The sequence below is a fragment of the Sphingobacterium sp. NPDC055346 genome, from assembly GCF_053645235.1.
Window position 1 is genome coordinate 172,721 of sequence record NZ_JBSHMI010000006.1, and the last position, 182,204, is coordinate 354,924.

The 182,204-nt window shown below is 39.7% G+C and carries 154 protein-coding genes, 1 tRNA gene and 2 riboswitches; of the genes, 81 read left to right on the forward strand and 74 right to left on the reverse strand.

Annotation, left to right across the window (positions count from 1 at the left end):
- Position 1 precedes the first annotated feature (1 nt).
- From pyrF to ACWICE_RS13660, 3 genes are all read left to right on the forward strand, one after another.
- Positions 2 to 835, forward strand: coding sequence for an orotidine-5'-phosphate decarboxylase (gene pyrF / locus ACWICE_RS13650; protein ID WP_454298581.1), 834 nt, complete (start codon positions 2 to 4; stop codon positions 833 to 835).
- 161 nt (positions 836 to 996) lie between these two features.
- Entirely contained in the window at positions 997 to 1,740 is a 744-nt protein-coding gene (locus ACWICE_RS13655) for a hypothetical protein (RefSeq protein WP_313262129.1), read from the forward strand.
- A gap of 6 nt (positions 1,741 to 1,746) precedes the next feature.
- On the forward strand, positions 1,747 to 2,346 hold the full coding sequence (locus tag ACWICE_RS13660; RefSeq protein ID WP_254527878.1) for a hypothetical protein: 600 nt from the start codon (positions 1,747 to 1,749) through the stop codon (positions 2,344 to 2,346).
- Positions 2,347 to 3,133: 787 nt separating this feature from the next.
- On the opposite strand, the gene ACWICE_RS13665 is transcribed toward ACWICE_RS13660, so the two are convergent.
- The 5 genes from ACWICE_RS13665 to ACWICE_RS13685 all read right to left on the reverse strand — a co-directional run bounded on the left by ACWICE_RS13665 (position 3,134) and on the right by ACWICE_RS13685 (position 7,179).
- Positions 3,134 to 4,405: a chloride channel protein gene (locus ACWICE_RS13665; RefSeq protein ID WP_313262130.1), complete on the reverse strand. Its 1,272-nt coding sequence runs from the start codon at positions 4,403 to 4,405 to the stop codon at positions 3,134 to 3,136.
- Positions 4,406 to 4,545: 140 nt separating this feature from the next.
- Positions 4,546 to 4,758 (reverse strand): hypervirulence associated TUDOR domain-containing protein, encoded by a 213-nt coding sequence (locus ACWICE_RS13670; RefSeq protein WP_313262131.1) that lies wholly within the window; start codon positions 4,756 to 4,758, stop codon positions 4,546 to 4,548.
- A gap of 16 nt (positions 4,759 to 4,774) precedes the next feature.
- Positions 4,775 to 5,299 (reverse strand): DUF488 domain-containing protein, encoded by a 525-nt coding sequence (locus tag ACWICE_RS13675; protein ID WP_313262132.1) that lies wholly within the window; start codon positions 5,297 to 5,299, stop codon positions 4,775 to 4,777.
- The gene (locus ACWICE_RS13680) at positions 5,286 to 5,984 is read right to left on the reverse strand and encodes an SMUG2 DNA glycosylase family protein (protein ID WP_185218409.1); all 699 of its coding nucleotides are present in this window, start codon (positions 5,982 to 5,984) and stop codon (positions 5,286 to 5,288) included. Before ACWICE_RS13680 ends, ACWICE_RS13675 begins: the two co-directional genes overlap by 14 nt.
- Before the next feature lie 55 nt (positions 5,985 to 6,039).
- On the reverse strand, positions 6,040 to 7,179 hold the full coding sequence (locus tag ACWICE_RS13685) for an acyloxyacyl hydrolase (protein ID WP_254527870.1): 1,140 nt from the start codon (positions 7,177 to 7,179) through the stop codon (positions 6,040 to 6,042).
- A gap of 116 nt (positions 7,180 to 7,295) precedes the next feature.
- Here ACWICE_RS13685 and ACWICE_RS13690 point away from each other — a divergent pair, with 116 nt between their 5' ends.
- From ACWICE_RS13690 to ACWICE_RS13730, 9 genes are all read left to right on the forward strand, one after another.
- Positions 7,296 to 8,210, forward strand: coding sequence for an AEC family transporter (locus ACWICE_RS13690; protein ID WP_254527868.1), 915 nt, complete (start codon positions 7,296 to 7,298; stop codon positions 8,208 to 8,210).
- Positions 8,211 to 8,310: 100 nt separating this feature from the next.
- Positions 8,311 to 9,276, forward strand: a complete 966-nt coding sequence (locus ACWICE_RS13695) for a formylglycine-generating enzyme family protein (protein WP_254527867.1) — start codon at positions 8,311 to 8,313, stop codon at positions 9,274 to 9,276.
- 40 nt (positions 9,277 to 9,316) lie between these two features.
- Complete coding sequence (locus tag ACWICE_RS13700; protein WP_185213667.1) at positions 9,317 to 10,630, forward strand: Gfo/Idh/MocA family protein; 1,314 nt, start codon at positions 9,317 to 9,319, stop codon at positions 10,628 to 10,630.
- Positions 10,631 to 10,659: 29 nt separating this feature from the next.
- On the forward strand, positions 10,660 to 11,640 hold the full coding sequence (locus tag ACWICE_RS13705) for an FAD:protein FMN transferase (protein ID WP_454292238.1): 981 nt from the start codon (positions 10,660 to 10,662) through the stop codon (positions 11,638 to 11,640).
- A gap of 27 nt (positions 11,641 to 11,667) precedes the next feature.
- On the forward strand, positions 11,668 to 12,594 hold the full coding sequence (locus ACWICE_RS13710; protein WP_185213669.1) for a hydroxypyruvate isomerase family protein: 927 nt from the start codon (positions 11,668 to 11,670) through the stop codon (positions 12,592 to 12,594).
- A 99-nt stretch (positions 12,595 to 12,693) separates the two neighbouring features.
- Positions 12,694 to 13,944, forward strand: a complete 1,251-nt coding sequence (locus ACWICE_RS13715) for a nucleoside permease (RefSeq protein WP_185213670.1) — start codon at positions 12,694 to 12,696, stop codon at positions 13,942 to 13,944.
- Between the two features lie 20 nt (positions 13,945 to 13,964).
- Positions 13,965 to 15,647 (forward strand): GMC oxidoreductase, encoded by a 1,683-nt coding sequence (locus ACWICE_RS13720; RefSeq protein ID WP_185213865.1) that lies wholly within the window; start codon positions 13,965 to 13,967, stop codon positions 15,645 to 15,647.
- Between the two features lie 18 nt (positions 15,648 to 15,665).
- Positions 15,666 to 17,090 carry a Gfo/Idh/MocA family protein gene (locus ACWICE_RS13725; protein ID WP_185213671.1) on the forward strand — a complete coding sequence of 475 codons (1,425 nt, stop codon included), beginning with the start codon at positions 15,666 to 15,668 and terminating at the stop codon, positions 17,088 to 17,090.
- 10 nt (positions 17,091 to 17,100) lie between these two features.
- Positions 17,101 to 17,670 (forward strand): gluconate 2-dehydrogenase subunit 3 family protein, encoded by a 570-nt coding sequence (locus ACWICE_RS13730; RefSeq protein WP_185213672.1) that lies wholly within the window; start codon positions 17,101 to 17,103, stop codon positions 17,668 to 17,670.
- A gap of 57 nt (positions 17,671 to 17,727) precedes the next feature.
- On the opposite strand, the gene ACWICE_RS13735 is transcribed toward ACWICE_RS13730, so the two are convergent.
- Positions 17,728 to 18,435 carry an acyl-[acyl-carrier-protein] thioesterase gene (locus ACWICE_RS13735; RefSeq protein WP_454298582.1) on the reverse strand — a complete coding sequence of 236 codons (708 nt, stop codon included), beginning with the start codon at positions 18,433 to 18,435 and terminating at the stop codon, positions 17,728 to 17,730.
- A 125-nt stretch (positions 18,436 to 18,560) separates the two neighbouring features.
- Between ACWICE_RS13735 and ACWICE_RS13740 the strand changes: the two genes are divergently transcribed.
- Positions 18,561 to 18,827, forward strand: a complete 267-nt coding sequence (locus ACWICE_RS13740) for a hypothetical protein (RefSeq protein WP_093097978.1) — start codon at positions 18,561 to 18,563, stop codon at positions 18,825 to 18,827.
- Positions 18,828 to 19,003: 176 nt separating this feature from the next.
- Here the strand turns inward: ACWICE_RS13740 and ACWICE_RS13745 are convergent, their stop codons facing one another.
- Entirely contained in the window at positions 19,004 to 20,083 is a 1,080-nt protein-coding gene (locus ACWICE_RS13745) for a calcium:proton antiporter (RefSeq protein ID WP_454298583.1), read from the reverse strand.
- A 235-nt stretch (positions 20,084 to 20,318) separates the two neighbouring features.
- Between ACWICE_RS13745 and ACWICE_RS13750 the strand changes: the two genes are divergently transcribed.
- On the forward strand, positions 20,319 to 20,846 hold the full coding sequence (locus ACWICE_RS13750) for a DinB family protein (RefSeq protein WP_454298584.1): 528 nt from the start codon (positions 20,319 to 20,321) through the stop codon (positions 20,844 to 20,846).
- Between the two features lie 24 nt (positions 20,847 to 20,870).
- Positions 20,871 to 21,158, forward strand: coding sequence for a hypothetical protein (locus tag ACWICE_RS13755; RefSeq protein ID WP_454298585.1), 288 nt, complete (start codon positions 20,871 to 20,873; stop codon positions 21,156 to 21,158).
- 13 nt (positions 21,159 to 21,171) lie between these two features.
- On the opposite strand, the gene ACWICE_RS13760 is transcribed toward ACWICE_RS13755, so the two are convergent.
- From ACWICE_RS13760 to ACWICE_RS13780, 5 genes are read right to left on the reverse strand one after another with little or no spacing between them, the layout of a single operon-like run.
- Positions 21,172 to 22,356: a class I SAM-dependent methyltransferase gene (locus tag ACWICE_RS13760; RefSeq protein ID WP_454298586.1), complete on the reverse strand. Its 1,185-nt coding sequence runs from the start codon at positions 22,354 to 22,356 to the stop codon at positions 21,172 to 21,174.
- Positions 22,349 to 23,617 (reverse strand): aspartate kinase, encoded by a 1,269-nt coding sequence (locus ACWICE_RS13765; protein ID WP_185213677.1) that lies wholly within the window; start codon positions 23,615 to 23,617, stop codon positions 22,349 to 22,351. Before ACWICE_RS13765 ends, ACWICE_RS13760 begins: the two co-directional genes overlap by 8 nt.
- A gap of 5 nt (positions 23,618 to 23,622) precedes the next feature.
- Positions 23,623 to 24,474, reverse strand: coding sequence for a DUF3298 and DUF4163 domain-containing protein (locus ACWICE_RS13770; protein WP_185213678.1), 852 nt, complete (start codon positions 24,472 to 24,474; stop codon positions 23,623 to 23,625).
- Positions 24,455 to 24,904 carry a GNAT family N-acetyltransferase gene (locus ACWICE_RS13775; RefSeq protein ID WP_185213679.1) on the reverse strand — a complete coding sequence of 150 codons (450 nt, stop codon included), beginning with the start codon at positions 24,902 to 24,904 and terminating at the stop codon, positions 24,455 to 24,457. Before ACWICE_RS13775 ends, ACWICE_RS13770 begins: the two co-directional genes overlap by 20 nt.
- Entirely contained in the window at positions 24,904 to 25,593 is a 690-nt protein-coding gene (locus tag ACWICE_RS13780; RefSeq protein WP_185218403.1) for a YggS family pyridoxal phosphate-dependent enzyme, read from the reverse strand. The genes ACWICE_RS13775 and ACWICE_RS13780 overlap by 1 nt, the downstream gene beginning before the upstream one ends.
- A gap of 77 nt (positions 25,594 to 25,670) precedes the next feature.
- On the opposite strand from ACWICE_RS13780, the gene ACWICE_RS13785 reads away from it, so the two are divergent.
- The 3 genes from ACWICE_RS13785 to ACWICE_RS13795 all read left to right on the forward strand — a co-directional run bounded on the left by ACWICE_RS13785 (position 25,671) and on the right by ACWICE_RS13795 (position 31,905).
- Complete coding sequence (locus tag ACWICE_RS13785) at positions 25,671 to 26,396, forward strand: DUF4296 domain-containing protein (RefSeq protein ID WP_185213681.1); 726 nt, start codon at positions 25,671 to 25,673, stop codon at positions 26,394 to 26,396.
- A 3-nt stretch (positions 26,397 to 26,399) separates the two neighbouring features.
- A complete protein-coding gene (locus tag ACWICE_RS13790; protein WP_454298587.1) occupies positions 26,400 to 28,778 on the forward strand; it encodes an endonuclease MutS2 in 2,379 nt (792 codons plus the stop codon).
- Between the two features lie 460 nt (positions 28,779 to 29,238).
- Positions 29,239 to 31,905 (forward strand): TonB-dependent receptor, encoded by a 2,667-nt coding sequence (locus ACWICE_RS13795; RefSeq protein WP_313262146.1) that lies wholly within the window; start codon positions 29,239 to 29,241, stop codon positions 31,903 to 31,905.
- A 778-nt stretch (positions 31,906 to 32,683) separates the two neighbouring features.
- Here the strand turns inward: ACWICE_RS13795 and ACWICE_RS13800 are convergent.
- Complete coding sequence (locus tag ACWICE_RS13800) at positions 32,684 to 33,388, reverse strand: LOG family protein (protein ID WP_093097958.1); 705 nt, start codon at positions 33,386 to 33,388, stop codon at positions 32,684 to 32,686.
- A 211-nt stretch (positions 33,389 to 33,599) separates the two neighbouring features.
- Here ACWICE_RS13800 and ACWICE_RS13805 point away from each other — a divergent pair, with 211 nt between their 5' ends.
- Both ACWICE_RS13805 and recR read left to right on the forward strand, forming a co-directional pair.
- Entirely contained in the window at positions 33,600 to 34,877 is a 1,278-nt protein-coding gene (locus ACWICE_RS13805) for a Gfo/Idh/MocA family protein (protein ID WP_454298588.1), read from the forward strand.
- 98 nt (positions 34,878 to 34,975) lie between these two features.
- Positions 34,976 to 35,590 carry a recombination mediator RecR gene (recR, locus tag ACWICE_RS13810; RefSeq protein ID WP_185218398.1) on the forward strand — a complete coding sequence of 205 codons (615 nt, stop codon included), beginning with the start codon at positions 34,976 to 34,978 and terminating at the stop codon, positions 35,588 to 35,590.
- Here recR and ACWICE_RS13815 read toward each other — a convergent pair.
- The 6 genes from ACWICE_RS13815 to ACWICE_RS13840 form a co-directional block, all read right to left on the reverse strand.
- Complete coding sequence (locus tag ACWICE_RS13815) at positions 35,587 to 36,804, reverse strand: MDR family MFS transporter (protein ID WP_454298589.1); 1,218 nt, start codon at positions 36,802 to 36,804, stop codon at positions 35,587 to 35,589. The genes recR and ACWICE_RS13815 overlap by 4 nt on opposite strands.
- 13 nt (positions 36,805 to 36,817) lie before the next feature.
- Complete coding sequence (locus ACWICE_RS13820) at positions 36,818 to 37,783, reverse strand: bifunctional metallophosphatase/5'-nucleotidase (protein WP_185213687.1); 966 nt, start codon at positions 37,781 to 37,783, stop codon at positions 36,818 to 36,820.
- Positions 37,758 to 38,522 carry a 5'-nucleotidase C-terminal domain-containing protein gene (locus tag ACWICE_RS13825; protein WP_237235631.1) on the reverse strand — a complete coding sequence of 255 codons (765 nt, stop codon included), beginning with the start codon at positions 38,520 to 38,522 and terminating at the stop codon, positions 37,758 to 37,760. Before ACWICE_RS13825 ends, ACWICE_RS13820 begins: the two co-directional genes overlap by 26 nt.
- A 105-nt stretch (positions 38,523 to 38,627) precedes the next feature.
- Positions 38,628 to 39,863: an ROK family protein gene (locus ACWICE_RS13830; RefSeq protein WP_454298590.1), complete on the reverse strand. Its 1,236-nt coding sequence runs from the start codon at positions 39,861 to 39,863 to the stop codon at positions 38,628 to 38,630.
- A gap of 935 nt (positions 39,864 to 40,798) precedes the next feature.
- Complete coding sequence (locus tag ACWICE_RS13835) at positions 40,799 to 42,058, reverse strand: PQQ-dependent sugar dehydrogenase (protein WP_185218396.1); 1,260 nt, start codon at positions 42,056 to 42,058, stop codon at positions 40,799 to 40,801.
- 30 nt (positions 42,059 to 42,088) lie between these two features.
- Entirely contained in the window at positions 42,089 to 42,601 is a 513-nt protein-coding gene (locus tag ACWICE_RS13840; protein WP_237219560.1) for a YqgE/AlgH family protein, read from the reverse strand.
- Between the two features lie 186 nt (positions 42,602 to 42,787).
- On the opposite strand from ACWICE_RS13840, the gene pdxH reads away from it, so the two are divergent.
- From pdxH to ACWICE_RS13855, 3 genes are read left to right on the forward strand one after another with little or no spacing between them, the layout of a single operon-like run.
- Complete coding sequence (gene pdxH, locus ACWICE_RS13845) at positions 42,788 to 43,441, forward strand: pyridoxamine 5'-phosphate oxidase (RefSeq protein WP_454298591.1); 654 nt, start codon at positions 42,788 to 42,790, stop codon at positions 43,439 to 43,441.
- A 2-nt stretch (positions 43,442 to 43,443) separates the two neighbouring features.
- Positions 43,444 to 43,935: an NADH-quinone oxidoreductase subunit C gene (locus ACWICE_RS13850; protein WP_185213692.1), complete on the forward strand. Its 492-nt coding sequence runs from the start codon at positions 43,444 to 43,446 to the stop codon at positions 43,933 to 43,935.
- A gap of 2 nt (positions 43,936 to 43,937) precedes the next feature.
- A complete protein-coding gene (locus ACWICE_RS13855; protein ID WP_185213693.1) occupies positions 43,938 to 45,131 on the forward strand; it encodes an NADH-quinone oxidoreductase subunit D in 1,194 nt (397 codons plus the stop codon).
- Positions 45,132 to 46,302: 1,171 nt separating this feature from the next.
- Here the strand turns inward: ACWICE_RS13855 and ACWICE_RS13860 are convergent.
- The gene (locus tag ACWICE_RS13860) at positions 46,303 to 46,620 is read right to left on the reverse strand and encodes a GNAT family N-acetyltransferase (RefSeq protein WP_185218393.1); all 318 of its coding nucleotides are present in this window, start codon (positions 46,618 to 46,620) and stop codon (positions 46,303 to 46,305) included.
- Positions 46,621 to 46,725: 105 nt separating this feature from the next.
- On the reverse strand, positions 46,726 to 48,501 hold the full coding sequence (locus ACWICE_RS13865) for an AMP-dependent synthetase/ligase (RefSeq protein WP_454298592.1): 1,776 nt from the start codon (positions 48,499 to 48,501) through the stop codon (positions 46,726 to 46,728).
- 316 nt (positions 48,502 to 48,817) lie between these two features.
- On the opposite strand from ACWICE_RS13865, the gene ACWICE_RS13870 reads away from it, so the two are divergent.
- On the forward strand, positions 48,818 to 50,590 hold the full coding sequence (locus ACWICE_RS13870; RefSeq protein WP_454298593.1) for an aromatic amino acid hydroxylase: 1,773 nt from the start codon (positions 48,818 to 48,820) through the stop codon (positions 50,588 to 50,590).
- On the opposite strand, the gene ACWICE_RS13875 is transcribed toward ACWICE_RS13870, so the two are convergent.
- Entirely contained in the window at positions 50,576 to 51,472 is an 897-nt protein-coding gene (locus tag ACWICE_RS13875; RefSeq protein WP_454298594.1) for a flavin reductase family protein, read from the reverse strand. The two genes, ACWICE_RS13870 and ACWICE_RS13875, sit on opposite strands and share 15 nt — an antisense overlap.
- A 21-nt stretch (positions 51,473 to 51,493) precedes the next feature.
- Positions 51,494 to 52,477: a fumarylacetoacetate hydrolase family protein gene (locus ACWICE_RS13880; RefSeq protein WP_454298595.1), complete on the reverse strand. Its 984-nt coding sequence runs from the start codon at positions 52,475 to 52,477 to the stop codon at positions 51,494 to 51,496.
- Positions 52,478 to 52,810: 333 nt separating this feature from the next.
- Between ACWICE_RS13880 and ACWICE_RS13885 the strand changes: the two genes are divergently transcribed.
- The 4 genes from ACWICE_RS13885 (at position 52,811) to ACWICE_RS13900 (ending at position 56,721) form a co-directional block, all read left to right on the forward strand.
- Positions 52,811 to 53,968: a homogentisate 1,2-dioxygenase gene (locus ACWICE_RS13885; RefSeq protein ID WP_454298596.1), complete on the forward strand. Its 1,158-nt coding sequence runs from the start codon at positions 52,811 to 52,813 to the stop codon at positions 53,966 to 53,968.
- 18 nt (positions 53,969 to 53,986) lie between these two features.
- Positions 53,987 to 55,114: a 4-hydroxyphenylpyruvate dioxygenase gene (gene hppD, locus ACWICE_RS13890; RefSeq protein WP_454298597.1), complete on the forward strand. Its 1,128-nt coding sequence runs from the start codon at positions 53,987 to 53,989 to the stop codon at positions 55,112 to 55,114.
- A 27-nt stretch (positions 55,115 to 55,141) separates the two neighbouring features.
- A complete protein-coding gene (locus ACWICE_RS13895; protein WP_454298598.1) occupies positions 55,142 to 56,371 on the forward strand; it encodes a Glu/Leu/Phe/Val dehydrogenase dimerization domain-containing protein in 1,230 nt (409 codons plus the stop codon).
- Between the two features lie 206 nt (positions 56,372 to 56,577).
- On the forward strand, positions 56,578 to 56,721 hold the full coding sequence (locus tag ACWICE_RS13900; protein WP_454298599.1) for a hypothetical protein: 144 nt from the start codon (positions 56,578 to 56,580) through the stop codon (positions 56,719 to 56,721).
- A 917-nt stretch (positions 56,722 to 57,638) separates the two neighbouring features.
- On the opposite strand, the gene ACWICE_RS13905 is transcribed toward ACWICE_RS13900, so the two are convergent.
- Complete coding sequence (locus ACWICE_RS13905; RefSeq protein WP_185213702.1) at positions 57,639 to 58,034, reverse strand: (deoxy)nucleoside triphosphate pyrophosphohydrolase; 396 nt, start codon at positions 58,032 to 58,034, stop codon at positions 57,639 to 57,641.
- Between the two features lie 166 nt (positions 58,035 to 58,200).
- On the opposite strand from ACWICE_RS13905, the gene ACWICE_RS13910 reads away from it, so the two are divergent.
- The 5 genes from ACWICE_RS13910 (at position 58,201) to ACWICE_RS13930 (ending at position 64,943) form a co-directional block, all read left to right on the forward strand.
- A complete protein-coding gene (locus ACWICE_RS13910) occupies positions 58,201 to 60,801 on the forward strand; it encodes a phosphatidylglycerol lysyltransferase domain-containing protein (RefSeq protein WP_454298600.1) in 2,601 nt (866 codons plus the stop codon).
- A 249-nt stretch (positions 60,802 to 61,050) separates the two neighbouring features.
- Complete coding sequence (locus ACWICE_RS13915; protein ID WP_454298601.1) at positions 61,051 to 62,745, forward strand: helix-turn-helix domain-containing protein; 1,695 nt, start codon at positions 61,051 to 61,053, stop codon at positions 62,743 to 62,745.
- A gap of 122 nt (positions 62,746 to 62,867) precedes the next feature.
- Positions 62,868 to 63,665 (forward strand): DUF695 domain-containing protein, encoded by a 798-nt coding sequence (locus tag ACWICE_RS13920; protein ID WP_454298602.1) that lies wholly within the window; start codon positions 62,868 to 62,870, stop codon positions 63,663 to 63,665.
- 18 nt (positions 63,666 to 63,683) lie between these two features.
- The gene (locus tag ACWICE_RS13925; RefSeq protein WP_454298603.1) at positions 63,684 to 64,364 is read left to right on the forward strand and encodes a hypothetical protein; all 681 of its coding nucleotides are present in this window, start codon (positions 63,684 to 63,686) and stop codon (positions 64,362 to 64,364) included.
- 3 nt (positions 64,365 to 64,367) lie between these two features.
- Positions 64,368 to 64,943 carry a hypothetical protein gene (locus ACWICE_RS13930; RefSeq protein WP_454298604.1) on the forward strand — a complete coding sequence of 192 codons (576 nt, stop codon included), beginning with the start codon at positions 64,368 to 64,370 and terminating at the stop codon, positions 64,941 to 64,943.
- A gap of 167 nt (positions 64,944 to 65,110) precedes the next feature.
- Here the strand turns inward: ACWICE_RS13930 and idi are convergent, their stop codons facing one another.
- The 3 genes from idi to ACWICE_RS13945 all read right to left on the reverse strand — a co-directional run bounded on the left by idi (position 65,111) and on the right by ACWICE_RS13945 (position 67,492).
- A complete protein-coding gene (gene idi, locus ACWICE_RS13935; protein WP_313261800.1) occupies positions 65,111 to 65,635 on the reverse strand; it encodes an isopentenyl-diphosphate Delta-isomerase in 525 nt (174 codons plus the stop codon).
- A gap of 50 nt (positions 65,636 to 65,685) precedes the next feature.
- Positions 65,686 to 66,720, reverse strand: coding sequence for a threonine aldolase family protein (locus ACWICE_RS13940; RefSeq protein ID WP_454298605.1), 1,035 nt, complete (start codon positions 66,718 to 66,720; stop codon positions 65,686 to 65,688).
- Positions 66,721 to 66,814: 94 nt separating this feature from the next.
- Positions 66,815 to 67,492 (reverse strand): DUF937 domain-containing protein, encoded by a 678-nt coding sequence (locus ACWICE_RS13945; protein ID WP_313261803.1) that lies wholly within the window; start codon positions 67,490 to 67,492, stop codon positions 66,815 to 66,817.
- Positions 67,493 to 67,558: 66 nt separating this feature from the next.
- On the opposite strand from ACWICE_RS13945, the gene ACWICE_RS13950 reads away from it, so the two are divergent.
- On the forward strand, positions 67,559 to 68,656 hold the full coding sequence (locus tag ACWICE_RS13950; protein WP_454298606.1) for a DUF2891 domain-containing protein: 1,098 nt from the start codon (positions 67,559 to 67,561) through the stop codon (positions 68,654 to 68,656).
- Between the two features lie 137 nt (positions 68,657 to 68,793).
- On the opposite strand, the gene ACWICE_RS13955 is transcribed toward ACWICE_RS13950, so the two are convergent.
- Together ACWICE_RS13955 and rpoN are read right to left on the reverse strand one after the other, a co-directional pair.
- Entirely contained in the window at positions 68,794 to 69,057 is a 264-nt protein-coding gene (locus ACWICE_RS13955) for a 5-oxoprolinase (protein ID WP_185218377.1), read from the reverse strand.
- Between the two features lie 61 nt (positions 69,058 to 69,118).
- A riboswitch (SAM-I-IV-variant riboswitch) is annotated at positions 69,119 to 69,213 on the reverse strand.
- A 48-nt stretch (positions 69,214 to 69,261) separates the two neighbouring features.
- Positions 69,262 to 70,725 carry an RNA polymerase factor sigma-54 gene (gene rpoN / locus ACWICE_RS13960; protein ID WP_185213712.1) on the reverse strand — a complete coding sequence of 488 codons (1,464 nt, stop codon included), beginning with the start codon at positions 70,723 to 70,725 and terminating at the stop codon, positions 69,262 to 69,264.
- 227 nt (positions 70,726 to 70,952) lie between these two features.
- Here rpoN and ACWICE_RS13965 point away from each other — a divergent pair, with 227 nt between their 5' ends.
- Entirely contained in the window at positions 70,953 to 73,283 is a 2,331-nt protein-coding gene (locus ACWICE_RS13965) for a transglycosylase domain-containing protein (protein WP_454298607.1), read from the forward strand.
- 49 nt (positions 73,284 to 73,332) lie between these two features.
- The gene (locus ACWICE_RS13970) at positions 73,333 to 76,455 is read left to right on the forward strand and encodes a peptidase MA family metallohydrolase (RefSeq protein ID WP_254527810.1); all 3,123 of its coding nucleotides are present in this window, start codon (positions 73,333 to 73,335) and stop codon (positions 76,453 to 76,455) included.
- A gap of 75 nt (positions 76,456 to 76,530) precedes the next feature.
- On the opposite strand, the gene ACWICE_RS13975 is transcribed toward ACWICE_RS13970, so the two are convergent.
- Positions 76,531 to 76,854, reverse strand: a complete 324-nt coding sequence (locus ACWICE_RS13975; RefSeq protein WP_454298608.1) for a hypothetical protein — start codon at positions 76,852 to 76,854, stop codon at positions 76,531 to 76,533.
- A 111-nt stretch (positions 76,855 to 76,965) separates the two neighbouring features.
- Between ACWICE_RS13975 and ACWICE_RS13980 the strand changes: the two genes are divergently transcribed.
- From ACWICE_RS13980 to ACWICE_RS14005, 6 genes are all read left to right on the forward strand, one after another.
- A complete protein-coding gene (locus tag ACWICE_RS13980; protein ID WP_185218374.1) occupies positions 76,966 to 77,739 on the forward strand; it encodes an XRE family transcriptional regulator in 774 nt (257 codons plus the stop codon).
- Positions 77,740 to 77,843: 104 nt separating this feature from the next.
- Positions 77,844 to 78,308 (forward strand): ribosome assembly cofactor RimP, encoded by a 465-nt coding sequence (gene rimP / locus ACWICE_RS13985; RefSeq protein WP_185218373.1) that lies wholly within the window; start codon positions 77,844 to 77,846, stop codon positions 78,306 to 78,308.
- Positions 78,309 to 78,310: 2 nt separating this feature from the next.
- On the forward strand, positions 78,311 to 79,549 hold the full coding sequence (gene nusA / locus ACWICE_RS13990) for a transcription termination factor NusA (RefSeq protein ID WP_313261810.1): 1,239 nt from the start codon (positions 78,311 to 78,313) through the stop codon (positions 79,547 to 79,549).
- Between the two features lie 102 nt (positions 79,550 to 79,651).
- On the forward strand, positions 79,652 to 82,747 hold the full coding sequence (gene infB / locus ACWICE_RS13995) for a translation initiation factor IF-2 (protein WP_454298609.1): 3,096 nt from the start codon (positions 79,652 to 79,654) through the stop codon (positions 82,745 to 82,747).
- A gap of 209 nt (positions 82,748 to 82,956) precedes the next feature.
- Positions 82,957 to 84,000 carry a ferredoxin--NADP reductase gene (locus tag ACWICE_RS14000; RefSeq protein ID WP_313261813.1) on the forward strand — a complete coding sequence of 348 codons (1,044 nt, stop codon included), beginning with the start codon at positions 82,957 to 82,959 and terminating at the stop codon, positions 83,998 to 84,000.
- Between the two features lie 9 nt (positions 84,001 to 84,009).
- Positions 84,010 to 85,671 (forward strand): PNGase F N-terminal domain-containing protein, encoded by a 1,662-nt coding sequence (locus tag ACWICE_RS14005; protein WP_454298610.1) that lies wholly within the window; start codon positions 84,010 to 84,012, stop codon positions 85,669 to 85,671.
- A 21-nt stretch (positions 85,672 to 85,692) separates the two neighbouring features.
- Here ACWICE_RS14005 and ACWICE_RS14010 read toward each other — a convergent pair whose 3' ends face one another.
- From ACWICE_RS14010 to ACWICE_RS14030, 5 genes are all read right to left on the reverse strand, one after another.
- On the reverse strand, positions 85,693 to 86,565 hold the full coding sequence (locus tag ACWICE_RS14010; RefSeq protein WP_454298611.1) for a DUF72 domain-containing protein: 873 nt from the start codon (positions 86,563 to 86,565) through the stop codon (positions 85,693 to 85,695).
- 90 nt (positions 86,566 to 86,655) lie between these two features.
- A complete protein-coding gene (locus ACWICE_RS14015) occupies positions 86,656 to 87,615 on the reverse strand; it encodes a glycoside hydrolase family 43 protein (protein ID WP_454298612.1) in 960 nt (319 codons plus the stop codon).
- A 181-nt stretch (positions 87,616 to 87,796) separates the two neighbouring features.
- Complete coding sequence (locus ACWICE_RS14020; protein ID WP_185213722.1) at positions 87,797 to 88,234, reverse strand: nuclear transport factor 2 family protein; 438 nt, start codon at positions 88,232 to 88,234, stop codon at positions 87,797 to 87,799.
- Between the two features lie 245 nt (positions 88,235 to 88,479).
- On the reverse strand, positions 88,480 to 89,364 hold the full coding sequence (gene ygiD / locus ACWICE_RS14025; RefSeq protein ID WP_454298613.1) for a 4,5-DOPA-extradiol-dioxygenase: 885 nt from the start codon (positions 89,362 to 89,364) through the stop codon (positions 88,480 to 88,482).
- A 93-nt stretch (positions 89,365 to 89,457) separates the two neighbouring features.
- Entirely contained in the window at positions 89,458 to 90,288 is an 831-nt protein-coding gene (locus ACWICE_RS14030; protein WP_454298614.1) for a helix-turn-helix domain-containing protein, read from the reverse strand.
- Between the two features lie 407 nt (positions 90,289 to 90,695).
- Here ACWICE_RS14030 and ACWICE_RS14035 point away from each other — a divergent pair, with 407 nt between their 5' ends.
- The 3 genes from ACWICE_RS14035 to ACWICE_RS14045 all read left to right on the forward strand — a co-directional run bounded on the left by ACWICE_RS14035 (position 90,696) and on the right by ACWICE_RS14045 (position 93,502).
- On the forward strand, positions 90,696 to 91,973 hold the full coding sequence (locus ACWICE_RS14035; protein ID WP_454292071.1) for an ammonium transporter: 1,278 nt from the start codon (positions 90,696 to 90,698) through the stop codon (positions 91,971 to 91,973).
- Positions 91,974 to 92,098: 125 nt separating this feature from the next.
- Positions 92,099 to 92,317 (forward strand): hypothetical protein, encoded by a 219-nt coding sequence (locus tag ACWICE_RS14040; protein ID WP_185213726.1) that lies wholly within the window; start codon positions 92,099 to 92,101, stop codon positions 92,315 to 92,317.
- A gap of 387 nt (positions 92,318 to 92,704) precedes the next feature.
- Positions 92,705 to 93,502, forward strand: a complete 798-nt coding sequence (locus tag ACWICE_RS14045; protein ID WP_214648505.1) for a sulfite exporter TauE/SafE family protein — start codon at positions 92,705 to 92,707, stop codon at positions 93,500 to 93,502.
- Positions 93,503 to 93,508: 6 nt separating this feature from the next.
- Here the strand turns inward: ACWICE_RS14045 and ACWICE_RS14050 are convergent, their stop codons facing one another.
- Positions 93,509 to 95,137, reverse strand: coding sequence for a PepSY-associated TM helix domain-containing protein (locus ACWICE_RS14050; RefSeq protein WP_454298615.1), 1,629 nt, complete (start codon positions 95,135 to 95,137; stop codon positions 93,509 to 93,511).
- Between the two features lies 1 nt (position 95,138).
- Here ACWICE_RS14050 and ACWICE_RS14055 point away from each other — a divergent pair, with 1 nt between their 5' ends.
- The gene (locus ACWICE_RS14055; RefSeq protein ID WP_454298616.1) at positions 95,139 to 95,444 is read left to right on the forward strand and encodes a hypothetical protein; all 306 of its coding nucleotides are present in this window, start codon (positions 95,139 to 95,141) and stop codon (positions 95,442 to 95,444) included.
- Positions 95,445 to 95,823: 379 nt separating this feature from the next.
- Here ACWICE_RS14055 and ACWICE_RS14060 read toward each other — a convergent pair whose 3' ends face one another.
- Both ACWICE_RS14060 and ACWICE_RS14065 read right to left on the reverse strand, forming a co-directional pair.
- A complete protein-coding gene (locus ACWICE_RS14060; protein WP_454298617.1) occupies positions 95,824 to 96,525 on the reverse strand; it encodes a DUF4198 domain-containing protein in 702 nt (233 codons plus the stop codon).
- Positions 96,526 to 96,529: 4 nt separating this feature from the next.
- Positions 96,530 to 98,911: a TonB-dependent siderophore receptor gene (locus ACWICE_RS14065; protein ID WP_454298618.1), complete on the reverse strand. Its 2,382-nt coding sequence runs from the start codon at positions 98,909 to 98,911 to the stop codon at positions 96,530 to 96,532.
- A 719-nt stretch (positions 98,912 to 99,630) separates the two neighbouring features.
- Here ACWICE_RS14065 and ACWICE_RS14070 point away from each other — a divergent pair.
- The 4 genes from ACWICE_RS14070 (at position 99,631) to ACWICE_RS14085 (ending at position 106,960) form a co-directional block, all read left to right on the forward strand.
- On the forward strand, positions 99,631 to 101,412 hold the full coding sequence (locus tag ACWICE_RS14070) for a glycoside hydrolase domain-containing protein (protein ID WP_454298619.1): 1,782 nt from the start codon (positions 99,631 to 99,633) through the stop codon (positions 101,410 to 101,412).
- 63 nt (positions 101,413 to 101,475) lie between these two features.
- On the forward strand, positions 101,476 to 103,638 hold the full coding sequence (locus ACWICE_RS14075) for an alpha-galactosidase (RefSeq protein WP_454298620.1): 2,163 nt from the start codon (positions 101,476 to 101,478) through the stop codon (positions 103,636 to 103,638).
- A gap of 297 nt (positions 103,639 to 103,935) precedes the next feature.
- Entirely contained in the window at positions 103,936 to 104,652 is a 717-nt protein-coding gene (locus ACWICE_RS14080; protein WP_454292065.1) for a basic secretory protein-like protein, read from the forward strand.
- A 4-nt stretch (positions 104,653 to 104,656) separates the two neighbouring features.
- Positions 104,657 to 106,960, forward strand: coding sequence for a GH92 family glycosyl hydrolase (locus ACWICE_RS14085; protein WP_454298654.1), 2,304 nt, complete (start codon positions 104,657 to 104,659; stop codon positions 106,958 to 106,960).
- A 73-nt stretch (positions 106,961 to 107,033) separates the two neighbouring features.
- Here ACWICE_RS14085 and ACWICE_RS14090 read toward each other — a convergent pair whose 3' ends face one another.
- From ACWICE_RS14090 to ACWICE_RS14115, 6 genes are all read right to left on the reverse strand, one after another.
- Positions 107,034 to 107,672, reverse strand: coding sequence for a hypothetical protein (locus tag ACWICE_RS14090; RefSeq protein ID WP_185213736.1), 639 nt, complete (start codon positions 107,670 to 107,672; stop codon positions 107,034 to 107,036).
- Positions 107,673 to 107,794: 122 nt separating this feature from the next.
- A complete protein-coding gene (locus ACWICE_RS14095) occupies positions 107,795 to 108,301 on the reverse strand; it encodes an STM3941 family protein (RefSeq protein ID WP_185213737.1) in 507 nt (168 codons plus the stop codon).
- A gap of 15 nt (positions 108,302 to 108,316) precedes the next feature.
- Positions 108,317 to 108,700: a DoxX family protein gene (locus ACWICE_RS14100; RefSeq protein WP_454292063.1), complete on the reverse strand. Its 384-nt coding sequence runs from the start codon at positions 108,698 to 108,700 to the stop codon at positions 108,317 to 108,319.
- Positions 108,701 to 108,752: 52 nt separating this feature from the next.
- Entirely contained in the window at positions 108,753 to 110,087 is a 1,335-nt protein-coding gene (locus ACWICE_RS14105; RefSeq protein WP_237219556.1) for an ankyrin repeat domain-containing protein, read from the reverse strand.
- Positions 110,088 to 110,099: 12 nt separating this feature from the next.
- Entirely contained in the window at positions 110,100 to 111,290 is a 1,191-nt protein-coding gene (locus tag ACWICE_RS14110) for an ankyrin repeat domain-containing protein (protein WP_454292061.1), read from the reverse strand.
- A gap of 25 nt (positions 111,291 to 111,315) precedes the next feature.
- A complete protein-coding gene (locus ACWICE_RS14115; RefSeq protein WP_454298621.1) occupies positions 111,316 to 112,062 on the reverse strand; it encodes a hypothetical protein in 747 nt (248 codons plus the stop codon).
- A 338-nt stretch (positions 112,063 to 112,400) separates the two neighbouring features.
- Here ACWICE_RS14115 and ACWICE_RS14120 point away from each other — a divergent pair, with 338 nt between their 5' ends.
- Positions 112,401 to 113,189, forward strand: coding sequence for a phosphatase PAP2 family protein (locus ACWICE_RS14120; RefSeq protein WP_454298622.1), 789 nt, complete (start codon positions 112,401 to 112,403; stop codon positions 113,187 to 113,189).
- A gap of 2 nt (positions 113,190 to 113,191) precedes the next feature.
- Here the strand turns inward: ACWICE_RS14120 and ACWICE_RS14125 are convergent, their stop codons facing one another.
- Positions 113,192 to 113,698, reverse strand: a complete 507-nt coding sequence (locus ACWICE_RS14125; protein WP_185218351.1) for a hypothetical protein — start codon at positions 113,696 to 113,698, stop codon at positions 113,192 to 113,194.
- 47 nt (positions 113,699 to 113,745) lie between these two features.
- Positions 113,746 to 114,435, reverse strand: coding sequence for a carboxylesterase family protein (locus ACWICE_RS14130; protein WP_185218350.1), 690 nt, complete (start codon positions 114,433 to 114,435; stop codon positions 113,746 to 113,748).
- 214 nt (positions 114,436 to 114,649) lie between these two features.
- Between ACWICE_RS14130 and ACWICE_RS14135 the strand changes: the two genes are divergently transcribed.
- The 4 genes from ACWICE_RS14135 (at position 114,650) to ACWICE_RS14150 (ending at position 119,710) form a co-directional block, all read left to right on the forward strand.
- Positions 114,650 to 115,045, forward strand: coding sequence for a c-type cytochrome (locus ACWICE_RS14135; RefSeq protein WP_185213745.1), 396 nt, complete (start codon positions 114,650 to 114,652; stop codon positions 115,043 to 115,045).
- A gap of 14 nt (positions 115,046 to 115,059) precedes the next feature.
- The gene (locus ACWICE_RS14140) at positions 115,060 to 115,335 is read left to right on the forward strand and encodes a SelT/SelW/SelH family protein (protein WP_454298623.1); all 276 of its coding nucleotides are present in this window, start codon (positions 115,060 to 115,062) and stop codon (positions 115,333 to 115,335) included.
- 104 nt (positions 115,336 to 115,439) lie between these two features.
- On the forward strand, positions 115,440 to 116,666 hold the full coding sequence (locus ACWICE_RS14145; RefSeq protein ID WP_454298624.1) for a metallophosphoesterase family protein: 1,227 nt from the start codon (positions 115,440 to 115,442) through the stop codon (positions 116,664 to 116,666).
- 2 nt (positions 116,667 to 116,668) lie between these two features.
- Positions 116,669 to 119,710, forward strand: a complete 3,042-nt coding sequence (locus tag ACWICE_RS14150) for an SbcC/MukB-like Walker B domain-containing protein (protein WP_454298625.1) — start codon at positions 116,669 to 116,671, stop codon at positions 119,708 to 119,710.
- Between the two features lie 101 nt (positions 119,711 to 119,811).
- Here ACWICE_RS14150 and ACWICE_RS14155 read toward each other — a convergent pair whose 3' ends face one another.
- Positions 119,812 to 120,348, reverse strand: a complete 537-nt coding sequence (locus ACWICE_RS14155) for a hypothetical protein (protein WP_313261851.1) — start codon at positions 120,346 to 120,348, stop codon at positions 119,812 to 119,814.
- Positions 120,349 to 120,667: 319 nt separating this feature from the next.
- Here ACWICE_RS14155 and ACWICE_RS14160 point away from each other — a divergent pair.
- Positions 120,668 to 120,749, forward strand: a tRNA-Leu gene (locus ACWICE_RS14160).
- Between the two features lie 49 nt (positions 120,750 to 120,798).
- Here the strand turns inward: ACWICE_RS14160 and ACWICE_RS14165 are convergent.
- Both ACWICE_RS14165 and ACWICE_RS14170 read right to left on the reverse strand, forming a co-directional pair.
- Entirely contained in the window at positions 120,799 to 121,440 is a 642-nt protein-coding gene (locus tag ACWICE_RS14165) for a hypothetical protein (protein ID WP_254527769.1), read from the reverse strand.
- 221 nt (positions 121,441 to 121,661) lie between these two features.
- Entirely contained in the window at positions 121,662 to 122,177 is a 516-nt protein-coding gene (locus ACWICE_RS14170; RefSeq protein ID WP_254527767.1) for a hypothetical protein, read from the reverse strand.
- A 188-nt stretch (positions 122,178 to 122,365) separates the two neighbouring features.
- On the opposite strand from ACWICE_RS14170, the gene ACWICE_RS14175 reads away from it, so the two are divergent.
- From ACWICE_RS14175 to ACWICE_RS14195, 5 genes are all read left to right on the forward strand, one after another.
- On the forward strand, positions 122,366 to 122,866 hold the full coding sequence (locus ACWICE_RS14175; RefSeq protein ID WP_254527765.1) for a hypothetical protein: 501 nt from the start codon (positions 122,366 to 122,368) through the stop codon (positions 122,864 to 122,866).
- 23 nt (positions 122,867 to 122,889) lie between these two features.
- A complete protein-coding gene (locus ACWICE_RS14180) occupies positions 122,890 to 123,561 on the forward strand; it encodes a GIN domain-containing protein (RefSeq protein WP_185213798.1) in 672 nt (223 codons plus the stop codon).
- A 112-nt stretch (positions 123,562 to 123,673) separates the two neighbouring features.
- Positions 123,674 to 125,224: a glutamine-hydrolyzing GMP synthase gene (guaA, locus tag ACWICE_RS14185; protein ID WP_185218342.1), complete on the forward strand. Its 1,551-nt coding sequence runs from the start codon at positions 123,674 to 123,676 to the stop codon at positions 125,222 to 125,224.
- The gene (locus ACWICE_RS14190; protein WP_454298626.1) at positions 125,181 to 126,482 is read left to right on the forward strand and encodes an ABC transporter substrate-binding protein; all 1,302 of its coding nucleotides are present in this window, start codon (positions 125,181 to 125,183) and stop codon (positions 126,480 to 126,482) included. Before guaA ends, ACWICE_RS14190 begins: the two co-directional genes overlap by 44 nt.
- Positions 126,483 to 126,488: 6 nt before the next feature.
- A complete protein-coding gene (locus ACWICE_RS14195; RefSeq protein ID WP_313261944.1) occupies positions 126,489 to 127,664 on the forward strand; it encodes an RsmB/NOP family class I SAM-dependent RNA methyltransferase in 1,176 nt (391 codons plus the stop codon).
- Here the strand turns inward: ACWICE_RS14195 and ACWICE_RS14200 are convergent.
- Positions 127,661 to 128,128 (reverse strand): universal stress protein, encoded by a 468-nt coding sequence (locus tag ACWICE_RS14200; protein WP_185213802.1) that lies wholly within the window; start codon positions 128,126 to 128,128, stop codon positions 127,661 to 127,663. The two genes, ACWICE_RS14195 and ACWICE_RS14200, sit on opposite strands and share 4 nt — an antisense overlap.
- A 248-nt stretch (positions 128,129 to 128,376) precedes the next feature.
- Between ACWICE_RS14200 and ACWICE_RS14205 the strand changes: the two genes are divergently transcribed.
- Positions 128,377 to 128,973 carry a C40 family peptidase gene (locus ACWICE_RS14205; RefSeq protein WP_454298627.1) on the forward strand — a complete coding sequence of 199 codons (597 nt, stop codon included), beginning with the start codon at positions 128,377 to 128,379 and terminating at the stop codon, positions 128,971 to 128,973.
- A 217-nt stretch (positions 128,974 to 129,190) separates the two neighbouring features.
- Here ACWICE_RS14205 and ychF read toward each other — a convergent pair whose 3' ends face one another.
- Positions 129,191 to 130,291, reverse strand: a complete 1,101-nt coding sequence (gene ychF / locus ACWICE_RS14210; protein ID WP_185213804.1) for a redox-regulated ATPase YchF — start codon at positions 130,289 to 130,291, stop codon at positions 129,191 to 129,193.
- Between the two features lie 263 nt (positions 130,292 to 130,554).
- Here ychF and ACWICE_RS14215 point away from each other — a divergent pair, with 263 nt between their 5' ends.
- The 4 genes from ACWICE_RS14215 to ACWICE_RS14230 all read left to right on the forward strand — a co-directional run bounded on the left by ACWICE_RS14215 (position 130,555) and on the right by ACWICE_RS14230 (position 134,989).
- Positions 130,555 to 131,043, forward strand: a complete 489-nt coding sequence (locus ACWICE_RS14215; protein WP_454298628.1) for a hypothetical protein — start codon at positions 130,555 to 130,557, stop codon at positions 131,041 to 131,043.
- Between the two features lie 105 nt (positions 131,044 to 131,148).
- Positions 131,149 to 132,108 (forward strand): polysaccharide deacetylase family protein, encoded by a 960-nt coding sequence (locus ACWICE_RS14220; protein WP_454298629.1) that lies wholly within the window; start codon positions 131,149 to 131,151, stop codon positions 132,106 to 132,108.
- A 51-nt stretch (positions 132,109 to 132,159) separates the two neighbouring features.
- Positions 132,160 to 133,944, forward strand: coding sequence for an ABC transporter ATP-binding protein (locus ACWICE_RS14225; RefSeq protein ID WP_313516420.1), 1,785 nt, complete (start codon positions 132,160 to 132,162; stop codon positions 133,942 to 133,944).
- Between the two features lie 70 nt (positions 133,945 to 134,014).
- Positions 134,015 to 134,989 (forward strand): 1-acyl-sn-glycerol-3-phosphate acyltransferase, encoded by a 975-nt coding sequence (locus tag ACWICE_RS14230; RefSeq protein WP_454298630.1) that lies wholly within the window; start codon positions 134,015 to 134,017, stop codon positions 134,987 to 134,989.
- On the opposite strand, the gene ACWICE_RS14235 is transcribed toward ACWICE_RS14230, so the two are convergent.
- Positions 134,970 to 135,581, reverse strand: a complete 612-nt coding sequence (locus ACWICE_RS14235; RefSeq protein WP_454298631.1) for a DUF4126 domain-containing protein — start codon at positions 135,579 to 135,581, stop codon at positions 134,970 to 134,972. The two genes, ACWICE_RS14230 and ACWICE_RS14235, sit on opposite strands and share 20 nt — an antisense overlap.
- Before the next feature lie 627 nt (positions 135,582 to 136,208).
- Entirely contained in the window at positions 136,209 to 138,119 is a 1,911-nt protein-coding gene (locus ACWICE_RS14240; RefSeq protein WP_185213872.1) for an ABC-F family ATP-binding cassette domain-containing protein, read from the reverse strand.
- 52 nt (positions 138,120 to 138,171) lie between these two features.
- Here ACWICE_RS14240 and ACWICE_RS14245 point away from each other — a divergent pair, with 52 nt between their 5' ends.
- Entirely contained in the window at positions 138,172 to 139,209 is a 1,038-nt protein-coding gene (locus tag ACWICE_RS14245; protein ID WP_185218335.1) for a quinone-dependent dihydroorotate dehydrogenase, read from the forward strand.
- 944 nt (positions 139,210 to 140,153) lie between these two features.
- Here the strand turns inward: ACWICE_RS14245 and ACWICE_RS14250 are convergent.
- The 8 genes from ACWICE_RS14250 to ACWICE_RS14285 all read right to left on the reverse strand — a co-directional run bounded on the left by ACWICE_RS14250 (position 140,154) and on the right by ACWICE_RS14285 (position 149,464).
- On the reverse strand, positions 140,154 to 140,618 hold the full coding sequence (locus ACWICE_RS14250) for a copper resistance protein NlpE (RefSeq protein WP_185213811.1): 465 nt from the start codon (positions 140,616 to 140,618) through the stop codon (positions 140,154 to 140,156).
- A 147-nt stretch (positions 140,619 to 140,765) separates the two neighbouring features.
- Positions 140,766 to 141,179, reverse strand: a complete 414-nt coding sequence (locus tag ACWICE_RS14255) for a CBS domain-containing protein (RefSeq protein ID WP_093097648.1) — start codon at positions 141,177 to 141,179, stop codon at positions 140,766 to 140,768.
- 158 nt (positions 141,180 to 141,337) lie between these two features.
- Positions 141,338 to 141,991, reverse strand: a complete 654-nt coding sequence (gene tenA, locus ACWICE_RS14260; RefSeq protein ID WP_454298632.1) for a thiaminase II — start codon at positions 141,989 to 141,991, stop codon at positions 141,338 to 141,340.
- Positions 141,978 to 142,817 carry a bifunctional hydroxymethylpyrimidine kinase/phosphomethylpyrimidine kinase gene (gene thiD / locus ACWICE_RS14265; protein WP_454298633.1) on the reverse strand — a complete coding sequence of 280 codons (840 nt, stop codon included), beginning with the start codon at positions 142,815 to 142,817 and terminating at the stop codon, positions 141,978 to 141,980. The genes tenA and thiD overlap by 14 nt, the downstream gene beginning before the upstream one ends.
- Entirely contained in the window at positions 142,814 to 143,446 is a 633-nt protein-coding gene (gene thiE / locus ACWICE_RS14270; RefSeq protein WP_454298634.1) for a thiamine phosphate synthase, read from the reverse strand. Before thiE ends, thiD begins: the two co-directional genes overlap by 4 nt.
- Entirely contained in the window at positions 143,430 to 144,239 is an 810-nt protein-coding gene (gene thiM, locus ACWICE_RS14275) for a hydroxyethylthiazole kinase (protein ID WP_454298635.1), read from the reverse strand. The genes thiE and thiM overlap by 17 nt, the downstream gene beginning before the upstream one ends.
- Positions 144,240 to 144,296: 57 nt before the next feature.
- A riboswitch (TPP riboswitch) is annotated at positions 144,297 to 144,389 on the reverse strand.
- Between the two features lie 47 nt (positions 144,390 to 144,436).
- Positions 144,437 to 146,125, reverse strand: a complete 1,689-nt coding sequence (locus tag ACWICE_RS14280; protein ID WP_454298636.1) for an NAD-binding protein — start codon at positions 146,123 to 146,125, stop codon at positions 144,437 to 144,439.
- Positions 146,126 to 146,128: 3 nt separating this feature from the next.
- A complete protein-coding gene (locus ACWICE_RS14285) occupies positions 146,129 to 149,464 on the reverse strand; it encodes a toll/interleukin-1 receptor domain-containing protein (protein ID WP_454298637.1) in 3,336 nt (1,111 codons plus the stop codon).
- Positions 149,465 to 149,772: 308 nt separating this feature from the next.
- On the opposite strand from ACWICE_RS14285, the gene ACWICE_RS14290 reads away from it, so the two are divergent.
- The gene (locus ACWICE_RS14290; protein WP_454298638.1) at positions 149,773 to 153,636 is read left to right on the forward strand and encodes a TIM-barrel domain-containing protein; all 3,864 of its coding nucleotides are present in this window, start codon (positions 149,773 to 149,775) and stop codon (positions 153,634 to 153,636) included.
- A 162-nt stretch (positions 153,637 to 153,798) separates the two neighbouring features.
- On the opposite strand, the gene ACWICE_RS14295 is transcribed toward ACWICE_RS14290, so the two are convergent.
- The gene (locus tag ACWICE_RS14295; protein WP_185213819.1) at positions 153,799 to 154,326 is read right to left on the reverse strand and encodes a YceI family protein; all 528 of its coding nucleotides are present in this window, start codon (positions 154,324 to 154,326) and stop codon (positions 153,799 to 153,801) included.
- A gap of 351 nt (positions 154,327 to 154,677) precedes the next feature.
- Between ACWICE_RS14295 and ACWICE_RS14300 the strand changes: the two genes are divergently transcribed.
- The 5 genes from ACWICE_RS14300 (at position 154,678) to ACWICE_RS14320 (ending at position 161,564) form a co-directional block, all read left to right on the forward strand.
- The gene (locus tag ACWICE_RS14300; protein ID WP_454298639.1) at positions 154,678 to 155,082 is read left to right on the forward strand and encodes a hypothetical protein; all 405 of its coding nucleotides are present in this window, start codon (positions 154,678 to 154,680) and stop codon (positions 155,080 to 155,082) included.
- Between the two features lie 172 nt (positions 155,083 to 155,254).
- The gene (locus ACWICE_RS14305; RefSeq protein WP_454298640.1) at positions 155,255 to 156,337 is read left to right on the forward strand and encodes an efflux RND transporter periplasmic adaptor subunit; all 1,083 of its coding nucleotides are present in this window, start codon (positions 155,255 to 155,257) and stop codon (positions 156,335 to 156,337) included.
- Positions 156,338 to 156,362: 25 nt separating this feature from the next.
- Positions 156,363 to 159,524, forward strand: coding sequence for an efflux RND transporter permease subunit (locus ACWICE_RS14310; protein ID WP_454298641.1), 3,162 nt, complete (start codon positions 156,363 to 156,365; stop codon positions 159,522 to 159,524).
- Positions 159,514 to 160,962: a TolC family protein gene (locus ACWICE_RS14315; protein WP_454298642.1), complete on the forward strand. Its 1,449-nt coding sequence runs from the start codon at positions 159,514 to 159,516 to the stop codon at positions 160,960 to 160,962. The genes ACWICE_RS14310 and ACWICE_RS14315 overlap by 11 nt, the downstream gene beginning before the upstream one ends.
- Before the next feature lie 158 nt (positions 160,963 to 161,120).
- Positions 161,121 to 161,564: a hypothetical protein gene (locus tag ACWICE_RS14320; protein ID WP_454298643.1), complete on the forward strand. Its 444-nt coding sequence runs from the start codon at positions 161,121 to 161,123 to the stop codon at positions 161,562 to 161,564.
- A 46-nt stretch (positions 161,565 to 161,610) separates the two neighbouring features.
- On the opposite strand, the gene ACWICE_RS14325 is transcribed toward ACWICE_RS14320, so the two are convergent.
- Positions 161,611 to 162,639: a LacI family DNA-binding transcriptional regulator gene (locus ACWICE_RS14325; RefSeq protein ID WP_185213824.1), complete on the reverse strand. Its 1,029-nt coding sequence runs from the start codon at positions 162,637 to 162,639 to the stop codon at positions 161,611 to 161,613.
- Positions 162,640 to 162,795: 156 nt separating this feature from the next.
- Entirely contained in the window at positions 162,796 to 163,731 is a 936-nt protein-coding gene (locus ACWICE_RS14330; protein WP_454298644.1) for a hypothetical protein, read from the reverse strand.
- Positions 163,732 to 164,375: 644 nt separating this feature from the next.
- On the opposite strand from ACWICE_RS14330, the gene ACWICE_RS14335 reads away from it, so the two are divergent.
- The 3 genes from ACWICE_RS14335 (at position 164,376) to ACWICE_RS14345 (ending at position 170,215) form a co-directional block, all read left to right on the forward strand.
- On the forward strand, positions 164,376 to 165,044 hold the full coding sequence (locus tag ACWICE_RS14335; RefSeq protein WP_454298645.1) for an NAD-dependent epimerase/dehydratase family protein: 669 nt from the start codon (positions 164,376 to 164,378) through the stop codon (positions 165,042 to 165,044).
- A 444-nt stretch (positions 165,045 to 165,488) separates the two neighbouring features.
- The gene (locus ACWICE_RS14340) at positions 165,489 to 168,617 is read left to right on the forward strand and encodes a SusC/RagA family TonB-linked outer membrane protein (RefSeq protein ID WP_185213828.1); all 3,129 of its coding nucleotides are present in this window, start codon (positions 165,489 to 165,491) and stop codon (positions 168,615 to 168,617) included.
- A gap of 17 nt (positions 168,618 to 168,634) precedes the next feature.
- The gene (locus ACWICE_RS14345) at positions 168,635 to 170,215 is read left to right on the forward strand and encodes a RagB/SusD family nutrient uptake outer membrane protein (RefSeq protein ID WP_185213829.1); all 1,581 of its coding nucleotides are present in this window, start codon (positions 168,635 to 168,637) and stop codon (positions 170,213 to 170,215) included.
- A 49-nt stretch (positions 170,216 to 170,264) separates the two neighbouring features.
- Here the strand turns inward: ACWICE_RS14345 and ACWICE_RS14350 are convergent, their stop codons facing one another.
- The 7 genes from ACWICE_RS14350 to ACWICE_RS14380 all read right to left on the reverse strand — a co-directional run bounded on the left by ACWICE_RS14350 (position 170,265) and on the right by ACWICE_RS14380 (position 174,994).
- The gene (locus tag ACWICE_RS14350; protein WP_454298646.1) at positions 170,265 to 170,810 is read right to left on the reverse strand and encodes an AAA family ATPase; all 546 of its coding nucleotides are present in this window, start codon (positions 170,808 to 170,810) and stop codon (positions 170,265 to 170,267) included.
- A gap of 8 nt (positions 170,811 to 170,818) precedes the next feature.
- Positions 170,819 to 171,322, reverse strand: a complete 504-nt coding sequence (locus tag ACWICE_RS14355) for a GNAT family N-acetyltransferase (protein WP_214648504.1) — start codon at positions 171,320 to 171,322, stop codon at positions 170,819 to 170,821.
- A gap of 96 nt (positions 171,323 to 171,418) precedes the next feature.
- Positions 171,419 to 171,766 carry a hypothetical protein gene (locus ACWICE_RS14360; protein ID WP_454298647.1) on the reverse strand — a complete coding sequence of 116 codons (348 nt, stop codon included), beginning with the start codon at positions 171,764 to 171,766 and terminating at the stop codon, positions 171,419 to 171,421.
- A complete protein-coding gene (locus tag ACWICE_RS14365) occupies positions 171,747 to 172,307 on the reverse strand; it encodes an RNA polymerase sigma factor (protein ID WP_313262194.1) in 561 nt (186 codons plus the stop codon). The genes ACWICE_RS14360 and ACWICE_RS14365 overlap by 20 nt, the downstream gene beginning before the upstream one ends.
- Complete coding sequence (locus tag ACWICE_RS14370; RefSeq protein ID WP_185213833.1) at positions 172,300 to 172,638, reverse strand: hypothetical protein; 339 nt, start codon at positions 172,636 to 172,638, stop codon at positions 172,300 to 172,302. Before ACWICE_RS14370 ends, ACWICE_RS14365 begins: the two co-directional genes overlap by 8 nt.
- An 81-nt stretch (positions 172,639 to 172,719) precedes the next feature.
- A complete protein-coding gene (locus tag ACWICE_RS14375; RefSeq protein WP_454298648.1) occupies positions 172,720 to 173,118 on the reverse strand; it encodes an NUDIX hydrolase in 399 nt (132 codons plus the stop codon).
- Positions 173,119 to 173,161: 43 nt separating this feature from the next.
- Complete coding sequence (locus tag ACWICE_RS14380; protein WP_454298649.1) at positions 173,162 to 174,994, reverse strand: acyltransferase family protein; 1,833 nt, start codon at positions 174,992 to 174,994, stop codon at positions 173,162 to 173,164.
- A gap of 127 nt (positions 174,995 to 175,121) precedes the next feature.
- On the opposite strand from ACWICE_RS14380, the gene ACWICE_RS14385 reads away from it, so the two are divergent.
- Positions 175,122 to 175,340: a hypothetical protein gene (locus ACWICE_RS14385; protein ID WP_454298650.1), complete on the forward strand. Its 219-nt coding sequence runs from the start codon at positions 175,122 to 175,124 to the stop codon at positions 175,338 to 175,340.
- A 16-nt stretch (positions 175,341 to 175,356) separates the two neighbouring features.
- On the opposite strand, the gene ACWICE_RS14390 is transcribed toward ACWICE_RS14385, so the two are convergent.
- From ACWICE_RS14390 to ACWICE_RS14400, 3 genes are all read right to left on the reverse strand, one after another.
- A complete protein-coding gene (locus tag ACWICE_RS14390) occupies positions 175,357 to 175,857 on the reverse strand; it encodes a YdeI/OmpD-associated family protein (RefSeq protein WP_454298651.1) in 501 nt (166 codons plus the stop codon).
- 64 nt (positions 175,858 to 175,921) lie between these two features.
- Positions 175,922 to 177,160, reverse strand: coding sequence for an MFS transporter (locus tag ACWICE_RS14395; protein WP_454298652.1), 1,239 nt, complete (start codon positions 177,158 to 177,160; stop codon positions 175,922 to 175,924).
- 277 nt (positions 177,161 to 177,437) lie between these two features.
- Positions 177,438 to 178,250: a sterol desaturase family protein gene (locus ACWICE_RS14400; protein ID WP_185213838.1), complete on the reverse strand. Its 813-nt coding sequence runs from the start codon at positions 178,248 to 178,250 to the stop codon at positions 177,438 to 177,440.
- 405 nt (positions 178,251 to 178,655) lie between these two features.
- On the opposite strand from ACWICE_RS14400, the gene ACWICE_RS14405 reads away from it, so the two are divergent.
- The 4 genes from ACWICE_RS14405 to ACWICE_RS14420 all read left to right on the forward strand — a co-directional run bounded on the left by ACWICE_RS14405 (position 178,656) and on the right by ACWICE_RS14420 (position 181,747).
- The gene (locus ACWICE_RS14405; protein ID WP_185213839.1) at positions 178,656 to 178,934 is read left to right on the forward strand and encodes an HNH endonuclease; all 279 of its coding nucleotides are present in this window, start codon (positions 178,656 to 178,658) and stop codon (positions 178,932 to 178,934) included.
- Between the two features lie 4 nt (positions 178,935 to 178,938).
- Positions 178,939 to 179,493, forward strand: coding sequence for a hypothetical protein (locus ACWICE_RS14410; RefSeq protein ID WP_185213840.1), 555 nt, complete (start codon positions 178,939 to 178,941; stop codon positions 179,491 to 179,493).
- A 1-nt stretch (position 179,494) separates the two neighbouring features.
- Complete coding sequence (locus tag ACWICE_RS14415; RefSeq protein ID WP_185213841.1) at positions 179,495 to 180,448, forward strand: DUF4407 domain-containing protein; 954 nt, start codon at positions 179,495 to 179,497, stop codon at positions 180,446 to 180,448.
- Between the two features lie 201 nt (positions 180,449 to 180,649).
- Entirely contained in the window at positions 180,650 to 181,747 is a 1,098-nt protein-coding gene (locus ACWICE_RS14420; RefSeq protein ID WP_454298653.1) for a hypothetical protein, read from the forward strand.
- Positions 181,748 to 182,204 lie beyond the last annotated feature (457 nt).

The window sequence follows — 182,204 nt, forward strand, 5'->3', positions numbered from 1 at the left end:
AATGACCAAGAAAGAGCTAATAGACAATATTAAAAGAAAGAAAAGCTTTTTATGTGTAGGATTGGATACCGATATCACGAAAATTCCAGAACATCTCTTAGATGAGGAAGATCCAATTTTTTCATTCAATAAAGCTATCGTTGAAGCCACTGCAGATCTTTGTGTAGCTTATAAACCGAATATTGCTTTTTATGAGAGTTTTGGCGTGAGAGGTTGGGAATCCCTGCGTAAGACCTGTGAGATCTTGCCAAAGGATTGTTTCAGTATTGCAGATGCCAAGAGGGGCGATATTGGCAATACCTCCAAGATGTATGCGCAGGCTTTTTTCAATCCGGAATCTTCGGGGTTGAATTTTGATTCCATTACCATTGCTCCTTATATGGGAGAGGATTCGGTTACTCCATTTCTTGATTTTGAGGGTAAGTGGGCAATTGTACTGGCATTGACCTCCAATCAAGGTAGTTTGGACTTTCAAAATTTCCAGAATGTAGAGGGAAAGCAATTGTTTGAAGAAGTCATCGACAAGGTAAATACTTGGGGGAGTTCGGAGAATCTGATGTATGTTGTTGGAGCTACACGTGGGGAAGCATTCACTAAAATTAGAGAGCATGCTCCCGATCATTTCCTGTTGGTTCCAGGTGTTGGAGCGCAAGGTGGATCATTAGCTGATGTGTGCCAGTATGGAATGAATAAAGACTGTGGACTTTTGGTCAATAGTACCCGTGGAATTATCTACGCTTCGAAAGGTAGAGACTTTGCTGAGAAAGCTCGTGAGGAGGCTGTGCTATTGCAGAAAGAAATGCAAGAGCAACTTGAAATCCATGGAGTTATCTAGGTTTATCTGAATTAATAAATAAAATTAATATAGTGCAGTCTTTTCTCAAAAGGCTATAAAAACTTTCATGATCGTTTGAATTTCGGCGAAAACATGAAAGTTTTTTTAAATTCTGAATCTTTGGCATAATAATTTGTGGAGATGCAGGGATAATGAGTTTTATGAATAAAGTAAAGTCATCCCATTTGTGGGGTTTGCTTGCAGGGGTCGCCTGTTTGAGCAGTTGTAGTTCAGTTTATTTGCCCAATGTTCCAGCAACACCGATGTTTAATAACAAAGGAGAAGGGTATATTGCGGCACATGTTAACCCTAAGGGGAACCTAAGCGGCAACCTAGGTGTTGCATTTACCGACCACCTTGCCATTATCGGAAATGGCTCCTATATCAATTACCATTCAGACAATAATGATTTCAAACAATATTTGTATGAAGGTGGATTAGGCTATTATACGGTAGTTGGAAAAGCTAAGCGAAGTGTACTGGAATTCTATGGCGGTTATGGCGTAGGAGCGACAACCGATGTTGATAAGAGGGCGAGCACCACAGGGGCCGATCCAGTGGAAACAAGAGACCTTGACTTCAACAAAATCTTCGTTCAGGCAAATTTTTCGTCAACAAGAAAAAACAAGATTAATCTTTTTGGCAAGAAGAGGACTCTAAACTATGGAACAGCTATTCGCTTGAGCCGTGTCAAGATGGATCGATTTGAGCTCAATGGGGTTGCTTCACAGCTGGAAGAGAATGTGTATATAGAGCCTGTTTTCTTTACGAGGTTGGAATTGAATAAAGGGTTTCAAATCCAATATACCAATGGTTGGAATATTGGTCTGATGGACAATCACTATTTAAAACCTGGAAATGCTGTTTTTACACTTGGTTTGATTTATAATTTTGGAAGAAAGTAATAGAATATGAGAAAATTAATAGGAATAGTATCCGTTCTGGCAATCCTGATGTTATCTGGTTGCCAAGTAAACAAAAAAGCCCAGATTAAGGCTTTGGCAGACTGCGAATATGATGTCGAGTCGGTTGATCAGGTGAAGTTCAATGGCAAGAATTTGGAATCTTTCAAGGGAGCGGATGGGAACTATAATATGTCCTCGATTGCAGGATTGGCGGTAGCTCTATTCAGCAAGGAACTTCCTCTAGAAGGTAAGGTGAATCTGAAAGTTACCAATCCGGAAGCTCAAAAAGCTGCTTTTAACTCTTTCAAATATGTCATTGAGATCCAGAATTCTCCTCTGTTTGAGGGTACGGTAGATCAGAATGTAAGTTTGACCCAAGGGCAAAGCACCATTGTTCCGATGACATTCAAAGCCAATATCTTTAATAAAGCCAAAGAAAATGGCTTTGAGAAGTTTTTCGATGAACTCCTGAACAAGAAATCTGAAGGCTTTATGGTCCTTAAGATCAAACCTTCTATCCGTATCGCAGGACAGAATATTTATTATCCATCCTATATCACCGTCGATAAGAATTTTGGCAGTAAGATATTTAAGCTGTTTAAATAACAGAAAAGGGGCAAATGAAATTTGCCCCTTTTCTGTTATTTGGATTTGAGATTTGAGATATGAGTATTGAGATGTATAAATTCGCCAGCAGGGGTGGGATCTTTGTAGAAAGGCATAGAATTAAAGGATAACCCTTAGCGGGGGTGAAATATTTTTCAGTATTTCCCCTTTATGGGAATAAAGCAATAAAAAATAGTTTCCTCATCTTACGATAGCGGAATGACAAACAACTCTAATTAAAATAAAAAATAGATTCTTCGTTTCACTCTGAATCCCTCTCAGGAATATCCAATTCTGAACGGTGAGTGAAGGATCAGTCCGTAAATGTCGCACAACGTGCTTGTCATCATCCATCGAAGAGGGATGACCTGTTCGCCAACACCATAATGATTCTAATGTTCCGAGATGTTTCGTGCCTGCCAATGACAAATTTGATAGAACTGTGTTTCTAGGTATTTATACCTATAATTATTATCCAGAAGAATTTTTTTATCCGCCATACCTCCCTAGAGGGGATGAATTATTTTAGCATGGATGGTAAACAATATAGGGCTAATGCAAAAACGTTGTTCGATTAATCGAACAACGTTTTTGCGCAACTTCCAGGCTAACGTGCCATGCCAGCTAAAATAATGGAACCCCGAAAGGGTTTCTATATTTAAAAAATAAAAGAGCTAATTAATTTTCATTGACAACTTGCTGTCATTACCTTCCAATAAATTTACCTCAAATTTTTACTTCTCAACATAACAGCAACACTTAACTTTCAATTGTATGGATAGCTAAACTACGCCAAGGAATTCTTTAAATTTTCTTTGTACATGTCGTAGGTGTATACATTGTATGGTAGGAGTTTGTAAGCCAAATATTTTGATACCAAGCAACAAACGATCAATGGAATGATTAAGCTGTATCCATTAGGCACGATATTGCAAATCAAGAAAATGGATGTAAAGGGCGCATAAATAGCTGCTGAAAGAGCTGATCCGGCACCTATAAGAGCGAAATTGATTGGACTTACCTCCATGTGAAGGAAAGTTTGACAGAAAATTGCGACTAGCAGACCTAAGAAGGCTCCAACAATAATGCTTGGTGCGAATACCCCTCCATCGCCTCCAGCACCTAAGGTAAGGGAGGAAGCCAATGGTTTCAATAATACGAGCAAGAACAAATAGCCCATCGAATTAGTTTCTGCATGAAGGACTTCATTTAAACCGTGGTAGCTATCACCGAATAGAACTGGAAAGAAAAAGATTAGAATTCCGACCGTAATAGCGCCTAAGTTGACCCGTATAAAGTTGTTATTGATATTTCCGAAGAAAGTCTTGATCCTGATCATCAATAAGGTGAATCCTACAGCGAACAAGGCGCCTAAAAGGCTTAAGAGTAAAAAGAATGGCGTAGCTTGCCATTTCCATTCCACGATCTGCGTAGGGATGATCCGTTCATTTCCTAAACCATATATAAATAATGCTGCAACTAAGGTGGAGGCCAGGCAGCTGATCAAAATGGTCGGTTTGAATTTTCTGCTGATGGCTTCAATACCGAAGAGCAATCCAGCTAAAGGGCTGGAGAACAATATGGCAACCCCTGCTGCCGAAGCTGCACAGATAAGTTCCCTTTTATAGAGTTTGGCCGAAAAGTTTTTCTTGTACACTTCATTTCCAATGGTTGCCGTAGAAACCACTGTAGAAACTTCAATTCCCGTAGAGCCTCCAAAGATTACGGTCAAGAATCCATTGATGAAGTGGGATGGAATCTTAAATAGGGGTAAGTGGTCTTTCCTAAGGTCCAAAGTTTTATAGATTTCAGTCATTCCCTTGTTTTTCCTTCCCTGAAAGGCATATTTTCTGAGGAAGTAGATGATGGTGATACCAATTGAAGGAAGGATGATGAATATGTAAGGGTTGGTTTCAGAGACAAAATTGAACATATGATGTTCGGTCTTTTCTGTAATATAGCGCAGGGAAACAGCAAGAATAGAACTCAGTAAACCTACTATTAAAGAAATGGCAAAGAGCTTGAAATAATTTTGATGAATGACTTTTTTTCTATTCATTTTAGAAAGTGAATTTAAACTTGACGCCGGGAATATGCGTAATTGAACCTAAATCAAGAGTCAAGTGGGAGAATGCGACAAATTTAAGTTATTTGTAGAAAAAATGAGTTTATGTAACATGTATTGTTACATTAATTAAATTATTTTTCGAGCGTTAATGCTTTTCCTTTATGGGCAGCGATGTGGTCGGTCTTACTGCTCTTGATTTCATATTGCGGGTCTTGCGGGCTGGCTCGATGGGTGTAGCCTTTATAATCGAAATCGCTAGTATGGATTTTGATGATGGTTCCAGAAACCCGACCTGCTTCAGAATTCCAGCTGACCAGGTCACCAATTTTGAAATTTGTGTCCATGATAATAGGTTTTTGTTTATGATGAATAATTTAATTTACCGTCTACAATGCTGGCTGCTGAGGTATATGGATGTTCCTGAGCTTTGCCAATAGCCATAATATGAAAGACTTGCCATCCTCGTATCTTCAGATAATCGGAAACTAAAGATCGATGGCATCTCCACCAAACAGCCTCTGAGCACATATAGACCGTTTTTTGTTGAGTTGCCATAGCTTCTAATTCAATGATTCCCTGTTTAAATTCATCTGTTTCCATATAATCGGCATAACCCCGAAAGGAAGGGTTTCTCCATGCGTTATTATGACTGTCCTTGTGAGCAGGTCTACGACCGGTCAAGGAGCTCAGATGGATGTATTTGATTCCATGGTTTTCTAAGGAGATCTTGAGTGTATCCTGATTGAATTGCGGGAATTTACGAGAACCAGGTAACTTTCTTATATCGACCAGGAGTTCAATGTCAAAGGAGTCCAGCATATCCAAAAACTCTTGGATGGGATGGGTCGAATGCCCAATGCTGTATATGATCTTAGACCGTTCCATTGTTTTGATTGAATGCGACTAAGTATTTATCTATATAGAGTGGTTTTTCTTTTGATTTATATTGCTGAATAAAGCGAGGGTGTTCAAGGACTGTCAGTTTATCGAATAGATTGGCTTCCTGATTGAGTTTATGGATGAATTGGGCATTCTTTTTTCCTAAAATAAAGACCTCATCTTGGTAAAGACCTAATTCGATATGGCTTTTTAGGGATTCGATCATGAAATCTTTAACCGCAAGGAAGAGTTTGGGGTCATCGTAGTAATTGGCATTGAGGAATTGGCCGGGTTTAACCTCTCGGATTATGGCCAATGGGAAAGGGGAGTTGATATAGAATTCTCTGTAAAACTCGGCTGCTCCGCCAAATTCTTCAATCATATCATACATAAAGACGGAAGATATTTCATGAGTACGTGCAGAAGTCATTTTTATACCGCAAGCCGATTCCAGTCTTTTTGTGTCCGTGAAGGGGACACCTGTAACGCCGGCACCATGTCTACTGGGATTGATTCCGATCAGGAATTTTCGGGGATTGTTGTCGGCATAATATTGATTGTAGAATTTCCGCATGACTTCCAGGGTCTCAGGATTGTCCATAAAAGGGTTCATCACAAAAAATCCCTCGGGTAATTTGCCTGTATATTGAAGCCTTTGGTTGAAGTCAATTACTTTATCTGCAAAATTCATTTGACAAATGGATTTGGTTTCCTATTGCTTCATTAAAGGTACGAAAAAGCTAGGTTTAATTTCCTTTATCTCTATTGAATGTGTAACCGACAGTCCATTCGATGAAATCGGCCTTGCCCATATGAGCTTTAATGGAAACCCCTGCATTGATGTTCTTATAGACGTAATAGCGGGCACCTGCTCTTAAGAACACACGTCTGATTTCGCCGTTGAACCGTTGGTTGTGCAAGTAATAGCCCACATTACCGTTCAGGACCAGTTTTTCATTAAGGATATGGGCCACATAGAAGGAAGGGCCTCCTGATAATTTAGAACTTAACTTTCCAGATTTGTCCCCCGCTATTTCGGCGTCATTTCCTGATGAGGAATAGAAGAGGTCAAATCCTCCACCCAGCCTCCATTTATAAGAAACATGTCTACTGGCATAAAGGCTCAAAGTAGATTTAAAGAACCGTTCATCAGATTCATTCTTTAATTGTTTAAATCCTACACCGTAATTAACATGGTAAAGGATCTTTTTGGAATAGGGCTTAAGTACAGAATCTCGATTGATCTTGATGTCAGGATTAAATTGATAGTTTACCGAAACAGTCAAAGGCACCAAGTTCACACCTTTGTTAGGCAATCGGAGTGCTCCATTAGAGAAATGATGGAATGCCAATCCTACTCCAGCTTTCCAGTGTGGATTGATTTTATATTGGGTTCTGATCCCTAGGTCAATAAACACGTTGTTTTTTGATCCTATGACTAGATTCAATGGGTTTTCATTTTCGTTGTAAGGCTTGAAGTTTCCGGATAGACCAAGGCCAATGCGGTAATCATAGCTCCAGCGGCTGTCCTCTTTTGGAGCGATTGGAGTTTGAACAAAGCCATAAATTGCGAAAGGGCTACCTAAGATGTCGGTATTGAAGGTGCTAGAATATAGTCCGATACCATAAATAGGGTAGTTGTATATTTGATAATACTGATCTTTTTTAGCGCGCTGTTTCCAACCGATCTTAAAGTTTAATCCATTATAATAAGCACCTTCATAGGTTGAAGATTTAAGACCTTTTTGAGCGAGGATACCACCGTTTTCGGTTTCTAGTTCCAGAATCAATGGACTCTTTTTGATTTCCTCTTTGATTTGCGTTATTTGGCTATTGGCCAAAAAGGGTAGAAGCGTAAATAAAATAAGTATAGTGTGCTTAATCACAGAATAATAATTATGGATTATACATAAGTCGACAAAAATAGTAATAACTTTGTGCCTTAAAACGAGTTCAGTGTCATTTTTGTTTCAAATGATCGTGCTGAAAAAAATTAGCTAACGTGTCAAACTTTATCCTCATTATTTTTTGCCTAGCCGCTGGGATAATAAGTAGAAGATTTAATTGGGTTGCCAAAGATGGATATAAAGCCTTGAATGCATGGGTTTTGTATTTCGGATTGCCTGCCATTTCCTTTAATTATCTACCAAAGTTGAGCTGGGACAATAATTTATTGTTCACGATGTTGGGACCAGTTTTGGTGTTGACGGGATCCTTGATTTTCTTTTATATCCTGGAAAAAGTGACCCGTATATCCAAAAGAACTTCCCATACCTTGATGTTGATCGCTGGATTGAGCAATACTTCTTTTGTTGGCTTTCCTCTGATTACAGCTTATTTCGGCACGGATGCCCTGCCAATAGGAATCGTTAGTGATCAGATGACCTTTTTCTTGCTGTCTACCGTAGGGGTGGTAGTCGCTATGAAAGGGAGTTTAAAGAAGAAGAATAATGTTGATTTCAGGTATATTTTGAAAAGGGTATTTACATTCCCTCCATTGATAGGATGTTTATTGGCTTTAACCTTGGGAAGGTTAATAGACCTAAGCAGTTTAGATGATTTCTTTAGGATTTTAGGATCTACGGTTTCTCCCATCGCCTTGTTTTCAATAGGCCTTCAACTGAACTTTGGGATTGTAAAGAGTGAAATTCCCAATATTACCTATGCTTTGGTTTATAAACTGATTTTTGCACCTGCAATCGTAATCCTTGTAGCCTTCATGATGGGGCTAAAAGGGGAGATTGTTCAGGTTTCTATATTTGAGATGGCGATGCCTAGTTTGGTGGCTACCAGTATTATATTAAGTCAGTTTAAGTTGAATTCGAAGGTGGGAAACAGTGTCATTGGGATGAGTATTCCCTTGGGTCTTTTGAGCACTTACTTCTGGTATCAAGTCCTTATTACATTCCTAATGTAACCTAAATGTTATTGAAATATTTCTAGAATTGCTTATCTTTATTGAAATAATTTCATTGAAAATCGAATTGATTTTAAGTTTTTACATACTATAACTATTTATGAGGAGAGTTTTATTCTTTGCCTTGTTGGCAGGGATACAAATGTCTAATGCGCAAGAAAAACACGAGCGTTACACACAAAAGATAGAAGGGACAAGTTTAGAATTCACGATGGAAGCCATTCCTGGAGGAGAATTTAACATGGGAAGTGCGAAGTCGTCTAATGCGGATGAGAAACCCGTTCATAAAGTGAAGTTAGATCCATTTTGGATGGGTACCTATGAAGTAACTTGGAATATTTTCGAGCCATTTTTATACAAGGATTACGAGATCACCAAGTCTACGGATGGAAAAGTACCAACAGCAGTTGATGCGGTGACTAGGCCTACAAAGCCATATCTGGATATGACCTTTGGTTTTGGGAAGGATGGTCAACCGGCCTTGGCAATGACCCATTACAATGCTATACAGTTCTGTAAATGGTTATATGTAAGAACGGGTGTTTTTTATAGGTTACCAACTGAAGCGGAATGGGAATATGCTGCAAGAGCAGGTTCTGAAACCGAATACTTCTTTGCAGATGATGCAGCGCAGCTAGCTGACTATGCAGTTTTCAAGGATAATTCATCTGGTAAAACAGCGAAGGTTGGAACAAAAAAAGCGAACCCTTGGGGTTTATATGATATTTTAGGAAACGTTTCGGAGTGGACCTATGATCAGTATGATGCTGATTTTTATAAAACTTTGGAAGGTAAGGTGTCAGATAACCCGGTGAATGTTCCGACCAAATTATATCCTCATGCTGTACGTGGCGGTTCATTTGAAAGTGGAGCTGCCGATATGCGTTCAGCTGCAAGAGGGGCGTCAGACCCGATCTGGAAACAATTGGACCCACAGATTCCAAAATCGAACTGGTGGTTTCCGGAAGCTCCTTTCGTAGGGATGCGTTTAGTACGCCCGGTTAAACAACCTAGTCATGAGGAGATTATGGCGTATTATGATAAAGCGCCTTTGAAGGATTTTTAATTAACTTAAACCGTATAATACTCAATTTAAATCTAATTTCATGGAAAGTTTAAAACGTAGGGATTTCATAAAATCTTCTTCTGCCCTAGTGGGTGCTGCTGCCTTAACGGGTAGTTCAGTGAGCAGTGTATTCGCTGCAGGTTCTGACGTTATAAAAATTGCTTTAATTGGATGTGGTGGTCGTGGAACTGGAGCAACATTTGATGCTTTTGCTTCAGGTCAAAATATCAAATTAGTGGCAATGGCCGACGCATTTAAAGATAACCTGGATTCTACTTATGATACACTTAAGGAGAAGTTTGGGGATAAGATAGATGTGCCAGATAGCCGTAAATATGTGGGTTTTGATGGCTATAAAGCTGCAATCAAAGATGCTGATGTCGTTTTATTAACGACTCCTCCAGGATTCAGACCTATTCATTTTGAAGAGGCTGTTAAACAAGGCAAACACGTTTTCATGGAAAAAGCTGTGGCTGCTGATATTCCAGGAGTTCGCAAGGTCTTGGAAGTAGCAAAAATTGCGAAACAAAAGAAATTAAACGTTGTGGTAGGTTTGCAAAGACGTTACCAAACAAACTATAGAGAAGCAATCAAACGTATTCACGATGGTGCTATCGGAGATGTGGTTTCAGGACAGGTATATTGGAACAGCGGTGGTGTTTGGGTAAGACCTCGTAAACCAAATCAAACTGAGATGGAGTACCAAATGCGTAACTGGTATTATTTTAACTGGTTATGTGGTGACCATATTGTTGAGCAACACGTGCATAATATCGATATTGCAAACTGGGTAAAACAAAAATATCCTGTTTCTATCCAAGGAACCGGAAGTAGAGCCCATAGAACTGGAAAGGAGTATGGGGAGATCTATGACAACTTCGCTATAGAGTTGACCTATGATGATGGATCAGTGGTGTACAGCCAATGTCGTCACTTTGAAGGGATCTCGAATAGAGTAGATGAGACCTTCCAGGCTACTAAAGGTAGAGTTTATTTATCGGCTGGTAACCAGGCTGTTTTATATGGTCCAGACGGTAAAGAAATCTATCGTCACGATCCAAAAGGTAATCCTAATCCTTACCAGCAAGAGCACAAAGAATTGTTTGAAGCTATTGCTAAAGGTGAATATAAATTTGAAGATGCCGAATACGGAGCGTATAGCTCGTTGACCGGTATTATCGGAAGGATCGCATGTTATACTGGAAAAGTGATCAAGTGGGATGAGGCTATTCAATCCAATATCAGCTTGATGCCTGATCAGTTCACTTGGGATGCAAAACCAAAGGTATTGCCGAATGCAGATGGATTCTATCCGGTTGCAGTTCCAGGTCATGATGTAGAGAAATACATTTAATAGTGATAAAACTCTGTAATTTTATCATTATGATATTAATTGGTTGCTGTGCCTATGGGCAGCAACCAATTTCTGCTTTACAGAAACACGAACTTTACGGACGGGCGCAGGGTACAACCTATACCATTAGCTATTACGCTCCAACAGCTTCAATTACCCAATCTTCTATCGACAGTATATTTGCGGTCATAGATCAATCCATGTCCCTTTATAAAAAGGATTCCCAAATTTCAAGGTTTAATGATCCCAATACGGATAAAATGAAATTGGATCCTCATATGTTAAAAGTGATGAAGGAATCTTTCAGGGTATATAAAGACTCGAAAGGTTTATTTGATGTTACGGTGATGCCATTGGTTTCCTTATGGGGATTTGGTCCAAAGGAAGTCGTTGATATTCCAGATACAGCGACTATCAGGGAAACGATGGAGCATGTCGGGATGGATAAACTTCGCTTATCGGGAAAAACCTTGAAAAAGAAGGCCTCAAAGGTGGAGGTTGATCTGAATGGAATTGCCCAAGGCTACACTGTTGATGTTTTACATGACTTTCTCCTAAAAAAGAAAATAGCAAGTTTTATTGTAGAGGTGGGGGGAGAGATTAGGGCTTATGGTACAAAACCCGATCAAAGTACTTTTAAGGTGTTGGTGCAAAGGCCGGAGCAAGCTATCGGAGGTTCAGATCATATTCTGGAATTAAGAAACAAAGCGGTCACGACATCAGGGAGTTACGAGAAGTTTCGTAAAGTAAAAGATTACAGGTTTTCACATCATATGGATCCCAAAACAGGGTTTCCGATTAAATCACAGATTATATCAGTAACAGTGGTTGCCAATACAGCAATGGAGGCGGATGCCTATGATAATGTGTTCATTGCGATGAAACCAGAGGACGCGATTTCATTTGCGAATTCCAAAAATATAATTGATATTTATTTAATGTATTTGGAGGAAGGGACAGTGAAAGAAGCCCAATCTGCTGGATTCAAGAAGTATTTGCTAACCGATTAAATACTTAAAATTTAAACTTATACCTAAATGAAACGTTCGGATTTTTTAAAAAACAGTTCCCTTTTGGTTGGAGCTTCATTATTCTCTAATGGGCTTTCTGCCAATGATCAATCTCAAAAACCTATGGAATCGAAATCAGCCAATCAACCATTCAAATTAAACTATGCGCCGCACCAAGGGATGTTCAGTGCAACGGCAGGAAAGAATTTCCTTGATGAAATTCAATATATGTATGACTTAGGCTTCAGAGGAATTGAAGACAATGGCATGCCAGGTCGTTCGGTGGATGAACAAAAGAAAATCGGTGATTTGCTAGCGAAGTTAGGGATGACCATGGGTGTATTTGTGGTGCCCAAAGGTGGTAATGGTGCGAATTCATTAGCTGCTGGAAAACAGGAGTTTGTAGATGTGTTTCTAAAGGGATGCAGGGAGTCTGTAGAGATCGCGAAACGTTGTCATGCAAAGCATGTAACTGTGGTACCGGGAGATTATGTCAGAAACCTTCCAATTGGTGTGCAGACTGCGAATGTTGTAGAAGGGTTGAGAAAAGGAGCGGAAATATTCGAACCGCACGGTATTACCATGGTATTGGAACCATTGAGTGATACGCCAGACCTGTTCTTAAGATTTACCGACCAAACCTATGAAATTTGTAAGGCTGTAAATAGCCCATCATGTAAGATTCTATATGATGTATACCATCAACAAAAAAATGAAGGGAATTTAATTCCGATGATGGATTTATGCTGGAGTGAAATCGGTTATATCCAAGTTGGTGACAACCCAGGAAGAAGGGAGCCGACAACTGGAGAAATCAATTATAAGAACCTATTTAAATGGTTGTACGAGAAGGGGTATAAAGGTGTGGTTGGAATGGAGCACGGTATGTCCAAGTCGGGCAAAGAAGGTGAAGAAACCTTGGTTAAAGCCTATAGGGAGGTTGATTCCTTCTAATGCTAAAGGGATTTAGTATTGAAACAAATTCGTGATTATATTTTGTTATTAGCATATTATCTCTATCTTTAAATTCAAGATTTTAGTAAACCTTTTAGAATGTCTTCATCAATTAAATTTAAACTCTCTTTCATGATGTTCCTCGAATTTTTTATTTGGGGAGCTTGGTTCGTTACGCTCGGAACATTTTTAGGAAACAATTTAAAAGCGTCAGGCTTGGAGATCGCAAATGTGTTCTCTACACAGTCATGGGGAGCTATTATAGCTCCATTTATCATCGGTATGATTGCAGACCGATATTTCAATGCAGAAAGAATCCTTGGTATTCTGCACTTAGTTGGGGCATTCCTAATGTACCAACTTTATCAGAGTGATTCCATCGGATCTTTCTTCCCTTATGTTCTAGGCTATATGATCCTGTATATGCCAACACTTTCATTAGTGAATTCCGTATCATTTAGACAGATGAAGAATCCTGAAAAGGAATTCTCATTTATTCGTATTTGGGGTACTATCGGATGGATTATCGCTGGATTGTCTATCAGTTACCTATTTAAATGGGATAGCCCAGAAGGCTTACAAGAAGGCCTGTTGAAAAACACCTTTATGATGTCAGCAATTGCTTCTTTGGTTTTGGGTATCTTCTCATTTACTCTACCGAAAACTCCACCAGTGAAAGCTGGAAACAGTGGTGAGAAAGAAAGCATTTCTAAGATCTTAGGATTGGATGCCATCAAGTTATTGAAAGATCGTAACTTCTTGGTGTTCTTTATCTGTTCTATCCTGATCTGTATTCCATTGGCGTTTTATTACCAATATGCGAATCCATTCTTAACCGAGATCGGTTTAGCGAATGCAACAGGTAAAATGACGATCGGTCAGATTTCAGAAGCACTTTGTTTATTGTTATTGCCTGTATTCTTTACAAGATTTGGTTTTAAGAACACCATTTTGTTGGGAATGTTGGCTTGGGTAATTCGTTATGTATTATTCGCATATGGCAATGCAGGCGAGATGACCTTTATGCTATTGATCGGTATTGCACTGCACGGGATCTGTTATGACTTTTTCTTTGTATCAGGTCAGATCTACACAGATTCTAAAGCTGGAAAAGATAATAAGAGTGCGGCTCAGGGATTGATTACGTTGGCAACATATGGAGTAGGCCAATTGATCGGATTCTGGGTGGCAGGTTATGTGAGTGACATGTATGTGAACATCAAAGCTTCGGATTTGGCTTTGTTCTGGAACAAATTATGGATAGTTCCTGCGGGGATTGCATTTGTGGTGATGATCATCTTCATGCTATTCTTCAAAAAGGAAACTATTCAGACACAAGTAGAAAACTAATTAAAATTTAAAAGATAATGGTGGAAAATAATGTATATGATGCTATTGTTATCGGATCTGGAATCAGTGGTGGCTGGGCAGCCAAAGAACTTACTGAGAAAGGTCTGAAAACAATTATGCTAGAGCGTGGCCGCAATGTGGAGCACGTGAAAGATTATCATGCCAACAAAGACGCATGGGAATATCCACACCGTGGTGGTAGGACAGTGCAGATGGAGAAGGATTACCCTGTTTTAAAACGTGATTACCCATTGAACGAGAAAAACTTAGATTTCTGGGTTAATGAAAAAGAAAGTCCATACACGGAAGTGAAACGCTTTGACTGGTTTAGGGGATATCATGTTGGAGGTCGTTCGTTGATGTGGGGTCGCCAGAGTTACCGATTAGGTGATCTGGATTTTGAAGCAAACTTGAAAGATGGCCATGGAGTAGATTGGCCTATCCGTTATAAAGATATCGCTCCTTGGTATAGCTATGCTGAGAAATGGGCGGGTATTTCCGGTAACCGTGATGGTCTGGATGTACTTCCTGATGGCGATTTCTTGCCTGCGATGGATTTTAACATCGTTGAGAAAGATCTAGCTGAGCGTTTGAAGAAAGAATATGGTGGAAATCGTCACTTCATTATGGGACGTACCGCTAATATTACCCAACCGCATACTGGCCGTATCAACTGTCAATACCAAAATCAATGTTGGTTGGGATGTAACTTTGGAGGTTATTTCAGTACACAGTCTTCTACATTGCCTCCAGCAATGAAGACCGGTAACCTTACGTTGAGACCATTCTCTATCGTAACGAAGATCATCTATGATAAAGACACCAAAAAAGCAAAAGGTGTTGAGATCATTGATGCTGAAACAAATAAAACTTATGAGTTCTTTGCAAAAGTAATCTTTGTATGTGCTTCTGCATTTAACTCAACATGGGTGTTGATGAACTCGGCTACTGATGTTTGGGAAGGTGGATTGGGAAGTAGCAGTGGTGAATTGGGACACAATGCAATGGATCACCACTTCCGATTGGGAGCTGGTGGTAGGGTTGAAGGTTATGATGACAAGTATTTCTTCGGAAGACGTCCTACTGGCCTTTATGTACCTCGATTTGTAAATATCCCTAGTGATACCAAGAAACGTGACTATGTACGTGGATTTGGTTATCAGGGTTCAGGAAGCCGTGGCCGTTGGTCTGGAGAGATTGCAGAAATGCAGGTGGGTGGTGCATGGAAAGATGCATTATGCGAACCTGGAAACTGGAGCGTTGGATTTACAGCATTCGGTGAAATCCTTCCTTACCATGAAAATAAAATCTCATTGGATAAGACTGTCAAAGATAAATGGGGCTTACCTGTATTGTCGATGGATATGGAAATCAAAGACAATGAGCAAAAAATGCGTAAGGACATGACCGAAGAGATGAAGGAAATGTTGGAGAAAATCGGCGTTAAGGATGTAAATACTTATGATGGCGGTTATAATTTCGGTATGGGTATCCACGAAATGGGAACTGCAAGAATGGGTAGAGATCCGAAGACTTCGGTATTGAATGGCAACAACCAAGTATGGGATGCATTGAACGTATTTGTTACTGACGGAGCTGCCATGACTTCTGCAGGATGTGTGAATCCTTCATTGACTTATATGGCCTTGACTGCAAGAGCTGTAGATTTTGCTGTAAGTGAGCTGAAAAAAGGTAATTTATAACAAACTAAACCCAATAATATGAGTAAGAATAATTCAAGAAGAGATTTTATTAAGAATTCTGCGATAGCAGCGGCTGGAATCAGCATCGTGCCTAGACACGTATTAGGTGGTACTGGATTTACTGCTCCTAGTGATAAATTAGTTGTTGCGGGTATCGGTGTAGGTGGTAAAGGTGAGAGTGATATCAAATCATTCCATGATTCAGGAAAAGCAGATATTGCTTTCCTTTGTGATGTGGATGACCGTAGAGCTGCCAATTCAAGAAAGCGTTTTCCAAAAGCTAAATATTATAAAGATTACCGCGAGATGTTGGACAAAGAGCACAAGAACATTGATGCTGTTTCTGTTTCAACTCCCGATCATAACCACGCTATCCAAGCTTTAGCTGCGATGCAGTTAGGTAAGCACGTATATGTTCAGAAGCCATTGGCACACGATGTATGGGAAGCAAGGGTTCTAACGGATGCTGCCAAAAAATACAAGGTCGTTACTCAAATGGGTAACCAAGGAGCATCGAATGATGGTCCTAGACAGGCGCGTGAGTGGTATGAAGCTGGTCTGATCGGTAATGTTCATACGGTTTACTGTTGGACTGACCGTCCGGTATGGCCTCAAGGTATTTCTTGGCCTACGCAAAAGGCTAATGTACCTTCTGAACTGAACTGGGATCTTTGGTTAGGAACTGCTCCTCAAAAGGATTTTGTAGATAAATTGGTTCCATTCAACTGGAGAGGTTGGTGGGATTACGGTACTGGTGCACTAGGAGATATGGGATGTCACCTATTAGAGGTTCCATTTAGCGTCCTAGGGCTTACTTATGTACAAGATGTTCAAGCATCTGTAGGTTCAGTTTATGTGGATGAGTTCAAACGTGGATACTTCCCAGAAAGCTGTCCACCATCTTCTCACGCGACAATGACTTTCCCGAAAGCTGCTAGAACTACAGGACCTGTGACCTTGCACTGGATGGACGGTGGTATTCAACCAGCTCGTCCTGAAGAATTAGGACCTAACGAAATTTTCGGTGATGGTGGTAATGGTATCTTATTGATCGGTGATAAAGGAAAAATCTTAGCTGATACTTACGGTGAGAACGCAAGGTTACTTCCTACCTCTAGAAAAGAAAACGTAGCATTGAAATATGAGCGTGTACCAGGAGCTGCAGGTGGTCACTATGCACAATGGGTGGAAGCTTGTATCGCAGGATATGGCAAGAAAGAAGTAAGTGCTCCTTTCGAAATCTCAGGTCCATTGACTGAGGCGCTATTAATGGCTAACTTAGCTATCCGTGGTGCTGATTTACGTGTAGATGGAAGATATCCTGGACGTAGCTTGAAGCTATTATGGGATAACGAAAATATGAAAGTTACTAACTTTGACGTGGTTAATCAGTTTGTAAAACGTAACTATCGCCAAGGTTGGGATGTTAAATACACAATTTAATTAAAGAACAATGAATAGAAGAGAGGCATTAAAAAACGTTGCATTCATCGTTGGGGGTTCTGTAATTGGTGCGAACTTGTTCTTACAAGGTTGTACTAGACCTGCTTCGAAAGAAGTTGCATCCTTATTCGAAGGTGATACACCTGATTTTTTGGGTGAATTAGCCGAAGCTATTCTTCCTAAAACCTCCACTCCAGGCGCAAAAGAGGCTGGTGTTGGTCAGTTTATCCCAGTGATGATCCGCGATTGTTACGAAGAGAAAGATCAGAAAGCCTTTATGGATGGTCTGAACGGTGTAGATGATCGTGCTCAAAAAGAATTCAAAAAAGGATTCGCAGAGCTTTCAGCTGAAGAGAAACTACAATTTGTAAATAATTACGATAAAGAAGCCAATGAATATCAAAGCAACAAAAAAGAAGGCGATGCAAATCACTTCTTCACCATGTTGAAACAATTGACATTGACCGGTTACTTTACTTCAGAAGTAGGAATGAAACAAGCATTGCGCTTTGTAAAGATTCCTGGAAAATTTGATGGTAATTATCCATACAAAAAAGGAGATAAAGCTTGGGCTTTATAGTCACAGCTAAAGCATAAAAAAATCCCCCGATTTCGTTCGGGGGATTTTTTTTGATATTTATTTGGTCAATCGCATCAGGAAATGTATCCTGCCATCTTTTTGGATGCTGAATACTTTGTCCTCAAATTCCTTGATTTCTATACCGTCTCCATAATTCAATTCTTTCAGGAAATTCATTTCTAAGCGAGTAAAGGAGCCTTTTAAGATACTTTTGGAGTCCATGGCGTCAAAGCACCACTCCATGTATTTGACGTTATTGGCATGGTTTACAATGTCTAGGTCGGACAATTTTACCCTATAGTCACTCAAAAGTTGAAAATCCACGTTGCCATCAATTTTCTCAACAGCATTTTTGGTAGGGATTTTATCCCTAAAAAACTCCATGTGGTCTGTGCTCAGGGCAAAGGTATCTGCTCTTCGGGTTCTGATGTTAAATACCACCCATAGACTGCTGGCACTAATCAATACTTGATCACCACGCCATAATTCAAAATTACGGATGGAACGGCTTCCCGTAAAATCCTGGATCCAGGTCCGGATCTTCACGGTCTGGGTATATTTTGGCAAACTGTCTATTTCAATCAGCATCCTGCTCAGCACCCAAGACTGTCTTACATCAAACATAGCCTTATAGCCAAACCCTAAGTTCTCAGCATGTTCACTCGCCGTAATCTGTAAAATGTTGTTTAATTCACTATATTTCAACTGCCCGTTAGGATAACATTGGGTGAAGTTCAATGTCCATTCCTTTTCAAATATGCCCATTTATATGTGTTCTGAAATCTAATGCAAATGTAACTAATTTAATATTCTGCCCTAAAATCTTGCTGAAATATATATTAATTTATAAATTAACGTTAACCTTTTAAACCTCTTAATTAGATTGACGAATGACTGGAACATTAATTGAAAAAGAAGACGTAGATAAATTTAGAATTATCCCCGCCGAGACTGATAAAACAACCCAATTTTCAAACAAACTACAAGGTGCTGTGCGCTTGGGCAATGAATTCAAATCGAAGACTACTATCGTTTTCAATACTGAAGACGGTCCAAAACGTATAGAAACAACTGTGTGGTCCTTAACCGATAGGTATATCCAGATTAAACATGGAATTCTTATTCCATTGAAAGCATTGATTGAAATAGAATATTAGCAAATAACCAGGTTTAGAATCGAGGTTATTTAATTATTTAGAGTTGAAACAACAAAAAAGAGCTGTCCTTGGACAGCTCTTTTTGCATGTAGATTGAAAGAGATGCGTTGCTAGGAAAAAACAACGCTCTCCGTTCAATTCTTGATGTTACTTAATAATTATCTTGAATATCCTCTTTAAGGATTGAAAATTAATATCACAAAGACCGCAAACAGAACTAAATGCATAATCCCTACAATAGGAGCAGTCCTTCTACCTGAAAAGGAAAGCATGCTCAAGATTAAGGTAATTACAAAGAGTATGGTTTCTGTTGTGGTCATACCAAATAAGACTGTTTTGCTAGCTATAAGACCAATAATCAATACTGCAGGTACCGTAAGACCTACCGTAGATACAAAAGCACCATGACATAGGTTGATAGCACGTTGGAACTCATTATTCATTGCTGCTTTAACCGCTGTCATCGATTCTGGTGTAAACACAATGATGGCAATCAATACTCCACCTAACAATGGAGGAAGATTCATTTCCTTGATTCCATAATCAACCAAAGTAGCAAGGTTATGGGATAAGAGAACAATGGGCAATATCATTCCTAATAACACCAAAGTCCGCAATAACACCTCTTTTTTACTTACTTTTTCATTTTCATGTCCGTCAGTTTGTTGGCTTTCATTCCGTTGGCTGAAAAAGATTTCCATCTGTCCAGGTTTCGGTTGAATATAGAGATGCCTATATCCCTTCATTTGATAGGCCAAAAAGAACCCATAAAGTAAAATGACCAATCCTGAAATACTGGCGGCCTGTACAGTGGTAAATTCCCCATTCCCTTTTCCTTCGATGAAATTGGGAATCATCATCGAGATCCCGCCAAGCATAATGATCATGGATAAATAGGTAATTGTTCCTTGGGCGTTATACTCCTGCTCTCCATGTCTTAGACCACCAAGAAGGATACATAGACCTAAAACCAAGTTCATAATGATCATCATCACAGAAAAAATGGAATCTTTTCCAATGGTCGGGTTGTCCTCAGGGCCGAACATCATGGCAACAATCAAGATGACCTCAATGGAGACAATGGAAAGGGTTAGGATCAGCGTTCCATACGGTTCACCGAGTTTATGGGCCAATTCATCAGCTTCTTTAACTACTCCAAAGGCAGCACCGATGATAGTAGCCAATACAAGTACGAAAATACCTATAGCCAATGTGTTGTTTCCGTAAAGGCCTTCAATACTTTTTCCAAAAAACATAAATATAAAAACCATCAACCAGATTAGTATTAGTCTGATAATTGTGTTTTTTGTTAAAATATTGTTCATTTTTTCATCTCCTTTTTAATTCTGTAAGAATTGATTTTTTTTGTCCATGCAAATCTCCACAATATTAATCCTATTATTTTTTACAAAAGTTAAAAAAGTATTAAGTTTCTGTTGACAAACTACTGTCATTGAATGTTATACTTTTGAGGAAATCAATGTTTATATCATGGAATATTCAAGTGTTATTAAAATTTTATTATCCCAGTACCGAGCTGCCCTAGGCATGTTACGTGATGTCACCGAAAAAGTACCCGATACTGAATGGAACAGTCATGAGTATAACAATCCAAATTGGCAATTGATTTATCATGCGATATGGAGCGCCAAACTGTACCTATCTGCAAGTTATGAAACCTTTGTGCCTTTTTCTGGAGCAATTGAAGGCGCAGAAAGTTTAGGTGGTGATAAAGACTGGGAAAACTCAGAAGTTGAAGTGGTAGGACTTCATTCTAAGCAAGAGATATTGGAATTTATCCACGAGGTTGAACAAAATTTGGAAAGTTCATTAACGCTATTGCCCTTGGAAGCAGATTCCGGTTTTGAGTGGTATCCTTATAGCAGATTGGAATTGCATTTAAATACCATCAGGCATATTCAGCATCATACAGCCCAGCTTATTGAGCGTTTAAAGTCGAAGGGAATTACTGGATTTCCATGGTGGATAGATCAGAACAAACCTGGTGAATGGATATAAACTGAACAATTTAATTTAAAAATTATGTTTGCCGTAAAAGTAGAATATGAAGTTTTTCCCGAATATGAAGAAGAGAATAAAGATAGGATCCAGGATTTCTTAAAGGCCTTTGAGGGATTAGATAATTCGAGGTTCAGGTATTCAGTATTCCAGGACCGAGAAAGCAAGCGATTCATCCATCTTTCCGAATATAAGGATGAAGTGATCCAAACAGAGTTACTATCCAATCCGATTTTCTTAAAATTCCAGGAAGAAAGGGACAAAAACTTGAAAAAAGGACCTTCAATTACTTGGCTTGACTGTGTACTTTAGCTCAATAACTATTTTATCGAATTCTCATGCATTCGATGACAATAAACTGATTGTTACTGTCCGTAGTAAAGAATAGGTAGGTTTTTCCGCCATCTTTAATCTTATGTTTCTTACGAATCACCTCGACTTTCTCCGGAAAATTTCGAGTGGCAATATTGGCCTGGACAAACGGATTGTTCTTTTTTAGACTTGAATAGGGAAGAACCTGTTTTATTTCGAACACCCTGCCTGGAAACTCAGGTTGAAAAACCTCAGAAGTATATAGATGCGAGTGTTGATGGAGCTTTCCTAATCCAAAATACTTCCCAACGCTCTTAAAGGCACCAGCTTTGCTAAGCGCGACATCCGAATCATAGAGATAATGCTGTGGTTCAGCATAGCGGTTCATCGTTGCCCTTTCTGCGTCATAAGTAAACTCAAATGTTTGCAGTTGATCGGCAAATAATCGTATAGCCTTAATCTTCGTCTCTCCTTCAAATCCGCGCTCCTGAATGAACAACAATTCTTTACAATCATTATCCAGACTGATGACATAAACAAATTTGACATGCTTAAGGCTTGTCAACGCAGTACTGATATCTAGAAGGGGAGAAACTTTGCTGATGATGTATTTGCTCTTGCTAAAGAAAAGGTCCTGGTTGGCAACAATATTCGGTTCACAATCCTCCAAAAGAAATACCTTTCCTTGGTTCACCCTTCTTGAGGGGTCTACATAGATATAATCAAAGGCATGGTCTTCACTCTGTCTGAGTAATTCGATGCCATCAGTAGCTTTGCAAACCAAATTATTGACCCGGAGTATGCTGGCATTATAGGCCACAATTTCAGAAAGCTTTTCATTGAGTTCACAATGGATGACCTCTTCAGCCTCTTGCGCTAAATAACAGCTGTCCACAGAAAAGCCCCCTGTCAGATCAATAACACGGCTTCCTTTCGCAATCAAAGTTTGCTTGATGAGTGCAGTATGTTCTGAGGAACACTGCTCGAGATTGATCTTATCAGGATAATAAATGCCTTCGCTGAAAGCCCAGGTAGGTAATTTCTTAACGCTACGTTGCCATCCATCAATCTGGGAGGCCAATTCTGCTGAGCTCACATTCGGAAAAGGACTTTTCTTCAAGGCTACCTCTGCGGGAGATTTCTCCCGGTTAACCTTAATGAATTGTTGAACATCCTTCTCTAAAATGTGTTTATTCATCTTTGTTTTTCACCAGCATTTGGCAAGTGTAACTATCCTTAAGTTCGCGAAAAATTTCCTTATTTACCAAAACGCGATCTATAGTTTGTTGATTGTAGTATCGAATGGTAATTAATTCTAATCCAGTGGCCACTGATACCTTATATCTCTTTTTCAACTGTTCCAATAGGTTCAGGACATTCTCTCCGGTATCATCCACGCTTACCGAGAAACTGATAGCAGAGTTGTGCATCATATTGATCTTGATTCGATTCTGGTGGAAGGCATCAAAGATATGGCTCAAGTTATCCTCTACGATAAAGGAGAAATCGCGCGGTTGAATATTGATAAAGACCTGATTGACCTTAAAGATAAAAGAAGGCACAGGAAGGGTTTGATTCGTTGTTTTTATCTGTGTACCAGGCTCTTCTGGGTTAATAAATGAACGGACATTCAGTGTTATTTTCTTATTTTGAAGCGGTTTGATGGTTTTAGGATGAATCACCGTTGCTCCATAATATGTTAATTCAATTGCATCGGTATAGGATAGTTCAGGAATAAGTTCTGTTTGGTCAAACCACTTAGGATCTGCATTCAGGACTCCCGGTACATCCTTCCATATCGTGATGTTTTCTGCATTTAGGCTTGCAGCAAAGATGGCCGCAGAATAATCTGAACCTTCTCGGCCAAGGGTAGTCGTAAAGTTTTCAGAAGTTGAACCGATAAATCCTTGTGTAACGACGATATATTCATCTAAAATGCTTGGCAGATCCTTTCGGATCTTTTCTTCTGTCTTTTCCCAATCCACTTTGCCCTCACGGTAAGTGTTATCGGTCATGATAAAATCCCTTGCATCCACCCATTGGGTTGCTAATCCTTGATAAGAAGAATATGCAGCAACAATTTTGGTAGAAAGCAATTCTCCTACAGAAACGATCTGGTCATAGAGATAGTCATAGTCATCTTGCGGTTCTTCTTCCAAGATCCACTCAATTTCTACAAAAGTATTGGCGATATCATCATAAACAGGATGGTTATGGTCAGGAAACAATTCATGCAGGATATCAAAATGTTCTTTCTTCAAACTTTCAAGGTGTTCAAAACATGCACCATCACGTTTGATGTAACTCTCTGTCACTTTCACCAACTTATCTGTCGTTTTACCGATTGCCGAAACCACGATCAGAAGGGAAGAATCCTTATATCGTTCAACAATGGAAACTACATTTTTTATATTTTCTGCACTTTTAACGGAGGCTCCGCCAAATTTAAATACCTGCATTTACGCTACTGAATTGAATTGTAATACTCTGTAATGTTTTTTATGTAATTCTTTCCGGTCTGGGTCATACAATCCTGAATTTCTTCATAAGGAATGGTGAGATAAGTGGTACCTCCCGAATAGGGTTTGATTTCGTAGGGATTATAAAAAAATATGATACCCTCTTTGGAAACCCCATAATTAGCTGCCAAGGAAAATGTGTCATTTTCGAAGAAATAATCATCCTTATAGCTGCTGGTATCCGAGAGTCCTTCCTCTTTTCGAAAGAATCTTTCTGCAATTTTAGTAAATTCTTTCATCTTATTCTCAGAAATAAACGTATTCAGCTTTAATTTTTCTTTTGTTTGGACATCATAAACGTTCCATAGGGTATAACTATTGCCATGGGCACCTCCCGAAAACTCATAGGTGATATTGTCCATCATGATGAGATAGGGGTTATTCATCATCACACCGATAAAGGTTTCCTTTTGCCAAGCAAGAGGATGTTTTACCTCATTTTCTTCAACAAAATTGGCATATCCCTCCAAGAAATTATGGACATATTGTTCCAATGTCTGTTCCTTGTCCAAAAGAATGTTTTCTTTGACGTATCGGTTCATCGTACTGTCCTCAAAAATTGGATACGTCAATCCAACATAGGTCGTGTCAATCCGATCACCATCTGCAGCAAAATAAGGACTGATCTCTTTAATGCTGGTGTCGTTGTAAACAAGGGTGTCTTTAGATCCAGTAACGACCACTTTGTGCGATTTTGATCCATCAGTTTTGTTGCTCTGACAAGAACTGGCTGAGGCCAAAAGGAATACAGACGCTAAGATAGGGTATAGGCTGGGTCTAAAAATTGATATTGACATTGATCCACTCTTCATCGAATTTGCTGTTATACTTTTTATAAAAATCTATTGCTGGGGTATTCCAATCTAGTACCTGCCACATCATCCCAGAATATCCCTGCTCTTTGGCATAAGCAATGGTATGATCCAGCAGATCTTTTCCGAAACCTTTGCCACGCATGCTTTCCGTGATGATAATGTCCTCTAAATACAATCTTCTCCCTTTCCAGGTCGAATACCTTATATAATATAAGGACATACCAATAATTTCACCTTCGTATTCACCAACAAATGCCCACCAAACCGGATTTTCCCCAAATCCAGAATCTTCAAATTCCTCCATGCTGACCGTCACTTCTTCAGGTGCTTTTTCAAACAGGGCCAATTCCTTGATCAATTCTAATAACCTTGGGCAGTCTGCCTTTACTGCATTGCGAATGGTTAAACTCATTATTGTGCTTTATAGTGTTTGATGACTCTCTTACCAAATATGGTACTTCCTAATCTTACCATATTGCTGCCTTGCTCGATAGCAATCTTATAATCAGAGCTCATACCCATGGACAAGATATCAAAACTTTCCTCTTTGCGGAAATAAGTGGTCTTTATTCCGTCAAAAAGCATTTTTAACTCATAGAACTCTTCTTTAATGATCTTTTCGTTTTCCGTATTGCTGGCAATCCCCATCAATCCTCGGATACGGATGTTTTTAAATCCTTCAAACTCCTCAGAACGTAATAGTTCAATCGCCTCAGCATGGTCCAAACCGAATTTTGTATCCTCATCAGCAATATACACCTGCAATAGGCAGTCGATGATGCGGTTGTTCTTTAGCGCATGTTTATTGATTTCAGCCAAAACCTTCAAGGAGTCAACAGAATGGATCAAACTTACAAAAGGAGCTATGTATTTAACCTTATTGGTCTGAAGGTGGCCAACCAAATGCCATTCAATGTCTTTGGGCAAGCTTTCATATTTGGCAACGAGGTCCTGAACTTGGTTTTCACCAAAAATCCGTTGACCTGCCTCATAGGCCTCCATAATATCTTCATTAGGCTTTGTTTTCGAAATCGCAACTAATGTAACACCGATAGGCGACAATTCTTTTTGTAATTCTGTAATATTCTTTGCTATACTCATGATGAAAAAGGGTTCGCATTGATGAAAATTGGAAAGCTTATTGCAAGCTTTTCCGTATTTTTGTACAAATTTACAAAATGCAACGCTTAATACTGGGTTTACTTCCTTTGTTTTTTATCGTTTTCTCCTGCAAAAAGCAGGTTCCTGAAGGTATTTTGCCCCAAGAAGACATGGTTGAGCTCATGACCGAGGTGCATATCCTTGACGGTTACATTTCTAATATACCCGTGGATAGTGCCAAAAAGGTCATTGACCCGCTGTATGAGCAGCTTTTTGCTAAATTCGGAATAGATTCTGCAAAATTTACCAAGAATGTAAATTATTATTTCGGAAATCCCACATTAACCGTAAAGACTTACGACCAGGTTGTCAAAACCCTGGAAAAGAGAGAACGCAGTTATTATAGTCAGGATTCCTTGAAGAATCTCATTTTGCAGGATAGCATGAGCAGAGTTACCAGAATGCAAGTTAAATTACAGACCTTGAACAATATGATCCTAAATGCCGAAGCTGATTCTGCGGAACTTAGCATTGCCGATAGGACCAGAAGATTTTATGAACCTGTAGGATTGATGCGCTTTTGGGAAAAAAATATTTTGGAAAAGAAAGCACCAATGGGTACTGAAACTCCTGATATATCTACTTTGCCAATCCCTGAAAATACAACTCCGGAAACTTCACCTGATGTACAAAAACCAACTGAGTTGAAGCCGCAGGATAATTTAGATACTATTCCTTTTAGACATCGAAACGAAAGACTGAAGCCGGTCACTAGGCCACGCGAAAGACCTATTGTACAATAGCAAATGATATATCCACAGAACGCAGTAGAAAAGTTAGGATTTACGGAAATTAAGGAGCTCATCAAGGCAAAATGCCTTAGTGAGGCTGGGAAAGAATTGGTAGATAAAATCCAACCTCAAGTGAAATTGGATTTAATCGATCGCTTCTTGCGTCAGGCAAATGAGTTCAAGGAACTCCTTGTCCATGATGCTCCTCTTCCTGTAGACCATTTTTACCCTATAAAAGCCATTATTGAAAAAGCAAAAGTTGAAGGCTCCTTCCTACTGGAAGAAGAATTTCACCGTGTTTTGCTATCCCTAAAGACGGTTTATGCCGTAATCCGTTATTTCAATGACCGTGCTCAGCAATACCCAAACCTGGAACTGCTTTTCGAGCACCTTCCTATAGAAAAGAATATCCTGCGTCAGATCGAACAGATCATCGACGATAGGGGAAAGATCAAGGACAATGCCTCTAAGCTCTTATTAGAAATAACCTCGCAGATCAGCAAAGCGGAACAGGAAGCAAGGAAACGCCTTGATACTGTTTATAAGCAAGCGCAACAGAATGGCTGGACAGCTGATGGGAGTTTGACCATCCGCGACGGTAGGTTATGTATTCCCATTCTAGCCGAAAATAAGCGTAAGCTGAAAGGTCTGATCCATGATGAATCGGCTTCAGGCCAAACGGCTTATATTGAACCTGAAGAAGTTTTCCACCTTAATAATAAGGTTAGGGACCTGGAATTTGAAAGAAGGAGGGAGATCGTCAGGATCTTGACCACGCTGACTTCTGAACTAAGGCCTCATGTTCCCTTATTGTTTGCATACCATGGGCTGTTGACCAAATTGGATTTTGTGAGGGCCAAGGCATTGTTCGCATTGGATATAGATGCGCAAATGCCTGAACTTTCCAAAGAAGCTGAAGTGTTCCTGGTAAATGCCAAACATCCACTTCTTTATTTGGCATCAAAACAAGAAGGTCATCATTCGGTCGTTCCATTGAATCTCAGGATCGATGGAACGGATCGTGTTTTGTTGGTTTCAGGACCTAATGCAGGAGGTAAATCCGTATGTATGAAAACCGTTGGCCTCTTACAGTTGATGTTTCAATCGGGGCTGTTGATTCCTTGTGATACCAATTCTAAGCTTGGTGTTTTCAAGCAATTCTTTGCGGATATCGGGGATGATCAATCCATCGACAGCGATTTAAGTACTTACTCGGCACATCTTTCCAAGATGAAGCACTTTACCCAGTTTTCAAATGCCAGGACAATTGTCCTGATCGATGAATTCGGAACGGGTACAGATCCGCAGTTCGGTGGCCCTATTGCCGAAGCTGTCTTGGAAGTACTGAACAAAAAGCAAATTCGGGGAGTGATCACGACCCACTATTCAAACCTGAAAGTCTTTGCGAGCAATTCAGAAGGTATCGAAAATGCATCCATGCTATTCGATAATGAAGCGATGAAGCCTTTATATGTGCTTCAGACAGGGAAACCAGGTAGTTCCTATGCCTTTGAAATCGCACAGAATATTGGTTTGCCTAAAGAAGTCCTTCACCTAGCCAAACAGAAAATCGGTGTTCAGCAAAAGAAAGTAGATACCCTATTGGTCGACCTGGAACGCGAAAAGAAAGAGGTCTACGATACTAAGGTTGCCATCAATCTGCGTGAAAAAGAAATCGTAGGACAGCAAGCTGAATTGAATGAATTAAAGAGCTATTTGGAAGAGAATAAGCGACAATTGCTCAAAGATGCCAAGGAAGAAGCTAGGCAGATCATTAAGAGCGCCAATAAACTGGTTGAAAATACCATTGCTGAAATAAAGACCAAACAGGCCGATAAGGAAGAGACCAAAAAACTGAGAGCTGGATTGCAACATGCTTCCGATAACCTGAAGGAAAAATCAGTTAAGGAAATCAAAAAGCCTGAGGTTGTCAACGAAACTGCTGAAGCGGTAGAGGTAGGGGACTGGGTGAAAATTATTGATACAGGTAATGAAGCCCAAGTGATTGAGATTGCGAAGAATAACCTGATCTTGGCCCTCGGTGATCTCCGGACGGTTGTCAAAAAAAATAAAGTAGAAAAACTGAGAGGAAAGGAGAAAGCTAAGGCCGCTAAGCGATTTAGATCCGTTGCTTCGGATAGTGTTGCTGACTTTAGTCCCGAGGTTGATGTACGTGGCATGCGAACTGAAGATGCTTTAGGTAAAATAGAGCAGGTTTTAGATCGCGCCGTTATGATTGGATATCCATCATTAAAGATTGTACACGGTAAAGGAGACGGGATTTTGCGCAAATTCATCCGCGATTATTTAAGGAAATATAACCAGGTTAGCCGTTTTGAAGATGAACATGCCGACAGAGGCGGAGATGGGATTACCTACGCTTACCTGGACTAAGAAAATTATAGCATTTGAAAGGGGACTAAGTTTTTAGTTCCCTTTTTTTTGTTCCAAAACATTCATTACTCCTTTTCAAAATTTGGGATTATCGAATCTCAAAAAAAACGTTGCTTTATTTTCCTTCTTATCGATCATGTTAATCGCCTGATTTTTGTCTGTTTATAAAAATAGTTGTTGCGATAACTGCTAAATCGTTAGAAATAGGAAAAAACTTTTCAACAATTTCAAGAATGTTAAAATTTGTTAAAATATCAATTTCCCTCCGGTTTCATTGCCAAAATTTCAACCAAAATGAATAGTTGTTTAAAAAACTAATTAAGTTTTAAATTTTTGCTTACTCGAATAAGTCAATTAAATGCAAAAACGTGGTAGTGAGTATATTAAGTTTATGTTAATCGAGATTGAAAATCAATATGTCTTTATACTTTTGCACTACTTATTTTAATAAAATAGAAGTATGAAAAAAATCTCTACTCAATTAGTAACATTATTCTCAATGTTGTTGCTTTGCAACGTCGCTTGGGCACAGACAGTCCTAAGAGGTGTTGTAACTGATGGCACCAATCCGGTTGCGGGGGCATCTGTATTAGTACAGGGCACATCGGCAGGTACATCGACTGATGCAAATGGAGCTTTTACCCTGAACTCTCCAAAAACATCAGGTGTTTTAATTTTCCGCGTTCTAGGATTCAACACTAGCGAAATCAAATTCGCAGAAGGACAATCTGATTTAGGAACAATTGTTTTACAAGCTCAAGAAGATGGTGAAGCAATTGGTGAAGTAGTGGTAATTGGTAAAGGTATTATTGATATCGCCGATAGAAAAACGCCTATCGCTGTATCAACCATTACACCTTTAGAAATTCAAGAAAAAAGTGGTGCTAACGTTGAATTCCCGGAATTAATGAAGAACACCCCATCAATCTACGTTGCCGACCAAGCAAGTGGTTTTGGTGATTCTAAAATGTTCGTTCGTGGTTTCGACCAATCGAATACGGCATTCTTATTAAATGGTCAACCTATCAATGGTATGGAAGATGGTAACATGTACTGGTCTAACTGGTCAGCTATGTCTGATGTTGCTAACTTGATCCAGATTCAAAGAGGTCTTGGTTCTTCTAAATTAGCTATTTCTTCAGTGGGTGGTACAGTGAATATCGTAACTAAAGCTACTGATATGGTAAGAAGAGGTTCCGTAGGTATGTCAACTGGTAATGATGGATTAGCAAAAGCTATGATTTCTTACAGTACTGGTATGCAAGGAAAATGGGGGGTATCATTTATGTTGAACGGATGGAGAGCTGATAAAAAATATGCTCTAGGTACTGCAGGTGCTGGACAAAACTATTTTGTATCTGTGGGTTACAAGCCAAATGATAACAACACCTTCAACTTCATGATCTTTGGTGCTCCACAGTGGCACGACCAAAACTTCTCTAAACCTTTAGAGACTAGCTACAGAGAAATCGGTCCTACAGGAAATAAAACTAAAGTTATTGCTACTCCAGGTTATGATATCACTGGTGAAAGAGGTAACTCTAACTACGGTTGGTACAACGGTGAAGGTCTTTCTCAAAGAACTAACTTCTACCACAAGCCAGTAACGAACTTAAACTGGGACTTGAAAATTGATGATAAATCATCTCTTTCTACCGTACTTTACGCTTCAATGGGTAAAGGTGGTGGTACTGGTATCTTGGGTAATGGTCCAGGTTATACCGTTAATGGTTTTAACGCAGCAAATGGTACTACAAACTGGGATGCCCTAGCTGCTATTAATGCTGCTCAACCTAACAAAATCTCTAGCGGAAACAATGGTTCTGCATTAAGAGCTTCTGTAAACAACCACTTCTGGTACGGTTTGGTTTCTAACTACAACTTCGAAGCAAACGAAAACTTCTCTTTCAACTTAGGTGCTGATTTACGTTTCTACAAAGGTGATCACTTCCAACAATTGATTAACCTATTAGGTTCTGAAGGTCGTATCGCCGATAATAAAACTCGTGAAAAAGGTTATGTAGTTTCTGAAACTTTCTCAACTAATCCTTGGTCTTCATTGTTCAATAGTGCTGATGTAGATCAAAGAGTAGGATATGACAACTCCGAGAAAATCAATTACCAAGGTCTTTTTGGTCAAGTAGAATATAGTTTAGATGGATTCACTGCATTCGTTCAGGGTTCCCTTTCTAACCAATCTTACCAAAAAATCGATCGTTGGAACTATGCTGAAGGCGAAAAGAAATCTAAATTCGATAACAAATTCGGTTACAACATTAAAGGAGGTGCTTCCTATACTTTCGAAGATGCACACACAATCTTCGCTAATATTGGACAATACTCCCGTCAACCATTCTTAGATAACGTATTTGTTTCTAATACGGTAGATTTTGTAGATCCTTCAGTGGATAATGAAAAAATCTTCGGTGTTGAGGCTGGTTATAAATATTCTAACCCAATCGTTGCAGTTAGCTTCAATGCTTACTACACAAAATGGGATAACAGATTCACTGATTACACAGCAAGAGATTATACTGTAGGTGGAACAACATACCCTGATGTAACTTACTTATTCACTGGTGTTGGTCAGCTTCACAAAGGTTTAGAATTAGAATTTGATGTAAACGTTCTTTCTAACCTTAAATTAAGAGGTTACGGATCAATCGGTGACTGGAAATATGATGGTACATCTCCTTACCGTGTAAGAGATAACAACTCATTTGATATCGTTTTCGAAGATAAAACAGGTCAAGATTTAACTGGTGTAAAAGTAGGTAATGCTGCACAGACAACTTTTGGTCTTGGTGTTAAATACTTTATCCTTCCTCAATTCTCAATCGATGCTGATTACAACCACTATGCTAGATTATACGGTAATGTGAATGTAGATGACGTAATCAAATCATCTTTGAACAATGAAGTTTACCAACCTGAAGAATTAAAAGCTTATAACGTAGTAGATGCTGGTTTAAGCTATACTTTCAACTTGAAAAACGGTAAAAACATTAAATTCAGAGGTAATGTGAAAAACCTTTTCAACGAGAACTACTTCTCTAGAAAAGATGCTTTCGGTTATTTCTACGGTTTAGGTACTACTTGGAACACAGGTTTGACTTACAACTTCTAAGCAAAAATTTAATTCCAATAAATATTGAAAGTCCCTCGGTTGTGCCGAGGGACTTTCTTTTTATAATGTTGTTCATGCCAGCTGGCTGTTTACCTGTGTTTTGACAATTTGAGTAACACTTATCGAAACCTAATGACATTATAGTGCAATGAAAAAACTGCCTTAATATTTTGGCGATAGGGTACCAGACGACAATGTCCTTATTTAATTCTTTTAGTCATACTGAGGTTCATCCGAAGTGTCTCGGAGCCTTGCAAACCCAATTTTGTGAATAATTGCATTTGCATACAGTTCATCAATCTCCGATAGTTTGTACTGGCGAACAGTTCCTAAATCTTCGATTTAGGGGGACAGTGTCCTTTTGTGGAAAACCGTACAGATTCCTTACTAATCGTTCAGAATCAAAATTTGCTAAAGAGGGATTCAGAGTGAAGCGAAGAATCTATTTTTTATTTATTTAGAGGTTTTTGTCATCCCGAAATCGTAAGATGAGGGAACTATTTTTTTATTCTATGCCCATACAAGGAGATTTATTGTAAAATATTTCACCCCCTCTGGGGGTTATTATCTGTCCTAAAAGGATAGGAGTTAATCACCCTAAAGGGAGATATTAATGTTAGGATTGCAAGAGGTGGGCTTATGCAATAAGCCCCTACAAAATCTGCTACCTTTCCATCCTGGTTCAATCCCCGATCTTGGCCTATCCTCTCATCCGTTCCATCCTGGTTCAATCCCTGATCTTGGTCCATCCTCTCATCCCTTCCATCCTGGTTCAACCCTAAAAATTCGGTTTCAACAGATATTTATCATAGAACCTAAAGATATGTTCAGTAGCTTCTTCCGCTGTATCCACCATTCTGTATAGGTTCAGATCTTCCTCGCTGATATATTTATTGCCAAGCATGGTGTTTTTGATCCAGTCAAAAAGGCCGTTCCAGTATTCAGTACCAACCAGTACGATAGGGAAGCGGGCAATCTTACCAGTTTGTATCAATGTAACAGCTTCAAACAGTTCGTCCATTGTCCCGAACCCTCCTGGCAATACGATATAACCTTGAGAATATTTCATGAACATAACCTTGCGGACAAAGAAATAATTAAACTCCAGTAATTTATCGCGGTCAATATATTTATTGTGGAATTGCTCATGTGGCAGTTCAATGTTCAGTCCTACCGACTTACCTCCGGCCGTATAGGCTCCTTTATTGGCAGCTTCCATGATTCCTGGTCCACCACCTGATATAACACCGTACCCGCGGTCTGCCAATAGCCTCGCAATCTCTACGGTCATTTGATAATATTTATGCTCATCCGGTGTCCTTGCCGATCCAAAGATCGAAACACAGGGGCCAATCTTAGCCAATTTTTCAAACCCATCTACAAACTCCGACATGATCTTAAAGATTTGCCAAGAGTCTTTTACCTTAATTTCTTGCCAAGTTTTATTGGCAAATGAATTTCTGATTTTATCGTCTTTAACCATTTGGTCTTTTTGTTTTTTGTCCATGAAAGGGCTTTTTTCGCCCTTTTCGATGTAATATAAGGTTTTATATTAAATTTTTCGAAAGCTTGATGATTGTTGTTATTATCATAAAAAAACATAAATATTTCAATTAAATTTTGAATTATTAAACTGATTTAATACATTTATCAAACGTAAACCTATTCACGACTGAAAAAATCTTAAACCTATAATGAATAGACGGGACTTTATTAGTAAAACCGCTTTAGGCGCAGCTGCAGTTACCATTATACCTAGACATGTCTTGGGTGGTAATGGCTTCTTGGCACCTAGCGATCGTCTCAACCTAGGATTTATCGGTGTAGGCAAGCAGATGTACGGTCTTTTGAATCAGTTCATGAAAATTCCGGAGGCCATGGTCATTGCGGCTGCTGATGTGGATAGTAGCAAACTGAATAATTTCATCGGTCAGGCTAATAAGCTGAATGCCACTAAGGCTGCTCATCAGGTCCAAGGTTTTGGACAGTATAGGGATTTGCTGGGCATTAAAGATATAGATGCCGTAATCATTGCTTCTCCGGACCATTGGCATGCCATGCATGTGGTTGATGCCGCAAAAGCAGGGAAGGATATCTATTGCGAAAAACCTCTGGCTTTGACCATCGATGAAGGTCGTGCAATGGTAAATGCAGTCCGGAAATATAAAAGGGTCTTGCAGACAGGAAGTATGCAGCGCTCCCAATATAATTTTAGGCAGGCAGCTGACCTGATCCGCAATGGTTATATCGGTGATATCAAAGAGGTCAATGTATCGGTAGGAGAGCCTGTAAAGGAATGTGATCTGCCTTCCTTGCCAACCCCTGCACATCTTGATTGGGATTCGTGGATTGGCCCATCGCTTTACCGTGGCTATAATCCAATCTTAAGCCCAGCTTTAAATGCCCCTGAATGGTCCCTATGGCGACTGTATCATGGATTCGGCGGTGGATATGTAACGGATTGGGGAGCCCACATGTTTGATATCGTTCAATGGGCCTTAGGAATGGACCAATCAGGACCTGTTTCTTTTACTCCGCCAGATATACCCATGGCGAAGGAAGGTCTATATTTCACCTATAAAAATGGAATTAAAGTCCATCATAAATCTTGGGGGAGCTTCAATGCTATCCAGTTTCTAGGGACAGAAGGTAAGATTGAAGTATCCAGGGAATTCCTGAGATCTGATAAAGCGGACCTCCCAAAATTACAGATTGCCGAGAAGGATCGGAAGGTGTACTATTCGGAAAACCATTACCAGGATTTCGTTGATGCCATCAAAAAACGTTCTAAACCAATCTGTGATGTTGAAATTGGACATAGAACCGCTACAGTATGTAATGCAGTCAACATCGCCTATCAAATACAGAAACCTATCAAATGGGATCCGAACAAAGAAGTGTTCGACAGCCCATTTGCCAATAATCTAAAGGGTAGGGCATACAGAGGGAAATGGGATTATTTGGATTTTTAAATTAGAGCACACATAGATTTGTTTCATAAACCGATGCGCCAGATATTCGAAAGAATTCTGGCGTGTTTTTTTGCTCTTTATTTTCGTAATTTTGAAAAATGAACTTTTCGTCAAAACTATTGGAACAGGCTGTGGAAGAATTTGGAAAACTTCCCGGTGTCGGTAAAAAAACAGCTTTACGCTTGGTCTTGCATCTCTTGAAGCAATCTGATGCCGAGGTGAGCCGTTTTACTGAATCCTTGGACCGATTGAAACAAGACATTAAATATTGCCGTACCTGTTTTAACATCTCTGATTCTGAGCAATGTGAAATCTGTGCTTCCCCGAAGCGTGATAAAGCCTTGATCTGTGTTGTCGAAGATACCCGTGATGTAATGGCTATAGAAAATACCAACCAATATAGTGGAGTTTACCATGTGCTTGGCGGCTTGATATCACCTATGGAAGGAATAGGGCCAGCAGACCTGAAAATCGAGGGTTTGATAGACCGTGTACGTTCCGGTCAAGTCCAAGAAGTAATTCTAGCGCTTAGTGCAACCATGGAAGGGGACACCACGATATTTTACCTCTACCGCAAATTGAAAGAGTTCAATGTGCAGATCAGTACCATTGCCAGGGGTATTGCCTTTGGTGGTGAACTGGAATATGTAGATGAAATCACTTTGGGGAGATCTATTGCAACAAGAGTCCCATATGAACGGAATGTCGGTTAATGTTCTGTTTTCATCTTGCTGATGATCCAATAAAATCCAACCCCACAGAAGATCAATATCAATCCTGCTGATGTCCACAAGGTAGAATAGCCAAAGTGTTCTGCTGTATAGGTTCCTAAGAAGGGAGAAAATATATTGGCAGCAGCAAAAGCCAAAGAGTTAAAGCCCATATAAGCGCCCTGATTGCTCCGACTGGCTCTGTTGATGGCTACGGTGGCTGTAAATGGTAATGTTAACATCTCTCCAGTGGATAGGAAAAACATGGCTAGGTACAACCAGGCAATCCCAAAGTCTGCCGTCAACATCAAGTAGGACATTCCAGAAATCGCCGTTCCCCAGAGCATAATCTGCCGGACTGAAAATCGATGTTCAACTACATGGACCAGTACCATCTCAAACAATACGATCACAAAACCACTAAATCCAAGCAATAAACCGATTTCATCGGAGTGGAGATTGTGCGCCTCCTTATAGAAGAGCGGGAGTGTACTCAATAATTGAAAGAATGCCATCGAGAACAAACAGCATAAAATATTGAATACAATAAAGAGTCCGTCCTTATAGGCATTCCTGACAGGTTTTTCATCTTCAATTTCCTGAACCTTCGTCTGACCTATTTCAGTCCTTGCTTTTCTGTTTCTAAAGAAATATATAAATACAATAGCTGCACAGGCTGCAGCGATGGCATTACCGTAAAATATCCAGTTATAGGAAAACTTAGCTAAAAAACCTCCTAATGCCGGGCCTATGGAGAAACCAAGGTTCACTGCCATCCGGTTTAGGGAATAGGCACGGGTGATGTTTTCAGGCTTGGCATACCTTGCTACAGAAACGGAGTTGGCTGGACGGAAGACGTCCGCAACCAAGGTCAAGAAGAAGATCATAATGGCCAAGCCCTCAAAGGTCCTGAAGTTAGGCAGTAATAAGAACAGCGGAATGACCAAGATCAAGCTCCAGGTCTGTACCTTGAAGTTCCCGAATTTATCGGTTAACCAGCCTCCCAGCCAGGATCCGCAGACTGAACCTAAACCAAAACAGCCCAATACGAGACCTATCTGCGTTTTGCTGAATCCTAATTCCGAGGACATGTAAATCCCCAAAAATGGAATTACCATGGATCCCGCACGGTTGATCAGCATAACCAATGCCAATAGCCATGCAGCAGGCGATAAGCCTTTATAGGAGTTGATATAAAGTCGTACTAATGCTCTCAATAGTGTGTTTTATCTAAGCAATCCTGCTTGCTAGGTTGTCTAATCTTTTGTCTATGCTATAGGTCGTTGCTATACTTCGCTTCGTCCCTTTCTTTTTGTCAAGAATAAAATCTATCCTGCCTAAGTTAACCCCAGAAAAGCCCGTTTGGTTTACCAAAGTTATCTGGTTGTCCAGATTTTTCACCTCAGTCGGTTTGTCCAAGAAAGTATGGGTATGCCCACCTATGATCAGGTCAATATGCCTTGAATTCTTTGCCAGCATCAAATCTGATACTTTTTCCGTATCGTAGTTGTAGCCAATATGCGAAAGGCAGATAATCAGGTCACACTTCAACTCGTTTTTTAACTTCTGTGTATATTTAGCGGCGACCTCGATCGGATCTGAAATCTTAACACCTGCATAACTTCGCGGATCAACCATACCTTTTAAGTCTACACCGACTCCAAAAACACCGATTTTTACAGAATCTCGCTCGAATACCAGATAGTCCTTGGTTTTTCCTTCCATAATGGTTCCCGTAAAATCATAGTTGGAAGTGACAAAAGGGAAGTTCGCCTTGTCAAAATGCTTAAGTAATCCCGGTAATCCATTGTCAAACTCATGGTTACCGAATGTTCCTGCATCATATCCTAATTTCGACATGAGTTCAAGTTCTACCTTGCCATCAAAAACATTGAAATAGGGCGTGCCCTGAAACATATCTCCTGCATCAAATAATAGCACGTTCTTTTCTTCCGAACGGATCTTCTGGATGAGGGTGCTTCTTCGGGCCACTCCGCCTAAACCTTGTAACCTTGACCCATCCATGGGATAAGGTTCAATACGGCTATGTACATCGTTCGTATGTAGAAAGGTAATCTTTACTTCTTTAGATTTACTATAACCTACAAATGGAATGGAACTCAAGGATGCGGTTGCTCCCAAAGCCATTACGCTTTTTAAAAAGCTCCTTCTATTCAATGATCTTAACTCTTCCATCTAATTTTGCTTCTACTTTTTTACCTTCTTTTGTTAATTCCTGTACATAGCTGATCAAAGCTTCGCGTACTCTTTCTGCAGTAACATTCTTACTGATGGGACTGTTGAGCCCTCTAACGAGATCACCTCCGTTGGCAATGAAGTCGTAAGTGACCAACTTATAGGTTTTATTAGGATCGATATCTTTCCCGCCAATCTTGAAACTTTGGATTTTCTTGTCCTTTATGACCTGTTCAACATTCCCTAAGGGCTGACCATTGGTTTCGGCAATAAAATCTGCCAATACCTGAACATCCGTTCCCTTAAGTTCCAATATGGTAATGTAATTCTCGAATGGCATGACCTCAAAAATAGAACCTACGGTCACATTGCCCTGTTTGATGCCAGAACGGATACCGTCTTTGGTAGCCATGGAAAATACTACCTCCGGGTCGACTTTTTTGCCGATGGCCAATAGCGCATCTGAAAAGAAGTTGCTCAATTCTGACTCAGGAAGATTGCGGTTTTTTATCAGTGCCTCTGGTGCATATCCCAATACCTCGTTCATCTTATCCTCAAGTTGGTTCTTATAGGGTAAAATGTAATTTGTAATCGCTGTATCTTCCGCAATCTGATTGTTGATTGCCAACATTTGTTTGTTTGATACAGCTGCTTGGTAAAATGTGGTCTTACAGGAGCTGAAGACCATAAGCACAGTGGCCCAGAATAGGACGCTGTACTTGGATAGCTGTGTACTCATATTTTGAAATTATACGCAAAGGTATTAAGATTGCCCTGAATCCAAAAGATTTTGAATATAAAAGAAGTGCTGAATGTTAAAGATTAATATTCAGCTAACCATTCCTTAATTCCTACCGATGCGTTCCTCAAAATAGCAGTTCACAAAATGTCTTGCCAAGGCAAAGGATAACCCATTGTCGCCCAAGGTAGAAACCTGTAGGCTGCATCCTGTCGCGATCTTGCTCATGGAATAGGTCTGGATCTGTTGTTGGATCGGAGTAATCATGAGCATAGAGGGTCTGGCAAAGCTCCCAGAAAGCACAATAGTTTCGGGGTTGAAAACTTGCATAAAAAGGGATATTGCCCTGCCTAGTTTGCTGCCCAGTTCAGAAATCAGTTGAATGGCATATTGATCACCATCCATGGCAGCCTGGATAATATGTTCAGGTGTCAGCTGCAAATTTTCATATTTTGATACGATTAGGGTAGGTATGCCAGCTTCAATGTCCCGGGTAGCCTTGTTTACCAGCGCAGTACCGGAAACCAAGGTTTCCAGACAGCCACGCTTGCCGCAGTAGCATAACTCGCCATCGTTGACAAAACTGATATGGCCCATTTCACCGGAGAATCCATCTTTACCCAAATAGATTTCCCCATTGGAGACTATCCCCAAGGAAATTCCCCAATCTAAACGGATTACCAAAGCATCCCTTTTCCGCTTCAGTTTTCCGTAGAATTTCTCTGCCAAGGTTGCAGCCTTGGCATCATTGATAACCTTGGTTCTCTTGTTGAACTCATGTTCCAGATGGTTCTCTAGGTTGAATCCTGCTTCGTAAAAATAAGTGAAGTTCTCACCTGAGTAACGGTCAATTAGCCCCGGCATAGAAATAGATATCCCAGATACTTGCTCCATGTCCAGTTTTTGATCCTTGATGTATTTTTTAACAATGATCAAAAAGGCAGGCAGTTCCTTTAGGTCCGTAGAGATTTCAAATTGAAATTGCTGCGGTATATTGAGAATGTTGCAATTGTTGTCTACAAGGGCGATACGAATAGACCTGCGGTTGATTTCTATGGTCAGAACTCGAAACAGACTGTCGCTTAATTGGTATAAATTAGGTTTTCTTCCACCTAAGGATTCACCACGTTCATGCTGATTCAGATATTTCTTCTCCACTAACTCCACCATCAACGTGTTCAAGGTCGGAAAACTTAAGGTCAAACTCTTCATTAAATCATTTACCGAAGCATTGTCAAGTTCATAAACGGCTTTTAATAATTTAAGTTTTTTCTTCGCTGATTTGGCAGTTTTTTTAGATAAGCCCGATGGACTCACTAATAGCTTTTCAATAAATTTCATGTTTGTTTGAGTTAATAAAATCTCATCGTTAATTTTTGAGGCTTAAATCAAAGTTCAATCACAAGAATTAACTCAATTAAATTAAACTAATGAATAAATATTTAAATTTTAATCTAAAATAAATAAAAAAATTAATATTCAAATTAAAAAATGCTTATAATGAGTCTAATATGTTAATTTTATTTGAAAGTAATATGTTTTATTGTAAAATTTTACAAAATGAATGTTAATAATTTTAATTGGATACGGTTTTGATAAAATCCTGAGTTAATATCTTATTTGGCTGATCATAGGTTTACAGCATACTTTCCGAACAGATCCTTCGCTGATTCTGAACGCTTGGTGAAGAATCTGTGCGGTTTCCCTCTCACAGATTTTCTCATCCTTAACCGAAGGTTAAGGAACTGTACTCCGTTACCATTCTTAGCTTTCCTTGACTAATTCTGAGTTATTCGGAGACCCTTCCTATGTACGAATGACAAGTTTGTTAGAACTGTGTTTCTAGCCTTCAGTTCCATATTTATTTATCCGAAGAATATTTCTAGCCGCCATACATCCCCAGCGGGGATGAATTATTTTAGCATGAACGATATTGTACAATATAGGAGTAGCGAAAAACTGATGTTCGATTAATCGAACACCAGTTTTTCGCTACATTTAGGCTAATGTGCCATGTTTGCTAAAATAATGGAACCCCGAAGGGGTTCTATAACTCAAATTTCAATGGCCTAAATGTTTTCGAGGAAAAAGACTGTCATCACCTTCCTTTAAATTTAGTCCAAATTTTTCAATCCGGATATATTCTTGTTTAATCCTCTCATCCCGTACCCAGAGCGAAGCCGATGGGCATCCTGGTTCAAAATTAAAAAAAGGGGCACTCTTCAAGCGCCCCTCTTTATTATCCAAAAACACCTTTTTCAAGGCATTCTCTAATTTTACTTTTTGTCGATCTTAAATAATTTACCGCCATCAGTAACGCTGTACAATGCTCCATTTTTACCTTGGATAACATCTCTGAAACGTTCACCTTTATCCGCTAATAATCTTTCTTCGCCAACAACTTTGTTGTCCTTGATGACCAATCTAGCGATATGCGTACTGCTCAAGCCTCCGATGAATAGGTTGTTTTGCCATTCAGGAACATTCGAACCTGTGTAGAAGGTCATTCCACTAGGTGACAATACGGGGTCCCAATAATAAACTGGTTGCTCCATACCTTCTTTTTGTTGGATAGGAGGGTTACCGATTTGATCACCTTTATATTCGATACCATAGGTAATCGTAGGCCAGCCATAGTTGTTTCCTGGTTTGACCAAGTTGATTTCATCACCTCCTCGAGGTCCAAATTCTGAGTCCCAAAGTTCTCCGGTAACGGGGTTGAATGCCAAACCTTGAACGTTTCTATGTCCATAACTGTAGATTTCTGGTTTTGCATCACCTTTGCCGGCAAAAGGGTTTCCAGCCGCTGGTTTACCATCGGTTGTGATTCTTAAGATCTTACCTAGGGCAGAATTTAATTGCTGTGCTTGCGGACGAGTTTCAAGGTCTGAACGCTCTCCTGTAGACACAAATAGATTACCTTCTTTATCAAATAAGATACGGCCACCATAGTGCAGCTTACCATTGTAGGTTGGCAAGGCTTGGTAGATCACTTTAGCGCCTTCAATGCTTTTTTCATCCTGTGATAACTTACCTTTGGCTACGGCAGTATGGTTGCCCCCTGAAACAGGTTCTGAAAAAGTCCAGTAAACCATTCTGTTGTTGGCAAAGTCAGGATCTAGGGTGATGCCCAATAAGCCGCCTTGACCTTGCGAATCTACTTTTGGAATACCTGTAATCGCTTCACCGATGGTTTTTGCATTCGGGTCGACGATACGCATGGTACCTTCTTTCTCAGTAATCAATAGTCTTCCATCTGGGAGCTCTGCAATTCCCCATGGAGTTTTTAGACCTTCAACAACCACTGCAGCTTCATAAGGTGAAGTAGTCTTTACGCCTGCAATTCGGGTTTGACCCTCAAATGCCGGTTTGTAATCTGTATTTCCTGGTTTTGTTTCAACAGGCGGGTATTTCGTCGTGTCCTGTACTACTGCGGTTGAATCCTGCGGTTCTGTACCGTTAGAATTCGCTCCTGAACAAGCCACGAACGCTGTAGTTGCTGCCAAAAACAATGCGTTTGAGAAGTGTTTCTTCATGTTGGTTGATTTATGTTTATTTGTTGTTTATCAATTGAATTCAGGTCTTTTCGGGAAATTTGCAACATGTGCATATTTCGGACCCATACTGATCAAGGCTTCTTTCCAAAGATTTTCGCCATCGGTAATAAAGGCCAGGTCTATATTAAATGAATTATGTACTGCCCAAGAGTTCTGTTTGATCTCTCCATCAAGTTGACCCGGACTCCATCCTGAATATCCTAGGAAAATCTTGACTTCTTCACTGCTGATCAAATTTTCGTTGATCAGATATTTTAAACGTTCAAAGTCACCACCCCAATAGAGGTCATCTACGATATGGGTGCCGCCTTCGATTTTCTCATGGGCCTTGTGGACAAAGAAAAGCGCATTTCCTTCCACTGGACCACCGAAGTATAAAGGTATTTCAGAATTGTCTACCTCTTCAAGGACATCCGATAGCATAAGCATGGAGCGATGGTTGAGGATCAATCCGACGGTTCCATCGTTTTCATCATGCTCGCACAACAAGATCACTGAGCGCTCAAAATTCTGATCCAGCATGAAGGGCTCAGATAAAATTAGACTGCCGCGTTTTGGGATATATTCGTTGAACATAACAGAATAGATGTGTTTATACCAAATTTATAGAATATCATTATTAATCCACTGTAAAATAGCAATAATTTTTCATTTCATTTTCTATAAAAAATGGATATTATGTTAAGTTTGTAGGAAATATCCTTTGCCATGTCCATTGAACATAAAGAAATTGCCGCCATTCGGGAAGACTATGTGAAAAGCAGTTTGAGCGAATCGGACGTACAGAAAAAACCTATCGAACAATTCCAAAAATGGTTTGATGAAGCCATGTCCTCGCAGGTCACTGAACCGACTGCCATGGTCGTTTCTACGGTCTCCGAAAATGGCTATCCCTCTTCCAGAGTAGTACTGTTAAAGGACATTAAAACGGAAGGCCTGAGTTTTTTTACCAACTACAACAGTAGGAAAGGACAAGAGATCATCCAGAACCCACATGTTTCGGCATTGTTTTTCTGGCCTGAATTGCAAAGACAGGTGCGCTTTGAAGCAGAGGTCGAAAAATTACCTAAAGCAGATTCTGACGAATACTTCTCCATTAGACCTAGAGGTAGCCAAATCGGTGCCATTGCTTCTCCTCAGAGTGCCATTATCCCTGATCGGGAAACTTTGGAAAAAAGAGTAGCAGAAGTGGAAAAGGAAATGGAAAATATTAAAGAAGTCCCAAGACCGGAATTTTGGGGTGGTTTCCTGTTAAAACCTGTTCGGGTTGAGTTCTGGCAGGGAAGGGGAAGCAGACTCCATGACCGCATTGTCTATATAAAGGATGATGGCAATTGGACGATCAACCGTTTAGCGCCTTAATAATGATCCAAGAAATAAAAAAATACCTAGAGGAATACGTACATATCGATGCGGTACAGGATGTGCAGGAGCATGGGCTACAGCCTGCTCTTTTTATTGCACCTGAACATCTTAAAGAGGTTTGTCTTTTCCTCCGGGATAATGAAAACTGCTATTTTGATTTCCTGGCAAATATCACGGCAGTAGATTATTTTCCGCAAGAATACTTTGAGCTGGTCTATAACTTAACTTCCATTCCCTTTCAAAAGCAACTTACGCTTAAAGTAAAGCTAGATGCCGGAAGAGACCTGAATGAATTGCCAGAGATTCCTTCTGTGTCTGAAGTTTGGCGAACAGCGGATTGGCATGAACGCGAGGCCTATGACCTGATGGGTATTTTCTTTACAGGTCATCCTGATTTGAGACGCATCCTCATGCCTGAAGACTGGGTGGGGTATCCACTACGTAAAGATTATCAAGATCCTGAAACTTATCATAATATCCCGATCAAATAGTTATGAACGAAAGATACCTACAAGCTAATAAAAACTATCAGGATAAAATTAATACGGTTTCATCTCAGGAGATGGTAATCAACTTGGGCCCTCAACATCCATCTACCCATGGTGTTTTGAGGTTGGAGTTGATCACTGACGGTGAAATCGTTAAGGAAATCATTCCGCATATGGGCTACCTGCACCGTTGCTTTGATAAACATGCAGAGTCCATGAATTACGGAAAGACTATTCCCTTCACCGATCGTTTGGACTACTTAGCTTCCATGAACAATGCACATGCCTTTGTGATGGGGGTTGAGCGTATGCTTGGAATTCAAGATAAAATTCCCAAAAGAATTGAATATATCCGTGTCTTGGTCACCGAACTGAACCGTATTGCATCCCATTTGATTGCCATAGGGACCTATGGGATCGATATTGGAGCTTTTACACCTTTTATGTGGTGTTTCCGCGATCGGGAACATATCATGAATATGTTAGAATGGGCTTCCGGTTCCAGGATGCTCTATAATTATATCTGGGTTGGAGGTTTGTTCTATGATATCCCGGTCAACTTTGAAGAACGTTGCCTGGAATTTATCAATTACTTTAAACCGAAATTGGTCGAATTGGACGACCTATTGTCCAATAACCAGATTTTTATACAGCGGACGGCCAATATTGGCGTTCTGCCAGCTGATGTAGCCATCAATTATGGCTGTTCAGGACCTATGTTGCGCGGCTCAGGTATCAAATGGGACCTGAGAAGGGTGGATGGGTATTCCGTTTATCCGGAGTTGGATTTTGAGATCCCTGTAGGTAAAGGCGAAATGGGTGCAGTCGGAGACTGTTGGGATCGCTATAAGGTCAGGGTAGATGAGGTCAAAGAGTCTGTCAAGATTATTGAACAATGTTTGCCAAGATTGATGAGTGATTTCAAGAGAACACCTGACTTTGACCCTCGTGGCATGGTACCAAAGAAAGTAAACCTGAAAGCGCAGGAATATTATGTCCGTGCCGAAAACCCTAAGGGGGAACTAGGCTTCTATTTTGTCACGCAAGAGAAAACCGACATCCCTAAGCGGGTGAAGGCTAGAGGACCCAGCTTCAATAACCTTTCGGTATTGCCAGAGCTTGGTAAGGGAGTGCTCATCGCTGATCTGATAGCCATTTTAGGTTCCATCGATATTGTGCTTGGTGAAGTCGACCGTTAAAATAAAACCGCATAAAAACGCAAATATTATTAGGAATAATCTTTTTAATAACTATATTTGCTATCTCATAATTTAAGTTTATAATTGGTTAATAGTTAGGGGAGCAATTGCCAGATTGCTTCCCTTTCTTTTTTGTTTTAAGCTAATTAAACGCTGTTTTCCTACTCATTTTTTGACATATAATTTGGAACATAGGAGGCTTTTACAAATTTTGTCCCTGATTGGGAATTCTTTTGGTCTCATTCGAGACATATTCGGGATGCTTTGCGAATTTTGAAAATATGCCTCGAATGAGGTCGCTTTGAAATCGATAAAACCTCATGGAATTATAAAACCGCAAACACGCATAAAACAGGAAGGCAAGGGGTGGAGAGTGTAAACCACACGGGGCTGGTATGGTTTTCAAAAGCTCTTCCTAAATATAGAAAATAGTTTACTCATCTTACGATTTCGGAATGACCAAATCTTCCTAAAAAAATAAAAATAGATTCTTCGTTTTACTCTAAATCCCTCTCTAGCGCTTTGCGATTCTGAACGAATAGTGAAGAATCTGTACGGTTTTCCTCCCACCGACCCTGTCATCCTTGACCGAAGGTCAAAGAACTGTACGCCAATACCATGATGGTTGTCTTTGATTTTAAAAGTTCGCATTTATCCGAAATGATTCGTTCCTACCAATGACAAGTTTGTTAGATCCACGTTTATGGCAATCCAAACCCATGTTTATTTAGCAGAAGATATATCTAGCCGTCATACATCCCTTGCGGGGATGAATTATTTTTGCAATAGTATTGAACAATATAGGAGTTGCGAAAAACTGATGTTCGATTAATCGAACATCGTTTTTGCGCAACTTTCAGGCTAACGTACCATGCCAGCTATAATAATGGAAGCCCAAAAGGGGTTCTATATTTAAAAAATAAAAGAGCTAATTGATTTTCATTGCCAACAAGCTGTCATCACCTTCCAATAAATTTAGCCCAAATTTTTCTTCTCAGGATGACAGCGGAAAATGGAAAATTAATTGTTTTTTTGCCTATATGGGGCGGGCGTATGCGATACGACCCTACAAAACTTGATTTTTATTTATTCGGTAGGCATTCCGCCAATGATCTTGGTCCATCCTCCAATACCGAACATCCTGGTTCAAACCTTTCAGAATAAAAATAAATTACAATTCATTGAACTTTGGAAATCTTGGTGATACCAATTCTTTCCATTCGGGATGTTTTTTGATGAATGCAAACACATACGGACAATAGGGAGAGACTGTTTTTCCAGCATCCTTGATGTGCTGCAATGTTTTTTCTACAATGGCAGCTGCGGCTCCGCTTCCTGCCAATTCAGAAGGAGCTTCGGTATGGATCAGGGCAACGGTACTGCTTGTTTCTTTGTAGTCAATGAAAGCTATATGGCCATCGACATCTAATTCAAATCTGCTTTTTTCTTCGTTCTTAATTAATGGGAGGTTGATAAATTTATCTTTCATACCGAATCAACAAAAATTTAAATGGATAGTTTGTAATCTTTGGTAAAATTAATCCTATCCATGTAAATCTTGATTGATGTATGTTAAGAAATAGTAACCATTTTATTAATCTGCCAAATGGTACAACTCCTCAAATTCCTTTTTGTATTTTTCCAAAATGACCTTACGTTTCATTTTAAGGGTAGGGGTCAGTTCTCCGTTTTCAATGGTGAACTGATCCGAGAGGATGATCGGTTTTTTGATCTGTTCCCAGTTCCCAAAATGTTGGTTGGCCAATTGAACTTCTTTATTGATTTTACGGACTACTTTTGTTTCAGTCAGGAACTGGTCTTTGGGCATTCCTTTTAATTCAGGAGCTTCATTTCGGGACCAATCTTGTAGGTGGGCATAGTTAGGCACAATAAAGGCAGAAGCAAACTTCTGACCATCACCGATCACCATCGCCTGTTCGATGTAATTGGATTCCAATAATTTCTTCTCGATAGGTTGTGGCACCACATACTTACCTCCAGAAATCTTGAACATCTCCTTTTTACGGTCGATGATTTTCAAGAAAACCTCATCTTCCCAAACCCCAATATCACCCGTATGCAACCAACCATCGATAATGGTTTTATCCGTTTCTTCCCTGTTCTTATAATAGCCTTGCATCACATTGGGACCTTTGACCAAGATCTCTCCATCATCCGCCAATTTAATTTCCACATATTTTACAGCTAATCCCACCGTTCCGATACGGATTCCTTTGAGGTAATGGTTTACAGAGATCAAGGGGGAAGCTTCAGTCATGCCGTATCCTTCGTAGAGCGGGATTCCCGCAGCGAGGAATACTCGGGCAAGTTTGGCCTGTAGCGATGCACTTCCCGAAGCAACCGTTTTTAACTCTCCACCTAATGCTTGGTACCACTTATCTAGGACCAGTTTTTTTGCCAACTTTAGCTTGATGTTGTAGCCGAAACTCCTTTTTTCTGGATTTGGGTCGAATTGTTCAGCCACTTCAACAGCCCAGTCAAAGATCTTGCGCTTCATACCGGTCAGTTCCATACCTGTTTTCATGATCTTTTCGTAGACCTTCTCCAAGATCCTCGGAACGGCAGTCATGATATGAGGTTTTACTTCATTGATATTCTGACCGATTTTGTCCAAGGATTCGGCGATATGTACCGTGATCCCAATGTACAGATAGGTATAGATGACCATTCTTTCATAGGCATGGCAAGGTGGAAGGAAAGTCAATGCCCGGTCGTAGGCCTTACAAGGTGTAATCTCTCTTGCTGCTTCCACATTGGAAATAATGTTATGATGAGTCAACATGACCCCTTTTGGCTTTCCGGTGGTGCCTGAAGTATAGATTAGCGTAGCTAAGTCGGTATGTTTGATATTTGCTCTAAGTTCTTCAATTTTAGAATCGGGAATATGGGCACCAACGGTCCTCAATTCATCCCAATTGCGTACATTTTCATTTTTTTCAATGCAGAAAATATACTTTAGGGTATAGATAGAGTCATTTAGTTGGGTCAATCTATGGAATAAGCTTTTATTGCTAACGATGCAGAGCTTAATTTCAGCATCATTGAAAATGAACTGATAATCGGAATCACTGATATTTGGATAGATGGCAACGACAACAGCTCCGATCTGTTGGATAGCGAAATCGACAATATGCCATTCAATGCTACTATCTGCAATCAATCCAACTTTGTCGTTAGGTTTAACACCAAGTTCAAGCAATCCTTTGGAGATCGCGTTCACCTGTTCCAAGAATTCTACAGAAGTCAAGGTTTTCCATTCCCCCTCTTTTTTATGCGCGAACATATTGAGGTCCGGAAAAAGGTTTACCTGCCTTAAGGCAAGATCAAAAAGTCTAAGATTTTCCACCATAACATATAAAAGCCTGTCTTTCAAGTTTATCGACAGGAAGCTTAACCAAGATAACAGAAATGATGGTTAAGAAGTTTTGCAAAAGTATGAAATTGTTGCGTTTAGACTTAATAAATTTGGTTTTCGGTAGTGTAGTTCAGTTCATAATGGCCAGATTGCAAAAATAGTTTCTGAAAATTGTTGTAAATTGCTCATCCAAAGGAACCAATATAAACAGAAAAATAAACATCAGATTTAAGGGACATTCTAGAAGAGGAAGGTTTGGTCTATTGTTTATTTAGTTAAATTTTTTTATTTTCGTTTAAACTAATTTATAATGAATAGCTACGATAATCCCGTCTTAGAGCGATTGCCCAAACATCTTCAAAGATATGTAGTCGAGCAAAATTATGATCGATACTCTGCCTTAGATCAGGCGATTTGGCGATATGTGATGCGGCAGAACTATGCCTACCTGAAGGACATTGCGTATTACCCTTATATACCCGGGTTGACCAAGGCTGGATTGACGATCGAACGTATCCCTAACTTGCAATCCATGAATGATAGCCTAAAGAAAATAGGCTGGGGGGCAGTAACGGTTGATGGATTTATACCGCCAGCAGCATTCATGGAATTCCAAGCACATTGTGTGTTGGTCATTGCAGCAGACATTAGACAGATTGAACATATTACCTATACACCAGCTCCAGATATTATTCATGAGTCTTCCGGTCATGCACCTATCATAGGTGAACCTGAATATGCCGCCTATTTACAGCATTTCGGTGAGGTTGGATCCAAAGCCATGAGTTCAGGTAAAGATTTTGAGCTGTATGAGGCTATCAGGGCCTTATCCATTGTCAAAGAAAGAGAAGATGCCACTGAAGAAGAAGTACAAGCAGCAACGGATCGTTTTGACGCCATTTCAAGTAATATGGGTGAGCCTTCAGAAATGGCTTTACTGAGCAGGTTGCATTGGTGGACGGTGGAATATGGATTGATCGGAACGGTAAAAGATCATAAAATATATGGCGCAGGTTTGCTTTCTTCCATTGGTGAAAGTGCAAGTTGTATGCAACCGGACGTCAAAAAACTGCCTTATGATATCGATACCCTCCAGTTTTCATATGATATTACCAAGCCGCAACCTCAATTATTTGTAACGCCTGATTTTAAACATGCTTACGAGGTACTGGATGAATTTTCAAAAACTATGGCTTTTCGTGTGGGGGGTCAGGAAGCGATGGAAAAAGCCATTGACAGCAGTAATACCTGCACGGTAGAGCTGAGTTCTGGTTTACAGGTTTCAGGAGTATTTACATCCATGTTTTTGGGGGAGGAACTGATTGCAATTAAAACTACAGGGCCAACCGCATTGGCTTATAAAAATCTGGAATTGAAAGGTCATGGAAAGCATTACCATAAAGATGGATTTAGTTCTCCGATTGGATTATTGATAGGAAAGCGATTGCCATTGGAACAATGTAGAGCAGAAGATTTAGAGGGCCTAGGATTGATTGAAGGCATGCCAGGATCATTATATTTTAAATCTGGATTATTGGTATCAGGGAAAGTAAGATCCTTTGTGTTCAATGAAGATGGCTTGCTGCTGATCGTTAGTTTTGAGGAATGTACGGTCGTCCATGAACCTACTGGTCAAGTTTTATTCCAGCCTGAATGGGGTATCTATGACATGGCTGTAGGAAGCTCGGTTAAATCTGTGTATGCAGGGGCTGCTGATAAATTTGCATTTGATCCTGACATCAATATTTCAGAAATTAAAACTGAAAAGCAAAATTGGACCGATGAACAAAAAGATCTCCATGAAATTTACGGGCAAATCAGGGAATTAAGAGAAGGGCAGGGAAAAGAAAGGGCCTTATCAGTATTGGTTCAAGAGCTGTTGGAAGGATTCCCTAACGATTGGTTAGCCATGGTCGAGCTCTATGAATTAGCGATCCACGAAGGGCAGATTGAATTAGAAGATAGTTTAAGGTTTATTTTAAAGGAAAAGGCCAGGAAAAACCCTGACCTTGAAAAGTTAATATCTGATGGAATAAGGCTTGCACAGACCCAACCAATTAATTTGGAATTAATGTACAAGTAGGACTTGCCAAGCTTTTTCTATTTGCTCTTCATCCAATAATCTGGCAGCATATCGCTGCAGCTCATTATTCAATTGGGTTTGGTCCTGTTCCCACATACTTTTTAAGGTATGGATCTGTTCATCCTCCAAGATGTCATTTTCAAATGATGGGATTGCTTCTATATTAGCGAGGAGACCTAATTGGTTTCCTGTCAATATAGAGGAATTGCGGATATGTTCTGGTAATTGATCTACTCCGATCCCTAATTTCCGTAGCGGTTTTGGAACCTCAAAAAGGTTTTCTTTCGTCACTCGGCAGTACCAGTCCCCACCCAATCGTGCCACAAGATCTAGGGCTGCTTGGTCCATTTGATCATTTTCGTCCAATAGGTAACTTTTTATATGCATATTGACCACTTCAGCAATAACTAAATTTCCTGTTCCTCCACCTTCTTGGATGGTGATAATCTCTCTGACCTTACACTCCAATTGGACTGGTGATTCAGCTACCCTAGGTGGTTTGACCAATCCTGAGGGTAAAGCGGTAAATCCAGATTTGTCAAACTCATTGATTTCTTTTGCGTACTCCGTACTGGCTAAGGACTGCTGTTGTACCATATCAAAATTTACGATATTGATAACGACTTCAGGAACTTCACGGATATTTTCCAAGGTGTGTTTATCTTTTCCGTCACGGACCCGGGTAAGCGGTGAAAACACACAAATGGGCGGGTTCTGGGACATGAAATTGAAATAGCTGAATGGGCTTAGATTTACATTTCCTGCTTTATCTATGGTTGAGGCAAAGCAAATCGGCCTTGGCGCCACTGCGTATTTTATTAAGCTATCGAAAACTGATCCGTGGGTTTCTTGGTTGAATGTCTTTGTTTCGTTGAACTGCATATATATCGTATTAATTATTGATTATTCAGAAAGGTCTTCTTGGTAGATGATGTTTTCAAGTTTCCCCAAACCTGTTACCTCCATGCTGATTCTATCTTTCGGTTGGATCCAGATTTCTTGATAAGCTTGGTCCTTACGCTTTCCAGTACCGTTAATTTCTAATAGGCACCCCGTTCCAACCGTTCCAGAACCTATAATATCACCAGGAAAGAGGGTCACGCCATAAGATGCCCGTTCGATAATTTCAGCAAAGGTCCAGTTCATGCTGGCAAGGCTACCTTCAGAAACCAGCCGGTCATTGATCCAACATTTCATTTTAAGGTCATAAGCATTTCCTGTATGCCCTGGCAAAGGTGCTGTTCTGTATTGCTCCAGTTCATCGAGGGTAACCAGATAAGGACCAAAGGTACTGGCGAAATCTTTTCCTTTTGCTGGTCCCAGATTGAGCTTCATTTCCTGCATCTGCAAATTTCTGGCACTGAGGTCATTTAAGATGGTGAAACCAGCTATATATTGATCAGCATCGGATGCTTTGATATTTCTACCCTTTTTAAGGATGACAATGGCCACCTCCAATTCAAAGTCCATTTTTTCAAAATGGCGGGGCATGCAATATACAGGTCCAGGACCTTGAATAGCTTGGTGATTGGAAAAGTAGAACACGGGGAATTGGTCGAATTCGGGTATCATTTCCAATCCACGGTTCAGACGGGAAGTTTCTACATGTTGTCTAAATGCATAGGCATCACGAAAGGAAGTTGGATTGGGAAGGGGGGCATTCATGGTAATTTCAGAAAAACTTACGCCCTCATTTTGAAAATCTTTTATCTTTTTGAATTCTTGTAGCTCCTTTTTTGCTAAATCAAGTCCTTCTTGCCCGAGCTGAAGCAATGCTAAGCAGGAATTGGGAAGTTTGTTGGATATCATATGGCTAGGAAAAACCAGGTTTTCAATAACAAAACCAAGCTGTTCTTTGCCATTTTCCAAGTATGTTACAATTTTCATAATGATTTTTTGAATACTCTGCTTATTTATTTATAAAGGTTATAATTTTTCTGTGACGGAAAATTAAATTTCATAATACCATATTTATTTTCCCAATCTTTATGTAAATATAAAATTATAAAGGGTATATTTGAAATAATACATACCAATATGAACATAAGCAACATAAAGCCAAAAAACCTCCCAAAAGGTTTAATGCCTTATATCAAGGCATTGATAGCTGATGTTGTTTTCGCGCAGTACTAATACCAAATTTAATTCTTTTTCAAAGTGATATCTAGCCAGAGGCTATGTAATTCAATCATATTATAATCATTTTTTAAACTTATTATTATGCCACTTTATCATCAGTTGGGTAAGATTCCCCCAAAAAGACATACAGTTTTCAGAAAAGACAATGGAGAATTGTTTTCTGAGGAACTAGTATCCACCCATGGGTTTTCAAGTGTTTATTCCTTGGTGTATCATTGCTATCCACCGACCATTGTCAAGGAGATTAGGGAGCCTTATGATGTGAACCCTAAAATTGCCCGGGACAAGCATTTGAAACATACCAGCTTGAGAGGATTTCAGGTCAAACCTAAGGCCGATTTTTTAGAGAGTAGGACCCCAGTTCTGGTCAACTCCGATCTACATATTTCTTTAGCTGCTCCACAGAAACCTATGGACAGTTATTTTTACAAGAACTCCCAAGCAGACGAGGTAATCTTTATCCATGAAGGTTCTGGAACGTTGAGGACCGGCTACGGCGAGATTCCATTTGCTTACGGTGATTATTTAGTGATTCCTAGAGGGGTAATCTACCAGATTGATTTTGTTACTGATAAAAATCGACTGTTTATCGTTGAATCCTTTGAACCTATTCGAACTCCAAAACGATATAGAAATGAATTTGGGCAATTGATGGAGCATTCCCCATTTTGTGAAAGAGATATCCGCAGGCCACAGAACCTGAAAACATTTGATGAAAAGGGAGATTTCGAAATCAAAATCAAGAAACAAGGATTGATTTATCCTTATATCTACGGGACACATCCTTTTGATTTTGTAGGTTGGGATGGCTACCATTATCCATGGGCCTTTTCCATTCATGATTTCATGCCGATTACCGGGATGTTGCATCAACCCCCTCCAGTCCATCAGACCTTCGAAACAAATTCCTTTGTTTTATGCAGTTTCTGCCCTAGGATGTACGATTATCATCCTGATTCCATTCCTGCGCCATATAACCATAGCAATGTAGATTCCGATGAGGTCCTCTATTATGTAGATGGAGATTTCATGAGCAGAAAATCTGTAGAACGCGGACAGATTACCTTACACCCTGGTGGAATTCCGCATGGACCACATCCTGGAACAGTGGAAAAAAGTATTGGTCAGACCAAAACAGAAGAACTCGCCGTAATGATCGATCCTTTTAGGCCTTTGATGTTAACAGAGGAAGCCTTGGAAATTGAAGATCAGGACTATTATAAATCATGGATAAACTAACCAATCAATAAAAATATTATGACACAAACATTCGCAGAGAAGATAGCAAAAGCTCAGGATTTTTTGCCTATCAATGGAACGGATTATATTGAATTTTATGTGGGTAATGCCAAGCAAGCGGCCCATTTCTATAAAACGGCATTCGGATTTCAATCGGAGGCCTACGCAGGTCCCGAAACTGGAGTTAGGGATAGAGCATCTTATGTATTGAAGCAGAACAAGATCCGCATTATGCTGACTACCGCCTTGAAATCCGATAGCCCTATTTCTGAACATGTTAAAAAGCATGGGGACGGTGTGAAGATATTGGCATTATGGGTTGATGATGCTGAAAAATCACTGCAAGAAACGAAAAAACGTGGTGCGAAGGTTTATCAGGAATTGGAGGTCAAGGAAGATGAATTCGGAGAAGTACGGACAGCTGGAATCTATACCTATGGGGAAACGGTACACATGTTTGTTGAACGGAAGAACTATTCAGGACCATTTATGCCGGGGTATGTCAAGTGGGAGAGCGATTATAATCCTGAAGAAACTGGCTTGTTATATGTAGACCATTGTGTTGGAAATGTGGGCTGGGACCGTATGAATGAAACCGTGGAATGGTACCAGGATGTTATGGGATTTGTAAACATCCTTTCTTTTGATGACAAACAGATCAATACTGAATATTCTGCATTGATGAGTAAAGTCATGAGCAATGGTAATGGTTATGTGAAATTTCCGATCAATGAACCTGCAGAAGGGAAGAAGAAATCCCAGATCGAAGAATACTTAGAGTTTTATGAGGGCGAAGGTGTTCAGCATGCTGCCCTGGCAACGCATGATATAATGAAAACGGTAAAAGCATTAAAGGAACGAGGCGTTGAGTTTTTAGGAGCTCCACCGGAGGCCTATTATGATATGCTTTCAGAAAGGGTAGGCGAAATTGATGAGGAGATCAAGGCTATCCAAGATTTAGGGATATTGGTTGACCGTGATGAAGAAGGCTATTTGTTGCAGATCTTTACCAAGCCGGTGGAGGATCGCCCGACCTTGTTCTTTGAAATCATTCAGCGTAAAGGGGCGCAAAGCTTTGGGGCTGGAAATTTTAAGGCGCTGTTTGAGGCGATTGAAAGAGAACAAGAAAAAAGAGGTAACCTATAAGATTTCAATTTAATGAACCTATTGATTATGAAAGAATTATTGCAGGAGTTTGAGCAGAAACAACCTGAGATTGTTTTTGAATGGAAAGATACTGAAACTGAAGCAGAAGGCTGGGTTGTGATCAATTCCTTGAGAGGTGGAGCAGCCGGAGGTGGTACAAGGATGCGTTCGGGATTGGACAGGAATGAAGTTGAATCCTTGGCAAAGACAATGGAAGTGAAGTTCACGGTTTCTGGACCTGCAATTGGAGGGGCAAAATCAGGGATTAATTTTGATCCTGCAGACCCAAGAAAACATGGCGTATTGGAACGCTGGTTTAAAGTGGTAACTCCTCTGTTGAAGAATTATTATGGCACTGGCGGTGATCTGAACGTGGATGAAATCCATGATGTCATTCCATTGACGGAGCAATTTGGCTTATGGCATCCTCAAGAGGGTGTCCTGAATGGTCATTTTGATATTCGGGAGAATGGACGTATCCATCAGATTGGGCAATTGAGATATGGTGTTTCCAAGGTATTGGAAGACTCGCACTATAGCCCTGACCTGAAAAGGAAATTTAAGGTTGCTGATATGATTACGGGTTTCGGCGTAGCAGAATCGGTTAGCCATTATTATGATTTATTTGAGGGTCATGTTTCTGGAAAAAGGGCCATCATCCAAGGTTGGGGGAATGTAGCAGCTTCTGCTGCATTTTATCTGAGCAAAAAAGGAGTGAAAGTTGTTGGTATCATCGATCGGGTAGGAGGTTTGATCAAAGAAGAGGGCTTTTCCGAAGAAGAAATCCAATCTTTGTTATTATCCCGAAACGGAAATTCACTTTTTGCCGAAGATATGATTCCATTTGAGGAAGTCAATACCAAAATCTGGGGTATTCCTGCTGAAATCTTTATCCCTGCGGCAGCTTCAAGATTGGTTTCTAAGGAACAGATCCAGCAGATGATCGATAACAGTCTGGAGGTAATTGCTTCTGGCGCCAATGTTCCTTTTGCAGATCGTGAGATTTTTTATGGCCCTGTAATGGAATATGCCGATCAACATGTTGCAGTGATCCCAGACTTTGTTGCCAATTGTGGCATGGCAAGGGTCTTTGCCTACCTGATGCAGCCTAATATTGAGATCAGCGATGACTCCCTGTTTCAGGATGTTTCAGATGTTATCCGAAAAGCATTGGAGCAGATCCATAGCTATAACCCTGAAACTAAAATAAACATTTCCTCAAGAGCTTATGAATTAGCCTTGAGGCAATTGCTATAGTTGATGAATAGTAAATAATTGTCGGCCAGCAAAGTATTTTTGCTGGCTTTTTTGTTTTTTGATAGATTTTGCGGGGCCATTTTTTTTGAGAGAATAGGTGGTTTTAATAATTGTCCGTTGGCAAATTGTAGAGAAAATAAATAAGTAATGATCTATGAAAAAGAAATTATAACGTTGGTTTGAACCAGGATTAAAGGGATAAGAGGATGGACCAAGAACTGGGAATGAACCAGGATGAAACGGATAAGAGGATGGACCAAGAACTGGATATGAACCAGGATAGGGATCAGCTCCGCTCAAGCACCGGATGGACCATGATTTTGATTAACTTGACGTTGGAAAGTCCCTAATGCTGTAGGGGCGAAAAGCATTCGCCCGCCGCATATATTCCAATAATCATTTACCCAAATGGGTGAATAACACCGTTTCTCATTCCTGCAATTTTTTCTAAAATACGCTTCGGCCAATTTATGATGGCTTTTCGCAGCAGCCACAACACATGAAAAGAATGCCTTGATGTCGAGGATGCCGATCCCATCGCGCCAGGCAACGGCATTCTTTCCATTTTTTCGCCAATTGAAATGAGCCGGTAGCTGAAAGGCTTCCTTAGGAAGAATGGTTGTTTGTATTGCGAACCCCCAGGGGGGGTGGAATCTTTGTAGAAATTGGATGTGTGTAATGGCCAACCCACAGCGTGGGTGAAATGTTTTTCAGTAGTTCTTGTTAAAGAAAGAAAACGGTTCGTTCGCTGTGCTCACGATGACAGCGATCCTAAAAAACAAAAAATAGATTCTTCGTTTCACTCTGAATCCCTCTTTAGCGAATTTTGATTCTGAACGATCAGTGAAGAATCTGTACGGTTCTCTACTACTAAGGCATGTCATGCTGCACCGAAGGTCCAGGAACTTTCCGCCAGCCAATGCAATCTTTATTGATTTATTATTAGATAATGTTTGTAATGTTCCGAGATGTTTCGTCCCTCAACATGACAGTAAGGCAAAAAGTGCAGGAGCAGTACGCTAATTCAATCTTATTTGTATGGTTCCGAGATCTTTCCTTCGTCAGGACGACAGGAAGGGGGGAAACGGAAGGTGCAGGAACTGTACGCCGATGCAATCCCCAATATCTTAATCGAAAAGGTCTGTAATATTCCGAGATCCTTCCTTCGTCAGGACGACAGGAAGGGGAAACCGAAGGTGCAGGAACTGTACGCCAATGCAATCTTTATTGATTTGTTAATTTTTTTCTGGGTATTTGCCTTAGGAGATTACACCTCTTCCCTTCGTGTCCTGATATATTCTTCAATAATAGGGAGGTCGGCATTTGCCCAATCGAAACGGAACAATTCAGTTCTATCAACCCAGATTACCTGTTCATGTTCATTGGCTTTCAATTTGCCACTTTTAATGGAACAAATAAAAGGGTAAAGGGTTAAAGAGAAGTCGGGATAATGATATTCTACTTTTGTGAGGGGTTCATGGATCTGTATGTTCAGATTGATCTCTTCTAAAACTTCCCTAACCAGGCATTCTTCCAGGGTTTCACCTTCTTCCAATTTTCCTCCTGGAAACTCCCATTTTAGAGGCAATTTCATTTTTGCGGATCGCTGACAGATCAATATCTGTTGATCTTTTTCTATTAAGGCACAAGCAACATGTATCATCAGAGTAAATATACTAAAATGAGACGGAAAGCATACACATTTTAGGGAAAGTCCTTTAAAGAATTTTAAAGAAAAGAACAGTTTATAATTAGATTATAAAATTTTAACTAATTGTAAACATGAGCTGATTAGATTTATAGAAATTATCGCATTGTTTTTTTATAGTATGCCAAAAAGAATAGTTGTAAACCTTAAAAATATAAGTCCCCTACGATACTGGAAGGAGCTTTTGGGAATTCTCATTATTTTATTGGCCTTCGTTTTCTTTCGGGATCAGCGGAAGGAAATAGAACAGATCATGCCGCTATTACAAAACTGTAATATCTATTGGGTAATAGCTGGTGTTTTACTGACTTTATTTTTTATTCTGATGGAAGGCTATATGTATGTGGCCAGTTTTAGAGCGATGAGCCTCAAGATCAGTATCAAAGTTGCCTTGGAACTTTTCTTGAAAAGGAATCTTTTGAGTGTTTTTTTGCCAGCCGGAGGAATCTCTTCCTTGGCTTATAATACCACTCAATTGAGAAGGATGAACCTCAATAAGACCCAAATCCACCAGACCAGCATCCTTTATGGATATCTTGCCTTGTTTTCGGTCTTTTTACTTGCCATTCCAATTTTGTTATATAGCCTATGGAAGAGTGATCAGGTCGGCAATTTGCTGGTCCCCTTCCTCATATTGGCTTTAATTTTAGCTGTTTCATTTTATGTTTTTTATTGTATTAGGTATAGAACGAGGCTTTATCAACTTTTAGAAAGAAGGTTTCCGAATACCGTTATTCAGATTTCAAATCTGTTTTCAAGTGAAGTGGACAAAAGGTACCTGCTTTTATCCTTGTTCTTTTCTGTTCTGGTCGAATTTTGTGGGATCTTCCATATTTTGATAGCCATGAAAGCTTTAGGCCTGCCACTTTCTTTTGAAGCGGCAATTTTAGGTTATATCATTTCAACTTTATTGATGATTGTATCGCCATTTTTGCGAGGATTAGGAGCTGTTGAGCTATCCATGTTTTTAATTTTTAAGAAATTTGGATATAGCCAAGAAGCAGGTCTCGGAATTACCCTTCTGTATAGGGTGTTTGAGTTTTGGTTGCCGCTCTTATTTGGATTTATTTCCTTTTCCATGAAAGGGGCACAATTGATTACCCGAATTGGTCCTTCAGTGATGATTTTCTTGTTGGGGATTCTCAATATCATATCGGTCTTATTACCTCCAATTGCTGATAGGTTACATTTAGAAAAGTTTTACTTTCCTGCAGAGACCTTGTCAATTTCTAAACTTCTCGTTTTAATTATTGGAATTGGCCTATTGGTGAGTTCCACCTATTTGTTAAAGGGTTATAGGACGGCGTATTGGTTTGCTAGTATATTCTGTATTTTATCGTTGTTTGGTCACTTGATGAAGGGCATTGACTATGAGGAGTCCATTGTTGCGGCCATTACATTGCTCTTTTTGATCTATAATCGAAAAGAATACCGCATTCAGGCCAATATCTATTGGGTCCGGATCGGGATATTATCCTTTCTGGTTTCATTTCTGGCGGTTCTGTTTTTTGAAACCATTAGCTTTTATATTATTGATAAAAGACATTTTGGGATAGACTTTAGCTGGAAGGAATCTTTTTTATATGCCTTGAATGGTTTTTTATTGTTTTCCGATGCTGGCTTGGAACCAAAGACAAATTTTGGCCGGGAGTTTCTCCATATCATCCATGTTCTGGGTTTTGCATGTTGGATCTTGTTTTTCTATACGATCCTCCAATCGAAGAAGTATATAGCAAAGGACCATGGTCAGGATGAGAAAGCGATGGCTAAAATGCTTTTGGATAAGTTTGGTAATTCATCCTTGGATTATTTTAAGATCTCCAAGGAAAAGGAGCTTTATTTTTCGGATTTGGCTTTGGGTTTTGTTTCCTATCGGGTTGCCAATAAATATGCTGTAGTATTGGACGAGCCAGTCTGCCATTGGACAGATAAGGTAAATATCATCCAGGAATTTGATCAGTACTGCCGTAAGCAGGGGCTAAAGAGCATTTACTTTAGGGTTTCAGAAGATAATTTGTTCAATTTCCAGTATCTGCGAAAGAAGAAATTGCTTATTGGAATTGAAGGGATCATAGATGTATCTCAATTTAATTTAAATGGGAAATCAAGGAAGTCCCTTCGAAACGGGTTGAACTTTTTGGAGAAGAATGGCTACCATGCATTGATCCATCATGCGCCACACAGCGAGAAGTTTATCACTGAATTAAGATCGGTATCAGATGAATGGTTATTAGGAAATAATCGGAGCGAGGTGATCTTTTCGCAAGGGCAGTTTGACAATGAGATCTTACGTTCATTAGATATGATCTGCATTCATGATAAAGATGGAAATGTAGTTTCCTTTTTAAACATCGTTCCAGATTATGCAATGGATGAATGCACTTATGACCTGTTTCGGAAAAAAATGGATGCTCCAAGTGCCTGTATGGACGGATTGATCGTTAAGCTTATTGAATATGCCAAGTCACAGGATTATCGATATATTAATTTGGGAATGGTGCCTTTGGTAGGGATTGAAGAGCCAGATACTGCTGCAGAGCATATCATGCATTTCGTTTCGAATACTTTTCCACGATACCGTAAATACAAGAATCAAAAGGACTTTAAGGATAAATATTCCAATAAATGGGAGAAAAGATACCTTCTTTTTGACCATGACTTTGATCTATTGCAATTACCGGCAGTCATGAAGAAAGTAATGAGCATAAAGCAATGTTCCTGATCAGTGTAAAAATGGAATTTTAATTAAATGTCCAAACATCTAATTAAAATTTTAAAAATAGCATCTATTTGATGGTATGCTACGTCATAATTGGTAAAAAAAATTATATTTACGTAAATGCCCGAATAGTTACCATTGTTCTTCGTAAATAAATTAATTCAAGGCATCTATATCTATGATTATTTAACTGAGGTTCAGTGCATGAGAAAGAAAATTTCAATATTTTATTGGATTGTTTTTATAAGCTTAATGTTTCATGGTTTTGTTACAAAAGGTCAGGACAAAACAGATAGTTTGGTTAATTATTCTCATGATGAATTATTGGATAAAGCTTACCTAACCCGTTCCACGGTTTATTTAGAATATTTAGAGAAAAAGAAGTTGACTACCGATCAACAGAAAGAAGTCTACACTTGGTTTTTTTATCTTATGGCCGGGAATGGTGACTTGGATGGTACCTTAAAATATCTAAATAAGCTTGATTCCATTTCTGTTGCAACAAAAGATCCGGTGAATCAATTTGTTGCAAAAATGGGGATTGCCGAGGTGTATTATAAGAAGTCTGATTATGCAAAAAGTAAAGAAGCATTTTTGCAGGCCCAAAAATTCATAGATGATTATCCTCCTGGCATCGAACGTGTACTGGCCAATGCGGAATACAATTACTTCTACTATCTGAGTGGGAACTTTGATGTATATAACCATGAATTGGAAAAACTGATAGGGGAACTTCAAAAGTTGAAAAGTGACCGTTTGCCCGAAGAGGAAAAAAGCTTTCATTTAAATGCAATCGCAACTCTTTCCGTGAACCTAGCATGTGGCTATATCCTGAAAGAAGATTTCAGTAATGCTGAAAAGAACCTGAAGTTGGTAGAAGATATCTATTCTGAAAACTTTAAGGGAGATACCACCACTACCTTTGTCCATGAGATCTTGGTAAAAGGTAAATACCATTTTTTTAAAAAGGAATTTGATCAGGCCATTCCATTTTTTAAAGAAGTGATAGATATCAATGAACGAAAGGATTTCAAGGAATATGCCTACATGGCGAAAGTCTTTCTGGGCATGATCTATTATCAATTGGAAGATTATCAAACTTCTCTTAATTACTTGGAAGATGCCATCCAGAACCACATGCTTGTCGCTGATTACATCAAATATGAAATGGAATCCTATAGATATGCCTATTTGGCGAGCAAACAGCTGGGGGATACAGAGAAATCGCTGATGTATTCAGGCCTGTTTATGGAGCAAGATCAAGCGCTAAATGATAATAAAAGGTCCAATTTCATCAATACATTTATCAATAATCTGGAGGTTGGCAAATTGCAGAAAGATATATCTGCAAAAGACAGCACCAATTTTATGTTGAGGTATATCCTTTTTGGATTAGCTGTTCTGATTGCAGGTTTGGCCATTATCTTGGTTTACCAAATGAAGGAAAACAAGAAGAACAAACAAAAGATTTCTGATTACCTGGAACAGCTAAATAAAGATAAAAAGAATAAGGATGAGGTTGCCAACCGAAAAAAGGAAACCGTTGATCAAGAGCCAAATGCTAGCTCCCAGACCAAGGAGATGGATGAAAAAACTAGCAGAATATTGGACAAGCTAGAGGATTTTGAGGAAGGAGAACTATTTGTTGACAGCAAAATGAGTTTGGCGTTTTTAGCGAGTTATCTAGAAACAAATACCATCACCCTTTCTAAAATAATCAATACCTATAAAGAAATGAATTTCAATGATTATATCAACGGTCTGAGGATCCGATATATAATTGAAAGAATCAAGAACGAACCAAAATTTGAGCAGTACAAGATTTCATATTTGGCAGAGGTCAGTGGATTCTCATCCCATAGTATATTCAGTAAAGCGTTTAAAAAAAGTACTGGAGTTACTCCATCCCAATTTTTGGACTATCTGAAAGAAGAAACCAATAAATAGCGTTTTTCAATAGTTTCTATCTGTTTCATTTATATAAATTCGACAACCCTTCACTCGGACAAGTAAAAACAGGAGCTTACTTTTGGGTAATTCACCATGGATTGATTTATCTAAAGGAAAGCATGTTCAAATCATTATTCAGGAAAAAGATTCAGGTACCTAGTCATGATGAAAATTGGCAGGTTTATTTTTCTAGGATCAATAACCAGGTTACCTCTGTCATCGTAGATATCAATGTAGCTGAAATTGCCCCTATAAATTCCTTGTCGGAAGTTTTTTATCTGATTATCCCATTTGACTATGCCAATGAGGAAGGCTTGCCTACCATAGAAAGTTATAAGCTAATCAATGAAGTCGAAGATAAGATTTCGGATTTGATCGTTCGTTATGGAGAGAATATGTTGCATGTCTCAACCTTGACCATGAATTCAGAACGATTACAGATGTATTATTGTCATAAGGTAGAAAATAGCAAAGCCTTTCTTTCACAATTAGACAAGGATTTTGGTGAAAAATTAACCTATCAAATTGACCATAGACATGATCCCAATTGGAGTGATTATTTCAATTTGGCTTATCCATTGCCATTCCAGATGGAAATGATCAAGAACAGAATTGTGCTGAGGCAGTTGACCGAAGCAGGGGATGACCTTAAAGAGTCCAGGAATGTCCATCATTACCTAGCTTTCAGGGAAGAAAAGGATATGGATGAGTTTCTCCAATTTGCGGAAAGCGAACGCTTTGTTCTCTTTTTGAAAGAAAAACGGGATGAATTATGGAAATTAGGGATATCCAGGCAAGACTATCTAAACTATGAACAGATTGACGAATTATGTCTTCCGATATGGGAAAAAGCTAAATCCTTCAATGGAATCTATAGTGGCTGGGAATCAGAGGTAATCAGAACAAAAAATCAATAAGAACTAGACGCAACATATATGTTTATTTATTTTAAGAAAATTGAAGAGGCGAGTTTTTCAGCGGATCATTTGCAAAATCCTGTGAATCCGGGAAATCAAATGATTTTGGTATTTTATAGATCATATTTTTCTACCGCATTCTATACTGGTTATTCCAAGAATGCCGCTCCTAGTTATTATGATCGTGTAACCGATAAGTTTATCCCAAAGCGGAAATGGTCCGATGGGATGAAAAGCTATGTAAAGGAATGTGAACCACATATACGTCAGGCCCCCTTCCGACTGAAGCCAACAATTTTTGGTTATATCTTTATATTAGCTTTTATTGGATTTTTTGCTTATTTAGTATATGATACGGTGAAGCCGAATCCATACCAGCAAGATCGAGTTTCCAAGTTATCTGAAGCTATGCATGGCGGAGATTTGTATTTTGGCAGGTTTACGGAAAAGGACCCGGGTACAGGCGCTCCCAAAAGTTCGGGTTTTAGTTGGTTTAAGATAATGGATGCAGGTGAAGGAAGCTTGTTGATAGCTAAAGGAAGGGAAAAAAGTACTACTGCTAAAACTTCTATGGAAATGAATAGTACGGATTTTGACACGGAGACTGTGCCAATGAAATTAATAGGACAGGAAAGCTATCAAATCGACTTGGTTTCTGAAGACGGTAGTTTAGAAGTTAGTTTGACCGAGAAAAAATAATATATGGGAATAAAAGAGGGTATAACTGCAAAAAAGGTGATCAAGATATTTATTATTTGCATTATTGTTGGCTTCTTTCTGTTTGTACTTGCTATAATTCAGACCGTTAAGACCAAGTCTACCAACATCAGTAAAAAAGCACCATATAAGGAGGTTTTGGGCAAGGAATTGGTAACAAATAGACCAGTGCGATTGTTTATGGAGCAAACCCCTACAAAAAAGGGTTATCCTTATGCGATGTCTGATACCAATCAAACTTCTTGGAAGTCCTATACAGCTATGTTGCAAGCCGAGGAACCTGTCATCAAACTGAGCGATTCGGTTGAGGCCAATGCCAAGTTAGTTTTTGATAAAGCTGTCATGTATACCAATGGGGTTTCTGGTTCATCTTATCCCAGACTGTTTGGGACCTTGACGAGTTCAGATGGAAAAACCTATAAGGTTGAATTTCGTTGGGGTGAATATGATTTCAATTATCCCTGGAAAGTCAGTCAAAAAGGCTATTTATTTGAATTGGCTCCTTGGCAAAATGAAAAAGATACAGCCCACTATTATTTGCCAAATGCAGAATGGTGGTAGGTTAGGAGATTTAAGACATAAGACACAAGAGCTTTAGTAATCTAATGCCTTTTATCCAAAAGGCTGATTAGATGAATTAAAGAGAATCGAACAGAATCTTGCTATTATTCAGAGTTGGAAGTGAGAAAATAGAAGGTTTACACTTCTGAGGTCTTATGTCTATGGTCTTATTTCTCTAATAAATGTTTAATCTTAGGGAATATCAGTTTAAACCAGAAGGTATAGTCTTGAGGGTTTTCCTTGAGGTCATTTTCGATTTTAGCAACACTGCTATATTTTAGAGCTTGAACTTCATCTGGATTTGGGTTTGGGATATCCTCATTGAAATTACCGATGAAGATATGGTCAAATTCATTTTCCCAAAGGCCATTTTCTAGGTGTTCTTCATAGCTCAGCTGGAAAACCTCTTTGATGTCTATGTGGATTCCCAGTTCTTCAAAAGTTCGTCTCTTGGCAGCTCCTATTGTTGTCTCATTAGGTCGAGGATGTCCGCAGCAGCTGTTGGTCCATAGTCCGGGGCTGTGGTATTTTGAATCCGCACGTTGTTGTAATATCAGATTACCTTGATCGTCCAAAAGGAATACAGAGAAAGCACGGTGTTTTCGGTTTTGAAGGTGAGCCTCTTGTTTTTCCATTTGGCCAATTTCATTGTCCTGTTGATCTACCAATATCACAAATTCTTCTACAGTCATAGTCTAGATTTAGGGTATTCTCCTAAAATAAGGAATTATGGCTATTTAACCTAAAAAGCCTGAGGAAGATCTGCGATAAACTGATCTATGGCTGATTCAGCTGTTGCCCAGGAGGTCACTATCCGTACCACGGCCTTATCACCATCTAACTTCTGCCAAACATAGAATTCATATTTTTTATGGAGTTCTTTTATGGCGGAATATGGAAGGATAGGGAAGATTTGGTTGCTAACGGGTTTGCTAGAGAATTCAAAGCCTCTGGATTGGAATGCATCAGCTATTTTAGCGGCCATTTGGTTGGCATGTTTTCCTAGGTCAAAAAACAGATTGTCATCAAATAGAGCGTAGAATTGTGCCCCTAAGATTCGACCTTTAGCCATTAGAGCTCCTTTTTGCTTGATATAGTAATCGAAACCATGAGCGAGTTCTTTGTTTTTGAATACAATGGCTTCACCTAATAATCCGGCATTTTTTGTAGCCCCGATGTAGAATACATCTGCAAGAATTGCTAAATCTTCGATGTTCAGGTCAGCATAGCCTGAGGTCAGTGCAGTAGCCAGCCTAGCACCGTCTACAAATAATATCAATCCATTGGATTTACAGAATGAGGAGATTTCTTCCAATTCTGCTTTGCTGTAGATGCTTCCGATTTCTGTGCACTGCGAAATATAGACCATAGCAGGTTTGACCATATGGTTGTCGGTATGGTAATCTAGGGCAGCTTGTATTCCCTGAATGGAAATTTTACCATCTTTGTTGGGGATACAATTGATTTTGTGTCCAGTATTTTCAATGGCACCAGTTTCATGGACCTCAATATGTCCGGTATCGGCAGCAATCACGGATTCGTATGGTTTAAGGAGATGGCTAATGACCAGCATGTTTGCTTGGGTACCTCCAGAAACAAAATAGATCTCAGCATCTGGATTGTTGATTCTTTTTTTGATGAAAGATTTTGCTTTTAGGCTGAGGTTATCTTCCCCATAACCGGCTTCCTGATCAAGATTGGTTTGGGATAGAAGGTTTAATATATTGGGGTGAGCACCCTCACTATAATCGTTTTTGAAGCTTATTTTAGATTGCATGTGTAAATATAATCGTTTTCGCAATCGGATGGAATAAAATAGAAAAAGGATTGATCAAATTGACCAATCCCTTTGTGGTTGTATAATTATTCGTTTATTTTCCAAACATTCCAGCAAGGCTATCCAAGATGTTGCCTTTAGCACTATTGTCGTTTTTCTGGTCGAAAAACTGTCCAACTAAATCACCTAAACCACCTGCAATATTAGGTTGTGATGAGCTAGCAGTGCTAGAACCACCGCCTCCTAATACGCTTCCGATCAAATCACCGATTCCCCCTCCTGAAGCACCGGCATTTGACGAGCCACCTCCAAGGATGCTTCCTAAAAGGTCTCCAATCCCTCCGCCGCCAGTTCCAGCGTCAGCTTGTTTCTTTTTACCTAGATAACCCATTACCAAAGGAGCCAATAGCGCTAAAATACCACCGATTTTCCCCATGCTAATTCCTGATTTTTCAGAAAGGGATTGTTTTACCGTATCGGTGTTGCGACCAAAGATGTGATTTACAATTTTATCTTCATCTTCTGTTGGTCCTTGATTAAATAATCCTGCTAGGTTATCGAATATCCCCCCAGAGTGGTTATCCAATGCTTTTTGTATGCCTTGAGCTTGTTCAGGGCCTTTTTGCGCATTGTAATTCAAGGCAGACATCATCAATGGGATAGCTGCAGAAACAACCCATTGGGTTTGGTTTTTATCAAGTCCTAATTTTTCTGATATTCCTTCAGTAGCTTGTGAACCAATGCTTCCTGAAATTAAGTCACTAATGTTCATATTGTAGATTGTTATTGTTTATAAATGTTATTTTTATAACTCAAATATATTGCCAATTTTACTAGTATGAAAAAAATATGTTCAAACATCTTTGCACTTACGGTTCTTTTGTTCTGTGGTTGCAATAATCCATCGAAAAATGAAGAAGGTGTGCAAGTCGAAGACGTGAAATTATCACTTGAATTAGCACAGCAAATTTATGCCATGCCGACCCATTGTATTGAGGTGGAGTATCCCAATAAGTTAGGCCAAGTCTTGGGGTCAGGAGCTGATCTTAAATCGCCCAAATCCCTTCGGCCTGTCTTTTATGGATGTTTTGACTGGCATTCCTCTGTTCATGGTTATTGGTCAGTAATAAAATTGCTGAAGGCATTTCCTGAACTAGATAAAGAAGGGAATATGAGGAAAGTGTTGAATAGCCATATTACGCCTGAGAATGTGCAAACTGAAATTGCTTTTTTCAATGACAAGAACAATTTAGGGTTTGAAAGGACTTATGGTTGGGCTTGGCTGTTCAAGTTGCAAGAAGAACTGGCAAATTGGGAAGATGAGGATGGGCAGCGCTGGAAAGTGGCTTTACAGCCATTAGTGGATCTGTTGGTCAAGCGATATATCGAATATCTCCCAAAATTGGTATACCCAATTAGGGCGGGACAACATGATAATTCAGCCTTTAGTTTATCGCTTTCTTTGGATTATGCCAATTCCGTAGGGGATGAGGCCTTTAAGAAATCCATTCAAGAAAACTCATTGCGTTTGTTCCAAAACGATAAGAATTGTGATCTGGCCTATGAACCGAGTGGATATGATTTTCTTTCCCCATGTTTAGAAGAAGCTTATTTGATGAGTAAATTGATGGAAAAGAATGAGTATTTAACGTGGTTGAAAGGATTTATGCCAGGATTGTTTGACCCTTCCTTCGAATTGAAACCCGCAATAGTTAAGGATAGGACGGACGGTAAATTGGTTCATTTGGATGGTTTGAATTATAGCCGAGCAGCATGTCTTTCCGGCATCAGTAAAATCGATGGAAGTTTGAAGCATTTAAAAGGCAATGCTATAGAACATTTTAACTTCTCCATAGCTAACTTAAGTGCTGAAGACGACTATATGGGAAGCCATTGGTTAGGGACTTTCGCGCTGTACGCGATAGGGAGGTTTTAGGGATAGTACTGAGATGGGAGATATGAGTATTGGGATATTAACCGTACTGACTCATTTTTAAAGTATTGAGATGTGAGATATAAAGGTATTAACCTTTATATCTCACATCTCAGATCTCAGATCTCAAATCTCCTAACTTAACATAAAGGAATTAATTTATTTTCAGATAGTTTCACTGGGACACTTTGGATCTGGGTAAAGCCGTCTTCCGTACTGATGATGGCTGACAGATCGATTCCGCGATTGGACAGTGCGGAAATCAAAGCAGTCCTAAAAGCTGTTTTGTTTGCTCCCCAATTGGATTTTACCAAATCATTGTTCAATACAACTAATTCGTTGGTGGAATAGTGGTGGAATTTCTCCACTAGGTGCTGGTGTAAGGGTTTTGTTGTGTTCGACATACAATTAATGTTTAAAGGGTTTAACCATAATTGCATTCAGAGGCGTCTTAAAAGACTTTGCAATATTCGTTTATTTTGGCTTGTTGCCCGTATCGATTTACCACCGCGGTGTCTGTCACTCGGTTGGTATTGCATCTGCAATTCTGAATACTCTACAAACTTAGTAGATTATATTTTAATATGCAAGTGTCAAATAAAAATTTTCTATAATTCTTTTCTCAGGCGGGCAACAGGGATATTCATTGCCTCGCGATATTTTGCAACTGTCCTACGGGCAATGGAATAGCCTTTTTCTTTTAAAATCTCTGTTAGTTTCTCATCTGCCAGAGGTTTTCTCTTATCCTCATTGGCGATGCATTCTTCCAAGATTTTCTTGACTTCCTTGTTGGAAACCTCTTCACCGGACTCAGTCTGAATGGCTTCAGAGAAGAAAGATTTTAAAAGGAAAGTGCCAAATTCGGTTTGGACATACTTGGAATTCGCAACACGGGAAACCGTTGAAATGTCCATTTCGATCTTGTCGGCAATATCCTTCAAGATCATAGGTTTCAGCATTCTGTCATCACCTGTTAAGAAATAGTCATATTGATATTCCATAATGGCATTCATAGTTTTCAACAAAGTCTGCTGTCTTTGTTTGATGGCGTCGATAAACCATTTTGCAGAGTCCAGTTTCTGTTTAACAAACTGAACGGCCTCACGCATTTTCTTGTCGTTCTTTTCGGCTTTTTCGTAATGTTCAAACATTTCCTGGTAGGAGCGGGACACACGAAGCTCTGGTGCGTTCCTGCCATTTAAGGTCAGGTGCAGGACACCGTCGTTGTTGGAGATATGGAAATCTGGAATAATCTGCAATTGCTTACCAGCAACAGCTCCTGAATCGCCTGGTTTAGGATTCAGTTTTAAGATTTCGTTTACAATTTCTTTAAGCTCTTCGGAGTTTACTCCCAATTGCTTTTCGATTTTATCGTAATGTTTTTTGGTGAATTCATCCAAGTAGTTCTCTACAACCAATTGGGCCTGTTGAATTATTGGATTATTTTGATCTTTCTTACGAAGTTGTATGCTCAAGCATTCCTGAAGATTTCTGGCGCCAATTCCCGCTGGGTCAAAGGTTTGAACAATTTTCAGCATCTCTTCAACCTCATCTTCTTCAACGATGACATTTTGGGAAAAGGCTAGGTCGTCGATCAGAGAAAGGATAGGTCGGCGCAGATAACCATCATCATCCAAGGAACCGATGATTTGTTGGCCTAGTACATAATCTTTATCAGAAAGGGCAAGTAAGTCAAGCTGATTTTGAAGATTTTCAAAGAAGGAGTCTTGGACTGCGATAGGGATTTCTTTTTTACCATCCTCATCATCATGGTCATAACCTCCACCGTAATCTTTATAGTCGTCTTCCTGGATATATTCATCTACGCTGAATTCGTCATCATAGCTATTGTCTTCCATGTTGAAGTCGTCATCCGGATCTTTGTCTGGGTATTCTTCGACAGGGTCGTTCATGTTGGTCAAACTACCATCTTCCAAGGCTGGATTCTCTTCAAGTTCTTCTTTGATACGGGCATCTAATGATACAGTAGGTACCTGAAGCAATTTTATGAATTGAATTTGTTGCGGTGAAAGTTTCTGTAATAATTTTTGTTGTAGTGTTTGCTTTAACATGTCCCCGATAAATAAGTCAGGTAAAAATAGGGAATAATATTCAATAAGATAAAATTGTTGTAAACAAAAGAGAATTTAGGAACAGTTTTTGCTATTATAAGTCTCGGAAAAACAGCCTAGTTAAAAACCAAAAATTTCATTTGTTAAATTTCGTTAATTTTCATTTCAAGGTTCATTTTTGGGCGAATTGATATGATTTTTTCCAAAGTTTTGTTCATATTTACCGTATGTTTAGACGAGTCCGGAACAAATTTTTGCGTATCGCACTGATTGTTATTTACTTTATTATCTTATTTACTTGCGCGGTACAAATTAACTTCCTAGGCTTGTTCGGATCATCGCCTACTAAGAAAGAAATATTGTTGCCTGAACTGAATGTTTCTTCCGAACTTTTTACCGCCGACTCTGTTTTAATCGGTCGCTATTACAAGCAAGATCGTGATCCTGTCCCTTATGATAGTATTTCTCCAAATATCGTTAATGCCCTAATTGCTACTGAAGATGTTCGTTTTAGAAAGCATCATGGGGTGGATTTTATTGGGTTGTTTGGCGGAGTGTTTTCAACTTTAAGTGGAAGTGATCGAGGTGCAAGTACTATTACCCAGCAACTTGCAAAGAATTTATATAGAACTCGCTACAAGGATGCTCAAGGACTGTTAGGGAAGATCCCTGGCGTTGGTCTGTTGGTCACAAAGTACAAGGAATGGATGACTGCCTTCAAATTGGAGAGCAAATACAGCAAAGAAGAAATCTTGACGATGTACCTGAATACCGTTTCGTTTAGCAATAATGCCTACGGTATTAAGTCGGCATCTGTAAGGTATTTTGATAAGCTGCCAAGTGAAGTTACCGTCAATGAAGCTGCTGTTTTGGTCGGTATGTTGAAGGGTACTACCTATTATAATCCAATCAGAAATCCTAAGAACGCTCTGCAACGTAGAAACGTCGTTCTAAACCAAATGGAAAAAGAAGGTTATCTGAAAAAGGATGAAGTAGCAACCCTGAGTAAAGATTCCTTGGGCTTGAACCTGAATAATCAGGAAGTTCGCAATTCCAACGATTCCTACCTTCGTACGGCAGTCGAAAAATGGTTGGAAGAATGGGGTGAAGAAAACGAAATTGATATCTATACCAGTGGTCTGAAAATATATACAACTATTGATTCCAGGATGCAGAAAATTGCTGAAACTGTTGTTTCAACCAAGATGAAGGAATTGCAACAGCGTCTGGACAATGTTTGGGGAAATGATCTGCCATGGAGAGATAAAGAAGGTAATGTGATCCCTAATTTTTTGGAAGACCATGCGAAAAAACTTCCGGCTTATGCATCATTGATGAAAAAATACAATGATGAAGCCAAGGTTTTTGAGGAGTTGAACCAGAAAAAATCCATGGAGGTCTTTACCTGGGATGGAATGGAGAAAGTGGATTATTCGACCATGGATTCGCTGAAACATTACCTGACCATGTTGAATACAGGAATGATGGTCATGGACCCATACAATGGAAATATTAAAGTTTGGGTTGGTGGTATCAATCACAACTATTACAAATTTGACCATGTAAACCAAGCGAAAAGACAGGCTGGATCTACCTTTAAGCCTTTTGCTTATGCAGCAGCTTTGGAGTCTGGTATGGCACCATGTGATAAATTCACCGATAAGCCAGTAAAAATTGAATTCATAAACAATAAAGGGGAACATGAGATCTGGGAGCCAAAAAATGCGGATTGGTCATTTTCTCACAGTGACTTGTCGCTAAGACATGCCATGGCTCGTTCATTAAATACGGTTACTGCACAGATCACGGAGAAAGTAGGTTGGGATAAAGTTGTGGAGATGGCTCATAAATGTGGTATTGATAGTAAATTGGAGTCGGTGCCATCAGTTGGATTGGGTTCGAATGATGTTTCCGTTTTTGAAATGGTCAGGGGTTATAGCACCTTCATGAATGAAGGAAAGCGTACGGAGCCGGTATTGGTTTCAAGGATTGAAGATAAGGATGGAAAGGTATTGGCTGAATTCAAAACCACTACGAAGGAGGCAATTACTGCTGAAAATGCTTGGTTAATGGGCTATATGCTTAGGGGTACCATCGAAGAGTCGGGGGGCACATCCCAAGCTTTATGGGAATGGGACCTTTTTCAGGATGAGAATCAAATCGGTGGTAAAACAGGTACCTCTTCAGATTATGTTGACGGTTGGTACATGGGGGTAACGAAAGATTTGGTTGCTGGAGTTTGGGTAGGTTGTGATGAACAAAGCATACATTTTAAGAGTTCTGCAACTGGAGAAGGGTCTAAGACTGCATTACCGATCTATGCCCTGTTTATGGAAGAGCTTTATAAACATCCTGAATTAGGGGTGACCTTTGGGAAATTTCCGGAATCAACAGTTGAAATTACCAAGAAATACAACTGTCCAGGACCTAGAGTGCGTGTTCGTCAGGATAGTAGCAGTACCGAGGGCTTGAATCCTGATGCTGAGATTCCTAATATTGTTCTACCTGATTTACTTAATCAAAATAACACGGAAGAGCAACAGGAGGAGACGAATTAATCGACTGAAGTGAATTGATTTTATTATTTTTATTGACTAATAATCAGTTATGAAATTTAACCATATGCTATTTGCGAGAATTTTATGCATTAATCTTGTTTTGGCAGTATGTATGGCCTTGATGCCAGGACAAGCTAGTGCCCAATATTTCGGGCAGAATAAGATGAGGTATAAGAAGCTTGATTTCAAAGTTTATGATACCCCACATTTCAATATTTATTATTATTTGCAAAATGATTCCATGATGAATTGGCTTGCAAAGGAATCTGAGGTGTGGTATGAATTGCATCAACAGGTCTTTCAAGATACCTTTTCGAGAAAAAACCCAATTATCCTATATAATAACCATCCTGAATTCCAGCAAACAACCGCCATATCGGGAGAGATCAGTGTAGGTACGGGTGGTGTTACGGAAGCTTTTAAACAGCGTGTCGTGATGCCGATCATGCAGATCAACCAACAGACTAGGCATGTATTGGGGCACGAATTGGTCCATGCATTCCAGTATAGGGTGTTGATCGAAGGTGGGGATTCAACGCGATTGGAGAATATTGCAAACCTGCCGTTGTGGATGGTAGAAGGGATGGCTGAGTACTTTTCCATTGGAAAGAAAGATGCTTTTACATCCATGTGGATGCGCGATTCGTATGCTAGAAATGACCTGCCTAGCTTGAGGCAGATGACAGAACAGTCAAGCAAGTATTTCCCTTATCGGTATGGCCAAGCTTTCTGGTCGTATTTAGGGTCCACTTATGGAGATACCGTAATTATGCCTCTATTTATTGAGACTGCAAAATACGGATATGAGAACGCAATAAAACGTGTTTTTGGCTATGATGCCCAGACCATGTCTACCTTGTGGAAGAACAGTATGGAGAACTCCTATAGAAATATAGGTAAGGATACGACTTCTAATCCGATTGGTAAGTTATTGCTATCTACCAAGAATGCAGGAAGGATGAATGTGTCTCCTGCAATATCTCCTGATGGTAAATATGTGGTTTTCCTGTCAGAGATGGATATGTTCAGTATCGACCTGTTCCTGGCCGATGCCGAAACGGGTAATATTGTAAGGAAGCTGGGGAGCCGACTCACCAATAAGGATATCGATGAATTTAGTTTTATAGAATCTGCCGGTACATTTTCTCCAGATAGCAAGAAGTTTGCTTTCTCTGTCTTCAGTGAGGGAAAGAATAAGTTGATGATCGTGGATATTGGTACGGGTAGGACTTTGACGGTGCAGGCAATGGGTGACATTACAGAGTTTACCAATATTACTTGGGCGCCAAATGGAAGTTTGGTGGCTTTCTCCGGTTTGAAGAATGGAAGAAGTGATATCTATACCTATGATCTGGAGTCAAAAGACCTAAAGCAGTTAACTGACGATAAATATTCAGATTTCCAACCTAGTTTTTCAAGGGATGGAAAGTATATCGTATTCAGTACGGACAGGATGTCCTTAGAATCCTCTAGTAGAAGCGTTGATATTCCAATGGGATTGGCTGTTGTCGATGTCAATACGAAAGAAATAAAAAATATCCCTGTTTTTCCAGGGGCAAATAATCTAAACCCTCATTTTTCATCTTCAGGAAAAGAGATCTATTTCTTATCAAATAGTGATGGGTTTAGAAATATGTACCGTATCGTGATAGACGGTGGTCATGTGGAGAGAATGACTGATTTCTTTACGGGGATCAGTGGAATTACGGAATACTCACCAGCAATGAGCGTTTCTGCCAATGATGACATCATCTATTCTTATTTCAAGAATAATTCCTTCTCGATTTATAAAGCGAAAAGTTCTGAGTTTGAAACCAAATCCGTTGATCCGGGTGTCGTGAACCTTGAGGCAGCCATGTTGCCACCAGTTCAGAGTAGAGGGGTTGATGTGGTGAATACCAACCTTTATAACTTCAATGCTTATGGAAGGATCTCAAATTCGCAAATTCAGAACATCCCATATAAACCAAAATTCAAATTGGATTACTTGGCGAATAGTGGAGTCGGGATGTCTGTGGGTTCTAGGTACGGAGCAGGAATAAACTCTGGTATCCAAGGGATGTTTTCAGATATCTTAGGTTACAACCAGATTTTTGCAGCCTTGAACATCAATGGTGAAATCTATGATTTTGGTGGGCAGGTAGCTTATATCAATCAGAGAAGCCGTTGGAATTGGGGTGGATCTTTATCGCATATTCCATACCGCTTTGGCTTCTATAACTTTGATCAAAGGGATTTAGGTAATGGCGTAGAGCCGGTGATCGATCAGTATTTGGTGAGGTCTTTCCAGAGCCAGGCTGATGCATTCGTAGCCTATCCATTTAACAGACACCATCGTTTTGAAACTGGTGGAGCCATTTCTTATAACTCCTACCGTGTTGACCGTTTTACCCAAAGCTATTATAACTATTATGGCAACCGCGAGCGTGTCCCTAATGATGAGGCCGCTAAAGCTTTAGGTGTGTCTAATCTGGATCCTTTTAACCTCATGCAGGTAAACGCAGGTTTTGTCGGTGATAACGCCGTTTTCGGTATTGCAGCTCCTTTGCAAGGCTTCAGATATAGGCTAGGTGCGGAGCAGTATTTCGGTACCTATAGTTTTACTGCACTGAATGTCGATCTGAGAAAATACCAACGGATCAAACCGGTAACAATCGCAGCAAGGGTGTATTCTTATATGCGTATGGGAACCGATGCCGACAGGCTTTACAATATATATATAGGTTATCCTTATATGGTCCGTGGATTTGAGTCCAATTCATTTGGTCCTAACAGTATGATTGGCTACAATGACCTGTCAGGTTCTAAGATGGTCGTTGGAAACTTTGAAGTGAGATTGCCATTTACAGGACCTGAGAAACTGGCCGTAATTCCTTCGGGGTTGCTATTTTCAGACCTGAACTTCTTTATTGATGGCGGTTTGGCTTGGAGCAATAACAGTATCGTGAAATGGAAGAAGACAGATGATGATATCGTTAGTGAAAACATCAATGGACAGACCTATAGCAGTTACGACCCAAGGGTAACCATGCCAGTGTTCAGTGCTGGTATATCACTTCGTGTGAACCTGTTTGGGGCAATGATATTAGAGCCTTATTATGCTATTCAGTTGAATAATCCTACAAGGGAGAAATTTGGAACCTTTGGATTAAACTTTGCGCCGGGTTGGTAGTCTAACTACTTAGAAAAGAGTGAGAGCAGAGTGAGATTAGTGTAGGGAAAGGTTGTTAAGGCCGTTGTTTATAGCTTATGCATAAACAACGGCTTTTTTGTTTGCGCCGAATTTTGATAGATTGGGACATAAGCTAAGCCAATTAGGGTTTGACTTGCGGATCAATCTTTCTTTAACAATCCTTCCCATAGAATTTAGTTCCTGCAATCTTCTGTCGGCTTCAAACAAACTGTTATGGGTTTCCACTAGAACGATACGGTTTAACATGGCAAAGGAAAAAAGTGTAGGCTCCTGTGTGTTCTGGAAATCGTGATATACTGAATTTAAATCTTGGCTAAATCCCGCTTGTAAGAATTTGCGATTAGAATCTGTTGCGATATAAGTATAGTATTTATTCATTTTATTCTTGTTTTAGCTAAATTATTTGGTAATTTGCAATCGTTTTGCTAATTTTATTGGTACAATAATACTAATAAATTTAGTATTCCAAAAATTAATTAAAAAAAATCTATGGCTAATATCTCATCAAATCTTAAATATCTTCGCAAGAAAAAAGGATTAACACAGCAGCAGTTTGCTGATTTAATGGAAATTAAGCGTGCTTCTGTAGGCGCGTATGAAGAGGATAGGGCAGAGCCTAAATATGAGTTGCTAAAAAAGATAGCAGAGTTCTACGATTTGAGTATGGATGAATTGGCCAATGATGAGATTGATGATAAATGGAAGCCTACTCCAAAAAGCAATGCCTCCAACCTGAGGGTACTAAGTGTGACCGTTGATTCCAATGATAGAGAAAATATTGAGTTAGTTCCGGTTAAGGCGAGTGCTGGATATTTGAATGGCTATGCAGATCCTGAATATGTTAGTGAGCTGCCAAAGTTTTCTTTGCCAATGTTTAATCAAGGTACCTATAGGGCTTTTGAGATCAAAGGTGATTCCATGTTGCCGTTAGCTTCGGGATCATTGATCATCGCTGAATATGTAGAGAATTGGCATGATATCAAACCTGGCCAGACTTATGTGATCGTGTCTTCAGACGAGGGGATCGTTTATAAGAGGATTGGTCAGAAGTTTAAAGAAGATAAAGGTCTGAAACTGGTATCAGACAATAAGACCTACGAACCATATTGGGTTTCTGCAAATGAGATATTGGAGGTGTGGAAGGCGAAGGGTTTTGTGAGTACAGAATTGCCTGAGCCTAATCCAGAGCCGACCTTGGAAGCTTTGTCTACCATGATGGCGCAAATGCAGAAAACTATCAATTCAGTAGTCGATAAAAATTAACATCTAATTCATGGTTTGTAAATAAGAAATACATTTTGTACCTTTGTACTATCTGAAAGGAAGGGGGCATGGTATGCCCCCTTTTTTAATTCATTTTTTAAAATATGCAGGTTGAAAATCGAGTAATCGAGTTAGTAGAAGAGAAAATCGCCGACAGACCGGATTTATTTATTGTAAGTGTTCGGTTTTTAAAGAATGGCGTTTTAGAGATTCTTCTGGATGGAGATAATGGGATCGCAATTGAAGATTGTGTTCAAGTGAGTCGCCATGTTGGTTTTCATTTAGAAGAAGAAAACGTAATTGATAAAGCCTATCGCTTGGAGGTTTCTTCTCCAGGAATTGATTCCCCTTTGTTATTGAACAGACAGTACGAGAAGAATATCGGTAGAGATGTTCAGGTTAAGATGCAGGATGGAACGAAAAGAGAAGGGCAGTTATTGGCAATCAATGACGGGTCGATCAGCATAGAAGAGAAAGTAAAAGAAAAAGGAAAGAAAGCTGTATTGCAACAAGCTGAAATTCCCTTAGAACATATAAAGGAAACAAAGGTGTTAATTTCATTTAAATAAGAATGAGTACTAATATAAACTTGATTGACTCGTTTCAAGAGTTTAAAGACTTTAAGAACATCGACCGTCCAACCGTAATTACCGTTTTGGAGGAGGTGTTCCGCAGTATGATCCGCAAACGTTTTGGAACTGACGAGAATGTAGACGTTATTGTCAACCCAGATAACGGTGACTTAGAGATCTGGCGTACGCGTGTAGTTATGGAAGATGGTTTCTCAGAAGATGATGATCTAGAAATCGAATTGGAAGAAGCGCACAAATATGATCCAGATTTAGAAGTAGGAGATGATTACATTGAGCAAATTACTTTAGAAAGCTTTGGTAGACGTGCGATTTTAGCAGCTCGTCAGACATTGGTTTCTAAAATCCTTGAGCTTGAGAAAGACGAAGTCTTCAAGAAATATAAAGATCGTGAAGGAGAGTTGGTGATTGGTGAGGTTTATCAGATCTGGAAAAAAGAGATCTTAGTATTAGATGAGGATGGAAATGAGTTGATCCTTCCTAAGAATGAGCAAATCCCTGCGGATTATTTCAAAAAAGGAGATAGCATCCGTGCGGTTGTTGACAAAGTTGACATGATGAACAATAATCCTAAGATTATTATCTCACGTACTGCTCCGGAATTCTTGCAGAGATTGTTTGAATTAGAAGTTCCTGAGATCTTTGATGGTTTGATTACCATTAAGAAGATCGTTCGTGAACCAGGAGAGCGCGCTAAGGTAGCTGTAGAGTCTTATGATGACCGTATCGATCCTGTTGGAGCTTGTGTTGGTATGAAAGGATCTCGTATCCATGGTATCGTTCGTGAGCTGCGCAATGAGAACATCGACGTAATCAACTTTACAACCAACCACTCTTTATATATTACGCGTGCATTAAGTCCTGCGCGTATTACTTCAATCAAGATTGATGAAGAAAACAAAACTGCGGCTGTTTACTTGAAACCAGATCAGGTTTCTTTGGCAATTGGTCGTGGTGGACACAATATTAAATTGGCCGGTAAATTAACTGGCTATGAAATCGATGTTTACCGTGAAAGCGGAGAAGAAGAGGAAGATGTGGACATCGAAGAATTTGCAGATGAAATTGACGGATGGATTATCGACGAGTTTAAACGCGTTGGTTTAGATACAGCTAGATCTGTATTAGCACTGTCCGAAGAAGAACTTGTAAGACGTACGGATTTAGAAGAAGATACCATTCGCGAGATCCTACGTATTTTACAAGCGGAATTCGAATAATAAAAAGTTCGAATCTGAGGGTTTAACAATTTATAATAAATTGTTAAATCCTTGTAAAAAAACATATTTTTGTAGTACGAAATTATATTTAGGAAATAGTAGATGACAGAAGGTAAAAGTATAAACTTGCTTAAGGCGGCAAAAGAGCTCAACATTGGGATAGGCACGGCTGTAGAATATTTGGTTAAGAAAGGGTTTGATGTAGACTCTAAACCAAGTTCGAAGTTGAGCCCTGAGATGTATGGCGTTCTTTTGAAAGAATTTCAGGGTGATAAGATTGTTAAAGACGAGGCTAAACAAATAGTTATCGGCAAGATTCGCCGTGAAGAAGGTCCAGCCACAGGCACTGCTAGCTCTAGCCCTGAATCTACTGAAGAAAAGGAAAACCCTGCTGATGTGAAGGAAATCCTGATTAAAAATGCTTCTACGGAGAATGCCCAGCCTGCTGAGGATACGAAGAAAGAAGATTCGGGATCAGCGCTGAAGGTGGTAGGTAAGATAGACTTGGATAGTTTGAAGCGTGGTAAGCCAGCTGCTAAACCTGAGCCTAAAGAAGAAAAACCTGCTGAACCAGAGAAGAAAGTAGAGGTTAAGAAAGAAGAAGCTCCAGTTGCGAAACAGGAAGTAGAGCCTAAGAAAGAAGAGGTCGCCAAAGTTGAAGAGAAGAAGCCGGTTGTTGAACAACCTGTAAAACCTGCTCAACCTGTGAAAGAAGAGGCACCAGTTCAAACAGAAAAGCCAGTACAGCCTGAGAAGGTTGCACAGCCACAGAAATCTGAAAAGATAGAAAAACAACCTGAAGAGGTGAAAAAAAATAAAGAAGTAGAAAAACCTGCTGCTAAAGCTGAACCTGTCGATGATGTAATCCGCGCACGTTCAGAGACTTTAAGCGGTCCTAAAGTAGTTGGCAAGATCCAGTTGCCTGTATCTAAACCACACAAGCCAGTTGCTTCATCGTCAAACAATGCTGGTGGAAACCAACATGACAACAAACGTAAGCGCAAGCGTACGAATAAACCTAACACTGGACATGGTGGTCCTGGACATGGTCAAGGCCATCAAGGTCAAGGAAATCAAGGACAAGGCCAACAAGGTCAAAACCAAGGTCAAGCTGGACAGGGACATGGACAACAACATGGCAACAGACAAGATGGCGGAAATCGCCCTCCATTCCAAGGTGGAAACAGACCAAACCGTGGAAATCATCCTAACAACGACCGTCATGGTAACAACAGAGGTCGTAATGATAGAAACAGAAAACCTGATACACCGAAGGAAGAACCTACTGAAAAGGAAATCCAAGATCAAATCAAAGCAACACTTGCTCGCTTGAGCGGTGCTGGTAAATCCGGTAAATTTGCTCAACGTGCGAAATTACGCCGTCAAAAACGTGATGATATAGCGCTTTCTGCTGAAGAAGCAGCAATGGAAGAAGCAGCAATGTCAAAAGTATTGCGCGTAACAGAATTCGTTACAGCGAATGAATTGGCAAACTTAATGGATGTTCCTGTTACTCAGGTTATCGGTACTTGTATGAGCTTGGGTATGTTCGTTTCGATCAACCAAAGGTTGGATGCTGAAACATTGGCAATCGTAGCTGATGAATTCGGATTCCAAATTGAATTTATCAAACCTGAGGATGAGGAAACAACAGAACTAGAAGAAGCAAACGATGAAACTCGTTTGGTTCCTAGAGCGCCTATCGTTACGGTGATGGGACACGTTGACCACGGTAAAACATCCTTACTTGACTACATCCGTAAAGCGAATGTAACCAAAGGTGAAGCAGGTGGTATTACCCAGCACATTGGTGCATATGCCGTACAATTAGAAGGTGGTAAGAAAATCACATTCTTAGATACTCCAGGTCACGAAGCCTTTACGGCGATGCGTGCTCGTGGTGCTCAAGTAACGGATATCGTTATTATCGTGATTGCAGCGGATGATGCGGTGATGCCTCAAACAAAAGAAGCAATCAACCACGCGATGGCTGCAAACGTTCCTATCGTATTTGCTTTCACCAAGGTGGATAAGCCTGGTGCAAATGCAGATAAGATCCGTGAGCAACTATCCATCATGAATATTTTAGTTGAGGATTGGGGTGGTAAATACCAAGCTCAAGAGATCTCAGCTAAAACTGGTGAGAACGTTGAATTATTATTAGAGAAAGTATTATTAGAAGCAGAATTACTTGAACTGACGGCAGACCCTAAAAAACGTGCTGTAGGTTCGGTTATCGAAGCTGCTTTAGATAAAGGTAGAGGTATTGTAACGACTGTACTTGTACAGGGAGGTACCTTGAAAATTGGTGATCCAATCTTAGCGGGATCTTATTCTGGTAAAGTTAAGGCCTTGACGAATGAGCGCGGCGAACGCGTAAAAGAAGCAGGACCATCCATGCCGGTACAGATCTTAGGTATGTCCGGTGCTCCAACTGCGGGTGATAAACTTTACGTTATGGAAAGTGAATCTGAAGCTCGTCAGGTTGCTAACAAACGTCTACAATTACAACGTGAACAAGGTATGCGTGCTACTAAGCACATTACCCTTGACGAAATCGGAAGACGTCTTGCGATCGGTAACTTTAAAGAACTTAACATCATTGTTAAAGGTGATGTGGATGGTTCAATCGAAGCATTATCCGATTCATTATTGAAACTGTCTACAGATGAAATCCAAGTTAATATCATTCACAAATCAGTTGGTGCTATCTCTGAGTCAGACGTATTATTAGCTTCTGCTTCAGATGCGATCATCATCGGTTTCCAAGTTCGTCCTACTCAAAATGCCCGTAAGTTGGCAGAGAACGAGCAGATTGATATCCGCCTTTACTCCATCATCTATGATGCGATCGAAGAGATCAAATCTGCGATGGAAGGAATGTTGGCACCGAAACTTGAAGAGAAAATCGTTGCTGAGGTTGAAATCCGTGAGGTATTCAAGATCTCCAAAGTCGGTTCAATCGCCGGATGTATGGTTCTTGATGGTAAGATCAACAGAAATAACGATGTGCGCATAATCAGGGATGGTGTAGTAATCCATACCGGTAAATTAGCTTCATTGAAACGTTTCAAAGACGACGTGAAAGAAGTTGCACAAGGTTACGAATGTGGTTTGAGCATTGAGAGATTCAACGATATCCAAGAGAAAGATATTGTAGAAGCATTCGAACAAGTAGAAGTAAAACGTAAGCTTTAACCCAAGGCTTCAACAAAATAACACAAGAGGTTTAACTGCAAGGTTAAACCTCTTTTTTTGTGCCTAACTCGCTGAGCCAACTTCAACTTACTATGGAATACCACCGCTTCGCAATTATTTATGGAAAATGCTGCCTACTTATGTTTTATTGATGTCCTATTGACTATTTCTATTTGAAAATTCTATTGTAAGCTGTTATCTTTAACATCATGTTTACATTCAGGATTTCAGAGATCATTCAACAACCCAATCACAATATATCCATTCGATTTGAAGATATTTCAGGGAACTATCCCCCTTATAAAGCTGGGCAATTTTTAACCTTGGCTTTTGCTTTTGGCGAGCGAGAAGTCAGACGTTCCTATTCCTTTTCGAGTAGTCCGGTGGTTGATGAGCCTTATGAGATTACCGTAAAGCGGGTGGATAATGGCGAGATTTCGAGATTGCTTCACCATAAAACGCAGGTTGGCGATGAAATCCAAGTAATGGACCCACAGGGATTATTTACTTATATCCCTTCGGAAGAGAATAAAAGAACAATTTTTCTTTTCGGGGCTGGAGTAGGGGTAACTCCCTTGTTTTCCATTCTGAAAACTGCATTAGTGGCGGAAACTGGCACTAAAGTGGTCTTGGTCTACAGCAATAGCTCCAAGGAGCAGACCATCTTTTATGATGAGCTTCTAAAATGGCAAGCTGACTACCCGGACCGATTGCATGTAGAATTTATCTGGTCCAACAGCAAGAACCTTTTGACAGCAAGATTGAACAGGGACTATATCTTGAATCTTATCCATGAGCATTTAAATGATGGGCAGGAAGCTGTTTTCTACACCTGTGGGCCTCTGTTTTATATGGACTTGGTCCGCTTTACCTTATTGGGAATGGGTGTTCCGGAAGCGGATATCAAAAGGGAAACTTTTCATTTCCCTGAAGAAGAGGAAGACGAGGACGAGAAGGAAGAAGAACCAGTGGACATGACCAGCTATGATATTGTCCTGAAGTTTCAGGGCAAGGACTATCCAATGACCATTCCATACGATAAGACGATCTTGGACATCGGGTTAGAGCATAAGATCAAATTGCCATATTCCTGCAAGTCGGGAATGTGCAGCACCTGCATCTCCCAAGTTACCAAAGGAGCTGTCAGGATGGATTACAATGAGGTTTTGACAGACAGGGAGGTGGACAATGGAAGATGCTTGATCTGTACCTCACATCCCATGGAAAACGGTACTACTATTGAAGTCTATTAATATTTGAAAATGAAAAGAGGATTCGTACTCATAATGTTTCTTTCACTGGCCAACCTGGTCTTTGGCCAAGAAACCTATAAAATCACCTACCATTATTTTCGTGATGGTGCCATGATGAAGCAAGATCCAGTGGTGGTTTTCGCCACGAAAGGAAAATCATTCATTACCAAGGAGAGTTTGGTTTCGGGTTCTGCACGTTATCCTGCAGAGGTCTCCAGTTTTGATTATTCCAATAAAAAGGTCTATCGGATTGCCTATTTATCTGCCTCAAAGCAGATCAGTACCGTGGATAGTACAACCTTGACTAAGTATGCTTATGAAGAACAGGGTGCTGGAACTGAAATCTTAAAGCATAAGACTAAAAAAGCGGTTACCTCAGTCAATTCCAATAAGATTGAATTATTGTACAGCAATGATCTATCGATCAATGCAGCTCCAAATGACTTGGGGCAAGGCTTAGGATTGGTACTAGAATACCGCAGAAATGGCAATTCTGGGCTAGTCGCTGCTTCAATTGAGAAGCTTAAAGCTTGGCCAAAGGACCTTCCGGAAATTAATAAGGCAGATTTGCTAGATGAACTATCCTATAGGGACGAGCTTTGGAAGAGTAGGTTCGTACATATTCCTATTTTCCAAAATGAACAGATCTGTTTTCAACCGGGAATCAAATCTGATTCTATTTTCAGGTTTGCAGAAGGTACCGTCATACTCAAAAAAGTACAGGTTCCTCAGGTCGACGAAAATAGCCAAGCCTTTATCCAGTTGATCGAAAAATCAAATGGCGATGCCTATGACAGGACTGGCTCGGTTTTCTTGATTGCTGAAGATCAAAAAATCAGTTTTTTGGATGGAATGAAAAATGGAATGGAAACCCTTCCAAAGGTCACAGACTCTGCAGGTGTCAGTTATCCTGGTATGGTCCGTACTTCAGAATTCTCGCCAGTATATGAGCTCATGCGATTTTTTACCCCATTTGGAGTCTCTCACTTTAATGATCGATTAGCTTTAAAGGGTAAAACCTGGCAAGATAGCGTAATCTACCGGCAAGATATTTCCGAATTCCTTTCCGTGCTTTCAGGCAAGGAAGTATATATCGGTACTTATATTGGAAACTATGACAAAGGTGGCCACAAGGTTAGTTTAGAGCTGACCATTCATCCCGGTGGATCCAATTATGCAAGTGGTATGAAGATTATGCCATTGTTCAATACGACTAATATCATGGAAATGGGAGGTCAGATCTATCCGACCATGTTTGCTGATGAAAAGGGATTGGAGTTGACCTTTGACCTAACAGAGGATATCAAAGGTGCGAAGCTAAGATATATTACTACTGGCCATGGTGGTTGGGGTAATGGAGATGAGTTTGTCCCTAAACCCAATAAGATTTTTATGGATGATAAATTGCAGGCACAGTTCACTCCTTGGCGATTAGATTGCGGTAGCTACAGACTATATAACCCAGTCAGTGGGAATTTCGAAGATGGATTGTCTTCTTCCGACTTGAGCAGGTCGAATTGGTGTCCAGGAACAGTTACCAATCCTGTCTTTATAGATTTGGGAGATCTGAAAGCTGGAAAACATACCGTACGAGTACAGATTCCACAAGGACCTCGCGAAGGCGATAGCTTTAGCTTTTGGAACGTCTCGGGAGCTTTGGTCTATCCATAACAGAAATACAAAAAGACGCTTTTATAGCGTCTTTTTTGCTATTGGAATATTGCAGTGCAGTTCTTTGTTGAGTTCTTCAGCAAAATCAGTCGATAAGAAAGAAGTTTCGGGATCAATTTTTTGATGGATAAAGAAATAAGCCTGTTTCAGACCCGCATCTTTCCACTCTTTTAGCTTCAGGACCCAATTGGCAAGCCGTTCTTTGTCAAGTATTTCGGTAGATGACACAAATCGAATAAAAGCTACCGGAGTGGTCAGCCTAAAGTTCAGCATATCCCTTCTCCCGGGTGTGTCCACAATGATGTTGGTTGTCCTGGTGCTGGTCAGCAGGTTCAGATATTTCTCTAAAACCTCTTTGTCATTATACCATTCTTCATGACGAACTTCAAAGGCGAGGGGGTATCCTTTTGGAAATCGTTCCAAAAAACCTTCCAACCTTTCAAATGCCTTTGGTCTAAAATTCTCTGGCATTTGCAGAAATGCCATGCCCAACTTTTCTTCAAAAAGCACCGTAGAATCCACAAAAGCCGCAACCTTTTCATCGGTATTGTTTAATCTGGAATAATGGCTGATGCTATTGGTAAACTTCGGGCAGAATTTAAAATCTTCCGTTGTTCTGTTCTTCCAGATCAAGACCTGTTCCTTGCTCGGTGTTCGGTAGAATGTGCCATTAAATTCAACTGCATTGAAGTTTTGGGAATAGAGGTTCAGTTCATCTTTCGTACCGCGTGGATAAAAGCCTTTCAGATCAGCCTTTGACCATTTCGGGTAGCCCACATACATTTCAAAATCATCATCTTTTTTATATTTGTTCAACAATTTGATTGTCTCTATGGGAGTCGCTGGCAGAGAAAAATTAATATGGCTAGGATCGTCTACTTTTCCGAATTTCATGTTAAATGCTTTGAGGCTACTAAGATAAGGTTAAAAATAGAAAAGCCATTCCCATGTATAGGAATGGCTTTTCTTTTTGGTTCTTATCCATTATTTCAAGACATGCTTTACGCCTTCAAATGTCATCTGTACAGGCAGGATCTTACCGTCTTTATCGAATTTCATTTCATCGATACAGGTTTCGCGTTCATTGGCACCTTTTTTATCCAATGGACGACGGTGGTATACCATATAGTATTTGTCCTCATTAGGGATCTTGATCACCGAATGGTGCCCTGCACCATATGCGATCTTAGGATCAGGCTGAAGCACTGTGCCTATTCTTTCAAATGGACCAAATGGTGTGTCTGAAATGGCATAGGCTACTTTATAATCAGGACCTGTCCATCCGCCTTCAGACCACATAAAGTAGTATTTATTGTCCTTGATAAACATGAATGGACCTTCGGTATAGTTTTCTGGAGTTACATCCTTGTAAATGGTTCCATCTTCAAATGGAACAAGGCTCTTAAAATCATCACTTAATTTCACAACATTACAATGTCCCCAACCACCATAAAACATGTAGTGTTGGCCATCTTTATCCTTGAATACAAATTGATCTATGGGTTGAGCGCCATTAACGATCTCATTGATCAATGGTTTTCCAATTAAATCTTTGTACGGACCTTCAGGTTTGTCTGCTACTGCTACCCCAATCCCACCAATTTCTCCTTCATGCACATCGTTGGCTCCAAAGAAGAAATAGTATTTTCCATCTTTCTCAATTACAGATGGAGCCCACATAGCTTTGTTGGCCCATTTTACCTCCGTATTGTTCAAGATGTTCGGATGCTTTTTCCAATTTACAAGATCTTTTGAGGAAAAGGCGTCAAACTTAATTTGTTCTTCGTACGGAGCAGAATATGTTGGGAATATCCAATATTCATTATTATAAATGATGCCTTCAGGATCGGCATACCAGCCTTTGAAAACAGGATTTTGTTGTGCTTGACTTGTGCTGCAAAATAATAGGCCTACTGCTGCCAGTGAAAGAATAGTGTTTTTCATTTTTTAAATAGGTTTAAGAATTTGAAAATACAGAAATTTTCCCTGATTACAAATTCATTGGTTCTAGCTCTTGGGAACTAGGTTAAGCCTAGACTAAGAATGGGTTGGGGTATTAAAGAAAAAAGGCATAACGTTCAGTTACACCTTTTGGGCAAAAATCTACTTATAAACGAAGAGGGACTTATTTTACAGGGTATGTTACGGTTACATTGCTTATTTTCCATCCGTCTTTGTTGTTGCATAGGGTTACATAATCATATCTAGTGAAATGCTCAAATTTAGTAGCGATTCTTACAATGCTACAGTCATCGTTTTTCTCCACGAAATTGTAGGATGTTTCAGCTCTTAATTTTACTCCTTTTTGCTTTTTCAAGTGATTGACCAAGGTACTTCTTCCAACAAGCTCACGTTGACCGTTGTTTGGCGTTGCGTATTTGAAGTTTTCAGTGAATAGATGGTCTACCAATGCTACTTCGCCATTGTTGGTGGCATCGATATAGTGATCGATAATAGATTCTACCTTAATGAACTTTACAGGTTCTGGTTTACTGTTAGCAAATACAAATGAACTGACAAGTGTAAATACTGTTGCTGCGATTAGTGAGATTAGCGTTTTCATGATTTTGAATTTTTAATTTATTAGTTTTTATGTTTGTAATTGTTTGATTCAAAGGTATATGTAAAACAGAGGCGCGAACAGGGAGAATAGGCAAGGCCTTTGGAAAACTCGGTAAAACTTGAAGATTATTCGGCGAAAAAACCCTGCAAAAAATTCGTTTCGGTGAATGGCAGGAATAGAAAACAAAAAAGAAGCTATCGAATTCTCGATAGCTTCTTAACAATTAACCTTCTAAATATCAGGTATTAACCTATTTTAAAGGATGTCATGGTCAATGCACCAGCTATTGCGGCATCATTGAATATCTGTAGATCTTCATTTTTCTCTTGCAGGGCCAAAGCATAGATCATTGGCAGATAGTGTTCTGCTGTAGGAATTGCCATTTGAAAGGCAGAACCTTGCTTTTGAAAGTCTATCAAAGGTTGGTGGTTGCCGTCCAAAATATATTCCTTCATTTTTTCGTTAGCCTCTTGTGCCCAATCAAAAGCAAAACCAACCGTGTTGAGATGCTTCCAAGACACCATTCTCAGGTTATGTACATTGTTTCCTGACCCGATGATCAATACACCTTTCTTGCGTAGGGCAGCTAATTCCTTGGCTAATGCATAATGATGGGCGGCAGGCATGCTGTAGTCGATGCTCATCTGGATAATGGGAACATCCGCATTGGGGTAGAGGTGTTTTACTACCGACCAAGATCCATGGTCCAAGCCCCATTTATCATCCAAGTGAACCTCTTTGCTGTGCACGATATCTTTTACTGCCGCTGCCAATTCAGGAGAGCCGGGAGCCGGATATTGTACATCGAACAGTGCTTGCGGGAATCCACCAAAATCATGGATGGTACTTGGCATTTCCATTGCCGTTACATAGGTTCCCTTGGTTTCCCAGTGAGCCGAGATAACGAGGATAGCCGTTGGTTTTTCGATTTCCTTACCTATATTTTTGAACCCTTGAACAAATTCATTGTCCTCAATAGCGTTCATCGGACTACCATGGCCCAAAAACAGCACCGGCATATTGCTGCTACTGTTCAGTCCATCTATAAATTTATTCAGACTTTTCAACTTCACTGCGGCACCTGCCAAAGGCAAGGTGGCGGCTGCAGCTAAAAATTGTTTTCTTGTCATATCTTCCATTATAAATTCCTTTCCAATGTATTTACAAATATCGCTAGGATATGATGGTCGGTGGTATGAGAATTTGGAAGAAATGTATAAGAATTAGGAAATCAAGCGGTTCATTTCTTCCCTGAATTCAGTGGGCGTCTGTCCTGACTTCTTCTTGAAAACACTGGTAAAATAGGCCTTGTCGGAATAACCCAATTCAAAACCAATTTCTGAAATGGTTTTATTGCTGCTGATCAACAGGTTTTTGGCTTCAATGAGTTTTCGGGTCTCAATAATTTCGGAAACACTCTTTTGGAGAATATTTTGGGTGATGCTGTTTAGGTTCCGGGGACTCATAAAGAGCTTCTCTGCATAATAATTTACGCCTTCAGGCCTGCGAAAGTTCTCTTCCAAAATGTTGAGGAAGTTCTTGAACGTAATGTCTTGATTTTTAAAGAGGTTCAAATGGTCGGGTTGTTGCTTTTTCCTTTCTGCTTCGATCATGGTAAATAAGCTGTTCAATAATTCCCTTACAATGGCAAGTTCAGGCTTTTCCTGTTGCATCTCATCGTATATCATTTTGCAGATTTGCTCTAGCCGTTCAAAACACCGTCCCACAGGGAAAGCCAGGTTCGCATTATCATGGAAATAACCATATAGGTTAAAGGTGGTTTCAGGAATAAATTCACTTTTAAATCGCAGTACCCAAAAATCACAGGCTCCATTTTCCAACATCGGCACTATCCGATGGATTTTCCCTCGACTTACAAAACAAACAAAAGGAGCTGTATAGGTCTCATTTTTGAAATCGATGAAATGCTCAATTTTTCCTTTCATTCCAATGATGAGTTCCTCAAATTGATGATTATGGGGCTCATTGCTCTGGCTTTGTATGTATAATGCCTCTTTATTATCTACCTTATATATTTTGAACAGATCTTCCATGTATCAGCCAATGTTTCTATTAAATATCTCAATTTTTGTCGAATTGTTTGTTCCAAAATCAAAATTTCAGCTTTTTAACTCAAATAGAATTGGAAAAATAGGGTAGTAATTGAAATTCACCTAGTATTTTCTAGTCTTTATTTAAAATCGGTTAGGTTTTTACAATATTTTAATAATTATCAATTTTAAACTTCGAAATACACTGTTAATTATTGCTGTTTGCTGTTATTTGATGGTTTTGTTCAATTTAATTTGGTATTTATTTAAAGTTTAAACGAAATAATTGATTTATTTTCATAAAAAATCAAAATAAATTTTGATAAAATCAAGAAAAACGTATTTTTGTTGAACAAAATTTAATAATCATGGTGTTGTCAGGTAAAAAGTCTTATGTCCCCCTCATTTTTATGAGTGTTTTAGTGTTAATATCGCTTGTTTTTTCAAAAACACCTCAAATCCATTCAAATTCTGGGTATAATTATGCCGATATCGCATGGATGTTGACTTCTACGGCCCTAGTTTTGATCATGACCCCCGGTTTGGCTTACTTTTATGGTGGTATGGTCAAAAAAAAGAACGTTATTTCCACCATGTTGCAAAGTTTTATCTGTATGGCCGTGGTTGCCGTGATTTGGGTAATCTTTGGGTTCAGTTTGGTCTTCGGCGAGTCAATAGGAGGGGTAATTGGCAATCCTTTCACATTTTTTATGTTCAATAATGTATTGGAGCGCGGACCTTGGGATGCAGCGCCGACGATTCCATTTGCACTCTTTGCCATCTATCAGTTAAAATTTGCCATTATTACGCCTGCACTGATTACAGGTGCATTTGCAGAAAGGATTCGATTTACTTCCTATGTGCTCTTTATCTGTTTGTTCTTTGTTTTTATCTATGCGCCATTGGCACATGCTACTTGGCATCCCGAAGGTTTCCTGTTCAAGCTAGGTGTATTGGACTTTGCTGGCGGAACAGTGGTCCATATGTCTGCAGGATTAACGGCATTGGCTTCTGCAATATATTTGAGAAAAGGAAAAGATATGCATAGTCATAGCCCGGCACGAATCACCTATGTGCTATTGGGTACTGGATTACTATGGTTTGGTTGGATAGGTTTCAATGCTGGTTCGGCATTTTCGGCTTCAGAATTAGCAGCGACAGCATTGATTACCACCTCTACCGCATCTGGAGCGGCTGCATTGACGTATATATTCTTTGATGCAGCCAAGGGGATCAAACCCTCTGCAATGGGAGTCTGCATTGGCGCCGTAGTGGGATTGGTCGCCATTACACCAGCGGCAGGTTTCGTCACTTTTGGACATTCCCTGGTCATAGGGGCTGTTGCCGCTGTGATCAGCAGGGTAGTGATTGCTTGGAGAACACGCTCCAGGATCGATGATACCTTGGATGTATTCCCAAGCCACGGTGTAGGCGGTATGGTAGGTATGATCTTGACCGGTGTATTTGCTACGAATGCCATTAATCCCGCTATCCCAGATAATGGATTGTTTTATGGCGAATGGAAGTTGTTTTCAGCCCATATGCTAGGACTGGTTCTAGCTGCGGTATTTATCCTATTAATGGCATTCATTTTATTGAAGTTTACTGATATGATTACGCCGTTACGGGTATCTGATGCCGATGAGGAGGTTGGTCTGGATATCTCCCAACATGGTGAAAAGTTGTGACCTTTATTAACTAAAAATAACCTGAATGATACCTGGCTTTCTTCTTGAAGGTCAGGTTTTTTTTATCGTCATTAAAACATTTCTTCTTTTGGATGGTTTTATTAACAAATCAACATGACAAGCATATGAATAAGTTAAAATTAGTAATTGGAATATTTGCCATGGGATTCTTTACTATGACCAGCTGTAACAATAGCGAAAATACAGAAACAGAAACTGAAGTTCTTCCAGACCCTGAACAGGGGGGAGATGCAGAACGCTATAATATAAACGCTCCGGATGCTGAAGTTATCAATTTAGATTCAACGGAGGTCGATACTACAGTTCAAGATACTGCCCAATAATCACATTCTTTTATATTTTTGTTAGTCAAAGCCTGATTTTTCCAATTTCAGGCTTTTTTTCTGACCAATCTGATGGGGTGAACATTCTACTTTTGGATGTTTTTTTCGGGAATTAGCCTGGCCTTATTCGAGGCATATTCGAGAGATATTGCTGTGGTTAGCAATGTGTCCAAAACAAGTCCCCTTTGTTGTCCAATAAATTTCTGATGTGCTGCGATTTTTTCGGGAAAATTAGATCAGGGTAGTATAGATTAAATGCAATTTAAAGGAAAAGAATAAAAATTATCAGCTTTGGGGAAAAAGATTTGGAAATGGATTATTTTAATTAATTTCCTTTACTTTTATGAGTGGGAAGAATAATGATATTTTAACCAATCTATTGATTATATGATAATCCTTGGCTGTGTATTAGCAATTTTGGTCGGAATAACTTTAGGGTTAATTGGCAGTGGTGGTACCATATTGACTGTGCCGATCTTGGTCTACATTATGGCAGTCGAACCAACACTTTCCACAACCTATTCGCTTTTCGCCATTGGTATCACTTCATTGATCGGTGCCGTGCGGGGGATTATAAAAAAGGAAGCAGACCTTCCAAAGGTCTTGACCTTTGGTGTTCCTTCTCTGATTGTTGTATTTATTACGCGTTCCTTTATTCTTCCTTTGGTTCCAGAGGTCATCCACATAGCAGGATATAGCTTTCATCAAAATGTACTGTTGATGATCTTGTTTTCCTTTGTTATGGTAGCTTCCTCGTTGAGTATGATTCGCTCTGCTAAATACAACCCTGAAGTGCCTCCGGAATATGTGAAAACGCCCATAGAGGTTATTGTGTTTCAGGGAGCTTTGGTAGGTTTGGTGACAGGGTTGGTCGGTGCTGGAGGAGGATTCCTCATTATTCCCGCATTGGTCAATTTTTACCATTTGCCCATGCGGAAGGCCGTGGCTACCTCCTTGATCATTATCAGTATTAATTCTTTCTTTGGCGTAATGGGTGATCTGGAGAAGTTTGAACTCTTTGATTGGGAATTATTGATCGGTTATACCGGTGGTACCGTGATCGGTATTTTCATTGGTTTTTACCTTTCAGAGAAAATCAGCAACAAAAACCTCAAAAAAGGCTTTGGATATATGATCCTTATTGTAGGCTTATATATCTTAATTAAAGAGACTTTATTGAGGTAATTGACCTTATGCTATTGCGTTGTTCTGCTTATTGATTTTTCTATAGATAAATATTCCGACCAGACCAATACAGATCCAAAGAAAATCGATACTGAACAGATCTATATTTCCTTCAATCAAACTATTCCATACCCAATTTTTACCAAAGACCCCATTGACGATGGGTACCATAAAGGCAAGGATGCTTCCGATCAATAGGGTTTCCCTATTCGTTCTGTTGATATTTCTACGGATGATATAATAAGCACTAAATAGGAGCCAAGTCCAAAAATAAACCTGATATAGGAATTCCTGATTTACATTTGCAGTTAATTTTACCGCTATGAAGGTAATTGCAGTCGTTGGGAACATGGATAAACAGATGGCTAGGTATATGTTCGCCAACCAGAAGTTGAATTTTCTTTTATGCTTTGGTACATTGTTCTTGTCTCTTGCGACTAACCAGATCATGATTCCCGATGAAATGACCAAACAACCCATGATTCCCATGATAAAGGAAAGATATTTAAGGGGGTAACCAGCATAATCTCCAAAATGTAACCTATACAAGAGACTCTTGACATGATCTACAAAAGTGGAATTGTACATGGGGGTCTTCTCCTCCAGTATTTTCCCATCCATCGCCCGTATGTTATAGATTCCATAACCAGCCATGTGCTTGGAGTAGGTTGGGCTAATTTCAGCAATGATTTGCATATTTTGGTCCCCATAGTTCTTTATGCTGAGACGAAATACACGACTTTCCGGCCATTTTCTCTTTACTGAATCCAATAAAGGATTGACCGTTGGGGTTTGAACTAAGGCTAAATAGCTGTATGGCAGGTTGACTTTATGGTTAAAGGCAAGGTCAGTGTACATGGTTTCTGAATCACCTTTGTAGATTATCTTTTCAAAAGGGATAGCTAAGACAGAATTTAAGATTAAGAAGATACCGGTCACGGCATAGACAAATTGAAAAGGGAAGCCTACAACCCCTAAGGCAGTGTGCAAGTCGGTCCAGACCGTCTTCCATTTGGAAAAGGGACGAAAGATGAAAAAATTGGAAACGATCTTGTCCCAATGTAGCAATAAGCCCGTGATCAGCGCGAAGAGAAAGATAAAGGAGGTAAATCCTGCAACTACATAACCAAATGGGCCAATGCCTATATTGATGGGCAGCTCATTCAATTGGGCCAAAAAATGCAGTCTATATAAAAATTCGGCAAGGTCATAGTTTTCACTATAACTGCCGGACTTCCTGTTGATAAAGTTATATCCGAAATATTTTGAATCTGTAGTCGTCCAATCTGCTTTGTTGGCTACTTTTTCATTGATTATGGCTAAGTTTTTCTCATGTTGCAAGCTGTCCTTGGATTCGGTATAGCTCATGTAGGATCGAGCATTCTTATGATAAAAGGAAAAGGTAATATCTCTTCCCTTTAGTTCCATGGCCTGTCCGAGGGAATCCAATAAATAATCGCAGTCTACATCAGCAGTAGTCATTTTTGAGAACGAATCCCCTTGCTGCCAAGCTGCAATTTCATTTCTGAAAAATGAAAATGAACCAGCAAAGAATATGACATAGAGAATCGCACAGATGATAATCCCACTGATGGTATGGGTATTAAAATAGATGTTATAATTTCTGGTATTCATTATGAATTATAAGATGAAAGGGATTGATAAAAGGAAGGTTAGGCAAAGATATATTCCCCAGATGTACCAACCATTTTTCGATAAAAAAGCCAATAGGAGCAGGATTGCCCAAATGATATACCCAGAAAAACCAGACAGCATAACAATGTTTTTCCTTTCACAGAATAGGGTCAAGAAATTGTGGAAGGCAAGCATGAGCATATATCCTGCAAAGAAGCCTGCGGTGATTTTTAAAAACCGTTGGAAAGGAGAGCTTAGGTATTTCTTGTTTGCGGGCATGGGTAAAGATGGATTTAGAAAAAAATAATTTCAATTGTCAGTGATATGGAAAAAAGAAGAAGGATATGTTTCCAGTTAATGGTCTTATAGGGGAAGAGCAAATTCAAAAGACTTAGGAAAGTCATTAAATAAACGCTAAACGCAAAACTTCCTGCTTCTAGACCTTGTTTCCAAAGAGTTAAGATAGCGGCAATTGCCAAAAGGATAAATCCTGCGAGTTTCAGTTGATTGTGGTGAAAAATTTTTAAAATACTGAATTCTACTTGATGTATGCTCTTCATTTTTTTGCTGCTACAATAAAGGAAGTAGGAACCGGTGAAAACTAAAAATATGATCAGGCTGTACATAATATTTGAGAAGGAAATTAGCCTAGTAAAATGCCGGCAAGCATTTTACTAGGCATAAGCTTAATTTACATTTATGGAATAAGTGCTGCCTCTCCAGATTTTTTCAATCTTTTGGCCATGCCAATCTTCAACTTTATCATCAGTTTTAGAAGCTTCGATAATGTATTTTCCTTTTACCAAGGGTTTAAAGGGAACTTTTCCTTGATTATCGGTATGGAGCGTTTTGGTCCATCCTTCAGGTCCCATGATAAGCACTTCTCTTTCTTTTTCAGCCTGACCATCTTCCAATACCTGGACTTCCAGGCTTGCACCAACTTTTGGATTTTGGACTGTTGATTCAACATGGAAAGGAAGGCTATTTAATTTAGTCGATCCGTTTCCGACCTGGACGAAGGCTGTAGAAGAAAATTCGAATTTCATGGTTTCATAGGCTTCTTTTGCAGCTTTTACCACTGAAAGGATATAGGATCCATTTTCAGTAGGTAAAAATGATGCTTCGAAATGGTCCGTTGATGCAGTTTTCTCTAAGGTTTTTTTACTTCCATCTGGCGCAATTAAAATCAGGTCGAAATCCTTGACATCTGAATACCATTTATCGATTGGGTCTACCAAACCTTCGGCATATTCACCGTAATAAACTTTGACCGTATGTTTTTGGTTCAATTTGCCATTTGTTTGGGTTTCAATCCATAATGCATGTGCACTTGCAAATTGAAGGCTTAAAAGGCTTATTAAAATTGTCAATAATGTTTTTGTGTTCATGGTTTTAGAATTTATATGCAAATGTTAATCTATAGTTTCTTGGTGCACCGGCTTGCCAAGAGTAAACAGGGGTACTGAAGTAGCTGGTGTAATAACTACCGCCCTCAATCAAGTATTTATCCAAAAGGTTCTGTACATTTAGATTGACACTGAATTTGTCGATGCGGTAGCCCATTCCGGCATCAAAGCGGAAATAGTCTTCAATATTTTTTTCGGGTTCATCCTTGGAATAGAATTCCAAGGCACGTTGGATATTTGACATCCCTCCAAATTGGAAGGCCAAACCTTTAGCCTTTCCTCGCGTCAATTCATAGTCCAGCCATAGGTTGGCGATATGAACATCGGCACCATCAAGTCTTTGTCCAACAAAAAAGGCATCAACACCTTCATTGATTTTGGTTACTTGTCCGTCGGTATATGCATAGTTCGCAATCAGGTTCAATCCCCTTAATACCTCACCACGGATATCGACTTCGAGCCCGCGGATTCTTTTTTGCCCAACTTCGACTGACATCTCAGGTCTTGGTCCATAGGATGTTATTTCATGGTTTTTGGTGATTTGATAGATCGCGATGGTACTATTCCATTTTCCTTTGAACCAATCTCTTTTGATACCAAGTTCATAATTGTTACCTGTGATTGGTTTTATTTTAGAACCGTCAAATAAAATTCCTTGTTGGGGAAGAAAAGCTTGGTCATGTAATGCATAGACTGTGGTATTTTTATCAATGGAGTAGGATAGACCAATTCTCGGCGTGACTTTTTCGCTTTTAACTGGTGCTCCGCCCCAGGTACTGATAGACATGGAGGTATAGCGAGCAGCCAAAGTCAAACGTAAAGCATTATCAAAAAAGCTCATTTGATCTTGCACATAGGCTGAGGTGTAATCCGTGGACATAATACCACCGCCTACAGCTGCGCGTTGGGCCAAGGAATGTGATCGGTCAAAATTCTGAAGTCCAAAGTCAAATCCGTAAACAGGATTCTTAGGATCAAACTCACCACCATTCAAACTATCCAGAACAATACTTTGATTCCAGTCTGCCAAATAGGATTTACTACCTAGATCAATACCTGCCAATATTTGATGTTTGACTTGTCCCGTGTTAAATGAACCATTTAAGAAGACTTGGCCTAATAACATGGTGCTTTGTGCATCCCAGGTGTCTGATTTCCTGATGACCTTGCCATTGGGAAGAATATCTTTTGGCCAACTGCTTGCGCCGATTTGGTTGTAATTAAAATAGGCACCCTGAGCAGTTAATTTCCAATTTTCATTTAATTTATGCTCGATATTGATGTATGCGGAGTGTTCATCAATGTCCATAGGTTCGGTTCCTTTTTGAGAAAAGGAGGTTTCTCTAGAAAGGGTTTTATAACCAAAAGGAGACATCAAATAACCGGATCCAACATCAGTCATGATTGCTTTCTGATAGGTGTATTCTAATGTTGCGGTTGTCTTATCATTGATTTTGTAAGATAGAACAGGAGCGATTACAAGTCTTTTATTGTCTTCATTCGGGCGGAATGAAGCTTTTGAAGAACCGGCAATATTCAATCGATATAATAACCTGCCATCTTTTGAGACCTTGCCATCCAAATCTAAGGTGGTTCTGTAATTTTCAAAACTTCCTAGGCTAAAGGTTACCTCGGTATTTTTTTGTCCGGTTGGCTTTTTGGTAACCACATTGTAGATTCCTGCAGGATCTCCACTGGACATCATAAATCCGGCTGGTCCTTTTACGAATTCAATTTTTTCTACGGTTGCCATGTCTTCAGATAGTGGACTCCAATAGGAACTGACAATATTCATCCCATTTCTGAAAGCCTGTATTTGTGACCCACGCATATGGATATTGACGTACATATCATTCCAATGCGTTTGTCGGCTTACCCCGGAGATATTCCTGAATGCACCATCCGCTAAATTGAATGCTTGTTGTTTTGCAAGCACTTCAGCATTTATGGTTTGCACATTCTGGGAAAGTTCTAGAATTGGAGTCTGAACCCTTAAGGAATTGGATAATTCATGTTCCACTATGGGTTTCTTGGCGGAAACCACAACTTCTTGCAGTGTATTGGTCCCTTCTTCAAGGGTAAAATCCAAAACTCGGGTTTCATTTTCCTTTAATGCTATAGTGCTGACTTGGGAGGTGAAACCAATATGTTTTGCCCTGACCTCATAAGTCTTAGCCGGTAGATTAATGAACTGGTATTTTCCTAGAGAATCGACTTCCATCTCTTGGGAACCATTCAATTTGACAACCACATTTTTGGCTGGATTTCCTTTCTGTGTCAGGATAGTTCCTTTGATAATGCCATTTTGGGCGTATGAGGATGTTATTAAGAATACTATTAATAGAGTGGTTAAGAGGTTAGTTTTCATTATAGGACTGGATCGATTTTAGAATAGAGGGAAAAAGAATAAACATGAGGGTCTGAAAAAGTACATTGCAAGTCCCTGAAAAGAAAAGATTTGTAAAAAAACTAGTTTTACTCGTAGGGGAGTGATTAGAAAAAAGATTGTAAATCATAAATGTTAATGTATAGTGTTAAAAATTCCATTAACTGTTTATGAAAGAACCTTGGGATAAATAAATAGGGAGAGCGCCCAATTTTTTTTATCTTGCAGGTCCTTTCATACTTACAGTGTGTTAAAGGTGATTGATTCATTGAGTCAATCAACTAATAGCAGTTACAGCTGATATTAGATTTTTGGCGTCATGCAGAGATTGCCGTCTTTAGCATGGCGCTATTTTGTTTTATAAGCAGTCCTTTAAACCGTCCCTCCACAAACATGAAGAATTATAGTGCTAAAATATAAACGAAACTAACAGGTAGAGGTTAGTTTATTTAGACTCATTAAAAACAAGTACAAATATAGAATGAAAATGTTTGTTTGCAACAATTTTTATATAATTAATAAATTAATTGAAGTTCAGTTAATTGCATGATGATATAAAGCTGTTTCGGTATTTGAAAGGTTTGATAATATTTTGTTTACAGAGCCTAATTGAAGGCGACTTTTAATTAAATTCCTGTATATTGTTAACTATATTCTTGCAGTAGACATTGCTGCAGATTAATCAACTAAACTTTTAATAAATGAAAATCAACACTCCTAAATGGGTGGTTCTACTGAGTTTAGGCCTAGCGTTCTTGAACGTTGAAGAAGCAAACGCCCAAAGTAAAACTGCGCTTTCAGAAACATTTATCGAATTAGCAGATCCCACGGCCGATGTCAATTCGGATTGGTCAAAGGTGGGTCCAGGTTTGCATAGCTCTTTTGTAACAATCGATAAGCGATTTGCCAAATCCTTGGCACCAGAAATTGCCAAGCAAAACAGGGTGAAAATTGAAGGTTGGAAAGGGGAGAAGCTATCTGCACAGATCCTTTTATGGACCAGTTCCGATATTGCTGATGTTCATGTAGATATTTCGGATTTAGTATCGAAAAATAAGGCGGTGATTCCCCAAGCAGCGACGGATGCACGATTTGTCCGCTATGTCATGACTGATGAGTTTGCAGGCGGATGTGGGTACCGGAAACCTGAGGATTTCGCCTCCTCATTAGCTCCGGATATGTTGGATAATTTAAAGTCCTTCGATATCCCTAAGAAAACAGCTAGACCTGTCTGGGTTAGTGTAAAGATTCCCGAAAATGCACAGGCAGGTTTATACAATGCTATTGTAACAATTTCTGCCAAAGGTCAACCTGCACAAAAATTGGCCTTGGAGCTGGATGTGATCAATCAAACCTTGCCGAAAGCAACGGAATGGAGCTATCACCTAGACCAATGGCAGCATCCATCAGCCGTGGCTCGTGTTGAAGGTTTGGAAATGTGGAGTGATGCCCATTTTGAAGCGATGAAACCAGTGATGCAAATGCTGGCTGATGCTGGCCAAAAAGTAATAACCACCACATTGAACAAAGACCCCTGGAATGTTCAGACCTATGATCCCTATGCCGATATGATCACATGGACCAAAAATAGCAATGGAACATGGACTTATGATTATACCGTATTTGACCGTTGGGTGCAATTTATGATGGATCTGGGTGTTGATGATATGATAAACTGTTATTCAATTATTCCTTGGAACAATGAAATCCATTATAAGGATGCCACTAAAGGAGAGTTGGTCAATGTGGTTACAAAACCGGGCACAGCTATTTTTGAAGAACTTTGGACACCTTTCTTAAAGGATTTCGTTAAGCATCTTGAAGCAAAGGGCTGGTTGGATAAAACCAATATTGCCATGGATGAACGCGAAAGGGAACAAATGGATGCTGCATTTGCTTTATTGGAGAAGGTAGCACCGGAAATCGGGATTTCGTATGCTGATAATCAAAAAACCTATCAAAGGTTTCCAAATTCGGAAGATATCAGCATTTCAGTGGGGCATCCATTTTCAAAGGCTGATATCATGGACCGCCATAAAAGAGGGTTAAACAGTACTTTTTATATCTGTTGTTCGGATGGTTTTCCGAATCAGTTTACATTTTCAGAACCTGCGGAATCGACCTACTTAGGTTGGTATGCTTTAGCAACCGGCTTTGATGGGATGTTGAGATGGGCCTATAATTCATGGGTAGAAAACCCTTTAACGGATTCCAGGTTCAGGACCTGGCCTGCTGGTGATACCTATATCGTCTATCCTAAGGGACGTTCATCAATTCGATACGAAAGGATGTTGGAAGGTATCCAAGATTATGAAAAAGCGAGAATTGTGATGAAAGCGCTGAAGGACAAGAAGGATCAAAAAGCCATAGATAGCTTTCAGACCGCAATCAATAAAATGGAGGCCAATCAGCGATTTGATGGGTGGAATGAGGAATTGAACAATGCTAAGACCTTATTGAACGATTTGTCAAGAAGTCTTTAGATAATAAAATTAATTATGCATCAGGCAGTAGTATCCTTTTTCTACTGCCTATTTTTTTGAATTATGAGAATCAACACTAAACTAATCCTGATAGCCTTATTGGCAGTTTCAACTGTTCAATACGCAGAAGGGCAAACAACACAACTCGTTCACAAAGATTGGTTAATCCAATCAACAGGCTTTCAATCGAAAATTGTTAACAATAAGGATGGGATTGTCCTTGAAAATGGACTTATCAGAAGAGCCTTTAAGAAAGCTGCCAACCTAGCTTGTTATGATTTTAGCAACCTGAGCAATGGTCAGCAATTGATACGTGCGATAGAACCAGAGGCAATCGTCAATATTAATGGGAAGGACTATGAGATAGGCGGGTTGAAGGGACAGAAAGAAAAAGCTTATTTCTTGACAGAATGGTTTCCTTCCTTAAAAGCGAATCCAGATGCTTTTGTGTTTAAGTCGGCCAAGGAACTGCCACTAGAACAGGCTTTGAACAGCAATAGTCCGTTTTGGTCCTCAAATTCTGAAAAGGCAAAAGGGATAGGTTTAGTTTTAGAATTTCAGCATCCTGAATTAGCTGGGGTTTCCGTGGATGTACATTATGAAATCTATGATGGATTGCCAGTTCTTCGAAAATGGGTAGTAGTGCGAAATGAGAGTCAAAACAAAATTCAGGTAAACCGCTTAGTCAATGAAATCCTCTCCTTGGTAGAAGAGGAATCAGCGGTCGTAGGAAGTACAGAGGATATGAAAAAGCAATCGGGTATCTATTTTGAAACCAATTACGCTTTTAACAATGCCATGAAATATCGACTATCTGAACAGACTTTGCATTGGGAGCAGGATAGCAGCTATACCTCTCAAGTTAATTATGATCTGACCACTCCGGCAAAAGCCTTGATCTATCCGAAGGATGTATCGAAGATTGATGTTTTACCGAAACAGAAGTTTACCTCGGTCAAGACTTTTGAATTGTTGCATGATAGCCATGATCAGGAGCGTAGAGGGCTTGCTGTACGGAAAATGTACCGTCAATTAACTCCTTGGACCAATGCTAACCCAATCTTTATGCATTTAGTCAGTAAAAATAGGGAGGAGGTGATCACGGCTATCGATCAATGTGCTGAAACAGGTTATGAGGCGGTTATCCTGAGTTTTGGAAGCCATCTGAAAATGGAGTTAAATACCCCAGAGAATCATAAAGAATGGCGGGAACTGGCGGATTATGCGAAATCAAAAGGCGTGAAATTGGGCGGTTACACCTTATTCAGTTCCAGGACTATTAACGCTGAAACGGATGTGATCAATCCGAAAACAGGAAAGCCAGGGGGCGCTTTTTTTGGCAATGCACCCTGTTTTGGCAGTCAGTGGGGGTTAGATTATGCGCAAGCCATTAAAGACTTTTTCAGGAATACTGGTTTCAGTATTTTAGAAATGGATGGGCCATATCCGGGCGATGTCTGTGCGTCCCATGATCACCCAGGTCACCATGGGTTGGAAGATTCCCAATTTGCGCAGATGGAAATACAGAAGTCGATCTTCCACGAATTGAATCAGATGGGAGTTTATATCAATGCCCCGGACTGGTATTTTCTAGATGGAACGAATAAAATTGCGTTGGGCTATCGGGAGGTGAATTTTTCTTTGTCGCGAGACCAACAGAAGATTTTAAACAGACAAAATATCTACGATGGTACCTGGGAAAAAACTCCTTCGATGGGTTGGGGTTTTGTACCCCTGACGGCCTATCATGGTGGTGGCGCTGATGCCGTTTTAGAACCCTTAAATGATCATTTGGATGACTATAAACAATTGATGATGCAATATTATGGAGCTGGGGTTCAAGCCTGTTATAGAGGCCCCCGCTTGTATGACACTGAAAGGACTAAGGCTACGGTCATAGAAGTCATTGATTGGTACAAAAAGTATAGAGATATCTTGAATGCGGATATCATCCATTTGCGAAGGGCAGATGGCAGAAATTGGGATGGGATTCTGCATGTTGATCCAAATGGAAAGGAGAAAGGTTTGGGGATGTTGTATAATCCAACTGATAGCGAGATGGATATTCAAATAGACCTGTCGCTTTACTATACCGGTTTGGACAAGGATGTACAGATTGCTTTTGAAGGAGAGAACCCGAAAAAGTATCAGTTAGCAAGAGATTATAAAGTGAATTTACCGGTCAAGATTCCTGCAAAGGGTTATACTTGGTTTACTGTTAAGTAATCAAAAAAGGGTCATATCAGAATGATATGACCCTTTTTTGATTATAGATATAATATATAAAATAATCCACTTCCTAGCTTAGCCTCTTGACTCATTTCCTTGTTGTTTTTTTATGCTGGAGAATTAAAGCTCAAAAAATGAACTTAGGTTAATAAATACTGTTGTAACAATCCTAGAAATTTATAGTATTACTAATCTTTTTAAATATATTTGAATACTAGATTATTCGTTTTAGTTAGCTCAAAACAGCAATTATTGACTTGAGTTGACTCAAATTTTTATAAATCAATTAGCCCAATGAGAAAAAACACATTAACATTTGCTTTAAGCATATTTTTGGGTATTTCAGTTTCTTCAAGTTATGCACAAAGCTGGGAACATACTGATGCCGACCGCAAGGTTGCAGTAGAAGTAGACACGTTAAAGAAGAAGGGATATACACTGATCTGGATCAATAAGGATAAAGAGTTTAGTGCAGAAACTAAACAACAGCTTATTGACACCTATTTTATCAACTATCCTAAATTGGCCAAAAAATTCAATAAGAAAACCAGAAAAGAAGTGACTTTTGTTATTGACCCTGAATATGATGGTGTTGCAGCCACTGCAGGAGGGATTGTTCGATATAGTCCAAATTGGTTGAAGAAAAATCCACATGATATCGATGTCGTGACGCATGAAGTCATGCATATCGTTCAGGCTTATCCAAATGGATCGGGTCCTTGGTGGATTACAGAAGGGATTGCTGATTATATTCGATTTAAATATGGTGTCGCCAATGAAGCAGGCAATTGGAGGCTTCCTGAATTTAATGAAAAACAGAAGTATACCGATTCTTACAGGATTACGGCTCGGTTCTTCAATTGGATTGAGCATAATAAGAAAAAGAACTTTGTCAAAAAGTTAGACCTGGCTATGCGCAATAAGACCTATTCGGACTCTTTTTGGGCAAATGAAACCGGAAAAACGATCGATGAACTTTGGGCAGAATATGCTTTAAACCCCGCAATTTAAAATGATGAAAAAGAACTATATGAATTTTGCCAAGGTATTGGCTTTTATGGTCATTCCGGTATTATCGAATGCCCAGCAGCCAAACCTGAGTCAATACGTCAAACCATTGATCGGTACGGCTAAAATGGGGCATACTTTCCCTGGAGCAACGGTTCCTTTTGGGTCGGTACAATTGAGCCCGGAGACAGATACCATCCCTTATGCAGTCAATGGACAGTACACAGGTGATGTATATAAATACTGTGCAGGATATCAATACGATGATCCAACCATTGTTGGTTTCAGTCATACGCATTTCTCGGGAACAGGACATTCCGATCTTGGCGATATATTGGTGATGCCAACTCAAGGAAAGGTGCAATTGAACCCAGGGACAGCCGATAGGCCACAAGATGGGTATAGATCGGCATATAGCCATGATAATGAAATTGCCGAAGCCAATTACTATAAAGTGAAACTGGATAAGCATAATATTCAGGCGGAATTGACTACAAGTACCCGTGTTGGAGTTCATCGCTATACCTTTCCAGCTTCCGATCAATCCCATTTGATCTTAGACTTGACAGCGGGTATCTATAACTATGATGGCAAAAATGTTTGGACCGTGGTCAGGGTATTGAATGATTCCACCATAACAGGGTATAGGCAGACCAATGGTTGGGCAAGAACCCGAACCGTTTATTTTGCTATCAAAACTTCCAAAGCATTCAAAAATTATGGAGCGAAATATTTGGATAAAAATGTACAGTACAAAGGCTTTTGGCGGAAATTCAACCAAGAAGATAACTTTCCAGATCTAGCCGCACATAATATCAAGATGCATCTGGATTTTGATACCAAAAAGGGGGAGCAAGTGATGATGAAAGTGGCATTGAGTCCAGTGAGCATGAAGAATGCATTGGAAAATATGCAAGCAGAGACTCCAAACTGGAATTTTGAACAAATTGTAAACAAAGGGAAATCAGATTGGAATAAGGAGCTTGAGAAGTTTAAGGTCGATATGTTGAACAAAGAGGATCTGGTTAACTTTTATACCTCCGTTTATCATGCGAACCTGATGCCAACCGTATATATGGACCTAAATGGCGAGTATAAGGGTTTGGATCAAGAAATCCATAAAGCTGAGGGTTTTACGAATTACACCTCCTTTTCTTTATGGGATACCTTTAGGGCTTTTCATCCTTGGCTGAATTTGGTCGATCCGAAAAGAAATGCAGATATGGTTTCTTCGATGATGGCGCATCATGAACAGTCGGTCTTGAATATGTTGCCAATCTGGTCGCATTATGCGAATGAAAACTGGTGTATGAGTGGGTACCATTCGGTATCGGTGGTGGTAGACGCTATTATGAAAGGTGTATATAAAGGGGATGCGGAAGCTGCCTTGAATGCCTGTGTTGAAACGGCAAATGCAAGAAGATATGAAGGTATTGGGGATTACATCGACTTGGGCTATGTTCCGGATGATAAAAATGGGACTTCAGTGTCGAATACCTTGGAATATGCTTATGATGATTGGTGTATTGCTCAATTGGCAGAAAAATTGGGTAAGGCGGAAATCGCTGCAGAATTTAACAAACGCGCCGAGAATTGGAAGAACCTGTATGATGAGCGAATCGGTTTTATGCGTCCTAAAGATAGCAAAGGGGTGTTCAGAGAGAAGTTTGATGTGCTAGATACCCATGGGCAAGGTTTTATTGAGGGAAATACCTGGAATTACTCTTTATATGTACCACACCAACCAGTTCAATTGATGGAGACAATGGGCGGACAGAAACGATTTGAAACTTATTTGGATTCCTTGTTTACCATGCACCTTCCAGATAAGTATTTTGAAAATACCGAGGATATTACCCGTGAAGGCATCATTGGGAACTATGTGCATGGAAATGAACCGTCGCACCATGTTGCCTATCTGTATAATATCACCAAAAGCCCTTGGAAAGCTCAGGAAAGAATCAGACAGATTATTCGTAACCAATATCATAATGGTCCTGCTGGATTAGGAGGAAATGATGATTGCGGGCAAATGTCTGCTTGGTATCTCTTCAGTTCTTTGGGATTTTATCCTGTAGCGCCTGGAGATCCACATTATTGGTTGGGTAGTCCATTGGTAAAATCAGCTGAAGTACAATTGGATAATGGGAAGACCTTGAAGGTTTTTGCAAAGAACCAATCGGAGAAAAATGTATATGTGAGCAAGGTATTGTGGAATGGACAAGAGCTGAAAGATTTTAAGATTTCGCATGCCGATATTTCAAATGGAGGAGAGTTGCAGTTTGTAATGGCATCCAAACCTAAAAAATAATAAGAAATATAAAATTAAAAGATAAGGGGCGATGAATTTCATTGCCCCTTATCTGTGTTATGTAGTGTAGTTGTTATTCAGGTAAATTTCCTAACGCTAAATTATCCATGATCTTACCCACCTCGTCAATGCTGTATCCTTCTCCCTGTACCTTCATTAAGTATCTTTTTTTATGGAGCCATTCTATTTTTGAGGTCTGCTTATCGTAGTATTTTTCTTCTGTTAGTTTTGCTCTTTGACCTTTATATTCCATCGTTTTTTCGGTCATATCGTCCGTGATTCTTTCCGAATCCTGGTTGAAACCATAAAATGCGAGACCAGTAATAGAGCTTGCCGCTTCACCAGCTCCGTCCAAGATGGATACTTCAATTGTTTTTGTAGCACCTTCGTCTTGATAGGTCGCATTTGCACTGGAGATCCCAATGGATGCAGATTCACCTAGGTTGATGGAAGTCCTTTTCAAGCCTTCTAATGTTTCAGGTAGGACCTTTTTTAATTCATCGTTACTTACAGGTGTCTTTTCTTTTAAGGCATTCATCTGAACTTCAATATCCTTCATGGCTTTTTCAAGACCACTTAGACCTTTGATGGCCTCGCCGGCATTGCTTAGGTTCTCAATAACCCCCGTATCTTCTGAATCCCCCTCTTCCTCTGAATTATTCGAACTGCCACATGCGACAAATAGACTGCATCCCAGAACTAGTGATGCCATAAAAAACTGTTTTTTCATATTAGGATAGATTTTGTTTCTAACAAATCTAAAATAATAAAAGAGTTAGGGACAGAAAATATTGGAAATTACCTGTATACAGGTATCGATATCAGGTAATCTCCCTAAAGGTTTAAATATTTTCCGATAGCTGCGGACATTTCTTCTGGAGAACCATCAACTTCGGCAATGGAAATACGGATGACTCCTTTCATGCCTTTTAGATAGGTGTCACGGACAAAGAAGTTATTCATTCTGTCGGCATATTTCTTGGGGTCCTTGACATGGATGTCTAGGTAGTTTCCATGGAAATTGATATCTACTAAATCATCCCATTCAATTAATTCCGCTGCCTTAGCAATCGGCGTCGTATTGGACGTTATTCCATTTGTGCCAATACTTAGGGCGATTTCATCAGCTTTTTTGCCAAATAACTTCATGTAGGTAAAAGCCCCAAAGCCCAATATGGCAATAAATATACTGCCATATTTCCCCATCGAAACCACGTAGGATGATGTGTCTACAAACCATTTATAGTATGCAAAACCTAAGCCTGCAATTCCCAATAGCAGAAATATCATGGCCATATTGTTTAGTTTTTTCTGATTGTATTTAAAGTTTGTCAATTCCATTGTTTTATAGTTTAATTATACCTTGTCTATTGAATATTTTCCAGCCCCAGTGAAAAAGAGGCTTGCCGAAACAAACAGCATAGCTAGAGCCGGTGTCATAAGGTCTATGCTATCGCCATTAGGGAAGTGAACCATGAAAATGGCGATCAAAAAGTTTATAAAAATAATTGCTGCGGAAAGCTTTGTTTGCCAACCAATCAACATTAGGAAGCCAGCGATCATCTGTACAGCAACTGAGGTAATAGCAGAAACCATTGGGAATGGGAATTTATATTTTCCCAAAAAGCCAGCAAATTCCTGCATATGGTCCCAGCTGATCAGATTATCCGATACGCCGTACATAAGCCTTAAGCCTATGAAAATTCGAAGAAGAAGGATTCCAATTGATGTGTTGGTCATAAATAACTTTTTCCCAATGCAACATGAATTAGTTAAAAATGTTTTTACAATTTTAACCTGCTAATATCTTTTTCTTTTCAGCATCAAATTCTTCCTGTGTCAAAATGCCGGCATCCATTAGGTCCTTTAGGTCCATCAGGGCTTTTTTCTTATCCACTGGTGCTGCTGCGCTTGCCGCTGGACTTGGTGCTGCGGTATTTGCTTGCTCCTTTCCTTGGGTAGATCCAAATTGGATCAGCAAGGCCGTGATTTCGTTGAAACCCTTGATGTTGGAGTAATCGATCGCTTTTTGCTCTTTTACATTGACCAATTGCGGGTCAGCATTGTTTTCTAAAAGGAATTTGAGCACATCTTTTTTGCCATTTGCTGCGGCATAGTGCAGGGCTGTATTTCCTGACTCGTCCTGTTGATTGATATTGGCACCACGTTCAATCAGTAATTTGACCATACTTAGGTGTCCATTCTTAACGGCATGTTGTAGCAAACTTTCCCCACCTTGGGATTCATTGACATTAAAATTGAATTGGGCATCTATAGACAGGTTGTTGTTGGTTTCTACAAAGTCCAGATATCCATACATGGCTTGGCTGTTTCCGGTGACTGGTCGGCTGTGGTTTACATCCAGGCCGTTATCAAGAAGCAGGGAGACGATTTCTTTTTGGTTATGGCTGCAGGCATACCAAATAGGAGAAACTCCTTCAGAACTGCTAATTGATACATCAGCACCATTTTCTAACAGGGTCTTAACCATGGCTTTGTTGCCTTCGTAACATGCAACCAAGATGGCCGATTCGCCAAATTGATTGATCTGATTGACATCTGCCCCGTTTTCCAATAACAGATCAACCATAGGGAGGTGCCTGTTCTTTACGGCAATTAATAAAGGCGTGTTTCCTGATTTGTTGCTAGCTTCTGGCTTAGCACCATTCTCAAGTAGGATTTTGGCTGCCTCAAGGCTTCTGTTCAAAACGGCTAGCATCAAAGGACTTTCGGTACTGTTGTTTAATGCATTGACGTCAAGTCCTTTTTCGATCAAGGTCTTGAGGACATCGGCTTGACCAGTTGAAGCTGTCAAATGAAGGAGGCTGTTGCCTTTGAGGTCATTGATGTCAACCCTTGCATCTTCTTCAATCAGATATATGGCCGTTTGTTTCTGCTTTTGGAGACATGCGAAGAATAGGGGAGTTTCACCCTGTTGATCCTCATAATCCAGTTCAGCACCTTTTTCTGCCAATAATTTGACCAGGTCAAGGTAGCCACGATGTGCCGCATAATGCATGGCGGTTCTGCCTTTTTCATCTGTATACTTGACATCGACTTCATTGTTCTCTAATAGTAATTCGGCTATTTTACGTTTGCCGCCCTCACAGGCGATAATAAATGACATGGACATAATTTCTTAGTTTTCTTTTTGTTGAGCGATTAATAGCAGTTCGACGGTCTTTGCTTTTAAATTATCTTCCGAAGCAATCATCATGGCTGATTGTTCCTTATTGTTCAGGATGCTGGCTGTTGCCCCGTTATCCAATAGGAATTTTACTTTTTTGTAAGTTTCCTTGGCAGCATTTTGATCATAGTTGCTGTCCTTCATAACGACTTTATGTAATAAGGTGTTGCCCAAGTCGTCCTGTTCATTGATGTCCGGTTGAGCGGCCTTAAAAACCTGTTCAAAAAATGGTGCTTTTTTCTCGGCGATCCAATGCCAGGCAGAAAGCTGTTTATCGTAATGGGGGGCGGTGTTGTTTAAATCTGCACCATCTTCAATCATCTGCAAAATTAATTCCGTGTTATCCGCACCATCTGCCACTCTAAGGTGGGCGTGGAGGGCTTTTTCGCCACGTTTGTTGGATTGTTCGAAATCCATGCCCTCATATTCTGAAAGCTGTTTGTATTGTTCAAAATCATGCTTATGTGCAACGGCAATAAAGAATGCTGAATTTCCCTCATGATCTTGTTGGTTCGGGCTTGCTCCATTCTGCAACAGATTTTCCAAAACATGTTTATTGTTGCTCTCCAAGGCGACGTGCAAGGAAGTTTTGCCAACCTTGTTTGCTTCGTTTACATCTAAACCTTCTTTAAGGAATATGTCAATATAACGATTTATCTGTTCGGGAGTTATGCCATGTTTTCTAATGCTAATGTTCAGCAAATTGTCCTCCGCTTGGTTCTTGAAATCAACCCTACAGCCAGCATCAATTAAGGCTTGTATAATTTGCGGATCGGCTGCATTCTCAGCAGCGAAACTGATCAAGGTCTGTCCGGCTACTTCATCATTGATGTTTTCAGCTTGTTCTAATAGATCCTTGAAAAATGAAATAAATATTTCATCTGGATTTTTAACTCGGATCAATTTAGAAAAAATACTTTCATCAATTTTATCGAGCATATAGATGTCCTTCTCGATTTCATTGTTCTGAAACATAAGGCTAATTAGTTCGTAGCCTTTTTTTCTGATTAGGGTATCGTAAAGCTGGGAATAATCGTAGGCATGTTGGCTGTGGGGGATTCTTTCGCCTTGGTTGTACAATTCAACGGCGTTGTCGAAGTTGCCACTGTCAATGGCCTGAATTAACGGAGTCTTTTCAAACATAGGATATAGTTTAATTATGTTGTTTTTATTCGTTATTAGCTGATTTTGTGAATTCAATAAGTTCTTGAGCCGACCAAGGACTCCAAATTAATAAAACGTTGTTTTGAAGATTTGCTGTATCTCTCACGATATTTATTATTCTCTGATTTAACAAAAGAGCCAATGGTTCGTAAGGATTGTCTTGAAAATGCTTGGAAATTAATTCCTGGCCTTCAGCAGAAAGTTCGATCCGTAATTCCTGGTCTTTGGCCTCTATGGAAACGAAGTGCATAGGATCCACCAATGCTACTTGGCTGAGTTGTATGTTTTGAGGCATAAAGCTATCAAAGGCTTTGGCCACATAGATGCCGTTTTGGCGTTCTACAGTGAAAAATTCAAAGGGTCTTGATTGATCAGGGGTTCCAACGATTTTTACCCCTGATGATAGTCTGTTGCCTGCTATATAGATTTCGTCATATAAGCTTTCAATCTGTTTTTCGAATGATTTAAATGTTGATTTATCGGCTTCATAGATAGAGTCGGCATCCATTACGCTGAATTTTTGGAGGTCAGCTTCAGAATAGAATTGCATTAGCAAGGATATTAACCTCCTTTCAATTTCTAAATCAGCATATTTCTTTTCGTAGTCCAAAAACATTTCCGTGTTTTTTGCCTCGGTAGCTATGTTTTCAGGCCTATAAGGTGCAATGGCTTCGAAAAGTTGATCTAATATTCCCATTTTCTTTAAGAACTGGGTTGCCTGGGTATCATTTGAATTCGGGGGATTGCTCATGTTTAAAAAAAATAGGATTATCTATGTTTAGCTGTATTACCTTAAAGCTACATGATGAATGTCTGAAATGGTAGAAATATTGTGCCGAAGTATGGTTGAATTATATAAATGAACCAGTTTTGAATACTGTGAAGGCTATTTTGCTGAATTAAATAAGATTGTGTTTTTTCTTTTAACATGTAGATTGTAGGTGACTTACGAAAAAATACCTTGTCTTGGGTATTTCCTTTATTGCAATTTAATAATATATTAGTTTTTATAATTTAAATATTGAATAATAAGACAATAAATTATAATAAATAACAATTATTAGCCTGTAGATCTAATCTATTTCTTATATGAAGTCATCATTGGAGCCTGGAATGCTGTTTCTGCGTATATTCATTCTATTCATATTGCATTTCAATGGAAATTGCTGTTTCTGTCAGCAAGACAGTGTACTCGCTCAGTTAAATCAGGTTAAGCGAAGTAGTTTTTCAAAATTGATGTTGAATGAGGGATTGATAGCTCCTATTGGTTTTATTAGTTATGGTGTTACTTCAGTTAAAAACCCTTACTTGCAGAAACAGAATGAATTAATAAAAGATAATTTACAGTCTGCGCGACCAATTAGGATAAGGATAGATGATTTTACCCAATATGCTGCCACTGGATCTTATTTTGCTTTTGATCTCATGGGTATAAGGGCGAAGCATGATTTTAAATCAAGGTTGTTCGTGGCATCTGTAGCCCATATTATCATGGGGAGTTCAGTGAATCTATTGAAAAAGAGTGTTCCGATTATGCGACCTGACTTCTCAGCCTCGAACTCTTTTCCCTCAGGACATACCGCTACAGCATTTGTGGGAGCAGAACTGATTTGGCAAGAGTATAGCCATCAGTCTGCTTGGTATGGAATAGGGGCTTATACCATTGCTGCTGGGACAGGATTTTTCAGGATGTACAATAATCGGCATTGGCTGTCAGATGTAGTAATGGGGGCAGGCATAGGGATATTGAGCACGAAAATGGCTTACTGGATGCTGCCAAAGTTAGAGGAGCGCATCCAAAAAAGGAAGCACCCATATTTGTTAATGCCTTCATACAACGGAAAACAGTTTATGTTGAGCTTTGCGAGCAGTCTCTAGGCTTAAAGATTGATGCTATCATATGCCCAGTGTAAAAGTGCCTGTCTCTGCTTTGGACGACATTGAAAATCACCAAATGTACAATTGCCTTTTACTTGGGCAATATGTCTTTTAAAAGCTTTCCAACGTTTGATCTGTCTTTCATCGTCTTCAGATCTTCGACCCATAAAATATCTGCAGTACCACTGGAACCACCCTCGAGGATCTTGGGGGTGTATCCAGCCTTTTCTTTGCCATTCTGATAGAGGCTGGGAAGCCTTTATTTTAAAGAAATTTAGGCTAGGGTCTCCAGCATTGCTTTCACCTTTATACAGCTTCGCATGTTCAAACCATTCTTTAGGGAATTCATTTCGACAGTCATTGAGGTACTTGCCATTGAAGACGCCTAATTCAAGCATTTCCTGTGGGCTTAACTGAGGTTGGAATTCTGGGTCAAAGTTTTTGCCCATAGGTTCCGTAAGCTCATAGGAATAGTCTTTTTGCATACTATCGTAGACATGGATCAGCATAGTTTTTGTTAAAGTTGTTCTTAACTTAATTTATATCAAAATATTGATTAAGAGCCTTTGCTGTGTTTGAACATGAAGTCGTAAATCTTTTCTCCATGGAATAATCGTTCGACGCTTCCATGGGTTCCACCTGGTATGATGGTGAGGGTTGCATCGGCGTTTTTGTTGCATTTTTTGATGGCATTGTAGATCTTTTTGGATTCAGAAGCCGGGACAGCGCGGTCGGCACTTCCATGTTGAATCCAAAGCGGGACCTGGGTCAGGTTGCAGGCGTAACTCACGGTTCCGCCGCCACAGATAGCGACTGCTGCCGCAAATCGGTCTGGGTATTTTCCGGCAACATCCATGGTGCCATAGCCACCCATGCTCATGCCGCAAACATACACTCTGTGTTCATCAGCTGGATAGTCCTTAAGGACAGCATCCAATACGTCGATAACTTTGTCTGGGTCCCAGCCATTGGAGGTCTGAGGCGCAACGATAATGGCTTCAAGGTCTTTTCCTCTTTCAATTGCCCTTAATACGCCGTAACGCTTAACACGGTTTAAGTCATGGCCTGAAAGGCTTCGGCCGTGCAAAAAGACAATAACGGGCAGTTTTTCATTCTTTTCGATGTTTTCTGGAGTTCTTACCCAATAGGAATACCCTGTTTTGGATTTAATCGCCTTTAGTTGGGCAGAAGATGATAAGGTCATCGCCAAGAAAAAGCAGGTTAAGAGCAAAAAATGTTTGTACATAGCTATCGTTTCATGTTTTTGGCAAGAAGAGAGGCTTCGAGCCGGCTTGAATCAGTTAGAAATCAAGGCTCGCAAGATAAAAACAAAGAAGTTTTAAACCAAATGATGTGCTATAAGTGCTTGTTGTGTAGTGTTCTATATTTTTTCATGACATTTATATTACAATTCTATGTATTTTTTATTAAATTGCTGTACCATTAAAAATCAAAGAGATATGAAGAGAAAAGCTATCACACTGTTAAGTTTATTTGCCTTGGTCATTGGCTTGAGTGCATTTCATATTGGGGGACAGGAGGAAAGACCTCAGAATTTAAAAGTACTTCCAAAGAACATCAGCCATGAAGAGTTGGATAGCACCATGAAATCTTTCAATATGGCATTAGGCGTGAAGTGTAACCATTGTCATGCCCCTAAGCCTAACGGTGAGAAAGGTTTGGACTTTGCTTCAGATGCGAATCCGAAGAAAGATATTGCGAGACATATGATCAAAATGACTAAACAGATCAATAAAAAACATTTCAAGCATGCCTATGATGGGGTGGTTTACAATATATCCTGTAATACCTGTCATAACGGAAAAACCGAAGCGTTTACTGTTGTTAAACAATAAGTTGTATTAATCTATTGAAAGCAACAGTTCGCATAACTTACTGTCCCAAATGTGGTTGGATGCTCCGGGCTGCCTATATGGCTCAGGAGCTTCTGACCACTTTTGTTGATGACCTGCACTCGGTAAACTTGGAGCCTAGCGACATCAGTGGTCGTTACACGGTTTTCGTTGATGATGAAATAATTTTTGACAGAAAACGCGAAGGCCGTTTCCCGGAAATCAAAGAACTTAAGCAATTGGTTCGCAATAGGGTTAATCCCGAAAAAGACCTTGGTCACTCCGATCGTTAAGGTAATCGAGAGCGGGTAAAGACGCTAAATCTTTCACATTTCTTAACCCTTTACAAAAAGAAAAATCTGTATTTTTAACTTTCACCATAACAGATTTATCGTAAATGCGCATATTACATACAGCAGATTGGCATCTGGGTAAAAAGCTTGATTTCTTTTCTAGGATCGAAGAGCAGAAAGAAGTCTTGGACGAAATTTGTCAGATTGCCGACCGCGAAGAAGTTGACCTTGTTGTCGTTTCTGGAGATCTTTATGATACTTTTAATCCCCCAGTAGAAGCAACCGAATTACTTTATCGAACTTTAAAACGTCTTTCCAAGAATGGGAAAAGACCTGTTATTGCCATTGCTGGCAACCATGATTCGCCGGATCGCATTGATTCGCCGGATTCATTGGCCAGGGAATTGGGGATATTCTTCTTTGGACAACCCAGTCTGAAGATCAATCCAATTGCCGTAGAAGGCAGTTTCGATGTGATCCGGGTAGATGAAGGCTTTTTGGAGATTAAGCTGCCTAAGTATTATTATCCCATTCGGATCTTGAGTACTGCATTTGCTAATGAGATCCGATTGAAGCAATATTTGGGAGATACGGATAAGGCAAGTCAGTTACAGGAGTTATTGAAAAAGAAGTGGCAGGATACTGCTGATCAATATTGTGATACTTATGGGGTTAATTTATTGACCACGCATCTTTATATGTTGAAAAGAGGTGCTGAGGTATTGGAGGAGCCTGAAGGTGAAAAACCATTACGCCTAGGTTTTGCTGATCTGGTGTATTCAGACAGCATCCCTTCGCAGATACAATATACCGCCTTAGGACATTTGCATAAATTCCATGAAATTGGGCAGGGAACTGCGCCTGTGATCTATCCTGGGAGTCCATTAGCTTATTCTTTTTCCGAAAGTGGACAAACTAAACAGGTTATTATCGTTGATTTGGAGCCTAATAGAATTGCCCAGTATAGGACCGTGCATCTGGAGAAAGGACGACCATTGGTGCGAGTAAGGTTCAATGATATTGACGAGGCCGTTAAATGGTTGCACGATAATCCCAGTGTTTTAGTAGAGCTAACCTTGGAGTCTGTTAACTTTTTAAGTTCGACTGATCTAAAGCGTGTCCATGAAGCTCACAATGGTATTATCCATGTCATCCCAGTATTGAGTAAAAAACAGGAGTTGCAAAATGGGCGGCCAAGTGTAAACCTGGATCAAGATATGAAGGACCTGTTCAAGGATTATTTCAAATCGAAATATGGACAGGAGCCCAATGAAGAATTAATGACCCTATTTAACGAGGTCGCAGCAAATACCTTAGAAAAAGAAGATTAAGTATGTTGCCATTATTTTTAAGTATTGAAGGGTTATATTCCTATCAAGAAAAACAATCTATAGATTTTACAGAATTAACGGAAGCGGGGTTATTTGGAATCTTCGGTAAGGTTGGTTCTGGAAAGTCATCCATATTGGAAGCCATCAGTTTTGCGCTGTATGGTGATACTGAACGCCTGAATAAGACGGATAAGCGCGCTTATAATATGATGAACCTAAAGTCTAATCAAGCGATGATAGTCTTTGAGTTCCTGAACTTTGAAAAGCGTAAATTCCGATTTGTTGCTCAATGGAGGCGAAGAAAGAATTTTGATGATACCACCCCGATTGAACGTACCGCCTATGAATGGATTGATGGAGAATGGGTGCCTATGGAATCTGCTGATGGAGCCTTGGTAACCAATTTATCCTATGCAAACTTCAGAAGGACCATCATCATTCCACAAGGGCAGTTCAAGGAGTTTTTGGAATTGAAGGGAAAGGACCGTTCCGAAATGATGAAGGAGATCTTTTACCTCAATAAATTTGATCTTGGTCCCAAGGTTGGTTTTCTACAGGCTGGCAATAATAGGAAGCTCGAAAATCTAAAAGGTGCTCTATCAGGATTTGAAAGCATTTCAACGGAGGTCCTCAATCAGAAGAAACTGGAAGTTGAGGAGGCTAAAAAGACGCTTGAGATTACAAGAACTGATTATCATGAGCTGCAACAAAAGGTTCAGTCCTTGCAGGAATATAGGGATAAAGGTATTGAACTGCATCAAAAGGAGGCTCAGTTCAATGAGCTGAATAGCAAAAAGGAGCGGGTTCAGCAGCAGGAAGCTGAGGTCAATCGATATGAAAGAACCTCTCAGGCGTTTAAGGAGCCTTTGAATTATCTACAATCATTAAATGTGGAAAGGGAGACCCTGATCCATAAGATCGAGAATTTTCAGGTGGTTAAAGAACGTCAGGTGCGGGAGATCGATGTCTTTGAGAAGGAAATAGCTTCTGTTCAGCATGATTACCTTAATCTCAATGTATTCAGGGCTAAAACCGAAGATTATAAAAGGCTGATCCAGATCAAGGAGAATGATAAGAAGGAAAAGGAACTGGAAACGCGATTGACAAAGGGAACTCCTTTTGTAGAAAGAACGAAAGAAGCTGAGGTCAATCTTGCCAAGAAGTTGGAAGAGGCTGAGGAAAGGCTAGAGGCTTTGAAATCAGAGAAAATCGATACTTCTCAATTGATTGAAATGGAAAAATGGTACCATAAGAAGGATACCATCGAACAGCAACAGAATAATTCTAATAAACTGTTGGAGCAATTGACCCAAGAGGCAGAGGTAGAACAAGGCCAGTTCAATAAGTTGGGTTATACCGAGGACAACTGGGAGCAGATGATAGGGAATGAGCTGAAATTGATTGAAAACGATCTGAATAAGTTGAGGGAGCAAGAGACCCATCTGCAGGTTCAAGCGAAATTGAGTCGATTTGCTACTGAGCTTCAGTCAGGTATGCCTTGTCCGCTTTGTGGGGCGTTAGATCATCCTGAACCTATGGTGGCAACACATGTGCAGGAAGAGCTGAATAAAATAACGCAAGAAAAATATAGTTTGGATGGAAAAAGGACTGAGTTTCAAAAGCTAAAAGAACAGCTGACAAGGACCAGTATTTCCCTTTATACCAAAAGGACAAGTTTAGAACAGTTGCAGAAAGATAATGATGGGCATTCCAGTAATTTGAATGAGCATCTGTCAGCATTCTCATGGTCTGGCTATTCCTCAGAAGATACAGATGCTTTCGAGGCTCAGAAAGAGCGTGTTAAGCAAAGTGAACAGATTACCTCAGGTCTAGAAGCTGAAATCAAGCAGATGCGTTTAGATCTGCAAAAGAGCAGGGAGAATATCCAGAAGTTTGAGAAGGAACTGGATAGCATCAAAGCTGAGATAGCCGTTGTGAAGGGGGTAAGTTTGCACAGTAGGAACTCGCTTCAGCAATTGAATTTTGAGGAATTCACTGAAGTTGATCTTGAAGAGGTGAAAAGATTGAAGTTGCACCTTGACCAACGGGTTTTACAGATTGAGGGTGATTATTTGACCCTGAACCAAAAACTGAATACTTACAAGACAAAACTGGCGGAGATCGCTGGTCAATATAGTGCTGCGAAAGAGCAGTTGAGCAATTTCAACCAGCAGATCAAGGTAAGGCAGGAACAACTTGCCAAATTATTGCGTGAATATCAGTTTGCAGACATTACCCAAGTGCAGCATATTATTCAGAGGCCAATGCCAGTGGAGCAATTACGTAAGGAAATTCAACAGTTCTACGTAAGGTTGGAGGTCCTAGAGACTCAGATCAACTCGTTAAGAGAGTTCTTGAAAGATAGAGATTTCTCCGAAGATGAATTGGAAACAAGCAGCAAGTTATTTGAATTCAAAAAAGAGGAGCTTGAACTGCAGTTGTCTTTGACGGGCGGATTAGAAAAAGAATTAGCTCACCTGACTTTAGAGATAGGTAAGAAAGAGAAGTTAATGGAAGAGTTTGATCAACTGAATGCTAGAGCTGCAAATTTAAAGGTACTGGAGAACCTGTTTAAAGGAAATGGATTTGTGAATTATGTTTCCAGCATCCACTTGAGGCAGATGTGCGAAATGGCAAATGACCGTTTCCATCGGTTGACCAGAAACCAACTTAGCCTTACCATCAACGAGAACAATGAGTTTGAGGTGATCGACTACCTCAATAATGGCTATAGACGCTCTGTGAAGACCTTATCCGGAGGGCAGAGTTTCCAGGCTTCACTTTGTTTAGCATTAGCATTGGCTGAAAATATTCAGTCCCTGAATAAATCAGACAGAAACTTCTTCTTTATTGACGAAGGATTCGGTACCCAAGATTCGGAAAGCATCAATACCGTTTTTGATACCCTGCAATATTTACATCATGAAAATAGGGTAGTGGGGATAATCTCCCATGTCGACGAATTGAAGGAACGAATTCCGAGGTCTGTTTCGGTGGAGAAAGATCAGGAATTGGGAAGTAAGGTGAAAGCATCATGGAATTAATCAATTCCATGATATAGCATAAAATATGAAGGTCCCGTAAGCACGGGACCTTCATCAATTAAACATATAACCACTAACTAATAAAAAACCTTAATCACTATTTATCCATTTGAACTTTCTACGCTTGTAGTCTCTTGTGCTGGTTTTTCCACCGGCTTACGGTCCATGTCTCTACGTTTCATCTGACGATGTTGCGTTCTGTCGCCACGGTCCATTCTGCCTTTGCGGTTTTCAGCCATATTATTCTTTAATATTTCTTGCTGTTCAGGAGTCAACAATTTCATGAACTCATCACGCTCAGCTTTCATTTCATTCTTGCGAGCCTCGCGGTCAGCTTTTCTAGTTTCTTGTTTTTCCTTCCATTTCTTTGCTTGGTCTAGGTTGTACGAATAAACATCTTGTTTTTGTTTATCAGTAAACTTCAATTCCTTGTCCAAGCGATCTGTTTTCATCTTAGCGATCTCTTCAGGGGTTTTATTTGTCATTTTACCCATTCTATCACCGCCACGAACATGTTTCCTGTGTTTCATCTCCTGACGTACTTCAGATCTATCTTTCTTTACGCTATCTTGTGTCTGAGCAGAAGCTGCAAAGCTTAATCCAGCAAATAAAGCAGCAAATGTTAATATCTTTTTCATAGTCTATCTATTTTTATTGTCCTTTTATTCTTTGAGCAAATCTGGAGGCAAACGTTTAAATCGAGTTTAGTTAAAGAATGTTAACGGATTCAAGATTGTGGCTGTTTCCTTTTTCGTTTTGCTTATTGGTAAGATGAAAAAGTGGGGGAATGGTTTATTTTGATCCATGTTAAATATTGTTAATGCAACCATTTGATGGTTTTTGGAGGGCTTTTGAAAAATAAATGGACTAAAAATCAGTTAGTTTAGCTGTGGGAGTAATTTTATTTTTGGAAAATAAACGAGAGTACCTATATTTGCATCGTTCCAAAGGGAATAAGCCCAGGTGGCGGAATTGGTAGACGCGTTGGTCTCAAACACCAATGAAGCAATTCGTGCCGGTTCGATCCCGGCCCTGGGTACAACAGAAAAGCTCATCATTCGATGAGCTTTTCGTTTTTTCAGATCTTTTTATTGAACCGATTCAATTGGCGGTTTCGGTTTTGAATCCGGTAATTTCGTATTGATATCTACAATGGCTACCCCAGTAGGCGAGGAATGGTCGATTACATATTGTCCCGAAAGGACGATATAGAAATCCTCACTGCCTCCTGATCCACCGGCACCACCACCAGACCTTGAAATAAACCCATTCACACTAGGCATATAGCCTTTGGAAAGACTGTCTATGTATTTTTTTGCATCATACTTGTAAATCATGCCTCCAGGGACCGTCCCTAAGACCACAACGAATTTATTCCCATCCGAATGATAATCCATAAAGCTGGATTTACCAGTAACCGGACCAGTTACAGGGCTCCAAGGGGAGTAATCTGGATAATCGTACTTGTTTGTAGGGTGAGTGAACATGGTGCTATAATCCAATCCGCCTGCATAACCCGTGGTGTAAGTTTTCGTTGTGCTGTTGAAATAAATTTTAGCCGATTTTAAAGTGCCTGAAACATCACCTGGTAATTTAGCCTTGGTGTTCTTAGCGTTTTCTTTAGCTTGATCGCCTTCAGGGCTAGGGATCTGTTCTTTTTGGCAAGAACTTGCTGCAATGAGGCCGAATAGAACCATTGCTTTTGTGAAAATTGAAATGTATGTCTTCATAATCTATTGTTTATCATAAGTCTATGTAGATAAAACAGTAAATTTTAATCAATGTTTTTAAAGATGTTCTTAAAGAGATTTTTTTGTTATCAAGAGTTATATTTTATCTATTCTGGTCAATAGTTTCCTTTGCCGGAATGCCAAGTATGAGGCACAAAGAAGGAGGTCCAGCAATTACTGAACCTCTTTCTTCATATTTTCTATGTATACTTTATTAAAACTTACAATCCCCCGCCTCCAGCCATTTTCGATAGAATACCTGTAGCCAGCAGACCAAAGAAACTCAATAAATACAGTCCTACCATTATAATGGCCAAGATGCCGATGAACTTATAATGCTTTTTGAGGAAATTAAATGCTGTCGTCAGGTGATCTGAATTGCGCAAATTGATTGCCTCCTGTAAGTTCTTGGAGAATTTATATAACCATAAAATCGGAGCGAAGTATAAGGCAATCATTATGATCATCATCAGTAGGAAAGGTATCATGGCGAAAGCATTAACCTGTTCGCGGCTTGTCGAACTATTTCCAACAAAATATAGGAACATAAAAAATGCCACCACCAAATAAATGGCCATGCCTATCATGCCGAGGATCGATAGGAATTTTGTCCATTTCGCAGTCTCTCGCAGATATTCAATGGCAACAGGTCCGATTTTCAAATCGTAGTTTTGATACGGGTTGTTTTGAGGGTTGATGTTTTCCGGTTGACCGAAGTTGTTTTCATCGTTTTCCATAAGTTGATATATTAGGTTCTTAATTTTTACAATACAATTTACTAATAATTATTGGCGCTGGGTTAAATTTTATTCCTGAATTTGGGGAAAATGAGTTTTCCGTTTAATAAAATTTAGTTGAAAGTGTTAAAATTTATCCTACTTGGCGTGTTTTTTGTAAATTAATGGGAGATAAACCATTTTTAATTATGATGAGAATAATGATTTTAGCCATTGTTCTGTTGATTTCCAATGAGATACGTTCTCAGGACTTGGATCTGAACAGCGTTCGAAATGATTTTAACAAGGGAGTTAAGGATGAGGATTTGTGTAAAAGGCATTTGGAAGCCTTGGAAGAAAATGCGGACTCACCAGTTGAACGCGGATATGCCGCCGCATTTCATATGTTTATGGCCAAACATACCTCAAATCCATTCAAAAAGATGAGTTATTTCAAGGACGGCAAAAACAAGTTGGAAAAAGAACTCAAATCCAATCCTAACAATGTGGAGCTGAGATTTATCCGTCTCAGTATACAGTACCATATCCCCAAATACTTGGGCTACCACAACGAAATTGAATCTGACAAGGATTTTGTGATGAATAATCTCTATAAAATGTCGGATAAATTCACCAAAGAAAAAATTTACAAATATTTAAAGGGTGCAAATATGTATACTCAGGACGAATTAGCGTTATTAGGTAGGTAAATATCTATATTAGCGTTATGAATATGAAATACATTTTATTATTTGCAGTGTCCATGTTAGTTCATTCGGTGCAGGCTCAGATCAAGCAGAGCATCAATGAATTTTCCGTGTTGGAAGTAACCGATAGGTTATGGGTGAGTGTGGTTCCAAGTGATAAGCATGAAATCGTTATCAATGGTGAGTTGGCAGACAAGGTTGAAGCGGTCTATTCAAAAGGCGAGCTTCGATTAAAGATGAAGGGCAGCTATATTATGCAGGGTAATCAGGCCAATGTGGTGGTCTATACACCTTCTGTTTCCAGTATCATTGCCAAGAAAGGTTCAGAAGTAAATATTGAGGAGACCGCCATGGAAGAAGAAGCGATGATCTTCACGGCGACGGAGGGTTCAAAAATCAGGGCCTATATCAAGTCGGTAGGGGTTGATGTATCCTCCAATACAGGTTCATCAATTGACCTTTTGGGAACTGCGACCAAGTTGAATGTCAAGACTACAGCTGGTGGTAACTTTTATGGAAAGGACCTGAAGACGGATATCGTATATGTACGTGTCAACGCTGGTGGAAAAACTGAGGTCAATGCTTCAGAATCTGCTGATGTAGAGACTAGAATGGGTGGTACCATTGATGTCTATGGAAACCCTAAGAATAAAAGAGATAAGAAAATTGCCGGTGGAAAGATAGTTTTCCATCAATAAAAAATAAGATTTTTTAGGAAAGCAAGCATTTAATCAATGCTTGCTTTCTTTTTTACGTCAATAAGTTAACATTTCCTCTGATAAATTGTGTATTGATTTGTAACTTTGCGCCATGTCAGAAAAAATTATCATTCTCGATTTTGGATCGCAATATACCCAGTTAATTGCGCGTCGCGTTAGGGAACTAAATGTATACTGTGAAATTCACCCATTCAACAACCTTCCAGAATTTGATGGATCTGTAAAAGGTGTGATCTTTTCAGGTAGCCCTTATTCAGTGCGTCAGGAAGACGCTCCTCAGATAGACTTCAAAGCCATTCAGGAAAAATTCCCATTATTAGGAGTTTGTTATGGTGCGCAATATATTGCTCAGCATTCCAATGGTGAGGTTCTTCCATCTGAAATCCGTGAATATGGTCGTGCTAATTTGCAGTTTGTTGATCAAGAGAATGATTTATTGAAAGGCATACCTTCCCAATCTCAAGTATGGATGTCACATGGTGACACCATTAAAGAGGTTCCATCAAACTTTAAGATTATCGCGAGTACCGATAAGGTACGTGTTGCTGCCTATCAGATCGAAGGTAGCAAGACCTACGGTATCCAATTCCACCCTGAAGTTACGCACAGTACAGATGGCCAAGTTCTATTGAAAAACTTTGTTATCGATATTTGTGGATGTACCCAAGACTGGACTGCTGATGCTTTTGTTGACACAACAGTAGCGGAACTTAAAGAACAATTAGGTAATGACCATGTTATTATGGCTTTATCTGGTGGTGTTGACTCCACCGTGGCGGCAGTTTTATTGCACCATGCCATTGGCGATAAGCTACACTGTTTCTTTGTGGACCATGGACTATTACGTAAAGATGAATACGAACAAGTATTGGCATCTTACAAACACATGGGCCTAAACATCAAAGGTGTAAATGCTAAAGAGCTTTTCTATTCCAGATTGGCTGGCGTATCAGAACCAGAACAAAAACGTAAGATCATCGGCGCATCATTTATCGATGTATTTGATGAGGCTGCGAAAGAAATACAAAAAGAATTGCCAGAAGGCACAGAAGCGAAATGGTTGGGTCAAGGAACTATCTACCCAGATATTATTGAATCCATTTCAGTGAAAGGTCCTTCAGCTACCATTAAATCACACCATAACGTAGGTGGCTTGCCAGACTACATGAAATTAAAGGTTATCGAACCTTTAAAAACTTTATTTAAAGATGAAGTTCGTCGTGTTGGAAAGTCCCTTGAGGTTGATCCAGCGATCCTTGGAAGACACCCTTTCCCAGGTCCAGGATTAGCAATTCGAATTTTAGGTGATATTACGGAAGAAAAGGTACGGATTTTGCAAGAAGCTGATGACATTTACATTCGTAACCTGAAAGAATCAGGTTGGTATGATAAGGTTTGGCAAGCTGGAACAATCTTCTTGCCGGTTCAGTCAGTTGGAGTGATGGGGGATGAACGTACCTATGAACACGTAGTAGCGCTTAGAGCTGTAGGTTCCCTAGACGGAATGACAGCTGATTGGATTCATTTGCCTTATGATTTATTAGCTAAAATTTCAAACGAGATTATTAATCATGTCAAAGGAATCAACAGAGTCGTATATGATATCAGCTCAAAACCACCAGCAACAATTGAGTGGGAATAATAATTTGAAAAACATTTATAGAGGTACCCTCGCCGCATTGTGCTTAGGTGCTGTCCTTGCAGTAAGTTCCTGTTCGCCAAAAACTACGGGTGGCGTTTTGAAAAACCCTAATGTATATGGCAATAAAGATAAGGACCCTGGAAAGAACCCAACTGAAAGCGATAAGAAAGAGGATGCTAAAAAAGACGATAAAGTAAAAGGATCAGAGCAAGCGAACAGCATTGCTCTCCTTTTACCTTTTCAACTGAATATGATCGCCAACCAAAACGTGGTGGAAGCCGATGTGAAGCGCTCTGCTTTGGCATTGGATTTTTATCAAGGTTTCCAGTTAGGCGTCAATGAAGTTGCCAAAAAACCTGGCGATTTCAATCTCAAGGTGATGGACACGCAGGATAATGAAATGAAAAACCTGAGCATTGCAGCTTCTAAAGAAGTGGAAAGTGCAAGTTTGATCGTGGGTCCAGTCTATCCGAAGGAAATCCGTTCCTTTGCCAAAGGCAATAAAAACACCAAAGTCCTACAGGTAAATCCATTGGCTGCAACCATGCCAACGGAATTCAATATCGCAAACCTTGTTTCATTAACTCCACCGATCCGTATCCATATGCGCGCTATCGCTGGTGAAATGATGAAAAAATATATGGACAATGACGTTATCATCGTATTTGATGCGAGGGATACCGATCACCGTAATTTCATCGCTGGATTTGATGAGGAAATCAAGAAATTGAACCCAACTGCGAAGATCGTTCATGTTACTTCAGTAGCGCAATTGAAGCAAACCATTCCAGATCTAGGAACTGCACTTGTGATCAGCGGCACAACCGAAAAGACGCAACTGCGATCGCTGGTTACCGCTTTGGACGATAAAGTGGCTGAAGGCTATGCCATTCGCTTATTCGGACACCCGCTTTGGTCCCGTGTTGACTTTAGACCATACGATAACTTCTACCGTATGGATCCTACGATCAGCTCTGAGAGCCACTTAAAAGTGTGGAGTTCCGATGTTCAGAATTTCCAGAAAAACTATAAGAACAATTTCAAGGTTGATCCTTCTGACTTTGCCTATAAAGGTTATGACGCAGGTAAATACTTCGCAACCCTGTTGAGCAAATACGGTACAGAATATGCCGAGAAAGTAGTTGACGAAAAATTCTCCGGAATCTTCAGCGATTACCAGTTCAATTACAATCCAACTTGGGGATATGTAAACCAAGCAGTAAAAATAAGGACCTACCGTAACGGTTCTTTTCAATAATTAGCATTGGAAATCAATAGCAAAAGAGTACAGCAGCAAGTTCGCAACTTCGAACGTACTATCAACGAATATCAATTTAAGGAACCTTTCTCTAGGTTCTTAACTCAGTTTTATAAGAATAACAGACAAATGGGTTCATCCGATAGAAGGATGAACTCACGGTTCTGCTATAATTTCTTCCGTTTAGGAAAAGCCTTTTCTGATCTGGAACTCTCCGAAAAACTTAGCATAGCTGAATTTCTATGTGAGGAAAGCTCCGCTGTTGTCCAAGTGTTCCAGCCTGATTGGTCCGATAAGATCAATTTGACCTTAGAGGAAAAAGTGAGTTTTATCCAATCGAAATATGGAAACTTTCTTGATGAGGTATTTCCATTTTCAGGATTCCTTTCAGGAAGTATCCATAAAACTGAATTTATCCTATCCCACTTTGTCCAGCCTAACCTGTATATCCGAATCCAAAAGGGTATGGAAGGTAAGGTGAAAAAGGCCTTGGAAAAGAATGAAATTCCCTTTGTAGAACTTTCTGCTCAGACCCTGTCCTTACCCAACGGAACGAACCTTCAACAGATCAAATCTTTGGATGGAGATTATGAGGTTCAGGATTTTTCATCCCAACAGAGCCTCAATGAATTAGAGGTTGTTCCAAGGAGCTCTTGGTGGGACTGCTGTGCTGCTTCTGGAGGGAAATCACTTTTATTATTGGATAAGGAACCCAATATTAAACTTTTGGTTTCAGACGTTCGTTTGAGCATCCTGAGGAATTTAGATGAGCGTTTCGAGAAAGCCAACGTGAGAACCTATTTTCGCAAGAAAATATTGGATCTCAGCAAACCAGTTGACCATATCATGGGCGAGGAGTCTTTCGATGGCATTATCCTTGACGCACCTTGTTCCGGTTCTGGAACTTGGGGCAGGACGCCGGAAATGCTGCAGAAGTTTACGAGCAGTGAACTACAAAGGTTCTCTGACTTGCAAAAACAGATTGCCAAGCATGTCGTTCCATTCCTTAAGCCTGGGAAAACATTGCTTTACATTACTTGTTCGGTTTTTGAAGCAGAGAACGAGGAGGTCAGCAAATATATCTCCGATACGCTGGGTTTGCAATTAGTTGCACAACAGCCCATTATCGGCTACGATAAGAAAGCAGACTCTATGTTTGTGGCGAAATTTGTGAAGGTCTAATCACAGTTTAAAGGAATGACCAATACAGGGCATGTAGCTTTTCTGATCAAGGCTTCCGAAACGGATCCTGAAAGGAAATGGTCAAATCCTGTTCTTCCATTATTACCCATGATAATTAAATCCGCAGTCCATTCTTTGGCAACCTGAAGGATTTCATCCCGCACATCACCTACGCGATTGAAAGTGAATGTTTCAGATGCACCTTGAAATTCCGTGGCTAGCCTATTTAGGAAATCCTGAGAAGCTTGTTGCTGTATTTCGGAAACTTCGGGAACAATAATAGGTTGTTGACCCAATAGGGGGTCCACACCATAAGATGTTGGCGAAGTGGGAGGTACGACAGTAACTAAAGCAAGGGCTGGATGTATTTCTTCAACAATCTCTCTTGCATAGTCGATGGCACGACGGGAACAAGGGGTTTCATCGATAGCTAATAATATTCGATTGAACTTTTTTGTAGTCATGATATTTAGATTATAATGTATATCTAATATATAAAAAACGATTAAATTAGCTTAATTGTTTTATAAAAACAGCATATTTTATGGCATTAGGAATTTGTGTTTTAAGTTCGATCTCGGTTCTCGAGACCCCAAAGTTTTCAGCTAACCGCGTTTATGAACTTCTATTTGCGGAAGCATTTACCATTATTGAGCGATAAAAGTCATGGGCATTCATCCAGCTTCCCGATTCAGAGATCCAAGGTTGGATCATGGAAGGACAGTTTGAACTGGTGGAAGAGATTATCCCTGCAGATTTTATCATCGATGAGGTAGGGGGCTATGCCGTCGCTGGGGAGAACAAAACCATGCAGATCTTTCATGGTAGCCCAATTCCGGAAAACAAGAGCATCATTACTGCTGTAGATAATTACAAGATCCTCTCTGATCTCCGCGATACCGAAGAAGGTTACGAAGAGGAAAGAGATCGCGAACAATTGGAGAACTTCGTAGCAAGCTATCTGAATACCCCATTTTCCTATAAGGGAAGAACAGTGCATGGAGTCGATAATATAGGCTTATGCGGCTTGTTTTACCGTCATTTCGGTATTGAAATCCCGAAAGACATTCCCTCCATTCTCCAATTAGGCACTTCCATAGATTTTATTTCAGAAATAAGAGGTGGTGATTTAGCCTTTTTCATCAACGAAGAAGGCGAAGTAGATCATCTCGGAATCGTCATTTCCGATGAGGAAATCCTGCATGTCGTAGAAAAGGTCCGAATCGATTCCATCGACAATGAAGGTATCTATAACCATGACCTCCAACAGACTACCCATAAGTTGAGGATAGTTAAAAGGCTGGTTTAGACAAATGAGTTGAACCAGGATTCAAGGGATGAGAGGATGGACCAAGATTATGGAATGAGCCAGGAATCAAAGGATTGGAGGATGGACCAAGATCTTGGCAAAAATGCCATCCATTTTGGGCATGAACCCCGAGCGGAGTCTAGGGGGAGCTGACCCCAATCCCAGATCTTATGTCTAAATAAAAAAAGCGACTTTTAAAGTCGCTTTTTTTATTTATCTAAACATTGAATCGGAAGTGCATAATGTCCCCGTCTTCAACGATATATGTTTTACCTTCTACGGATAGTTTACCAGCTTCTTTAACGGCTGCTTCTGATCCGAATTGTACGAAGTCATTGTATTTAATTACTTCGGCGCGGATAAATCCTTTTTCAAAATCGGTGTGGATTACGCCGGCAGCTTGTGGTGCTGTAAATCCTTTTTCGATGGTCCAAGCACGTACTTCTTGAACACCTGCCGTAAAGTAAGTTGCTAAGTCCAATAAGGAGTAAGCTGCACGGATTAATTTGTGAACCCCAGATTCATCCAAACCTAGATCTTCCAAGAACATTTTACGTTCTTCATAGTCTTCAAGTTGGGCAATCTCCGATTCGATCTGTGCCGAGATAACCAATACTTCCGCATTTTCATCCTTTACAGCTTCCTTAACCTGATCAACATACGCATTTCCTGTGTTTACAGAAGCCTCATCTACGTTACATACATAAAGTACTGGTTTTACGGTCAATAAGGTCAAGTCATCGATGAATTCGAAATCTTCCTCCGAAATAGGGGCAGTACGGGCAGATTTTCCAGACTCTAAATGCGTTTTCACTACAGAAAGAACTTCATAGGTTTTCTTTGCATCCTTATCACCACCAGTCTTGGCCATTTTTTCAACTTTTTGGATACGTTTTACAACGGTATCCAAATCTTTAAGCTGTAATTCCGTATCGATGATTTCCTTGTCACGGATAGGGTCAACAGAACCATCAACGTGGATCACATTGCCATCATCAAAACATCTCAATACATGGATAATAGCATTTGTGGTACGGATATTACCCAAAAACTGATTACCTAGACCCTCACCTTTGGAAGCACCTTTCACCAAACCAGCGATATCGACGATTTCGATGGTATTAGGAACGATACGTTGCGGATTGACAAGTTCTGCTAATTTGTTCAAGCGAGCATCCGGAACTGTAATGACACCAACATTTGGTTCAATGGTACAGAACGGGAAGTTTGCAGCTTGCGCTTTAGCGTTTGATAAACAGTTAAATAAGGTTGATTTACCTACGTTTGGTAGGCCTACGATCCCACATTGTAATGCCATATTGCTATTTTGTTAAAATTGCGACAAAGATAACAAAAATGCTGATAGAATCGGGTAGGGCGGACAGAGTATTTTTTGAGAGTTTTGCTGAATGTTAAATTGTAAAAAATGACAAAAAGATGAATTTTAAAGCCTTGATTCTGAATACTGTAGCTGTGAATTTACATTTTTTAACATTTTCATATTAATCCTTCCCTTCAAATTGCCTGTCAGAACATTAAACATAACCGGACGATTGGTCCTAAAGATATAAGGAGGTTTTTATGAAAAAGTTATTCTACGCAGCATTAGTTTTTGGAGGATTATTCTTCGTCAAACCGGCAGATGCCCAAGTAAATGTAAGCTTGAACATTGGTGTACAACCTTCATGGGGACCAGTTGGCTATGACTACGCCAGGTATTATTACATGCCAGAGTTTGATATGTATTACGATGTTTCTAATCGTTACTATACCTACTACGATGGCCGTACATGGGTGTCACACAGGAATATACCGAGAAGATATAGAGGTCGTGACTTCCATAGAACCTATAAAGTGGTGATCAATGAATCAAGACCTTGGAGGAACCATAGGCATTATCATGATCGCTATCATGGTTACTCAAGGAACTATTCTCAGGTTACAATCCGTGATGGCGGAAGACATCATCACCGCGCCGGTAAACGCTATCGCAAAATGGAAAAAGAACATTACAAGTACCATAAAAAAATGGATAAGCGTTGGAAAAAAGGAAGACATTACGATGATTAGCATATAATATAGGGATAAATGGGATGGGACTTCAGCTTGAAGTCCCTTTCTTATGTCGACAAATATTTTTAGCTTTGTACAAATTTTAAGAGACCCTCAAAGGCTATGTTGAAGAAGACTATCGTCGCTGGTATTGCCGCTATTTCCACACTAATCTCAGTTTACTCCTGTAATTCTATTGTAGGCTCACCTAACAGCTCTAATCCTTCGGATTCGACAGGAAACTCATTGGTTGATGTTGAAGCCAAGTTACAACAGGATACAGTAAAACTGATGGATATCCTAGACTCCCTGAACAAAGGGAAAATCCATTTTCCAGCTGTAGATTCCTTAAATAAAATCGAACCTAAGCAAGCTAAAAAAATGCTTAGAGATTCCATCTACCGTGAATTGAATAAAAAGGATAAGCACATCTACCTTACTTTTGATGACGGTCCATTGATTGGTAGTTCCGCTATCGACTCCATTATCACCGCTAAAAACACCAAGATCTCTGCTTTCCTAGTAGGTAAGCATGCTGGCATGAGCAAAAGATTGAAACGAGATTTTGATCGTTATATGAACAATCCACTTGTTGAATGTTACAACCATAGCTATTCGCATGCTGCCAATAAATTCCATGTATTTTACAGCAATCCTGACCTAGCGGTCGCTGATTTCGAAAAATGCGAAACAGATTTAGGCCTGAAACATAAGATCGTTCGTATGCCAGGAAGAAACATCTGGTTATTTGATGATGTTCGCCGTGTAGATTTAACCTCAGGAAGCCAAACTGCTGACCTACTGGGTGTCAATGGCTATAAGATCTATGGATGGGACGTAGAATGGAAAATCAATGGTTTGACCGGTAAACCTGTTCAGTCTGTTGAAGAGATCTATGGCCGTATCCGTAACATGTTAGGAAATAAATCAACATTGAAGCCAAATAATATCGTTTTACTGATGCATGACGATATGTTCCAAAATAAAAAAGGACAACAATTATTGAGCAATCTAATTGATAGCCTGAAGCAACACAAAGATTATAAGTTTGATTTCATAGAAAATTATCCTATAAAATATTAGTTACAGAGTGCGGAGGCTTAAACTTTTTGAGTACTTTAAAGTTTAAATTTTATGACCATATCCCAACTCTTTAAAAAAGTATTACCCTTCACCAAGCCGTATAAGAATCTCATTTTTTATACCCTTATCCTAACGGTTGTTGGATCCTTTGCTGCACAGGTCAATGCCTTTATCCTAAAGTATACCGTTGATACCATCAGTGACCTCCTCGTCAACAAGACACCCCTCCGAACTGGACTTTATCTATTAGGCGTTATTTCCGCCATATTACTGGGTAAGGAAATTATCTATTCCATCGTTCAGTTTGGACAAAAATACTACGGTGAGAAATTGCGGATCATGATTGCCCGCGATTTTTCGCAAGCCATTGTCGATCGTATCCTCACCTATAAAATGGCCTTTTATACTTCCAGTATCAATGAGTCCGGAAAACTTCAAACCCGGATTGATGCCGGTATAAGCTCGCTGACCCGACTGGTCCAAAACTTCTTTATCGATATCCTTCCGCTCTTTGCAAATGCCATCGTCGCCTTGGTCTGTATGTTCCTAGCGAATTTCTATGTTGGCTTGGTGGGCCTGTTTATCATACCGATCTATTTTTATGTTTCCCAGTTGCAGGCCAAGAGATTATCTGGCTTTCGAAGGAACATGCGTCAGTACAGGGAGAATAAGAGTAACCAATTGATCAACCTGATTGATTCCATTACCGTGATCAAGTCCTTCGTTCGTGAGGACACTGAAGCTGAAAAGCATAAAAAGATTCAGTACGAGATGACCGAGAACCAAATGGCTACTCGTAAAACCTCCTTTATCTTTGAAAGCATCAAGGGATTTATCGAACAGATCGGCGTGGTTATCGTCATCATCCTGACCGCTTATTTTGTTTTGAACGAACAGATGTCCATCGGTGCCATCATGTTCCATATTATGCTTTTCAATAACGTTTCTGCACCGATCAGGCAGCTTCACCGGATCTACGATGAGGTCAACGATGCCCTGATCTATTCTGAAAGCTTCTTTGGAATCCTGGAGGATGAAGGGCAGAAGGAACCTTCAGGCACCTATAGACCCGAAAGAATTAAAGGGCTGATCGAGATCAGGAATGTGGATTTCAGCTATCCAAATGGACATCAGGCCTTGCACAATGTCAGCATGGAGATCTGTCCAAACGTGAACACGGCATTGGTAGGATTGTCCGGTGCTGGAAAGAGTACCATCATCAATCTATTGGATAAATTCTACGAACCAAGTTCTGGAGCAATATATCTGGATGGGGTGGACCTCAGGGAATATGATACGGAATTTTTGAGGGAGAATATCGGGTTGGTTTTACAAAGGAACCATATTTTTAAAGGAAGTATTGCCGACAATATCCGTTACGGAAAGACTGAAGCCAGTATGGAAGAGGTCATCGAAGCCGCTAAGAAAGCTTCTATTCATGAGCAGGTCCTCGATCTACCGAATGGCTATGATGCCGAAGCCCATCTGCTCTCTGGTGGACAGCAGCAAAGAATTGCAATTGCAAGGATGTTCCTTAAGAATCCTCCGATTATCTTCCTGGATGAACCAACAGCCAATTTGGACGCTATCGCAACCGAACAGATCAAAAATAGCTTGGACGCCATCAAAGTGGGTAGGACAGTGATCATCGTTTCGCATAGTATTTCTCAGATCATTGATGCCGAACATATCATTGTGATGGAAAAAGGTAGAGTGGTAGAGGATGGTAGCCATGAAGAGCTATTTGACCTGCATGGCGCTTATTATAAGATTTTTAGCGCAATGGCCAATAGCCTCAATATCCATAAGATTACCGAATCCATGAAAGAAGATTAGTATTTGTTAAAATTAGGCGTGTTTTTTGTTATAGGAAAATTTGGATTCTAATTATTGAGAATATTAATCTATGCTTTATCCAATCCTAAGATCATTTGTCAAACTGGGCATGAACTGGTATGTGGCAGATTGGCAATTAAAAAACTTGGAACTAGCAGCAAAGGATGAACCTGCTGTAATCGTTTCAAATCATCCCAATTCCTTTTTTGATGCCTTGGTTCTCTCGGTGCATCAACCCTCGGAAATTTGTTTCCTGACTAGGGGAGATATCTTTGAAAAATCCTTGGCGAACTGGGCGTTACGTAGTTTCTTTATGTTGCCTATCTATAAGAAGAATGATAGTCAGGATGCTGATATTAGCAATGGATTTACCTATGATGAATGCGTGCGCCAATTGAAAATGGGCCGCAAGCTCCTTATCTTTCCAGAAGGTGTATCCAGGAACCAAATTGACCTGAAGCCTTTTATGACTACCGGTTTGACGTCAATTATTAAGCGTGCGGTGCAAATGGATGTGCCTATCCAAGTCCAACCTTATATCCTCAGCTATAATTCCTTTGATGATACGCCGAAAGCAATTTATTTGGAAGCATTAAATCCCATTGATTCGACAGACTACCTGAACAATTCTGAAGTGATGACGAGTGAATTGATCAGAAGTCTAAGGGAGGAAATGGATGCCAAAATGTTAAACCGTTACGTAGCTGCAAGTGATGGCATTCAACAGGAACGTGCATGGATGAAGTTCCCTGCTTTATTGGGCCATTATTCCCATAATTGGTATTATCAACTGGTCAAAAAGAAAATAAAACAGAAAACAGAGAACAGTATATTCTATGATTCACTCTTGTTTGGCGTACTGTTGTTTTCCTATCCGGTAATCGTGTTGCTGTTAAGTATTATTATAGGGAATATCTTCAGTTTTTGGTGGGGTTTTCTCGTATTTATCCTACTTCCTTTTCTATCTTACTGTTGGGTACAATATCAACCTGTCCAAGTAGCCGAGGAAAACTTGGAAGGAAGAGTTAATAGGTTGAATCCTTAAATTTATTCACCTTAGGCTTTTTTCTGACCTTGTCCAATAGTTTTTTACCATATTTAATGGCGAAATATAGGATAAGGATAACTAGGATTCCGGCTAATATCGGTAAGAATATCGCCAAGATGCTCATAATGGTAGATCCAACGGTTTCTACCGTGGAGATGATCGGATTGCCGATCCCAGCGGTTGTACCAGAGGATGCCGCCCTAGTTCCGGCAAACACCGAACTGATGGTAGCGGCGGTACCTCCACCGGCAATCAATGCCAGCGACCATTGAATCCAACTGCTCACTTCGGTAAACTGCGTTGCAAATAATAAAGATCCAGCTACAGTTGCCAATGGAACCGTAATGCTATCCAAGATATTATCAATAAATGGAATGTAATAGGCCAATATTTCAAATAAGGTAGCCAAGCCTGTTGCAATGACTGCGGGTAGTCCGCCTACCCAGGCATAGCTCTCGTCCAAAGGGATCCAACCTAAGTAAGAGCCCAGACTTAAAAAGAATATCGGTAGAAATACCCTAAAACCCGTGGCAGCAGCAAGCCCAATTCCCACAAATAACGATATGATAAAAGGTAGAATGTCGGTCATGATCTGGTTTTATTAAATCCTGCACAAATTTCCAGCCAAATCTGATATTCAGAATGAATGGGGAGTATAATATAATGAGCGTTAAGTTCTCTTCGTTAAACTGGATTTCGGGTTTGAACCAGGATTAAATGGATGGGAGGATAGGCCAAGATTATGGTCAATTTGTCGCTGGATAGTCCCCGAAACTGTAGGGGCATATTGCATATGCCCGCAGCATACAAACCTAATTTATTATCATCTGGGAAACCCTTGGAAGGGGTGAAATCTTTGTAGAACTTGGATGTTTGAAACGGCCAAGCCACAGTGGGGGTGAAATATTTTTCAAAAAATCTTTCTATGGATAGAAAATAGTTTTCTCATCTTAGATTTGAAATGAACGAAGGTGCAGGAACAGTATGCAAATAAAATCATATATTCCCTGGTCTCTCAGCATAAAAAAACTGAACTTAATCGCATTGCCATCGGTGCTAGCTGTGAAGTTAGGTTGGGGGATCTAGGAGATTTCCTGGATTTTGGTTTGACCTTATTCGAGACATATTCGGAAAATTCGCAAAGTGGATAGAATATTTCTCGAATATGGCTCGAATGATTCTCGAATAAGGTCAGAATTAGGATAAGAAAATGACTTTAATTTTCTAGGTCCATGATCTCTTCTGCCAATGTCTCCCAATCTTGTTGCAGGGTTTCCAATTTGGCTTTTTCAGAGTTGTAATTTCTGGTATGTTCCTGCAATTTTACTGCATCGGAATAGATTTCCTCTTGAGCAAGCTCGGTTTCCAATTGCTTAACCAAGGTTTCTTGGTTTCCAATATTTTCCTCCAAGGCTGCAAGTTCCTTGTTTTTCTTCTGGATAATTCTTTTGGTATCTTCAGTAGGAGCAACTTTCTCCTTTTTAGGTTCCTCTTTCGGTTTCTTTTCCTGTTTTGCTTCGGGTTTGATCACACGTTTCGAGTTCCACTCCTCATATTCCTGATAGGTACCTGGATACTCCTTGATTTCTTTGTCTTCGATAAACCAAATCTTGTTTGCCACATGCTCTAGGAAATAACGGTCGTGGGAAACCACGATCAATGTACCCTCATATTGTTGCATGGCTTGGATCAAGATATTAACGGAAGCCATATCCAAGTGGTTGGTCGGCTCATCGAGTACTAGGAAGTTAGCATCTGCAGTCAATGCCTTAGCTAAAGCCACCCTTGATTTTTCACCTCCGGAAAGGACTTTGATTTTTTTGAAAACATCATCTCCAGTGAAAAGGAAACTTCCCAAAATGGAACGTAGTTCTGTTTCGGTATGCTTAGGCGCAAAGGCCACCAGTTCCTGTAAAATGGAATTTTCTAAGTGCAAGGCTTCTAATTGATGCTGGGCAAAGAAGGTCTGAGAAACATTATGTCCCTTAGTGCTCTTGCCTTCAAATTCAGAATCTGCATCTGCTACGATCCGCAATAGGGTTGATTTACCTTTACCATTGGCACCGATCAACGCAATTTTATCACCTTTTTCAATCAGGCCATTCGTGTTTTCCAGGATTTCTACATTCGGGTAAGATTTGGAAATGTTTTCCATGGTTACCACATGTCGACCTGATGGTTTGGAGAATTTAAAGCTGAAGTTCACTTCAGGGTTGTCATCATCCACCTCATCTACCTTTTCCATTCGGTCAAGGGCTTTTATACGAGATTGTACCATTTTAGCCTTACTTGCTTTCGAACGGAACCTTTCGATCAACCTTTCCTCTTGTTTGATCTTGGCCTGTTGGTTTTTATATTGATTGCCTTGGATTTCTTCACGCAATGATTTTTCTTCCAGATAGAAGCTGTAGTTTCCAGCATAAAGGGTCAATTTTCCCTTTCTGGATTCAACCGTTTTATTGATGATCCTATCCAAGAAATAGCGGTCATGGGAAACAATTACGATGGCGCCTTCAAAACTTTGTAGGTAGGTTTCCAACCATTTGATGGAGGGTAAGTCCAAGTGGTTGGTAGGCTCATCCAGCAATAAGATGTCAGGAGCTTGCAGGAGGATCCTGGCCAGCATCACACGCATCCGCCATCCTCCAGAGAAGGTCGCCAAAGGTCTTTTTTGTTCCTCTTCTGAGAAACCTAAACCTGCAAGGATTTCATGAGCACGAAATTCGATACTGTAACCATCCAATGCCTCAAATTCAGTCTGCTTATCGCTCAATTTATTCAGGATTTCATCCGAATAGTCTGTTTCTAACTTCTTGAGTAGGTTTTCAATTTCGGTATGCAGCTGATTTTGTCTTTCAAAAGCTTCCATTGCAACATGGAGGATGCTTTTTTCCGAGTGATAGGATAGGAGGTCCTGGTTTAAATAACCTAATTTTAGGTCTTTGGCCATGGATATGGTCCCGCTGGTAGGTGCGTATTCCCCTACGATAAGTTTCAATAAAGTGGACTTTCCGGTACCGTTAGCACCGATAAGACCTGCTTTATCCCCTGGTTTGATATGCCAGTTTGCCTCATCGTACAATGCCCTTGAGCCAATTTCAAATGTTAAGTTATTTATAGATATCATTTCGGGTGCAAAAGTAATGAATATTTCTGCATCTTTGGCTACCTTTGCACTCATGTATAAGCTAGTTAAACCATTTTTCTTCTCGATGAACCCTGAACAAGCGCATCATAATGTGACTTCAGGCTTGAAATTTTTTAATAAAGTATGGGGTTCAAAAGCATTGTTGAAATCCTTGTATTGTGTAGAAGATCCGAGGTTAGAAACCAAGGTCTTTGGCTTGACCTTCAAGAATCCAGTAGGGTTGGCTGCAGGTTTCGACAAGAATGCAGAATACATCGAGGATATGGCTAGACTAGGATTTGGCTTTATTGAAATCGGTACCGTTACACCAAAGCCGCAACCTGGAAATGATAAACCTAGGATGTTCAGGTTGGTCGATGACCATGCCTTGATCAACCGTATGGGATTCAATAATAAGGGTGCTGATGTAGCTGCCGGAAAACTTAAATTCCTAAAGGAGAGAAACGGTGTTTTAATCGGTGGAAATATCGGTAAAAATAAGGTTACACCAAATGAAGAAGCTGTAAATGACTATATCTATTGCTTCAAGGCTTTGTTTGACTATGTGGATTATTTCGTGGTAAACGTAAGCTCACCCAATACACCGGGTTTGCGTGATCTTCAGGAAAAAGAACCGCTTATGCATATCCTGAATACATTGCAGCAATTGAACCTGGAAAAGGCAAACCCAAAGCCTATCCTTCTAAAGATTGCTCCGGATTTGACCTTTACCCAATTGGATGATATCGTTGAGATCGTGATGGAAACCAAAATCGCAGGGGTAATCGCTACCAATACTACCATCGCCAGAGAGGGATTACAGAGCCACCGAATGTTGGTACAGGAACCAGGTGGCGTCAGTGGAAAACCATTGACCCGTCGTTCTACAGAAGTAATCCAATACTTGGCAGATAAATCCAATAAAGCCTTCCCGATCATTGGGGTAGGTGGTATACATTCTGCTGCGGATGCCATTGAGAAATTAAATGCTGGAGCAAGTTTGGTCCAAGTCTATACCGGTTTTATCTATGAAGGGCCATCTTTGGTGGCAGATATCTGTAAGGGGATCTTGAAAGAGAGAAGTAGGTAGAACCAGGATGGAAGGGATGAGAGGATGGGCCAAGATCTAGGAATGAACCAGGATGGATGGGATGAGAGGATTGGCCAAGATCATTTCCATTATGTCACTGGAAAGGTAGCCGAATTTGTTGGGGCTTATTGCATAAGCCCGCCTCCTGCAATCCTAACATCAAAATCTCCCTTTAGTGTGATTAAAGCCCAGAGGGGGTGGAATCCTTGTAGAAATTTGATGTTTGTAATGGCGAACCCACAGCCTGGGTGAAATATTTATCCATACCTTTTGTGTCAGCCTGAGTTTACCGAATGGGCCTCGGAAGTATCCACTCTTCATTTGAAAAATAGTTCCCTCATCTTACGATTTCGGGATGACAAACACCTCAAAAAATAAAAAAATAGATTCTTCACTTCACTCTGAATCCCTCTTTAACGCATTTTGATTCTGAACGAATAGTGAGGAATCTGTACGGTTCTCAATATAAAGACCCTGTCATCCTAAATCTTTGATTTAGGAACTGTTCGCCAGTACAAACTATTGCAGATAGAAAAACTGTATGCCAATGCAATTATTCACAAAATTAGGTTTGCAATGTTCTGAGATCCTTCGGATGAACCTCAGGATGACTAAACGGTGGATAACCGCAGGTAAAGGAAAGTATGCCAATGCAATTATTCACAAAATTAGGTTTGCTATGTTCCGAGATCCTTCCTGCGTCAGGACGACAATGGGGTGTTAGCCGAAGATTTAGGAATTGTTCGCCAGTACAAACTATTGAAGATAGAAAAACTGTACGCCAATGCATTATTCACAAAATTAGGTTTGCAATGTTCCGAGATCCTTCGGATGAACCTCAGGATGACTAAAAAAACTTAACATAATGACATTTCCCATTGGGGCAAAAATAAAAAGAGCTGATTTTTTCAAACCAGCTCTGTACAATATCTATAAACTCAATACTATTGAGTTACTTTTTTCAAGATATAATTGTCTTTCAAAGGACCGTCGATAGGTTTTCCATCTTGGTCTAGGGAGAACAATTGGTTTTCGCCAACTTTTAGTTTCATGTTTACTTCTTTACCTACTAAATGAACGACACTGCCGTTGTCATGCCACATAAATTTACCGGTATCCTCAATTTTAGTGTCTCTTTCTTGATATTCACCTTCATAGGTAAAGGTTTCATCGGAGTTTAAGGTCACCGTAGTTTTGATTCCTGGACAGTCAGCGCAAGGAAATACGCCAGAATAGGTACCCGCCCAATCAACCGAATTTTGGGATGTATGTGTGCTGTCAACGGGGTTAGAATCTGTCAATACCGTTTCACTTGAATCTTTAGATTCCAATTGTTTATTAGCGTTTGAAGTACAAGAACCGAATGTCAATAATGCTGCGGTTCCAGCAAGTAAGCATAGTTGTTTCATATAACATAAATTTTATATTCAAAAATGCCCAAAAACTGCGCCAAAAGCTACCTTACTAAGAGTTTTTGTAATAATAAATTTCCTTATAAAAAATTTCAGCTGTAAACCCATTTGGTCTACAGCTGAAAATTAATTATTAACAAAATACTAATATTGATCGATAAAATATTTTAAGAGATCTGTTGTAGTTACTATCCCTACAAGGTCTTCACCGTCCACGACTGGAATGGAGTGGAAAGAAACTTGAGAAAGGGTTTCTGTCACTTCCTTTATGGTCGCTTCAGGATCTACCGTCAATGGTGATTTAGCCATTAACTGCGGAATGCTGTACATATCATAAACGATAGTTTCGATATCATCCTCTTCGTTTACATCCGCATAGCTAATTTTCAATAAATCAGAATAACTGACTACCCCAACTAATTTTTTGCCCTCTACAATAGGCAAGTGACGGATATTATGTTTCTTGAATAGTTTCTCCGCCTCATATAAGCTATCTTTTGGAGTCAATGTGATCAACTCGGTTGTCATAATCTGCGATACTGGAACTCTTTGTTTCATGATATTTGATTTTAATGGTTTGCTTAATCCTTTACTCAAATATCATGTTTGCATTGCGCCAAAAACAGGAGATTAATTACGTTAATAAATGATCTTTACCGCGCTAATATTGTACTTTTTTTTGTATCTTAATAGTTGGCCCAAAATTCAAGAATTGCTTACCATTTTATATTCCGATAAGCAGCATCCCAGAAATTAAATTCCAATCTACTTGCGGCAATAAAGACTTCAAGCATGGCTTTTCTACCTTTATCTGTGCTGTTTTCTGCCATGTAATCACTATACTGTAGGGCTTTTTTCACACCTTCGGCAAATTCATCGCCACTATAGGTCTCAATCCAATTCTTGTAAGGGTTATTATCTGAATTCTGGTTTTGATAGATATGGTCTCCCACTTCTTTGTAAATCCAAAAGCAAGGTAAGATGGCTGCCGTAGCTACCTCTATGGGATCATAGGCCACCGTACTTTTCAAGAAGTGAATATAATGGTGACAAACGGGCTCTATCGTAATCTCTTGATTGGGTTCAAGCTTGAATTGCTTGAAATAAGCCTCATGTAAAGCTCTTTCCACGATCAAGGCATTCTTGCCAAATTCAAAGAAGTCCAAGGCCATTTCATTGTCCTCTGCCTTTGAACCGAGTGCCGCAAGTGCTCGTCCATAATGTTCGAGGTATTTGGCATCCTGTAGCATATAGAACTGAAACTTTTCCAATGGGAGGGTTCCGTTTTTCAATTCTTCGATAAAGGGCATTTTCAATATTTCATGATAGATGGGTTGGATAGCTTCCCAAGCTTGATCAGTCCATTTCATATTTAATGAGTCTTTGAGGGTTAAAAAAGTGATTCAGTGGTCCATTTCCTTTTCCTATCAGCAGATCTTTGCTTCCTTTTATGGCACTGTTGATATACATGAGAGCATTTTCGGTGGATTGTTCCAAGTGATAGCCACGGGCAAGGAATGATGCAATGGCAGAGGAAAGCGAACAGCCTGAGCCGTGTGTGTTCTTGGTATTCACACGTTTAGATTCGAAATATTGCGCTGCATGGTTTTTCTGGATCAATATACTGGTGAGTATATCGCTTTGAAGATGTCCACCTTTTAATAGTGCAGCATTACAGCCTAAACTCAAGATTTCATCAGCGACTTCTACCATCGCATGTACGCTGCTGATTTCTCTACCCACCAATACGGAAACTTCATCAAGATTAGGGGTAATGATTTGGGCTATCGGAAACAATAGTTCTTTAATGGCCGCTATGGTTTCTTCATGGATCAGCCGATGTCCGCTAGTGGAAACCATAACCGGGTCAAAGACGATGCTGCCTTTATAATCTTTCAGGGAATTAGCAATGGTTTCGACCAATTTGCTATTATGTACCATCCCTATTTTGATGCTGTCGGGATAGATATCTTCAAAGAGACAATCTAATTGCTCATTTACAGCCTCAACAGGGATGTCGAAAATGTTCTTCACCCCTTGGGTATTTTGTACCGGCAAAGCCGTCAATACATTCATGGCATAGCAACCTAGGGATGAAATGGTTTTGGTGTCAGCTTGGATGCCGGCACCACCACTGCCGTCAAAGCCCGCTATACTGAGAACAGTTGGTACTTTATATTTTTTGTTTTCTTTCATTTTAATAATCCTTTCAACAGTTCGGCTGCTTTTCTTGGGTCTGAACTGCCGCAAATTGCAGAAACGACAGCAATGGAATTTGCGCCGGCTTGAAATGCCTGTCCAGCATTGTCCTGGTTCATACCACCGATAGCGATCAGCGGTTTATCGGCTTTTAGTTTTATTTCTTGTATACCGTGAATACCCCAAGTGGTCACAGTATTGGTCTTTGTCGCTGTTTTAAAAATAGGGCTGAGCCCCAGATGATGGGTTGGGGCCATTTGAGGACTTTCCAGTTGATCTTGGTATTCCAATGACCAGCCAATTTTCAGGATATCTCCATATTTTTCAGCTATGTCCAGGGGCTGTGTATCCGAAAGGCCAACATGAACGCCCCAAGCATGGATTTCAACTGCAATTTCAGGAGCATCGTTGATGATCAAAGGAATCTGGTATTGGCCTGTAATTTTTTTCAGTGCCTTTGCCTTGTTCAAATATTCCGTATGGCTGAGTTCTTTTTCACGCAATTGAATGATATCCACTCCGCCCAATATGGCTTCTTCCGCAACTTGCAGCCAATTCATTTTAACACAATCTTTTTCTGAAATCACCAAATAAAGGGGGTAGGGGAAATCAGGATGGATTGGCATATTTTTTTAGTTTTAAGTTGCCTAAAATCTGTTCTTTGGCAAGATTGTAAAGGATGTCATAAAAATTGAGCTGAAGGCTACCTGGGCCTTTCGATATTTTGGCAGCCAATTCGCCTGCAAGACTAGTGATGGCAATACCAGCGACAGCTTCTTGGTAGGGGTCTTTTGCTAAGCCAATGAATGCTGCGGTTATTGCGGAAGCCGTACAGCCCATTCCAGTTACCTTGGTCATCACGGAGGTGCCGTTTTTGATTTCGGTGATTTCATCCTTTGAAATGACATAATCAGTGGCACCGGAAATACAAACTATGGATCCCGTTTCCTCTTGCAGTAACTTTCCAGCATCTAGGGCCGAGCTGCTTGATTGGGTGCTGTCCACACCTTTAGCACTTTTATTGTTAAAGTTCTGAAGGGCGATAATTTCAGAAGCATTCCCACGAATGACCGTTGGTTTTAATTCCAATAGTGATTTTAGCGTTTCATTGCGTAGGGTAGAGATACCTGCACCAACCGGATCCAATACCCAAGGTTTAGCTAATTTGTTGGCCAGCTTTGCGGCCAGGATCATATTTTCTGCCCATGGTTTGCTTAGGGTACCGATGTTGATGACAAGGGCATTGCATAAACTGAGGACTTCCTCTAATTCCTCTTCGGCATGGACCATAATTGGAGATGCACCAAGTGCTAGAAGGGCATTTGCGGTATTGTTCATGACCACAAAATTTGTAATGTTTTGAACGAGTGGAGATTTTTCTCGGACTTGAGTCAATAAATGATAAATGTCGTTTTCCATTATTTGAAAAATTAAAAACAATAATGGCTGAAGGGAGGGAATAGGCAATTAGGTTTGCCAAGCAATTTTGCTTTTCCCTACGACGGTTTTAACCGTATCAGGTTCAAAGGGTCTGTCTCAATTCCTATTAGAATACCCCTAAAGCCAATCAAATATAGCCCAAACAATCTGCAAAGACAAATTCTTGGGCTATAGCTTTATTTTTCGTTCAAAAGAATCTTAATTCTAAGGATGGTGTCTCGATCTTTCTGTTTTTCACTTTCGCTCAAGATTTCCCAAGGAATCAGGGAGGGGTGGAGTTTAAGCTCATCATTTCGTACTTCCCCATAGTCCCAACCATTGATATATCGGTGTGCCATCCAGCGGTTATGCTCGATAATGGCCAAGGTTTCCACTTCATCCTCACTGAAAGCTATTGCATCCGGCTGGTTTACTGGCCATTCTTTATGGGTCAATAAAAACTTATAGGGAATATGGTCTGCCTGCGCTCGGCTGGCATCTTTTGCATCTTCGCTCAGGGTTAACCAATCAGAGGTGTATCGTGCACTTTCTGAACTGGTCCCGGAAAGTAATTTTCTATAATCATCATGGATGGCCTGGGCTAATTTGTCCAATTTATTGCCCGTGATAAATTCAAGGTTACAGATATCTTCCATCTGACCAAAGAATTTTATCCTATCGCTTTCTTCCGAATAGCGGATCAACTTCCGCAAACCTTTTCCTTCAGCATTGAGCACATAAATCGGGAATTTACTATTCTGGGTTTTGTCCAAGAGTTCCAAAGCGGTATTGAGATTAGTTTGGTCCTGGTCGAAAGCAGTAATGAACAAAGTTTCATTGCCTTTATCCAATAATTCCTCCCTAGATACCAGCTCATTGTAGGTTCCTTGAAAATTATGGAATTCAATAGGAAAAATCTTATTGGCTTTAGGATATTGCTCGATGAAGTAATTCCTGTCTTCTTCAGCTTGCTCGGAATAAACAGCAATTTTTAGGTCATTTTCGACAGAAATATGGAAAATCCTCATGGCTTGGACCAACATGGCTTTTGCGAAATCCCCATAGCCTAAAAATACGATTTTATTGATATCGGAAAGTTCCTTACCGGATCGCTGTAGATCTATTGGAAATTGCGAAAAAAACTGCCTTGCCAACATCTTGTGGATGTTGAAGAATCGAAGTTGGATTTGGTTGTTATCTAAATGGATTCCGGTGTTCTTGACCAAGTCGATCAACCTTGGGTTGCTGATATGTAAAAAGCAAAGCAGGTCGTTCTGACATTTTGATCTATCGTAGATATCCTGAACAGATTCAATGATTTCAATTACGGTTTGCTCATTTTCTAGGAAGACGATCAGTGAAGAGGCGCGTTTGATCCCTGCTTCCAGTAGGGTACTTTCTTCTTCGGCATTTCCGATAATCACTAAGTGGCCCTGTTTTTTTACAGAATTGATGTCGGCATGCTCTGTTTCCTTTTCAATGGCAATTCCTTTTTGCTTATAGTCTTCCTTTAGGCTTTGGAAAAGTTGCCTACCTTTTTTTGAGATACCTACAGAGATGACATGGTTCTGTTTGAAAGAAGCCTTTAAGAGATTGAACTGTTCGGAGAATACCTTTTGAATAATCTTGTAGGCACCGAAAAGCAGAATGCCAATGGCACATATCTTAGCTAGGATCAATTCCCAGGGTACATTTTCAGCTTCTAGGCCTGAACCTGAAGGGTCGCCACCGAATACGATTTTGATGATGCGGTAAATCCGATCAGGTAGGTACCTCAAAGAGTTGCTCTCAGGAAAGAACTTGGATAAACCGATCCAAGATAATATTATCAAAAAGCATACAAATGCTATTCCCAATAGACCTTTTTGTCTTCTTGTCAAATTCATTCTTTATTTGCTTAAGTTCTGTTTTGCTTCTTTTAGGAGCGTTTCAACTTCAGATTTCAGTTCTTTGTTCTTGATCTTGATCAATTGTTTTTCTGTAATGTCAACCATACGCTGACCTATCAATTTCGTTTCAGGCTTACTGCTGAAATAATTGGCAACCATAGCCCTGGCCAACGGATGGTAGTCATAGGTCACTGCCAACAATTGAAGGTTCGCCTCATTTTGGATAGGGTAGTTTATCTTCAAGATATCGGTAATCTTGACGTTGGAGCTAGGGGATACTGACCTGACGAATGGATCTTCAAAATACCAGGTGTCATAGGTGCCGGTCGTATCAATATAGTTCAGGATTGCTCCGGTTTCATTGTCATACTTCTTGCCATAGAATTTCTCCAAATCTCTAGCCAATTGGTCTTTGGACATGCTGACCTGTCCTGGAACTTCCCAGATATTGATGGCGATGCCATTCATGAGTGATTCAATGGTCATTAACCTTTTGTCGCCTGGCATTACATTGATCTGATCAAATCGCTGGTTGATAAAGGGCATAGTCAGGATGTTTCCGGTTTTTGCATCAACCACCTTTGCTGCATAACGCATTCCTTCGCCGTCATCCTGTACAAAGATCTGCTTGTCATCATCCGAGAAATGGAAGTATTGTGTGTTTTTGCTGATGCGGATAGTTTGGCCAAATGATTTTTTATCCTCCAAATCCCATAAGCGCATATGGGTGGCGTCTTCAGAAAGGGCCAGTATATTTCCTTGGTTATTGAAGACCATAAACGGCGTAGCGATGGTTTTCATTTCCAAAATAGGTTTATAGGTTTTGGTTTCTAATACCTGTGCATCGCCGGTAGAACTGACCTTGATCAAGTATTGAGAATTAGGACTGAAAGCGCCACTGCTCAAAGCGTCCTTTCCTTCGATAAGAACTTTTTTAGAAGCAATATCCACCACTTTCCAGCCATCAGGATTTACTAAAATCACTGATCTGTAATCTGGGCTAACCGTAAAACCAGCGATATCCTGTTCCTGCGTATAATTGATGTTCTGTTTTCCGGTTTCAATATCCCAAGATGCAAAGCTGTTCTTACCGGTCCTTGCGAGGACTTGGGTTTCATCCTTATTGAAGATGTAAAGTTTCGCTTGAGAATCAAATGGCTTTCCAACTGGTTTCCCCGTGCTGGCATCAAAGAAGTAGGTTTTACCACTTTTGCCCTTAACAAGTATCCGTTTAGTTTTGTGGAGTACTAGGTGAACCGTTACCTCTTCAGGTACCTGAATAAAGTTTTTGGTTTTTTCGCCAGTCTTAAGATCCATCTTTTCCACTGACTTTCCAGCTCTGTATCGTAAGAATGCAGAATCATCGGTAATACCTGCCTCAATATGGGCAAGATCTTTAGTTTCATAGAACTGTGCCACTCTTAAGGGGTCGCCTTTTTTGTTTTCAATAAAGGTCTGTGAATTTCCACTTACCAAAGATTGGGTCCAATCTGGTGAGTTGGTTTCTGCATTTGTAGCATCTTGTTCCATAATCTTCATCATGTTGCTGAAAAAGAAGATGTTTTCTGGTAATTTACTGGTTTTGGTAATGGATCCGTTCGACGTATTGATCTGGTTGATCTGGGAATCATTTCCTTGGTATAGATTACCATTACCGGTGAAGCCGGTAAACCTGACCAACATGGGGGATGGGGCAGACCATTGAACGCCATTGGATTTGTTGAAATAATTCGTTCCATCAGCATTGTGAAAGGCAATTTGGTTTCCATCATTACTGAAGGTCGGTGTCTTGATTCCAGATTTGAAGTGTTTTTTAAAGACTGGTTTAGGGTCGACTGCAGCTAGGTCATAGATGCTAACTTCAGAATCTTCTGGAAATAGACGTTCCACAAATAGAGTTTTGGAGCTATTGTCAATATATGCTGAAGATGGAGCAATCTGCTCTGTTGCCGAAATGACCTGTTCTTGTTTTGTTTCCGTATTGAAAAGTACGACTTCCCGTGACCTTTTATTGAATACGATATATTTAGCGTCTGGTGAAACAGCTATTATGGCAATAAAGGAGCTGTCCGGATTTAATCGAAGTTCCTCTTTTTGGTCCTTTTCAATATCGTATCTGACGATATTGCTGTTCGTTGTGGTAACATATGCCCTGTTCTGTCCATCGAACAGCGGGTAGCGGGTTTGGATTGCGGTGATATCATCCCGTTGTTTAATAAGTTTCCGATCAACGGCATCCCAAACTTGGAGTACATTCAAATTGTTTCCGGCACTGGCGAACCCAACCAACCATTTGCCATCAGGGGAGAAGCGCGTTACACCGTAATTGACATTTGGCATTCTGGTAAGATCATCTTGGACCGACAACATGGAGTGTGCAAAAAGTTCTGCACTTTCATCACCTCTTCGGGTTGCTTCCGCAATATATGCGGCGCCATCACCATATTCGCTTTCGGTCAATTTATTGATTCCTGAAGCATACAATGATTTTGCAAGATTGCGCAAGGCGGAGTTTCTTTGGTTCCAGGCAAAAACACCGGCAATGATGGCTAGGATGCCCAAGGCAGCAATGGCCGTTGCAATGCGTTTGATATTTTTGTTCTTCTGTTTTATTTTCTCCAATTGGTAAGCTTGGTCCCTCTTGGTCAATTCACCCAATGGTACGCCCAATATTCCGGATATTATTTTCAACAAGGCGAGGTCCAATCTTTTCTTGTATTCCTCGACCTGGTTTTTGATGAGGTGGTTTGCTACTCCTTGCTCGTGCAAATACCGGCGATAGCCTTCGGCAGTGGTGAATCCTTCGTCCTGTGTATGTGGAATACGGACATCAGCAGCAAGTACTTCCTCCGGTTGATCTTTGATTACCTGTCCATTTTGATCAATGTTATATCGCAGTTCATCAGGGAAACATTGTGCTTCGGTATGTGTATCGCCATATTCAGGCTCACCTTTTAGGATCAAAGCCATGATCTGCTTGGATTTGCCCGTCTGTTTGAAATACCTGATTTCGTCCCGTACATAAGTTGATCTGGCTGACTTAGGAGAGCTTAAATAGATCAGGAATTCAGAACGGTCGAGTGCTGAGGTCAGGGAACTGCTCAAGCTAGAACTGGCCGAAAGTTCCTTTTCATCCTGAAAAACGGGGTAAATCTGTCTTGGGATTTCCTGGCCGGCAGCATTTTTCTTACCGATAAGGTCTTCAGGGATTTCATAGGTTTCTAATGCATGGTGTAGCCAATCCGCCCATTTCCTACCTTCACCCTGATTATCACTATGACTATAACTTATAAAAGCTTTATACTTCTTACTTAGGTCTTGCTCTTGATTTTCCATGTAATAGCTATTTGGTAGTATCTTGAATTTCAAATGACAAAAACCAATCCCTTTTCAAGAGTTTTTAAAAAATTTGAATAAAAACTGGCTTTTAACTTAATTTAATTATTGAATTAACTCCATGTTTTACGCTGCTGCTAATTATCATTCTTAATATGTAGATTTTAATGAACAGGGGGATGGCTCCTTATTTCTGTAAAATATTTGTGGAATAAATATAGAGTACTGTTAAACTTTTATACCTTTAAAAACCTTTTTTAAAACATACGATTATAAACAGATAGAAGTATTTTATTTGATCGTATAGCATGTATAGAAACAAACAAAAGCTCTTTTGGGCTTTGGGCTTATCGCTATTATTTAGCACGGCATCTCCTGCGACAAGTTTTGTTGCTGCAGGAACATTAAAACAACAAACTCAAGAAGATTCTGTCCGGGTTCAATCGGTGCAGAAGATTAATCCCACTACAGTCCAAATCAAATTCAGTAACGATCAATTATTATTGGTTGATTTTTATGCTGACAATATTTTCAGGTTATTTCAGGACAATAAATCTGCTGTGCTGAGGGACCCGCAGGCAGAGCCAGCTGCCCAGATCTTGGTAAATAATCCTCGGAAGAAGCTGCACAATTTTGAAGTCAATGAGAAAGATGGTTCCTGGTTTATTTCCAGTAAGGAAGCCGCGATGGAAATCAGCAAAGCAAATGGCCTATTTAAGATCTACAACATCAAGAATAAGCAATTGGTAACCCAATCAATTGCCCCAATAGCATTCAACAAGAAGAAAGTTAGTCTTCAGTTAGCTGAAGATCCAACGGAATACTTTTATGGTGGAGGTGTGCAGAACGGTCGTTTTTCCCATAAAGGAAAATCCATCGCTATCGAGAATACCAATAATTGGACAGATGGGGGTGTAGCCTCGCCAACTCCCTTTTATTGGTCAACTAAAGGCTACGGTATGATGTGGTACACCTTTAAGAAAGGGAAGTATGATTTTGGCAATACTGAAAAAGGAAAGGTAAAGCTTAGCCATGATACCGATTATCTGGACTTGTTTTTTATGGTCAGCGATAATCCGGTCGGAGTATTGAACGATTTCTATCAGTTAACCGGAAACCCCATATTGTTGCCAAAGTTTGGTTTTTATGAAGGGCACCTGAATGCCTACAACCGCGACTTTTGGAAGGAAGATGAAAAAGGCGTTTTATTCGAAGATGGGAAACGGTATAAGGAAAGCCAAAAGGATGAAGGCGGTACCAAGGAATCATTGAACGGCGAAAAGAACAATTATCAATTTTCAGCAAGAGCGGTGATTGATCGGTATCAACAGCATGATATGCCATTGGGTTGGATATTGCCGAATGATGGATATGGAGCCGGATATGGGCAAGAGAAAACATTAGATGGAAATATCCAAAACCTTAAATCATTAGGTGAATACGCTCGTTCAAAAGGCGTGGAGATAGGGCTTTGGACGCAATCAGATCTGCATCCAAAGGATAGTATAGATGCCTTGCTGCAAAGGGATATCGTGAAAGAGGTTCGTGATGCTGGGGTTCGTGTTTTAAAAACAGATGTGGCCTGGGTCGGTGCGGGATATTCCTTCGGGTTGAACGGTGTTGCCGATGTGGGACATATCATGCCATATTATGGCAATGATGCACGTCCATTTATTATCTCATTGGATGGCTGGGCAGGTACGCAACGATATGCTGGTATCTGGTCTGGTGATCAGACCGGAGGGCAATGGGAGTATATACGATTCCATATTCCGACCTATATTGGTTCTGGTTTGTCGGGGCAACCTAATATCACTTCCGATATGGATGGTATTTTCGGCGGAAAGAACACAAAGGTGAATACAAGAGATTTCCAATGGAAGACCTTTACACCGATGGAATTGAATATGGACGGCTGGGGTTCGAATGAAAAATACCCACATGCTCTAGGTGAACCTTTTACATCGATCAACAGAAACTATCTGAAGTTGAAATCTGAGCTTTTGCCCTATGCATACAGTATAGCAAAGGAGGCCATTGATGGAAAACCCATGATCCGCGCGATGATGCTGGATTATCCTAACCCTTATACCCAAGGTTCTGCCACGCAATATCAATTCCTGTATGGACCTTTTATTTTGGTTGCTCCAATCTATCAGGAAACCAAAGTTGATTCCTTAGGGAATGATATCCGTAACGGTATTTACCTTCCGGAAGGAAATTGGATAGATTATTTCTCTGGCGACCTCTATGCAGGGAACACCATCGTGAATAATTTTGATGCTCCGATCTGGAAAACACCGGTCTTTATTAAGGCCGGAGCAATTATTCCTAGAACAAACCCTAACAATAATGTCCAAGAAATCAATAAAAAACACAGGATATATGAAATCTATCCTGCTGGGAAATCGCATTTCTACGAATATGATGATGATGGTTTTACCCAAGCTTATCTAAATAAAGAGGGGGTTTATACCTGTATTGAATCGGATGCTGAAAAGAAGGCAGAGGTGAAGATTCTGGTTCATAATGCCGAAGGTGATTTTAAAGGTTTTGAGAAGGAAAAGAGCACTGAATTTTGGGTCAATATGACCAAAAAGCCGAAGAAGATTGCGGTGAAAGTTGGAAAGAAAAACTTAAAACTGAAGGAGGTGAATTCTAAGGCAGAATTTGAGCGTTCAAATAATGTGTACTATTATGAGGGAAGGCCGAATTTGAATGCTTTCTCTACCAAAGGCTCCCTATTTGAGCAAACAGAGATCATTAAGAATCCACAGTTATTGGTGAAAGTTGAGGAAACTGATGTTACCATAAATCCGATCAGTTTAACAATTCAAGGCTTTGAATATGCGCCAGTAGATCGCTTTAAAAAATCGACAGGGGTACTCAGCGCACCGAGTACCGTTAGCATTTCAGAGGAAAAGACAAAGGCTTATACTTTAGAGCCAACATGGGATCGGGTAGAGCATGCAGACTATTATGAAATAGAATTTGATGGACAGCAGTATAGTTATATCCAAGACAATCATCTCCTGTTTGAAGGATTGAAACCTGAAACCAATTATAATTTCAAGATCAGGTCGGTAAACAAGGATGGTGTTTCAGATTGGAAGGAATTTGAACAGACTACCAAATCGAATCCATTGCAATTTGCCATAACGGGATTATCTGCTGAAACATCTGTGCCTAATCAAGGATCAGAGGGAGTTGATAATTTGGTGGATTTTGATGAGGGTAATATGTGGCATACGAAGTGGGGACAGAAGGCAGTTCCATTTGATTTGATAGTGGACCTGAACAGTTTTAACCAGTTGGATAAGTTTCAATATTTACCAAGATCGGGAAGAGGAAATGGAATCTTGTTGGAAGGTAAGGTGGAATTCAGCAATGATAAGGAGGTGTGGACTGAAGCCGGTGATTTCAAATGGGAGAACAATGATAGTATGAAGGAATTCAGCTTTAGGGACCAGCCGAAAGCAAGGTTTGTGAAGTTGAAAGTTTCTAAAGCTGTTGGAGATTTTGGTTCTGGAAGGGAGTTATATGTGTTTAAGGTTCCTGGAACGGATAGTTACCGTCCTGGTGATATCAATAATGACCGATTGATCGATATCAATGACCTGACTTCCTATACCAACTATACAGGTTTGAGAATGGGAGATGCCGACTTTGAGGGCTACGTGAGCAATGGAGACATCAACAAAAATGGGTTGATTGACGCGTATGATATTTCAGCTGTTGCTACGAAGTTAGAAGGGGGCGTTGAGTTAGATCCGAAGGAAGAGCTTTCAGGATCACTGAAGGTTTCTGCATCTAAATCTAATTTCAGCAAGGATGATATCGTGGAAGTTCACGTGAAAGCAGATAACTTGAAGGATGTCAATGCATTCTCATTTGCCCTGCCATATAATCCTCAAGATTTTGAATTCGTAGGAATTGACAATCATCTCGCAAAACAAATGAACAATATGACCAATGACAGATTGCATAGCAATGGTCAGAAAGCCTTATACCCTACATTTGTGAACTTAGGTGATAAGGAAGTCATCAACTCCAAAGATGGTTTGATCCTAACCATAAAATTGAAGGCTAAACGTGCTGGTCAGTTTAATTTGAAAGCCAAGGATGTCATGATCGTTAGTAAGAGCATGAAGACACTAGGCTCAAGGCAATAGACACTAGACATCAGACACAAGAGCCTTTCTAAGGGGGGAAGTTTGAATTTAGTCTGCTGTTTTAGGACGGCTGAAAATTCTACTATCTTGTGTCTTATGTCTTAAGTCTAAAAAACAGGAAAGGCCAGATTAATCTGGCCTTTCCTGTTTTTAATAATTCACTTATGCTAGAACGAATTGTAAGTCAGCTTGGAATTTCACGTCTTCACTCACCATTACACCACCAGTTTCAAGGGCAGCATTCCAAGTTAATCCGAAGTCATTACGGTTGATTTTACCAGAAACGGTATAACCAGCTTTTTGGTTGCCCCAAGGGTCTTTACCAATTCCACCGAATTCTACATCGAAAGTAACAGGTTTGGTCACATCTTTTATTGTTAAGTCACCAGTTAATTTGAATTCATCGTCATCTACTTTTTCGATTCCAGTGGAAACAAATTTGATATCTGGGAATTGAGATACAGCGAAGAAATCTTCACTTTTTAAGTGTTGATCACGTTGGCTGTTTTTAGTGTTGATGGAATCAGCTTTGATTTCTACTGATACATGTTTTGCAGCATCTAGTACATCTTCGCTATTTTCTACACTAACATTGAAGTTTTCAAAATGACCTTTTACTGTGGAGATCATCATGTGTTTTACTTTAAATTCGATTTCGCTGTGTGCGGTATCTAAGTTCCAATTTGCCATAATATTATTCTCTTTATTTATTCTCTATTTGTTTTTGTTCAACAAAGATGAGGGGAAATTTATTCTTGCACATTGATGTATGTTAAGAAATGGAATGTTAATTAAAATATTTAGAATAGTGGGCAAGAATATATTTGCGATTTCCTCTGCTATTCAAATTTCCTCTTTACAGGGATATTGAACTTGGTCTTTACTCTAGGTTAAATTTACGACAAAAGGGATAATTATCACTAATGGAATGATTGATAATAAAAATTAAATAATTGATAATGAATTACTGACGGAATTATGACGGTTAAAATCTGTTAAAGCCATTTGAATTATTATTTCACATAGTATATTTGCCTTCAAATGAAAACGATTGTCACATTTGTACTTTTTTTCTTCTTCCTGTTAATAAGGAGTGGGAATAGTCATGAGGTAATCAATCATTCTGATAGACCCGCTATCAGTTTTATGGAGAACTTTGCTGGCAGTATTAGCCCAGCTCAGCAACATGAGTTTCAAAAGTTAAAATACACGCAAACAAATTCTAATGGATTAGGAGGGCATGCAGAGCATATCCTTTTAGAACAAGAATCTGAGGATTTCCAACTGTGGAAGGACTATCATCTTCAGATGGCTTTCTATTCTTGTCTGATTGCGTTTTCTTTTTTGTTGTTTTTTCCAAAAAAAGCACATCAGAAATCTACGGATTTTATCCTCGATAATAATCCCAATCCTATTTTCATTTCTCAACGCTCCTTGAGAATTTAATACCCTTGATACTTCAATGGTCATTGGCATTTTATGCTGTTGATTTAATGGTATCTTAATTATTATTTTCTTAAGCACTAACAATCTTCATTGACTATTGAATGTCCTTATCCCTCATTTGGGTTCAAGCCCATTTTACATTCAAAAACTTTAAAAAAATCTTTAAAACAAAATGAAGAGAGTTGTCATGCTTATGTGTTCACTGGCTGCACTGTGCCTAGTGTCTTGCAATGAAAAAATAGAAGAAAAGGAAGAGGCTTTCAAATACACTGTAACCTCTCCGGCAGAAATTGACACGAGCTTTAACAAAGAGTATGTGTCCCAGATTAAATCCGTAAGAAATATTGAATTGCGTGCGCTGGAGAAAGGATATCTCGAGCAAATTTATGTCGATGAAGGCCAAACGGTCAAAAAGGGTCAGTTGCTTTTCCGTATCAAGCCTACCATGTACCAAGCCGAACTGAACAAACAAATGGCTGAGGTTGAAGTCGCGCAGATCGAAGTTCAGAATACCCAAAACCTGTCTGATAAGAATATCGTATCGCCGAATGAACTGGCAATGGCAAAAGCGAAACTGGAACGGGCAAAGGCTGAGGCAGCTATAGCAAAAATACACTTAAACTTTACAGAGGTTAGAGCACCATTTGATGGTACTATTGATAGGATTCCATTGAAATTGGGAAGTCTGGTTGATGAAGGGGAGCTATTGACGAGCTTGTCGGACAACTCGCAGATGTTTGCCTATTTCAATGTCTCCGAACCCGAGTATCTAGATTATCAACGCAATGTGGCCAACCGTGCCGATAATCACGTTTCCCTATTGTTGGCGAACAATGAAGAGTTAGAACATAAGGGCATGGTGGAAACCATTGAAGGAGAGTTCGATATCGAAACCGGTAATATCGCTTTCCGTGCTCGCTTCCCTAACCCGAATAAATTACTGCGGAACGGAGAGACTGGAAAGGTCTTGATGAAAGTTCCAATGAAGCGTGCCCTATTGATTCCACAAAAGGCAACTTACGAAGTTCAAGATAAAAAGTATGTATTCATTATCGGCAAGGATGGAAAAGTCGTTTCGCAACCGATCAAGATCAGTGCTTCGCTACCCGATCTATATGTCGTTGCGGGAGGAATTGCGCCGAACGATAAGATCCTTCTAGAAGGATTGCAGAAAGTTAAGGATGGCGAAAAGATCAAATATGAGTATGTGGAGCCGAAAGATGCCATCTCAAATTTAAAGATCAGAACAGAATAAGTTGTATGGAAAAAAATAGAATAACATGTTTAACAGATTTATAAATAGACCGGTACTTTCTATTGTCATATCCCTTATTATCGTATTCTTAGGGGTATTGGCCATGACACAATTGCCAGTAACACAATTTCCGTCAATCTCTCCACCGAAGGTAAATGTGAAAGCAGAATATCCAGGTGCGAATGGAGAGTTGATGATCAAAGCCGTCATCATCCCATTAGAAAGGGCAATCAATGGGGTGCCCGGCATGAAATATATGGCTTCCGATGCCGGAAATGATGGGGAAGCCAGTATTCAGATCGTTTTTGATTTAGGGACCGACCCTAACCAAGCCTCCGTCAATGTACAGAACAGGGTAGCTTCGGTAGTCAATAAGCTTCCACCGATTGTGGTCCGTGAAGGGGTAAAAATAACCCGTGAGGAATCCAATATGTTGATGTACATCAATATGTACAGTGACGAAAAGGATTTGGATGGGAATTTCATGTACAACTTTGCCGATATCAATGTGGTGTCAGAGTTGAGGCGTGTTCCAGGTGTGGGTGTCGCCGATATCTTGGGAAACAGGGAATATGCCATGCGTATTTGGTTGAAACCCGATCGGATGACAGCCTATAAGGTTTCTTCAGAAGAAGTGATGAAAGCCCTTGAGGAACAGAGCCTAGAAGCTTCTCCAGGTCGAGCCGGTGAGTCTTCGGGTATAAAATCCCAATCCTTTGAGTATATCCTGAAGTATTCCGGACGTTTTACGACGGAGGAGGAATATGGCAATATCATCCTTAAGGTAAATCCAAATGGGGAGATCTTGAGATTGAAAGATGTAGCCGATATACATTTCGGTTCTGCCATGTACGATATCTACTCCACCTTGAACGGGAGACCTTCTGCAGCGATTGTCCTGAAACAATCCTATGGAAGTAATGCCTCTCAGGTAATCAAGGATGTCAAAGCGAAAATGGAAGAGCTGCAGCAATCTTTTCCCAAAGGGCTGCACTATGAGATAAGTTACGATGTATCCAAATTCTTGGATGCTTCTATGGAAAAGGTAGTACATACCTTGGTCGAAGCCTTTATTTTGGTGGCTTTGGTGGTATTTCTGTTTTTAGGGGATTTACGATCGACCTTGATCCCGACGATTGCCGTTCCTGTGTCTTTGATCGGAGCATTCTTGTTTATGCAATTTTTTGGGATCAGCATCAACTTGATCACCCTTTTTGCCTTGGTGCTGGCTATTGGGGTGGTCGTTGATGATGCGATCGTCGTCATCGAGGCAGTGCACAAGAAGATGGAGGAACACCATGTATCAGCCTATAAAGCAACCAAAAAGGCTATGCATGAAATTGCAGGTGCAATTATCGCAATTACCTTTTTGATGGCTGCGGTGTTTATTCCTGTAGCCTTTATGTCGGGACCTGTCGGCATCTTTTACCGTCAGTTCTCGATTACCATGGCGACCTCCATTATCCTTTCGGGTATTGTGGCATTGACCTTGACTCCGGCATTATGTGCCATTCTCCTAAAGAACAACCATGGAAAGCCTCGTAAGAAATCCATCGTTGATAAATTCCTGGATTCCTTCAATAGAGGATTTGACAATATGCAGAACCGCTATGTCAAGTTGCTGAGTAAGATTGTAAACAAACGCATATTAACCTTCCTGATATTGATCGGTTTTTGTATTGGAGCCTATTTCCTAAATAATAGTGTGCCTTCAGGCTTTATCCCCAATGAAGACCAAGGGATGATTTATGCCATTATACAGACCCCACCAGGATCAACCTTGGAACGGACAAATAAGGCTGCATTGGATTTGCAGAAAGAAGCAGAGGATATCGATGGTGTAGCATCCGTTTCTTCACTTGCAGGTTATGAAATCCTGAATGAAGGTACGGCAGCAAATACCGGGACACTATTGATCAATTTGAAAGGTTGGGAAGAAAGGAAGGAATCAGCTTTAGAGATCATTGAGCAATTGGAGAAAAGTGCTGAAAACATTCCTGGAGCATCCATTGAGTTCTTCCAACCACCAGCAGTACCTGGTTATGGAGCAGCCGGAGGATTTGAATTGAGGTTGTTGGATAAAACCGGTAACAATGATTTCCAGAAAATGGAACAGGTGAGCAAGGATTTTGTGAAGGAGTTGAACAATAGGCCAGAACTGGCATCTGTATTTACATTCTTTAGTGCAAGTTTTCCGCAATACCTTTTAAAAATCGATAATGAAGTAGCTCAACAAAAGGGTATTTCCATAGATAATGCGATGACCACCCTGTCTACCTTGGTGGGATCGAACTATGAAACCAACTTCATCAAGTTCGATAGACAATATAAGGTCATGGTTCAGGCTTTACCTCAATATAGAGCTTTGCCTGAGGATATCTTAAAGCTATATGCCAAAAATGATAAAGGCGAAATGGTGCCATTTTCTGAGTTTATGCATATGGAAAAGGTATATGGACTTTCAGAGATTACCCGACATAATATGTATTTGGCATCAGAGATTTCTGGGTCAGCGAAACAGGGCTTTAGTTCTGGCGAAGCGATCAATGTAGTAAATGAAGTTGCTCTGAAAAGCTTGCCACGTGGCTATGCCATTGATTGGGCGGGTATTTCGAAGGATGAGGTAGCCCGTGGTAACCAGGCCATTTATATATTCATGATCTGTTTAGGCTTTGTCTATTTGATTTTGGCAGCGCAATATGAGAGTTTTATCCTCCCATTTGCTGTGATACTTTCCCTACCTGTCGGAATCTTCGGTGCCTTTTTCCTATTGAAACTGCTGCATCTTGAGAATAACATCTATGCGCAGGTTGCACTGGTCATGCTGATCGGTCTGCTGGGTAAGAATGCCGTGTTGATCGTGGAGTTCGCTGTTCAGAAACATCAAGAAGGCCTGAGCATTTTTGAAGCAGCCATGGAAGGTGCAAAAGTCCGTTTCAGACCGATCTTGATGACCTCATTTGCATTTATTGCAGGATTGATTCCATTAGTCCTGGCTACGGGTCCAGGTGCTATTGGGAACCGAACGATCGGTACCGCGGCGGCAGGAGGGATGCTGTTCGGTACCATCTTCGGGGTCCTTGTGATCCCGGGATTGTACTTTATTTTCGGGACAATCGCCTCCGAACGTAAATTGATTAAACAAGAAGACGAAAACCCTTTATCTGAAGAAATCGATGGAAAATAAAAAATATAACTGCTTCAATTGGGTTGCCGTCGGAATATTGGCACTTTCTGTATCAAGCTGTAAAGTGCCTCAGGCAACGCAGAAGAAAGAAAATAAAGTAATGCCGACCAGTTTTGTGGATTCATTGGCCAGCCAAGATGCCACAAACTCAGGCAACGTGAAATGGAGGGAGTTCTTTACAGATCCAAACCTGATTTCCTTGATCGATACTGCTTTAAAGAATAATCAGGAACTGAACATTACCCTTCAGGAACTGGAGATTGCCAAGAATGATATCATGCTCCGAAAAGGAGCATTGAAACCTATCGTGGGCATTGGAGCTGGGGGTGGAGTCGAAAAAGTGGGTCGCTATACCTCGCAAGGAGCAGGTGATGCTTCCACAGAAATTACTCCTGGACATGAGATGCCCGATCCCTTAGGTGATCTAAATGTTTCTGTTTTTGCCCATTGGGAGGTTGATATCTGGCGAAAGTTAAAAGATTCTGAACAGGCAGCGGTAAACCGTTATTTGGCAACCGTGGAAGGTAAGAACTTTGTGCTGAGCAGCCTGATTGCTGAAGTGGCCAATTCCTATTATGAGTTATTGGCCTTGGATAATCAACTGTCCATCATTCGTCAGAACATTCAGCTGCAGGACAAAGCCTTGGAGGTCGTGAAGATCCAAAAGGAAGCAACCCGGGTAACGGAATTGGCTGTTAAAAAGTTTGAGGCAGAGGTTGCAAAAACCAAGGGAATGGAATTTTCTACTTTGCAACAGATCAAGGAAACGGAAAACAGGATCAATTTTCTCTTAGGTAGGTATCCGCAGGAAATTGCAAGAAACCAAGCTAATTTTATTGATCTAGTTCCTGCAACAGTGAGAACGGGGATTCCAAGTCAATTGCTGAATAACCGCCCTGATATCCTACAGGCAGAGCATGAACTTGCTGCGTCAAAATTGGATGTACAGGTGGCCAGAAAGGAATTCTATCCTTCACTGGATATCTCAGCTGCTTTTGGTCTTCAGGCATTTAAACCATCTTATCTTTTCAGGTTGCCGGAATCCTTGTTATATAATTTAGCGGGGGACCTTACTGCACCACTTTTGAATAAGAACGCCATCAAGGCGGAATTCAATTCCGCAAATGCAAGGCAGATCCAAGCCATCTATAATTATGAACGGACCCTGTTGAATGCTTTCACCGAAGTATCTACCCAGCTGTCCAATATTGACAATTTGGAGAAAGGATATGTCTATAAGAACCAAGAAGTGGATGCATTGAATAAATCCATTGATGTATCCAATGAACTCTTCAAGTCTGCAAGGGTAGATTATTTAGAAGTTTTGATGACACAAAGGGACGTATTGGATGCAAAGCTCGAATTAATCGAAACAAAAAAACAACAACTCAATGCAGTTGTTAATGTATATAAAGCATTAGGAGGGGGGTGGAAATAATCTTCCTTCTAATATTATTAGGGTTAGTTTTCAAGGGAGCGGTTATTCTGCTCCCTTTTTATATTTAGCATTGTTGATGTAGTTATTTTTATATATTTGGCGATTATTTATTAACCCACTAACAAATCATTATGCTTAAAATTACAAAGAGTTTTTTCTTGTTAACTCTAATTACTATTATTCATTTGCATTCCAATGCCCAGTCTAATCCATTTTCTATCGGAGCACATTTAGAATGGAACATGGAGTCGCCCACCTATGCCAAGCTATATTCGGTCAATGCTAAATATGATTTCAGAGAAAGACAAGCTATTCAAGCTCAGGTAGGATTAGGTGATTATGATGTTTACTATATAGGTGCCGATTATCTATATACTGTATTGCTCTTGAAAAAGATGCCGAGTGTGTTTGTTGGGGCAGGATTAGGTTTTGAAGGGATTCGTGGCACGGATGCTAATGATATTATCATAAATGCGCAGGCTGGATTCCAGTTCGACATCAAGAAGTTTTCTCCTTTTGTGGGATACAAACCTAAGTTTTATTTTGAAGCAGAAGGAATTGATCCATCTACGATTTTTATAGGATTACGTTATAGACTTTAAGATATTATTTAAAAGCACCTGTACTTTGTTATAGGTGTTTTTGCTTTTAGAGTACTGAAGATTTCCTAGGGATCAATTTAGTCTTTAGTTCAATGGTTTCATATTCCTCAATTGGGTATTTGGCATTGATCAGCTCAACTAACTTTTGGAAGGCAATCATTCCAATCTCTTCTGTAGGTTGAACCACTGTGGAAAGGGACGGGTTAAGGGAGTTTGGAATCCTAATATTGGAGAAGCCAATGACTGAAACCTCTTCGGGAACCTTGATGTTCATTTCAGCTAATATGCCCAAGGTCAGGGTGGTGATGTCATCGGTTGCACCAAAGATGGCATTGACCATGTTTCCTGTAGATTTTAGATAGTTCAGCTTTTTTATGATTGAATCTTCGATTTCATCATGTTTGCTATAGTCACATTCTAGGTAAAAATTATTATCAAATTCTATCTTATGGTCTTTCAGGCATTTCTGGAACCCTACTAATCTGGCTTCCGAAACTCCTATGTTTTTACCCGTGATATGTAAAATATTCTTCCTTCCAGAGTTCAGGAGGTGTTCGGTGGCATCATAGGCGCTCAGTTGGTTGTCGATTCCAACCTTATGGGTTTGCAGGTCATGGTTTACCCGGTCAAATAGAACCACTGGGATCCCCGAATCCTGTAGGCTCTTTAATTGTTCATAATTTGAATTGAAAGAAACAGGGGATATCAAAAGGCCATCAATTCCACGCATCTTTAGCACCTCAATGGCATGCTTTTCCAAATTGACATCATCACGGCTCTGCATGATGATGATATCATATTTATCAATTTGGGATCCCTTATGGATCCCATCAAGGACTTGGGAGATAAACGTATTGCTGATATTAAAAACGATGACACCAATCGTGTTGGTCTTGCCTGTTTTCAATGTCCGAGCGACCTTGTTAGGGACATAGTTATGTTTTTCAGCATAGTCTTTCACCATTTTTTTAGTAGACTCACTGATTTCATAACTATCTGATAGAGACTTGGAAACGGTAGAAATAGATAGTTTTAAGTCTCTGGCAATATCCTTTAAAGTCTTACGTTCTGTCATAATTAGTTCATCCTGAAATGATCCTGATAGGGAGATTTCTAAAAATTTAAATAAACAAATTTTAAATGATTTTGGCAATTTATTCTTCCTTTTTAATAAAAAGACATCCAATTTAAGTTAAATTGGATGTCTTTTTTAGCCTTTACTTAAAGATTTTTATTTACTTACCTCGAAAGGTAAGACTGCATTTTCAACGATCAGCTTCTCCTTATCATAGATATCTAATACCATGAAACCCTCGTAATAAGTTCCAAAACTCTCTGGAGGATTTGAATGCTTTTTTAGGGATTGGATTTTTCCCTTGACCTTAAATTTTTTCCACTCTCCAGGATTTATACTATAGTTGTAATTTGCAGTAAAAGGTCCTATGTATTCCATATATTCAACCCAGTTTTTTTGGTTTTCTACATCAAGATCAATTTCTTGACCCAAATAGCTGGATATGCCATTTTCTAATTTTAATACCAAATGTTGGCCTGAATTGGAAAAGGTATTATACCTGTAATCATAATATTCATTCGTAAGGTTGGAGAGCGATTTACCAGAAGAGCTTATTGTCGAAAAGAACTGAAATTTTGGATTAGTGGTTCTAATGTCAAAAATGAGTGCTTCACATCCCACAGATCCAATCTCTTTGGCCTGGATGGATCCCTCGATTTCCCTTTCAGATTTAGCATTTGGGAATTCAAAAATCTTTCCCTTAAATTTAAATGACACCGTTTGATTCTGTGGGTCATATTTAAAGTCTTCAATAGAAAAGGATTTTTTAGGCTCTATAGTTTGGGAATAGAAAACACCATGTCCAGTAGGAGTGTTTGTGTTGTACTTTACGGATACCAATTCACCATTGGAGAGTATGGTAAAGGTAATTTCAGCATATTTACCTTCCGCAGCTTCAATTTGGGCCGAAACATAAATTTTTCCGCAATTTTCATTCCCCCCATTGAAAGATACTTTTCCTTTAATTTCCTTGTGGTTCTCAATGAGTTGAAAGGATGGGTCTTCGGAATCAATTTTTTCTTCGGTCTTGTCACAGCTAGTAAAAAACAAGCTTAAGCATAGGAATAAGAATAGGAAAGTGAAATTTTTCATAATCTGTTATCAGTTAGTGTGTTGGCATTAAATGCGCTTTATTTTAATTTCTTCTAGCGCTAATTGTTTAAAGATAGACAATGGAAATGAGTAAAAGTTTATTCTAGGTTAAGATTATTCTTGATTTTTTTCAAGAACTACCAAGCATAGCGAAAGGAAAGGCCAAATCAGCATAGTTTAAAGCATACAACTGTATTAAAAAAAGGATTATTATTCAAGAGGAATGTAAAGCTTCTATTAATTTGACGAAATCGATATCCTAAATCAAAAAAAGGGTACAAATCAATCATTATTCTTGATGTCTGTTTGGAGATGCGGAAACTAAGACCATTGAGAATTTTACCACAGATAGCTAGGCTAACTGGATCGGATCACTGGATCAAGATTGTGGTAGGAAGCAGTAATCATGCTAATAATATTAATTTAATATTAATACCCGTATTTATCCAATAGTTGGGCTTGTAGTTTAGTTATTTGGGTGAATAATATTTCTGCAATATGTATTTGTGTTAATTTTTAAGAAACAATAGCAAGAAGTCAATTTGTTAATTAATGTTGGTTTAAAACTTATGTGGTTGTACATTCAATTTTTGGAATAATTTATGTAGAATTTTAAATTCAAGATATTGGAATCTAGAATAGGTATGCAAAAATTAAAAGTGATTATTACGGGGGCAACTGGAATGGTTGGGGAAGGAGTGCTTCAGGAATGTTTAGTCAATCCTGAAGTAGAAAGGGTATTGATTGTCAACAGAAAGGAATATCCGCTACAACACCCCAAATTATCACAAGCGATTCTATCTGATATTCAGGATATTGAAAGCATAGGAGAGGATCTATCTTTGTACAATGCCTGTTACTTCTGTGCTGGGGTTTCTTCCGTAGGCATGGATGAACAAAAATACAGCATGTTAACTTATGACCTAACTTTAGGCTTTGCCAAAAAACTGTTGGCCATTAATAAAGACATGACTTTCTGTTATGTTTCGGGTTCAGGAACCGACAGTTCCGAACAAGGAAGGACCATGTGGGCTAGAGTAAAGGGTAAAACTGAAAATGACCTGATGAAACTTCCTTTTAAAGCTGTGTACAATTTTCGTCCCGCATTTATGCGTCCTACCCCCGGTGCAAAAAATGTCAAGGGTATCTTTAAACTGATTACTGCCCTCTATCCAATCCTGAGACCGTTCAACAGAACCTATTTCCTAACCTTAGAAGAAGTCGCAAAAGCCATGATCGTCGTATCCATACATGGTTACAATAAGCATGTGCTTGAAGTTGAGGATATTTCATTCCTAGCGTCAAAATCCTGAGTCTTTCTTGTTCCCATGTCCTCCAAAAAACTCCATTTATTGTCTTGAAATAAAAAAAATATCGATTTTTTCAGAATTACATTTTCTCATAATTACTGATTATATAGAAATATATCTACAATTCCGTTTAGGTTTTCCATTATTTTCCTGTAAATTTATTGAGTAAAATTAACTATTGTGAATTGCTGTCTTTGCTATTAGAATATAATTTAATAGCTAGTTATAACTATTTACATTCCTTAACCATTATTACAAAACACGAAAGAGTTTATAAAATTTTTAAAAAGTATAGCTGAAATCAAATTTATTGCGTTAATTCGTGATGAACTTTAACTATTGAAGAGAACACCTAACACAGTTATTTAATTAGGAAACCTGTATTTGAGATTTTTAGAGCCAAAATTATAAATCGTTTTAGCATTATTTATTATTAACTATATTTTTATGTGGAATTCTGACAATTTTACTCGTAGAGGCAAGAGGCTATGGATTATTCCCTTAGTGCTCCTCGCAACTAGTTACAGTCCGGCTAATGCCAATGTTAGCTTTGGACCGAACGCAGTCCTAACCACTAATTTGCAGCAACAGACCGTTTCAGGCGTTGTCCGTGATGCAGGTACTAACCAGCCTATGGGAGGGGTGACCATCTCTGTCAAAGGTACCAATACCGCCACGCAGACCGACGACAATGGTAACTTCTCCATTGCAGCAAATACCGGTCAGGTAATCGTTGCCAATTTCTTAGGGTTCAAGTCCCAGGAGAAAACGGTAAGTTCCAGCACCATGAACTTCTCTCTAGAAAGTTCCGATCAACAGATCGAGGAATTGGTGGTTGTAGGTTATGGTACCATGAGAAAGTCTGATGTGACGGGTTCGATCTCCAACGTAAAAGGAGAGGACATGATCAAGGCACAGAGCTTCAGTCCCCTAGAAAACTTAAGGGGTAAAGCGCCAGGTGTCAACATCTATTCCAACTCGAGCCAGCCAGGTGCCTATGCCAATAGGGTGATTATCCGTGGTACAAATACCATCAACTCTTCTTCAAACCCACTTTATGTGGTGGATGGAGTGGTGATGCAAGATTTCCATTTGTTGAACCCGAACGATATCCAGAGTATCGAAGTATTGAAAGACGCTTCTTCAGCAGCGATCTATGGTGCGCGTGGTGCCAACGGTGTTATCTTGGTTACGACCAAAAGGGGAAACAAGGATGGCAGAAGGACAATCAGCTACCAAGGTTCTGTGAGCAGTAACTCTGTTCAGCGCTACATGGATGTTCTGAGCGGTCAGGAATGGGTGGATGCCTTTATGATCGGTCTTGAGAACGAAAACAAATGGCAGGGCAAGAACTGGAACCTGAACAAGACTTCCTGGTTCAATGACCCGAACTATTTCGATGCAAGCGGTAATCCTTTGTACAATACGGACTGGCAGAGAGAGGCGACAAGGAATTCCCTGTCCCATAACCACCAGATCGATATCCAACAAGGTGACGAGAATTCATCGGTTGGTGCGTTCTTAAACTACTCAGAAAACCAAGGGGTGGTGAACAATACCTACAGCAAACGTATCAACGGTAAATTAGCCTATGATTCTAAAGTTAAGGAATGGTTATCGACTAGTGTGAACTTATTGGCAAACCATACTTGGGGCCAACATACACCAGAGGATGGTGGTGGTCAGGATGCACGTCGTACCATGATCGAAATGCTTCCATGGTTACCTATCTACCAACCGGATGGTAAATACACTAACTCTTCATCTTCAACGGTTTCTAACGTATTGGCATTTGAAGGTATGGCTAACCCAGTTTCTATCTTGGATTTGCAGAAGAGAATGCGCTACAATACCCAAATCTTCGGTAATGCGGCATTGACTTTCCATATTGCTGATGGTTTAGACCTGAAAACTCAATTCGGTATTGACAACCACAGAAAAGAATACAGAGGATATTCTTCTATTTTATTGAATAATATCTCAAGACCTAACGGTTGGGCTGAAGTGAGCAGCTGGAATGACCTGTATTGGCAAGAAGAAACGTACCTAACCTACAACAAGACTTTCGACAAACATAGGGTAAATGCTATGGCGGGTCTTTCTTGGCAGGAACGTACCTATTTCGGTTTCAATACCCGTACGGAAGGGTTTACTACCGATGCTTATGAATATAACAACTTAGGTGTTGGTTCTATCCCAGGTTCTCCAGGTTCAGGAACAAACAAATGGGCGATGAACTCCTATTTCGTTCGTGGTAACTATAGCTACGATGACCGTTATTCAGTTACTTTAACTGCTCGTGCGGATGGTTCCTCTAAATTTGGACAGGATAAGAAATATGGTTTCTTCCCATCTGCAGGTTTAGCATGGAATGTTTCCAACGAACAGTTCATGAGAGACCAAAATACAGTTAGCAACCTAAAACTTCACACGTCTTACGGTATCACCGGTAACTCGGAGATCGATCCATATTCATCATTGTTCATGATCGGCGCGGGTACTACTTTGATCAATAGTAACCGTGAACCATCTTATGTGGTAGGAAACCTTGGTAACCCTGGATTACAATGGGAAAAGACCAAAACTTATGATGCTGGTTTTGAATTAGGTTTGTTCGAAAACAAATTGAACTTTGATATCTCATACTACAATAGAACAACAACAGACCTATTGTTGAGAGCACCGGTTCCTTACTCAACAGGATTCAATGATGTTTGGAAAAACATCGGTTCAGTTAGAAACAGTGGGGTAGAGGTATTGGTTACTGCCAATCCGATCCGCAGAGATGACCTAACCTGGAATATCAGCTTGAACGGTAGCTACAACAAGAACAAGGTGTTGAAACTAGGTGAAAACAACGAAGACATCCTATTGAACGGATGGGTTGGTGGACCTAACAGTATCATCCGTGTAGGCGAGAACTTGAACAGTTTCTATGGATACGAAAGAGAAAAGATCTATACCGTTCAGGATTTCGAAAACGGAGAGATCGATCAGAACAAGATCGGTAGACCAAAACGTTCTACGACCCAAAGAATCTTAGGACAAGGTGTGCCTGATTGGATGGGTAGCTTTATCAACACCGTGAACTACAAGAATTTCGACTTAACCGTTGACCTTCAGTTTGTTTACGGAGTAGAGACCATGCAACAGTTCTTCCACTCGACCTATGACCGTTTCGGTATTACCAATGGTTTGAAAACTATCTTGACCGATGCATATAATGGAACTAATCCAGGTACCATGCAGCAGGCGATATATTTGACAAACAATGGTCACGCTGGACAGGATACCAATGTGGATTCACAATGGGTGGTTGATGGTTCATACCTACGTGTTAACGTGCTACAATTGGGTTATTCATTCAAGTCAGACCTAGCTAGCAGAATGGGCTTCTCGGCATTGCGTATCTATGCAAGTGCGAATAACCCATGGTTGTTTACCAACAAAGACTTCCAAGGATACGATCCTGAAAGTACTTCATTGGGTGAAGGAAATAAATTCGGTCAGAACATGACATTCTTCTCTTACCCAAGAGCCAAGACTTTCACTTTCGGAGTTAACCTGACCTTATAATCTATAGAATTATTATTATGAAAACTAGAAATTTTGCAATCGCTATACTATTGACAGGTGTGCTTGGTCTGAGTTCCTGTGAGAAGTTTTTAGAGGAACAGCCTAAGTCCAATGAGACTTTAAATTTCTTCTATAAAACAGAGGCCCAAGCAATAGGAAATGTCAATGCATTATACCGTAGGGGAGCTACCGTAAGATACGGAAATGCAGGAAGTGCATACCTCGGTCCAACGGCTTCCATCCCTACCTTTTTAACGGGGTACTTTACCAACTCTTATGAAAACCAAGAGTTGATCTGTCAATATTCAAGATTATTGAACAGACAGGAAAACACCCGTATCGTATCCAACACCATGAACACGATTTGGAATGATAGTTACAATTCCATCAATATCGCTAATGGTGCCGTGAAACATATCCCTGAGATTCCATTTACGGATGCCAACCAACAGAAGACCTTGATCGCTACTGCTAAGTTCTTCAGAGCTTTCAACTACTTCTATTTGGTGAAAACATTCGGAGATGTGCCTTTGCACTTGGAACCTACTGAAAATCTTGACAACCTTTACCTTGAGCGTTCTCCTGTAGCTACGGTTTATCAAGCTATCGAGAAAGATCTTAAAGATGCGGTCGATGGATTGCCAGCAGTGACTTTCACAGAGAACAAGAACCGTATTACTAAATATGTTGCGGCAATGACGCTTGCGAATGTTTATTTACAACAAGGTAAATTTGCAGAGGCTGCAACCTATTCTAAAATGGTGGTAAACTCTCCGCACAGCTTGACAGCAAATGAGGACTTAAAATTGAAGAGTGCTTACAACAAGTTGCGTACTACAGATAACTTAGCAGAGTCAATCTATGCGTATGAATTTGACGGAACGATTTCTTCAAGTGGTTGGTGGCCAACTTATGGATTCAACTCTTCTGCTACGGCTGTATTTGACAAATATGCCATCTTCGAACGCGTTTATGGACCGACCAAAAAGTTCTTGAACGTGTACAAAGCAGACGACTTAAGGATCCAGCCTAACCAATTTTTCCATTGGGAATATAAAAACCCGAACACTGGAAAGATATGGAAATCTGATGATGCAGGTGTTTGGTACTATGTAGATGAGGCTGCGATATTGACTTCTGGTCGTGGTACCAAAGATTTCAATATCTACCGTTATGCAGAGGCGTTATTGATCGCTGCTGAAAGTACAGCTAAAGCTGCCAATGCGGTTACCGCAGAAGCTGCAGGATACTTGGCAAGGATCAAAGCTCGTGCGAGCACAACCAATAAAACAGTGGCCCAGTACACAACAGAACTTCAGGCTCTTTCTCCAACTGCCTTTGTTGAAGAAGTATGGACTGAACGTCTTCGTGAATTGCCACTTGAGTTTAAGATGTGGGACGACTGTTTGCGTACCGGTAAATTCCCTGTTATTTCAGATACTGAAAAAGGAAAAGTTACTTACATAAACTTAGTTGGAGGCAAAAATGCTTCAGGAGCTACATTCAAAGATTCTGACCTTTTATGGCCAATCTCTCTGGATGAACTTCAACGTAATCCTAAATTGACTCAAAATAAAGATTACCAATCTAAAAATTAAGGCGATAATTTAAAATGGAGAGGCTACCTAATATTTTAGGTAGCCTTTTTTATAAATTCCTTTCGATAAATTGAACCCGCTCCGCTATGGACAGTTTGGGGACTTCAATGGTCTCATAACCATATTTCTCATATACTTTTTTCATGGATTCAAAGGTTTCCAATGCCTCGGCCCAAGATTGTTTCCTTTCAGAATCCGTTACGTAAATTTCCTCCCATGGTGGAAGGATAAATACCTTTTTGTACAAAGCTGAACTCAGGTCATCCTGAATTTCCTGACTGATCTTTATGTCTTCCATTTCCATATAGCAAATGCTGTCCAACAAGCCTCGGTCAAAGAAGACCACCTCATTTTCAAATCGCTGTAGGGTCAACTTATAGGAACACAGAGATTCAGACCACATCCGATTGGCATAGGCTTCTTTGTCGGCCCAGGGTAGAGCAGAGCCTCTGTTCAACACTTGTTCTTTGATGATTTCTCGGGCTACTTCTGGAATACATTGAAACCCCTTTTCTGCAAGCAGTGTTAATAAGCTGGTCTTGCCAGTTCCCGGTCCACCAGTGAGCACATAGTAGTTTCTAATACTTTTCTTCATTAATATTTTTAAAATATAAGCTCCAATATTTCCCCTGGAAGGCCGTTAAAGTCACGGAATTCCCTAGATTGAAAGCCATTTTTAGTTAAGATCTTTTTGGATGCATAATTTTTGGGATCAATTATGGCAAATAGTCCCTTTAGGTTTTTAATAGATTTTGAGTATTGGACTAAATGTTCGGCTATTTGGCTGGCAATGCCTTTTCCCCAGAATTCAGGAATGATAATGTAGCCTAATTCAGCAATGTCAGCATTGGACTCCGTAATTTCAAGTTTGGCTAATCCAATAAATGAACCTTTTTTCTTTTCTACTATTTTAAAGGTACCAAAGTTAGGAGAGATGGAGTTTAATTTTAAGAGTTTTTTGAAGTCCTCTCTGGCTTCTGCATATTCAAAGGGCCTTTCTGTAATCATTTCCATCACCTTACTGTCGTTTACCAACTTGAAGTAGTTGTCAAAGTCCATGCTGGTGTTTACAAACTTCAGCAGTTTATACTGATCTAAATCCATCATAAATCAATAAATTTTAATAAAAGTAAAAATTATTAATGTAATTAGGCTTTGCTTTTGAAGGATTTATAAAAACTTAAGACAATGGTAACCGCAAATTTATAGTTCAGGGTTTTTAATATGTCTTCTCAGCTTCAAGATCTTGTCGCTGAACAATACGATCAGCAGGACATAAAGCATCTGGGAGAATAATCCTAGATAATTTCGGAGCTGAAGATCTGTGATTTTTGGAAATATCAGTTCAGTGACCAGATAGTTTAAGCAGATTCCAAAAAGCGTACCTGCTGCAAAAAATATCAATGCATATTTCCTGGACTTACTGATTGATTCTTTCTCTGCTTCAATTTTTTCAATCTTAGACATTACCTTAGCATCAAAATCATCAAAAGGCATCTCCAATTTAGCCATCTTCAAGATCTCCTTGAAGTCATCCCTGTTCTCTTCCATAATACATGCTGTTTATTTCTTTGTTTAGTTCAAATGCCATTCTTTTCCGAGCACGAAAAAGAATGATTTTACAGTTGGCAGTGGTCCAGCCAGTGATTTCACATAGCTCCGCCGCGGGCAATTCCTCAAGATAAAACAACCTCAAGGCGAGGGCTTCATTGCTGGGTAGCCTTCTCAGCACCTCGTTTATCATTTGTTTCTGTTCCTCTATCATCAAGTTTTTCAAGGCATGGTCATCAAATTGAAGATCATGCTGACCTAGGTCTAGTTCGACAAATTGAATGGTTTTTTTTTGGATCATTTTGTAAGAGCAATGAACCACGATCTTGTAAAACCAAGTACTGAACTTGGAATTGCCCTTAAAATTTTTGAGTGAAAGATAGGTTTGAACAAAGGACTCTTGTGCAACTTCTTCTGCGAGATGTTCATTTTTTACAATAGAGATAGCAATGGAAAAGGCCATGTCTTTATAGGTACTGATAAAGTAGCTAAAGGCATGGCGATCTCCAGAAAGAACTTTGTCTATGTAAAGACTATCCATCAATGCTGTTCTCTTCTTTTTTGTCCTGTTTATCCGCAATAATTAATGAAACTCCTACAGTCAAGGCAATGAGCCCAATAATGATAAAACCATCCCAATCAGAATCATTCAGAATGTGCAAGGCAAATAATAGACCTGACAATAGGGATCCAAGGGCAAATCCAATGACCACAACCCCAATTTTCTTCCAAGAATTTGGTTTACCCGGTGTTCTCGGAATCGGTCCGCCTAATTTGGTAATCGTTTCTGACCTATATTTGCTGATAAAATATGTACACAGTACAATACAAGCAAAAAATGAAATTGGAATTAATACTTCGAATGCTTCCATAATATTTGATTTTATACATTAGTGGAAGGCTACGGCGAAAAGGTTACAAAAAATTGGATTTATTTTTTTTTGGAAATAAAATTATAGTAGTTCTCCTTGCTCTTTTAACTGTTTAAAGATGATCTTATCCACGGCAGAGACACTATCTAGATCAGAATAATTCAACCATTCCATCCGTTCTATTTCTGCACTTGCTTTCAACTCCCCAGTATATTCAGCTCTATAGCAAGTCATTTTGACAAGGATCCCTTCAGGATGGCTGTCGGCCTGTGCCTCAAATGTGCCCATGTATCGGATGCTTTCTGGAATTAATTGGACTTGTAATTCTTCCGAAATCTCTCTTGTCAACGCTTGAATATCCGATTCACCATCCTCTCTTTTCCCACCCGGAATGTAATATTTTTCCTTGCCGTATGATTTTGTCGAAAGGATTTTGCCATTCTTTATTTCGATCCAAGCTAGCTTATCGATCATCTTCATAAATTTTCAGGTTATTGTCCTAAATTAATGAAATATCAGATAACTAGTTTTGGATGACCGGTAAAATTTTCTTTTTGAAATTATCCTCAACTTCCTTTTCTAATAATATAGCACCACGACGATTGATATGCCTATCATCATAATATATCAAGGTGTCTTTGTAATAAGGAGCATCATTATATATGGATGCTTTTGAAATATCCCAGATGAGTACGTTTTTGTTAACTCGTGCGATGGAGTCTATGGTATGCAAGCTATGGGTATTCGGAGTTACTTTAAATTTATAGTCGCTATTTTTCACAAAGCCATGGTTTATCCTTACTGGATTTCGATCTACAATAGGATAGGAGTTGATTAAAACCAACTTTTGATTGGGTTTCAAGGCCTTTGCCAGGGAGTCTACAGCTTTCGTCACACTAAGGTATTCATCAAATGAATCTGCAGAAATGATGATGACCTCGCTGGAGGCAATGAGCTCTTTAGTATGCGGAACAAGAGCCCTAGAAAGATTGTAAAACAACATTTCTCGCTCTGGAATTTCCCTCTTGTCGATTCCTTCCAAAGCAGGAAAGCTATCGGAAGTCAAAGTATTGATGGAAAAATGAAATTTCTCGCCAAGGATATTGAATAAAGGTTTGATGGAATTAGCATGGCTGTTGCCTAGCAAAAGCACATGGGGCCTCTTGTCTTTTCGATCGCCTAAGGTATCGACATGGTCCACATTATGCGAGCCGGTTGCAAAGGATGCCTGGGTAAACTCATAGGGTGTTTCAAACTTTTTGGAAAGCCAATGTAAACTATAGGTAGCAATTCCAAATGGGACAACAATACAGGCAAATTTAATCAGGAATTTCTTTGTGCTTCCTTGGCGGATGGAATTTTCGATAAAGGTATAGGATAACCAACTCAGCACAAAAGTTAATATGCTGATGGTCAAAATTTCTTTCCAGTCAAATTGGTGACCTTCAAAAACACCTTCTCTATAACGTTGGAATGCCATCAAAGGCCAATGCCAAAGATATAAGGAGTAAGATAGCGTACCTATATAGACCAGGGGTTTTGAGGCTAAAAGCCGGGTGATAAAATTGTCATTTGATATAAGGATCAAGCCAATCCCTAGGCATGGCAGAAATGAATTGATTCCTGGAAAAGCTGAATTCTCATCTAAACTCATTAAGCCATAGATCAATAATGAAACTCCAGAAAGGGCTAGTGGGAGGCTGTACTTTTTGTTCTTTACCTGACCGTTACTTAGAACAACGCTCATGAAGGCACCAATCAAAAACTCTGGAATCCTAGCCAAAAGGCTATAGTAGGTTCCACTTTCTTGACCGAAAGCCATGAATCGATACTGGTAATATGCTAAGATGATGCTAATTATTCCGGCAAGGATATACGGTAGGTATTTCTTTTTAAAGAAAATTAAGATAAACGGCAGGAGGAAATAAAACTGCATTTCTATACCTAGGGACCAGGTGTGCAACAGTGGGTTTTCAGCCTGTTTTGCTCCAAAGTAGGAGTCCCCGGTGGCAAAAAAGAAATTCGAAACAAACAGACCTGCCGTGATCAATGAACGTCGTAAAAGCCCAAGGTCCATGGGTAAATAGATAAAGAAACCTAGTATGGAAATCACCATGAGCAGGAAATAATAGGCTGGGGCGATTCTTTTTAATCGACCTTCATAAAATTCCATGATGCTGAACTTGTTTTTCTCTTTCTTGTGAAGGATAATGGAAGTGATCAAATAACCGCTGATCACAAAGAAAATATCTACACCTAGAAATCCTGCGGGAAGCCAACTTGAGTTTAAATGAAATATAAAGACCAAAAGAAATGCAATGGCCCTTAACCCCTGAATATCATTTCTATAACCCATAAAATAAAATTTTATGAAGGTAGAATTTTGATGATTAACTCCATGTAATTGAAATTCTACAAATTAGATATTTTAGTATCGATATCAGTTAATTCTGTCATGGCTTAATTCTTGCAGCCTGTTAAATATGGAAAATCAAGATAAAAATGTTAATGGCAACGTGAATACTAATGTAGAGCCACCTACTCAAGAATATCTTCAACAATTGCAAAAACAAGCTCTCGCAGTGACGAAGGATGAAGATGCTACATTTGGCGAACAGATTATCCGCGAAGGTTTGCAGGCATGGCCACAGCTAATCGATGCGGAGTTGGGAAAATTTAAGGATAAGATTTCGAAAGGTTAATACTATCCCTTCGATTTTATATTTTATTCCGACCAATAAAACTGCCCTTTCCCAATAAAAAGGCAATAGCTTTGTCGGTATTTCGAACAATGCTGTTTTCAGTTTTGAGGGTAGCGATATATCGCACAATTTCTTTCCTTAAGCTAGGGCTTATGGCATCAAAGACGGCTTTGGCATCTTTATTTTCTTCTAGTGCCAGTTGTAGCTTAGGATGTATAGCAACATTTCGGTCTGAAAAATCCAACTTGATCTTGATTGTCAGTTCTTCTGCAATCCTTTTTGGAGAATCTTTTAGCATGCTGGTATTGATGTACAGTCTCCAATCTCCCTTGTATCTTAAAAGTGTTTGCGGATGGTATTTTGATCGGTTTACGGATACTTTCAGTGCTATATTCCCTTTTTCTCTATTCAGGGTCCTGAATAATTCATGGAGAATGGGCTCAGGAACAAATACAAATGGATTGATACCAATGATATCAAGAGGTGCTTTAAAGGAATATGAACTTGCCTTACTCATTTTAGCTCTTTGCCTGATTGCATGAATCAATTTATAATATAAAAATGGCATTTTTTTATTTTATTTATTTCGTTTCTTTCATTCTTAACCAAACCCATATGCCAGAAAGCAGCGTAACTAGACCAGCTATATGCACTGCCCACATTAATCCAAAAATATTGCCTACAATACCTGCCATTAATGCTCCGATGGCATAGCCCATATCTCTCCAAAAGCGATACACACCTAAAGATGATGCTCTCCAATTTGGATGTGCAGCATCGCTCACTGCAGCTAGTAGGGCCGGATATACCATGGCTGTGCCAATCCCTAAAAATACGGAGCCTACGATTCCAGAGGTCAGTGGTTCTAGGAACTCCATGCCGATTACGATATGGCCAAGGACTTGAACAAACATCCCCCACACGATCAGTGGTTTGCGGCCCCATTTATCTGCTAAAGGACCGGTGATGATTTGTCCTAGACCCCATACTACTGGGTAGATAGCCTTGATCCAACCTACACCCTCTAGCCCAACGCCCATAGACATGAAGAGTAAGGGGAAAACTCCCCAGGACATCCCATCATTCAAGTTGTTGATCAATCCCGCTTGCGAAACAGAGAATAAATTCTTGTTCCGAAATGAGGTCTCCTTAAATACCCAACCAAGAGTTGGTTTAGGAGTCTTTTCACTAGAAAACCGAGTGGGGATGGCTTGCGCTTCTAATTGAGCAAATTTCCTCGTGTCGCGTATGACGAATATGGAAAGTAGCATTCCGATTATGGTGTAAGCAATTCCGATATAAAAGGGTTGAGGCCTAAGTCCATATTCTGATGCTATGTAACCTGTCAATAGTGCGGTCAATCCTACAGCTCCATATCCGGCAGCCTCATTCAAGCCCATGGCCAGACCTCGACTTTTCTTGCCCACAAGATCGATTTTCATGTTGACCGTCATGGACCAAGCCAAACCTTGGCTCATGCCCAATAAAACATTGGCAAACAAGATCCAGTTCCAGGAAGGTCCAAAAGCAAGCAAAAAAGGAACAGGTAGTCCAATTATCCAGCCCCAGATCAATACCTTCTTACGGGTAAATCTATCCGCTAAAACGCCAGAAATTAGGTTGGTAAACGCTTTGACAACAGCAAAGGCAATAATAAAGGAGAACACCACAACATCCGATTGAATCTTAAAAACCGATGTCCCTACCAAGGGAACAACCGTTCGCTCTAGACCAACCATTCCACCAACCATCATATTCACCAAAATCAATAAGCTGAATTGTTGCCAGTTTTCTTTTAGCCCTAACTTTATATTTCCCATTGATCTTTATCGTTGTCAAATCAAAAATGCTGAAATAAAAAGTAAAAGTTAGTTACTCTAGTTACAGAAAAATGTAGACCGGTTATTTTCTTGATGTCTGATGGTAAATGAAAATAATTCAAGAAAGGGAACGAAGTTGAATAGTCTAGCCTTTTATACCTGCGATTTAAGACAGGGTAAATTTGAAACAAAAAAGAATAGACCCAATTAATATTAGGTCTATCTTTAATCTTTTGTTGTGATCTTATTCGGATAGTGTTTGGAAAATTTAGCAACGTCATCGATCTCCTTTGACTCTCTTGATATTGATGAAGGGACTCTTCATGAGGTAAAGAAAGCTTTGTTTTTCTTCGCTGTCAAATTCAATTAGGCCATATTTCATCTTGTTGAGTGGAAGAGTCTTGAATGTGCCGAATATTCGGTCCCAAAGAATGAATATATCGGCAAAATTGCTGTCGGTATAAAATTGGTTTTGGTCATGATGTACGCGATGATGATCGGGCATGACGAATATCAATCCGAAAGATCTGTTGAGCCAATTTGGGAAGCGTAGGTTGGAATGTTCCATGAACAGGAAGATATAGAGAATAAAGTAATAAAGGCCCAAAGCGATGACATCGGTGCCGAATACTGCAGCTGAAAGGATGTTTCCAGTTTCATAGACGAGGATCATTTCGAGCGGGTGAAAGCGGAAACTACTGGATGAATCCATGCTGGTGTCGCTATGGTGTACCCGGTGCAAGCGCCACAGTAGAGGGACTTTATGTGCAGCTCGGTGGATCCAATAGGTTGAAAAATCATAAAGCATGACGCTCAGGATCAGCTTTGTCCAGAAAGGAAGCTCTGCAAGGTAGAGAAGTCCTATTTTGTTTTCGTTTAGCCATTCTATGCAATAGACCTGAATGACTACGAAAAAGATATTCATCAAGGTCAATAGGAGTTGGAATAGAATGTTCTGGACAAGGTGTTCGCCTCTTTTTTTGAAAGCAAATGGGTTAGAACTGATCTGTTCTAACGTAAAAAAAAGGACAAGTAATCCGATTATTAAATAATTCGGATCGAGACTTAGAATTTTTTCTAATAATTCCATGACTATATTATTTAAGTAAATAGAATAAGGGATTGTTCTTCTCTAAAGCTTCAATGGTAACACGAGAATTTATTGGGATGGGCATTTACAGTTCCTGATTGATCCTAATAATCTACAGGAGGTTTCGACAAAAGAGGGTGAAACGCAAAGTTAGTGGTGAAATGCAAGTAAGGATTGATAATTTTTCTTATCAATTTTAAGTAATATCTATTAAGAATAGATTAAGTTACAAAGAAAATGAATTGAAATTCAGTATTTTCTGAAAAAATAATGGATTGACTACAAATATTTATTTATTCCATTCAAAAGGTTGAATTTTAATCCATGGCAAAAAAATATTAGAGAAGTCTTCTTACTTTAGTCCCAACTAATTAGTAACACAGTCAATTATTAATTTATTTCTCGATGAATACTCCAGATACACACGGTACTTATGGCGCCTCATTGTTTGATATCAGGTGGAAACAGAAGCGGAAGGCAATTCTGGAAAGGGACAATAATAAGTGTGTCATCTGTCAGGATGTTCATCAATTGCAGGTCCATCACCGCCAATATCATTTCATCAATCGGCTCAACCAATTCAAGGAGCCTTGGGACTATCCAAGTAATCTACTGATCACACTTTGTGCGCTGTGCCATAAACGTGGGCACCGTAAATATAAAATACCAACCAAATACATTTAATCTAATGGGTCTATTTAATTTTTTTAAGAAAAAACAATCCGAAAGTTCACCTGAAGATGCTTTGCTCAATGGTCATCTGCCACCAATTCCGGAGGATATCTTCGTGGAAAAGGACATTAATCAAGATTGGACTTCTCCAGTAAGTTCATTCACAGGTATCAACACCATTTATGCCTATCTACAGTCCGATTTTGAGTCCAAAGGTTTTAATGATGCATTGACAAGTCCAGATGAAAAATATAAAGAAGATAATCTAAGGCTGATCAAGTTTGATCTAGAAATCATCATTTCAAAGGTCAAGACTTATCATGATTCCTTCCTGAAAGAACTGGAATTCCATATCAATTCCCGAAAAAGATCCGGTTTAGTGGATTTAGTAGAGGAGCTGAATTCCAAAAAGGAGGACCTCGAAAACCATATGCGAAAGGTGGGCGATATTGAAGAGTCGCTTAAGACCGACTCTGGCTTATTTGAAAGAGCGATCTTGGCCTATAAAAGAGGTTTTACCAAAGGATTGGCTTCCATAACCCAAAGGACTTTACTAGCTAAAGAGTTTTAACATGAAAAAGAATCCCTGGCTTAAGTTTGGATGTTTTTTGACGGGTTATAACTATTACCTAGTCCAACATTCCAGTGAGCAGAGCTCAAAGGCGGTAAAGAAATTCACCTCTGCAGTATTGTTGATCGTCCTGGTATGGATGTTCATTGCCTACTCATTTGCCGTTCGTTACTTGCATGTCGGTGTAGTGGGTGGAATTCTTGCATCCGTCATTGCTGCATTTGTTGTGATACAGATTGAAAGGATCATTATACTTTCTACAAAAGTCAATAAATGGTCCGTGACCTTTCGTGTTGGTCTTGCTTTGGTCATGGCCATACTGGGTTCATTTATCTTGGACCAAATAATCTTTAAGGATGATATTGAGTTGAAGAAAACCCAGGTCATGGAAGATCGCGTAAAAATCGCCATTAATAATTCGGAGAAAGACATCGATGAGCAGGTAAAAAGCATAGATGCGAGCATTGAACAATTGGAAGCTAGGCAAAAGGTAGTTTCTGATGACTTGCAGAAAAATCCAGTGATCGTAACTTCCTATACCAATACCTCTGTCACCCGGGACAATCAAGGAAACCGGATCAACAGTACGAATTCAACCAATAAAATGGTCAATGAAAACCCTAAGAAAAGGGAGTTGGAGCAAATCAATGAACAGATCAACCTGTTGAATGGTCAGAAATTCAAGACCCTTGGCTCCTTGGATTCCATCAAGGCCAATAAGGAAAAAGACCTGAGGAAATCCTCAGGATTTATTGATGAACTGAATATTCTGCACGAGGTTATTACCAGTTCAAAAATTGGATTGATAGTCTATCTACTGTTCTTTTTCTTTTTTCTTTCAATCGAGCTTTTCGTAGTTACCATTAAGCTTACAGATAAGGCCTCAGATTATGATAAATTAATCCATCATCAGACTGAAGTACGCTTAAAGATGCTGGAGCGGCTAAATGGGTAGCTTATTGTTTTTGTACAGCCATAAAATGGTGAAACAAGTTTTTTAAGCGGCGCTTTTGATCCGTTAACTGGTCAATTTATATAATTTCGCCACCCAGGTTTTATTGTTTGTGATAAATCCTGGCCATATTTGTGTTCATTTGAATGTTTATGGAAGGTTCCTATCTCAGGATAGCAGCTTCCAATATTTGAAGCTCAAACTATGAAAAGACACAATTTTACATTTTATTCCCTGTTTATTCTGATCGGAACGGTCCTGTTCACTTTAAGTTCATGTAAAAAGGACAAAAAAGAGGATGGGGGTGATTCTCCTGAGAGTTATGATCCTGCTTATGATGGCATGAAGATTTATATGTTTGGCCATACCACAAAAGAAGGGGATGCATTAGGTTCAAGACCGGCATATTGGCATAACGGAAAAATCAGTTATTTAGAAGGAGCTGAGAATGGCGGAGTTGTGCTGAGTGCCTATCTAAAAGGAACGGATTTATATGCTGTTGGGTATGAAGGGAGGGTTGGAGATGATGTTAGCTCTCGGATACCGATGTATTGGTTGAATGGGAAGAAGAATGTCATTGAGCAAAATACCTTTTCTGCAGGCAACCAAATATTTGTATCGGATGCCAAGGATGTTTATGTCAAAAGGACTTGGTACCAAAATGGGAAGGTACATTCTATCGATATCCTGAAAAATGGAAAGCTTTATGATCTGGAAAAGAAAGATGGTAAAAAACCAATTATTGAAAAGGTTACCGGTATAAATAATGATGTATATGTCATTCAAAGAAGTAGTATATCCCTCGTTTGGAAAAATGGTAAGATCTATACAGAACGGAAATCTCCTGAAATGATTTCAGATATCGGTTTTAATCAGCAAGATATATATTTGTTTACCACTATAATATCTAATAGAGGGACCGATTTGCCATCCTTATTAATTTATAAAAACAATAAGGTCTTTCAGTCCATCAAATTAAAATCAGATAGGGAGATAGGAAGCATCAGCGGTGTCAAGTTCTTTGTCGAAGGAGCGAACACCTATATCGCTGCAAGTTTTAGGTTAGATGATCAAGGTGAGATCGTGGTTTGGAAAAATGGGAAAATCCATCAAGAAATCAAACAGAATAAAATTATCGATGATCTATATGTGAAGAATGACCGAGTGTTTATAGGTGCCTATTCACCTGAGTCAGGAAATCATTTTGATACGTACTGGATGGATGGAAAGGAATTGCCCATCGATGGCGGTTGGAATAATGAAATTAGTGTAACGAAGATTGTGGTAGAAGCCTCTAATTAAATCAATCACTATATATGTTTTAATGCGCTGTATTCATTTCTGGTAAAAATGAAGTTTTGCTAGAATTTTCTGAATTCCAATATTTTCTTAATAAAAATAAAAAGTTTATAAAGTTCGCTTAGGCGAACTTTTTTGTTTTCAAATATCAGCTGTACAGGTGAACGGTTTATTCAATAATCAACCAGCAAAAATTGAAAACCATCAATGCAAATTATCCTTTCAGTCTTAAGTGTATGGAGATTGTGAATAGTCAAAGTCATATCCCAATATTCCTCGTTCGATACCATAAACGTCCGTATTAATTAAAAAAGTTATTAAATGTGTGCTGCGAAAAACATTATTAAGAATGATTTCGTCTTGATTTCAGAAGCGTCCTAAATAAGAAAAAAATGGCGGTGGTTTAATATAGCAGGGATTGCTATATTTAATTCGCTAAAATCATACAACCGCCATGGTA

What these genes read in the sequence shown, in the direction of transcription:
- pyrF (WP_454298581.1), top strand. Translation starts at nt 2, where the DNA reads ATGACCAAGAAAGAGCTAATAGACAATATTAAAAGAAAGAAAAGCTTT.
- ACWICE_RS13655 (WP_313262129.1), top strand. Translation starts at nt 997, where the DNA reads ATGAATAAAGTAAAGTCATCCCATTTGTGGGGTTTGCTTGCAGGGGTC.
- ACWICE_RS13660 (WP_254527878.1), top strand. Translation starts at nt 1,747, where the DNA reads ATGAGAAAATTAATAGGAATAGTATCCGTTCTGGCAATCCTGATGTTA.
- ACWICE_RS13665 (WP_313262130.1), bottom strand. Translation starts at nt 4,405, where the DNA reads ATGAATAGAAAAAAAGTCATTCATCAAAATTATTTCAAGCTCTTTGCC.
- ACWICE_RS13670 (WP_313262131.1), bottom strand. Translation starts at nt 4,758, where the DNA reads ATGGACACAAATTTCAAAATTGGTGACCTGGTCAGCTGGAATTCTGAA.
- ACWICE_RS13675 (WP_313262132.1), bottom strand. Translation starts at nt 5,299, where the DNA reads ATGGAACGGTCTAAGATCATATACAGCATTGGGCATTCGACCCATCCC.
- ACWICE_RS13680 (WP_185218409.1), bottom strand. Translation starts at nt 5,984, where the DNA reads ATGAATTTTGCAGATAAAGTAATTGACTTCAACCAAAGGCTTCAATAT.
- ACWICE_RS13695 (WP_254527867.1), top strand. Translation starts at nt 8,311, where the DNA reads ATGAGGAGAGTTTTATTCTTTGCCTTGTTGGCAGGGATACAAATGTCT.
- ACWICE_RS13700 (WP_185213667.1), top strand. Translation starts at nt 9,317, where the DNA reads ATGGAAAGTTTAAAACGTAGGGATTTCATAAAATCTTCTTCTGCCCTA.
- ACWICE_RS13705 (WP_454292238.1), top strand. Translation starts at nt 10,660, where the DNA reads ATGATATTAATTGGTTGCTGTGCCTATGGGCAGCAACCAATTTCTGCT.
- ACWICE_RS13710 (WP_185213669.1), top strand. Translation starts at nt 11,668, where the DNA reads ATGAAACGTTCGGATTTTTTAAAAAACAGTTCCCTTTTGGTTGGAGCT.
- ACWICE_RS13715 (WP_185213670.1), top strand. Translation starts at nt 12,694, where the DNA reads ATGTCTTCATCAATTAAATTTAAACTCTCTTTCATGATGTTCCTCGAA.
- ACWICE_RS13725 (WP_185213671.1), top strand. Translation starts at nt 15,666, where the DNA reads ATGAGTAAGAATAATTCAAGAAGAGATTTTATTAAGAATTCTGCGATA.
- ACWICE_RS13730 (WP_185213672.1), top strand. Translation starts at nt 17,101, where the DNA reads ATGAATAGAAGAGAGGCATTAAAAAACGTTGCATTCATCGTTGGGGGT.
- ACWICE_RS13735 (WP_454298582.1), bottom strand. Translation starts at nt 18,435, where the DNA reads ATGGGCATATTTGAAAAGGAATGGACATTGAACTTCACCCAATGTTAT.
- ACWICE_RS13740 (WP_093097978.1), top strand. Translation starts at nt 18,561, where the DNA reads ATGACTGGAACATTAATTGAAAAAGAAGACGTAGATAAATTTAGAATT.
- ACWICE_RS13745 (WP_454298583.1), bottom strand. Translation starts at nt 20,083, where the DNA reads ATGTTTTTTGGAAAAAGTATTGAAGGCCTTTACGGAAACAACACATTG.
- ACWICE_RS13750 (WP_454298584.1), top strand. Translation starts at nt 20,319, where the DNA reads ATGGAATATTCAAGTGTTATTAAAATTTTATTATCCCAGTACCGAGCT.
- ACWICE_RS13755 (WP_454298585.1), top strand. Translation starts at nt 20,871, where the DNA reads ATGTTTGCCGTAAAAGTAGAATATGAAGTTTTTCCCGAATATGAAGAA.
- ACWICE_RS13760 (WP_454298586.1), bottom strand. Translation starts at nt 22,356, where the DNA reads ATGAATAAACACATTTTAGAGAAGGATGTTCAACAATTCATTAAGGTT.
- ACWICE_RS13765 (WP_185213677.1), bottom strand. Translation starts at nt 23,617, where the DNA reads ATGCAGGTATTTAAATTTGGCGGAGCCTCCGTTAAAAGTGCAGAAAAT.
- ACWICE_RS13770 (WP_185213678.1), bottom strand. Translation starts at nt 24,474, where the DNA reads ATGTCAATATCAATTTTTAGACCCAGCCTATACCCTATCTTAGCGTCT.
- ACWICE_RS13775 (WP_185213679.1), bottom strand. Translation starts at nt 24,904, where the DNA reads ATGAGTTTAACCATTCGCAATGCAGTAAAGGCAGACTGCCCAAGGTTA.
- ACWICE_RS13780 (WP_185218403.1), bottom strand. Translation starts at nt 25,593, where the DNA reads ATGAGTATAGCAAAGAATATTACAGAATTACAAAAAGAATTGTCGCCT.
- ACWICE_RS13785 (WP_185213681.1), top strand. Translation starts at nt 25,671, where the DNA reads ATGCAACGCTTAATACTGGGTTTACTTCCTTTGTTTTTTATCGTTTTC.
- ACWICE_RS13790 (WP_454298587.1), top strand. Translation starts at nt 26,400, where the DNA reads ATGATATATCCACAGAACGCAGTAGAAAAGTTAGGATTTACGGAAATT.
- ACWICE_RS13795 (WP_313262146.1), top strand. Translation starts at nt 29,239, where the DNA reads ATGAAAAAAATCTCTACTCAATTAGTAACATTATTCTCAATGTTGTTG.
- ACWICE_RS13800 (WP_093097958.1), bottom strand. Translation starts at nt 33,388, where the DNA reads ATGGTTAAAGACGATAAAATCAGAAATTCATTTGCCAATAAAACTTGG.
- ACWICE_RS13805 (WP_454298588.1), top strand. Translation starts at nt 33,600, where the DNA reads ATGAATAGACGGGACTTTATTAGTAAAACCGCTTTAGGCGCAGCTGCA.
- recR (WP_185218398.1), top strand. Translation starts at nt 34,976, where the DNA reads ATGAACTTTTCGTCAAAACTATTGGAACAGGCTGTGGAAGAATTTGGA.
- ACWICE_RS13820 (WP_185213687.1), bottom strand. Translation starts at nt 37,783, where the DNA reads ATGGAAGAGTTAAGATCATTGAATAGAAGGAGCTTTTTAAAAAGCGTA.
- ACWICE_RS13825 (WP_237235631.1), bottom strand. Translation starts at nt 38,522, where the DNA reads ATGAGTACACAGCTATCCAAGTACAGCGTCCTATTCTGGGCCACTGTG.
- ACWICE_RS13830 (WP_454298590.1), bottom strand. Translation starts at nt 39,863, where the DNA reads ATGAAATTTATTGAAAAGCTATTAGTGAGTCCATCGGGCTTATCTAAA.
- ACWICE_RS13835 (WP_185218396.1), bottom strand. Translation starts at nt 42,058, where the DNA reads ATGAAGAAACACTTCTCAAACGCATTGTTTTTGGCAGCAACTACAGCG.
- ACWICE_RS13840 (WP_237219560.1), bottom strand. Translation starts at nt 42,601, where the DNA reads ATGCTGGATCAGAATTTTGAGCGCTCAGTGATCTTGTTGTGCGAGCAT.
- pdxH (WP_454298591.1), top strand. Translation starts at nt 42,788, where the DNA reads ATGTCCATTGAACATAAAGAAATTGCCGCCATTCGGGAAGACTATGTG.
- ACWICE_RS13850 (WP_185213692.1), top strand. Translation starts at nt 43,444, where the DNA reads ATGATCCAAGAAATAAAAAAATACCTAGAGGAATACGTACATATCGAT.
- ACWICE_RS13855 (WP_185213693.1), top strand. Translation starts at nt 43,938, where the DNA reads ATGAACGAAAGATACCTACAAGCTAATAAAAACTATCAGGATAAAATT.
- ACWICE_RS13860 (WP_185218393.1), bottom strand. Translation starts at nt 46,620, where the DNA reads ATGAAAGATAAATTTATCAACCTCCCATTAATTAAGAACGAAGAAAAA.
- ACWICE_RS13865 (WP_454298592.1), bottom strand. Translation starts at nt 48,501, where the DNA reads ATGGTGGAAAATCTTAGACTTTTTGATCTTGCCTTAAGGCAGGTAAAC.
- ACWICE_RS13870 (WP_454298593.1), top strand. Translation starts at nt 48,818, where the DNA reads ATGAATAGCTACGATAATCCCGTCTTAGAGCGATTGCCCAAACATCTT.
- ACWICE_RS13875 (WP_454298594.1), bottom strand. Translation starts at nt 51,472, where the DNA reads ATGCAGTTCAACGAAACAAAGACATTCAACCAAGAAACCCACGGATCA.
- ACWICE_RS13880 (WP_454298595.1), bottom strand. Translation starts at nt 52,477, where the DNA reads ATGAAAATTGTAACATACTTGGAAAATGGCAAAGAACAGCTTGGTTTT.
- ACWICE_RS13885 (WP_454298596.1), top strand. Translation starts at nt 52,811, where the DNA reads ATGCCACTTTATCATCAGTTGGGTAAGATTCCCCCAAAAAGACATACA.
- hppD (WP_454298597.1), top strand. Translation starts at nt 53,987, where the DNA reads ATGACACAAACATTCGCAGAGAAGATAGCAAAAGCTCAGGATTTTTTG.
- ACWICE_RS13895 (WP_454298598.1), top strand. Translation starts at nt 55,142, where the DNA reads ATGAAAGAATTATTGCAGGAGTTTGAGCAGAAACAACCTGAGATTGTT.
- ACWICE_RS13900 (WP_454298599.1), top strand. Translation starts at nt 56,578, where the DNA reads ATGGACCAAGAACTGGGAATGAACCAGGATGAAACGGATAAGAGGATG.
- ACWICE_RS13905 (WP_185213702.1), bottom strand. Translation starts at nt 58,034, where the DNA reads ATGATACATGTTGCTTGTGCCTTAATAGAAAAAGATCAACAGATATTG.
- ACWICE_RS13910 (WP_454298600.1), top strand. Translation starts at nt 58,201, where the DNA reads ATGCCAAAAAGAATAGTTGTAAACCTTAAAAATATAAGTCCCCTACGA.
- ACWICE_RS13915 (WP_454298601.1), top strand. Translation starts at nt 61,051, where the DNA reads ATGTTTCATGGTTTTGTTACAAAAGGTCAGGACAAAACAGATAGTTTG.
- ACWICE_RS13920 (WP_454298602.1), top strand. Translation starts at nt 62,868, where the DNA reads ATGTTCAAATCATTATTCAGGAAAAAGATTCAGGTACCTAGTCATGAT.
- ACWICE_RS13925 (WP_454298603.1), top strand. Translation starts at nt 63,684, where the DNA reads ATGTTTATTTATTTTAAGAAAATTGAAGAGGCGAGTTTTTCAGCGGAT.
- ACWICE_RS13930 (WP_454298604.1), top strand. Translation starts at nt 64,368, where the DNA reads ATGGGAATAAAAGAGGGTATAACTGCAAAAAAGGTGATCAAGATATTT.
- idi (WP_313261800.1), bottom strand. Translation starts at nt 65,635, where the DNA reads ATGACTGTAGAAGAATTTGTGATATTGGTAGATCAACAGGACAATGAA.
- ACWICE_RS13940 (WP_454298605.1), bottom strand. Translation starts at nt 66,720, where the DNA reads ATGCAATCTAAAATAAGCTTCAAAAACGATTATAGTGAGGGTGCTCAC.
- ACWICE_RS13945 (WP_313261803.1), bottom strand. Translation starts at nt 67,492, where the DNA reads ATGAACATTAGTGACTTAATTTCAGGAAGCATTGGTTCACAAGCTACT.
- ACWICE_RS13950 (WP_454298606.1), top strand. Translation starts at nt 67,559, where the DNA reads ATGAAAAAAATATGTTCAAACATCTTTGCACTTACGGTTCTTTTGTTC.
- ACWICE_RS13955 (WP_185218377.1), bottom strand. Translation starts at nt 69,057, where the DNA reads ATGTCGAACACAACAAAACCCTTACACCAGCACCTAGTGGAGAAATTC.
- rpoN (WP_185213712.1), bottom strand. Translation starts at nt 70,725, where the DNA reads ATGTTAAAGCAAACACTACAACAAAAATTATTACAGAAACTTTCACCG.
- ACWICE_RS13965 (WP_454298607.1), top strand. Translation starts at nt 70,953, where the DNA reads ATGTTTAGACGAGTCCGGAACAAATTTTTGCGTATCGCACTGATTGTT.
- ACWICE_RS13970 (WP_254527810.1), top strand. Translation starts at nt 73,333, where the DNA reads ATGAAATTTAACCATATGCTATTTGCGAGAATTTTATGCATTAATCTT.
- ACWICE_RS13975 (WP_454298608.1), bottom strand. Translation starts at nt 76,854, where the DNA reads ATGAATAAATACTATACTTATATCGCAACAGATTCTAATCGCAAATTC.
- ACWICE_RS13980 (WP_185218374.1), top strand. Translation starts at nt 76,966, where the DNA reads ATGGCTAATATCTCATCAAATCTTAAATATCTTCGCAAGAAAAAAGGA.
- rimP (WP_185218373.1), top strand. Translation starts at nt 77,844, where the DNA reads ATGCAGGTTGAAAATCGAGTAATCGAGTTAGTAGAAGAGAAAATCGCC.
- nusA (WP_313261810.1), top strand. Translation starts at nt 78,311, where the DNA reads ATGAGTACTAATATAAACTTGATTGACTCGTTTCAAGAGTTTAAAGAC.
- infB (WP_454298609.1), top strand. Translation starts at nt 79,652, where the DNA reads ATGACAGAAGGTAAAAGTATAAACTTGCTTAAGGCGGCAAAAGAGCTC.
- ACWICE_RS14000 (WP_313261813.1), top strand. Translation starts at nt 82,957, where the DNA reads ATGTTTACATTCAGGATTTCAGAGATCATTCAACAACCCAATCACAAT.
- ACWICE_RS14005 (WP_454298610.1), top strand. Translation starts at nt 84,010, where the DNA reads ATGAAAAGAGGATTCGTACTCATAATGTTTCTTTCACTGGCCAACCTG.
- ACWICE_RS14010 (WP_454298611.1), bottom strand. Translation starts at nt 86,565, where the DNA reads ATGAAATTCGGAAAAGTAGACGATCCTAGCCATATTAATTTTTCTCTG.
- ACWICE_RS14015 (WP_454298612.1), bottom strand. Translation starts at nt 87,615, where the DNA reads ATGAAAAACACTATTCTTTCACTGGCAGCAGTAGGCCTATTATTTTGC.
- ACWICE_RS14020 (WP_185213722.1), bottom strand. Translation starts at nt 88,234, where the DNA reads ATGAAAACGCTAATCTCACTAATCGCAGCAACAGTATTTACACTTGTC.
- ygiD (WP_454298613.1), bottom strand. Translation starts at nt 89,364, where the DNA reads ATGACAAGAAAACAATTTTTAGCTGCAGCCGCCACCTTGCCTTTGGCA.
- ACWICE_RS14030 (WP_454298614.1), bottom strand. Translation starts at nt 90,288, where the DNA reads ATGGAAGATCTGTTCAAAATATATAAGGTAGATAATAAAGAGGCATTA.
- ACWICE_RS14035 (WP_454292071.1), top strand. Translation starts at nt 90,696, where the DNA reads ATGAGTGTTTTAGTGTTAATATCGCTTGTTTTTTCAAAAACACCTCAA.
- ACWICE_RS14040 (WP_185213726.1), top strand. Translation starts at nt 92,099, where the DNA reads ATGAATAAGTTAAAATTAGTAATTGGAATATTTGCCATGGGATTCTTT.
- ACWICE_RS14045 (WP_214648505.1), top strand. Translation starts at nt 92,705, where the DNA reads ATGATAATCCTTGGCTGTGTATTAGCAATTTTGGTCGGAATAACTTTA.
- ACWICE_RS14050 (WP_454298615.1), bottom strand. Translation starts at nt 95,137, where the DNA reads ATGAATACCAGAAATTATAACATCTATTTTAATACCCATACCATCAGT.
- ACWICE_RS14055 (WP_454298616.1), top strand. Translation starts at nt 95,139, where the DNA reads ATGAATTATAAGATGAAAGGGATTGATAAAAGGAAGGTTAGGCAAAGA.
- ACWICE_RS14060 (WP_454298617.1), bottom strand. Translation starts at nt 96,525, where the DNA reads ATGAACACAAAAACATTATTGACAATTTTAATAAGCCTTTTAAGCCTT.
- ACWICE_RS14065 (WP_454298618.1), bottom strand. Translation starts at nt 98,911, where the DNA reads ATGAAAACTAACCTCTTAACCACTCTATTAATAGTATTCTTAATAACA.
- ACWICE_RS14070 (WP_454298619.1), top strand. Translation starts at nt 99,631, where the DNA reads ATGAAAATCAACACTCCTAAATGGGTGGTTCTACTGAGTTTAGGCCTA.
- ACWICE_RS14075 (WP_454298620.1), top strand. Translation starts at nt 101,476, where the DNA reads ATGAGAATCAACACTAAACTAATCCTGATAGCCTTATTGGCAGTTTCA.
- ACWICE_RS14080 (WP_454292065.1), top strand. Translation starts at nt 103,936, where the DNA reads ATGAGAAAAAACACATTAACATTTGCTTTAAGCATATTTTTGGGTATT.
- ACWICE_RS14085 (WP_454298654.1), top strand. Translation starts at nt 104,657, where the DNA reads ATGAAAAAGAACTATATGAATTTTGCCAAGGTATTGGCTTTTATGGTC.
- ACWICE_RS14090 (WP_185213736.1), bottom strand. Translation starts at nt 107,672, where the DNA reads ATGGCATCACTAGTTCTGGGATGCAGTCTATTTGTCGCATGTGGCAGT.
- ACWICE_RS14095 (WP_185213737.1), bottom strand. Translation starts at nt 108,301, where the DNA reads ATGGAATTGACAAACTTTAAATACAATCAGAAAAAACTAAACAATATG.
- ACWICE_RS14100 (WP_454292063.1), bottom strand. Translation starts at nt 108,700, where the DNA reads ATGACCAACACATCAATTGGAATCCTTCTTCTTCGAATTTTCATAGGC.
- ACWICE_RS14105 (WP_237219556.1), bottom strand. Translation starts at nt 110,087, where the DNA reads ATGTCATTTATTATCGCCTGTGAGGGCGGCAAACGTAAAATAGCCGAA.
- ACWICE_RS14110 (WP_454292061.1), bottom strand. Translation starts at nt 111,290, where the DNA reads ATGTTTGAAAAGACTCCGTTAATTCAGGCCATTGACAGTGGCAACTTC.
- ACWICE_RS14115 (WP_454298621.1), bottom strand. Translation starts at nt 112,062, where the DNA reads ATGAGCAATCCCCCGAATTCAAATGATACCCAGGCAACCCAGTTCTTA.
- ACWICE_RS14120 (WP_454298622.1), top strand. Translation starts at nt 112,401, where the DNA reads ATGAAGTCATCATTGGAGCCTGGAATGCTGTTTCTGCGTATATTCATT.
- ACWICE_RS14125 (WP_185218351.1), bottom strand. Translation starts at nt 113,698, where the DNA reads ATGCTGATCCATGTCTACGATAGTATGCAAAAAGACTATTCCTATGAG.
- ACWICE_RS14130 (WP_185218350.1), bottom strand. Translation starts at nt 114,435, where the DNA reads ATGTACAAACATTTTTTGCTCTTAACCTGCTTTTTCTTGGCGATGACC.
- ACWICE_RS14135 (WP_185213745.1), top strand. Translation starts at nt 114,650, where the DNA reads ATGAAGAGAAAAGCTATCACACTGTTAAGTTTATTTGCCTTGGTCATT.
- ACWICE_RS14145 (WP_454298624.1), top strand. Translation starts at nt 115,440, where the DNA reads ATGCGCATATTACATACAGCAGATTGGCATCTGGGTAAAAAGCTTGAT.
- ACWICE_RS14150 (WP_454298625.1), top strand. Translation starts at nt 116,669, where the DNA reads ATGTTGCCATTATTTTTAAGTATTGAAGGGTTATATTCCTATCAAGAA.
- ACWICE_RS14155 (WP_313261851.1), bottom strand. Translation starts at nt 120,348, where the DNA reads ATGAAAAAGATATTAACATTTGCTGCTTTATTTGCTGGATTAAGCTTT.
- ACWICE_RS14165 (WP_254527769.1), bottom strand. Translation starts at nt 121,440, where the DNA reads ATGAAGACATACATTTCAATTTTCACAAAAGCAATGGTTCTATTCGGC.
- ACWICE_RS14170 (WP_254527767.1), bottom strand. Translation starts at nt 122,177, where the DNA reads ATGGAAAACGATGAAAACAACTTCGGTCAACCGGAAAACATCAACCCT.
- ACWICE_RS14175 (WP_254527765.1), top strand. Translation starts at nt 122,366, where the DNA reads ATGATGAGAATAATGATTTTAGCCATTGTTCTGTTGATTTCCAATGAG.
- ACWICE_RS14180 (WP_185213798.1), top strand. Translation starts at nt 122,890, where the DNA reads ATGAAATACATTTTATTATTTGCAGTGTCCATGTTAGTTCATTCGGTG.
- guaA (WP_185218342.1), top strand. Translation starts at nt 123,674, where the DNA reads ATGTCAGAAAAAATTATCATTCTCGATTTTGGATCGCAATATACCCAG.
- ACWICE_RS14190 (WP_454298626.1), top strand. Translation starts at nt 125,181, where the DNA reads ATGATATCAGCTCAAAACCACCAGCAACAATTGAGTGGGAATAATAAT.
- ACWICE_RS14200 (WP_185213802.1), bottom strand. Translation starts at nt 128,128, where the DNA reads ATGACTACAAAAAAGTTCAATCGAATATTATTAGCTATCGATGAAACC.
- ACWICE_RS14205 (WP_454298627.1), top strand. Translation starts at nt 128,377, where the DNA reads ATGGAAGGACAGTTTGAACTGGTGGAAGAGATTATCCCTGCAGATTTT.
- ychF (WP_185213804.1), bottom strand. Translation starts at nt 130,291, where the DNA reads ATGGCATTACAATGTGGGATCGTAGGCCTACCAAACGTAGGTAAATCA.
- ACWICE_RS14215 (WP_454298628.1), top strand. Translation starts at nt 130,555, where the DNA reads ATGAAAAAGTTATTCTACGCAGCATTAGTTTTTGGAGGATTATTCTTC.
- ACWICE_RS14220 (WP_454298629.1), top strand. Translation starts at nt 131,149, where the DNA reads ATGTTGAAGAAGACTATCGTCGCTGGTATTGCCGCTATTTCCACACTA.
- ACWICE_RS14225 (WP_313516420.1), top strand. Translation starts at nt 132,160, where the DNA reads ATGACCATATCCCAACTCTTTAAAAAAGTATTACCCTTCACCAAGCCG.
- ACWICE_RS14230 (WP_454298630.1), top strand. Translation starts at nt 134,015, where the DNA reads ATGCTTTATCCAATCCTAAGATCATTTGTCAAACTGGGCATGAACTGG.
- ACWICE_RS14235 (WP_454298631.1), bottom strand. Translation starts at nt 135,581, where the DNA reads ATGACCGACATTCTACCTTTTATCATATCGTTATTTGTGGGAATTGGG.
- ACWICE_RS14240 (WP_185213872.1), bottom strand. Translation starts at nt 138,119, where the DNA reads ATGATATCTATAAATAACTTAACATTTGAAATTGGCTCAAGGGCATTG.
- ACWICE_RS14245 (WP_185218335.1), top strand. Translation starts at nt 138,172, where the DNA reads ATGTATAAGCTAGTTAAACCATTTTTCTTCTCGATGAACCCTGAACAA.
- ACWICE_RS14250 (WP_185213811.1), bottom strand. Translation starts at nt 140,618, where the DNA reads ATGAAACAACTATGCTTACTTGCTGGAACCGCAGCATTATTGACATTC.
- ACWICE_RS14255 (WP_093097648.1), bottom strand. Translation starts at nt 141,179, where the DNA reads ATGAAACAAAGAGTTCCAGTATCGCAGATTATGACAACCGAGTTGATC.
- tenA (WP_454298632.1), bottom strand. Translation starts at nt 141,991, where the DNA reads ATGAAATGGACTGATCAAGCTTGGGAAGCTATCCAACCCATCTATCAT.
- thiD (WP_454298633.1), bottom strand. Translation starts at nt 142,817, where the DNA reads ATGAAAGAAAACAAAAAATATAAAGTACCAACTGTTCTCAGTATAGCG.
- thiE (WP_454298634.1), bottom strand. Translation starts at nt 143,446, where the DNA reads ATGCCAATCCATCCTGATTTCCCCTACCCCCTTTATTTGGTGATTTCA.
- thiM (WP_454298635.1), bottom strand. Translation starts at nt 144,239, where the DNA reads ATGGAAAACGACATTTATCATTTATTGACTCAAGTCCGAGAAAAATCT.
- ACWICE_RS14280 (WP_454298636.1), bottom strand. Translation starts at nt 146,125, where the DNA reads ATGAATTTGACAAGAAGACAAAAAGGTCTATTGGGAATAGCATTTGTA.
- ACWICE_RS14285 (WP_454298637.1), bottom strand. Translation starts at nt 149,464, where the DNA reads ATGGAAAATCAAGAGCAAGACCTAAGTAAGAAGTATAAAGCTTTTATA.
- ACWICE_RS14290 (WP_454298638.1), top strand. Translation starts at nt 149,773, where the DNA reads ATGTATAGAAACAAACAAAAGCTCTTTTGGGCTTTGGGCTTATCGCTA.
- ACWICE_RS14295 (WP_185213819.1), bottom strand. Translation starts at nt 154,326, where the DNA reads ATGGCAAATTGGAACTTAGATACCGCACACAGCGAAATCGAATTTAAA.
- ACWICE_RS14300 (WP_454298639.1), top strand. Translation starts at nt 154,678, where the DNA reads ATGAAAACGATTGTCACATTTGTACTTTTTTTCTTCTTCCTGTTAATA.
- ACWICE_RS14305 (WP_454298640.1), top strand. Translation starts at nt 155,255, where the DNA reads ATGAAGAGAGTTGTCATGCTTATGTGTTCACTGGCTGCACTGTGCCTA.
- ACWICE_RS14310 (WP_454298641.1), top strand. Translation starts at nt 156,363, where the DNA reads ATGTTTAACAGATTTATAAATAGACCGGTACTTTCTATTGTCATATCC.
- ACWICE_RS14315 (WP_454298642.1), top strand. Translation starts at nt 159,514, where the DNA reads ATGGAAAATAAAAAATATAACTGCTTCAATTGGGTTGCCGTCGGAATA.
- ACWICE_RS14325 (WP_185213824.1), bottom strand. Translation starts at nt 162,639, where the DNA reads ATGACAGAACGTAAGACTTTAAAGGATATTGCCAGAGACTTAAAACTA.
- ACWICE_RS14330 (WP_454298644.1), bottom strand. Translation starts at nt 163,731, where the DNA reads ATGAAAAATTTCACTTTCCTATTCTTATTCCTATGCTTAAGCTTGTTT.
- ACWICE_RS14335 (WP_454298645.1), top strand. Translation starts at nt 164,376, where the DNA reads ATGCAAAAATTAAAAGTGATTATTACGGGGGCAACTGGAATGGTTGGG.
- ACWICE_RS14340 (WP_185213828.1), top strand. Translation starts at nt 165,489, where the DNA reads ATGTGGAATTCTGACAATTTTACTCGTAGAGGCAAGAGGCTATGGATT.
- ACWICE_RS14345 (WP_185213829.1), top strand. Translation starts at nt 168,635, where the DNA reads ATGAAAACTAGAAATTTTGCAATCGCTATACTATTGACAGGTGTGCTT.
- ACWICE_RS14350 (WP_454298646.1), bottom strand. Translation starts at nt 170,810, where the DNA reads ATGAAGAAAAGTATTAGAAACTACTATGTGCTCACTGGTGGACCGGGA.
- ACWICE_RS14355 (WP_214648504.1), bottom strand. Translation starts at nt 171,322, where the DNA reads ATGATGGATTTAGATCAGTATAAACTGCTGAAGTTTGTAAACACCAGC.
- ACWICE_RS14360 (WP_454298647.1), bottom strand. Translation starts at nt 171,766, where the DNA reads ATGGAAGAGAACAGGGATGACTTCAAGGAGATCTTGAAGATGGCTAAA.
- ACWICE_RS14365 (WP_313262194.1), bottom strand. Translation starts at nt 172,307, where the DNA reads ATGGATAGTCTTTACATAGACAAAGTTCTTTCTGGAGATCGCCATGCC.
- ACWICE_RS14370 (WP_185213833.1), bottom strand. Translation starts at nt 172,638, where the DNA reads ATGGAAGCATTCGAAGTATTAATTCCAATTTCATTTTTTGCTTGTATT.
- ACWICE_RS14375 (WP_454298648.1), bottom strand. Translation starts at nt 173,118, where the DNA reads ATGAAGATGATCGATAAGCTAGCTTGGATCGAAATAAAGAATGGCAAA.
- ACWICE_RS14380 (WP_454298649.1), bottom strand. Translation starts at nt 174,994, where the DNA reads ATGGGTTATAGAAATGATATTCAGGGGTTAAGGGCCATTGCATTTCTT.
- ACWICE_RS14385 (WP_454298650.1), top strand. Translation starts at nt 175,122, where the DNA reads ATGGAAAATCAAGATAAAAATGTTAATGGCAACGTGAATACTAATGTA.
- ACWICE_RS14390 (WP_454298651.1), bottom strand. Translation starts at nt 175,857, where the DNA reads ATGAGTAAGGCAAGTTCATATTCCTTTAAAGCACCTCTTGATATCATT.
- ACWICE_RS14395 (WP_454298652.1), bottom strand. Translation starts at nt 177,160, where the DNA reads ATGGGAAATATAAAGTTAGGGCTAAAAGAAAACTGGCAACAATTCAGC.
- ACWICE_RS14400 (WP_185213838.1), bottom strand. Translation starts at nt 178,250, where the DNA reads ATGGAATTATTAGAAAAAATTCTAAGTCTCGATCCGAATTATTTAATA.
- ACWICE_RS14405 (WP_185213839.1), top strand. Translation starts at nt 178,656, where the DNA reads ATGAATACTCCAGATACACACGGTACTTATGGCGCCTCATTGTTTGAT.
- ACWICE_RS14410 (WP_185213840.1), top strand. Translation starts at nt 178,939, where the DNA reads ATGGGTCTATTTAATTTTTTTAAGAAAAAACAATCCGAAAGTTCACCT.
- ACWICE_RS14415 (WP_185213841.1), top strand. Translation starts at nt 179,495, where the DNA reads ATGAAAAAGAATCCCTGGCTTAAGTTTGGATGTTTTTTGACGGGTTAT.
- ACWICE_RS14420 (WP_454298653.1), top strand. Translation starts at nt 180,650, where the DNA reads ATGAAAAGACACAATTTTACATTTTATTCCCTGTTTATTCTGATCGGA.